The sequence below is a fragment of the Candidatus Vicinibacter proximus genome (genome assembly GCA_016713905.1).
GTDB lineage: Bacteria > Bacteroidota > Bacteroidia > Chitinophagales > Saprospiraceae > Vicinibacter > Vicinibacter proximus.
Window position 1 is genome coordinate 57,672 of sequence record JADJOE010000001.1, and the last position, 230,686, is coordinate 288,357.

General features: G+C 35.0%; 181 protein-coding genes and 4 tRNA genes (2 of these 185 only partly in view). 89 read left to right on the plus strand and 96 right to left on the minus strand.

The window, feature by feature from the left end:
* The 7 genes from IPJ83_00245 to IPJ83_00275 form a co-directional block, all read right to left on the minus strand.
* Positions 1-572: the 5' portion of a hypothetical protein gene (locus IPJ83_00245; protein ID MBK7878976.1), read on the minus strand. Its footprint begins 547 nt before the window's first position; the window shows 572 of its 1,119 coding nt (coding positions 1-572); its start codon is at positions 570-572; the stop codon falls past the left edge of the window.
* Between the two features lie 447 nt (positions 573-1,019).
* Complete coding sequence (locus IPJ83_00250; protein MBK7878977.1) at positions 1,020-1,904, minus strand: hypothetical protein; 885 nt, start codon at positions 1,902-1,904, stop codon at positions 1,020-1,022.
* Positions 1,894-2,490 (minus strand): sigma-70 family RNA polymerase sigma factor, encoded by a 597-nt coding sequence (locus IPJ83_00255; protein MBK7878978.1) that lies wholly within the window; start codon positions 2,488-2,490, stop codon positions 1,894-1,896. Before IPJ83_00255 ends, IPJ83_00250 begins: the two co-directional genes overlap by 11 nt.
* A 168-nt stretch (positions 2,491-2,658) precedes the next feature.
* Positions 2,659-5,811: a tetratricopeptide repeat protein gene (locus IPJ83_00260; GenBank protein MBK7878979.1), complete on the minus strand. Its 3,153-nt coding sequence runs from the start codon at positions 5,809-5,811 to the stop codon at positions 2,659-2,661.
* A 228-nt stretch (positions 5,812-6,039) separates the two neighbouring features.
* Positions 6,040-7,455 carry an MATE family efflux transporter gene (locus tag IPJ83_00265; GenBank protein ID MBK7878980.1) on the minus strand — a complete coding sequence of 472 codons (1,416 nt, stop codon included), beginning with the start codon at positions 7,453-7,455 and terminating at the stop codon, positions 6,040-6,042.
* 194 nt (positions 7,456-7,649) lie between these two features.
* Positions 7,650-9,014, minus strand: coding sequence for a hypothetical protein (locus IPJ83_00270; GenBank protein MBK7878981.1), 1,365 nt, complete (start codon positions 9,012-9,014; stop codon positions 7,650-7,652).
* Positions 9,015-9,205: 191 nt separating this feature from the next.
* A complete protein-coding gene (locus IPJ83_00275) occupies positions 9,206-10,201 on the minus strand; it encodes an aspartate-semialdehyde dehydrogenase (protein ID MBK7878982.1) in 996 nt (331 codons plus the stop codon).
* Positions 10,202-10,361: 160 nt separating this feature from the next.
* Here IPJ83_00275 and IPJ83_00280 point away from each other — a divergent pair, with 160 nt between their 5' ends.
* The 4 genes from IPJ83_00280 (at position 10,362) to IPJ83_00295 (ending at position 18,131) form a co-directional block, all read left to right on the plus strand.
* A complete protein-coding gene (locus tag IPJ83_00280) occupies positions 10,362-12,956 on the plus strand; it encodes a lamin tail domain-containing protein (GenBank protein ID MBK7878983.1) in 2,595 nt (864 codons plus the stop codon).
* Positions 12,957-12,994: 38 nt separating this feature from the next.
* The gene (locus IPJ83_00285; protein MBK7878984.1) at positions 12,995-13,975 is read left to right on the plus strand and encodes an endonuclease/exonuclease/phosphatase family protein; all 981 of its coding nucleotides are present in this window, start codon (positions 12,995-12,997) and stop codon (positions 13,973-13,975) included.
* 274 nt (positions 13,976-14,249) lie between these two features.
* A complete protein-coding gene (locus IPJ83_00290; GenBank protein ID MBK7878985.1) occupies positions 14,250-17,333 on the plus strand; it encodes a M1 family metallopeptidase in 3,084 nt (1,027 codons plus the stop codon).
* Between the two features lie 21 nt (positions 17,334-17,354).
* A complete protein-coding gene (locus tag IPJ83_00295; protein MBK7878986.1) occupies positions 17,355-18,131 on the plus strand; it encodes an enoyl-CoA hydratase/isomerase family protein in 777 nt (258 codons plus the stop codon).
* Between the two features lie 73 nt (positions 18,132-18,204).
* Here the strand turns inward: IPJ83_00295 and IPJ83_00300 are convergent, their stop codons facing one another.
* A complete protein-coding gene (locus IPJ83_00300) occupies positions 18,205-18,879 on the minus strand; it encodes a DUF4397 domain-containing protein (protein ID MBK7878987.1) in 675 nt (224 codons plus the stop codon).
* 110 nt (positions 18,880-18,989) lie between these two features.
* Here IPJ83_00300 and IPJ83_00305 point away from each other — a divergent pair, with 110 nt between their 5' ends.
* From IPJ83_00305 to IPJ83_00320, 4 genes are all read left to right on the plus strand, one after another.
* The gene (locus IPJ83_00305; GenBank protein MBK7878988.1) at positions 18,990-19,850 is read left to right on the plus strand and encodes a M48 family metallopeptidase; all 861 of its coding nucleotides are present in this window, start codon (positions 18,990-18,992) and stop codon (positions 19,848-19,850) included.
* Between the two features lie 74 nt (positions 19,851-19,924).
* Positions 19,925-22,696, plus strand: coding sequence for a DNA polymerase I (gene polA, locus IPJ83_00310; protein MBK7878989.1), 2,772 nt, complete (start codon positions 19,925-19,927; stop codon positions 22,694-22,696).
* Positions 22,697-22,717: 21 nt separating this feature from the next.
* Positions 22,718-23,644 carry a UDP-3-O-(3-hydroxymyristoyl)glucosamine N-acyltransferase gene (locus IPJ83_00315; GenBank protein ID MBK7878990.1) on the plus strand — a complete coding sequence of 309 codons (927 nt, stop codon included), beginning with the start codon at positions 22,718-22,720 and terminating at the stop codon, positions 23,642-23,644.
* Positions 23,645-23,857: 213 nt separating this feature from the next.
* Complete coding sequence (locus IPJ83_00320) at positions 23,858-26,629, plus strand: T9SS type A sorting domain-containing protein (GenBank protein ID MBK7878991.1); 2,772 nt, start codon at positions 23,858-23,860, stop codon at positions 26,627-26,629.
* A 59-nt stretch (positions 26,630-26,688) separates the two neighbouring features.
* Here the strand turns inward: IPJ83_00320 and IPJ83_00325 are convergent, their stop codons facing one another.
* The gene (locus IPJ83_00325; GenBank protein MBK7878992.1) at positions 26,689-28,356 is read right to left on the minus strand and encodes an MFS transporter; all 1,668 of its coding nucleotides are present in this window, start codon (positions 28,354-28,356) and stop codon (positions 26,689-26,691) included.
* A gap of 74 nt (positions 28,357-28,430) precedes the next feature.
* On the minus strand, positions 28,431-29,708 hold the full coding sequence (locus IPJ83_00330; GenBank protein ID MBK7878993.1) for an insulinase family protein: 1,278 nt from the start codon (positions 29,706-29,708) through the stop codon (positions 28,431-28,433).
* Between the two features lie 133 nt (positions 29,709-29,841).
* Here IPJ83_00330 and dnaN point away from each other — a divergent pair, with 133 nt between their 5' ends.
* Entirely contained in the window at positions 29,842-30,948 is a 1,107-nt protein-coding gene (gene dnaN / locus IPJ83_00335) for a DNA polymerase III subunit beta (GenBank protein ID MBK7878994.1), read from the plus strand.
* On the plus strand, positions 30,948-31,526 hold the full coding sequence (locus IPJ83_00340; GenBank protein ID MBK7878995.1) for a nicotinate-nucleotide adenylyltransferase: 579 nt from the start codon (positions 30,948-30,950) through the stop codon (positions 31,524-31,526). The genes dnaN and IPJ83_00340 overlap by 1 nt, the downstream gene beginning before the upstream one ends.
* Positions 31,527-31,628: 102 nt before the next feature.
* On the opposite strand, the gene IPJ83_00345 is transcribed toward IPJ83_00340, so the two are convergent.
* Positions 31,629-32,000, minus strand: coding sequence for a hypothetical protein (locus IPJ83_00345; GenBank protein MBK7878996.1), 372 nt, complete (start codon positions 31,998-32,000; stop codon positions 31,629-31,631).
* 269 nt (positions 32,001-32,269) lie between these two features.
* Positions 32,270-33,355: a PA0069 family radical SAM protein gene (locus IPJ83_00350; GenBank protein MBK7878997.1), complete on the minus strand. Its 1,086-nt coding sequence runs from the start codon at positions 33,353-33,355 to the stop codon at positions 32,270-32,272.
* A 115-nt stretch (positions 33,356-33,470) separates the two neighbouring features.
* Here IPJ83_00350 and dinB point away from each other — a divergent pair, with 115 nt between their 5' ends.
* Entirely contained in the window at positions 33,471-34,616 is a 1,146-nt protein-coding gene (gene dinB, locus IPJ83_00355) for a DNA polymerase IV (GenBank protein ID MBK7878998.1), read from the plus strand.
* 309 nt (positions 34,617-34,925) lie between these two features.
* Entirely contained in the window at positions 34,926-35,507 is a 582-nt protein-coding gene (locus IPJ83_00360; protein ID MBK7878999.1) for a hypothetical protein, read from the plus strand.
* Between the two features lie 109 nt (positions 35,508-35,616).
* On the opposite strand, the gene IPJ83_00365 is transcribed toward IPJ83_00360, so the two are convergent.
* The 5 genes from IPJ83_00365 to IPJ83_00385 all read right to left on the minus strand — a co-directional run bounded on the left by IPJ83_00365 (position 35,617) and on the right by IPJ83_00385 (position 43,646).
* The gene (locus IPJ83_00365; GenBank protein MBK7879000.1) at positions 35,617-36,786 is read right to left on the minus strand and encodes a HAMP domain-containing histidine kinase; all 1,170 of its coding nucleotides are present in this window, start codon (positions 36,784-36,786) and stop codon (positions 35,617-35,619) included.
* Positions 36,787-36,851: 65 nt separating this feature from the next.
* Positions 36,852-37,724, minus strand: coding sequence for a hypothetical protein (locus IPJ83_00370; GenBank protein MBK7879001.1), 873 nt, complete (start codon positions 37,722-37,724; stop codon positions 36,852-36,854).
* A gap of 100 nt (positions 37,725-37,824) precedes the next feature.
* Positions 37,825-40,026, minus strand: coding sequence for an exo-alpha-sialidase (locus IPJ83_00375; GenBank protein ID MBK7879002.1), 2,202 nt, complete (start codon positions 40,024-40,026; stop codon positions 37,825-37,827).
* A 296-nt stretch (positions 40,027-40,322) separates the two neighbouring features.
* Positions 40,323-41,297 carry an arsenosugar biosynthesis arsenite methyltransferase ArsM gene (gene arsM / locus IPJ83_00380; protein MBK7879003.1) on the minus strand — a complete coding sequence of 325 codons (975 nt, stop codon included), beginning with the start codon at positions 41,295-41,297 and terminating at the stop codon, positions 40,323-40,325.
* A 93-nt stretch (positions 41,298-41,390) separates the two neighbouring features.
* Complete coding sequence (locus IPJ83_00385; protein ID MBK7879004.1) at positions 41,391-43,646, minus strand: UvrD-helicase domain-containing protein; 2,256 nt, start codon at positions 43,644-43,646, stop codon at positions 41,391-41,393.
* A 370-nt stretch (positions 43,647-44,016) separates the two neighbouring features.
* Here IPJ83_00385 and IPJ83_00390 point away from each other — a divergent pair, with 370 nt between their 5' ends.
* The 5 genes from IPJ83_00390 (at position 44,017) to IPJ83_00410 (ending at position 48,803) form a co-directional block, all read left to right on the plus strand.
* Positions 44,017-46,209: a glutamine synthetase III gene (locus tag IPJ83_00390; GenBank protein ID MBK7879005.1), complete on the plus strand. Its 2,193-nt coding sequence runs from the start codon at positions 44,017-44,019 to the stop codon at positions 46,207-46,209.
* Between the two features lie 305 nt (positions 46,210-46,514).
* Positions 46,515-46,691 (plus strand): hypothetical protein, encoded by a 177-nt coding sequence (locus IPJ83_00395; GenBank protein MBK7879006.1) that lies wholly within the window; start codon positions 46,515-46,517, stop codon positions 46,689-46,691.
* Positions 46,692-47,056: 365 nt separating this feature from the next.
* Positions 47,057-47,215 carry a M23 family metallopeptidase gene (locus IPJ83_00400; GenBank protein ID MBK7879007.1) on the plus strand — a complete coding sequence of 53 codons (159 nt, stop codon included), beginning with the start codon at positions 47,057-47,059 and terminating at the stop codon, positions 47,213-47,215.
* 24 nt (positions 47,216-47,239) lie between these two features.
* The gene (locus IPJ83_00405) at positions 47,240-47,947 is read left to right on the plus strand and encodes a hypothetical protein (GenBank protein MBK7879008.1); all 708 of its coding nucleotides are present in this window, start codon (positions 47,240-47,242) and stop codon (positions 47,945-47,947) included.
* Positions 47,948-48,347: 400 nt separating this feature from the next.
* Positions 48,348-48,803 (plus strand): cold shock domain-containing protein, encoded by a 456-nt coding sequence (locus IPJ83_00410; protein ID MBK7879009.1) that lies wholly within the window; start codon positions 48,348-48,350, stop codon positions 48,801-48,803.
* A 377-nt stretch (positions 48,804-49,180) separates the two neighbouring features.
* On the opposite strand, the gene IPJ83_00415 is transcribed toward IPJ83_00410, so the two are convergent.
* On the minus strand, positions 49,181-49,867 hold the full coding sequence (locus tag IPJ83_00415) for a hypothetical protein (GenBank protein ID MBK7879010.1): 687 nt from the start codon (positions 49,865-49,867) through the stop codon (positions 49,181-49,183).
* A gap of 240 nt (positions 49,868-50,107) precedes the next feature.
* A complete protein-coding gene (locus IPJ83_00420) occupies positions 50,108-50,443 on the minus strand; it encodes a hypothetical protein (GenBank protein MBK7879011.1) in 336 nt (111 codons plus the stop codon).
* A 425-nt stretch (positions 50,444-50,868) separates the two neighbouring features.
* Here IPJ83_00420 and IPJ83_00425 point away from each other — a divergent pair, with 425 nt between their 5' ends.
* Entirely contained in the window at positions 50,869-51,456 is a 588-nt protein-coding gene (locus IPJ83_00425; protein ID MBK7879012.1) for a sigma-70 family RNA polymerase sigma factor, read from the plus strand.
* A gap of 5 nt (positions 51,457-51,461) precedes the next feature.
* On the plus strand, positions 51,462-52,253 hold the full coding sequence (locus IPJ83_00430; GenBank protein MBK7879013.1) for a hypothetical protein: 792 nt from the start codon (positions 51,462-51,464) through the stop codon (positions 52,251-52,253).
* Between the two features lie 64 nt (positions 52,254-52,317).
* Here the strand turns inward: IPJ83_00430 and IPJ83_00435 are convergent, their stop codons facing one another.
* From IPJ83_00435 to IPJ83_00450, 4 genes are all read right to left on the minus strand, one after another.
* Entirely contained in the window at positions 52,318-55,257 is a 2,940-nt protein-coding gene (locus IPJ83_00435; protein ID MBK7879014.1) for a CHAT domain-containing protein, read from the minus strand.
* Positions 55,258-55,312: 55 nt separating this feature from the next.
* A complete protein-coding gene (locus IPJ83_00440) occupies positions 55,313-56,800 on the minus strand; it encodes a S8/S53 family peptidase (GenBank protein MBK7879015.1) in 1,488 nt (495 codons plus the stop codon).
* Positions 56,801-56,944: 144 nt separating this feature from the next.
* Positions 56,945-57,973, minus strand: coding sequence for a quinone-dependent dihydroorotate dehydrogenase (locus tag IPJ83_00445; GenBank protein MBK7879016.1), 1,029 nt, complete (start codon positions 57,971-57,973; stop codon positions 56,945-56,947).
* Between the two features lie 17 nt (positions 57,974-57,990).
* A complete protein-coding gene (locus IPJ83_00450; protein MBK7879017.1) occupies positions 57,991-58,623 on the minus strand; it encodes an MBL fold metallo-hydrolase in 633 nt (210 codons plus the stop codon).
* 25 nt (positions 58,624-58,648) lie between these two features.
* Here IPJ83_00450 and IPJ83_00455 point away from each other — a divergent pair, with 25 nt between their 5' ends.
* Positions 58,649-61,876: a hypothetical protein gene (locus IPJ83_00455; protein MBK7879018.1), complete on the plus strand. Its 3,228-nt coding sequence runs from the start codon at positions 58,649-58,651 to the stop codon at positions 61,874-61,876.
* Between the two features lie 50 nt (positions 61,877-61,926).
* Positions 61,927-63,432: a right-handed parallel beta-helix repeat-containing protein gene (locus IPJ83_00460; protein ID MBK7879019.1), complete on the plus strand. Its 1,506-nt coding sequence runs from the start codon at positions 61,927-61,929 to the stop codon at positions 63,430-63,432.
* A 57-nt stretch (positions 63,433-63,489) separates the two neighbouring features.
* Here IPJ83_00460 and IPJ83_00465 read toward each other — a convergent pair whose 3' ends face one another.
* On the minus strand, positions 63,490-64,203 hold the full coding sequence (locus tag IPJ83_00465; GenBank protein MBK7879020.1) for a DUF4197 domain-containing protein: 714 nt from the start codon (positions 64,201-64,203) through the stop codon (positions 63,490-63,492).
* A gap of 174 nt (positions 64,204-64,377) precedes the next feature.
* Between IPJ83_00465 and IPJ83_00470 the strand changes: the two genes are divergently transcribed.
* The 6 genes from IPJ83_00470 (at position 64,378) to queE (ending at position 70,027) form a co-directional block, all read left to right on the plus strand.
* On the plus strand, positions 64,378-65,319 hold the full coding sequence (locus IPJ83_00470; protein MBK7879021.1) for a glycosyltransferase family 2 protein: 942 nt from the start codon (positions 64,378-64,380) through the stop codon (positions 65,317-65,319).
* A 1-nt stretch (position 65,320) separates the two neighbouring features.
* Positions 65,321-66,457 carry a glycosyltransferase gene (locus tag IPJ83_00475; protein ID MBK7879022.1) on the plus strand — a complete coding sequence of 379 codons (1,137 nt, stop codon included), beginning with the start codon at positions 65,321-65,323 and terminating at the stop codon, positions 66,455-66,457.
* The gene (locus IPJ83_00480; protein ID MBK7879023.1) at positions 66,441-67,469 is read left to right on the plus strand and encodes a dehydrogenase; all 1,029 of its coding nucleotides are present in this window, start codon (positions 66,441-66,443) and stop codon (positions 67,467-67,469) included. Before IPJ83_00475 ends, IPJ83_00480 begins: the two co-directional genes overlap by 17 nt.
* 1 nt (position 67,470) lies before the next feature.
* The gene (locus IPJ83_00485) at positions 67,471-68,046 is read left to right on the plus strand and encodes a D-sedoheptulose 7-phosphate isomerase (GenBank protein MBK7879024.1); all 576 of its coding nucleotides are present in this window, start codon (positions 67,471-67,473) and stop codon (positions 68,044-68,046) included.
* A 10-nt stretch (positions 68,047-68,056) separates the two neighbouring features.
* Positions 68,057-69,310 carry an HAD-IIIA family hydrolase gene (locus IPJ83_00490; protein ID MBK7879025.1) on the plus strand — a complete coding sequence of 418 codons (1,254 nt, stop codon included), beginning with the start codon at positions 68,057-68,059 and terminating at the stop codon, positions 69,308-69,310.
* A gap of 78 nt (positions 69,311-69,388) precedes the next feature.
* Positions 69,389-70,027 carry a 7-carboxy-7-deazaguanine synthase gene (queE, locus tag IPJ83_00495; protein MBK7879026.1) on the plus strand — a complete coding sequence of 213 codons (639 nt, stop codon included), beginning with the start codon at positions 69,389-69,391 and terminating at the stop codon, positions 70,025-70,027.
* 18 nt (positions 70,028-70,045) lie between these two features.
* Here the strand turns inward: queE and IPJ83_00500 are convergent, their stop codons facing one another.
* Positions 70,046-73,345, minus strand: coding sequence for an AAA family ATPase (locus IPJ83_00500; protein MBK7879027.1), 3,300 nt, complete (start codon positions 73,343-73,345; stop codon positions 70,046-70,048).
* Between the two features lie 292 nt (positions 73,346-73,637).
* On the opposite strand from IPJ83_00500, the gene IPJ83_00505 reads away from it, so the two are divergent.
* Positions 73,638-74,270: an OmpA family protein gene (locus tag IPJ83_00505; protein ID MBK7879028.1), complete on the plus strand. Its 633-nt coding sequence runs from the start codon at positions 73,638-73,640 to the stop codon at positions 74,268-74,270.
* A 221-nt stretch (positions 74,271-74,491) separates the two neighbouring features.
* On the opposite strand, the gene IPJ83_00510 is transcribed toward IPJ83_00505, so the two are convergent.
* Positions 74,492-75,094 (minus strand): DUF937 domain-containing protein, encoded by a 603-nt coding sequence (locus IPJ83_00510; GenBank protein ID MBK7879029.1) that lies wholly within the window; start codon positions 75,092-75,094, stop codon positions 74,492-74,494.
* An 84-nt stretch (positions 75,095-75,178) separates the two neighbouring features.
* Between IPJ83_00510 and IPJ83_00515 the strand changes: the two genes are divergently transcribed.
* From IPJ83_00515 to IPJ83_00525, 3 genes are all read left to right on the plus strand, one after another.
* Positions 75,179-75,862, plus strand: a complete 684-nt coding sequence (locus tag IPJ83_00515; GenBank protein ID MBK7879030.1) for a hypothetical protein — start codon at positions 75,179-75,181, stop codon at positions 75,860-75,862.
* A 137-nt stretch (positions 75,863-75,999) separates the two neighbouring features.
* Complete coding sequence (locus IPJ83_00520; GenBank protein ID MBK7879031.1) at positions 76,000-77,289, plus strand: methionine adenosyltransferase; 1,290 nt, start codon at positions 76,000-76,002, stop codon at positions 77,287-77,289.
* Positions 77,290-77,351: 62 nt separating this feature from the next.
* Positions 77,352-78,311, plus strand: a complete 960-nt coding sequence (locus tag IPJ83_00525; GenBank protein ID MBK7879032.1) for a glycosyltransferase family 2 protein — start codon at positions 77,352-77,354, stop codon at positions 78,309-78,311.
* Between the two features lie 54 nt (positions 78,312-78,365).
* Here IPJ83_00525 and IPJ83_00530 read toward each other — a convergent pair whose 3' ends face one another.
* The 4 genes from IPJ83_00530 to IPJ83_00545 all read right to left on the minus strand — a co-directional run bounded on the left by IPJ83_00530 (position 78,366) and on the right by IPJ83_00545 (position 83,881).
* Entirely contained in the window at positions 78,366-79,109 is a 744-nt protein-coding gene (locus tag IPJ83_00530; GenBank protein ID MBK7879033.1) for an OmpA family protein, read from the minus strand.
* Between the two features lie 68 nt (positions 79,110-79,177).
* Complete coding sequence (locus IPJ83_00535) at positions 79,178-79,726, minus strand: UbiX family flavin prenyltransferase (GenBank protein MBK7879034.1); 549 nt, start codon at positions 79,724-79,726, stop codon at positions 79,178-79,180.
* A 4-nt stretch (positions 79,727-79,730) separates the two neighbouring features.
* Positions 79,731-81,008, minus strand: coding sequence for a bifunctional folylpolyglutamate synthase/dihydrofolate synthase (locus IPJ83_00540; GenBank protein ID MBK7879035.1), 1,278 nt, complete (start codon positions 81,006-81,008; stop codon positions 79,731-79,733).
* A gap of 20 nt (positions 81,009-81,028) precedes the next feature.
* A complete protein-coding gene (locus IPJ83_00545; GenBank protein MBK7879036.1) occupies positions 81,029-83,881 on the minus strand; it encodes an FAD-binding protein in 2,853 nt (950 codons plus the stop codon).
* A gap of 61 nt (positions 83,882-83,942) precedes the next feature.
* On the opposite strand from IPJ83_00545, the gene IPJ83_00550 reads away from it, so the two are divergent.
* Entirely contained in the window at positions 83,943-84,971 is a 1,029-nt protein-coding gene (locus tag IPJ83_00550) for a hypothetical protein (protein ID MBK7879037.1), read from the plus strand.
* An 83-nt stretch (positions 84,972-85,054) separates the two neighbouring features.
* Here the strand turns inward: IPJ83_00550 and porQ are convergent, their stop codons facing one another.
* The 7 genes from porQ to IPJ83_00585 all read right to left on the minus strand — a co-directional run bounded on the left by porQ (position 85,055) and on the right by IPJ83_00585 (position 94,462).
* The gene (gene porQ / locus IPJ83_00555) at positions 85,055-86,185 is read right to left on the minus strand and encodes a type IX secretion system protein PorQ (GenBank protein ID MBK7879038.1); all 1,131 of its coding nucleotides are present in this window, start codon (positions 86,183-86,185) and stop codon (positions 85,055-85,057) included.
* A 1-nt stretch (position 86,186) separates the two neighbouring features.
* Positions 86,187-86,813: a toxin-antitoxin system YwqK family antitoxin gene (locus IPJ83_00560; GenBank protein ID MBK7879039.1), complete on the minus strand. Its 627-nt coding sequence runs from the start codon at positions 86,811-86,813 to the stop codon at positions 86,187-86,189.
* A 96-nt stretch (positions 86,814-86,909) separates the two neighbouring features.
* Positions 86,910-89,033: a peptidylprolyl isomerase gene (locus IPJ83_00565; protein ID MBK7879040.1), complete on the minus strand. Its 2,124-nt coding sequence runs from the start codon at positions 89,031-89,033 to the stop codon at positions 86,910-86,912.
* A 402-nt stretch (positions 89,034-89,435) separates the two neighbouring features.
* Positions 89,436-91,247: an excinuclease ABC subunit C gene (locus IPJ83_00570; protein MBK7879041.1), complete on the minus strand. Its 1,812-nt coding sequence runs from the start codon at positions 91,245-91,247 to the stop codon at positions 89,436-89,438.
* A 37-nt stretch (positions 91,248-91,284) separates the two neighbouring features.
* Positions 91,285-92,235 carry a hypothetical protein gene (locus tag IPJ83_00575; protein ID MBK7879042.1) on the minus strand — a complete coding sequence of 317 codons (951 nt, stop codon included), beginning with the start codon at positions 92,233-92,235 and terminating at the stop codon, positions 91,285-91,287.
* A 12-nt stretch (positions 92,236-92,247) separates the two neighbouring features.
* Positions 92,248-93,561: an ABC transporter permease gene (locus tag IPJ83_00580; GenBank protein MBK7879043.1), complete on the minus strand. Its 1,314-nt coding sequence runs from the start codon at positions 93,559-93,561 to the stop codon at positions 92,248-92,250.
* Entirely contained in the window at positions 93,554-94,462 is a 909-nt protein-coding gene (locus IPJ83_00585; protein MBK7879044.1) for an ATP-binding cassette domain-containing protein, read from the minus strand. The genes IPJ83_00580 and IPJ83_00585 overlap by 8 nt, the downstream gene beginning before the upstream one ends.
* Before the next feature lie 287 nt (positions 94,463-94,749).
* Between IPJ83_00585 and IPJ83_00590 the strand changes: the two genes are divergently transcribed.
* From IPJ83_00590 to IPJ83_00600, 3 genes are all read left to right on the plus strand, one after another.
* Positions 94,750-95,409: a hypothetical protein gene (locus IPJ83_00590; GenBank protein MBK7879045.1), complete on the plus strand. Its 660-nt coding sequence runs from the start codon at positions 94,750-94,752 to the stop codon at positions 95,407-95,409.
* Between the two features lie 343 nt (positions 95,410-95,752).
* Complete coding sequence (gene dnaB, locus IPJ83_00595; protein ID MBK7879046.1) at positions 95,753-97,252, plus strand: replicative DNA helicase; 1,500 nt, start codon at positions 95,753-95,755, stop codon at positions 97,250-97,252.
* Positions 97,227-97,988: an rRNA pseudouridine synthase gene (locus tag IPJ83_00600; GenBank protein MBK7879047.1), complete on the plus strand. Its 762-nt coding sequence runs from the start codon at positions 97,227-97,229 to the stop codon at positions 97,986-97,988. The genes dnaB and IPJ83_00600 overlap by 26 nt, the downstream gene beginning before the upstream one ends.
* A gap of 105 nt (positions 97,989-98,093) precedes the next feature.
* Here the strand turns inward: IPJ83_00600 and IPJ83_00605 are convergent, their stop codons facing one another.
* Entirely contained in the window at positions 98,094-99,152 is a 1,059-nt protein-coding gene (locus tag IPJ83_00605) for a DUF3078 domain-containing protein (protein ID MBK7879048.1), read from the minus strand.
* A 759-nt stretch (positions 99,153-99,911) separates the two neighbouring features.
* The gene (locus IPJ83_00610; GenBank protein ID MBK7879049.1) at positions 99,912-100,052 is read right to left on the minus strand and encodes a hypothetical protein; all 141 of its coding nucleotides are present in this window, start codon (positions 100,050-100,052) and stop codon (positions 99,912-99,914) included.
* Between the two features lie 80 nt (positions 100,053-100,132).
* On the opposite strand from IPJ83_00610, the gene IPJ83_00615 reads away from it, so the two are divergent.
* From IPJ83_00615 to IPJ83_00635, 5 genes are read left to right on the plus strand one after another with little or no spacing between them, the layout of a single operon-like run.
* Positions 100,133-101,539 (plus strand): M28 family peptidase, encoded by a 1,407-nt coding sequence (locus tag IPJ83_00615; protein MBK7879050.1) that lies wholly within the window; start codon positions 100,133-100,135, stop codon positions 101,537-101,539.
* A 29-nt stretch (positions 101,540-101,568) separates the two neighbouring features.
* Positions 101,569-102,642 (plus strand): A/G-specific adenine glycosylase, encoded by a 1,074-nt coding sequence (mutY, locus tag IPJ83_00620; protein MBK7879051.1) that lies wholly within the window; start codon positions 101,569-101,571, stop codon positions 102,640-102,642.
* Between the two features lie 8 nt (positions 102,643-102,650).
* The gene (ssb, locus tag IPJ83_00625) at positions 102,651-103,094 is read left to right on the plus strand and encodes a single-stranded DNA-binding protein (protein MBK7879052.1); all 444 of its coding nucleotides are present in this window, start codon (positions 102,651-102,653) and stop codon (positions 103,092-103,094) included.
* Positions 103,095-103,123: 29 nt separating this feature from the next.
* Complete coding sequence (gene gldE / locus IPJ83_00630; protein ID MBK7879053.1) at positions 103,124-104,530, plus strand: gliding motility-associated protein GldE; 1,407 nt, start codon at positions 103,124-103,126, stop codon at positions 104,528-104,530.
* Positions 104,531-104,544: 14 nt separating this feature from the next.
* On the plus strand, positions 104,545-105,171 hold the full coding sequence (locus IPJ83_00635) for a hypothetical protein (GenBank protein MBK7879054.1): 627 nt from the start codon (positions 104,545-104,547) through the stop codon (positions 105,169-105,171).
* 195 nt (positions 105,172-105,366) lie between these two features.
* Here IPJ83_00635 and recA read toward each other — a convergent pair whose 3' ends face one another.
* Complete coding sequence (gene recA / locus IPJ83_00640; protein ID MBK7879055.1) at positions 105,367-106,410, minus strand: recombinase RecA; 1,044 nt, start codon at positions 106,408-106,410, stop codon at positions 105,367-105,369.
* A 121-nt stretch (positions 106,411-106,531) separates the two neighbouring features.
* On the opposite strand from recA, the gene IPJ83_00645 reads away from it, so the two are divergent.
* Both IPJ83_00645 and IPJ83_00650 read left to right on the plus strand, forming a co-directional pair.
* Positions 106,532-108,019 (plus strand): histidine ammonia-lyase, encoded by a 1,488-nt coding sequence (locus tag IPJ83_00645; protein MBK7879056.1) that lies wholly within the window; start codon positions 106,532-106,534, stop codon positions 108,017-108,019.
* A complete protein-coding gene (locus tag IPJ83_00650) occupies positions 108,016-109,140 on the plus strand; it encodes an acyloxyacyl hydrolase (GenBank protein ID MBK7879057.1) in 1,125 nt (374 codons plus the stop codon). Before IPJ83_00645 ends, IPJ83_00650 begins: the two co-directional genes overlap by 4 nt.
* Positions 109,141-109,237: 97 nt before the next feature.
* Here IPJ83_00650 and IPJ83_00655 read toward each other — a convergent pair whose 3' ends face one another.
* Complete coding sequence (locus tag IPJ83_00655; protein MBK7879058.1) at positions 109,238-109,960, minus strand: DUF547 domain-containing protein; 723 nt, start codon at positions 109,958-109,960, stop codon at positions 109,238-109,240.
* Positions 109,961-110,612: 652 nt separating this feature from the next.
* Between IPJ83_00655 and IPJ83_00660 the strand changes: the two genes are divergently transcribed.
* From IPJ83_00660 to IPJ83_00670, 3 genes are read left to right on the plus strand one after another with little or no spacing between them, the layout of a single operon-like run.
* A complete protein-coding gene (locus tag IPJ83_00660; GenBank protein ID MBK7879059.1) occupies positions 110,613-110,945 on the plus strand; it encodes a carboxymuconolactone decarboxylase family protein in 333 nt (110 codons plus the stop codon).
* Between the two features lie 5 nt (positions 110,946-110,950).
* A complete protein-coding gene (arsS, locus tag IPJ83_00665) occupies positions 110,951-112,012 on the plus strand; it encodes an arsenosugar biosynthesis radical SAM protein ArsS (GenBank protein MBK7879060.1) in 1,062 nt (353 codons plus the stop codon).
* A 27-nt stretch (positions 112,013-112,039) separates the two neighbouring features.
* Positions 112,040-112,732: a TIGR04283 family arsenosugar biosynthesis glycosyltransferase gene (locus IPJ83_00670; protein ID MBK7879061.1), complete on the plus strand. Its 693-nt coding sequence runs from the start codon at positions 112,040-112,042 to the stop codon at positions 112,730-112,732.
* Between the two features lies 1 nt (position 112,733).
* On the opposite strand, the gene IPJ83_00675 is transcribed toward IPJ83_00670, so the two are convergent.
* The 5 genes from IPJ83_00675 to IPJ83_00695 form a co-directional block, all read right to left on the minus strand.
* Positions 112,734-113,396: a hypothetical protein gene (locus IPJ83_00675; protein MBK7879062.1), complete on the minus strand. Its 663-nt coding sequence runs from the start codon at positions 113,394-113,396 to the stop codon at positions 112,734-112,736.
* A gap of 15 nt (positions 113,397-113,411) precedes the next feature.
* A complete protein-coding gene (gene metG / locus IPJ83_00680) occupies positions 113,412-115,559 on the minus strand; it encodes a methionine--tRNA ligase (GenBank protein ID MBK7879063.1) in 2,148 nt (715 codons plus the stop codon).
* A 133-nt stretch (positions 115,560-115,692) separates the two neighbouring features.
* Positions 115,693-116,832: a T9SS type A sorting domain-containing protein gene (locus IPJ83_00685; GenBank protein ID MBK7879064.1), complete on the minus strand. Its 1,140-nt coding sequence runs from the start codon at positions 116,830-116,832 to the stop codon at positions 115,693-115,695.
* The gene (gene rsmG, locus IPJ83_00690; protein ID MBK7879065.1) at positions 116,822-117,445 is read right to left on the minus strand and encodes a 16S rRNA (guanine(527)-N(7))-methyltransferase RsmG; all 624 of its coding nucleotides are present in this window, start codon (positions 117,443-117,445) and stop codon (positions 116,822-116,824) included. Before rsmG ends, IPJ83_00685 begins: the two co-directional genes overlap by 11 nt.
* Positions 117,445-118,449: a glycosyltransferase gene (locus IPJ83_00695; protein MBK7879066.1), complete on the minus strand. Its 1,005-nt coding sequence runs from the start codon at positions 118,447-118,449 to the stop codon at positions 117,445-117,447. The genes rsmG and IPJ83_00695 overlap by 1 nt, the downstream gene beginning before the upstream one ends.
* Positions 118,450-118,632: 183 nt before the next feature.
* Between IPJ83_00695 and IPJ83_00700 the strand changes: the two genes are divergently transcribed.
* A complete protein-coding gene (locus IPJ83_00700; protein ID MBK7879067.1) occupies positions 118,633-123,630 on the plus strand; it encodes a hypothetical protein in 4,998 nt (1,665 codons plus the stop codon).
* 73 nt (positions 123,631-123,703) lie between these two features.
* Here the strand turns inward: IPJ83_00700 and IPJ83_00705 are convergent, their stop codons facing one another.
* Together IPJ83_00705 and IPJ83_00710 are read right to left on the minus strand one after the other, a co-directional pair.
* A complete protein-coding gene (locus IPJ83_00705; GenBank protein MBK7879068.1) occupies positions 123,704-124,795 on the minus strand; it encodes a hypothetical protein in 1,092 nt (363 codons plus the stop codon).
* Positions 124,792-125,715 carry a hypothetical protein gene (locus IPJ83_00710; GenBank protein ID MBK7879069.1) on the minus strand — a complete coding sequence of 308 codons (924 nt, stop codon included), beginning with the start codon at positions 125,713-125,715 and terminating at the stop codon, positions 124,792-124,794. The genes IPJ83_00705 and IPJ83_00710 overlap by 4 nt, the downstream gene beginning before the upstream one ends.
* An 85-nt stretch (positions 125,716-125,800) precedes the next feature.
* On the opposite strand from IPJ83_00710, the gene IPJ83_00715 reads away from it, so the two are divergent.
* The 8 genes from IPJ83_00715 to IPJ83_00750 all read left to right on the plus strand — a co-directional run bounded on the left by IPJ83_00715 (position 125,801) and on the right by IPJ83_00750 (position 137,718).
* Positions 125,801-127,198, plus strand: coding sequence for an oligosaccharide flippase family protein (locus IPJ83_00715; GenBank protein MBK7879070.1), 1,398 nt, complete (start codon positions 125,801-125,803; stop codon positions 127,196-127,198).
* Positions 127,198-128,817, plus strand: coding sequence for a hypothetical protein (locus tag IPJ83_00720; GenBank protein MBK7879071.1), 1,620 nt, complete (start codon positions 127,198-127,200; stop codon positions 128,815-128,817). Before IPJ83_00715 ends, IPJ83_00720 begins: the two co-directional genes overlap by 1 nt.
* 202 nt (positions 128,818-129,019) lie before the next feature.
* Positions 129,020-129,958 (plus strand): glycosyltransferase family 4 protein, encoded by a 939-nt coding sequence (locus tag IPJ83_00725; GenBank protein ID MBK7879072.1) that lies wholly within the window; start codon positions 129,020-129,022, stop codon positions 129,956-129,958.
* Positions 129,939-131,072 (plus strand): glycosyltransferase, encoded by a 1,134-nt coding sequence (locus IPJ83_00730; protein MBK7879073.1) that lies wholly within the window; start codon positions 129,939-129,941, stop codon positions 131,070-131,072. Before IPJ83_00725 ends, IPJ83_00730 begins: the two co-directional genes overlap by 20 nt.
* Before the next feature lie 70 nt (positions 131,073-131,142).
* Entirely contained in the window at positions 131,143-132,318 is a 1,176-nt protein-coding gene (locus IPJ83_00735; GenBank protein ID MBK7879074.1) for an aminotransferase class I/II-fold pyridoxal phosphate-dependent enzyme, read from the plus strand.
* A gap of 31 nt (positions 132,319-132,349) precedes the next feature.
* Positions 132,350-135,181, plus strand: coding sequence for a TonB-dependent receptor (locus tag IPJ83_00740; protein MBK7879075.1), 2,832 nt, complete (start codon positions 132,350-132,352; stop codon positions 135,179-135,181).
* The gene (locus IPJ83_00745) at positions 135,129-135,944 is read left to right on the plus strand and encodes a GLPGLI family protein (GenBank protein ID MBK7879076.1); all 816 of its coding nucleotides are present in this window, start codon (positions 135,129-135,131) and stop codon (positions 135,942-135,944) included. The genes IPJ83_00740 and IPJ83_00745 overlap by 53 nt, the downstream gene beginning before the upstream one ends.
* 133 nt (positions 135,945-136,077) lie before the next feature.
* On the plus strand, positions 136,078-137,718 hold the full coding sequence (locus IPJ83_00750) for an ATP-binding cassette domain-containing protein (protein MBK7879077.1): 1,641 nt from the start codon (positions 136,078-136,080) through the stop codon (positions 137,716-137,718).
* On the opposite strand, the gene IPJ83_00755 is transcribed toward IPJ83_00750, so the two are convergent.
* The 3 genes from IPJ83_00755 to IPJ83_00765 are packed head-to-tail and all read right to left on the minus strand — an operon-like array spanning position 137,715 to position 140,120.
* Positions 137,715-138,458, minus strand: a complete 744-nt coding sequence (locus tag IPJ83_00755) for a metal ABC transporter ATP-binding protein (protein MBK7879078.1) — start codon at positions 138,456-138,458, stop codon at positions 137,715-137,717. The genes IPJ83_00750 and IPJ83_00755 overlap by 4 nt on opposite strands.
* A gap of 14 nt (positions 138,459-138,472) precedes the next feature.
* Positions 138,473-139,402 carry a zinc ABC transporter substrate-binding protein gene (locus tag IPJ83_00760; protein ID MBK7879079.1) on the minus strand — a complete coding sequence of 310 codons (930 nt, stop codon included), beginning with the start codon at positions 139,400-139,402 and terminating at the stop codon, positions 138,473-138,475.
* 52 nt (positions 139,403-139,454) lie between these two features.
* Positions 139,455-140,120 (minus strand): metal-dependent transcriptional regulator, encoded by a 666-nt coding sequence (locus tag IPJ83_00765; protein MBK7879080.1) that lies wholly within the window; start codon positions 140,118-140,120, stop codon positions 139,455-139,457.
* A 48-nt stretch (positions 140,121-140,168) separates the two neighbouring features.
* Here IPJ83_00765 and IPJ83_00770 point away from each other — a divergent pair, with 48 nt between their 5' ends.
* The gene (locus IPJ83_00770) at positions 140,169-140,744 is read left to right on the plus strand and encodes a nitroreductase (GenBank protein ID MBK7879081.1); all 576 of its coding nucleotides are present in this window, start codon (positions 140,169-140,171) and stop codon (positions 140,742-140,744) included.
* 52 nt (positions 140,745-140,796) lie between these two features.
* Here IPJ83_00770 and IPJ83_00775 read toward each other — a convergent pair whose 3' ends face one another.
* Positions 140,797-141,210: a hypothetical protein gene (locus IPJ83_00775; protein MBK7879082.1), complete on the minus strand. Its 414-nt coding sequence runs from the start codon at positions 141,208-141,210 to the stop codon at positions 140,797-140,799.
* 153 nt (positions 141,211-141,363) lie between these two features.
* On the opposite strand from IPJ83_00775, the gene IPJ83_00780 reads away from it, so the two are divergent.
* Positions 141,364-142,920: a YifB family Mg chelatase-like AAA ATPase gene (locus IPJ83_00780; GenBank protein MBK7879083.1), complete on the plus strand. Its 1,557-nt coding sequence runs from the start codon at positions 141,364-141,366 to the stop codon at positions 142,918-142,920.
* A 56-nt stretch (positions 142,921-142,976) separates the two neighbouring features.
* Here IPJ83_00780 and IPJ83_00785 read toward each other — a convergent pair whose 3' ends face one another.
* Positions 142,977-143,240 (minus strand): hypothetical protein, encoded by a 264-nt coding sequence (locus IPJ83_00785; protein MBK7879084.1) that lies wholly within the window; start codon positions 143,238-143,240, stop codon positions 142,977-142,979.
* A gap of 310 nt (positions 143,241-143,550) precedes the next feature.
* On the opposite strand from IPJ83_00785, the gene IPJ83_00790 reads away from it, so the two are divergent.
* Together IPJ83_00790 and fdhF are read left to right on the plus strand one after the other, a co-directional pair.
* Entirely contained in the window at positions 143,551-145,203 is a 1,653-nt protein-coding gene (locus IPJ83_00790) for an NAD(P)H-dependent oxidoreductase subunit E (GenBank protein ID MBK7879085.1), read from the plus strand.
* A gap of 263 nt (positions 145,204-145,466) precedes the next feature.
* Positions 145,467-148,211 (plus strand): formate dehydrogenase subunit alpha, encoded by a 2,745-nt coding sequence (gene fdhF / locus IPJ83_00795; GenBank protein MBK7879086.1) that lies wholly within the window; start codon positions 145,467-145,469, stop codon positions 148,209-148,211.
* A 409-nt stretch (positions 148,212-148,620) separates the two neighbouring features.
* On the opposite strand, the gene IPJ83_00800 is transcribed toward fdhF, so the two are convergent.
* The 11 genes from IPJ83_00800 to IPJ83_00850 all read right to left on the minus strand — a co-directional run bounded on the left by IPJ83_00800 (position 148,621) and on the right by IPJ83_00850 (position 161,004).
* Entirely contained in the window at positions 148,621-149,133 is a 513-nt protein-coding gene (locus IPJ83_00800) for a histidine phosphatase family protein (protein MBK7879087.1), read from the minus strand.
* Positions 149,134-149,169: 36 nt separating this feature from the next.
* Positions 149,170-150,177 (minus strand): quinolinate synthase NadA, encoded by a 1,008-nt coding sequence (nadA, locus tag IPJ83_00805; GenBank protein MBK7879088.1) that lies wholly within the window; start codon positions 150,175-150,177, stop codon positions 149,170-149,172.
* An 18-nt stretch (positions 150,178-150,195) separates the two neighbouring features.
* On the minus strand, positions 150,196-152,241 hold the full coding sequence (gene paaZ / locus IPJ83_00810; GenBank protein ID MBK7879089.1) for a phenylacetic acid degradation bifunctional protein PaaZ: 2,046 nt from the start codon (positions 152,239-152,241) through the stop codon (positions 150,196-150,198).
* A gap of 101 nt (positions 152,242-152,342) precedes the next feature.
* Entirely contained in the window at positions 152,343-152,798 is a 456-nt protein-coding gene (locus tag IPJ83_00815) for a hypothetical protein (GenBank protein ID MBK7879090.1), read from the minus strand.
* 47 nt (positions 152,799-152,845) lie between these two features.
* Positions 152,846-153,592, minus strand: a complete 747-nt coding sequence (fabG, locus tag IPJ83_00820) for a 3-oxoacyl-[acyl-carrier-protein] reductase (GenBank protein ID MBK7879091.1) — start codon at positions 153,590-153,592, stop codon at positions 152,846-152,848.
* 43 nt (positions 153,593-153,635) lie between these two features.
* Positions 153,636-154,313 carry a DUF4290 domain-containing protein gene (locus IPJ83_00825; protein MBK7879092.1) on the minus strand — a complete coding sequence of 226 codons (678 nt, stop codon included), beginning with the start codon at positions 154,311-154,313 and terminating at the stop codon, positions 153,636-153,638.
* Positions 154,314-154,324: 11 nt separating this feature from the next.
* On the minus strand, positions 154,325-156,166 hold the full coding sequence (glmS, locus tag IPJ83_00830) for a glutamine--fructose-6-phosphate transaminase (isomerizing) (protein ID MBK7879093.1): 1,842 nt from the start codon (positions 156,164-156,166) through the stop codon (positions 154,325-154,327).
* Between the two features lie 29 nt (positions 156,167-156,195).
* A complete protein-coding gene (locus IPJ83_00835; GenBank protein MBK7879094.1) occupies positions 156,196-157,578 on the minus strand; it encodes a DUF4270 family protein in 1,383 nt (460 codons plus the stop codon).
* A gap of 16 nt (positions 157,579-157,594) precedes the next feature.
* A complete protein-coding gene (locus IPJ83_00840) occupies positions 157,595-158,398 on the minus strand; it encodes a glycogen/starch synthase (protein ID MBK7879095.1) in 804 nt (267 codons plus the stop codon).
* Between the two features lie 316 nt (positions 158,399-158,714).
* Positions 158,715-159,716, minus strand: coding sequence for a VWA domain-containing protein (locus IPJ83_00845; protein MBK7879096.1), 1,002 nt, complete (start codon positions 159,714-159,716; stop codon positions 158,715-158,717).
* Between the two features lie 484 nt (positions 159,717-160,200).
* Positions 160,201-161,004 (minus strand): hypothetical protein, encoded by an 804-nt coding sequence (locus IPJ83_00850; GenBank protein MBK7879097.1) that lies wholly within the window; start codon positions 161,002-161,004, stop codon positions 160,201-160,203.
* An 88-nt stretch (positions 161,005-161,092) separates the two neighbouring features.
* Here IPJ83_00850 and IPJ83_00855 point away from each other — a divergent pair.
* From IPJ83_00855 to rsgA, 5 genes are all read left to right on the plus strand, one after another.
* A tRNA-Phe gene (locus IPJ83_00855) sits at positions 161,093-161,165 on the plus strand.
* Between the two features lie 111 nt (positions 161,166-161,276).
* Positions 161,277-162,761 (plus strand): cysteine--tRNA ligase, encoded by a 1,485-nt coding sequence (locus IPJ83_00860; protein ID MBK7879098.1) that lies wholly within the window; start codon positions 161,277-161,279, stop codon positions 162,759-162,761.
* A complete protein-coding gene (locus IPJ83_00865) occupies positions 162,727-163,353 on the plus strand; it encodes a redoxin domain-containing protein (protein MBK7879099.1) in 627 nt (208 codons plus the stop codon). Before IPJ83_00860 ends, IPJ83_00865 begins: the two co-directional genes overlap by 35 nt.
* 23 nt (positions 163,354-163,376) lie before the next feature.
* On the plus strand, positions 163,377-164,144 hold the full coding sequence (locus IPJ83_00870; GenBank protein MBK7879100.1) for a geranylgeranylglyceryl/heptaprenylglyceryl phosphate synthase: 768 nt from the start codon (positions 163,377-163,379) through the stop codon (positions 164,142-164,144).
* Position 164,145: 1 nt separating this feature from the next.
* Positions 164,146-165,096, plus strand: coding sequence for a ribosome small subunit-dependent GTPase A (gene rsgA / locus IPJ83_00875; GenBank protein MBK7879101.1), 951 nt, complete (start codon positions 164,146-164,148; stop codon positions 165,094-165,096).
* A gap of 5 nt (positions 165,097-165,101) precedes the next feature.
* On the opposite strand, the gene ddlA is transcribed toward rsgA, so the two are convergent.
* Both ddlA and IPJ83_00885 read right to left on the minus strand, forming a co-directional pair.
* Positions 165,102-166,196 (minus strand): D-alanine--D-alanine ligase, encoded by a 1,095-nt coding sequence (ddlA, locus tag IPJ83_00880; protein ID MBK7879102.1) that lies wholly within the window; start codon positions 166,194-166,196, stop codon positions 165,102-165,104.
* A gap of 262 nt (positions 166,197-166,458) precedes the next feature.
* A complete protein-coding gene (locus tag IPJ83_00885) occupies positions 166,459-167,313 on the minus strand; it encodes a hypothetical protein (GenBank protein MBK7879103.1) in 855 nt (284 codons plus the stop codon).
* Between the two features lie 144 nt (positions 167,314-167,457).
* On the opposite strand from IPJ83_00885, the gene IPJ83_00890 reads away from it, so the two are divergent.
* Positions 167,458-170,814: an isoleucine--tRNA ligase gene (locus tag IPJ83_00890; GenBank protein MBK7879104.1), complete on the plus strand. Its 3,357-nt coding sequence runs from the start codon at positions 167,458-167,460 to the stop codon at positions 170,812-170,814.
* A gap of 108 nt (positions 170,815-170,922) precedes the next feature.
* On the opposite strand, the gene IPJ83_00895 is transcribed toward IPJ83_00890, so the two are convergent.
* The 4 genes from IPJ83_00895 to bamA form a co-directional block, all read right to left on the minus strand.
* The gene (locus tag IPJ83_00895; protein ID MBK7879105.1) at positions 170,923-171,906 is read right to left on the minus strand and encodes a hypothetical protein; all 984 of its coding nucleotides are present in this window, start codon (positions 171,904-171,906) and stop codon (positions 170,923-170,925) included.
* Between the two features lie 59 nt (positions 171,907-171,965).
* Entirely contained in the window at positions 171,966-173,273 is a 1,308-nt protein-coding gene (locus tag IPJ83_00900) for a hypothetical protein (protein ID MBK7879106.1), read from the minus strand.
* Positions 173,270-173,815, minus strand: coding sequence for an RNA polymerase sigma factor (locus tag IPJ83_00905; protein MBK7879107.1), 546 nt, complete (start codon positions 173,813-173,815; stop codon positions 173,270-173,272). The genes IPJ83_00900 and IPJ83_00905 overlap by 4 nt, the downstream gene beginning before the upstream one ends.
* 175 nt (positions 173,816-173,990) lie before the next feature.
* The gene (gene bamA, locus IPJ83_00910) at positions 173,991-176,498 is read right to left on the minus strand and encodes an outer membrane protein assembly factor BamA (protein MBK7879108.1); all 2,508 of its coding nucleotides are present in this window, start codon (positions 176,496-176,498) and stop codon (positions 173,991-173,993) included.
* A 547-nt stretch (positions 176,499-177,045) separates the two neighbouring features.
* Between bamA and IPJ83_00915 the strand changes: the two genes are divergently transcribed.
* From IPJ83_00915 to IPJ83_00940, 6 genes are all read left to right on the plus strand, one after another.
* Positions 177,046-177,708 (plus strand): hypothetical protein, encoded by a 663-nt coding sequence (locus IPJ83_00915; protein MBK7879109.1) that lies wholly within the window; start codon positions 177,046-177,048, stop codon positions 177,706-177,708.
* 1 nt (position 177,709) lies between these two features.
* Positions 177,710-178,528, plus strand: coding sequence for a 2,3,4,5-tetrahydropyridine-2,6-dicarboxylate N-succinyltransferase (locus IPJ83_00920; GenBank protein MBK7879110.1), 819 nt, complete (start codon positions 177,710-177,712; stop codon positions 178,526-178,528).
* A gap of 16 nt (positions 178,529-178,544) precedes the next feature.
* On the plus strand, positions 178,545-178,889 hold the full coding sequence (locus IPJ83_00925) for a carboxymuconolactone decarboxylase family protein (GenBank protein MBK7879111.1): 345 nt from the start codon (positions 178,545-178,547) through the stop codon (positions 178,887-178,889).
* Between the two features lie 559 nt (positions 178,890-179,448).
* Positions 179,449-179,530, plus strand: a tRNA-Leu gene (locus tag IPJ83_00930).
* A 383-nt stretch (positions 179,531-179,913) separates the two neighbouring features.
* Complete coding sequence (locus IPJ83_00935) at positions 179,914-181,092, plus strand: hypothetical protein (protein ID MBK7879112.1); 1,179 nt, start codon at positions 179,914-179,916, stop codon at positions 181,090-181,092.
* Between the two features lie 38 nt (positions 181,093-181,130).
* Entirely contained in the window at positions 181,131-184,265 is a 3,135-nt protein-coding gene (locus tag IPJ83_00940; protein MBK7879113.1) for an ATP-dependent helicase, read from the plus strand.
* A 16-nt stretch (positions 184,266-184,281) separates the two neighbouring features.
* On the opposite strand, the gene IPJ83_00945 is transcribed toward IPJ83_00940, so the two are convergent.
* Both IPJ83_00945 and tsaE read right to left on the minus strand, forming a co-directional pair.
* Positions 184,282-185,439, minus strand: a complete 1,158-nt coding sequence (locus IPJ83_00945; protein ID MBK7879114.1) for an alanine dehydrogenase — start codon at positions 185,437-185,439, stop codon at positions 184,282-184,284.
* Positions 185,440-185,492: 53 nt separating this feature from the next.
* Positions 185,493-185,927 (minus strand): tRNA (adenosine(37)-N6)-threonylcarbamoyltransferase complex ATPase subunit type 1 TsaE, encoded by a 435-nt coding sequence (tsaE, locus tag IPJ83_00950; protein ID MBK7879115.1) that lies wholly within the window; start codon positions 185,925-185,927, stop codon positions 185,493-185,495.
* Between the two features lie 979 nt (positions 185,928-186,906).
* Here tsaE and gyrB point away from each other — a divergent pair.
* Positions 186,907-188,841: a DNA topoisomerase (ATP-hydrolyzing) subunit B gene (gene gyrB / locus IPJ83_00955; protein ID MBK7879116.1), complete on the plus strand. Its 1,935-nt coding sequence runs from the start codon at positions 186,907-186,909 to the stop codon at positions 188,839-188,841.
* A 466-nt stretch (positions 188,842-189,307) separates the two neighbouring features.
* Here gyrB and IPJ83_00960 read toward each other — a convergent pair whose 3' ends face one another.
* Positions 189,308-189,718, minus strand: coding sequence for a MaoC family dehydratase (locus IPJ83_00960; protein MBK7879117.1), 411 nt, complete (start codon positions 189,716-189,718; stop codon positions 189,308-189,310).
* Between the two features lie 102 nt (positions 189,719-189,820).
* Between IPJ83_00960 and IPJ83_00965 the strand changes: the two genes are divergently transcribed.
* The gene (locus tag IPJ83_00965; protein ID MBK7879118.1) at positions 189,821-191,287 is read left to right on the plus strand and encodes a hypothetical protein; all 1,467 of its coding nucleotides are present in this window, start codon (positions 189,821-189,823) and stop codon (positions 191,285-191,287) included.
* 75 nt (positions 191,288-191,362) lie between these two features.
* Positions 191,363-192,415 (plus strand): class III poly(R)-hydroxyalkanoic acid synthase subunit PhaC, encoded by a 1,053-nt coding sequence (gene phaC / locus IPJ83_00970; GenBank protein MBK7879119.1) that lies wholly within the window; start codon positions 191,363-191,365, stop codon positions 192,413-192,415.
* 64 nt (positions 192,416-192,479) lie between these two features.
* Here the strand turns inward: phaC and IPJ83_00975 are convergent, their stop codons facing one another.
* From IPJ83_00975 to IPJ83_01025, 11 genes are all read right to left on the minus strand, one after another.
* A complete protein-coding gene (locus IPJ83_00975) occupies positions 192,480-192,905 on the minus strand; it encodes a DUF2541 family protein (protein MBK7879120.1) in 426 nt (141 codons plus the stop codon).
* Positions 192,906-193,006: 101 nt separating this feature from the next.
* Positions 193,007-193,705 carry a hypothetical protein gene (locus tag IPJ83_00980; protein MBK7879121.1) on the minus strand — a complete coding sequence of 233 codons (699 nt, stop codon included), beginning with the start codon at positions 193,703-193,705 and terminating at the stop codon, positions 193,007-193,009.
* The gene (locus IPJ83_00985) at positions 193,698-194,471 is read right to left on the minus strand and encodes a cyclase family protein (protein ID MBK7879122.1); all 774 of its coding nucleotides are present in this window, start codon (positions 194,469-194,471) and stop codon (positions 193,698-193,700) included. The genes IPJ83_00980 and IPJ83_00985 overlap by 8 nt, the downstream gene beginning before the upstream one ends.
* On the minus strand, positions 194,455-195,330 hold the full coding sequence (locus IPJ83_00990; protein MBK7879123.1) for an NAD kinase: 876 nt from the start codon (positions 195,328-195,330) through the stop codon (positions 194,455-194,457). The genes IPJ83_00985 and IPJ83_00990 overlap by 17 nt, the downstream gene beginning before the upstream one ends.
* Positions 195,331-195,335: 5 nt before the next feature.
* On the minus strand, positions 195,336-196,703 hold the full coding sequence (locus IPJ83_00995; GenBank protein ID MBK7879124.1) for a hypothetical protein: 1,368 nt from the start codon (positions 196,701-196,703) through the stop codon (positions 195,336-195,338).
* A gap of 37 nt (positions 196,704-196,740) precedes the next feature.
* Positions 196,741-197,397, minus strand: a complete 657-nt coding sequence (locus tag IPJ83_01000; GenBank protein MBK7879125.1) for a CBS domain-containing protein — start codon at positions 197,395-197,397, stop codon at positions 196,741-196,743.
* A complete protein-coding gene (locus IPJ83_01005) occupies positions 197,394-198,206 on the minus strand; it encodes an NINE protein (GenBank protein ID MBK7879126.1) in 813 nt (270 codons plus the stop codon). The genes IPJ83_01000 and IPJ83_01005 overlap by 4 nt, the downstream gene beginning before the upstream one ends.
* Positions 198,196-199,425 (minus strand): SpoIIE family protein phosphatase, encoded by a 1,230-nt coding sequence (locus tag IPJ83_01010; GenBank protein ID MBK7879127.1) that lies wholly within the window; start codon positions 199,423-199,425, stop codon positions 198,196-198,198. The genes IPJ83_01005 and IPJ83_01010 overlap by 11 nt, the downstream gene beginning before the upstream one ends.
* A gap of 4 nt (positions 199,426-199,429) precedes the next feature.
* Entirely contained in the window at positions 199,430-200,176 is a 747-nt protein-coding gene (locus tag IPJ83_01015; protein ID MBK7879128.1) for an ABC transporter permease, read from the minus strand.
* Between the two features lie 221 nt (positions 200,177-200,397).
* Positions 200,398-200,661, minus strand: a complete 264-nt coding sequence (locus IPJ83_01020) for a pyrophosphatase (protein MBK7879129.1) — start codon at positions 200,659-200,661, stop codon at positions 200,398-200,400.
* A 65-nt stretch (positions 200,662-200,726) separates the two neighbouring features.
* The gene (locus tag IPJ83_01025; GenBank protein MBK7879130.1) at positions 200,727-201,179 is read right to left on the minus strand and encodes a D-tyrosyl-tRNA(Tyr) deacylase; all 453 of its coding nucleotides are present in this window, start codon (positions 201,177-201,179) and stop codon (positions 200,727-200,729) included.
* A gap of 514 nt (positions 201,180-201,693) precedes the next feature.
* On the opposite strand from IPJ83_01025, the gene IPJ83_01030 reads away from it, so the two are divergent.
* The 8 genes from IPJ83_01030 to IPJ83_01065 all read left to right on the plus strand — a co-directional run bounded on the left by IPJ83_01030 (position 201,694) and on the right by IPJ83_01065 (position 211,506).
* The gene (locus tag IPJ83_01030) at positions 201,694-202,743 is read left to right on the plus strand and encodes a COX15/CtaA family protein (protein MBK7879131.1); all 1,050 of its coding nucleotides are present in this window, start codon (positions 201,694-201,696) and stop codon (positions 202,741-202,743) included.
* 83 nt (positions 202,744-202,826) lie between these two features.
* A complete protein-coding gene (locus tag IPJ83_01035) occupies positions 202,827-203,585 on the plus strand; it encodes an alpha/beta hydrolase (GenBank protein ID MBK7879132.1) in 759 nt (252 codons plus the stop codon).
* 69 nt (positions 203,586-203,654) lie between these two features.
* Positions 203,655-204,191: an RNA polymerase sigma factor gene (locus tag IPJ83_01040; GenBank protein MBK7879133.1), complete on the plus strand. Its 537-nt coding sequence runs from the start codon at positions 203,655-203,657 to the stop codon at positions 204,189-204,191.
* Positions 204,188-205,609, plus strand: coding sequence for a hypothetical protein (locus tag IPJ83_01045; protein MBK7879134.1), 1,422 nt, complete (start codon positions 204,188-204,190; stop codon positions 205,607-205,609). Before IPJ83_01040 ends, IPJ83_01045 begins: the two co-directional genes overlap by 4 nt.
* 143 nt (positions 205,610-205,752) lie before the next feature.
* The gene (locus tag IPJ83_01050; GenBank protein ID MBK7879135.1) at positions 205,753-206,265 is read left to right on the plus strand and encodes a YdeI/OmpD-associated family protein; all 513 of its coding nucleotides are present in this window, start codon (positions 205,753-205,755) and stop codon (positions 206,263-206,265) included.
* A gap of 71 nt (positions 206,266-206,336) precedes the next feature.
* Complete coding sequence (locus IPJ83_01055; GenBank protein MBK7879136.1) at positions 206,337-207,047, plus strand: glycosyltransferase family 2 protein; 711 nt, start codon at positions 206,337-206,339, stop codon at positions 207,045-207,047.
* Positions 207,048-208,439: a glycosyltransferase family 39 protein gene (locus IPJ83_01060; GenBank protein MBK7879137.1), complete on the plus strand. Its 1,392-nt coding sequence runs from the start codon at positions 207,048-207,050 to the stop codon at positions 208,437-208,439.
* A 133-nt stretch (positions 208,440-208,572) separates the two neighbouring features.
* Positions 208,573-211,506, plus strand: a complete 2,934-nt coding sequence (locus tag IPJ83_01065) for a DNA polymerase III subunit alpha (GenBank protein ID MBK7879138.1) — start codon at positions 208,573-208,575, stop codon at positions 211,504-211,506.
* 125 nt (positions 211,507-211,631) lie between these two features.
* Here the strand turns inward: IPJ83_01065 and IPJ83_01070 are convergent, their stop codons facing one another.
* From IPJ83_01070 to IPJ83_01105, 8 genes are all read right to left on the minus strand, one after another.
* Positions 211,632-212,036, minus strand: a complete 405-nt coding sequence (locus IPJ83_01070; GenBank protein MBK7879139.1) for a hypothetical protein — start codon at positions 212,034-212,036, stop codon at positions 211,632-211,634.
* Positions 212,037-212,121: 85 nt separating this feature from the next.
* Positions 212,122-214,557, minus strand: coding sequence for a S9 family peptidase (locus tag IPJ83_01075; GenBank protein MBK7879140.1), 2,436 nt, complete (start codon positions 214,555-214,557; stop codon positions 212,122-212,124).
* 310 nt (positions 214,558-214,867) lie between these two features.
* A tRNA-Met gene (locus tag IPJ83_01080) sits at positions 214,868-214,941 on the minus strand.
* Positions 214,942-215,081: 140 nt separating this feature from the next.
* Positions 215,082-216,188 carry a hypothetical protein gene (locus IPJ83_01085; protein ID MBK7879141.1) on the minus strand — a complete coding sequence of 369 codons (1,107 nt, stop codon included), beginning with the start codon at positions 216,186-216,188 and terminating at the stop codon, positions 215,082-215,084.
* A gap of 398 nt (positions 216,189-216,586) precedes the next feature.
* Positions 216,587-217,354, minus strand: coding sequence for an exodeoxyribonuclease III (xth, locus tag IPJ83_01090; GenBank protein MBK7879142.1), 768 nt, complete (start codon positions 217,352-217,354; stop codon positions 216,587-216,589).
* 59 nt (positions 217,355-217,413) lie between these two features.
* Positions 217,414-218,352, minus strand: a complete 939-nt coding sequence (locus IPJ83_01095; GenBank protein ID MBK7879143.1) for a bifunctional hydroxymethylpyrimidine kinase/phosphomethylpyrimidine kinase — start codon at positions 218,350-218,352, stop codon at positions 217,414-217,416.
* Positions 218,353-218,410: 58 nt separating this feature from the next.
* A tRNA-Asn gene (locus tag IPJ83_01100) sits at positions 218,411-218,484 on the minus strand.
* A 97-nt stretch (positions 218,485-218,581) separates the two neighbouring features.
* Positions 218,582-219,595 carry a T9SS type A sorting domain-containing protein gene (locus tag IPJ83_01105; GenBank protein ID MBK7879144.1) on the minus strand — a complete coding sequence of 338 codons (1,014 nt, stop codon included), beginning with the start codon at positions 219,593-219,595 and terminating at the stop codon, positions 218,582-218,584.
* Between the two features lie 146 nt (positions 219,596-219,741).
* Between IPJ83_01105 and rsmA the strand changes: the two genes are divergently transcribed.
* From rsmA to IPJ83_01135, 6 genes are all read left to right on the plus strand, one after another.
* Positions 219,742-220,500, plus strand: a complete 759-nt coding sequence (rsmA, locus tag IPJ83_01110) for a ribosomal RNA small subunit methyltransferase A (protein ID MBK7879145.1) — start codon at positions 219,742-219,744, stop codon at positions 220,498-220,500.
* Positions 220,501-220,536: 36 nt separating this feature from the next.
* Positions 220,537-220,989: a GatB/YqeY domain-containing protein gene (locus tag IPJ83_01115; GenBank protein ID MBK7879146.1), complete on the plus strand. Its 453-nt coding sequence runs from the start codon at positions 220,537-220,539 to the stop codon at positions 220,987-220,989.
* Between the two features lie 105 nt (positions 220,990-221,094).
* The gene (locus IPJ83_01120) at positions 221,095-223,134 is read left to right on the plus strand and encodes an oligopeptide transporter, OPT family (GenBank protein ID MBK7879147.1); all 2,040 of its coding nucleotides are present in this window, start codon (positions 221,095-221,097) and stop codon (positions 223,132-223,134) included.
* A 413-nt stretch (positions 223,135-223,547) separates the two neighbouring features.
* On the plus strand, positions 223,548-224,522 hold the full coding sequence (locus IPJ83_01125; GenBank protein MBK7879148.1) for a KpsF/GutQ family sugar-phosphate isomerase: 975 nt from the start codon (positions 223,548-223,550) through the stop codon (positions 224,520-224,522).
* A 16-nt stretch (positions 224,523-224,538) separates the two neighbouring features.
* A complete protein-coding gene (locus tag IPJ83_01130; GenBank protein MBK7879149.1) occupies positions 224,539-225,219 on the plus strand; it encodes a rhomboid family intramembrane serine protease in 681 nt (226 codons plus the stop codon).
* 166 nt (positions 225,220-225,385) lie between these two features.
* Positions 225,386-226,117, plus strand: coding sequence for a hypothetical protein (locus IPJ83_01135; protein ID MBK7879150.1), 732 nt, complete (start codon positions 225,386-225,388; stop codon positions 226,115-226,117).
* Positions 226,118-226,121: 4 nt separating this feature from the next.
* Here the strand turns inward: IPJ83_01135 and IPJ83_01140 are convergent, their stop codons facing one another.
* The 3 genes from IPJ83_01140 to IPJ83_01150 are packed head-to-tail and all read right to left on the minus strand — an operon-like array spanning position 226,122 to position 228,279.
* Positions 226,122-227,204 (minus strand): AAA family ATPase, encoded by a 1,083-nt coding sequence (locus IPJ83_01140; protein MBK7879151.1) that lies wholly within the window; start codon positions 227,202-227,204, stop codon positions 226,122-226,124.
* Between the two features lie 17 nt (positions 227,205-227,221).
* Complete coding sequence (locus IPJ83_01145; protein ID MBK7879152.1) at positions 227,222-227,506, minus strand: antibiotic biosynthesis monooxygenase; 285 nt, start codon at positions 227,504-227,506, stop codon at positions 227,222-227,224.
* Positions 227,503-228,279 carry an SAM-dependent chlorinase/fluorinase gene (locus IPJ83_01150; protein MBK7879153.1) on the minus strand — a complete coding sequence of 259 codons (777 nt, stop codon included), beginning with the start codon at positions 228,277-228,279 and terminating at the stop codon, positions 227,503-227,505. The genes IPJ83_01145 and IPJ83_01150 overlap by 4 nt, the downstream gene beginning before the upstream one ends.
* Positions 228,280-228,401: 122 nt before the next feature.
* On the opposite strand from IPJ83_01150, the gene IPJ83_01155 reads away from it, so the two are divergent.
* The gene (locus IPJ83_01155; protein ID MBK7879154.1) at positions 228,402-229,382 is read left to right on the plus strand and encodes a PhoH family protein; all 981 of its coding nucleotides are present in this window, start codon (positions 228,402-228,404) and stop codon (positions 229,380-229,382) included.
* A gap of 3 nt (positions 229,383-229,385) precedes the next feature.
* Positions 229,386-229,796, plus strand: a complete 411-nt coding sequence (locus IPJ83_01160) for an OsmC family protein (protein MBK7879155.1) — start codon at positions 229,386-229,388, stop codon at positions 229,794-229,796.
* Between the two features lie 58 nt (positions 229,797-229,854).
* Here the strand turns inward: IPJ83_01160 and IPJ83_01165 are convergent, their stop codons facing one another.
* Positions 229,855-230,686: the 3' portion of an OmpA family protein gene (locus IPJ83_01165; GenBank protein ID MBK7879156.1), read on the minus strand. It continues 95 nt past the right edge of the window; 832 of the gene's 927 nt are visible here — the last part of the coding sequence; its start codon lies beyond the right edge, outside the window; it ends in the stop codon at positions 229,855-229,857.

Consider the following 230,686-nt stretch of genomic DNA (forward strand, 5'->3'; position numbering starts at 1 on the left):
ACATCTTCCAAATGAATTTTGATTGAATCTCTCTTCACTTTATCCTTCTCAGCCTTAAGCGCTGTTTTTTGTACGGCTAACTGATCAAGAATTATTTTTCTGCGCTCATTAAAGGCAACTTCTGTTTCACGAAACAAACTCGGATCGAGCAGAGCATCTTTTTGTCTATAGACGGTAAGTTTTGTTGCCCATGACAATCTTCTCACCTGTGAATCATCCTCTATAGTTCCAGCTGAAAGATCCAGGGTAGATAGCAATTGCATGAACTTTGATGCCTTTCGATATTTTTCCAGAGTACTTTTATTATAAACTATTTCCCATATGGGCTGTGCCTGAAGAGCCAGATTAGGCCTGAGCCTCCAAGATTTAAACGCCCAGTCTACTTTAAAATCTCTGATATTTCCAGGACGTGCAACCAATGCATTATTCGCTCCAATCATATCAAAAGCAGGTGATACCGGAATGGCAAACTCTGAAGCAACAGGAATATCTGATGTAGAACCCATTTGAGCTTTAATCTGTCCAATAGACCCAAGAATTATTACCATCAAAAAATAAAAATTCAACCTCATCCTCTGAAAATTTGAAATTGTATCATTAGTATTTTAAACTTCAAACCATTCCCTTGCACGCACAAAGTGATTTGAATGCTTACAATAACTTATTGTAGCTTTTAAAAAAAATGTAAAGAGTAAAATAAAAAAAAAGAGTGGTCAATTTTGGATGATAAGTATCTGATTATAAAATAATTATATTTTACAATCAGATAAGAAAGAAATGAGTCCCTTATTTTTATTGGAAAAAAAACGAACAAAAAGCCAATAATAAACTGATCCATAATGGTTGTTGTAAAAGAATTACCAAATGGATGGTGGGTAATTACTATGAAGCACTTTTTGATCCCTGACTAGATATTACTGTATCGGGGAAGAGAATGGAATGAAAATTTTACAACAATAACTTAAGGTAGTCCAACAATTTTTGGACAGTGGATGAAATTAAAGAAAATATACCGATAATTATCTATTTAACAGACTTTTTTGAAGGCTACGGGCACTCTTAAAATAACTATGGTCTTCATTGCTTAAAATCAACTTTAATAATTGTGCATAGGAAGGCTTGCACTTAGGTCCACAGGCCAAATTGTTTAGTAATAGGTACCACTCTATTTCCTCTTTCGCAAATTGATCCTTTTCCTTGGACAAGCATAGACTGTATAAAATATTTGCTCTTTCATATTGTTCCAGTTTAAAATAAATATTTGCCTTGAAGAAATCAATATATGGTTTGTTAAACGACAATTTACTTAAAATTTCTAAAGACTTATTATAGTCTTCATTATTAAATGCCAATTTTGCAGAGTCTAAACCACTCAGTGCGCCTTGACCCCGCACGTATACAATATCTCTTGGTTCAAAATAAAATTCCATGGCAAGATCCATAGAATTGCCCCCAAATTCCGTATTCTTGATTTGAGCAATAGGAGGAGAAATTTTGTTTACAGAGGTTGAATCACTTTCTTCCACTGGATTAAGCATTTTCGGAGATAAACTATCCTCAAGTGGGATAATTTTCATTTGATTGCCATCTGTCGGATATTGACGACCTTCCATAGGATACTGGATTTCCTGTTTTGAATTTTTCAATATAAAAACCAGCAACAATCCTAATATTGCGGTGGTGGCATATACAATAATTCTTATTTTTCTATATTGCCTTAATCGCTTTTGTTCAAGACTGATCTTACTTGACAAGCCCTTATCTCTAAGCTGTTTCACTAACAATTGCATTTGTTCAACTTCCCCCTTTAATTGAACATTATTTTCCAGCGCTAACTCAAAAGACTTGAGCTCTTCACCAACCATTTCATTATTTACATATCGTTCTATGTCTTCAGTTTTCATAGTCTGACTTGTATTTTAAAGAAACAGCTGATAATTTTTTCATGCATTGACTTCTACTGACTCTCAGAGAATCAACACTGGAATAATTGACCAATTTCAAATTTATTTGTTCCTCATCCTGGTAACCGTCAAGATATTTTAATTGTATCAGTTCTTTACAAGGTGAACCAATTTCCCCAAGTATCTTATTGACTAGTTTTAAATTCTCCTTTAGATAAAAAGAGGCCTGAACATCCTCTGAATAAGTATGAAAAGCTTCTTCCAATTCAATGGTTGAAACTGCTCTTTTGGCTCTTGTTATATTTAAAAACAAATTTTTACAAATCCCGGTAAGGTAAGTCTGTGGGGCCGATAAACTGGCGTCATAACTTCCTTCCTGTATTTTACGTATAAATAAAATAAGGCCATCATGCATCACATCTTCTAAACAATCAGACGTCAACCCCATTTTTTTAATAAATTGTAAACAACTCCCTTCCACTTTTTTCAAGATATATTGTATGGCCTTCGAATCCTCCTTGGCCAGTTCCACAATTAATTTGTCCTGATCACTAAATCTGTTAAAGGGTGTTCCTAATTTAATCATAATCGAAAATCCCAACCCATTTATACATCGTTCATCAAAACATAAATGTACAACAAATATCTATTGTAATAAATTGAAAAAAGGTAAAGTCCTGAGTCTAATTGTACCTCCGGAACATGCGAAAATATTTTAACTTATTTTAAAATGTAGAAAAAATCACCTACAATTCTATTCAATCAAAACAAAGCCGGCCCAAAAATATGGATCTAATCCTTTATTCCTCATGTCCTTTTGGGCATCATGAAACGCTGTCGGTATTGACTTTCCATCCCGCAACCATTTTTTATAAAATGAAGTCATTAATAAACTTGTTTGCTTATCTGGAACCTGCCATAAACTCATAATGATATACTTTGCTCCTGCTAGCTTAAATGCTCGCTGCAAACCATATACTCCTTCATTACGGTGAATATCACCCAACCCAGTCTCACAAGCAGAAAGAACTACTATCTCCGTATTTGAAAGATTCAATTGGCCAATTTCCAGCGCGGTAAGGATGCCGTCTTCAATACCTTTTAAAGTTTGCTTGCCTGTCCAACTTGCATTCCCGCCTGCCAGGATTAAACCGGAACGCAACATTGGATTGTCAGAAATCCTAAAAACTAATTCATGATCATCTGTCAATGAATTTTGAATACTTTTCTTTGGATCTTGGAAAAAGTATCCATGAGTGGCAATATGAAGAATTCCTGGCGAAGCTTTCAGACTCGAACAAATTTCTTTAAAATAAGCTTCACTAGCTTCATTTCCTTTCTTCAGATTAACCTGATACCCACTTGATTTAAGTATCTTCCCTATCTCACTAACTTCTCTATCAGTACCCAATAAATAATTCCAGGAACCCATCCTCAAACTTGAGTCTATATGGTTAAAAGTAAATTCACCCCTGGATCTGGAAACAACCATTGATTCAGTTGAAATTATAGATGAGTCCGCATCAAATTGAATTCCACCTAATAATAATGCATTCTTGCTGTTATATGTATTTTGATTATTGGTAATTAATTTTCGCGAACTGGTTATTTCAATAAGTTGATATTTATCATCTAATACTTGATCTTTTGAAATCGGGATTGCGTGCATATTAATTCTGTGCAACAACCCACTTGGTGAAAAATATACAGTTGTTACTCCTGATAGTAGTGGGTCCACTTTTTTCCAAATTATCTCATGCAATGAGTTATTAAATTTTGAATCATTACTTGATGAAGTATTTTTAAATGAATATAAGGAATTAATTTGCTCATTCTTGCTGTCTACTTTAGTTGCAAAAATGGCTTCAAGCTCTGATTCATCACATAAAGACACAAAAGAAGGCTGTGTCATCCCAGGTTTAAGAACTAAAGCAGCATAAACCATGCGATCACTACTTTTGGTGTATTGCCGATAATGAATAAAATCCACCATGGCTTCATTTTTATGTAGTGATTTTTGAACCTCCTCCCATTTTATCTGTCTGTTTACGTCTGCATAGTTGCTGCTGATTCTCACAATTTCCTTTTCTAAATTATTGGATTTCTGTTCTATACTAAGGATAAATACACTGTCCCGGTCAACAATAGGCTTAGTATATTCTATAGCAAGAAGTCTTAAATAAGATTTTAGCAAGTTAAATTTATCACTTGCTACAGAATCATACAGAGCAATCCGCTTATTTTGATTGGCAATTTCAAGTAAAAATTCTTTATAAAAAAGGTTGTTATCATAACAGTTTTTTGAAATATCAGAAACCCATTCATTAGTAATTAATTTTCTTTCATAAATACTACTTGCTAATGAAAAAAGATAGTTTTGTCTTGTTACAAATACATTCAAATATTTTTGAAGTTCATTTGCAGATAAATGTTGAACGGCCTTACCAATAATTTTTTGATTTAAAGAATCCAATTCCTTCATTAGTGGCTCACACTTTTTGTAATCCTCCATTTCCATATATAAACATGCCAAATTGCTTAGACATAGGGTATATTCAGCGGTCTGGTTTCCCATACTTTTCCCAATTATTGCTTTCGCTTCATTTTGCAAAAATTCAGCCTGATCATACTTTTTTTGAATTTGATACAATCTTCCAAGATTGGTTAACAATATAGCAAAATCAGGGTGCTCATTCCTGGATAATTTCTTTTGAATCTCCATAGCTATAAGATAATTCGTTTCTGCCTTCTCATACTGATGCATACTCAAATAGGTATTAGCTAAATTAGCTAATGCTTCTGCAAAGTCTGGATGATCCTTCCCTGAGATTTCTGCCATTATTTCTATAGCCTCCAGAAAATAGTTTTCAGCCTTTATATAATTATTCATTTGACCATAAAGAATACCAAGATTTTGCAAACTGGAAGTATAAAACTGGTTCTTCCGACCTGATACTTTTTTCTTTATCTCTAAAGCCTCTAAAAATATTGCTTCAGCTTTTTCAAAATTTCCTAGGCTCATATATAAATTTGCAAGATTGTTTAAGTTGCCGGCATATTGTTCAGTTTCCTTACCGGTATTTTTTTCTAACCTTTCCAAATTATCCAAAAATATATTTTCTGCTTTACCATATTCGCCGGTTTTATCATATAAAAGTGAAAGCATACTTAAAACATTGACATAAAAAGGGTGTCCCTGATCATGCAGCTGATTTGTAAAAATATCTATTGCTTCCAAAAAAACTATCTCGGCCTTTTCATAATAGGCCATATTGTAATATATTTTTCCTAACAGGAATAGATTGCCACAGTATTCTGGTGTATTCTTTCCAATTGTCTTCAATCTAATATCCTTGGCTTCAAGAGCATATTCTACTGCCTTTTCATAATTTCTGGTTTCCATTTTTATAATTCCCAGATTATTTAAGCATTTGGCATAAACTGGATTTTCATTACCAACTTTTCGCTTAAATACCTCTTTTGCTTCTAAAATAAATGGTTCTGCTTTTTGGAAATTTCCCATTTGACCATACAATGATCCTAAATTGAGTAAAGTTGATGCATAATCAAAATGATCTGAACCTAATACTCTTTTCCTAACATCTAAAGCCTCCAGGTACCATTTTTCTGCCTCACTTTTGTCCCTAACAGACATTTCAAGGATTTTTCCATAGTTATGGCAATATTTTCCATATGATGCTGATTCTTTGCCAAGATTTTCAAGAATGATTTTTTCAACCTTTGTATTAAACTCCAAGGCGGCTACGTAATTTCTTTTAGCCGTTAACTCCTGACTGATTTTCACCAAACTGTCCACTTGATGAATGAAAGTTGTGTCAGTGATTTGAGAAAATAAATCACACTTCTGAATAGAAATAATGATCAATAAAATAGTAATTTTTTTCATAAATCGGTTTAGCATAAACATATTTGAAATTCAGATACTTTCTGCGACAAAATACGGAATGTTAACCGATAACAATGATGAAAGTTAATTCTGATTCTTATGAACCCATGAATTTCTTAATAATTATATTTATTAGGATGAATATTAGACTACTGTATTGTATTTAAAAAATTGAAATGCAATAATTGCCTTGTATAAAAGCCAAGATTAATCATCAAATACAAGAAACTAAATTTTAATTTCCTTCCAGGATCCTCTTTTAAAAAAATACCAGGCAGCAAGCGCGACAAATGTTTCAGCAAGTGGTATTGCAATAAATGCTCCCGTTGGTCCCCAACCAAAATAACGGGCCATTAGTATTGCTACTGGAATTTGAAACAACCAAAATCCAACAAAATTTATCCATGTTGGGGTTTTTGTATCCCCTGCTCCATTTAAAGCTTGCATCATCACCATACCAATTCCATAAAAAATATATCCAGCACCCATAATTTGTAATGCCAGGACACCATACCTGTGCACCTCTTCTTGCGATGTAAAAATTGAAATGATCGGCGATGAAAAAAATACAAACAAAAACATTACTACAGCCATAAAATAAATGTTGTATCTGGTGGTAAGTAAAACACTTTTTTGTGCACGGTCTGGATTTCCGGCCCCAAGATTTTGTCCGACCAAAGTGGCTGCAGCATTGGATAATCCCCAAGCCGGTAAGATAAAAAATACAACATTCCTGATGGCAATCTGATATCCTGCACTGGCATCTGTACTTCCTGTAGTAGAAACAAGATATGCTAAAAATATCCAGCTACCGCTTTGTATAAAAAATTGCAAGGTTGCCGGCCAGGCGAGTGTGAGAATTGATTTCTGAATCGCCCAGTCAATCTTGAAATGTTCTCTTTTAATTTTCAGCATACCGGAACCTTTGAAGAGATGATAAGTCTGATAAACCACTCCTGCTGTTCTTCCTATGGTTGTTGCTACTGCCGCTCCGGTTAGTCCCAGTTCCGGAAAAATTCCATACCCAAAAATTAATAATGGACAGAGTATAATATTGATCAAACTTGCAAGCCATAAACTTTTCATGGCAATCATTGGATCTCCGGCACCCCGAAAAATTCCGTTAATCAAAAACAATAAGATAATTGCAGTAGTCCCGCCAAGCATAATTCTGCTGAATTCAGTTCCTGCGAGAATTACCTCCTGTTGCGCACCCATAATTTCCAGCAAATCCGGCGCATAACAATAACCCAGCGTTGCCATCAGAAAAGAAACTAAAATCGCTAGAAGTATAGATTGTGCTCCGGCATGTGAGGCTTTTGCAATATCTTTTTCTCCAATCCTCCTTGCAACCAAAGCAGTTGCAGCAGTACTTAAACCAATCCCAACTGTATAGATCAACGTGACCATGGATTCCGTAAGTCCTACCGTTGCAACCGCTGCGCGACTGTCTGGTAATTTACTTACAAAGTACATATCTACCACTGCAAATACAGATTCCAGACTTAATTCCAGTATCATGGGAATCGCCAGAAGTACAATAGATGACTGAATACTTCCTTTTGTATAGTCATGCTCTTCGCCTCTCAAGGATTGACGAATCAGATTAAATAATTTTGAGAATTTTTGACGGTGTTGTCCCATCCTATAATTTATCTAACTTACAAAACTAAACATTTAATGTTTCATTTTGTGATGGCGCTTAATAAGATGCTGCAATTCATAATGATAAATCATTTACTACAACAGCATTGAAAAATTCAAACCTATCTGCAGATCTCCCAGTTAATTTAAAAATCAGGAAAATCTACTGAAAAATATTTTCAAATTGATATTTCCTATTCCTCTTCAGTGGAAGTTGGTTGATCTGCTTCGCTTGTGGAATTTTCCTCAGAAATTTTTTGGGATGGAGTTTGCTCTACCGAAAGAGATGGGATGGAGTCTGATGGATCAGGTGCAGCTTGTCCGGTCTTGGTTTTAGACCTGGCTTTACTTGTTTTTATTTCTTCAGCAGCCTTGATTAACTTTTCTTCTTCCGTAGAAAGCACTTCATGTTGTTGTTGAATATTTTCCTGAATTTTAGCTTTGATCTTCTCTTCCTCTTCCTTTACCTTTTGTCTTTGCTCATTTCTTCGGGCATCTTTTTCTTCCCTCTTTTTAGCATTGACATTCGCTTTTTCCAACGAAGCTTTTACCTTAAGCAACTCATCCAGTTTTTCTTGTTTGAACTTGATCCGCTCTTCTATCATTTTAATTTTTGCCACGCGAATTTGTGCTTCAAGCTGGCCTGTAGAGGATTCAATCCTTCTGTTCTCGAAAGAGATATCCGTATGGTCTCGCGCTATTGCTTGCTCAATTTTAGTGATCGCCTGAATCAAGCCATCATATCGACTTTGGTTTCTGTTAGCCGGATTTGCGTCACCCCGTTGACCACCTGGTTTTCCGGATTCTCTTTTCGCTCTGATGCTTTTAAAGACTTCATCAATTTTAGACATCAGGGAAGAACGATCATCCCGGTTCAAAGCCATGGTTTTAAACTCTGTCTGAATTTTTATCATGTCATCAAACAAGGGCTTTAACGCAGCACCCTCAGTTATTTTATTTTCTATTTCAGCTATCTTGGATCTTAATCCATCTACAAGAGCTTTTGATTTTTGATTTAATTCTGATTTAAAGGCTGACCGAAGTTTTTTGAGTTCTTCAAACATCGCATCAGACTTTTGTCTGAGAGAATCAGAGTGGTCTCTGAACAGGTTACGGTCCATAATGTGTTTTTGCACATTTGACCACAGTTCTTTAAGATCATCCCAAAGATTCTGATCATAAACTTCAAGCCTTTTAATCTTATCAGAAAGTTCTTCAAGGTCATTTTTAAAATTGCGGTACAACTTGGAGGATAAAACTACAAAATGCCATTCCATTTGAGCGCGTTGGATCATATCTCCTCGCTCCACTTTGAGATCTTCCGGTAATATACTGTCAGACATGGTTAACTCAGTGGTACGGTGTACGGTACCTTCAGGAAAATTCAGATCCTTGCCTTCCCGCCATTGAGTCATTACAAGGTTATAATAATCTTCGCTGCATGATTTTTCGGGGATCGCCCAAATGTCAATTTTGTTTTCTTCTGCCTGAAGGGCTACTGCCAAAAGAACCTTCTGATCTTCGGCATTCGTTCCCCATACTACCAATCTTGTCCGCATGTCTGCTGTTTTTCCCGGTTAATTCAAACTATTTTCTGACACCATTTATTGGGTCAAGCTGTACTCTAAAATGACCACTGTGGTCCTTAAAAATGGGTGCAAAAATCAAACCAAAACTTCATAAAAAGAAAAAAGCCATGGTGTTTTTACTATTTAAATTTATAATATACTGAATATCAGTTTGTTATGTCTTAACAAAAACCCTGCTCAATCAGATATTTTGCGATTTGAACGGCATTTGTTGCAGCTCCTTTTCGTAAATTGTCAGCTGTAATCCAAAGATTTATCGTTTTTGGCTGAGACTCATCCAGCCTTACCCTTCCTACAAAAACTTCATTTCGGTTCTTTGCCTGAAGTGGGGTTGGATATTCGAATTTTTCAGGATTGTCTAACAACACCAGTCCCGAAGTTTCGCTGATCAAACTCCTGATTTCGGAAATTTGAATATCCTTTTTAAAAGCTACATTCACGGACTCAGAATGTCCTCCATGAACTGGCACCCGAACTGCAGTAGCCGTAATTCTTAGCGATGGATCCCCAAGAATTTTTCTGGTCTCATGGACCAATTTCATTTCCTCCTTGGTATAATCATTTTCCAGAAAAACATCACATTGTGGAATGCAATTTTCAAAAATTGGATGATGATAAGCCCTAGGTTCAGGTACTGGAACCCCATTACGCTCAGCTTCATATTGTCTGACAGCCTTCATTCCAGTACCAGTAAAAGACTGATAAGTAGATACTACAATCCGGTCAATTGAGTATTTTCGATGGAGTGGCGCCAGGGTCAAAACCATCTGTATAGTAGAACAATTAGGATTAGCAATAATCTTGGTATGTCTTTGGATGCTTCGACCGTTAATCTCCGGAACCACAAGTGGGCATTCCGGATCCATTCGCCAAGCTGAAGAGTTGTCTATCACAAAACTCCCTGCAGATGCAAACTTTGGTGCAAATTCTGTGGAAGTTGTTCCTCCAGCAGAAAAAATTGCTATCGCCGGTTTAAGTGCAATTGCATCTTCCATGCTAACTATGGCAACCTTCTTCCCATTCCACAAAATTTCTTTACCTACAGATTGCGCAGAAGCTACTGGAACCAATTCTGCTCCAGAAAAGCCCATTTCTTTAAGAACTTGTAACATGACCTGTCCCACCATACCGGTTACTCCTACGACAGCTATTTTCATACTTATAATTAATGCCGCAAAGGTACGCCCGATTTGGAGATAATTAAAAAATATGCCCGCCAATCAAAAATTTTAATATTTTTGTAGGGAGACACAAATTATCTTTTATTCAATACTGGATTGAAGGTAAACACACTATAAAACACCTAATTTATTCATTATGAAAACCAGATTTTCTGTAATCTTTTATGTACTATTTCCTTTTTTTGTTTCTGCACAATGGCTTGAAACTTTTAATGTAAATCATTTAAATTTATGGGTGGGTGACATTTCTGATTTTAATGTAAATCAAAGTAGTCAACTTCAGCTATCTGCTAATTCCGCCGGAGAAAGCTTTATTTTCAGACCGTACAAATACAGCTCTGACAGCATGGCATGGACCATCTATTGCAAGTTGTTATTTAGTCCGTCGACTTCTAATAAACTTAGAATCTATTTGGCAGCGGACATCCCTGATCCTTTTACCTCGGACGGATATTTTCTGGAAATTGGTGAAAATGGAAATGAGGATCGGTGGCATTTAATTGCCAGACAAAACAACAGTACCACCTTACTGGGCTCAGGAATGGTTGCGAAATTTTCATCGGATCCGTCGGAATGCCGATTTTCCATAAAACGCATGGGAGATACTTTATGGCAAGTTTCCACTGACTATTCAGAAACAAATAATTTAATCATAGAAAGAGAATTTTTTGATCCAGTTCAATTGCCACTTAAGGATTCCTATTTTGGTTTATATTGTCAATATACAGACACAAGAAAAGACAAATTTATTTTTGATGACATTGGGATTAGGATTCAAGAATCAGATACCATTAAACCTTTTATCATAAAGGCAGAAATAGAGGATGATTTACATTTGAAAATTGAATTCAACGAAACAACAAATGAAATGCAATCATTGGATATTTCAAATTATACAATTGATCTAACTCGTCATCCAATGCAGATAAATAAATCTACAACCGACGAAAAAATATACATTTTAACCTTTGAAAAAGCTTTTGAACCGGAAAAAATATACCGCCTCTATTATAAAGATATCAAAGATATTTCAGGCAATAGTGTATCTGAAAATCAATCCATCGAGTTCAAATCCCAGCAATATCATTCCGCAAAAAACGGTGATCTGCTGATCAATGAATTTATGGCAGATCCAAGTCCCTCTGCAGGACTTCCGGAAACAGAATTCATAGAACTTCTAAACATTTCCGGAAAAATTCTCCAACTTAAAAACTTGAGTATTGCAGATGGATCAAGCATTTCGGAAAATTTCCCTGATTTCATTTTAGAGCCCGATTCCATGATAATTCTTTACCACAAATCAGATTCTTCTCTATTTAAAGATTTTGGAAAAGCAATTGGACTTTCTAAATTTCCAACCATTAACAATTCGGACGAAATTCTTCGGTTGTTTGATTCTCAAAATGAACTGATGCATCAGGTAAATTTTTCCGATACATGGTATCAAAACAGTTTTAAGAAAAATGGTGGTTATAGTCTGGAATTAAAGAAACCCAGGCAATCTTGTAAAGGGGCAGAAGTCTGGGGTCCTTCTGACCATATTTTAGGTGGAACACCCGGCAAAATAAATACTGGATATAATTTAGAATCTGATCAAATCGCACCAATATTACTCACTTACCATGTACCTAATGAATATGAAATCGAACTGATTTTTAATGAATCCTTGGATGCTACTTCTGTACAACAAACCATTAACTACACTCTGAATAATTTAAATCCTGCAAGTGCAGATATTCACTCAACGGAAAATAATAAGGTAATCCTCTTTTTTGAAAAATCTTTTCAGGGTGGTAGTATTTATATGCTCAACATTAAAAACATAAGAGACTGTTCAAAAAATTATATTTCAGAAACCAGTATTGAAATTTCCATTCCAGCAGAACCCCAACCCGGAGATCTGGCTTGGAATGAAATACTTTTTAATCCTGAAACTGGTGGGGAAGATTTTGTTGAAATTTATAATAAAAGCAATAAAGCTATTTCTATAAGAGACATTTACTTGTCCAACCCATTGTCTGAACCCAGATTTATAAAATTAAAATCTGATCATATTGTTTTACCACAATCCTATTTTGCACTTACTTCTGATAAGAAAAGCCTAATGCTTAAATATCCAAATTCTGAGGAACAGCATATTATTGAAACAGAAATTCCCTCCCTTGATGATACCAAAGGCATTCTTTTACTGGCCATTCAAAAAAATAATAGTCTGATGGTAATCGATTCCTTACAATATATGGAGGATTGGCATAATCCTTTGCTCGTCGATAAGGAGGGAGTTTCGCTTGAAAAAATAAACCCTATCCTCTTATCGGCAAATAAAAATCATTGGCAATCCTCTAGCGCAAGCGCAAATTATGCTACCCCGGGAACAAAAAACAGTCAATACCTGGAGGAAATACGTAACAAAGATCACCAATATTATATACCCTCCCATGTGATCAGTCCCAACCAGGATGGCTACAGGGACTTTCTTGGTATTGAATTTAATTTGGATTTAAGCGGGTACAAAATCAGAGCGGAAATTTATGACCTTTCCGGTCAGCTGATCTATGTTATCAGCCAACAGATCATTGGCCCTCAGGAAGTTTTGAAGTGGAATGCAGTTGACTTAAAAGGACAAAAGGTTCCTTCAGGAAATTATATATTAATTATGCAACTTGTTCATCCTGAAGGATCAAAACTTTCGTACAAAGAGTTGATAGTCGTGGATAATGGTAAGAAGTAGCTAATTAAAGTTACTTTTGTAGCCAAATCGAATCTTACTTGAATTCTAAGGAATCACATTGGTTTAATAACAGAATATTTCAATGGTCAGTGGTTATTGGAATCCTTGGAATCAGTACTCTGTTTTTGTTTCCACCGGAATATCTATTCGTAAAGCAGATTGCAAAATATGCGACATATTGGATGTTTGGCTGTTTGGTTATCGGAATTATCTTTATGTTCCTGGACATCAATTGGATATTATACATTGCCTTTGGCTGTGCTGGCTTTCTGGCCTTGTTTTTGCATTTATCCTTCAATACCTCCATAAAATTTGCGTCTGAAAATACAGATATATCCATTTCCGTATTATTTGCCAATCCTTCACTAAGCACAGATGACAGAAACAATACCTTTAGAATTTTAGACAGCATCCAGGCTGATTTGGTTATTTTCGAGGAACTGACTCCTGAATGGCGGGACTTGATGGATTTTTTCGTCAAAAACTATCCATCAAACATTATGATTGTACGTATTGACCCTTTAGGGAAAGGAATTTTTAGTAAAAAACAAATTCTGAAATCAGATACCATATCAATCTTGAACAATCCTGTGGTACTGGCACACTTAAAAAATTCTGAAAATCAGGATTTCATCGTTGGAATTTGTAACAGTACGCCTCCTTTTACCCTTCATGATTACAATAAACTAAATTCCTTTTTGGATACACTTTCCCGTGCACTAAATCAATCTCCTTTACCTAAAATTCTTGCGACTAATTTAAATATTGAGCCTTGGTCCAGAGAATTAAGAGAATTCAGAAATGAAACTAACCTAACATCTAGCCGGAGACAGAATAACGAAGGATTAAACAACAAAACCCTATTAAGTGTCTTTAATGCACCAAACGGTGAAATCATTTTCAGTAAGGACTTTGAATGTTCCTACTTTAATGTAATTACAGATTCAAACGCTAATCCTATTGGTATACTTGGAAAATATCAATTTATTAAAGAAACAACTACTCCTCAAAAATATTAACTATTCAATCCATAAACTGTAGAAATGTTTTGTACTGCCTTTTTACTTAGTATTTCATTCAGAATTATTTTAAATTTAATATTTTACATGAATGAATATTTAATTCATTACTTCAATAGGATGCATGTTCCTGGTACATATTCAAAAGGATTTTATAATGAAATTTCATATTGAACTTTATTCAGGATGATATTGGCTAAAGTTTCGTAAAATTTCTTTTTTAATATTCTGCAATTTTTTTTACTAAATGATTTTAAAACAAGTTGAAAATAAAATGATAAAAAATCTAAATGTCCATCTACTCCTTGTAAGATTCCTTTTGCTCTATATTTTTCTATTTGGCTCTAATCAGGTGAATTGCTTAGCTCAACAAAAAGAATACTTTCAACAGTTTGTGGATTATAAGATTGAAGTTACCCTAGATGATGAAAACCACATTCTTCAGGGTAAAATCAATATGAAGTATACAAATAATAGTCCCGATGTACTAGACCGAATCGGGATGCATCTTTGGCCAAACGCTTTTTCAAACAATAACACTGCTTTTGGTAAACAAAAATTATTACATCGAAAAACCGAATTTTATGATGCAAAAACTAACGAACTGGGATCAATATACAACCTTCACTTTCTTGTTGATGGGGATGAAACAAAATTAGAATACCTGAAAAATCAATCCGACCAGGCATGGTTGCTATTAAATAAACCGCTTTTGCCAGGCAAAACAATAAATATTGAATCCCCATTTACAGTTAAAATTCCTACATCTTTTAGTCGTTTGGGTCATGTGGATCAAACCTATCAAATAACACAATGGTATCCCAAACCCGCAGTCTATGATAAAAAAGGCTGGCATTTAATGCCATATTTGGATCAGGGTGAATTTTATTCAGAGTTTGGAAACTTTGAAGTCACTATTAAAATTCCTGAAAACTATGTGGTTGGTGCTACCGGAACTCTGGAAACTGATAGCGAAAAAGAATTTTTGAATCAACGAATTTTATTAACCAATCAATTTATCAAAGATGGAATAAATAAATTTTCGAAAATAGTGCCTTCTTCAGGAACCTTAAAAACCATTAGATATAAAGCACAAATGGTTCATGATTTTGCCTGGTTTGCAGATAAACAATTCTATGTCCAACAAGATCAAATAATTCTGGAATCCGGTAAAAAAGTTATTACCTGGGCTATGTTTAATACCCTTGGTGCATGGACAGATGCGGTAAAATTTGTAGGCCGGGCTGTCGCCTTCTACTCAAAACATGTTGGAGAGTATCCTTATCCGCAGGCAATCGCAGTGCATAGTGCTTTAAGTGCAGGGGCAGGTATGGAATACCCCATGATCACCGTAATAGGGAATGAGCGATTTTCAAAAGGATTGGATGAAGTAATAACCCATGAAGTAGGACATAATTGGTTCTATGGAATACTGGCATCCAATGAAAGGGAACATCCATTTTTAGATGAAGGAATTAATTCCTATTATGAAGACAGATATATGGAAGAATATTACCCAAATTCTTCCATTTCAAATCTTGGAATTTTATCCAAATTCACTGGTGGGTTTGATGATAACGAATTAATTTATCAATACATGGGAAGGTCATACCTGGATCAATTTCCCGACCAGCAAAGTGAAAACTTTAGTCTCATAAATTATGGAACTGATGTGTACACCAAGTCTGCCAAACTCTTTGAAGATGCCGAGGAATATCTTGGCTTGATTGATTTTGACCGGATCATGAAAAAATATTATGAATCCTGGAAATTCAAACATCCATACCCGGAAGATCTTGAGAAAATTTTTACTGAAAATTCCAATAAAAATATGGACTGGCTATTCCACTATTTTCTAACTACCAATAAGAAAATGGATTACAGCATCCGTGCCATCAAACATCAAAATGACTCTGTAGAGATTTTACTTAAAAATTCAGGACAGGTCCCGGCACCATTCCAAATTGCATGCCTGCAAGATGATCAAATAAAATATTCCGCGTGGGTCGATGGTTTTTTTGGCAATAAAAAAATACGTATACCAAATCTTAATGCAGACCATTACATAATCGATCCAAATTTTCAAAGTTATGATTTGTATCGACACAACAACACGATTCGTGCGCATGGAATTTTTAAGAAAGTTGAACCACTTCAGGTGAAACTATTTCCGGTAGTAGACAATCCTGCAAAAACCGAGATTGGAATCACTCCTGTTATCGGTAGAAATTCATACAATGGATTCATGGCGGGTTTGTATTTTTCTCAGCCTTATTTTCCACCAAGAGACTGGACTTTTAATGCCATGCCAATGTATTCTTTTGGGAATAAGAGTCTAAGCGGTAAAGCCCATACTGCATGGAAAAAACATTTCAGTGAGGGTCAAATCCATTCCATTAAAATTGGTATTCATGCCAAAAGATTTGGCTACGATGAAAAACAAGTTTTCAATGAAGCTTTAAATTATGTTCAGCTTAGCCCCTATTTAGAATTTACCTTTAATACTCCTCCTTCAAAATATATCCAATCTAAGCTGGCTTACCAGTTTCATTACATTAGGGATGAAGTGAGCAATTTTAATGCACCTGATTCTACATTTAATGTAGTACATCTCAATAATCAAATACATGAGCTCAAGTATATTTATGAAAACCCAAAAATCTTATCGCCTCAGTCTTTTAGCGCAATGCTGCAATTTGAAAATTATAATGATGCCTTTTCTATAAAACAAAATTACCTAAGGGCAGATCTTGAATTTAATCAAAAAATTCGGATAAAGAATAAAAGATTCTTTGAATTAAGATTAGCTACTTCTTTCTTTCCATTAAATTCACAGCGAAAATCCTCAGCGATTGCTGCGAGAAATGTACAGAATTTTGTTCGTGGTTCCGCAGGTGCAGCGTTTCAGGGATATCACGATTATACCAACGAAAATCTTTTCCTGGGCAGAAGCAGGGATAAAGGTATTTGGGCCCAACAAATTATGATACGCCAGGGTGGAATGAAAATTGCTCCGGGGATAAGTCAAAGAAGCAATCTTGGAAATACCAATTCCTTTCTGACTGCAATTAATCTGAGTACAGATATTCCGGTTAAATATATAGGAAATATCATTCGTCCATATTTTGATGTAGTATATATGGATGATAATTCATCGGACAAAAATGTTTGGCTGATGAGTGGAGGCATAAATCTTCATGTGCCCGGAGACGTTTGGAACATATATTTTCCCCTATACCATTCTTCAAACATTCGCGATCTTTATAAAAGCCTGAATGCCAATTCATACTCCCAGCAAATCTGCTTCTCTTTTCAGATTAAATTTTTTAAACTTTATGATATTCTAAGCCTTATTTAAACATCATATATTTTTACCATCATGAAAAACTTAGAAGTACAAACAGATAATCACATTCTTTATATTTATCTCAACAGACCTGATGTTTTTAATAGTTTTAATCGGGAGATGTCACTTGAATTGCAGGAAGCATTGGATCTCGCGTATGCAAATGAAGATATCAGGGTTGTGTATTTATCAGGAAAGGGAAAAGCTTTCTGTGCAGGGCAAGATCTAAAAGAAGCTATAGATCCTGATGGTCCCGAAATCCGGACCATTCTGGAGGAACATTACAACCCATTAATTTTGCGCATTAGAAAATTAAACAAACCTGTAATTGCTGCTGTAAATGGTGTGGCTGCTGGTGCCGGGGCAAATCTTGCTCTGGCCTGCGATATTGTGGTTGCAAATGAAGGAGCTTCTTTCATCCAGGCCTTTAGTAAAATAGGCTTGATTCCCGATTGCAGTGGTACATTTATGTTGCCGAGATTAATTGGCTGGCAAAGGGCTTCTGCTTTAATGATGACCGCAGAAAAAGTATCTGCTCATGAAGCCCAACAAATGGGTATGATTTATAAAGTGTTTGCCAATGAAGATTTTGAATTGTCAAGCAAATCGTTGGCTGCCCAAATTGCAGATATGCCAACCAAGGGCTTGGTTTATACTAAATATGCTCTAAATGAATCGACTCATCATGCATTAGAAGCTCAATTAGAAACTGAATTAAAATTTCAAATACTTGCTGCACAAACCAAGGATTTCAAGGAAGGTGTGGACGCTTTTATAGAAAAAAGAAAGCCCGGGTTTATTGGAAAATAAATGTTCCGAAAAATAAAAAAGAGGTGAAAAATACTTTCCACCTCTTTTTTTATTACTAACGAACGAAAAACACTCAATTGTTCAACATGGAATTTAATCCCGGTGCGCTCAATCCGCTTCCACCAATTAATCCATAGGCAAAAATGGTATAACTCTTTCCTGCAGTTACCTTGTAATTAGCAAGACTGAATAAAGCAATACTGGTTCCCGGAAGTTTAACTTCCACCGTAATAGGCTTTGCTGCAACACTGGCAAAATTTGTATATTGTTTGTACGATAGGCTATTTGTAACCTTAACGCCATCAATATAAATATCGACAGAAGGTCCATTTGAAATTAAGTGCGCAAAACGCAAATAGGCCTTTGAAGTATCTGGAGTGTCATGCGTGTCATTAAATACAATAACTTCAAGGCTAGATTTCTGGTTTACAGCGACCAAGGTATATGCCTTATCCCCTTCAAAATCATAAGTTGAATTAATTAATGTGCTTCCATTGGCCTTGTCTTTAAGGTTAATGACCTGATTACCTGGGTCAACATTCTTGTAACTCAAGAAACTGGAAAACCCTACAGACCCAAAATAACTGGCCGAATCCTTAATGACCACATTCATAATTCCACCATCAGGAGAAGCGTTAATGAAAGCAACTTTAGCCGGACCTGGATCCTCTTCTTTTTTGCAGGAATTCAAGGTAAACAAACTACCAAGGGCAATAGCAACACTAAACAAATACACAATTCTATTCATATTAATTTAATTAAATTAGGAAAACTTGGAAAAGGGTGAAAATGGGTCGGGTATAGTGATGATAACGTGGTTATTTGTATTTTGTTGCATGAAGTACTAAAGTCCAAAATATGAACTTATTCAGAAACAATCCCAATTTCAGGCAGTCCTATAGTGGTAACAACATTCGCGGAGGTGGATTAAGACTTGGTGCTCCTATAATAATCGCCCTTGTGATAGCTGGTTTTTCCTATTTCCGCTATTGCTCCACAAAAACCTACAATGAATATTTAGGTATAAATCAACACATCAGTTTAACTCCTGAACAAGAAATTGCTATCGGTCTGCAATCTAAACCTGCGATGATTCAGGAGTATGGGGGAATGGATCCTGATCAAAGGGCTCAGGCACTGGTTCAGGAAACAGGAGCCAGTTTGGTACAAAATAGCGTTGCTTCGAAAACGCCTTATCAATACCAGTTTCATTTGCTGGCAGATCCCAATACCATCAATGCTTTTGCCTTGCCTGGGGGCCAAATTTTTATTACCAGAGCACTTTTTAATCAATTGCAAACAAAAGACCAATTGGCCGGGGTTCTGGGTCATGAAATCGGACATGTGGTCGCCCGACACGCAGGAGAGCGTATAGAAGAGGATCAGCTTTGGCAAGGAATCGCGGGAGCAGCCGGAATTGCCATGGGAGATTATCAATCCGCTCAAGCCGCACAACAAATTGCAGCCCTTATCAGTCTGAAATACGGTCGCGATCAGGAACTTCAATCAGATAATTTGGGCGTCCGTTTTATGATGGATGCTGGTTTTCAACCTGAAGAACTTATTGGTGTAATGGAAATTCTCAAAAAAGCATCCGGCGGACAGAGTCGTGAAGAGTTCACCTCTACGCACCCTGATCCTGAAAACAGAAAGGAAAAGATCAAAGAAGCTATTGAACAATACCGGCAAGCAAATAAGCAAAATGGACAAGGACAATAGACATTCCCTTTTTTAGGATAATATTTTCCTCCTTCCGCAATCTTCCTATCTTAGCCCCCCAGCATTAAACAGTTATGAAAAAACTTTTCCTATTAGACGGGCACGCTTTGGTTTACAGGGCTCATTATGCCTTTATTGGGCGACCCCTAATAAATTCAAAAGGCCTAAATACCTCCGCCATTTCCGGTTTTACCAGAACTCTTTGGGACATCATCAACAATGAAAAACCCTCCCATATTGCAGTAGCATTTGACTTACATGGTCCGACCTTCAGGCATGAAGAGTTTCCCGCATACAAAGCCAACCGCGAAGCACAACCTGAAGATATAAGTATCGCCCTCCCTTACATTGAAGAAATTGTAAAAGCCTTTAACATTCCAATTGTTACGGCCGAGTCTTACGAAGCCGATGATGTAATCGGAACTTTAGCCAAACAAGCTGCCGGAGAAGGTTTTGATGTGTACATGGTGACCCCGGATAAAGATTACGGACAACTTGTAGAAGATCATATTTTTATGTACAAACCTTCACGACAAGGAAATGGCGTGGATGTATTAGGTCCAAAGCAAATTGTGGAGTCCTGGGGACTAAAAAGAGTGGATCAGGTAATAGATTTGCTTGGATTAATGGGCGATGCTGTGGATAACATTCCAGGAATACCTGGTGTTGGAGAAAAAACTGCTGTAAAACTCTTACAGGAATTTGATACAGTTGAAAACCTTATTGCACATAAAGACCAAATCAGTGGTAAACTAAAAGATAAAGTAACAGAATTTGCTGACCAGGCCCTACTCAGCAAAAAACTGGCTACCATCAGTTTGGACGCTCCGGTCAAATTTGAAGAAAAAGCATATAGAATAGAGGGTGCCAATAAAGAAAAACTGGCCGAATTATTCAGAGAACTTGAATTTCGTTCATTGGCACAATCGGTTTTGGGTGGTCATTCAAGCACAGCCTCCAATCTACTTTTTGGCGTAGAAGAGAAAATAGAAAAAACACCATTGCCATCGACAGAATATAAAGTTTCTGACCATGACATCTACAATACTCCGCACGAATATCACTTGGTTACCGAAGAAAAAGATCTCTTGCATCTTTTAGACAAATTGCACTCTTCAAAATTGGTTTCCTTTGATACAGAAACCACTGGAATAGATGCTACAGCTGCAGAACTGGTGGGGATGTCTTTTGCCTTCAAACCAAAAGAAGCTTATTATGTACCTGTGGATAAGGATCAGAAAAAGGCTCAACAATTAGTAGACAGATTTAAAACCATTCTGGAAGACACAAATAAAAAATTTGTTGGCCAAAATATAAAATACGACATGCTGATGATGCTCCAATATGGCGTCGATATGCCCAGGCCGTATTTTGATACCATGATTGCACATTATCTGATAGAGCCTGATCTTCGACACAAACTTGACTTTCTTTCAGAAGCCTATCTCAATTATAAAATGGTAGGAATAGAAGAATTAATTGGTAAGAAAAGCGCGGAGCAAGGTTCTATGAGAGATGTTCCATTGGAAAAAATTAAGGAGTATGCTGCTGAAGATGCGGACATAACCTTACAACTCCACCCTGTTCTTGAAAAAGAAATTCTACAATTTGAGGTAAATGATGTTTTACAAAAAATTGAACTCCCATTGGTTAAAGTACTGTGTGATATTGAACATGCAGGCGTAAAAATCGATGCTGATTTTCTTAATAACTACAGTAAAGTATTGGGTAAACAAATTGAAATTACAGAAAGTGAAATTTACACCAAAGCAGGTGTTAGATTTAATATAGCAAGCCCGAAACAAGTGGGTGAGGTTCTTTTTGATCGATTAAAAATACCCTATAAATGGAAAAAAACAAGCACTAATCAATATAGTACAGACGAAGAAAAACTCAACGAATTGGCGAGTGAAAATGATGTGGTAAAAACCATTCTGGAACATCGCAAATTATCAAAATTGAAATCTACTTATGTGGATGCCTTACCCTTGATGATCAATCAAAAAACTGGAAGGGTGCACAGCTCATTCAATCAAGCCCGGGCAGCAACAGGAAGGCTTGCTTCAGAAAATCCAAACTTGCAGAATATCCCGATTAAAGATGAAGCAGGAAGAGAAATCAGAAAAGCCTTTATTCCAAGAGATGAAGATCATCTGATTTTTTCAGCGGACTATAGCCAGATAGAATTAAGATTGATCGCAGACATCAGCAACGAAGAAGCCATGATGGATGCCTTCATCAAAGGACAGGACATCCACCGCGCCACTGCAGCAAAAGTTTATGGTATCCCTTATGAAGCCGTCAGCGTAGACCAGCGTCGAAACGCAAAAACGGTGAACTTTTCAATTTTATATGGTGCTGGATCCACAAATATTTCTCGTCAATTGGGTATTTCCCGTACAGAAGCAAAAGAATTGATCGATCAATATTTCAATACATATACCGGTCTGAAAAAATACATGAGTGGTGTAGTGGAAGCTGCACGCTCGGACGGATTTGTGAAAACACTTCTTGGAAGGAAAAGAGTATTGAGAGATATTAATTCCAAAAATGCCTTAGCGAGAACGAATTCTGAACGGGTAGCTGTAAACACTCCAATTCAAGGCACCGCCGCCGATCTTATAAAGTTGGCGATGATTAAAATTCATGATCGTTTAAGTAAAGAAGATCTACAAACCAAAATGATTCTTCAGGTGCACGATGAATTGGTCTTTGACGTCCTGAAAGAAGAACTCAAACAAGTTCAGGAAATTGTTGTTTACGAAATGAAAAATGCTATTCCAGGTCTTCGTGTTCCTCTGGAAGTTGGTCTTGGTAGCGGCAATAATTGGTTAGAAGCACATTAAACAAAACGGAAAGCCATTGATATGAAATTAGTTCAACCCATCCATGTAAAGGACCTTGCCGAAAAATTCTCTCTCAAAATTATTGGGGAAGAAAACCAAATGGTTTATGGAATTAATGAAATACATAAAGTTACAGCCGGGGATTTAACCTTTGTGGATGCCGAAAAATATTATGCTAAATCCATAAATTCTGCTGCTACCATAATTCTTATTAATAAAGAAACGGATTGCCCTCCGGGCAAGACTTTATTGGTCTGTGATCAACCTTTTGAAGTTTATAATCAACTTGTGACTTCAATCAGACCCGAACAAGTCCTTACAACAAACTACGCACACACAGCAAACATTCATCCTACAGCCATCATTGAACCTGGGGTAATCATTGGCCACCATGTAGTTATTGGAGAGGGTTCCTACATCCAGGCTAATGCTTATATTGGAGAATATACGGTCATTGGCAATCATTGCAGAATACAGGCGGGAGCTATTTTAGGTACAGATGCTTTTTATTATAAAAAGACCAAAGACGGTTTTGTCAAATGGCGCTCCTGTGGTCGAACCATTCTTCATGATCATGTGGAAATTGGCGCCGGGTCCACCATCAATAAAGGCGTTTCCGGAGATACCATCATTGGAGAAGGAACTAAAATTGATTGCCAGGTACATATAGGACATGGCGTAGTGGTAGGAAAGCATTGTCTTTTTGCAGCACAGGTAGGAATCGGTGGTAAGACAATCATTGGAGATCATGTAGTCCTTTATGGACAAGTTGGCGTAGCACAGAATCTTGTCATAGAATCCAATGTTACGGTACTCGCAACTTCAGGAGTTTCTAAAAATTTAGAAGCCGGTAAAACATATTTTGGCGCACCCGCAGAAGAAATTTCTGTTAAGTACCGCGAATTGGCTGCTCTAAGAGGTTTACCAAAACTGATCAGAGGAAAATAAACCCCTTTTTTTTACTCCTTTTCTCCTAGTGTACTAAATAAAAGATTTTTGCTTTTAGTTAGTGTATAATCATATTTAAATTGAACAACATCACAAATTTATTTTAAAGTGTAGAATTTTATTCCTAAAGCAGTATAGTTAAATTTTCATTGAATTTTATTCCTTTTTTGGATAATTTAATTTAAATTTACTGGCAATACTTAAATTCTACGCATGAGAAAATATTTTTTCCTCCTTTTACTTTGCCATTCATTTAACTTGCATTCCAATGTCATATATGTGTCGAAATCAGCAACAGGTTTGAATGATGGTAAGAATTGGAAGGATGCCTACCAAAATCTAACCATCGCAATTTTCAACGCCGCTCCAAACGACAGTATTTGGGTTGCAAGTGGAGTTTACTTCCCTACCGAAACCACAGATCCATCGATTGCGTTTGATTTCAAAAATGACATTCATCTCTATGGAGGCTTCTCAGGAAATGAAAAATTATTCTCAGAGCGTAATCTTAATCAAAATTTATGCATTTTAAGTGGCGATATCGGTATGCCAAATGATTCTAGTGATAATAGTTTTACAGTTTTATTTATACATCATGAAGTGCTGAATTTTACCTTGGATGGATTCATAATAGAAAATGCATACCCACGAATAACTGACCCTTCTGCCCCAACATATTTTAAATCAGGTGGAGCGCTTTATTATGAAGGCCACCAATCTGATTTAATAATTAATTTTAACATAAGAAATTGCATAATCCGACACAATCGAACTTTGAGTGCAGGTGCAGGGTTCTATTTCAATTTCTACAATTCAGGACTGTTATCAATTTGCAATTGTACTTTTATAGATAATATAGCTCTGAAAAATGGTGCTGCGCTATTGATAAAAGTGTTGAGCAATCAATTGAATTTAATTACTGATATTTCTCAAAATGTATTCCAAAATAACATAAGTCCAGGTGGGATATCTGAAATTTCAATATGTGCCAAAGATAGCTTTACATTTCAACAAAATAAATTTGAATCAAATTTTTCTTCCAATTCCTCAGATTTAAGATTTGACCTGTTATCAAATAATGCAAAAATTAATATAAGTGAAAATTATTTTAAAGATAACTTTTCATTTTCTAATCTTTACTTTAATTCATATAATTTTGGCAAAAGTGAAATACTTATTAAACATAACTCTTGGCATGATAATAATTCCAATAATATAACCATATCTGCAGGTAAAAATATTGTGAAAATAAGTTATAATTATTTTCGGCTGTCTGAAATTTTCCAGTTTAAAGATGTTGGAAATTTAAAAAATTGTTTGGAATTATCTAATAGCATGGTAATGGTAAATCATAACAAATTTGAAATTTTATCAAATTCAAATTTTCCTTCTGTTATTAGAAATTTAAGTGCCTCTTTAAATTTTGAATATAACCACATTATTTGGAATTCCACATCTACAATGCCTAATTTTAACTTGTCCTTTGAAAATAGAATTTACAATAACATATTTTTTATAAAAAATAAATCCGCTCCAATATTCAAAATTACTCAGAATAAACAATCCAATAATTCGATTTTAAATAATACCTTTTACTTCAACAATTTTCAACTATTTGAGATTCATTGTGAAGAATCTAGTTCTCTTAATGTGCCGGTAGTCATTCAAAATAACATCTTTGCAAAATTGAATTTAAATGATTCTCTTCAACTTTTTAAGACAACTGGAGGAAATTCAAATGTTGATTTTAATATTTTTAACTTAGACTCTTCAAGAGTAAAAAATTTTGAAATTAAAAAAATTATTAACATTCCCAATTTTCCTACCTCTGGATTTAAATATAGGTTTGGCAATAATAATTTGTTTGATACAGACCCGCTATTTTTGGATAGCATAGGTCATATTTCTCCATGTTCTCCTGCATTAAATAAAGGTACTGTCGCACTTATTGATTCTCTCAATCCTGTATTTGATATTGATGGGGAAGATAGAATACAAGAAAAAACTATAGATATTGGTGCTGATGAAACAAAATTCAAATCTCCAGATTATCAAATTTCTATTACTCCGCAATGCGGAAAGGAATTTGGTAAAATTACATTAAAGGATCTTGATTTAAATCTTATCAAACTAAATTGGATATATGGATATTTTCCAGGAATTAGAATGGATTCATTGATTGCTGGTAAATATACCCTTTCACTTCTCTTTCCTTCAAAATGTATTGATACTATAAATTTTGAAATAAATTCCATACCACAAATTGAATTGGATTATATCAATGGAAAAGACATAAGATGCAATGGTTTTATGGATGGGTCTCTTGAATTAATTCTTAAAGGAGGAACTCCACCGTACAGATACCAATGGAATAATAATGATACAACTGCATTCATAGAAAATCTAGGACCCGGAATTTATACTTGCACGATCACTGATCAATCTATGTGTCAGTTTGTGGTTACCGGGTACAAAATTCCCGAACCTGAATTATTGGATACCTTAAAGGTAGAAATTATACAACCAAATATTTCTTCCATGGATGGAAGTATTGAATTATTTATAGTTGGTGGAACCCCTCCTTACAAATTTAAATGGAGTAATAACGACACATTCCCAAAAGCTGATTCTCTTGGAAGGGGATTCTACTATTGTTTAGTAACTGATAAAAATTCTTGCAGCAAATATCTTGGTCCATTTTTACTAAATTTTGTGAACTCTAGCAACAATCCAGGTATCTTAGGAATTGAAATACATCATAATTTATTACAAAATTTGATTGTTATAAACTCAAAATTGGAGTCTTCTAATATTCTGGAATTGAACCTGATTGATATAAATGGAAAATTTATATCTGAAATTGGTTTTCGTTTTTTCGAAAATAGCTTTTCCCTCTCTACTTCTCATCTATTACCAGGCATCTACCTGCTTCAAATCAAAAATGGAAATAATCTGATTGCCACAAAGAAAATCTTTAAACTTTAAATTCAAATTTATGGAACAAATCCATTAAATGGATTAAAATTCATAAAATCTAAAATACCTTAATGTCCTCCGGTTACTTGTTGATCGTAATCGATTCCTTGTCTTTTTAGTATCGATTTTATAGCCATTGCAAATATCAAAAGGTAAGTAAAACATACAGCAGTAATCCAATAGGATTGATGAATTCCAATCGTAGGGATATCTGCCAATTTACCTTGTAGCGGTGGAATTATTGCTCCTCCAAGTATCATCATGATTAAAAAACCGGAACCCTGTGTTTCATATTTTCCCAAGCCCGCCAGAGAGAGAGAAAATATACAAGGCCACATCACCGAACAAAACAATCCACCACTCAAAAATGCATAAATAGACAATTGACCGGTGGTAGTCAATCCAATTACCATAGCCACCAGGCTAAGTCCACTAAATAACATCAAGGTGAAAACAGGGCGGTCTTTACTCACAAAAAAAGCAGCCACCAAAACCAGCACACATAAAATGTAATAATAAAGATGACTCATGTTTTTGTTCGCAATCATATTGAGTACAATCACTACCCCAAATGCAACGATGGGTACGATCACCATCAGAATGGTCTTCATTCTTGCATTCAAATCAAAAACAGGAATTGCACCTGTCCAACGACCAATCATTAAACTTCCCCAATACATAGAAATATATGGTGCAATGTCTGCAGCTTGTAAGGAGCCATATTCGGGTCTTTTCAACAATTCTCCCATGTTGCTTTGGATGCTTACCTCCACCCCGACATAAACGAATATGGCAATCATTCCCAATACCAACTGAGGATATTGCAAAGCTCCCCAACCTGCTTTATTCTTTTTGGAAAATTGATTTGCCAATGTCAATCCAACTAAAATAACAAGTAAGGCTGCAATGAGCCAGTACATCCTGTAATTCTCCAAAGCCAATTTTTCTGTATCTCCCAAACCGGAAGCATCTGTTTTATAACTGTTGAATACAGGGGTAAAGCACAAAAACAATCCTATGGTTATCAACACCATAGTCCACATTGCTTTTTTTGCAGGTTCTATATTGGCATCAAAGTATCCTGGTGGAACTTTCTTCGAACTCGCAAATAAAACTGCTGCTGCCATAAACAACAGACCAACACAGACATACAAAATCGTTACTTTATCAAGACTTAATGAATTCAACATTTCATCACTGACAGAAGTGGTACCGAACAACACCAGCGCAACCACAATTGGGCCAATGGTTGTGCCAAATGAATTTATGCCTCCTCCTAGATTTATTCTGTGGGACCCTGTCGCAGGATCACCAAGCAACATGGCAAATGGATTTGCAGCTGTCTGTTGTAAAGAAAAACCCAACGCCAGAATAAAAAATGCAAATAGAAAAAAACTGAATCCATTTTCATTGGAGCCGGTTTTTACTGCCAATATCATGGCAATAGCTCCCATCAGTGAAAACAAAAGTCCATAAATAATACTGCGTTTGTAACCCCAACTCGATACCAGATCTTTAGCTTTCACAGCACCAATGATAAACAGAATCAAAGCTCCGATATAATATGCTCCATAAAAAGCAAAATCTACCAACTGACTTTGAAATTGATCCAGTTTGAAATAATTTTTACAAAATGGTATAAATACACCATTACCGGCCGCAATAAAGCCCCAAAAGAAAAATACAGTGATTAAAGTGGTGAGCGCACTGTAGTTTGTCTTAACAGTCTGTGTCATATTGGTCTTGTTTGGGCCGTAAGATACAATGTGTTGTTGAGAATTGGACCCTGGATTCTTTTAAGTAAGACGGTTTAAGCCCCGGCGGAAAACACAGACATTTCTTCTGCAATCAGGTATTGATTAGCCAAGGCCATCAAGTCCTTCTGATCAACATATCTGATCTTTTGAACCAATTTGTCAAAGGCTTCCAATGTCTTAAATTCTGTAAGTAGAATTTTAAGGAATAATATGGATTGAAAGGGGCCATCCACAAGTCTTAGAAGATGACCATTGAGATAATTCCGGACCATGTTCAATTCCTGCTCCGGAACAGGTTTGGAACGAAGTTTTTTAATTTCTTTTTTGATCATTTCAATAGATTTTTCCCTGGATTCAGGATTTAATTCAGCACTGATGTAAAAGCATCCATCATGAGTCTGAGCATCTATGGTAGAATGAATATCATACGTCAAGCCGTGTTCCTCGCGAATATGGTGCATTAATCTTGATCCAAAATAATCGCCCAATATAGTATTCAACATGTACATTCCATAATAGTCATCATGTGTTTTGGGGAAAAGCTTAAGACCGATTTTTAGACTGGTTTGAGAACAATTGGCCATGGCAGTATGATGATTCAAAACTTCCGGATGGTGGATTGTCATTTTAACGGGTTCATTTTTACCATGGTTTGGAAAAATACCCAATAATCTTTCCCAAAACTCCAAACCTTTGGATGCCCCGCAGTAAAACACTTTTAGTCTATTTGCCACATAGTTTTCCTGATGGTACAAAATGAGATCTTCCCTATTGAGGTCAGCGATGAGTTCAGGCGTCGAATTGTAACCATAGGGTGAATGGCTTCCATAAAGATGAGCAGTAAACTCCCGATAAGAAACAAAGTCCGGTTCAGTCAGTTGGTGACTTAATTGTGAAGAAAGAAATACCTTTCCCTTCACCAGCTGATCTTCCGGAAATATCGGAGTGGTCAACAAATCCACAACAAACTTTGCAATGGTTTCAAAATGTTTCTCCAGACAACTGAGCGACATTACCGTAAAGTCCAAATCCGCATGAATACTGTAAGAACAGCCATAATAATCAAAGAAATCAACTATTTCCGGATTGGAAAATTTCTGAGTCCCTTCCTGGATTTGAGAAGCACACATCCTGGAACTTAGCTTCTTATGTTCCGTCAAGCGGCCATTTTCAAAAACAAACTCAAGGTAACACAAGCCCTCCTTATTGGATTTTAAAGAATAAACCAGTGCGCCATTGGAAATCTGAATGGTGTCAAACTCCGGCAATTTCAATTCCCAATTGGGACCTGCAATGATCAATGGCCACTCTTGTTGTACAATTTCTTTCACCGGTAAGTTAATGTTGCTTAGAAAAGGCAAAAATGATGAGAATAATTCGATAACTGAAAGAATATTTACCAATCATGCCGAGGATAAGGTCCTGGGGCGTATTTTTGCGTTTCCAGAATAAAAATCCAATATTATGAAATTTGTTGCCTCCACTTCAACCCTGTTAAAACCACTTCAAATTGCTTCCAGCGCATTGAGTGCAAATCCCGTTATGCCGGTTTTAGAGGATTTTTTGCTCGATCTTAAAGGAAACAAATTATCCATCGCTTCCTCCAATCTTGAAATGACCATTAACACGGAGGTTGAAGTGAATGGTTCTGAAAATGGAAAAATTGCGGTGCCAGGTAAAACCTTGCTGGAGACTTTAAAGTCTCTACCCGAACAACCGCTTAATTTTGTAATCAATACAGAAACAAGAGGTATTGAGATAACTTCTGCTTCCGGTAAATATAAATTGGTGGGAGAGAAGGCCGAAGATTTTCCGGAAATCGAAAAACCAAGCGATGAGGATCGGATCGAAATGGATTCTATCCAAATCCAAAAAGGGATTGATAAAACTTTCTTCGCTGCCAGTAACGACGAAATGCGTCAAAGTATGCGTGGAATCAACCTTAACATTGATTTTAACCATGTGACCTTTGCAGCCACCGATGCACATAAATTAGTAAAATATAGTTTTCTGGATATTCAGTCGGACGTAGCTTCAAGCCTTTTGCTGACTAAGAAATCTATGCTTAGTCTTAAGGGGATTCTTCCAAAAGACGGTAAGGTGGTGATCTATTTTGGAAAATCAAAGGCCTTCTTTGAATTTGACAATGTGCTCTTTACCACCCGCTTGATTGAAGCCAAATTCCCGGATTACAATGCTGTAATTCCAGCAAACAATCCGAACAGAATGACCGTGGCAAGGGAAGAATTGATTTCTTCACTAAAGCGACTTTCTATTTTTGCCAATAAAACTACCAATCAGGTGGTGTTGAATATCCAAAATAAAAGCCTGACCATCACTGCTCAGGATTTGGACTTCAACAATGAAGCTACCGAACAACTGAGCTGTGTGTATGAAGGTGAAGCCATCAACCTTGGTTTGAATGCCAAATTCATGTTGGAGATGCTCACCGTTATCGAAAGTGAAAACGTGAATTTTGAATTCAGCAGCTCTACTAAGCCGGCCATCATTCTTCCTCAGGAGCAAATGCCGGGTGAAGACCTGCTGATGTTGGTGGTGACTAATTATTGATGTACATCGGGCTTTTCTTCGGCTCTTTTAATCCGGTTCATGTCGGTCACATGATCATTGCCCAACATCTGTTGAATGAGACAGATTTAGATCAGGTTTGGATGGTGGTGAGTCCACACAACCCACTAAAAAATAAAACAAGCCTTGCACGTGACTACGATAGACTCCATTTGGTAAGGCTCGCTGCTGAAGGCAACCCCAAAATACAAGTATCCAACATCGAATTCCATCTACCCAAACCATCCTACACAATAGATACCCTTACCCATCTTAAGGAAAAATACCCGGAACATAAATTTGCCCTGATTATGGGCGGCGATAATCTGATCAGCCTTCCTAAGTGGAAAAATTACGAGCTATTGATGGAAAAATTTAAAATCTACATCTATAAAAGACCCAACTACAACGATCAAACTGAACTGGCCAAACACCCCAACATTGTTTTTACTGACGCCCCACTCCTGGACATATCTTCCACCCAAATCCGCGAAATGATCAAGCAAGGAAAATCCATAAGGTATATGGTGCCGGAGGAGGTAATAGAAGCGATTGAAGATTCCAGGCTTTACAAAAGTTAAGCCTTGAAAATTGATTTTTCTCCTGAAATTCACTTAAGCTAAAAAGCAGAGAAGATCAATAAATGTCAATACCACCCAATAAAAACAAATCAGCTAAAAAATTTATTGACAATCCAGCAGCAACACTTGCCAGAGTTCATCTCTTTTCTGAATTCTATACTCAGTACAAGATTTGCCGGATGCCTGATACGAAGCAATAGCCGTTTTCACTGCTGCTTCAGGCGTATCCACCTGTTCCTCCGTTAGTGGGGAAGATAATTTTTTAGGGTCTGTTTTAGGGATGGTACCCAAAGCAGAAATCTGCCATTCCCCCTTCGCCACTTCTGATATTTTTCCGGACACCTGGCCGTGGACATCCAGTTGGATCTTTATATAATTAATGCTTTCTTCCGTGAAAATGTCACTGGTGGACAATTGTGCCTGTGCAACAACTGTCATGCCCAAAAATAAAATACTAAAAATTAAGGTTTTCATGATTCTGGTCTTTATTGAACAAATATATTCATATTACTGTAGAACTTCTTCTTTTTGAAATTAATTCTACTTCCATAAATTGCTACCAACTATCAGGAAAAACCCGCAAACTTTAAACAGTATTCTTGTCGGCAAAGACTGGTTGCACACTTATCTCTCGTTTAATCTTCAAACTCATGGTGTTCCTTCGTTTGCATTCTATTTCCATCATCCAGGTTGCTTTTTCAAATTCTCCTGTTCCCCAAATTTTACCTTAGCATAGTAACGAATTAGCTCAACTCCCAAAGTTCTCTCATATTTCCTCTTATCGGACGAAACAGATCAGTCCTCAGGCTTTGCCGCTCCGTTTTTGGCATAAAACGGGTATGGGCGAGCTTAAACTGTTGACGAATGATGTCGGCAATGTTTCCCTCACCCTTCATTCGCATTCCAAAACGGGAATCCCCTAATTCGCCACCATGACTGGATCGGATGCCATTCAAAATGCGCTCCTTCCGATCCGGAAATTGTTCATCCAACCAATGGCCAAAAATGGGCTGGAGATCCCCATTCAGCCTAACGATTTGATAAGAAGCCGTTTGAGCACCTGCCTCGGCAACCTGCTGGACCATGTCAAAGATTTCCATGTCATTAACTCCTGGAATGATGGGAGCCAACATGCCATGGACCGGAATTCCCTTTTCTGCCAACAATCGGATGGTTCTGAACCGGCTGGCGATGGTGGAAGCCCTTGGTTCCATGACCCTGCGTGTACGATCATGGGCTGCCGTAACCGAAATCGCCACCTGAACCAGACGTAGATTATTCAGTTCACTGAGCAGATCCAGATCTCGCTGAATGAGTGCATTTTTAGTGATGATCATTACCGGGTGACGCCAGGCCAACATGAGTTCAAGAATCTGTCGGGTAAGCCGGTATTTTTTTTCTACCGGCTGGTAACAATCTGTATTGCCCGACAACATGATCGGCTTCACCTGATATTTTCTGGACTTGAGTTCTCTACTAAGGACTTCTACTGCATTTGCCTTTACCAGAATTTTATTTTCAAAGTCATCTGCAGCACTGTATCCCCAGTAATTGTGCGTAGGGCGTGCATAACAATAAACGCAGCCATGCTCACAACCCTGATATGGATTCAGTGAATATTCCATAAATAAATCCGGGCTGGAGACCTTGTTAATCATACTCTTGGCCTTTACTTCGATGGTTTGGGTTTTGGATAAGTCGGCCTGCCGGTCTTCAGCCGGTAATTGATTCATTTCCGGACTGGCTACGGTGTTGGTTTTATGAAAGCGGTTGGTGAGATGCAGGGAAGTACCCCGTGATGGTTTGCTTTGGTTTTGATCGGTTGACATATAAGGGATTTGAGTTTTATGAGAGGGCAAAGATATAAAATTGTCGAATTATTCGACATACAAAGTCATTTTATTATACATTTGTATCCCGATTGCCACGGAATAAAAACTGAATATGTTTGACAGGGCCATACTTCATCTGGATCTTGATTCCTTCTTCGTCTCCGTAGAATGCCTGAAGAACTCTTCCCTGCGGGGTAAGCCACTGATCGTAGGTGGCAACAGCAGTCGGGGAGTGGTGGCGGCTTGCAGCTATGAAGCCAGAGCTTTCGGCATCCACTCCGCCATGCCCGTCAAAATGGCCAAAAGGCTCTGTCCACAGGCCCTCATCCTGCAGGGAGACATGGACAGCTACAGCAAATACTCAGCCCTGGTCACCGACATCATTGCGGACCGCGCTCCTGTCTTCGAAAAAGCCTCCATCGATGAGTTCTACCTCGACCTCACTGGTATGGACCGCTATTTTGGTTGCATGAAATGGTCCGACGAGCTCCGCCAGTCCATCATCCGCGAAAGCGGCCTGCCCATTTCCTTCGGCCTCTCTGTAAACAAACTCGTGTCCAAGGTCGGCACGGGAGAAGCCAAACCCAACGGCACCCGCGAGATTCCCTCCGGAACCGAAAAGGACTTCCTGGCACCCCTCTCCACCGCCAAAATCCCGGGCATCGGCAAGGAAACCTACAAAAAACTCAGCTTCATGGGGGTACGGACCATAAAAGTCCTCAGCGAAATTCCCGCCAAATTACTCGAACGTCAATTTGGTGAAAACGGCCGCAGCCTGTGGGAACACGCCAACGCGATCGATCACCGTCCTGTGGTCCCCTACCACGAAGCCAAATCCATCTCCAAAGAACGTACTTTCGAACAAGATACCCTTGACATGAAACGGATCCGCACACTACTGCTCGACATGACCGAAAAACTGGCCTTCGAACTGCGAGACTCCGGCAAACTCTGTTCCATCGTCACCGTCAAAATTCGCTACGCCGACTTCAATACTTTCAGCCGCCAGTGTAAGATCAGTTACACCGCACTCGATAAAAATCTTTGGCCCGTTGTCCAGGAACTCTTTCGAAAAGTGTACGAACGCCGCCAACTCATCCGCCTCATCGGCGTAAAGTTCAGCGGACTGGTCTATGGCAGCCCCCAGTTTGATCTGTTTGAAGATACGGCCACACAAATCTCCCTTATGCGTCAACTGGACCATATCCGGCACCGCTGGGGTTACAGCGCCATAAAGCGAGCCGTGATGACTAAATGAATAGGTGACCGTGATGAAAATTCACAGGAAAGTAGTGCTGTCTCAGCATTTTCTAAAATTTACGGATTGGCTACAATGTCAGAAAGGTTTCAAGAATGCGAAATTCAATAAATACACACTGTAGCCCCTCTTTTGAAGCTGACTAGAAATTCTGAGATAGCCAGACAGAAACTATTCTTCCAAATCCTTAAGCAAAACATTTGTAAAAAAATAGCCCCGGGTGTATCTTGGGCAATAAAAGTAGATATGCCCGGGAGGTTCAGTGCTACAAAATAGGACAAAAATTACCTGATCGCAACAATTCTAAAAATGCCGGCCTCTATAAAAAACAAAATCTCCCTTCTGGAAAGAATTTACGAGCGGGATCCCGCAACCAAGGCTTTTCTGATTAAGATTTCCATCGGCAGTTATCACGACATCTTCAACAATCTGGATCCGGCCCCATTTGTCAAAAGAGACCTGGACTCTGACCTTATGACTTATATGGAGGAAAGTTCTGTGGACATCCCACTCAAGTATCCATTGATCCTGCAATTCAATGCACCGGCCGACATCCGGGACACCGAAAAAGAGCAACGCGTAATCACCGGTATTAAAACTTATTTTCAATTCATGATCCGGTCTTACAAAAGAGAAATAAATCAAGTATACCAGAGGAGTATTACCTATATACTCAGCGCCTTTGCCTTGCTGTTGCTTAGCTTTTATCTGAACAACTGGTCATCAAAAAATATACTTTACGAAACATTGGTAGAAGGCCTCAACATTGGTGGATGGGTTTTTCTGTGGGAAGCAATTGTGCTCTTTGTGTTCAAAAATCGCGACACCAGAATCCAATGCAAGAGATACGAAAGACTGGAAAATTCTCCAATACATTTTGTCTACTCCTGATGAAAAGTTTAATGGTCTTATTGCCATAAAAATCTCCAACAAAATTTACCTGTAGAGTGTATGCCAACAGATATGACAACTTTTTCCAATTTTCCAATTTTCCAATTTTCTAATTTTCTAATTTTCTAATTCCATCCTCACTTTCCCGCAATTCAATCATAAACGTTGTGCCCTGATCAATTGCCGAATCTTTTACATAGATCCTTCCATTGTGATAGTTCTCAATGATGCGTTTTGCCAGAGATAATCCCAGCCCCCAGCCTCTGAGTTTGGTAGAGTAACCGGGTCGAAAAATGGTATCAAATTTTCCGGCAGGAATTCCCTTGCCTGTATCTGTAATCTCCAGATGAATCATGTGGTGATGTTTGGAAATCCTGGCCATGATCTTGCCTTCTCCTTCCATGGCATCCAAAGCATTGCGAAGTAAATTCTCCAAAACCCATGAAAACAAATTTGGATTGATGTCGACCCAATAGTCCTGATCCTCTTCATCAGGGAAATCAAAAACAATATGCCTGGATGCACGTACCTGCATATATCGCTTGGCCTCCAACAATTCCTGCAGGAGCGAACAAGGATGTAGCTCGGGTTTGGATCCAATTTTAGAAAAGCGGTCAGAGACTTGCTGAAGCTTAAATACATCCTGCTCCATGTGACGCACAATTTCTGCCGCTTGCTCCGGATCGGTATCTGGTGATTTAAGATTTTCAATCCAACCCATAATGCCGGAGATCGGAGTGCCAAGCTGATGGGCAGTTTCTTTGGCCATCCCTACCCATACCCTGTTCTGCTCTTCCTTTCGGGTGAGATTAAAAACGGCATAACCAATCGCTACATAAACCAGCAAAAGGAATAATTGCAGAAGTGGGAAGTATCGGATCAGTGTCAAAATTTTTGGATATTCCCAATATATTGCTTCATAGTCCGGTGTCGTCAGGGGTTGTATTCCTGAGGCCCGCACGCGCTTCAATACGGCAGAGGTGTCAACGTTTTCGGGATAGTTATGGAGTTGTACATCTCCATTGTGATTGACCGTAACCACACTTACATTGTTGAGTTTTTCAAGAACCTCCACCTGGTAAGTCATGTCCTGATCGTAATTCTGGTTGAGTGAAATTTCCTTCAGCGTACGCACCAGTAATTCCACATGTGTTTTCTCTCGCTCGGCCAGGTTCTGGGCCAGATAATTGGAATAGAAGACAGGTAATAATGCAATTAACACCCCCAATATGGCAAGGTATAATTTCCAACGACCGGTCTTACTGTATACGTCCATCATGATTTCCCATTCAGGGTTTCAGTCAAATGCAAAGTAAACGCATTTGTCCCTTAGATAGGTATAAATCAATCCTGGCTTTTTAAACTGAGTATCATCAAGGCTGCTTCCTGTCCAAAGACCTTGTTGCGCTCCCGCGCTACAGCAAATCTCGAGTTCCCCAATGGACAAATGGATTCCCATTGCCCCAATTCCGGAAGATCGTAGGTGACCATTTTTTTTCGCTTAAAGGAGGGTGCATCGGTTTGGATGATTTGGGTCTCCGTGAGCCAATAAATGTTGTTTGACTCTTGATCAAAACAGCTTCCTGTGAGCTGACTTTCCATAAAAAATCTGCCGGAGTATGCGATACTTTTTTCGGGACTTAAAGTATGTATTCCTGGATTCGGATACAGTGTATACAAATCAGTCTTTAGAGGAATGTCCTGCATCCAATTTTTAGTAAAAAAGTAGATTTTATCTTTCATCCAACACATGGCCTCGACATCGAATTTTCTGTCCTTGCCTTTTGGTTTTTTATCAGGATATTGTTGATATATAATTTCTATAGAATCTGCTTGCACTGCATTATCACCAATTAAATCCACCAGCCGGATTCTATAGATTACTACCCTTTGTCTTTTTTGCTTGTTGTTACCGGTATCCGCGATGTACAGATACTCTTTTCCATCTGTTGTCAATTCTTCCCAGTCCCTGTTTATTGCATTGACCACGGATACTTTTCTTTCCACTCTGCCGACTGAATCCAGCTGATAGATTACTGCTTCATTCCCACCATCATTGATGGCGTAATAGTGCTGACCTCTGTCTAAAGTTATCAGACCTGAAATTTCGTGTAAATCTGGTGTTAAAATAATTAAACTATTCACTAACACTTGACCTGATAAAATATTTGCAGTTATCAGTAATAGTAGATTATAAATAATTAAAGTCCTTTTCATCAAAGTTAAAAAGTAATCACAAACCTTAAGAACTATTTTGGACTAAATATCCATTCAGAAATTTTGAAAGTCCAAATACAGTGTGAGAATTTAAATTTTTTTAGATTTTTACTACTCTATTAGAACAAATTAACTTTCCCATATATTGAAATTCCAAAAAATAAACACCTTTTGGAATCTCACTGATGTTCAATATTGAATTTTGAAAATTCATATTATACCTTAAAACCGTTTGTCCCATTAAATTCTTTAGTATACATAAAACATTTAAATCCTTAAATTCATCTCCCATCTCTATATTTAATAAACTTTCTACAGGATTTGGAGATAAATTTACTATCAATTCATCCTTTGCAATTTTCTTTATTCCTACTAAAGCATCCTTTGTTTTGTATAAACCGTCATAACCAAGAGATAGGTAAGCTATGCCGTCTCCATTCAAATAAAAATCATTATAAATTGTAGTCCTAACTTTTTCATTCAATGGCAAATTTCTACTAAGACTTTCCCATGATTTACCAAAATCGTTACTTATCCTAATACCGTCCACAACTGAATATGCAACTATTAAACCGTTTTTTAAATATTTAATCCCATCAGATGCTCCTGTTAATAGTTCAAATAATTTATAATCTCTACTTAAAAACACCCCTCGAATATTATCTATTACTCCATTGACTAAAACACTATTGTCTTCTGTAAATATTAGATCAAATATTTTCATGTTTAAAAATCGATTATCCACCTTCCAAGATTTTCCAAAATCACTTGACATGTATACATTAGTGGAATTAGATCCATATGATATAATGCTTCCACCATTGTCCCAAACAATACCTTTGGTATTAATCTTTGGAAAACTATTACTATTTTGCTTTACCCATGATTTTCCACCATCAACACTTAAATAATAATGAAATTTGGGGGAGGAACCTCTTGAATCAGTTATTGATACCAAAAAAACATTTAAATCAAATAAATTAGTAACATTTTGAATTTCGCCTTCAAAAATTATCTTATTATCCCAGGTATCTCCAAAATCATCAGAAAAATTTAAAATGCTGTCCCCTGGGTTCCATGCAAGCAAATTTTCATTTCTTACTTTTAATAAATTCCGAATTGCATTATTTTGAACTTTTAATGACCTCCAATTTATTCCATCATTATCTGAGTAAATGTAATCACAATTATTTTCTAAGCCAAACAATCTCCCTGAAACAGTTTTAAATATTTTAGTTAATTCATAATAGTTTATTCCTGGATTTACTGCTGTCCAACCAACTCTATTATTTGTCAACAGTAAGCTTTGCTCCTCAAAACATCCATATTTCAAAAAGGCTACAGCATGCAAACTATCCCATATTTCCATTTTTACTATATGGTCTGAAGGGAAATTTATATTAAAGTTTATCGGCTTAATCCATGTTTTTCCAGTATCGTAAGAAAAATAAAATTTACCATTCGTTCGCGCAATTACAGCATCTCCTCTTTTACTTTGCCTCAAATCGGTAATATGAGTATAGGGTCCCTCATCAGCATCAATTACAGGAACATCTACCGAATTGCCATTATCTGAATAGTGGTATAGTCCATTTGTTGTTGGAAGAAAAATATTTCCGTCTTCCGTTATGACGACCTTACTAGATTCTATATTTAAATTAGTATTGATTATTCTTTCACTTTTTTTTGTTTTCGTGGAATAATTGTAGATTGAAAATGTATTATCAATATTTGAAACTACTGCATAATTATTTTCACTAGTGAAAGGAAAATAATCCGCAATAAGATTTTCCCCATTTGAAAGACTGAATACCCTTTCTATTCCATTAAATTCCCATAGTGTTTTATATTTATAAATTTCATTTAAAGCACTGAAATAATACTCTCCTGAACGATCAAATTTTTCTGTAGTTGTAACAAAAGGATGGAGCGATGTATCGGAATAATCAATTGCCGGATAAAAGGAGTTATTTTTTAAATAATATGGCAACGGAACCCCGCCATAAATAAAATAATTCACTAAACTATCATCCCCATTTATCCATATTTTCTTACTGTGTATTAGTGCAAAATATGGTTGCCAAACATCCGGTAATCGTACATATTTAATTTCATTTTGTACTATATTAATTTCAAAAATATCATTGTGTCCTTTAACTGCAATGTATACCTTTCCTTTTGAATCCATTGCAATATCTTCTGTTAAAAAAGTTTGGGTCGATGTTATTCTCTCCCATAGGTCTTGGGAGTGGCAAATTTTTAAATTTAGTAATAAAAATAAACTTATAATTAAACTCTTCATGTTTACTAATTTATACCTCCGCCCCCTTGCAGGCAACAAAAATATTCAATGTGAAGTCTAAGTTCTGTATCAAAGCAGACTCCAGTACTTGTACTATAGCAATTCACAGACTCATTCACTTTACAAGATTTAAAGTAAATATTCCCTACTCGTGGTGTAAATCCTTCTTTCGGGCAAGCTGGTTTAAAACTTGGGTCATTATCCTTACAATTATAACTAAGTTTAAAACTGGGACAAATTAGTTTTAATATTGATAATTCACTACTCCTTACTATAGTTTAAATTTTTCAATATTTTTAACAGCAACCTCCCCCATCATAGTGAAACGTAGATTCGGAAATGAAAATTTCAGGATGATTGAGCCTGGCTAAATTATGGGCTGTTTTATCACAGACGGCCAGCGGCTGGTTCTGCATCAGTACATGTCCTTTATGATCATCAAAGGCGTCTTCTTTTCCAAAATAGATTGCCGCTTTACCAGTAAAAACACAAGCTCCATCCTCTGGCATCGGGTCTTTTATCGCGCATACTTCCACGCTTTCTATATAAATGTTTTTAGCCAGTCCTGGATATTGATTTGAAGCCAATATCCGATATGGTCTTCTGGCTCTTATTTCTATGGTACCAAAACCTACGCTTGTAATGAGGTTAATATATTCTTCCAAAGGTATTGCACCACTTAAACACAAAGCTCTTAGGTGATCATCATTTTTTAAGCTTTCCGGCATGGGGTCTTCAGAGATAGGATCAGATAAGACCAATCTGCCGTGTGGCTTCAGCACTCTGTACATTTCTGTCAATGCCTTTTTTAAATCTTCTGTTTTAAAAATATTGAACAGACAATTTTGAGCGGCTACATCTACTGTTTCATCTGATATTGGTAAATCCAGCGCGCTTCCTTTTCTAATGTCTATATAATCAGCGTCGAACCATGGATTCATCTTCTCGGCTTCCCTTAAATTTTCATGACATGCGTCAATCATTTCATCTACCACATCAACTCCTATTACACTTGCTTTCCTTCGACTAAAATAAGCAAATTGCAACAGCTCCATTCCTCCTCCAATTCCTACATAAAGTACTTTGGGATGATTGCTTAGATCCCTCGGCTCTACCGTACTTCCACAGCCATAATTCATGGCCAGCATTTTTGAAGGAATGTTCAATTCCGGCAACTGCCACACCGGAGTGGTTGTGCAGCACAAACCTACATTTGGACTCATTGCTGCATCCTTGTACACATCCACAGTAGCATCTAAATAGTGAGACATAAACTTATATTTGTTTTTTTTTAAAATTATTTGTTGGAAATATAAAAGTCTAATTTCCCCATTAACTCATTAACTTATTAGCTAATTAGCAAATTAGCTTAAAATCTCCAATTTCGCAAACTTCAACATGATTTTCCGCTGTGGGTTGTCAACTTCTCTAAAAAAAATGGTTGCAATTCTATTGTCTGATCCTCCTTCGATGTTCAGCACTTTTCCTTCTCCAAATTTCTGATGCAGCACCGTCATACCTGCCTGAATTCCATTCGGATTGCTGGGTTTAAAGTTTGCAAGTCCGGGATGACTGATACTTACAGGTTTTTTCTCTACAAACCTTACTTTAGGGGAAGCCGGTTCATCAGTCAAAGTAAAAACTGTTGCTCTTGCTGTGTTGTCTTTTTCGAATCTGGCTTCGTCTATTTCTTCAATGAATCGGCTTGGTTCGTTCATCCTTAAGTTTCCAAAAAAATATCTTGAAGTGGCATAACTCAAGGTCAGAAAATGCTTTGCCCTGGTAATGGCCACATAAAATAATCTGCGCTCTTCATCGAGTTGTTCGGGTGATGACATGGACATATAAGATGGAAATAAATTCTCTTCCAAACCACCTACTATGACCGCTTCAAATTCAAGTCCTTTTGCTGAATGCACGGACATCAACGTAACATAATCGTTACCTTCTTTCTCTTCGTCCAATTGGGTGATTAGGGCGATGGATTGCAGGTAAGACGAAAGACTTCTGTCTACAGTGGTATCTCCCAATGCTTCATCATTCTCTGTAAAATCCTTTATACCATCCAGTAAGGCCATCACGTTCTCTAATCTGGAGATTCCTTCATTCGTTACATCTTGTTTGAGTTCAGAAGACAGTCCTGACATCTTATAGCTGTACATGGCTGCATCGTAAGCATTACTCCTGCGAGACATGTCCTGCATCTCGATGATTTGCATGCGGAACATCTGTAACTGTTGACCTATTTTGCCTGCTGCACTGAACGAAGCAAGACTCTCGAATAAGGACAGATTGTGTTCCTTTGAAAATTCCAACAGCTTATCTACTGTACCATCGCCAATTCCTCTTTTGGGATAATTCACAATTCTTTTAAAGGCCTCATTGTCTTTTGGATTTACGGTCAGACGCAGATAGGCAAGCAAATCCTTGATCTCCTTACGTTGGTAAAAGGACATTCCACCAAATACTTTATACGGAATATTTAACCGACGCATTTGCTCTTCAAAAATTCTGGATTGCGCATTGGTCCTGTAAAGGATTCCGATTTCCTTATTCTTTAAATGGTAACTGTTCTTCAGCTCGACAATATAATCCGCTATTCTTCTTCCTTCCTCATTATCCGAACTTGATTTGATCAACTTGATCTTATGACCTTCTTTTTTATCCGTCCATATTTCTTTTTTAATCTGCCGGACATTGTATGTAATCACATCATTTGCCGCTTGTACAATGTGCTCGGAACTTCGGTAGTTTTGTTCGAGTTTAAAAATTTTCACATCCGGAAAATCTGCTTCGAAATCCAAAATGTTTTTGATGGTCGCTCCACGAAATGAGTAAATACTTTGGGCATCATCCCCAACAATGCAAACATTCCTTTGACTTCCCGGATAGAGCACAATTTTTTTTAGGATGGCATACTGAAGATAGTTGGTATCCTGGAACTCATCTACCATTACATGCGTAAACTGTTTCCGGTATTTTTCCAGCACATTGTCCGGATTTTCCTGAAACAGCCTGAACAGTTGAAGTAAGAGATCATCAAAATCCATCGCTCCCGATTGAAGACATTTCTGAACATATCTTTTATACACTGCAGAAGTATAGGGCATCTTGTTGATCCGATCCTGCTCAAGCAAATCAGCATCTTTCTCATACATCAGTGGGGTGATGAGATTTGACTTTGCATTTGAAATTCTGGATCTGAGCGAATTGGCATTGTAGTCCTTTGGATTCAGGTTGAGTTCTTTGATAATCTCAGTTATCAGACTTTTACTGTCATCCGTATCATAAATCGAAAAATCAGTTGGATAGCCAATTTTAGTTGCCTCCACCCGCAGAATTCTCGCAAAAATAGAGTGGAAAGTTCCGCTCCAAACCTTCCTTGCCTCTCCGGAGGCAACCTGGCTGATTCTCTCTGTCATTTCTTTAGCCGCCTTGTTGGTAAAAGTCAGCGAAAGTATGTTCCATGGTTTGACACCGGATTCCATCATGTGGGCCAGACGATAGGTTAGTACCCTGGTTTTTCCGGAACCCGGTCCTGCAATAACCATTACCGGACCGTCGATTTGTTCGACTGCCGCACGTTGTATGGGGTTGAGTTCATCTAAGTAATTGGCCATGGGTCTTCTAATAAGGATGCAAGATAAGCCCTGTTCCAACAAAGCGTAAAATGCTAAAAGAAGAAATTTATAAAAATCTAATATTCTCCATGGTTTCTGATACCCTTTTTTACTCCTGATTTTGAGGGCTCAGACTCCCTCTACACGCAGAATAAAATCTCCCGGGCCATTGCAGAATTAGATCTTTCCCTACTAGTACCTCTTAGATTAATTTTTATAAATATGAAATATTTTGGCTTTTTTATTACCAATTCATGTATTTATCCTAAAATAATTAAAATATTTTGACTAATATTAACTCAATAACATAATTTAGTCTAAAATATTTTATATTTTTGCGCCAGATTTAATAATTTAAAATTATCATTTTATGTCAACTAACCGCAGCACTGCCTTGAGTCTGTTTCTTTCCAGACCAAAAAATCCCCTTGCAAGGGAAAACAAGAAAATCTCTTCCTATTATGCTGAAAATGTATTCACTGAAGATAAGTTGAAAGCTTATCTGTCTAACGATGCATACAAGGCATATAGCCAGACTATTTCCCAGGGACAGAAAATCTCACGTCAGCTTGCGGACCAAATTGCTGCAGCGCTCAAAGCCTGGGCTATGGAAAAAGGCACTACCCACTACACACATTGGTTTCAACCTTTGACTGGTACGACAGCAGAGAAACACGATTCATTTTTTACACTAGCCGGTAATGGCAGCGCAGTCGAAAAATTTGATGGAGATGCACTGGTTCAACAAGAACCTGATGCTTCTTCTTTCCCAAGTGGTGGATTACGAGCCACTTTTGAGGCTCGAGGTTATACTGCATGGGACCCCATGTCACCGGCATTCATTATGGATATAGCAGGTTCTAAAACGCTTTGTATTCCAACTGTCTTTATTTCTTATACAGGTGAGGCTCTTGATCATAAAGCACCTTTGATTCGCTCCATTGAAGCTTTGGATAAGGCTGCTACCGGGGTAGCAAGATATTTTGACCGATTTGTAAATAAGGTTACACCGACTTTGGGATGGGAACAGGAATATTTCCTTATCGACAAAGCCATGTATTATGCTCGACCGGATTTGATGGCCAGTGGAAGAACTGTGTTTGGAAGAGGACCTGCCAAGGGCCAGCAATTGGAGGATCACTACTTTGGGGCAATCCCTGAAAGGGTTTACTCCTATATGGTAGACCTTGAAATGGAGTGCCATAAGCTAGGTATACCGGTAAGAACCCGACACAATGAAGTTGCTCCAAGCCAATTTGAATTAGCGCCAATGTTTGAAGTGGCTAACATTGCTGTAGATCACAATTCATTACTTATGGACTTGATGGATCGTGTTGCCAGAAGACATCATCTCATTGTGCTGCTTCACGAAAAACCATTTGCCGGAATCAACGGCAGTGGAAAACACAACAACTGGTCTATGAGCACAGACACAGGGACGAATTTATTGGGCCCTGGAAAAACACCTCGGAATAACCTGCAGTTCCTGACCTTCTTCACCAATACGATTAAGGCAGTATACGATCATGCAGACCTGCTTCGCGCAAGCATTGCGGCAGAAAGCAATGATTACCGATTGGGTGCCAATGAAGCTCCTCCTGCTATTATCTCTGTTTTTATCGGCGACTATCTCACAAGAGCCCTTGAAGCTATAGAGACCAGGGTTGAAAACGATTTGAAAGAGGAAGAAGAAAACGACTTGAAACTAGACATCCACAAAATGATACCGGATGTCATGATGGACAACACGGATCGAAACAGGACCTCCCCTTTTGCCTTCACCGGAAATAAATTTGAATTTCGTGCAGTAGGGTCTTCCGCCAATTGTGCAGATCCAATGATGGTTCTGAATACTATTGTTGCAAACCAATTGAATGATTTCAAAACAAAAGTGGATAAACACATTGCCGATGGAGAGAAAAAAGATTCTGCCATCCTTAAAGAACTTCGTGAATGTATAAAGTCCTGCAAAAATATTCTTTTTGAGGGCGATAACTATAGCGAAGCATGGGCTAAGGAAGCTGAAAAAAGAGGTTTGCCTAACATTAAGACGACTCCCCTCGCATTGGATGCAATCACCACTAAAAAGTCTCATGATTTATTCACTTCCTTAAACATCATGAATGATCGCGAACTTGAAGCCAGACATGAAATTTACCTGGAGAAGTACATTAAAAAAGTAGAAATCGAATCCAGTCTAATAGAAGAACTGGCACTCAACCAAATTTTACCGGCTTGTATGAGATACCAGACAGAGGTAATGGCAAACTTAAAAAATGCTGCCGAAGCAGGAGTCCCAAAATCTGCCATGAAAACACAAAATCATATTGTGGAAATCTTGTCAACACATATTGAAGGGATGTATCAGAATATTGAAAAAATGGTAGCAGAAAGACACAAAGCCCATCAGCAAAAATCAACCCGTGAAACGGCTCTTTATCTTTGTGATAAAGTAAAACCGCTTTTCCTCGAAATAAGATCTCATGCCGATGATTTGGAACTTTATGTCGAGGATAAATACTGGCCTCTTCCAAAATACCGGGAAATTCTTTTTAATCGGTAAAAAGAATACTTAATGGTTAAAAATCCCGTGTTCGAGCATTCGAATACGGGATTTTTATTTAGGAGAGATTGAACATTCATAAAGGCAGTAATTAAGCTTCCTTAAGGATCTTTTGATTTAGTGCTTATCCAACTGGAAAAGTTTCCTGAAATAAATAATCACAAAAATAAACCAGAAGTATTCAAATGTGAAAAACCAAATAAAGGGATAATCAGAAAAAATGGGTTTGTATTCTGTCTTAAATTAAAATGTTTTATACCCATCGAAAATATTTCCAAACATTAATTACAAACCAATTTAATCAAATGAAAACAAAAATTATTCTTCATTGCTGGATACTCTTTTTTACAATAACAGGCGAAAATTATGCCCAAACTGGACATCCTAACTTTGATGAAGTTGGTGGAACTTTTCCTGCCTTTTACAATGATGCCCTACACCCATGTATCAACGAAACACAATACAGAGAGATTGAATTTTGATGCAATGAAAATATACGGTTGTTTAATGTGAATAAAAATCTTTCAAAAGAATCCTCCATCATTACACTTAACTGGTCGCTACAGCCCGCTTCAGATCTTAAGGAGTGCAGTAATTTTACATAAGTGCTCATGTCGACCATGATAATGCGTCCGGTTCATTTAAAGATTACAATTGCGGTAATCTCTTTTTTGATTCTCACTGAGGAACGGATATTGCTATAGGTCCATTCCCATTCTATAAAATGGATCATGATGCGGTGTAGGTCATTGCTTCAGTTCCTGGTACATTAATAGATAAACACGATGGTGAATTTGATAAAAATTGATCCGGGGTTTCAAGTAGTGCTAAAGCAAATTATGTTGTAATTCAACATGCAGATGGTTCCAGAGCGATTTACTTCCACATGAAATCCGGCCGAATTACCATTAAAGCCATCGGGCAAAATACTACCGCCGGGGAGGTAATTGGAATCGTGGGCTGTTCCGGATATTTTTCTGGTCCTCATTTACACTTTGAAGTTTAGTCAGGGAGTACCGTAAGTACCCTGGTGGATCCTTTTTCGGGTAATTGTAATGCTAAAAACACCCAATCCTGGTGGGCAAACCAAAAATCGTACAAAGAACCTGGTTTAATTCAGGCTTCAGTCCATACAACTGATGTTGTTATTCCGGCTTGCCCTATGACCGAAATATCTAACCAAACGCAAACGTCTACCTTGCCCTTTCAAGGTCCGGGTCTTCCTGCAGGTTTTGCTAAATTCTACATCTTTCTGAAAAATGAAACAAATGGCAAAGTCGTTGAAATGAGTATCCTCAATCTCGATAAAACTATTTTCACGAGCTGGACCAGAACTTCCAATAACGACTCCAAATTCAGCTTTTGGGGATATTCCAAAAAACGGCCAACTGTACCAGGTCAATATACTTTTACGGCAACTTATAATGGTAATACCTGCAGTCAAACTTTTGAGGTAAGAGTTCCTTCTGCAAATTCTAATCTGAGTAAGTATTTGCCTAAAGTAGTAATTTGTCCCAATCCATTCAATTTGTCCGCCACCATTACCGTCCCGAGTGAAAATGAAGTAGTTAACTACACTATCTTAAACAGTATAGGCCTAAAAGTAAAATCCGGGACCTTTACTTCGGGTAAAACACATGAAATATATAGGGAAGAGCTACTGTCTGTCTTGTATCTTTTATTGCTGGACATTAAAAAAGTACCAATTGGATCTGCCCAGTTGATTATAGTCGATTAATTCTGGCGTATTTTTTCAGTCTTTAAATGTAATCCTTCATTAGATAAGCCAAATTTAATAACGCAAGAGACGTATTTTCGGCTGATTTCAGTTAAAATATCGTACATTTGTGATTCTCACCAATACTTCGTGACTGTTTTGTTGCCATTCGTTGCCAGAAGTCTGTAACCCATTGTGACTTAGATCCAGCAGGACGATTTGGTCTGTGCAAAGAAATGTAGGAACCGATTTTTCCTTTCATGGGTTTGTATAAATATAATAGTAAACTTTAAGTTGATCAATTTGTAGCGGCTTTAAATATTTCATGAATTTTAAAGCTTGTCAGGTTAACTTTCCGGGTTTCTATTTATCTAATGTGTTTAAAATTTTAAAACGTCATCAATAAAGCTGTTAATTAAATATGGGTAAATCACAAGAAACTTTTAGTAAAAAGGAAAAAGAGAAAAAAAGAATTAAGAAAAAACAAGACAAAGATCAAAAAAAAGAAGAGCGTAAAGCCAATGCCGTAAAAGGCAAAACTCTTGAAGAAATGTTTGCCTATGTTGACGAAAATGGAAATATTTCTACGACTCCTCCGGACCCTAATAAAAAACATGTTTTCAAAAAAGAAGATATGCAGATTAGTGTTTCAAGAACTGAACCTGGCGAACCGGTGGATGTGGTAAGAACAGGAATTGTCACATTTTTCAATGATTCAAAAGGTTATGGCTTCATCAAAGACCTGGAAAGTCAGGAAAGTGTGTTTGTACATATCAATGGTCTGGTAGATCGGGTCAAAGAGAGAGACAAAGTAAAATTTGAAACAGAAAGGGGTCATAAAGGACTTAATGCTGTAAAAGTTACAGTAATAAATTAATTTTTGTTTTTTGACGGAAATCGTATTCAATTTTCTGACGCAATTAGATTATAAATCTAATTATTAACTCCAAGGGATTAATTAAATTACGGTCATCACGAGTTGTTAGCTTTCAATAGTTCTACTATAAAGATAAGCCTGTCCTTCTCAAAATAATATTAATAAGAGTCCTAGCTTGTTTAGTATTCTGAATTTAGTTTAACAATGAGCCAAGCAAGATTACTAATAAGGTAAGGGCCAAAATTTATAAAATTTAATTTTAAAAAGGGAGTCATTCTATTGAATGGACTCCCTTTTTAGTATAGATCATGATGAACTTTCATAAAAGATTATTCAGTGTGGAAAGATTTACTTCAAACCGGATATAGATACCGGCACTAAAGTAAATCTATCAATCCTTTACAAACATTTTGATATTTCCCACCTTCGTAATTTAACTGTCTAAAAAGACTAGCTGAAATTTTTCTTCCATCAGGAATCATCAAGGAAGAGATGCCAAAATAAAACTTAACATCATCTTTGAATTCAGGATTAATAAAGCCAACGGCAAAAGCCAGGTTTTTATTCAACAGGGAAAAGTTACTTGCAGCTGCTCCATATCGACCACTGTATAGTTGGGATAATGCAAGATAATATCGTGCTACTTTATCTTCCGGATGCGCCTTTGTATAACTATAGAACAATTTCTGTGATTCCACAAAGTTCCAGTTTTCAAACAATTGTACTCCTTTGTTAAATGATTCGATATCTCTGCAGCTCAATAATTCTAAGCTGGTTTCTGACACCTCAGACTCCAATTGGTTTCTAACCAGTGGTGATTCAAATTCAACAGTTGTTTCCCCACCATCCACTAAGCAGTTTGAAATAGTATGCTGTACAATATAAGGGAACCTGGTGATCTTATAGTTATTGATGAGACTTACATCTGGACCATGCGTTGGGCCCGAAGAGCTGAACAAGATTTCAGAACTTGCAGTAAATCCTTTAATTCCCTGCGCTGAAATAAAATTTCCCTGGTGGATAAAAAGAAGAGTTAATAGTGAAATTAAAAATGCCTTTTTCATGATTTGAATAATTTAATTGTTAAAAATAATTTTTAGTTTTTTGCCGGCTGCTTTGTTCTTTAACACCCCTTGCAAACAGCTTCATATATATGGTGTAATTATTTTCAAATATTTAAGGTCCACCATGAATTATTTTTATTTTTTTAAAAAACTAAATATGTACTATAAAAGAAAACTGCGAAAGTGATGCATTCATCACTTTCGCAGTTGTAGGTAAGGAGGTATGCGAGTTATATGATTTTATTTTCTGATCTTGTGGAAATAAATCCAACATCTTCTGAAACAAGGCTGATTGGATAAGATGATTGGATCGCCACATTGTTTGGAACAAATTTCAAAAATCACTTTGTCGTCAAGCTCTGTAACCTTAGCTTTAGCAACCCTTTCCTGTGGCTTAGCTTCATTGTCACATTTCGGTTCAATTGATGGTTTGGGAGTTTCAAATTCTAAAGATTTTTGACAAATGCTACTGATACTGGTAGCCTCAGATAGAAAATGTGACCCATCCATTTGAATGGCCTCTCCAAAAAAAAGTACTAAAGCCAGGTTAACTGAAAATAAGAATTGCGGTTTCATAAAAAATAATTTAAGGATTAAAATTGAAGAATTTTTGCAATGTTTAAGAAGACTCGTTTTCACATTTGAAAATCAAATTACTTCTTCAAACTTGCTTTCAATCTAATGGTGAACAATGAATGAAAAAATTAAGGATAAGAATAAAAATAATTTTTAGATCCTGTTTTGATATTACTTAGTATTGAAGAATAGTGAAGAAAACTAATCTATCTATTATATATTTTATCCATGTATTTCGTTCAATATTCCTTATTTAAGAACTATAATTCCCTAATGTCAGAAATTAATTCTCCTTCTAATTATATTAAGTTTCTGATAAGTACTTTGAATGATCCCCAATATTACAAGGGTAATACAAAGAAAAAAAAATGACTAATGAGCCTTAAATTATTATCTATTTTTACACTGTATAATTAATTGAGCCCATGTGTAAATCTTGTGAATCGTTTAAACTCTATCTTTTAGAAGGAGAATTGGGAAGAAAAAAAGCAGCCCAATCACTTTTTGAAGAAGAAATTATTCAAAAACATGCCAGGTATTTCTATTGGAAATATCAACGATTCGTTTCACAGGACTATACTGGTTGGGAAGATTTTTATGTGGAGGTGGTTTTACGAATTTTTAAGGAGAAAGAGGCTGGTAGGGGACCAAGAGATAATTGTGACGGTTACTATTATAAACTAACCAGAAACATTTGTGAAGAGATGGTAAGATTATCCAATAAATCAAAAGCTGCCCAGGAAGAGCTTTCACGACTGGATGAGCTAACCGGGGATCCTTATATCATTGAAAAAGTAAAGAAATATATTGACCAATTAGAGTGTAAATGCAATCGCCTTTTGTACCACTATCATATTGAAGAACAATTGGTAAGAGACAAGCAGCAACTGGTTAATATACTGAAGGATAAATGTGGAAAGGAATATTCACTTGGTTCCATTCCTGTTCATCTTTCTGGTTGTCTCAATAAATTAACTGATTTAGTAGAAAATGATCCTGATCACTTATTTTAAATAAAATGGAAAATATAACAATTAAATTTCAAGAATATCTGGATCATCGAATGAGTCCGGAAGAAGAGACAGCATTTAAAGCTGAGTTAGAATCGGATGCTAAACTCAAAAGCAAGTTTGTAGCTTTCCTGCTAAAAAGACTACAGGTTCCAGATCAGGTAGATCCTGAAACACGCAAAATGGTTTCAGAAGTTTATCGGAATATGACTCCGGTAAAAATGTCAAACCCATCGAGGATTTATAGATTAAATAGGTTTGCTTCAGACAATTGGCCAAAACTTGCCACGGCAGCTTCCTTTTTATTAGTGATGGGCTTTTTAATTTCTGTATACACCTCAGAAGCCTATAATACTAGTAAAAATCTAAACGAAATTATGGTGGAGCCCATAAGTATGGAAAGGGCATCGTCCTCAGAAATGAAACAATATGAGAAAGCCTCTTATTTTTATTTCAAACCTTCTCCTCTTTTGGACAGTTTAGAGGCTATGTCAAAAGCATGCAGTGACTTTTGTCTTCCCAAATACTACCTTGCTCATGCTTACTTAAAAAATAAACAGTATGATAAAGCAAATTTACTTTTTGAGGATTGCCTGAAGAATATTGATTTCTTGACTCAGATTCCTCAATTGCAGGGACATGAACAAGAGATCAGACTCAATGTGTTGATCAGCAGAGCAGGATTGAAAATGAATTCTACAGAAATCCTGAAAGATCTGGTTAAGTTAATCGATGAATTAAAACCAAATGATGACATTTATCAAAGTGCTGAATCTTTACGAAAAGCTTTGAAAAAATAGGGGTTTCCATCTTATTGGTAATTCTCAAATTTACCAATTTGATAATTCTTTTGAATCCATTAAATTATGCGCTCAATTGCTTTTTCCTTTGCATGTAAAATATCCATCCAAGAGTAAGGATTAGGGCACAAATACAGATTTCCCAATATGCTGAATCGGATGATTGAATAGCCCTTTTTGAACTACCAATAAGTATTAATCCTGCCCAGTTTTCCGGATATACACTCTTACCTGCAGCAAGAAACTCCCTTTTGCTGGTTGCGAGTGCGACATCTTTAGGTTGTGCTTGATTAAAAAAGTGATGGTAGAAACCTGGAATAATGTTAGAGGCTCCATGAGTATTGATCTTCCAAAGTGTCGTGATAAATGATTTTACACCACTATATGCAAATCCCCTTGCCAAGCTGATGTTTCCTTCCCCCTCCTTAAGTTGACCAAGTGCCGTTTCACAAGCGGTTAGTGTTATGAGTTCTTGGTTCATAGGGTAATTGTACAATTCTTTTAAAAATAAAAATTGATTGGAATCCGGCTTTGGTGAAAATTGAGAAAATGAAATAAAACTTTGGTCAGGATCGTCTGCAACAAATCCATGAGTCGAGATGTGGAGATAAGCGTATTTTTCAGTCGCACGAATAAACTGCTCCTTGGTGCTTTGATTATCCGTGTAAGTATTATCATAAACAGACTTTATCCCTGCGATTTCATCAGACTGATAAGTCAGGTAAGGTAAATCTTTTGACTCAGAATGAAATTGTGGTGCTATAATTGCAAGACTTGTTTTAAGATTATTTTGTCTTAGAGCTCTGCTCATTTCCTGCAACATACTGGCAGAAAAGCAATAACTAATGGCATGTTGCTGAATGAGATAATTACCATCTTTGGCTTGTAAGGGTAAATTATTTCCATCATTTGAAAGTTTATACAGTAAGGCATCAAATGAGAGATTATTTAAAATCCCATCAGGAATAATAATCAGCCGCTCCGGCAATCCATATTTTATTTTAATATGCCCAATTAAAATTTCATAAAGTTGGTTGGAAGTTAAACAAAATTCTCTAACTAACTTCGGATCCGTTATTCCTTCTTGATTGACAGGATTTATACTTTTTCTAAAAGAACTAATGAGTTTTTCCAACTCAATTTTTAAGATGCCCACAGTGTCGAAAATAAAATGACTTTTACTGATTAAAAATATATTGATCAGAGAATCTTGAATAAAATATTCTAACATGGCCTGATCCTCTTCCAATAAATTTTGCTGTATGTCCTGAATAGAAATATCCACACCCTTATACTTTATGGCAAAATATGAGGGTACTTTCAGTTTTAATTCACTGATAAATTCCCTTTGTTTCTTTTCTACTAATCCTGCAATAGAATCGTTGTGTAAGGCTTTTTGCTGGAAGCTCAATAATTCCTCCTTCTTGCTCTGCAAAGCAATAGGTAATTGATCTTTTGCATTATTCAATCTGGACGCTTCAATCAGAGAAAATGCCTTGGCTTGCTCTACCATGGCAAACATTTTTTCCTTTTGAATTGAGTCATTTGAAAGATAATACAAATCTTTAATATCTGTTATGGCATCTGGTATCCATAATCTGGATCTCTCAGCCAAATTAACTTTTGCATTATCGTTAATTATATTTCCACGAAAATGATTTAATAGATTTGAGAGCGTGTCATACGTTTGTACAGCCAGTAAGGCGCTTTGTTTATCTTCTGGAGCGAGTAATTTAAATGCTCTTCCCATACTCCCTAACAATATCAAACTTTGCTCATAGTCTAAAGCTAATTTATTTACATCTGGTAATTTTCCGGTACTCAGACTGGATGAGTCAATTGAACCCACTGCTTTCCAATAAGCCATCAAAGCTTCTTTAAATTTGTCTTGACCTAGTAAGGCAGTTCCTAAATTAATGTATAAGGATTGAAATTGACTTGGGACAACTTCATTAAAATTCAAATTTGCAAATTCAATACCTTGTCTACACAACGTTTCGGACTTAGTATAATCTTTCATCTTTTCATACAAGGCTGCTAAATTCTGGAAACAAAGCAAAATGCTCTTTTTGTCTTCAAGTCTTTTAAAGTTTGAGAATGCTAATTGATAGTAATTGATTCCTTGACTACATAACAACTTATATGCTTCTGATTCTCCATCTTGAATTTCAGCTAAAGAATCTTGAATATTATTTCCAATTGAAATAAACAAATTACCCATTTGGCCTATTGTATCGGAGGGAGGAGCCCAACCCCTTATGAGCTGAATTCCTTTAAGACTGAAATCCATTGATTTGCGATTTTCCCCTATGGTTTTATACAAATCACTTAAGCTATACATTAGGTACTCCAATTTGGATGAAGTCTTTAACCATGCCTCGGACTCTGTACAAGTTTTTGAAGAAATACACTCAATAATCCTTTGGTAGGCACTTGATAAACATTCGATAGCCTTTAAATACTCGTTTAAGGATTTATACGATTCTGCCTTCTTTATTTGATTAAATATATAAGGAAATATTCTAAATTCAGATTTTTCTATTTCAGCGGAATCAAAATACGCTAATGCCAAGATGTGGTCACCTTCATAGACATAAGTCATGCCTGTATTGATTAATGATCTTAGAATATCAATATGAATTGAGTCCCCGTAAAATTCTCTTCTAATTTTTGTAGCTGATTTAAAATATATTCTTGAAATAGAAGGCACTGAAATTAATAACGAATTTCCTCTATTATGTAAAGAATCAGCAATTAAGAGGAAAAGAGAATCTCGATTCCCTAAACATTCGGAAATCACAATTGCTTTTCCAAAATTTGTCCAAACAGAATCAGCCCAAAAATCCTTATCAATAAGATGATTTCTAAAACTTGCAATTACAGTTGTATCACAATCCTCTCTTTTGGAAATACTTCTTTCTTCAATCTTTTCTTCAGTACAATTAATAAAATATAAACTGAATAAAAATACTGATATAAAAATTGAAATAAAATTAACCCTCATTTCACGAACGGAAATTAAATACACATAACCCAAAGCCAATGTTCATTAAAATGCCTTAAGGGCATATGGTGGAACTTTCAACCATGATATCGTATTTTTTAAATTCTAATAAGCCATTATAGCGAATACTCAATGAGTTGTTTACTAGATTTAATTTATTTTTAAAAGCAACTGAAGTTTCTCCATATTTATATCTTCTCAATGCAGCAATTCTTGTTACCAATGGAGCAGAAAATGATGTGCCCGATTGTATAACCCACCCACTGGCTATAGTTGTATTCTGCATTCTTGAAGGATAGGCATTTGTTATTTCTTTGCCAAATGTATTGATTGTAACAATTCCACTGTTCACATCGGCAAAATTTGAAAATCCTGCCAGATCATTTCCATTTTTATCCAAAGACCCCACAGATACAAAATTATCATGCCGTGGTGCTAAAGATGCCGGATAAAATTTAACATCCTCGTTTAAGTACAGGCTATCGTTTCCAATAGCTGCTACAATGAGGATATCATGTTGATCAGCCTTTCTGATGAAATTATTAAATACTTTTGTCAATGCGGAATCCATCTGTTCATTAGCATCAGAACTTACAAATTTAAAACCCCAACTGATATTAATAATATCTGGATTTTGATTTAAGGCATAATTTAAACCACAAAGTGCATCAAATAAATTGCCGTATTTTGTACTGCCTTCTGTAATTTTAACATTGACAAATCTAAGGGGAATATTTGTTTTAAAATTAGGTAGGGAGGCTCCTGTTGAAACTGCATTTACAGAACTTCCATGACCGTGTGAATCAACTGGTTCGGTATTTAGGCAAATGTCAATACCCTTTTGAAATGAATTTGGGTTGCATAAGTTTCCGTTGTTGATGGAATTCCAACCAAAAAATTGCAATCCTAAAATTGTCCCACTCCCAGGATTTGGAACGCCACTATTCTCTTCAACTCCGGAATCTACAATGGCAATTTCAATTGTTCTTTGAATAGAAGCATCCTGACAATTGAGATTTGGCCAATTATCTTTTGAAAGTGAAATTGTGTCCCTTGAATTGATTGGTTCAGGCATATTGAATACAACATTTAAAAGCATACCATCACCCAAACCTCCTTGTCTGATAGGATTTGAGACAACTGTTCCAGAACCCACCCCACCAACACCAGGATATTCCCATAATTCAAATGGCGGATCACATGGGCAGGTTTTAACCAGTTTAAAACAGGCTTTCCTGAGTGAATCTCTAATTTCTTTTACCCTGGGATGGTCAGGATCAAGAATTAATTGACTGCATTGATAGGTCAGATCAAAACTGTCATTTTTTAGTTTTTGATAAGATGGGAATGTATCAAAGGAAGGATATTTTTCAATTCTGTCAAAAGCAGTTCTAAAAGTATCCACACTCGAGCATGAATTTCCGTTAGCATTTAGTATATCACAATTATTACATGAAAATGTAGTCAATATAATGCTTGTTAAGGTCAAAAGACCAATAATGATCAATACAAGATTTCGATTGAACCTGAATTCAGTAGCCATGATGAAGTAGTTTTAAAGGTTAGTTTTCGTTTAGTATGTGTAAATCTAAATAAAAAATTAAGGAGAATTTAAATAATTCTTCATTTTGACTCATTTTCAGTGAAATGAGTGCTTAAATAAACGAAAAAACAAATTATCTGTGGATTATTGTCTTTTAAGCAGACCTTCTTTAATTTTTCTAACCATCCAGGGGCCCCTATAAATCATACCCGAATAAATTTGAATCAAATCTGCCCCTTGTTTGACCTTGTTAATCGCATCTTCGGGATCGAGAATTCCTCCGACAGCAATAATGGTAAAGGATTTTTCAGCCCTCACCCACTGGAGAACTTCGTCTGTAAATGGCCTTACCGCTTTTCCACTCAGACCACCGGTCTCCTTTAAGAGCTCTGTTTCCTTTAAATATTCCGGTCTTCTTATGGTTGTATTACACAAAACAAGACCATTAATTCCTGTTTCTTTTACTACTTGAATAATTTCTTCTACAGCCTCTTGACTGAGGTCGGGGGCAATTTTAAGATAAATGGGTTTAGGGTTTGAATGTATAAGATTTTCCTTTTGGATGGCACTCAGTAAATGTAAAAGCGGTTCCCGCTCCTGTAAGCTGCGAAGATTTGCAGTATTAGGGGAAGATACATTTACTACAAAATAATCCACATGATCAAATAAGGTCCGGAAACAGATAAGGTAATCCTCCACTGCCTTTTGATTAGGAGTTGCTTTGTTCTTACCGATATTTCCTCCAATGATAACATTTTTAGTCTCCTTGAATTTTTTTAATCTTTTTACAAGCTTCTCAACCCCTTCATTGTTGAATCCCATTCTATTAATTATAGACTCATCCTTCACCAACCTGAACAACCTTGGCTTAGGATTTCCCTCCTGCGGCAAAGGTGTTACTGTACCCACTTCAATCGAACCAAAGCCAAGATCCTGAAGTAAATTTAACCATCGGCCATCCTTGTCAAATCCGGCTGCCAGACCTACCGGATTTTTATATACCAAACCATCAACCTCTCTACTAAGTTGGGGATGCTCAAACTTAAATGACTTTTTTAAGAAATACGAAATAACCGGAATTTTCATCCCAAAAGCCAAGAGATCCATGGACAAATAATGTGCCCTCTCCGGATCAAAAAGAAAAAAGAAGCGCTTTAATACCTTCCAGATCATATTACGGAATATCACGTTTATAAAAATGGGTTGGTGAGCTTTTCCTGACCAATGGTGGTGATGCCGCCATGACCGGAATAAACCTTGGTTTGCACGGGGAGTGGCAACAATTTTTCTTTAATAGACTTTATTAATGTCTCGTGATCACCTCCAGGCAAATCAGTCCTGCCAATGCTACCTTCAAACAGCACATCACCACTTAACAACAACTTGTTTTCTGAGGAGTGAAAACTAAGACTGCCCGGACTGTGCCCCGGGGTAAAGTAAACATCAAATTCAATTCCCCCAAAAAACTGTTGCCCGCCTTCTTCAAGCCAATCTCCAACTTCAGGGTAGGAAAAAGATTCTAAACCATACATTTGTGAAACCTGGGCAGCCATACTGTAAACCATCATTTCGCTTCTGTGTAGTCGGGGCTTTAAACCATATTCCTTATAGATGAACTCTAGTCCAAAAATATGGTCAATATGGGCATGTGTCAATATAAGTTCCCCTAATCTGAGCTTGTGTTTCTCTATAAAATTTTGAAAGTTTTTTCTTTCAGTTACGGTATAAAACCCCGGATCTACAATAACCGCCCGCTCCGGATCTTCCCAAAACAAGTAGGTATTCTGATAAAAAGGATTGACCGTAAAACAGTGTAATTCCATATTTCGTTATACTTTTAGCAAATTAATGGAATTCTGTCTGAATCGTTTAGTATTTTTTACCATTGTTAGCCTCTTCTTAGGGATGCAAAGCCTGAAAGCTCAGCATGCAAGGGAGGTCTTTGGCAAAAATAAAGTTCAATACAACGATGATTTACAGTATTGGTGGATTTATGAAACCAATAACATAGTCTACTATTGGTATGGTAAAAGTAGAAATTTAGCACAATTCTATATAAACCTCGCGGAGGATGAAAACGAAAAAATTAGAAGCCTTTTTGAATATCATCCTAAAGACAAAATCGAACTGGTCATTTTTTCAGATTTGTCTGATCTTCATCAAACCAACCTTGATCTTCAAAATTCTTTCACCCCACAAACATGGGATCTTGAGCCTAAAATAAACAATCAGAAAATACTCCTTTACTTCAACGGAGACCACAATCAAAGTTTGAGCCTTTTACGAAAGGGTATTATTCAATTGTATTTCAATTCTATGTTTTCGGGAACAAGTCTGCAGGAGGTTGTGCAAAAAGTAATTTCCTTAAAACTTCCAGGGTGGTTTGAATCAGGATTGATTGGATACCTTGGGGAAGGATGGCATGAGGACGATTTTTTTGAAATGGAACAGGCATGGAACCAAAAAAATTCTTTTCAACGCTTTTACAACAGCAATCCGGGTCTGGCAGGGAAGTCTTTCTGGAATTTTATCAATACTCAATTTGGTGAAAAGTCCATTTCAAACTGGTTGTATATGACCCGTATTCAAAAGGACCTTAACCAAGCCACAAAACTGGTTTTTCAACAAGACTTAAAAGCATTATTCGCCCAATGGAAAAAATATTACACAAGAGAACTACAAACTTTAAATCACAAAAAGGAAAAACATGTTAGATTAAAATTAAAAAAGGAAGAAAAAATCATTTCCTGCGGTTACAGTGAATTGCATCACACCTTCTATTTAGCTACCAACCAAAACAACCGAAAAAGAATTCGTTTACTGAATACAGAAAAAAATACTTTAAAGACCATCTACAAATCAGGACATCGAAATAAAATAAATATCCCGGACAGGATTTATCCAATTTATGCAGAAGATGCAGATAATGGACTCCAACTTATTATTAATGAAAAGCGAAATAGACTTCATCTCCATCTCCTCCAATTTAAAACGGGAGAAATAATGACATCTGTCCTTCCAGAAGATATACATGAAATTTATGATGTAGTATTTCTGGATCCAAACAATATAATATTTTCTGGTACCAACAATAGTTTTTCAGATATTTTTTTATACAATTTGCCCTCAAGATCGTACAAAAAAATAACAGACGACATTTATGATGATTTACAAATACAAATAATTAAAACGGGAAACATTCGGAAACTAATTTTTCAATCCAACAGACCAGATACACAATCGAGATTAAATAAACTGGATAGTTTGTTGCCCTTGGATAAATTTCAACTTTTTAGTGTAAATCTCAATGATCTAACAACTTTTCATCATGAAACCCAAAGTTTTAATTATGGTTCTATTCATGGTTTCCAAATTTTGGATGAAAATGAATATTTGATTCATAGTCGACTTCAAACAAAAACTGTCTTCTATATTCAAAAAGATTTAAACAGATATGATCTAAGCGATAATCAATTGGAGAATATATCCTTAAAAGGCGACCTTAACAAAATGTTGATGATCTATAAAAAATATAGAAATAAATATGAATATTCTCTCACTACTTTAGATCAAAAGTTAAAATTAGCGCCTCAAATTTCAGAAATTACAACACCTTTAATAAAACCTAAGGAATTAGTTTCTATTGATTCGATTCTAGGGCCTAAAGAAGATTCAACTATTTCATTTTTTGTTTCAAAATTTGGTGACCCGGTTGGTGTAAAAGAAGTTATATTTAATGAATTCGATAGGAAAAAGATTAACTATGAAGATTCCGACTTAGATAAAGAAAACTTATACGAGAATAAGATTTCAGAAATAATAAAATTTAATCCAAACTTATCCATTGCCTACCGAAAAAGATTTGGAATTGAAGAAATTTCGGCTGATCTGAATAATGATTTGCTTTTCGGTGGATTAAATACTTATTCAGGTTTTAATCCAGACTATAACCCTCCTAATATTGGCATTCTATTTAAAATAAGAGTTAAAGAAGTCCTGGAAAATTATCATCTTGAAGGTGGAGTCAGAATTCCAACTGATTTTATTGGCTCTGAAGCCTATGTGCTCCTGGAAAACAATAAAAAAAGATGGGATCATGTTTTTGGTATTTACCGGAAATCGGATAGGGAGAACATTCCAAATGGAAATTTGAATTCCTGGAGATTAGCCTCAAATACTATTCTCCTCAACTATCAGTTAAAATATGCGCTTGATCCATATCAGAGTTTTCGATTAAACAATACCATTAGAAATGACCATCAATTTCTGCTTTCTTCAGACATTAAAAGTCTGGATAGCCTGGGTAGAAATATACAAAGCATTGGTACTCGGATAGAATATGTATTTGATGATGCGATGGATCTATCTTTAAATTTAAAACAAGGCTATCAAATCAAGCTGTTCTTTGAAGGTGCTAAAAGGATAAATACAAGCTTGCATGATGGGATTAAGGTGAATCCAATTAAGGGTTTGTTGCTGATTGCTGGTTTAGATGCCCGCTATCACTTACCCATTCTTCGTCACTCAGTATTTGCCAACCGCTTTTATCTAAATGCTTCTTTTGGACAACAAAGATTGTTGAATCATCTTGGCGGAACAGAGAATTGGTTGATACCAAAATACAGCACAGAATCTGTATCCATCACCGATCAGGAATTTGCCTTTTCACAACAAGTAACTGAAGTTCGCGGCCATCCAATTGGGGCACGGAAAGGTTCATCAGCAGCCGTCTTCAGTACTGAGTTGCGGGTTCCTTTTTTTCAATATATTCTCAATCAAAACTGGAAAAACAGCTTTTTAAGAAATCTTCAATTCATTTGTTTTACGGATGTTGGACTAAGCTGGAATGGATTGATTCCAAACATAAAGGAGGCAGAAGAATTTAAAATAAGGGCTCAAAACCCAGCAGTAATTGTGGATGTCATTTATAAAAGAGATCCCGTTATTTCCGGAATGGGAATGGGGCTTCGTTCTTCATTATTTGGATATTTTCTTCGATTTGATTACGCCTGGCCGGTTGATCGATATGGTTTTAGCAACCCGTTACCGCATCTTTCACTGGGATTGGATTTTTAAAAGATTTGCAATCTGACTTTCAATAATTTCCTACATAAAAATTATCAAAGATGAGTTCAAGAAATATTTACCAATTCGTCTTAACACTAAGCTCTTTTATAATTTTTTTACAAACAAGCAATTCGAGAAACTATTACATCTCTCCTTTGGGTGCAGATTCAAATAATGGTCTGACACCAAATACTGCATTCAAAACAATTCAAACTGCAACGAACATTGTGAGAGCGGGTGACAGTGTTTTGGTACTGGACGGTTATTACAGTGGTTTCGACCACAGAGATAAAAATAGTGGGTCTCAAGGAAATCCTATTGTTTACCTTGCCTTAGGAAAAAAGGTATGGATTACTTCGGGATTTTATCGAAATAATGGAATCAATATTGAGAACAACGACTTTGTTCATATAATAGGATTTAAAATCCATGGAATGCTTAAAGAAGGAATCCGTGCGGTCCTGGCGAATAACATAAAGATTCTGAACAATGAATGCGATAGTTGCTTCCGGGGAATTTTTACAGGATACACGGATGACATTACGATAGAACATAACATTTGTACGAGATCTCACGGAGAACACGGTATTTATGTATCCAACAACAGTGACAGAGTTCTCATTCGGTACAATTCATCCAGTTACAATAAAGCAAGTGGCATTCAAATCAATCCTGATGTAAGCAGTGGAACTCCGGGGTACAGTGAAGATATCATTTGTACACATAATATTGTATTTGAAAATAGAAAGGCTGCGGGTTTGAATTTTCAGGGATTGAATAGAGCTTTGATTGCAAACAATTTAATTTACAACAATCATGAAGGTTCCGGCATTACTCTTTTTCATGGGGATGCCTCAAAAGGCTGTTCAGATGTTAAAATATTCAACAACACTATTTTTGTTCCGGTAGATGGACGATGGTGTATTCATATTGTAGACGATTCAAAAAACATACTCATAAATAATAACATCCTTATTAATTTACACCCCTGGAAAGGTGCAATTGCCTTGGACAAAGGAATTTACTCACAGGAAAAAATTCTAAGTGATTACAATTTGGTAAGCGATAAATTCTGTGAAGAAAGTGATGGTTGTAGTAAGAATCTTAAATTTTGGCAATCTCTTGGTAATGACATACATTCCATCTTGGTACCCTCTGATTTAAATACCGTTTTTAAAAATATAAATCAGCAGAATTTTGAACTCCAGGAAATGTCACCAGCCATTAATTCCGGGAGCTCTTTAGTATATAATGATGTCAAAGATGATTTAATTGGTAATGCAAGACCTCAATGGCAGGACTTTGACATTGGTTGTTATGAGAAAAAAATTGGCACCCTTACAAAATTCGAAAAGAAAAATAAATATTCCAGCCTTCTTAGTGAATTATTGAGAACTGATTTAGATGGTCTTGAATTTTCCTTATTTGACTTTTCAGGAAAATGTGTTGCATCGAATCTTTCTGTAGCTTTAATTTCTAATTTTCCAAGTGGATGGTACACTTTGATCCCGAATTTAAATAATGGAGAAAAAAGAGTTAAACCAATGATTATTCTTATCCGATAATAACCTATCAATAATTACATTGTAATCATCTAGTAAGATCCAAAATAATCCAGGGGTTTATTTATCCTGTTTTGCAAAAACTTTTTTGAGTAAATCTGTGGTACGGGAAGCTAAATTATGACGTATGTCATTTTCCTCTTCAGCAATTTTTTTGAATAATCCTTCAAGGGCTTTGTTTGTTACATGATCTGCTACATCTGGATTTGCTTTTTTCACTAAAGGAATCTGATTGTATTTATTAACTGCAGAAGACCAATAATCTAAAGCACCAAATTTATTGAGAGACTCCGTGATTACCGGTTTAAACTCGGCGTATAATACAGTTTGTGTGGTGCGCATAAGGTATTGAGTTGCGGCATTGTCTTCCCCTTTAAGGATGTTCCATGCATCTTTTATAGTCATTTGCTTTATAGCGGAAAGGAAAATTGGCTTGGCCTTGATCGCAGCATCCTCAGCTGCGCGATTAATTTTCTCCAACATATTTTCTTCCACTTTATCAAATCCGGGAATAAGCTTTAATTTATCTGTAACGGCTTTGGCTTCAGGAGGTAATAAGATCTTGTAAATGCTTTTATAAAAACCATCTTTTACGGATAACTGATCACTACCTTTAGAGGTTCCTTTGCTCAATGCTTCTTTCAAACCGGCAGCAATCTCATCTGTATTTAACTCTTCCAGTCCTACTTGTTTAAGCAGCTTCCCAAATTGTGCATCACAGGATGAAAACCCGAAAACTAGAAATATGCCAAAAACTAATATTAAATTTTTCATTTGTTATTTTACTAATTAGACTCCAAAAATAGACCAAGGGTTTTAGAATGGCCGTTAAAATAATGTGAAGATTGTCAAATAATGATTTTGATCTTTATCTAACATGATTTTATATATAAATATTTTTTAATATATTAGGATACTGTTTATCTTTGTGACCTGAAATCAAAGTCTATGGACATTTCCATCGTTATTCCGGCATACAATGAAGAGGAGTCACTACCTGAGCTGCTGCATTGGATTCAGAAAGTACTGGATCCGCTTGAATTGAGTTACGAAATTTGGTTTGTAGATGATGGCAGCACCGACAATACCTGGAATGTGATGGAAGGACTTCACTTAAGTCAGCCTACAATAGCAAAAGCAATTAAATTCCGAAGAAACTATGGCAAGTCTGCAGCCTTGAATACGGCTTTTCATGCCTGTGAAGGTGATGTTGTGATTACTTTGGATGCTGATTTACAAGATTCCCCAGAAGAAATTCCGGAACTGTACAGGATGATTAAAGAAGAAGGTTTTGATTTAGTTTCCGGATGGAAGAAGAAAAGATACGACAATGCAATTACAAAAAATATTCCTTCCAAAGTTTATAACAGAGTCACAGGGTGGATGAGCGGGGTCAAATTACATGATATGAATTGCGGACTTAAGGCTTATCGAAAAGATGTTGTTAAAAGTATCGAGGTGTTTGGTGAAATGCACCGTTATATTCCTGTGATCGCTAAATGGGCTGGATTTCGTAAAGTGGGGGAAAAAGTGGTCATCCACCAGCCTCGGAAATATGGTCATTCTAAATTCGGAGTGAGTCGATTCCTAAATGGTTTTCTCGATCTGGCCACCATTCTTTTTATTGGTAGATTTGGCAAGCGACCTATGCATTTTTTTGGATCTTTAGGGCTGAGCTTCTTTTTTATTGGACTGTGTTTTGTGTGCTATTTGATTTTTACCAAATACGCATACAATGTATACGGCATGGCTGGTAGGCCTGCATTTTATATAAGTCTGGTCATGATGGTTATCGGATCTCAACTTTTTCTGACTGGTTTTATAGCTGAATTAATTTCCAGAAATTCCAGTGAAAGGAACCATTACCTGATCACAAAAACTTTAGGATAAAATGGCTTCCACTGTCATTATAGGGCCCGCGCACCCTCTAAGAGGTGGGTTGGCATCATTTGACGAAAGACTGACGAGAGCCTTTATGGAAGCAGGATGGGATGCTGAAATCTTTACATTCTCCTTGCAATACCCTGGTTTTTTATTTCCTGGAACAACGCAATATTCTGATGAGCCGGCTCCAAGTAATTTGAACATTAAAGTATGCATAAATTCAATAAATCCATTTAACTGGATTAGAATTGGTAATCTTCTGCGCAAGAAAAAACCTGATCTTGTCATTGTAAGGTACTGGCTTCCTTTTATGGGGCCTTGTCTGGGGACCATTCTTAATAGAGTAAAAAAAAATAATTTTACCCGAATTATTTGCATTGCCGATAATGTAATACCGCATGAGAAAAGACCTGGGGATAAGTGGTTCACAAGATATTTTCTAAAATCTCCGCATGCTTTTATTACCATGAGCGAAAAAGTAAATAATGATTTACTTACTTTCAAGCCGGAGGCTAAGTTCAAAATAGTTGATCATCCACTTTACGATAATTTTGGTGATAAAATAGATGTTTCCAGTGCAAGGGATTTTCTAGAAATTTCCAAAACAGCCAAAATTGCTTTATTCTTCGGCTTTATCCGAAAGTATAAGGGGCTGGATTTGTTGATAAAGGCTTTTGCAGATCCAATTTTGAAAAATTCCGAAATTAAACTGGTTGTAGCAGGTGAATTTTATGAAGATGCTCAACCATATTTGGATTTAATCACAACTTTAAATGTACAAGATAAAATTATTTTGCGCACTCATTTTATAGCAGATAGCGAAGTAAAGTATTATTTATCCTCATGCGATGTAGTTGTCCAACCTTATAAGAATGCAACGCAAAGTGGTGTTACACCTTTGGCCTACCACTTTGAAAAACCCATGATCGTTACAAACGTTGGAGCACTACCGCAGTTAGTTCCACATGAAAAAGTTGGGCTAGTTTGTGAACCAAACGCTAAAGATATAGCTTCGGCAATTAAGCATTTTTTTGATTATCCCCCTGGTCATTTTCAAAAAAATTTACTGGAAGAAAAAAAGAAACTAAGTTGGCCAGCTTTGATTTCAAGTATTTTAAGTTTGCAACATGATTTGGAGAAGTAAAGCACCTTTTAGACTTGGACTAGCCGGTGGAGGCACAGATGTCAGTCCCTATAGTGATCTTTTTGGAGGGGCGATATTAAATGCAACAGTATCTTTATTTGCTCATTCGAGTCTTGAATTATTGGATGAGCCTGTAATAGAGTTTAAGTCCATAGATCAAAATAAATCTCTCAAGTTTCCATCCGGCACCCCTGTTCCTGTAAATATGGGTTTAGGCTTGCAATGTGGATTGTACAACAGACTTCTTCAGAACGGATCTTTAAATTCCAGAGGACTTAGACTAACTACTTCTATGGATGTTCCTCCTGGCAGTGGTCTTGGAACCTCCTCTACGCTAATGGTGTCCATGATTAAAGCATTTGCAGAGATGCTTAATTTGCCATTTGGTGATTATGACCTTGCCCATCTGGCCTATGAGATAGAAAGAATTGATCTTGGTCTGGCCGGAGGAAAACAAGATCAGTATGCTGCCACTTTTGGTGGTGTCAATTTTATGGAATTCAATAAAGAAGACCAGGTAATCGTAAATCCATTAAGAATTCGTCAGGAATATTTGAATGAACTGGAGCACAATATTGTTTTGTATTTTACTGCAACCAGCCGAAGTTCATCCGACATTATTGCAGCGCAACAACAAAACGTCACGGAAAAGAAAATCTCTTCCATCGAAGCGATGCATCATTTGAAAGAACAAAGTAAAATGATGAAAGATGCCTTGTTGAAGGGAAAATTGCAGATGATTGGTGAAATTCTGGATTATGGTTTTGAGCAAAAAAAGAAAATGGCTGACAACATATCTAACCACAATCTGGATGCAATTTATCATGCTGCTAAAGATGCGGGAGCGAGTGGTGGTAAGATTTCCGGAGCAGGTGGAGGAGGGTTTATGTTTTTCTACTGCCCACTAAATACAAAATACCGCGTTATGGAGAGACTTAATGACTTTGGCGGTTACTTTATGAAATATCAATTTACAACACAAGGTGTAAGAAGTTGGAAAAGCAATCAATAAAATGAAACAGATCAAAAATATAATTTCTGATTCCATTAAAGTTAAACAACTATTATTGGAAGATGAAAAAACACTAACTAAAATTCTGGAAGCATCTCATAAAATTCTGCACTCACTTCAAAATGGTGGTAGAATATACTTTTGCGGGAATGGTGGTAGCGCAGCAGATGCACAACACCTTGCAGCAGAATTTTCAGGAAGATTTTATCAGGACCGTAAGGCACTTCCGGCAGAAGCATTGCATACCAATACATCCTATTTGACTGCTGTAGCCAATGACTATAGTTACGATGTGGTTTACTCTCGTCTCATTCATGGTGTGGGTCATCCTCAGGATGTACTAATTGGAATCAGTACCTCGGGTAATTCAAAAAATATTGTACTCGCCTTAGAAGAGGCAAAAAAGATTGGTATGGCAACCATAGGACTTACCGGAAGTAAAGGTGGTATCATGAAAGATATATGCGATATAAATCTCGCCATGCCCTCAGAGGATACACCTCGTATTCAGGAATGCCATATTATGATCGGGCATATCATTTGTCAGATGGTCGAAGATATGTATTTCCAATCCTAATTTCGCACAATTGAGAGAATGCATCATACTTGCTGGTGGTTTTGGAACGCGGCTTCAGCATTTGATTCCCGACACGCCAAAATGTTTAGCCTTAGTAAATGGTAAGCCATTTCTTGACTATTTAATTCAATATCTGCTCACAGAAAAAACAGATAAATTCATTTTTTCCCTGGGTTATAAAAATGAAATAGTAATAAGCTATATCCAATCAAAATTTCCAAACCTTCCTGCAGAATTTTGTGTTGAAGAAAAACCTTTAGGCACCGGAGGAGCAATTCTTTTCTCGTTAAAAAAATGCACTTCCGATCATGTTTTTATCCTCAATGCGGATACATTCTATCCCATTTCAATAGAAAGTCTTTATAAATTTCATTTATACAAAAAATCAGATATATCCATAGCATTAAAACCAATGTTATATCCGGACAGGTATGGTACTGTCCTTTTGGATGATGAAAATAAAATAATTCAATTTCTTGAAAAAAAGCCTTCATCGTACGGACTCATTAATGGTGGTATATATCTCCTTTCCAGATCCTGGTTATCAGGCCTTGAGTTGCCGGAAATATTTTCGTTTGAAACGGAAATTCTTCAAAGGTATGCTTCAACTGAAAATATATTTGGGGATGTCCAAGATGTTCCTTTTATCGATATTGGCATACCTATTGACTACGAAAAATCGCAATCGTACCTCCCTGAGCACTTAAGCTTAATTAAAAAAGATAAATTTTTATTTCTGGATAGAGATGGCGTCATTAACACCCTGAGAGAAAAGGATTATGTAAAAAGTATTGGGGAATTTGAATTTCTTGGCGATGTACTCCTTGAATTACCTTTAATTGCAAAAGAATTTAAACACATTTTTATTGTCACCAACCAGCAAGGCATTGGTAAAGGTTTGATGAGTGAGTCTGATTTGGATGGTATTCATCAAAAAATGAAAGCAAGCTTTTTAGAACATGATGTTTCTATAAGTGAGATATATTACTGTCCTCATCTTGTTCAGGACGCCTGTGAATGCCGCAAACCAAAACCAGGAATGTTAGATCAAGCAAAACAACAATTTCCGGAACTTTTATTTGCACAATCCGTTCTAATCGGAGATAGTGTTGTTGATATGAAGATGTCTGAGAAGAGGGGATTGGTTTTCGTTGGTTTCGGCAACAAAATAAAAAATGAGCTTAATATGGAAGAAATGTCTAGAACATATACTGTGGAAAATTTTCATGAATTCCGAATACACGTTTTACCAAATTTAACATAGTAAATCTAAAAATTTAAGAAAATAATTGGAATGTAAATTCAGTAAAATAATTTCACATTTACATATTCAGATTAATTTATGAAGACATATTCCGTAAAAGAAATATTCTATACTCTTCAGGGGGAAGGTGCGCAATCAGGCAGAGCGGCTGTATTTTTAAGATTTTCAGGATGCAATCTTTGGACTGGAAGAGAAGAAGACCGTGTAAAAGCAATATGTAGTTTTTGTGATACGGATTTTGTTGGTGTGGATGGTACCTATGGAGGAAAGTATAAATCCGCAAAGGAGTTAGCTAAACAAATTCAAGATTTATGGCCTGACCAAATCGGAGCCAAACCCTACGTGGTGTGTACTGGAGGCGAACCGCTATTGCAATTAGATGAAGAATTAATCTTCGAAATCAAGAAATATAATTTTGAAATCGCCATTGAAACCAATGGCACTTTTAATGTACCAAAAGGTGTAGATTGGGTGTGCTTGAGTCCGAAGCCAAACACAAATATTCTGGTTGCGAAAGGCAATGAATTAAAATTTATATTCCCTCAACAAGATCTACAGCCTGATTCCTTCCAAAATTTTGATTTCGAATATTTTTACATTCAACCGATGGATGGGGTTGATATTTTAGAAAATATACAAAAAGCCATTAAGTACTGCTTAGAAAATCCAAAATGGCGACTAAGCCTACAAACGCATAAACAAATTGGGATCAGATAGCAAATTAATATTTATAAATTATAATTCAAGATTGAAATATTCATCCATTAAGGTTTTATAAATTAAGGATTCCGAAAGCACAAGAGGATCCCCAAAAACTATAATTTGCTCCTTTGCTCTCGTAAGTGTTACATTTAATCTTTTATCCAGACCGATCACGGACTCGTTACTAAGTTGCGAAAGTTGCCTGACGCTATGTACACAAGCTGAATAAATAACTATATCTCTAGCACTGCCTTGATAGCGCTCCACAGTATCCACTTTAATGGGCAGTTCCTGTAAACCTTCTATTGCCAGATTCTTTCTGATATTAGATATCTGTGCCCTATATGGAGTAATGATTCCACATGTTTGCTCATTCCATAAAATATTATTTTTATTATATATCTCATAAATTATTTTTACCAGAAAACTTATTTTTTGGGCTTCGTAATCATGAGTTTTTGCAAAGTAACTTTCTTCTTTGTTTTCAGAGGGTATAAAAATTGTTCGTTCTGAAGTTAATATTTCTTCAAGTCCAGATTTCACATTTAAAAATTTATCTCTTAAGCGAATTGTTTGCCTTGAGTTTTTATCCTCAGACATCAGTCCAAGTTTTTGCTCGTAAAATAATCTGGAAGGCAATTTCATAATATCCTGATGCATTCTGCCTTGCTTAGACAACATATCATATGCCTGCGTCCACCCATTACTTTGACACTGATGAAACAATCGCTCAAAAAATGAATCACTGGATCTTTTAATGCCTAACTTATTCAATTCAATATCTTTTATTATAGTCGAAGTTTCTGGTTGTGCACTAACCGCAGGAAGTTGCAAATGATCACCAATGAGAATGAATCGTTTAAATTTTGACAATAGACCTACTAAATTGGGTTCTAGTATTTGAGAAGCCTCGTCAATTATTACAGTATCAAATTTGGTTAAATCAAACAACTCCTTTTTTCCCTGAATGGAGGCAATTGTCGCAGTGAAAATTCTTTTCTCCAGAATAAATTTTTTGATTCTTTCTCTTGATGACAATTCACTCAAACGAAAATCAAGTAAATTTTTCTGAAACTTAGTTTGAATTGCATATCTTGAACCTATTCTTACAAAATCAAAGGCTGCACTTGTATCTATAGATTCAATAGCTTCACAAATCTCATCTACTGCTCTGTTTGTATAAGCCAACAATAAAATTCTCTCCTGGGTTTGATTAATCAATACCTCTACCAGATTTCTGATAACAATACTGGTCTTACCAGAACCGGGTGGACCCCATATTAAAAAATAATCCTTAGCAGAAAGAACTTTTTCAACAAGTCCAGATATATTAGGATCTAAATTTGAATGGTTTGAAATTTTATAAGGAGTTATCTCAGGTGGAATTCGCCCTAAAACTTTATCCCGATAAACTTTTGGGGATCGCGCAAACTCGTATAGATTTTCATACTGGTGCAAAAATGACCTGTCAAGCGAATCAGGCTCCAGATTCCAAGTAGTATTTAGTGGTAATGAAGTTGTATCAAATTGTCTACCTCTCAATCGAATTTGACAATGTGAATGACTTAAACCAACTAATGTACATTTATACACCTGATGAGACAATATACCTTGTCTGTCACTAAATTCCGGATAAAAAACCAAAGTGTCTCCCAATCTAAAACTTGTCAATAAATTTTGTGCAAACTTATTTTCCAAAGAAATTACCGGCGCGTCATTATCGTTTTGTTGAATTTCTATAATTAAAAGGTCCGCCAGAATACTAAATTGCATTTCCTTTTCTTCTCTGCTGAACAACCACAGCGAAGCTAATCCTGCAGTTTGAGTAAAACCACTTAATCCAGTCTTGGCAATCAGCTGTTCTCTGGCAACAAAATATGAGAAGTACTTAAAATATTTGCTTTCCAATTCATCTAAAGCACAATATGTTTTAATCCAAATTTCTGCGTCACGCTTTACAAAACTATCCAGAGTTTTAATCATTTCTGGTTGAACCTTGTCTAAAAAACTACCATTTTCAGGATTGGTAAATGCAAGATGATAATGCATCAGCACAATTGAATTGCGCACAATTAATAAATCTTTTTTTATTTTATGATTTGGTATAGATTGACGTAAACTATTTATTGTTTGTGAAGAATACAAAATGTAACACGGACTATTTTGATTGTCTTTGTATACAGATTGGGTTAAAAGATTATATAGAAATGCCTGTCCCTTGTGACTGGTATTGATTCCACTTGAATCCGTATTGTATGGTTTTCCACTTTTTAATTCTATTATCTTGCGGGTTCCTTCAGGTGATGCGAATAGTACATCCAATCGTCCTTGAATACCATAACTGTCTGAATAGTAGCTTGGTTCCAAATGAACTACATCCAATTTATCATATAATCCTTCAAAACGGTTTTGAACTATTTTTTGGAGATTATCAAAATGATCCTTGGTTACTTTTTTATAGTCCATATACTCCTGCTCCTCCAGCAATGATAAAGGCAATGGGTATTTATTAAATACTGCTGAAGCTAATTGTTCATAATTCAAAGTTGGATTAATAATTAGCTCATCCAGAAATTCATTTACAGTAGTTCCTATTAAAATATTTTTACTAGCTGATCTGGGTTGGAACAGGTTGAAAAAATGTTTGAGGGATGAAGAATTTTTTTCGGAATAACATTCTGCAACTGAAGTAACATCTACGAGATAATCTGGAAAAATCACAATGTCTTCAAAAACCCAATATCCACTTTTATCTTCTAAATGATGCACATATGCAGGTATGGGAAATCCATTAATTGCTATCGCTTTTCTGATCTGGTTTAAATATTGTGGGTCTATTCTACTTGTATGTAACTCAAGCATTTGAAAATCATAGGACTCTAAACTAATGTAAATTTTTTCTGCATCCATTTGCTGCAAACTTACCCTATATGAACCTTGACCTTTGTTGAGGACTTTTAAATCTTCATAAAATTCAAATTCCGTAAATACTTCCAGGTTCTGTGGAATTGTAGTACCATTTAATTTACTTAACAATTCGAGAAACACCGTTACACCAATTTGATTTATTGCGTCATTTGGATACAAGGCGGATTCATTAATTTTCTGGCGGTAAATGAACAGCAAATGATAAAGCCTTTTACTTATCCATTTTTTATGAAATAAATATGCAATTCGACTATTAAATGAATTAAATAATCGATCCCGTGAGTCCCCCAATTCAAGTACTAATTCGTCAATCCGGGCCTTTAATTCTAAAGATGGCTGGGTACTTTTCAGGTAATTTAATAATATACTCTTCTCCGGCCAATTCATATGCAGTGGCTCTCTCATAGCTTAATTGTTTAAATCCAGCCGAAGATAAGTCAATTTTCTAAATCAAAAATGACCATTAAATTGGAAATTATCCATGCAGTTTGAAAAACTTAAATTCAATTTATACAAATGTTTACATATTAAATAAATTTATTATATTTGCTATTAAATTTGAAATTCAATAGAATTATTCAGAATAATATTCTGTAATATTAAAATATCATAACTATTATTTTAATATTTTGTTAATTTGGATTCATTTGCAAAACATAATATCATCCACATTCGTTTACTTTTCATATCAAAAGCCATGAATAAATTAACTACAATGATTATTACACGTGCCGGAGCCATACAGGTGATTCTTGCTTTTACATTGATGGTAATCTTTCAGTGTCGTCAAAACGAAAAAGGAGTAAAATCTTCCAGTAAGCCACCAGTACAGTCAATTTCACCGGATAGTTCATTCATGTATACCACACCATTGAGTGAAGAGACTAAGTCCGCTCTTCAAAAATTGGCTGAGCCTAAAATGGTTGAAGGAAACATTGGAGAGCAAATTACAACCTTCATTAAAAATGGAATTTATGACTATGGAGAACAATTTAAGTTTATAGATATAAGGTGGGATGGCCGCACAGCCAAACTAAAGGAAAAATCAAGACTTGAAATAGATGACCTTGGGAGAATAATGTTGCTTTTTCCAAAATTAAGAATCAAAATGGAATCTTATTTGGACAACAATGGTAACCCTAAACAAGATGAAAAAATAACCCAGGATAGGGTTGAGTATATCAAGAGTCAATTGGTTTCTGTTGGAATTCAACCTGAAAGAATTAATATAAAGGGCTTTGGTTCAAAATACCCTGTTGGAGATAATAAGACTTATGAGGGAAGACAAATTAATGACCGCATTGAAGTAACCATCCTTCAATTGTTTTAAAGATTTATATATTTTACCTACTACTGGAAAAACCGGAGGTTAAATGTAACCTCCGGTTTTTTATTTTTGAAGAAGCCACCATCTAAAAATCAATACAATGCCTGGACTTGAAAAGACCCCTTGGTGGTTCAAGGGGTCTTAAGGATTCCATTTCAAAACGAAAAAACGGAATTATTTTCTATTGAAGGCTTATTATACAAACGCCTGCTTTGGTTGACTAATTATCTGTTTAATAGGAATTTCATTCCCATTTGAAGCAGATCATCTGAGATGTTACCATCACCGTCTGAATCTAACAATTTTCCAAAAATGCCAAGACCTGAATTTTGCTCAGTTTGCTGTTGCACTGTTGAACCCAATACTTGCTGGATGTTGGTTTGATCAACTTGATTATTTGCCCTAGCTTTCCCTATCAAACCCATAACAATTGGGGCAAGCATAGACATTAGGCTCAACACAGTAGAAGGCTCCATACCAAAAACTTTACCAATACCATTTGTAACATTTTGCTGCTTAAAACCCAGAATATGTCCTAAAATACCTGCGGAATTTGTCATTTGTGTCGGAGCGGCCTGACCTGAATTTCCTAAAAAACCCATTACATCATCCAATATACTGCCATTGTGATCCCTATCTAATGCACCAAGAAGTCCTTCCGCTCCAGATTCACTAGAACTGTTGTTTAGGAGACCTTGCATCAAGGTGTTAATCACACTTTTAGAAGCTGCTACGCCGATATTTGGATCCTGGATACCGGCTTTTCCTGCCATTTGTGCCAACATCTCATCTGGTAAGTGTTGACTTAGTAAATCATTCAAATTCATACATGGGTTTATTTAAATTAAAAACTCTATAACAAGTATTTAGAAAAAAAAATTCCATAAACATCAATCGATTAACTTTGTGGGGTGAAGAAAGTCATTTTATTTTTATTGCCATTTTTGTTTTGGACTAATTTAATTGGTCAGGCCAATGGTTATGGAGTTAAAGCTGGACCAGGATTAGGTCTCCAACGTTGGTCAGGAAGTGATCGTGCACCACTGTTTATTTATCATGTTGATGCTTTTGCTGATTCTGAATCTGAATCAGGAAATGTGTTGTATAGTCAATTAGGTTATCACCTTAAGGGGTCTGCACTAAGGATTAATCAATTTGTGGATGTGAATGGCAACCTATTTCCAGGATCCACATTTGGGATGCATTTTCATAATCTGGTACTGGAGCTGGGTATGAAAAAGTTTTTTCGTAAAGGTAAATTGAATGCATTCTATGGCCTTGGTTTAAGGGGTGAGTATACTTTGAAATCTAAATTTGAATTTTATCAGGAATACAAAGATTTTGTTCAACGTTGGAATTATGGTGTATCCTTAAGAATCGGAACTGAGTTTACCATGAGTAAATTCGTGAGAAGTGGTTTCGAGGTTCATATTGCACCAGATATTTCAAGACAAATTTTCGTACCACAGGGTGTGCGCTATTATGATCCACGCACCAACACGACCAGTCCGGGCGTTGAACAATCGGTAAGAAATACGGTAATCGAGTTAAGTTTTTATTTGAGGTTTCTCCAGATTATTGAATATATTGATTAAGTCAATCATTATAATCGAATAGCTAGCTTCTTTAAACACTATATTGTATAAGCCTTTAATTTGTATTGAACTTATATAAATTTAGCTTCTTTTTGTAGAGAATAATATCTTTGCAACTCATTTAAAAAAATATCATAATGCCATATTTATTTACCTCTGAATCAGTCTCCGAAGGACATCCTGACAAAGTGGCTGATCAGATTTCAGATGCTCTGATTGATCATTTTCTTGCTTTTGACAAAGAATCCAAAGTAGCCTGTGAAACCTTAGTAACGACAGGACAAGTGGTGGTTGCCGGAGAGGTTAAAACCAATACCTACCTCGATGTACAAAAAATTGTACGGGATGTGATAAGTAAAATCGGTTATACCAAGAGTGAATATATGTTCGAAGCGAATAGCTGTGGAATTCTTTCGGCCATCCATGAACAATCCGCTGACATCAACAGGGGCGTAGAACGTAAGAAAAAAATTGATCAGGGTGCCGGAGATCAAGGAATGATGTTTGGCTATGCAAGTAATGAAACAGAAAACTATATGCCACTTCCTCTAAGCTTGGCTCATCTTCTGTTAGAAGAACTTGCCAAAATCAGACATGATGGCAAATTGATGACTTATCTAAGACCGGATGCTAAAAGTCAGGTAACCATAGAATATAGTGATGACAACAGACCTCAAAGAATTGACACTATTGTTATTTCTACCCAACACGATGATTTCATATTGCCTGGGAAGGGTGTCAATGCGGTTGAAAAAGCAGAAAAAAATATGCTCAATCGAATAGCTGAGGATATAAAAACCATATTAATTCCAAGGGTAAAACGAAAACTGCCTGCTGGAATTCAAAAATTATTTAACGACCAAATTATTTATCACATTAACCCTACAGGAAAGTTTGTAATTGGCGGTCCACATGGAGATACAGGACTTACAGGAAGAAAAATTATTGTAGACACCTACGGGGGTAAAGGGGCACATGGCGGAGGTGCATTTTCCGGAAAAGATCCTTCAAAAGTTGATCGTTCTGCCGCTTATGCAACACGACATATTGCTAAAAACATGGTAGCAGCCGGTCTCTGTAATGAAGTACTAGTGCAAGTATCTTATGCCATTGGTGTGGCTAAACCGTGTGGACTTTACATCAACACCTATGGAACTTCTAAGGTAAAATTAAGTGATGGCGCCATAGCTAAAAAAATCGAAAAACTCTTTGACCTAAGACCTTTTGCCATTGAACAGAGATTAAAACTTCGAAATCCAATTTACTCGGAAACAGCTTCATATGGTCATATGGGAAGGGAAAATCGAGTAGTCGAAAAAACCTTTGTTTCCCCTGAAGGCAAACAAAAAAAAGTAAAAGTTGAACTTTTTACCTGGGAAAAGTTAGATATGGTCAGAACTTTAAAAGCAGCTTTTAAAATTAAGTAAAGCCCTTTTAGCATAAGCTTTTTATGTTCCAATGAATTACCTTCGTAAAACATTGAAGGCTAATGTCAGATCAAAATCCATATTTATCGTTAATTGTCCCCTGTTATAATGAAGAAAGTGTTTTGGTAGAAACCTACCAAAGGCTGATTAAGTTATTGAATCCTTTGGCATTCAGTTTTGAAATCATTTTCGTAAATGATGGCAGTACCGATCAAACACCTTTCATTTTAGATGATTTTGCACATAAGAACCAAAGGGTTATTGTCTTGCATTTTTCCCGAAACTTTGGCCATCAGCAAGCGTTATCAGCAGGTCTGCATGAATGTAGAGGTCAATATGCTGTAATTATTGATGCAGACCTGCAAGATCCTCCTGAAATAATTCCTGAAATGTTAAATCTTGCAATTAGGGAATCTGCAAATATTGTTTTTGGCCAAAGAGTGACCAGAAAGAAAGAGGGATGGTTTAAGAAAATTTCTGCGAGCATTTACTATCGGTTATTAAATTTTCTATCTGATGTAGAATTACCTCTGGATTCGGGTGATTTCAGATTACTTGATCGGCAAGTAATCGACACTTTCAAGGATCTGAAAGAGAAAAATAAATACATCAGGGGATTAATGGGTTGGGTTGGATATAAACAATTACCTTTTTTATATGAGAGGGAAGCCAGATTTGCCGGGAAATCTCACTACTCCTTCACAAAGATGTTACAGTTAGCGATAAAAGGTTTGTTGTACTTTTCTAAAAAACCATTAATGATAGCTATGAATCTTGGATTCATTAGTGTTCTAATTGGACTTTTATTGGCTATTTATGTTCTGGTCTCAAAATTTGTTTACCACGAGGCTGTTACAGGTTGGTCTTCAATCCTAATAAGTGTTATTTTCTTTGGCGGTATTCAGTTGCTTAGTATAGGTATCCTTGGGCAATATTTAGGTAGTATTTTTGAAGAGGTTAAAAATAGACCGGAATATCTGATCAGTAGAAGAGTAAGACAAACTTTCACTTCAGAAAAATAAAAAACCCCTTAACTTTTCAGTTAAGGGGTATAAAATATAGATATTTTTTAAATACTATTTCTTCTTAGAAAGCTCATAAAGCTTAGTTACATCCGGAGATATAATAAACTCAATTCTTCTGTCAACGTTGTTACCCTGACCTGTTGGTTCAAAGTTTGAGCGTCCTGCAGCAGTCAATTGATTCTCTTTAACTTTTTGAGAAATTAAATACCTAACCACATTAGTAGCCCTCAAAGTAGAAAGATCCAAATTATCTTTATAAGGGGCATCAGATTTAACAAGAGACTTATCTGCATGACCCTCTACGATAATACTCATATGATCATTCTTCTTAAATACTTCAGCAAGATTTTTCAAAATTGCCTGTCCGTTTTTGTTCAGAGATTGAGAACCTTTACGGTACAAAATCTTGTTCGGAAGCGATACGTAAAGTTTATCTCCTACCTGAGTGATGGTAAGGTCAGCAGCATTTACAGATGAAAATGCACTTCTCAGCTCATCTTTTATTCTTTGGATTTCACCTTCTTTGGCTTTGTTCATTTTTTCAAGTTCGGCAACCTGTCCTTGGAACTTGTTAATCTCACTGTTGGCACTACTTAGGTCAGCTTTAACTTTAGCTAACTGTTTTTCAAGATCCATTTTGGAATTTTCGCAATCCGTAACTTTAGATTTTTGAGTATCTAACATTTTTTGCAAATTCTCATAATCTGCCTGCAAGGCTTTGTGTTTCTTTGAAGAAACGCATGAGATCATTCCCAAACTTAAACTGAGGAATAAAATTAATAAATTGGTTTTCATTAGATTATAAATTAAAATTTAATTAAATTAAAATTGATCAACAAAGATAGCACAATTTGTATACCAAACTATTTTCCCCACCGATAAGATTTGCTGTCAAGACCAACTAAATCGATGGCCCTATCCGTAACGGTACTTAAAACCTCATCCAAAGTGGTTGGATTAGAATAAAAAGATGGTATCGCAGGACATAGTATCGCTCCTGCCAGAGTAACCGTTTTCATATTTTCAATGTGTATTAAACTCAAGGGAGTTTCTCTGAAAACTAAAACAAGTTTTTTTCTTTCCTTAAGCATAACCTGAGCAGCCCTGCTCATAAGATCTTCTGCAATTCCGGAGGCAACCTTTGCTAAAAAACCTGCAGAACAAGGACATACGATCATTCCATCCCACCGAGCAGATCCGGAAGCAAATGGTGCATTAAAATCACTTGGCCCAAAAGAATTTATTGCATATGAGTTAATGTCGATATCAGGATTCTCTAATTTCCAATTAACCATCGCCTGCTGACTGTACACCAATGCAAGTTCAAGTCCTTGCATTCCCTGAAGTTTTTCAATCAATATCCTGGCATATCTTGATCCGCTTGAACCCGATACGGCAATTACTATTTTCATCTTTTTAAATAATTTCTGCTACAATAAAAATACTGCCTGTTACAATAATCAGGTCTCCTTTTTCTGAATTGTTTCTTGCGGCTTTTAGCGCCCCACTTACTGTTTTGTAAGCCTTGCCGGTTAAATTATAATTAGCTGCTTCTGCACAAAGAATTTGTGCGTCCAATGCTCTGGGTATTTTAGCCTGCGCAAAATAATATTGAGCAGAAGGAGGAAATTGCTCCAGTACCTTTTGCAGATCTTTGTCCTTTACAAATCCACATACAATATGCACTTTCTGGTAGGTTTGCATGGAAAGCCATGTGACCAATTGTCTTACCCCATCCTCATTGTGCGCAGAGTCATATAATTCATCTATTTCCCCACTTCTTAATTCCCATCTTCCAATAATCGATGAATATAATTTAACATGTTCAAAACCATCTTTTACTTTATCCAAATCATTGGGTAAAATATTTAATTTTTGAAGGATGACTATTGCTGCAAATGCTGTTCGATAATTCTCCAGCTGATAAGGACCTTTTAGGTCAGGGGCGAATTTAAACTTTCCCCTTACATGTATTAAATCAATTTCTTCTTCAGCATTTTGTTCATGATCCAAAGTGACTATATCTTCTGCAAAATAAATATTACTTTTATTTGATTCTGCAAATTCTTTAAATATCTCTGAGGTCTCTTTTTGCTTTCTACCTATAACTACCGGGACCAGTTTTTTAATTATTCCTGCTTTCTCTCTGGCAATTTTGTCTAAACTATCCCCTAACACATCCGAATGATCCCATGTTATATTGGTTATTACACTCAATATTGGTTCAATAATATTCGTCGAATCTAATCTTCCCCCTAAACCTGTCTCTATGATTGCATAATCTACCTCTTGTTCTTTGAAGTACTTAAATGCTAGCGCTACTGTAATTTCAAAAAATGAAGGGTTAAGTTGTTCAATAAAAATTTTATGCTCAGATATAAAATCACTTACATATCTTTTTGAAATTAATTTACCATTTATTTTAATTCTTTCCCTGAAATCCCTGTAATGAGGTGAAACATAAAGTCCGGTTTTATAGCCATGGGCTGTCAAAACGGAAGCCAACATATGAGAAACTGAACCTTTACCGTTGGTTCCGGCAATGTGTATGCACTTCAAACTTTTTTCAGGATGCTCAAAATAATTGCAAAGTTGTTTAATATTGGTTAGATCTTTTTTCAATGCTTCTTTACCTATACGGTGGAACATAGGAAGCTGGCTGTACATATAATTTATAGCCTCAGAATATTTCATATTACAAAGGTTGATAAAAATTAATGATTTGTATCCACTGATTCCACCCAATGAATGGGCTTTCTTCCCGTGAAATGTTCAATCTGATGTCTGCAGCTAAATCCTTGAGCAAGAATAAATTCATTTTTATTTGCTTCCCTAATTTCTGGCAACAAAGAAAGATTTCCAATTTTCTCGGAAACAACATAGTGCTCTTTTTCGTATCCAAACGAACCCGCCATTCCACAACACCCGGAATTAATTTCTTTTAAAACAACATCAGATTGTTGATTAAATAATTGATGTATTGAGGCAGTAGTAAAAATTGATTTCTGGTGACAGTGTCCATGCATTAAGTATGAACCGCTCTTAAATTTTATTTCTTTTGTTAAATTTCCTTTAGATTTCTCAATCATCAAAAAATCTTCCAAAAGAAAAATCAAATGACTATATGATAACCAATTTTCATCATCCATTAAGTCTGCAAGATCATCTTTAAGTGAGCTGGCGCAGCTGGGTTCACACACCAATATAGGTAATCCTGCTTTCATATATGATTCTAAAGATTCAAGGGTTTTCCTTCCCTCGGTTTTGGCATGTTCTAATAAACCCCTTGAAATAGCAGGTCTCTGGCAACATCCCTCTTGAAATATATGCACATCATAGCCCAAATACTCTAATAAACTTTTTGCAGAATGTCCAATTTCCGGGTCATGGAATTTTATATAAGTATCTGCAAAAAGAACCACTTGTCGGGTACCACTCCTAATATCCTTATTTGTTTTAAGTTGGAATGGTTTAGATGAATAAAGTGGTAAGACCCTTCTTGCATCCAAACCTGAAAAATGTTCCAATAACTTTCTAAACCAATTACTTTTTAAAAGTGAATTCGCCAAAGGTGATAGTGTTCCACTTGCCATATTAGATAACTTGTGTTGATAAAGAATCAGCCTGTCTGCCATACCCACTCCATTTTCCTGATGTTGATGATGTAAAACCTCAGACTTAAGCTTTGCCATATCTACATTACTTGGACATTCAGATTTACATGCTTTGCATGAAAGACAAAGATCCATCACTTCCAATAAATGAGGACTGTTAAGTCCCAAATTATCCAATTGCCCACTTATGGCGAGCCTTAATGCGTTTGCCCTGGCTCTTGTGCTGTCTTTCTCATCCAAACTCGCTCTGAAACTGGGACACATCGTTCCTCCCATCGTTTTTCTGCATTCTCCTACCCCATTACAAAGATGGACTGCATCATGAAAACCACCCTCAGCACGATAGTGGAACATTGTTTTAACAGCTTTGTCCTTGTAAGAAGGACCATATCTAAGGTTTTTATCTACAGAGGGGGCGTCTACAATTTTTCCTGGATTGAGAATATTTCTAGGGTCAAAAACCGATTTTACCTCTTTGAAAGCTTGGTATAGTTTACTACCAAAAAATGATTCATTATAAGGACTGCGAGCCAAGCCATCACCATGCTCTCCGCTCCAGGATCCTTTATATTTTTTTACCAACTCAAGTGTAGCGAGAGAAATCTTTTTCATTCTCTCAATGTCCTCCTGGTCCCTGAGATCAAGTAATGGTTTAACATGTAATAATCCTACACTTGCGTGTGCATATGCAATCACCGGAGTGTCATGCTCCCTGCACACTTCAAAAACTTCCATGATATAGTCAGCCAGACTCTCTAAAGGAACTGCTGCGTCTTCAATAAAAGCAATGGGTTTTCTATTCCCTTTTACACCCATTAAAAGTCCTAATCCTTTTTTACGGACGGTAAAAATGTTTTCAATTTTCTGTTTATCCGAAAATAGCGGGTGGGCATAACCAAGATTTTGCTCTTTAAGGTCAGCAATCATTTGATTTGCTTTGAATTCAGCATCCTCCTTTGATTCACCGTAAAATTCTACAATTAATGCTCCTTGTGGATCTCCTTCTATAAAGTCACAATAATTTTTAGTTTCCAGGTTTTCTCTGCTTCGTTCAATCAACATTCCATCAAGTAACTCTACTGCAGCAGGACCAAACTTTACGATTTCTCTAACATGTGCAATTGAATCATAAAAAGAATGAAAGTGAACTACACATACAGACTGAAATTTTGGATTAGGTACCAAATTAATTTTTGCCTCTAAAATTATGGCAAGTGTGCTTTCACTTCCAACAATTAACCTACTCAGATTCCATGTTTGCCCTAAAAACTCATCGAGGTTATATCCTCCAACCCTTCGCATGACCTTTGGAAACTTATCTGCGATTTCAGCTTGATTTTCATTTACAATACGAAATAATGTACGGTAGAGATCTCCTTCCCGACTTTTCATTTCAAGCTTTTGCTCTAATTCCCTTCCACTTACATCTTTACACAGAAGGACACTTCCGTCATCAAGCATAACTTTCAATTCCAGTACATGATCTAATGTTTTACCATACATTATGCTCCTTGTGCCAGATGAATTATTGGCTATCATACCGCCCATAGCAGCCCTGCTACTGGTCGCAGGATCCGGGGCAAAATGAAGACTATGAACCGATAATTGCTTGTTTAGATCATCCCGCACAAGACCTGGTTGGACCCATGCCCATTTCTGCTCCGGATTAAGCTCCAAGATTGAATTCATGTATTTTGTAAAATCCAGGATAAACCCTTCTCCCACTGTTTGTCCTACTAAACTGGTACCTCCACCTCTTGCCAGTAAAGGTATATGATGTTCATAAGCATATTTCATAACAATTTCAACATCCTCCTCCGTCCTGGGGCAAATGACTGCTTTCGGCTTTATTTGATAATTGCTGGCATCTGTCGCATAAATACCGGTATATAAAGGGTCATCATAAAAGTCACCAGATAAGGTATTACGCAGTTCTTCAAATGTATCTTTCATTCTTCTACTCAATTCAATTATGCAAAAATAACTATTTTAGTGCCTAATAAATTATGATATAATGCCTGATCATTTAAGCGTTACGCTTTTTAAAACAATTGAGTCAACTTACTATAAGGAAAAGAAAAATCTTGTCGATGATATTAGTGAGTTGTTGCATATTCAAAAATCAAGCGTTTACAAAAAAATTAAAGGTGAGTCTGCGATTGGTCTTGAAGAGGCAGGGATACTTTGTGCCCATTATAAGATCAGTCTTGATGAAATTTTAGGTTTAAATGAGAACCTTATTAACTTTGATTTTCCGGCAATAAAAGGTAATGTTAAAAATGTAAATCAATTTCTTCAATCATTAGAGACCGATCTCCAAAGTCTATATCGACTTGACCCAACGATATATTATGCTACAAAAGAACTCCCAATGTTCTACTACTGTACATCACCAAAACTAGCTGCATTCAAATTCCATGTTTTTTATAATACGGTATGGAGAGATGATAAATACCAAATGATTTCATTTGATTATTCTCAATATGACAATGATGATCTTTTCAAACGTCAAATCAAAAATATTGTAAACTTATTTATGTCTGTTAACAGCATAGAAGTTTGGAATGTTGGAATTCTTGACAATACACTAAACCAAATTAGGTATTTCCTTGAATCCGGCTTGATGAAAGATCCATTAGCATCCCTGGATCTTTGTCAAGAATTATTATTGTTGGTGGATAATATTGAAGAGTTATGTGAAAATTCCAACAAATCATCCATGAAAAAATCTGATAAGCTGGTTGGTAGTTTTGAATTGTATAACAATGAAATAGCACATACCAATATTCTTGCTTATGTGGAAAGCAAAGTAATGCGATGTGTTTATAATACCTATGATAATCCAAATTTTATGAAAAGCTACAATCCCTCACTTTGTGACTACACTTTTAAATGGTTTAATCGAATCATCGACACATCTGCACCTCTATCTAAAGGAAATCTAAAAGATCGTAAAAATTTTATTAATAGGTTACAAGAAAAAATAAAACGTACTATAAAATTTTTGGAGCCAATAATTGATGAAAAATCATTCAATTTGTAATGTTATCAAATAATTTCTATGGACTATTTAGGCGAATGCCTGTCCTAATCCAAATAAGGACAAAAGTTTAAAATAAAATGAGTTTATAAATTCCGTTCCTTTATAAAACTACTCAATTGTGTCTGTAATGTTAGCTGGTTTGTGCCACCTGCAATATGGTAAAGTGCATAAGAATAATCTAATTTAAACTTAGATATTTTAAATCCCATGCCAAAAGACAAACCAGAAAAAGAGGCGTAATCCTTTGCATTAAGTTCCTTACGACGAAGATGATTATAACCTATTCTCAGACTGATGGCTTCCTTTTTACCTAAGAGCATCTCACCTCCAAAGGCAAGATGTCTTAAGATATTATCGCTTATTTTATTAAAATCACTTTTGTTCTTTATCTCCTCAAATAAGTTGCCAGATTGACTGATAAGGGGGTCATCATACCTGACATTCCATCGCTCTAGGTGATGGGCAGTTATATGATAGATAAAAGGTAAATGCTTCAATCGCTTTGAAATACCTAATTCCAAAGTCAATGGTAAATTTTCTCTTACTTTTTCATAAGCATCAAAGCTAAAACCAAGATTTCGAACTACAAATGCCAACGATGTTTTATTTACTGGATTATAATACTGCATCCCAATGCTTAAACCCAAAGCATTAGAGCTCGCAAGACCAAGGCTGCTAAAAATATAATTAATATTTGCTCCAGCCCTTATTCTTTCATTCAATTGTTTCGCTCCGCCAATGTAAAAAGCAGATTCCCTAACTTTAAATTCTCCATTAATCTGACCATAAATATCTGCCAATGGAATGGAGGAGGAATTTAGGTATTGAATTCCGGCCTGCCATTGGAGACCCCATCTTCCGGGTTTAAGAGTATAAGAAAAGTGCCCTGATCCAATTTGGCTAAAATAAAATTGATGTGAAAAATTAAGTGAGGTACTCATTTTTTCATTGATCAAAGCTGGATTTAGTAATGCCGTTCCCGCATCGTAACTTGAATAAGACATTGCGTGTGATCCAAGTGCAGTATTTCTTGAAGATGGAGAGAGATTTAAAAAAAAGTATGAAGCATAACCTCCGGTTTGTGCCTTTGCTTCAGGAATAAAACAAGATGTCAAAAAGAAAGCAAGAATAGTAAAAGTTGAAATAACTCTATTTTGTTCTGTAGACAAATTAATTAACGAAGTGGTGTATTGTACTGGTTTAAAATCAGGCATATCAATTAGTTTTAGTGCTATCCAATTCTGTTGACCAGATGGTGGAACAGATTCCCTCCTTGCAGTTCATTTTTTTTATTAAAGTTCCAAGGCTGTCGTATAAATTAAGTAATCCTTCTTCGTTTGGACCATTCTTATATGACCCCTGAGCCTTAATTTTTCCGTTTTCATAATACTCCTCGAAAGGTCCATTTTCCTGACTTCCATTCATCTGCACAATCTCCTTAAGTTGTCCACCAGGATAATATGCTTTCAATGTACCACTCATTTCGTTATTAATATATTTGCACTCAAGTTGGAGTTGCCCGTTTGGGTAGAAAACTTTGTATGGTCCGTCAAATAAATCCATTTTATAATTTTCAAGGCTATAAAGTAGGCCTTTTTCATAAATTTTTCTTTCTCCATCTAACTTTCCATCCTTATAATTTGCACTTTCCAAAAGTCGCCCTAGTTCATCAAATTTTTCATAAAACCCATCCTTTAGTCTTCCGGTATCTCTAAGGCTAGTGGTAATCCTTTCTATCAAAACCCCCTGATCATTCTTAATCTCAATGACTTTTACTCTGTTACACGAGAGTGCAATTAAAATAAAAAGGGCGAATTTTAATACGGATGATAGGAAATTCATGAGTTGATAACGTCTTTTTTAACAAAATCTTTTAGACCTAATAAAAAAGCCCCTTTATTTCTAAAGAGGCTTTTTGTATTTTTATTTAAAAGACCATTAATAAAACTTAGATCTCATATCCTTAACTTTATAGTTCTTCTTTAATGCCTGTACAAGGTAACTCATACAAGTACTGGAAGCTGTGTGTTTGTAAAATCTTCGGAAATTTTCGAGATTTGCTGCTTTTCCAGGGGTAGTTATATCTAACAACTTAGCGACATAAACACCACTTTCCCCTCGATAAGGGCCTCCAACATTTCCTTTACCTTGTTTAACAATCTGTGGAACTAAATCGGGTTCATAACCATAATCTGGAATCTGCTGACCATTAACAGTAGTTTCACTTGCTGAATCAACCTTCACTTCGTATTCTCCGTATTTCCCGTTAATATCTGTTACAGTTCCAATTTTAGATTTTAGGATCTCGAATTTTTTGTCTTTTCTGACGTCCTCTATCACAAGATCTCTCACAGCCGCTGCCTTTGGCAATCCCTTAGGATTAATTCCTGAAAGTGCAGCTACGATGAAACGATTAGTAAATTTTTTAACAGGGTCCTGTAGTGAATAAACTTCCGGAGAGACATCACCAACTTTTGTCTTTTTCTCAAATGCCCAGCGGATTATATCCCTGCATGTATTGCTGGCGTTTTCTCCAAGTTTGCCAAGCTTGTAATCATTCGCTTTTATATTGCCCGCCATCTCAAGCACATAGGTGTTTCCATCATCTATTGCTTTTTCCAAAGAAGCCAATGAATTATGTTCCTCCACCAACCTTTGTGCTTCACTTAATTTACTATCCAATACTTCATCTCCCGGCTGAATAGCTTCCACAATTGTACCTAATCGGATTCCTGGTTGTTTACTGATGAATTTTTGATCGGTAATCTGAATGAGGTGCAGACCAAACTGAGTCGGTACTACATATAGTTTTCCTGTCTCACCTTTATAGAATATAATATCGTTGAAAGGCTTAACCATAGTACCAAGGGTGGTATAACCAAGATCTCCACCTTTAATGCCAGAACCAGGATCCTGGCTAAATTGCATGGCTAATGAGTCAAAACGTCCCTTACCACTCTCAATCAATGTTTTGAGACTATCGATTAATTTAGAAGCAGATGCGTACTCTTCTCTCGTACTCACCCGACGTAGAATATGACGGGATTTTACTGAATCCGGAAGAATTTTTTTGCCTAATATCTTACTTAATCTATACTCACCAGCCTCCACATATGGTCCAAAAACATCTCCGACATTCATGTTCAATATGCTGTCTTTGATACTTAAAGGAATTTCAGAAGTAGTAGAATAGGCCTCATCCCATTTACCTAAATTGGTTACAATAAAAGTTGAATCCTTTGATGCAATGCGAAAAGACTCCTTTTTATCCTCAAGAATTTTTCTGATTGCTGCAGAATCGGAAGAAGAAGGTGAAACAGAAATTACAGCATACTTGATATCTCTGGTTTCTTCATCATTTCTAAAAATGGACGCTTTTTTAGCAATATATTTCTCAATGTCTTCATCCTTGATGTCCAATTCTTCATTTTTAATCAAATCATAAGGTAATCTACTGAATACAAAACTCACCTTGGCATTACTTTCTTCAAAGTGGCGTTCTACCATGAAATTAGGCATGTATAAAGCATTTCGGACAATGTTTTCCAACTTTTTACCCATTCTGTCCTTGATTATTTCTTTTTCCTGAACAGCCCAGAACTCTTTAGCTTCTGGCGGGAGGTCCTGGTTCTCAATACCTTTTTGGAATTGATTCAATTGTTCCCTCAATACCTGACCTGTATTAGGATCCCTGAAATTTCTTTCAATTATAGGAGAAAGGTTGTTGCCAAATTCTAACTCACGAAGTTCGGCCTCACTAACACCAATACCGTTATATTTTGACTCTTTTTCAAAAATAGCCCTTTCTAAAGCCTGATGCCATATGTACTCTTTTCGACCAAAAAAGTCAACATCAGCATTACGGTACAAAACATTTTCAGTTTTTTGAAATTCTTTCCAACTGATTTTTTCACCCGCTACCTCCCCAATACTATCCGGGTTATTAAAAAACCAGGAAGACCTTCCGGAACTCATGTCCATTACAATAAAACCCACTAATGCCAGTGCCATCAGCACTGTTACTACCCATAGACGTTTTCTAATACTCGTAATTAATCCCATTCTGATTTACTTATTTGTCTGAAAATCAATATATTATAATAATAAAAAAGACTTTTTGAAAGGGTTTCCAAAAAGCCATGCAAAGGTAATAGCTTTCTGCCTGATTCCCAAAGAGATCAACACAAAATTCAATCATTTTTCCAAGTTTTTGGTCTAAATTCTCATATGAGCAAAATGTCTTGCACATAAGCTCCTTGATTCCACAAGGTTCAAACCCTAGATTGGTAATGTTGGATCATTGTCCCTATGGATAGTATTATTCAAGCATGCTTACAAGAAACCATTAAAAATACAAGCCCACGCATCTAAGATTAGCTTGATGTGTTTTTTATTTAACATATCTGTCCATTTAAATTCAATTTTCTTTACTCAATGACCATAAAAACTGAATTCATACCCATTTTATTCAAAGCTGATTTTGTTAAAATGGTCCAGTAATTTTTTGGTGATGGCTTGTCCGACTAGATTTTTGATTTCTTCACTGTCTGCAGATTGAATTTGCTTTACAGAACCAAAATGGCTCAATAATTTTTGGGCTGTTTTTTCACCAATACCCTGAATTTCGTTCAGTTCAGTACGAATCATTGATCTGGACCTTTGGCTCCGGTGAAAACTAATTCCAAATCTATGCGCTTCATTTCTTAATTGTTGGATAAGTTTTAGGCTTTCGGATTTTTTATTGATGTGTAAGGGAACAGGATCTTCCGGAAAATAGATCTCTTCAAGTTTCTTGGCAATACCTATGATGACCAACTTTCCTCTCAGACCCAGTGCATCGATAGATTTCATGGCAGATGATAGTTGACCCTTTCCTCCATCAATGATGACTAATTGTGGCAATCTTGCATTTTCGTCCAACAACCGTTTATATCGGCGAAATACTACCTCTTCCATGGTGGAGAAATCATCCGGACCAATCACTGTTTTCACATTGAAATGTCTGTATTCCCTTTTAGAAGGTTTTGCATTTCTAAATACCACACATGCAGAAACTGGATTTGCACCCTGTATGTTGGAATTGTCAAAACACTCAATATACAGAGGCATATCTTCCATATTGAGATCTCTTTTTAATGTACTAAGTATTCGCTCAGCCGGGGATTGTTTTGCTGTCCTGTTAATCTTTTCCTTCCTTCTTTGCAAAAGAAAATATTGTGAATTCTTTTCAGACAACTCAAGCAATTTCTTTTTATCCCCTCTTTGAGGAATTGTAATGATGGGGTTTCCCTCTTGAGGATTAATCAAAAATGGAACAATAATTTCGGGAGCAATACTATTGTACTGATTGCGAATTTTTTCAACAGCAAGTGACAACATGATGGAACTATCTTCTTCAAGGTTGATATCCGCCTCTATAGTAATGGTTTGATTGATAGATCCATTTATTACCTTCATAAAATTGATGTAAGCGTTTTCTTCATCTTGTGCTATCGAAAAGACATCTACATCTGCAATAGATGTGCTTACTACAGTACTTTTACTTTGATAATCTTCCATGACCATCAGTTTTTCCTTCCATTGCTGGGCTTTCTCAAAATCCAGTTTCTCTGCACATGTAGACATCATTTGAAAAATATAATCTTTCACCGGCTTGAAATGACCTCTAAGAATATTTTTAATTTGCGCAATCCGTTCATTATAAAGTAATGCCTCCTCAAGACCAACACAAGGCCCATTACAATTTTTAATGTGATACTCCAGGCAAACCTTGTATTTATTTTTTAGTATCTGCATTTCAGACAAATTCAGTGCACATGTTCTTAGAGGAAATAATTTTTTAACCAAATCAAGTATGGTCTCAGTTCTGTGCTTGGATGTGTAGGGTCCAAAATAAGTTGACCCATCCCGAATTACTCTTCTGGTGAAAAATACCCGTGGAAAGGATTCATTTTTAATACAAATGTATGTATAACTCTTACCATCCTTTAGCATTACATTATACCTAGGTTGGTTCTTTTTTATTAAAGTTGCTTCCAGCAGTAATGCATCATGTTCAGTCTCAACAAGCGTATATTCAATTCGATGAGCTGTTTTAACAAGTGCTTTGGTCTTCCCGGTTATTTGCTTTTTGTCGCCAAAATAAGAGCTAATTCTGTTTTTTAAATTTTTTGCTTTACCAACGTATAGAATTATCCCTTTCCCATCCAAAAACTTGTAAATTCCAGGTTCTCCGGGCAAAATAGGTGCAAGACTTTTATAATCTTCAAATGTCATTCAAGCATAAATTTATGTATAGAAAAATACCCTAAAGTCATTTGTTAATCACATTCCAATTTTTAAAGGCAAATAAATGCTTGCCACGAAAGAATTTTTTTTCTATAAATGTGAGTATTCTATATTTCAACTTTTCATGTTTCATTAAATTTCTTTTTGGTTTATAAGAAGAATTAAAATTTAATTCCTCTGCCCAATTAAATTTAAGCATGAAACTATTCATCACTTCAGGATGAGTTTCCTTAAATTCATTTAGCCTGGAAAGATTTCCATAATCAAAATTTATCGATTTACTATTGTATTCCTCCTCCACCTTGGATGGGTCATGATACATTTTATCCATAGCCCTTGACTTGGTTTGCATTAAAGCAGGTGGTCTTACCCAACCATAGTGGTAAATTTCTGCAGGAATTCGAACCACATTTAACTTACTGGTTTTATTTTTTTGTCGATAATGTTCAAAATCGTCCGGATTCACTTTTTTAAATGACTGTGCATCTCCCCATGATCTTATTTCCGGAATGTTTCGAATAATACGAATTTCATTTTGATACCAACCATGATCATCTATAAAATGAGAATAATCACCAAAAAAATGTTTATACCCAAATAAAAATCCATCTACATTTACATCATTCAAATATTTTTCACAATAAGTTTTAATAATGGTATGATATTTTTCATGCACCACTTCATCTGATTGCAAATATAATAACCAATCACCATTACAATTTTCTTTTGCAATATCTGTCTGGTGCGCATATTCTGTACCATTGGGAAATTTCGCAGCATCCCAAAGTGTATGTATTATTTTAATTTTTTTGTTTTCAATGGAGTTCAGCAGCATGGGCGTAATATCGTCATCATCTCCTTTTCCTAAAGCAATCACAAATTCATCCACAATAGGTAAGATGGACAATATGGACTCCACTAAAGGATAATAAAGTTTTGCGGTATTCCGCATAAAAGTAAAACCGCTAATAGTCATTTTAAATACAAACTATTGCTTTATAAATACCCATTTTATAATTTCACTTATACTTGCTTTTTTTCCATACATAAGTATTCCTGTTCTGAAAATTTTCCCGGCCATTAGAACAACTAGATAAGCAAAACCAAATAGAGCAAACAAGGATACGGCAATTCTCCAAAACGGAGGATCAAAAGGAATCATAGCTGGCATCACAATTGGTGAAAACAGAGGAAAAATACTTGCAAATATGGCCAGGTTACTATCCGGTTCTCTTATGGCCTGAAACATTATGTAAATGGCAAGGATTATGGGAATACTTACAAACATGGTCAGAGACTGAGAATCCTGGACATCATCACCAACAGCCGCCCCAATGGCAGCGAACATAGCAGCATAAACAAGATATCCACCAACAAAATAAAGTAAAAACATGATAAAAATATTCAACCAATTCAAATTGCCTAATTCCTGTATGACAAACTGAATATTCTCCATTTGTTCAACAGATTGATTCCCCATGTTGGTGCTCATTTCCTGCATGTCCTGTGGCTTGAGACCCGAGAAGGATAAAACAACTAAATAAATCATTGGAATCAGGATTAGCCAAATCAAAATTTGGGTTAAGCCAACCAACCCAACCCCAATAATTTTACCGAGCATGAGATCGGATGCTTTTGCAGAAGATATAATGACCTCTACTATTCGGTTGATCTTTTCTTCAGTTACAGCTCGCATAACAGATGCTCCATAAAGAAAAATAATAAAAAATATAATATAACCCATTACACCTCCTAAGATGGTTGCTATCTTAGAAGTATAACTTGATTTATCCTGTACGTCATCTGATATGGGTTCGGGATCAATGGCTATATCTGTTTCAAGTTTTTCCAATTCACTTTGATTAAGATTTAGGATCTTCATTTTGTGTGATCGAATGCTTGCATTAAGGTATTTACTCAACCTGGATTCCATTTCAATATCCAAAGTCTTATCAGAATAATAATATGCAGTATAGTTTTTTACCTCTATTCCTGCAAATTTAGGAAGAACCAAAATTGCATCCAGTTTGTCTTGTTTGCATTTTTGCTTTAAACTGTCCAATGGTTCATTAGAGGAGGTAAATACAAACCTCTTCGTGTTCTCAGGAACGTTCATATTTGCCTGGCTTTGATCAGAAATCACCACCCTGTATTGTTTATCACTTTCATTACTGAAAATGAACATTACAACAATAAAAAATAATAAAAATCCTAATGGGGTAAGTAGCGTAGTTAAAATAAATTTTTTATTTTTTACCCTTGTGCTGTATTCCTTACTAATGATTAATCCGAGTTTACTCATGGTTGGATTCATTTACGGTACGTATAAAAATATCATTAAAAGTGGGAAGTATCTCACTGAATGAGACGATCTGTAAATTTCTTGAAATCAATAACTGGAGCACTTGATTTGGCGTTTCATCAGGACGCAACTTAATAACCATACGATGTTGTTCGTGAAGAATGGTTTCAAATTGAGTCGATAAATCAGATGGAATTTCAGTTTCGAATTTGATTTCAAAAACATGTTCCTTATATTTTTTTCTGATATCTAGAACCGGCCCGCTCAAGACAACTTTACCTTTATTGATGAGCACAATTTCCTCACAAAGCTCTTCGACTTGTTCCATTCTGTGGGTGGAAAACAAAATACTGGCCCCTTCATTTTTCAGTTGAATAATTTCATCTTTTATAATATTTGAATTTATAGGATCCAATCCGGAAAATGGTTCATCCAAAATGATAAGCTTTGGCTTGTGCACAACAGTTGCAATAAATTGAACTTTTTGGGACATTCCTTTAGACAATTCCTCCACTTTTTTACCCCACCAAGACTGAATATCCAGTTTTTTCATCCAATGAACGACAGATCGTTCTGCTTCAATTTTGGAAAATCCTTTTAAGCGGCATAAATAGATAAGTTGTTCTCCTACCTTCATTTTTTTATAGAGTCCTCTTTCCTCTGGCATATATCCAATAGAAGGATTCTGTAAGTCGGATATATTTTGACCCATTAAAAGCACTTTGCCTGTATCAGCCCTTGTAATACCCGTAATGATTCTGATCAATGAAGTTTTGCCAGCCCCATTTGGACCAAGTAAACCAAATATACAGGATTCTGGTACATCAAAACTAACTTGGTTAACAGCCTTAACATTAACATATTCCTTGTTTACCTTATCTAGATGTAATAGTGAATTCATTGTATTTATGTTTAAAGCAGCTAATGTAAAGAGAGAATCTTATTCAATGGATATTTTAAAAGAAAAGCTTCTAAAATGTTCTAAATTAAAAATATCATAACTTATTCAACTAAATCTCAGAAGTATGCAAATTATGGGGTAAATCTGTACATTTCACTATTATTCATTTTAATATCAATCTTTTTGAACTTTTTGAGCTTAAAAAGTGTCCCATTGATGTGTGATTGCCTATTCAGGGCAACAATTTGGTAGGTATTGTTATTTTTTTATTAAACAATTTTATGAAAATGAAAAAGTTATTATTTATGGTCACCTTGTTTTGCTTTTCTGGGAGATTAATCCTGGCCCAGGTAAGTGAGGTAAGTCGTCAAATGAGTCTTGGGGTGCAAAGTGGTATTAAAGTTACCATTCCAGAAGCATCATCTAAAATGATTGAAAAAGTGTGGAAACGATACACAAAAGATTATGGCAAACTTGCAAAAAATAAAAAGGCAGACGAGTTATATATCAATGGCGCTGTGATTAAAACTATTTTTAGCACTAACCCAATGGACATTTATTCTTTGATTCTAGATTCTGAGATTGTTGCTTTCTTTGATTTACAATCCGGATTCTTGAATTCAAATAAGTATCCCAATGAATTTGAACAAGCAAAAATATTTATGACTGAATTTGGTTTTGAAGTTCAACGTGAAATGGTTCGGCAAGAACTTGATAAAGAAGCTGAATTGCTAAAAAAGATCAATAAAAATCTAGAAAAATTAAAAAAAGATAACATAGCATATCATAAAGACATAGAAGAAGCTAAGTTAAAAATCAAGAAAGCAGAAGAGAATATTGTTAATAATGAGAAAGACCAAGTCCGAACGAAAGCAGACGTGGAGACCCAAACCAAAATCGTTGGCGAGGTTCAAAAAAAATTAGATAATATAGGAAAGTCAAAGTGATATATATTAAATAAATAAATATACAAAAAATATTTTAACATCCAAAATCTTAAAAGCACTCTAATTGAGTGCTTTTTTTTTATTGCTCAATTTCTCTTCCAGCAAACTAAGCATCGATTAATATTATAAAAAAGATTAATAATAGCTTGATAATGAAGGCTGCATTTAAAACACGAAATTCATATTATAGAAAATTTGAATTTGTAGCAAAAAACCTATAAATTTGACCAGCTTTTACCAACAAGTTTTCCACAGTAAATAAAGTCTTTTTAACATTACCCTTTTTTTATATGTAATTTTTTATTGATGTGATACAGCTTATTTTTGCCACTGATTTTAAAACATGAGCAATTCACTTACCAATCCTAATAAAAGTTTTAGTGCTACTCCGGGAGGAAAGCGCCCGGCTGATTTTTCTAGTTTGGCTTATGAGCGTTTACAACCACAAGCCATAGGACTCGAAGAAGTTGTATTGGGCGCTGTAATGATGGATAAAGATGCCATTTCAACTGCTATGGAAATTCTTCGGCCTGAGTCGTTCTATAGCCCTGTGCACCAAACGATTTACAAGGCAATGCTGAAATTGTTTGAGCATTCACAACCAGTGGACATTCTGACCGTAACTGAAGAACTTAGAAAAATGGAGGAATTGGAAACCATTGGTGGCCTTCCTTACATACTTGAATTGTCCAACAAAGTAAGTTCTTCTGCCAATACAGAATATTATTCCAGAATTATTGCCCAAAAATATGTTCAAAGAGAACTGATTCGAGTCTGCAGTTTGATCATAAAAGATGCATTTGACGATACCAAAGATGTTTTGGACATGTTGGATTTGGCAGAGCAGAGTCTTTATGAAATCACCGATAAGAACCTCCGAAAAGGATATAAAACCGTTGCCTCTCTTGCGAGAGAAGCCATGAAGCGTTTGGAGGAACTTTCACATTCTGCAGAAGGTATAACCGGTATTCCTTCTGGATTTCCCAACCTGGATAAGCTTACCTCTGGGTGGCAAAAATCGAACTTGATCATCGTTGCAGCCAGACCAGGAATGGGTAAAACATCCTTTACGCTTGCACTGGCTAGAAATGCTGCGATGGACTATAAAAAGCCAGTGGCTCTATTTTCTCTTGAGATGAATAATTTAGAGTTAGTAAATCGTCTCATTTCCATGGAAGCGGAAATAGAAGGTAGCAAAATGCGTAATGCCAAACTTGAAGAGTACGAATGGACACAGCTTAATTTTGCTATCGAAAAACTCAGTGAAGCGCCAATTTTTATAGATGACACCCCATCCTTAAATGTTTTTGAACTTCGGGCAAAATGTAGAAGATTGCATCAAAATCATGGTATTACAATGGTAATTATCGATTACCTGCAATTGATGACTATTGGCGGTTCAGATAAAAGAAGCAGTCGTGAACAAGAAATTTCATCCATATCCAGAGCATTGAAAGGCCTTGCAAAAGAATTAAACATTCCTGTTATTGCACTTTCTCAGTTGAATCGACAAGTGGAAACAGGGACTGGAAATAAGCGTCCTCAACTTTCACATCTTAGGGAATCAGGAGCGATTGAGCAGGATGCGGATATGGTTATGTTCATTTATCGCCCTGACTATTATGAATTGGAAGATCCCATGGAATCTGTCCGAGGTCTCACTGAATTAATTATTGCCAAACATAGAAATGGGGCTACCGATACCGTTAAAATGGTTTTTAAGGAACAATTTGCTAAATTTGTTCCTTATGATGAAGAACAAGGTATGTTTGGTTTAGGTTCTGGACCTAATGTAAGAATCATTCCTTCTAAAATAAATGATGAAGATACCATCCCGTTCTAAAACCTTAAAAAAAGCCGGAGACGAACCGATGAGGTTAAATAAATTTGTCGCTCATTGCGGCATTTGTTCCCGTCGCCAAGCCGCAGATCTTGTAAAATCAGGAAAAATATTGGTTAATGGTAAGGTTGAATCCAATCCTGCTTATGAGGTTCAATCTGCAGATAAAATAAGTTATGATGGTAAAAACATAAGGCCAGAAGAAAAGAAAGTTTACATCCTGATGAATAAGCCAAAAGATACCATAACAACTTTGAAGGATGAAAGGACGCGTAAAACAGTTATAGATCTATTGGAAGGAAAAGTTGAAGAACGGGTTTATCCCGTAGGTAGATTGGACAGAAACACTACCGGCCTATTGTTATTAACCAATGATGGAGAACTCTCACAAAAATTATCACACCCTTCACATAAAGCTAAGAAAATCTATCATGTTGTTCTAGACAAACCACTTACAAAAAAGCATTTCGAACAAATTGCTCTTGGCATAATGCTGGAGGATGGTAAGGCTGAGGTAGATGGAATAGATTTCGTTGAAGGAAAGAAGGATGAAATAGGAATAGAAATTCACAGTGGAAAAAACCGTATTGTGAGAAGAATATTTGAACACCTTCAATATGAAGTTAAAAAATTGGATAGGGTTTATTACGCCGGACTCACTAAAAAAAATCTTGCCAGAGGAAGATTTCGTCATTTGACCACCCAAGAAGTTATTATGTTAAAGCATTTTGTTAAGTAGTCTTTGACAAAGAGTGTTTCATAAGTTTTTTTAAATATTATGTCTTAAATGTAAAAGGTCTGAAAATTCTCATTTTCAGACCTTTTACGATTTTGCAAAAAGTAACTAAAAGTTTCTGTTGTAAGTCAATAATAGTTGTTGTATAATATTAACCCTCCTTCCGGTGGCAGCACTCAATCCACCTATTGCATCAGCATCCGTTATAGAATTTAATTTATCATGATCATAAAAAGCATCGGCTTTAAACTGAAGATTGAATCCCTTGAATATTTCAATTCCAATTGTATTAAACCAATTAACATCAATATTCTGTGGCTCATTCAAATAATTCGAATAGAGAATCAACTCACTGTTATAATTTAATCTTTTAAAGAATTTGTTAGAATATCCTACTCTAGCCATAGCGCCTAATCCTAATTGGCTTTTTTCATACTCATTACTGTTTTCCTTCTTTTTAGTTCCATGAACCCCCAAATTTGCTATATTCTGGTCAGCTACGTAAATTAATTTTAGTGCCGAAGGAGATAAGAAAGCATACCAATTCTTAGACTTCTGATATTTAATACCAGGTGCTAAGGTGATATTTGCAGGATTAAAAAGTTTGGATACTAAAGTAGTATTATACACTCCTTCATTAGTTGGACTTAGATATGTTTTCTTGCTGGCACTATCTACATGAGAAGGTAGTAACTGAGAAATCATAAGGAAGTCTGCAGAATAAGCCCATGGGGAATTTTCTTTAACCTGGTAGGCAAGATTAGATCCTACTGTAAAAATATCTAAAGCCTTCTCAAATGGAATACGCTGATCAGATCCACTTGCTATTATACCAGATCCAATTCGCTGAGTACTTAAGTTAAAATTTATATCATTCTTCCATTTAAGCAGATTTCTTTTGTAGTTTGCAGAATAGGCAATTGCACCACCGATTCCAATCCTATTGGATCCACCCCCAATATAAGGATTCACATTAATTAGTTGACCTAAGTCTAGACCTATACCTGCCTTTTTTACCCATCCTTCCTTGTCCTCAAGCTTCATCGATGCCTCCATTTTAGCCTTGCGTTCGGCTTCCTGAGCAGCCTGATTCATCTGGGCATCTGTTTGAGCATTCATGTTCAAACTAAATAGAATTAAACTAAAGAATAATAGTCCTTTTTTCATAGTAAAGTGGTTTTTAGATTTGTGTATCTATTATTTAAAAACATTTAATAATAATTGTAAAAAGCTATTTCAAAGGTAAGCTAAGTTCCTTTTATGCGCAAATTTTTATCGCAACAATCAAAAACCATTTTTGAATGTTGAATCTATTTCATTCGAATTTAATTGATTAATTGACTATACGATAAAATCACAATATTGAAAATTTAAATTAGTTTTGAAATATATTATCAAAAATAAAATGAGTGACAATTTTTTAAACATTTCAAATAATCGACCAGAAAATATATTACAAATTTTTTGAAGACCTTTTTTTGTTCCTTTGTTACATATTGTTTAATCCTTCTTAAACCAAATATCTGGTCAAAGTCTTATTCCATTAACTTTCAAAAATTAATCTTAGTTGTAATAGGATATTTAAATGGTCCTACAGCCATTGTATAAGAAAATCAACTTCCGAGAAATATCTTGATAATTATGCGTAATTTCTCTTTAGGCTAAAAATTGCATATACTATCATTTTATCATTCTAAAACTTATCTATACATTACAAATAAAATTTGCAATCCAAATCTAATATTTAACTCACCAAAATCAAGATTGTATGAATCACATTTCTGAGATAGCTTAAAATTAAACCTTATTCTGGAAACTAGTAAAAATAAGAAAATCCAAAGGTGTCTATTCCGACCAATGATCATATTGTTCATTCAAACACATTATTAAACATTAATTTGAGAAATCGAATACAATATCAACCTTTCACATAAATTTATCCCGGATCAAAATTAACATTCGGTATATATCCCTAACACCAATATACCTTTGCATTTCTTTAAAACCAAAAAGTGTTGAACTAAAGCCATTTCCCTGCAAGGTATTATTGGTCAAAGGAACGTCCATCAGAAAATATATTTAGCTTTGCAATTTATTGTAACCGTAGTGATCTCCAATAAATTTATTAAACCCTCTCTTTTAAAATTATGATTGTTAGGCCAAAAATTAGCTTTTTAAAAACAGGAGCTTTGTTCATTCTGGTTTTGATATTTTCGGAAAACACAATTGCACAGTCAAATGAAGAACAAGTTTTTAACATCAAAAAGATTTATGATCTTGCTTTGACTAATCAATTATCCTATAAATGGTTAGGCCATCTATCAGAGAAAATCGGGGGTAGAATTGCAGGTTCACCCCAAAGTCTTGCAGCCATTGAGTTTACACATCAGGTGCTTGACACCTTAGGTACTGATACGGTATGGAATCAGCAATGCACAGTTAATTATTGGTTTCGGGGTGCACCAGAAGAGGTTAAAATAATCAACAACAGCCTGATTGGAACCGAAAGCCTGAAGGCTCTAGCATTAGGTGGATCTGGGTCAAGTTCTGAATTAGGTATTTCAGGAGAACTTGTAGAAATTAAGAGTTTGGAGGAAGCAAAAAACATGGGGTCTAAATTAAAGGGTAAAATTGCCTATTTTTCAAGACCGTTTGATCCTACCCAATTTAGGACTTTTGGTGCATATGGAGGAGCAGTTGATCAACGTGTTTTTGGACCGAATACAGTTGCTAAACTAGGTGCAAAAGCTTGTGTAATAAGGTCTATGACTGGTCGTCTGGATGATTTTCCACATACGGGTGTAACTATTTGGGAAGCAGGAGTAAAGCCTATTCCTGCAGTGGCAATCAGTACAAATGATGCAGAGTTTTTATCAAAACTAACACAACAAACTGAGGTTCAATTATATGTAAAAACATCCTGTGAAGACAGAGGACCAAAAACCTCCTATTCTGTTATTGGCGAAATTAAAGGATCTGAAAAGCCAAATGAAATCATTTTGGTTGGAGGTCATTTGGATTCTTGGGATGTGGGCGGTGGAGCTCATGATGATGGAGCCGGATGCGTACATTCGATGGAAGTCTTTCACATACTTAAAAATTTAAATTACAAACCAAGGAGAACGCTCAGATGTGTTTTGTTTATGAATGAGGAAAATGGACTTGCCGGCGGCACAACATATGCTAAAGTTTCTAAGAACAATGGTGAATTTCACTTTGCAGCCATTGAAAGCGATGCCGGAGGGTTTACCCCGTTGGGTTTCAGCTATGATGGCGATACAAGTATTCTTAAGAATTATACGCACTACTTCAGAAATTGGAACGATCTACTTTCGCCTTATGGAATAGAATTCGCTAAAGGGGGTTCCGGTGCAGACATTGGCCCATTGAAAGATCAGAAGGGTATTCTGTTTGGACTTACGCCTGATTCACAAAGATATTTTGACTTTCACCATACTGAAAACGATAGAATTCAAGCCGTACATCCTCGGGAACTTGCCCTTGGATCTGCAGCTTTAACAAGCTTGGTTTATCTTCTGGATAGAATTCCGTAAATGATTTTTCGCAAAACGCAATTCTCTTCGTGATTAAACCAATAAATTTTAGGCAGACCCTATTAGATTGGTCTTCCAATAATCCAAGGTTTATGCCTTGGACAGAAGAAAAAGACCCCTACAGGATCTGGCTGTCTGAAATAATTCTACAACAAACTAAGGTGGAACAAGCTGTTCCTTATTATCACAGATTAATCAGTGAATTTCCTGATCTTTCTACTTTGGCGACTGCCCCATTAGAAAATCTATTAAAAATTTGGGAAGGCTTAGGTTACTATAGCAGGGCACGCAATCTTCATAAATCTGCCGAATTTCTTCATTTTGAAAAAAATGGCGTTTTTCCAAAATCATATGAGGAAATTCGTGCACTGAAAGGGGTTGGTGACTATACGGCTGCTGCCATCTCTTCATTTGCTTACAGTATCCCAAAAGCGGTACTGGATGGCAATGTTATACGAGTTCTGGCAAGGGTACTCGGTATTGAAGTAAACCCTTTTGAATCCCAGGGAAAAAAGTATTTTCAAAAACTTGCTGACGAATTGCTTGATTCTAATCGACCTGGTCCATATAATCAAGCCCTGATGAATTTTGGAGCAACAGTCTGCACGCCCAAAAAACCACTCTGCTTAAATTGTCCTTTTAGATTTTCATGTGTCGCATTCAAACAAGATATTATTTCTGAGTTACCTCTTAAAAAAGAGGCTAAACCACTTAAAAAAAGGTATTTTCATTATTTGGTTTTAAACGATAATGTTGGCAACACCCTCATTAGGCAACGTAAGGCTAAGGATATTTGGCATTCATTATATGAGTTCCCACTACTGGAATTTTCAAAAGCTAACAAATTAAAAAAATCAGACATTTCTGTCTTCTTAAAGGAGACCATAAGCCAAAATTTGGTTGATTTTAAAACCGTTCATCCAGTATTCATGGAACATCGTCTGACGCACCAACTTCTTTTCGTTTCTTTTCATAAAATTTGTCTAACCATTAAATTAAATCAAAAAAATATTAAGGACTATAAATTGGTAGATCACAAAAACTTAAAGAATTTTGCGGTACCCAAGATAATTAGGTTATTTTTAGACCAAAATATTAAATAGTTAAAAGCATGCTCAATAAAGTTACCCTTATTGGAAACCTGGGAAAAGACCCGGAGATCAGAACAACTGAAAGTGGTGTTCCTAGAGCCAACTTTACATTAGCTACTAATGAAAATTATAAAGACCGCAATGGAAATTGGCAAAAAAGTACGGAGTGGCATGATTTAGTTATGTGGCGAGGTCTTGCCGAACGAGCAAAAGTTTTGCGTAAAGGCATGTTGGTCTATGTGGAAGGAAAGCTTACACACCGAAAATGGCAGGACCGTGACGGTAAAGACCATTATTCAGCTGAAGTCACTGTGGATCTTTTAAGAATACTTGAGAAAAGAGAGCATTCCGCAACTCAAGGGACAAATAGCCCAGGTAATGCTAATTTGGATACAAAAAAAGAAGAATCGCAAGGCGGTGATGACTTTAATCCAAGTGTGTCAGAGGACGATTTGCCATTTTGATTTATCATATCTTAACTTAAATACATTTTTTGGAAGTTCCGGTTTCTCTAACTAATTTGCCCTCTTTAGGATATATTTTTCTTGGGGTAGTTGGGCTTCATGACTTGAGTAACCTAGTTATTTTAGCTATTCTTATTGCTTTATCTGGTCTATTTAGTGGCTCCGAAGTTGCCATAATGTCCCTTTCGCCAACTGACATTGAGCTCTTGAAAGATGATGAAGACGAATCGTCTAAAGTCCTCCTTTATCTAAGAACGCACACGAAAAAATTACTCGCTTTATTACTGGTTTGTAATACCATTTGCAATATTGGCATTGCACTTTTGTTGGAATCCGTTTTGGATAAATTTATTCCAAGTTCGAGTTATGAAAGGTTTTCATTTTGGCTATCGGAAGTTTTTGGTTTAACTACCTTTGGACCTGATCAACTTGCTAAATTTCTCAATTTTCTGGTTGCCGTTATTGGTGCAACATTTATTATTCTCCTTTTTGGTGAGATAACACCAAAGATTTATGGGCAATTAAATAGTTACAAATTTTCGAAATTAGTTGCCATTCCTTTAAGGTTTTTAGGAATACTCATGACTCCATTCACTTTCTTATTGGTTGCAATGAGTAGCAAAGTGGAAAGAAAAATTCTGGAAAGAAGAATGGGGAGTACTTCAGGGTCAAAAGAAGACCTTGATGCTGCAATTGACCTGGCAGTCAGTGAGGAGTTGGAAAGTGGAAACCAGGCTTATATGCTTAAAGGGATCATTAAGTTTAATGATGTATCTACCAAACAAGTAATGACTTCCAGAACAGATGTCTATGGCATAGATTTGTCTGAATCTTTTGATCAGGTAATTAAAATTGTCAAAGAAAATGGTTATTCTAGATATCCTGTTTATGTGGATGATATTGATAAAATGAGTGGTATTTTATATGCTAAGGACTTAATAGGGCACCTACACAAACCCAGTGATTTTGAATGGCAGACTCTTGTCAGAACAAATTTATTATATGTTCCTGAGTCCAGAAAAATTCATGAATTATTAAATGATTTTCAGCTAAAGAAGTTACACATGGCCATCGTTGTAGATGAATATGGTGGCACCTCAGGTATTGTAACTTTGGAAGATATCATGGAGGAAATTGTAGGTGAAATCAAAGATGAATTCGATGATCAACATGAATTAAACTTTACCAGACTGGATGCAAACAATTATATTTTTGATGGTAAAACGCTTATAAATGATATGTGTCGGGTAATCGGATTAGACATTTTTCAATTGGACGAGATTAGAGGTTCCGCTGATTCAATTGCAGGCCTTGTGCTGGAACAAACAAGTGAAATGCCAAAAAAAGAACAAGAAATTATAATATTACAATATAAATTTAAAGTTATCTCAGTTACAAAGAAAAGAATCGAGAAAATACAAATTACTATACTTTGAGATTTTACCCCAACATGGATTTTAAAATTCGAATCATTACTGCATTTTATTTTGGACTATTGCTATTTTTTCTTGGGTCTTGCAAAAATTCTGTGTACAACCCAAAACCAAGAACATACCCAAAAATAGTCTTTCCTGAAAAATCATATACGAGATTAAACAGTGGTACATGCCCTTTTAGCTTTGAGGCCCCCTTGTATAGCAAATTAGAAAAAGACAGTACTTTTTTTAATGATAAAATTGAGAATGATTGTTGGTTTAATTTGGTCTTTCCGGAATTCAATGGCAGCCTTTATTGTTCTTATTTCCCCATCCAAAACCCAAAAGAACTAGAAAAACACGTAAAAGATGCGTACAAATTAGTCCGGGAACATCATGTCAAAGCAGATTTTATTGATGAATTTCCCATACTTAAACCCAATAAGATCTTTGGGATGATTTATTCTATAGAAGGTCCTAGTGCATCCCCATTTCAATTCTACTTAACCGATTCTGCTCAACATTTTTTGAGAGGTTCCTTGTATTTTAACAGCCGAACTAATCCAGACTCATTAGCCCCTATTTTAAATTTCGTTCGCATCGACCTATCCCATTTGATCAACACCTTTGAATGGACAGTAAAAAAGGAGCAAAAAAAATAGCGAGATCATTACAATCCCGCTATCAGATATATAAATAGGATAAGAAATAGATACTTTTAGATTAAAAACCTTAGAGCATCTAATAAATTCAAGAGTTCTTATGAATTAAGGAACAAAAAACTTACGATCGCTCCCTCTGACAAAAATAATACGCTTTTAGATATAAAATTAATTTTTCATCATTTTTTTTATTTGCTATTCTTCAACTGAACCTACCTCAACTTTAACCATTTTCCCACTGGCTAACTTTTGACGAATCTTTTCTTCAATTTCTTTGGCAAGTTCTGGATTGTCAAGCATAAATTGCTTTGCTGCATCTCTACCCTGGGCAACTTTCGTATTCTCATAAGCATACCAGCTCCCGCTCTTTGTCAATACATTCAGATCTGCACCAAGATCTACAATTTCCCCTGCTTTGCTTATACCTACTCCGTATTCAATATCAAATTCCGCAACTCTAAAGGGTGGGGCCAGCTTATTTTTTACCACTTTAACCTTTACTCTATTTCCTGTGACGGTGCCTTCCTTATCTTTAATTGCATTCCCACTTCTGCGAATGTCCAAACGCATGGAGGCATAAAATTTTAGGGCGTTTCCACCGGTAGTGGTTTCAGGATTACCAAACATAACCCCAATTTTCTCTCTCAATTGATTGATAAAAATGCAACAGCATCCGGTTTTTCCAATTGTGCCTGTAAGTTTCCTCAAGGCCTGAGACATTAACCGGGCTTGCAATCCCATTTTTGAATCCCCCATTTCCCCTTCAATTTCACTTCTGGGCACAAGGGCAGCAACAGAATCTATCACAATTATATCTATTGCTCCGGACCTAATCAGATTTTCAGCAATTTCTAATGCCTGTTCACCATTATCTGGCTGTGATATCAACAAATCTTCTGTATTCACTCCCAAAGCTTCCGCATAACTCCTGTCAAAGGCATGTTCAGCATCAATAAAAGCTGCAATTCCACCTTTTTTTTGACATTCCGCAATGGCATGAATAGCAAGGGTAGTTTTACCTGAACTTTCCGGGCCATAAATTTCAATTACCCTCCCCCTTGGAAATCCACCTACACCAAGACACATATCCAGACTTATTGAACCAGTTGAAATGCTGTCCACTTCATCAAGAACCGGTTTATCCCCCAATTTCATGATGGAACCTTTCCCGTATGTTTTTTCTAATCTATCTACTGTTAATTGTAGGGCTTTTAATTTTTCTTCGCGTTCTTTTGACATATATTAGTTATTTTAATAAGTGCAAAAGTAATATGAAAATGCATTTTCCCTTAAAAAAGATTAATTTAAGTATGATTCGTTTATTTTCAATAAAAAGTATCTGTAGCTGTATTTTTGCGCTATGAATGCAAATGTTATTATAGAGGACGGAGATTTATGCCTGGAGGACATTATCAGAATTTGGAAAAATAAGCAATCAATAGATCTAGCTAATCCACTCTGGCAAACAGTAGGTAACTGCCGATCGACATTAGAAAAGTTGATAAGCAATGGGGGGGAATCAATTTATGGAATAAATACTGGCTTTGGCTCTTTGTGTAATACCATTATTCCAGAATTTGAACTTGATCAACTTCAATATAATCTTGTAAGATCTCACGCTTGCGGAACCGGAAATCATATTTCAAAAGATAGTTCGAGGTTAGTGCTCTTGTTAAAAATTATTTCCCTATCCAAAGGAAATTCTTGCATCAGAACAGAAACTTTAAAATTCTTAATAAAATTATACAATGAGGACATTATTCCTGTAATTCCTGAGATGGGTTCACTTGGTGCCTCTGGTGACCTTGCACCTTTGGCCCATTTAAGTCTTCCTTTAATTGGTGAGGGATTCGTTTGGAAAAATGATTTGATCATTTCAACCAAAGATTTTTTACAGAGTTCAGATATCAAAATACCTGGTTTAAAGGCAAAAGAAGGTTTGGCTTTATTGAACGGAACTCAATATTCCCTATCTCTCTTGGTAGATGCTTGCAATCAAAGTCTTGAACTTATTACTCAAGCTAACTATATAGCTTCTCTTTCCATGGAGGCATATGATGTAACTTTGGATTTTCTTCATCCTGAAATTCATCAGATGAGAAAACAAACAGGACAAATTCAAACCGCTAATAATATATTAAATATATTAAGGGATACATTTTTAGATAAAAGAAGTAAACTAATGGTACAAGACCCATATAGTTTTAGATGTATTCCCCAGGTCCATGGCGCAACATTAGATGCAGTGAATTATGTATGTAGCATTGCCGAAAAAGAAATAAATGCGGTAACAGACAATCCGGTTTTACTTTCGGACGCAACAATAAAATCAGGCGGAAATTTTCATGCCCAGCCACTTGCATTATGTGCAGATTTTCTTTCCATAGCATTGGCGGAAATTGGTAGTATTTCAGAGAGAAGATTGTACAAACTAATTGATGGCAACCGGGGATTACCTGAGTTTCTTACAGAGAACCCTGGTCTTAATTCAGGATATATGATAGTACAATATTCAGCAGCTGCGCTAGTAAGTATTAATAAACAATATGCTACCCCTTCTGCTGTAGATTCAATTGTTACCAGTAAAGGTCAAGAGGATCATGTCAGCATGGCAGCAAATGCAGGAATAAAGTGTCTAAAAATAATTTCTAACATTAGACAAGTTCTTGCGATGGAATGGATGACCGCTACACGAGCTTGGAATTTCCGATATAACTGGCAGCTTGGCCCCATTCTTTCACATTTAGTAAGTGAATACAACAAAATAATTCCCTATAAAAAAGATGATCACATCCCCTCTGATGACTATTTACCTACTATAGAATTTTTAAGAAATTTAATAAAATGAAATCAGTACTATATGTTTCATTTTATTTCCTTTGTTTATCTTGTTGTATCGGTCAGAAAAATCGTCCATTTGGATACCAAATTGGTTTCCAAACTTCAAAATTAGTTGCACACAATAGCAGATTCGCCTTCAAACCAAAAGGTTTTGGATATTTTATAGACGGTAGTATTTATTACCAAACTACAGGCAGAAAACTTTGGGAAAAAATTTATCACTTTCCAAGATATGGCTTACAATTAAAATATTTATATCTTGGTCAACCAAATGAACTTTTGGGCCGGGCATTTGGCATATATCCCTTTTTTGATTTTACAATTAAACAAAATAGAAATTCAAGCTTTAGTTTTTTAATAGGATGTGGCTTGGCTTATGTTAATAAACCTTACGACATTAAGATTAATCCATTTCAAAATGCCATTGGATCATATTGGAATAATATCACAACATTTCAATTTAGGTGGAATATAAATCAAAATAAAGCTTACGGCTTATATTCAGTCCTGGCATTACATCACATTTCTAATGGCGCCTACAAATATCCTAATCTTGGGTTGAACTTTTTTAGCATAGGCGCAGGGATAAATTCCCTACCGTTTAGAATGAAAAAAAATGATCTGGTAGATTCCTTACATCATACAAAATGGTCCTTCTCAATTCTTTCCGGTGGCGCGATTAAAGAAGCTAAAATTCCAGGTGGTCCAAAATACCCAATTCAAATGTTAGGATTAGATATTGGTTATGAATACAGAACTTTTAAATCCGTTCGAATAGGCATTGAATATGAACATCACAAGCTGTCTTCCTACTTTGCTTCACATACTGAAATTAAACCAAATATAAGTTCAGCCTGGTTAGAAGGACTTAGGCTTCAAATATACGGATCACATGAATGGTTGGTAGGACCTGCTTCTATTGAAGTAAGAATGGGATATCAAGTTTTGAATAGCGGCCTACTTGCCGGATATCCTGTTTTTAACAAACTTATATTTCAGTATCAAATTAAGCTCCCTAAGTCATCGCCTTTCTATTTAACGAGTGGGGTAGCTTTAAAAACTCATTATGGTGTTGCAGAGTACATTGCACTTATTGCTGGGGTTCGATGGCAAAAAACTTATCACTAAAAATTTAGTTTTAAAAATAAATTCTCTATTTTTAATGAAAACTATTGAGACATTACACTTTTCATTATGCGCTCAAATTATCAATTGATCTTAAAGTTTAATCATTTAAGTTCCAGTCATATTCAAGATAAGAAATTTTTGCATCTTCTGAAAATGAAACTGGGGAATATTTCTTTAGGAAGGATTTAACACCTCCGACTTTCTTAAAATCGGATTTATACCATTTGAATATCATAGAAATCTCCAACTTATTTTTACTAACTGCATTTCTCTTAAGGTCAGATAGAAATCTTCTGGACTGGATATCCAATTGTTCCTCCAAGTGATCCTCCTTAAATGCTTCATTCATTAATATCGGACAAGACTTAGAAGCACATACAAGCGCCATATGAATACGGGGATCACTAAATTGTTTTCTAATTTTGCTATGCTCGATATTATTCAAATCTAGTATCTCATCATTTACTTTTATGAATTTTATATCCCAACTAGAATTTACAAATGGAATTTTTCCGCCTATTTCCTTGATACTCTTTATGGGATAATACTGAGTTACTAACTTAATCGTAAAGGCATTATAAGCATTGATCCAATAAGCCAGAGTACGATTTGGTGTCCAAGAGGATTTTGGGCCATTTTCAGATAAATAACTTAGATAAGAATTTAGCATTCCACTATCTCTTTTAAAACCATTATAATTAACTATCCCAGATTCTGTCACATGCCTTTTCAGAAGATTCGTCCAAACCTGATGCTCTGATTGACCATGAATATCAACTTGGGTTATACATAACACACCAATCAATATAAACTTTATCATCTTCTACCAATATTTTATTTAAGGCAAAGCACACCCGATATAATTTACGCTACATGGACAATTTCAAGAAAAAGTGCTATTTGCCAATTGATAAATAATTTAATACAGTCACAATATAAAAATATAAAATAAATTTTTGTTCATTTATCTAATTAAAAGATGAATTGCCATTTCATCTAACAAGTATCTGCTTTGCTATTTAATGTCAATATGCTAGGGATAATTATATTGAAAATGAATCGTTTACCAAAATTCCATTATATTTTATGTGAACCTAATCATTTATGCTTTTACAATATAATAACTCATTAAACATTTGAAATTTTCCAAAATATTTGAATAATTGTATAATAATCCCATTTCCTTCTTAATCGAAAATTATTCAGTAAAATTTAAACACAACCTACAATTTTTTGGATGGGTAGCAAAATCGAATATTCTATAAATTTTACCAACCAAAGAATATAAAAAATATCAATCAAATAATATAAATTGTTAAAAAAATCATTTAAGTGAAATGTACTTAAAAATTCCATTTGACTCCTTACCGTATAGATTTTAACAAAAACATAGAATGTTAAAATAATTGTAAAATTCAATTAAGATAATATCTTTGCTATAAAGATATATTTTTAATGATAATACATTTAAAATGAAAACTTATTACAATTCCGAAGATTTAAAAAAATTTGGTCAGATAGGAGAATTTGAACCTAAACTAGCTAAATTGTTCTTTGATTATTATGGTGAAGTATTTAAAGAAGGTGCATTAACTGCAAGAGAGAAAAGTTTGATTGCCCTTGCAGTTGCTCATGCAATTCAATGTCCATATTGTATTGATGCTTATAGCGTAGATACTCTTGAAAAAGGATGTGATGAAGCTCAGGTTATGGAGGCAGTACATGTAGCAGCAGCTATTCGTGGAGGAGCTTCTCTTGTACATAGTGTTCAAATGATGAACAAGGTTAAAGAAATATCTATGTAATAATTATGGAGGCTCAAACTAAATCATTAAAAGCTCGTAAAAGCGATCTTGCAGATGTCTTCCACCAACTTGAGGTTATCTCACATATTCCAAATAATGAATTTAACAATATAACATTTTCAAGCAAACTAAGTGAAAGCGGACTTCTACCTTTAAAACCCACACAACTGGAAATATTTCAGATTAATGTGGGTAAAATGTGCAATCAAGTATGCAAACACTGCCATGTTGATGCCGGACCAGACCGGAAAGAAATCATGACCAAAGAAACTATGGAATTATGTTTAGAAGCTATTGAAAACTCAAAAGAGTTAACCATAGACCTAACTGGTGGGGCTCCGGAAATGAATCCAAATTTTAGGTGGTTTGTAGAAGAAATAAATAAATTAAATGTAAAAAAAATAATCGTCCGTTCCAATCTGACAATTATTGTATCCAATAAGAAATACTTTGATCTCCCCAATTTTTTTAAATCAAACAACATTGAGGTAGTTTCTTCTTTACCCTATTTCAATGCAATCAGGACTGATGCACAAAGAGGAGATGGCGTCTTTGAAAAATCTATCCAAGCATTGCACATGTTAAATGAAGTGGGTTATGGGATTCAAGGGTCCGGATTGATACTAAATTTAGTATATAATCCAAGTGGCGCTTTTCTTCCACCTGAACAATCCACACTTGAATCAGAGTATAAAAAGAAACTAAAATCAACACACAACATTGATTTTAATGAATTATATACGATTACAAATCTTCCAATCAGTAGATTCCTTGAGTATCTTTTGGAAAGCGGAAATTATGACAATTATATGGAAAAATTAATTTCAGCATATAATCCAGTGGCAGCTTCAAATGTAATGTGCAGAAATACAATTAGCGTTGGGTGGGATGGATATCTTTACGACTGCGACTTTAATCAAATGTTGGAATTACAAGTTTCAAGTAATTGTAAACATCTTAAGGATTTTAATACGGCTCTTCTCTCCAAAAGAGACATTGTAATCAATCAGCATTGTTTTGGATGCACAGCAGGATCAGGCTCCAGTTGTGGAGGTGCAACTACTTAATTTGTAAGGAATTCAGTTGAATAGTTAATGCTATTTAGTATCATTATTCCTACACTTAATGAAGAAAAATATCTTGGAAATCTATTAAGTTTTCTTAGAGAACAAACAATTTATGTCCATACCGAAATAATTATTGTTGATGGTGGGAGCTCGGATCATACAATTAGCATTGCACAACAATATAACGTTACAGTTTTGAAGACCGATGTTGCCTGCCGAGCCATCCAAATGAACTTTGGGGCTAAATATGCAATTGGAAAAATTCTATACTTTGTGCATGCTGACGTAATTCCTCCTTCTGGATTTACCCAAGATATCATTAAAGTTTTTACAAACGGGAAAAAATTTGGAATGTTTCGTCAAAAATTTGAAGGCGGTCCAGTTTTGTTAAAAGTTAATTCATTTTTTACCAGATTTAATTGGCTTTGGTGCCGTGGAGGAGATCAAACCATGTTTGTGTGCAAAGATCACTTTAATGCGCTCAATGGATTTGATGAGACATTTGTCATCATGGAAGAATATGAATTTATTAGAAGATCTATGGAGATTGAAAAATTACATGTTTTCAAAAAATACACCACTGTTTCCACCAGAAAATACAACACTAACAGTTATTTAAAAGTTCTTTTAGCAAATCGTAAGGCTTTCGCACTTTTTCAATCAGGTGCTGACCCGTTAAAGATTAAAAATACTTACTCTTCCATGCTGAATCCATATTGATTCATCTCTCGGCTATAAACATCCAATTGGTGCTAAGCTTAAGTAATTTTCTGGAGGGAAATATTTTTAAGAATAACAAATCAAATTGCTCATTCAATTCAATATCTTTTTGATTTTCTGCAAGTCGATTATATATTATTATTCCAATTATTGACAAATTTGAATCTAATAATTTAAGAAAATCTAATGTTGAAAATTTCTCTGGAATTTTGGCGTCATTAAAAATGTCCATACAAATTAAATCAAATTTTTCATTTGAGTTTAACAAATAATTGTACCCATCGTCATTTTTAATATTGAATTGGCTATTAAGTTTTTCTAAAACAAACTCCTCAAAAAGATCGATAACCGCTGAATCTAATTCCACACAAGTAAAAGTAGACTGCAACTTGAATTTTTTCTCTAAAATATAAGGAATACTGCCCAATCCCAGACCTAAAACTAAAGCTCCTTTAACTGATTTATTCTTAATGTTAATAAAGTTAAATGCTTCAACGAAATTTATGTATTTATCTTCGTACGAATAAATCGCATTGCCAGTTATTAATTTTAGTCGTCCTAAAGAGAGGTATACTTTTAATTCAGGGTTTATTTCGGATCTTGTTTCTTTGATTAGCACATCTTGGAAGTAGCTTAGTATCCTTAGATAAAATGGAATTTTCAAAATTACTAGCTTCTGTTATTTAACAGAATTGCCAACCGGCCATGCTGCCTGAGGTGATACGAAAGAAAGTTTGCCATTTTCAGAATCGGCCATCAATATCATACCTCTTGATTCAACACCTCTTATGGTTCGAGGAGCCAGATTGGCGAGAAGAAGAACTTCTTTTCCTATAATGTCTGCTGGATTAAAATGTTCTGCAATACCACTCACTACAACCCTTTTTTCATATCCAAGATCTAAAATAAGTTTTAGCAATTTGTCCGCTTTGGGAACTCTCTCGGCCTCCAAAATTCTTGCAGTCCTGATGTCCATTTTCATGAACTCATCATATGTTATTTCCTCCTTCTGTGGCAAATAAATATTATTTGCGGTATTTTCATTATTTCCTTCCAATGCTGTTTTCTCCAATTTTAAAATTTGCTTTTCAATGGTTTCGTCATCTATCTTGGAAAATAAATAATCAGGCTTTTCCAATTGGTGTCCAATAGGTAAAATTAATTGCCCTTCTGCCAACTCATCTAACATATTGACTAATTCTCCCTGACCTTTGACAACTGGTAGATTTAATAATTTTCTTAATTTGTCTGATGCAAAGGGTAAGAATGGTTGCATGGCTATACTTATCGCACAAACATACTGTAAGGTTAAATTCATCACTACTTCTACCAACTCTGGTTCTTCTTTAAAGGATTTCCAAGGTTCGTTGTTTTGAAGCAGCTGATTACCTGCAGTTGAAATCTCCATCAGAGTTTTTAATGCTCCCCTGAAATCATATTGCCTGAGAAATTGATTCAGCTCTTGAATTTGATCAAACAAATAAAGACATTCAGAATCATGATAGCCACCCAACTCATCAGTGATTACACCATTAATAAAACAGTCTGGGTCAAAATCCGGCACGATACCATTATAATACTTTTGGGTCAAAACCAAAACTCTGTGTACAAAATTGGAAAGATTATTAACCAATTCGTTGTTATAAGCCTCCTGAAAACCCTTCCAAGTGAACTCACTGTCCTTTTGCTCAGGCATATTCTTTATGAGATAATACCTGAGTGCATCCTCATGGCCGGGCATTTCTTCAAGAAATTCATGTACCCATATTGCCCAGTTTCTAGAGGTCGATATTTTCTTTCCCTCAAGATTCATGAATTGATTGGCCGGAACATTTGATGGTAGCACATACCCGCCATGGACTTTTAGTAAAGCTGGAAATATGATACAATGAAACACAATATTATCCTTTCCTATAAAATGGATTAATTCTGTTTCCGAATCTTGCCAATAAAGCTTCCAATCTTTATTAAATTCTTTAGCCCATTCTTTTGTGGCTGAAATGTAACCAATTGGAGCATCCATCCAAACATATAACTTCTTTCCGGCGCTACCTGGAATTTCTTGTGGAACATCAACACCCCAATCCAAATCTCTTGTCATAGCTCTGGATTGAAGCCCATTGTCTAACCATGACTTACATTGACCAATTACATGCTTTTTCCAAGTTTCAGGATCATGATGTTCCGCTCCATCAATCAACCCTTCCTCAATATAATCTTTCAACCAAGATTCATACTTCTCAAGAGGTAAGTACCAATGCTTTGTTTTTTTAAGTATTGGATCTTCCCCACTTAAAACTGATTTTGGAGAAATTAATTCTGTTGGACTTAATGAAGTGCCACAATTTTCACATTGGTCGCCATAAGCAGACTCATTGCCACATTTTGGACATGTTCCAACAATATACCTGTCTGCTAAAAATTGATTATGAATCGTATCATAATATTGCTCAGTCTCTATTTCATCAAATTCTCCTGCACTATATAAGTTTCGGAAAAAATCCTGAGATGTCTCATGATGCAACAAATCTGAAGTTCTTGCATAATGATCAAACGAAATACCAATTCCTTGGAAAGTCTTTATAAATAATTGATGGTATTTGTCAATTATCTCTTTGGGGGATTTTTGTTCCTTAAGAGCCCTCATGGTAATTGCAGCTCCATGTTCGTCCGAGCCACAAATAAAAACAACATCTTTATCCATCAGCCTCATGAAGCGCACAAAAACATCCGAAGATAAATAAGCTCCAGATAAATGACCAATGTGTAATGGACCGTTAGCATAGGGCAGTGCAGCTGTAACGAGGTGCCTTTTATAGACTAACATTTTCGGGCCATTTTTCAAAAATAATGCGAAGATAATATTATAGGCTTAAGTGTACCTTCAAATATTTAGATTTTATTTATATAATTTTTTACAATATATACAAGTTATTAAATCATTTAATTTTATCAATGGATTATTGTTTTACGAATTTTTGTATAACCCTCTTTTGTATAGTCTCAATTTCAACAAAGTAAATCCCCGGCCTTAGGTCTGAAACATTTATCATCCGGTCTTCGGGAACAGTTGGAAAAAAATAAAAATCTGACAAAGGATTCCAAATGCTAATATTTAAAAGATCTTCAAAATCAATTTTAAGAAAATCCCTGGTTGGGTTAGGAGAAATAAAACCTCCAACATTCTCGGGTTGAATAGTTTTTAATAATGGGTTTATAAACCCTCGGTACAATTTACCTCCATTTCTTAATAGAGAATAATACTCATCTGTCAGCCATATTTCTTGCTCAGAAACATAGGAAACAGCTTCCTTTTGGGTTAAACTTGAAAAATTTATGGTTTTTGATCTGGATGAAAAAAAATTAGCGCTAATCAATGGGTAAAACAACCAAAATTTGTCATAAGACAACAATATCAGGCTTTTTTGATCGGGACTTACTGCTGCTGCTGTAACCCAATATTGTTGCATAAGACCTTTACCCGTTAAAAAGCTGTCGACTAATGTGGTAATGTAATCACCCGGTTTGTCGGGTATTCTATGGTAATAGCAATACCCAGAAAATGGACTCGTCCTATTTTTACTGAATAGATGAAGATTTCCCTGATACCATATGAAAGCCTCCATGTCAAAATTGCGATATGACTCTGTGGGTGGGAATCCTATTTGATTGGCAAATCGGAATGAAATTACACTTGCGTCAATGGTGTCGCTTTTGTTTTCTTGTAAATTTTTGATCCAATAAATTTTTAGATCCTTCCGGTCATTATTGTTGTTTCCAAAATCACCTATATAAACATTTCCTTCAGTGTCGCTGGTTATCTCCTCCCAATCCACATTCGGCAAATTTCTCACCACCACTTTTTTTAAAATATTACACATGGTGTCTATTTCAAACAAATGCGGATCGTTCCCACTATCATTATGGGTCCAAAAAGTATTTCCTGAATTCAGGGTTAGCAATCCAGAACTTTCCTGTAATTCTACTGGTAATGTACACACCTCCTTTAAACTAAGTACTTGTGAATCAATAAACTGAGGATAAATACTTAAAAAAATCACAAAAAATAATATCCAGAAATACCTACTGTTATTGCACATAAACCAAGTATTTTTCTTCAAAATATGGCTCAGGAAAATCTTCATAGATGTCCCACTTTTCATAATAGAAACCTCTGGGGATGGATTTAATTTCCTCTTTGAGATCTCCTCCCTTATAAGCTATTAATCCATTTGGAATAGCATTAATCTGGCTCCTTTCATACAAATGACTACTCCAATTTAACAATTCTGGAAGTTTAGAAACTGCTCTCGTCACGACAAAATGGTATTTTCCCTTATGTTCTTCGGCCCTGATTTGAATTGCCTCAGCATTTTTAATCTGCAATCGGTCAATTACATCATTTACAACTTTGATTTTTTTTGCGGTACCATCTATTAGAGTAAACTGTACATCTGGATAAAAAATAGCTAATGGAATCCCAGGAAACCCACCACCACATCCCAAATCCAAAATTCTTGTTTCGGGTTTAAAACTAAGCTTGGACACCAATGTAAGACTGTGTAAGACATGATGCAAATAGAATTCATCCAGGTCTTTGCGCGAAATAATATTGACCTTAGAATTCCATTCCTGGTAAATCGGTAGCAATTCATAGAACATTTGCTTTTGCCGTGGAGATAAATCCTTAAAGTATTTTAAAACTATATCCATTACCAGGATTTCTTACGTATGAAGAGTAAAGGTAATTGCAAACATATAAAAAGCACATAACTCAGTTCTAAAATTGGAAATAAAAGAAATAACCCAGTCTCTCTAAACCTCCTACACAAACCATAAAAAATAGGCCAAACAAATAAAAGTCTTATGAAGTATGCCAGCAATGCAATTAATGCCATTTTATGAACTAGGCAAATAATCATTATTCCATAAAAACCAATTAAACTTATAAAATAGCCTAATAAATAAAATTGAGATCCAATTGAATAGGCAGTGGACGTTGAATAATGTCTCCACCTTTGCTTAAAATAATCTATCCAGAACCCTTTTGGTATAGAATAAACAAATGAATCAGGGTCCATACAAACTATGGTATTTTTTTTGGTGGCCACCTTATTTATTAAAAGGTCATCATCTCCTGATAGAAATGCCATTTGCAACGCTTCTGGACTCACCAAAGTGCGTCGATATAATATATTTCTTCCTACACCTGCATATGAAAAACCTAAGATAGATGCACTAAGTATCTGCGCCCCATTCATACATGTTTCAAATCTTATAAACTTGTTTAGAAAGCTTGGTTTGCTAAAATATGGAGTATAACCTAATACAATATCTTTCTCTTTTCCCAAGCTTTTAACCATTTCATTAATCCAACGACTTGAATGTGGTCTACAATCCGCATCCGTCAACAAGAAAATATTGGATTTGGCGTATTTGGCGGCCTCAAGAATTGCATTTTTTTTACCTTTTTGATTAGGCCCTAATTCCAGAATTTTCAGTTTAGGTTCTTTTGTATATTTGTCTTTAAGGTACTTTATGCTCAAATCTGAAGAATGGTCATCCACGATAAGTATCTCAAATTCCTCGTAATCTTGATCAATAATTGACTGTAAATTGGATTTCAGGTTGAAATATTCATTTTTTATACAAATTAGAACTGTTATGAAGGGATAGCTGTTTATTGCCTGTTGCGGAGGTGTTCTATAAAATATCACTTTTGATAATTGCAGAATCCAAAAGAGAATCTGTAGGGTTAAGAAAAAGAATAAAAGGGTAATTAAAAGTAAAAAATACACGTATAAATTAAGTTAAATTTTTAAATTGACTATTATATTATAATATTTTATTATATGTTTGCGGTTGATTGTCTATTTTATTAAGGGTTAAATATGATAAAAATGCGCTATATTCTAATATTTATCTTAATTTCATTACTTTCTCTTGGATCCATCGATTGTCAAATGACTTTCAATGGTAAGAAATTGTTTGGAAACGAATGGTTGGTAAAGGGTCAGAGTTATTATAAATTTAACCTTGCCGCAGACGGATTCTATAGGATAAATTTCCAAACTTTATTGAATTCTGGGCTACCGGTTCAAAGTATCAGAGGAGATCAATTCCAGCTTTTCAAACTTGGTCAAGAAGTACCAATAAGAACTACCACTCAGGGAGTTTTTGGCCCAAACGATTATATTGAATTTATGGGTTTTAGAAACAGGGCTGAACTTGATGAAACCTTATTTAAAGACAAGAGTGAACTTTTCAATTCAGAGTACAGCATATTTACAGACAGTCTTACGTATTTTTTAACTTGGACTCAAGGGAGCAATAACAAAAGGATTTCTGAGGTAAATAATGATTTGGTTAACTTATTACCTAAAGATTTGTATTATACAAAAAAAGTAATTGACTTTTACAATGAAGTGACAACCAAAAGGAGTTTTGGTTACCAACACACTCAGAAAATGCCGGATTTTGACGAAGGTCAGGGATATGGAACAGACTATTTTACAGAACGTACTTTTTCAATTAATTTTAAAAATCTTTTTAAAGATTTTCTGGAAGTTAATATAAAAGCCACATTATTCGGCTATGGGGAAGATGCATCGGCACATAAAGCATCCTTTTATCTCGATAATGAATTTAAAGATTTTACTGCTTTTTCAGGATTTAAAGTAAGGCAGGGTGGAATTACTTTAAATGCAGAGGAATTAAAAGAACAAATGAATTTTAAAATTCTTGCTGATGGCAATAGGGATGATAGATTAAGTGTTTCGAAAATTGAGTATTCCTTTCCTGCTGAATTTAAATTTGATCAATCAAAATATTCAAAATTATTTATACCAAACTCACTAACAAAGCGCTATCTCGAAATAGAAGATTTTAACGGTGGTAATGAAATTATTGTCTATGATTTAACTAACCAAATATACCTCTTGAGTTCAAGAGAAACAAATGGAATTTATAAAATTAATTTACCTGCTTCTCAATTAGATAGAGAAATCATTATTTTAAATAAAGACCAGATCAACATAATTTCTGAATTAAATCAAACGAATTTTCCAATTTTTGAAAATAGCGATTATGACTTTATCATTGTTAGTTCAGATAGACTTATTAATGGAAATTTGGGGAACAACCAGATTCAAGCATATCTTAATTACAGAAGCAGCACTGAAGGTGGAGGACATAAAGTAAAACTTGTTTCTGTTGAAGATATTTATAATAGTTTTGGTTATGGTATTTATGCACATGCCATTTCTATGAGAAACTTTTTTCAGTACAGTCGACTTATTTGGCCAAATACTCGCTTTGTTTTGCTGATAGGGAAAGGGCTGGAATACCATGTTTACAGAAAAAATAATGCAAGGGAAAACAATTTTGTTCCTACACATAGTGCACCTGCAGCCGATTATATGATGGTTTCCGATTCTGCCAGAATTCCATTTTATGCATTGGGTCGAATTCCCGCAGTTAACGGAAATGAAATCTCTGATTATCTTAATAAAGTGAAAGAACATGAGAATTTTATCTCATCTACCAGCCATAATATAACTAATCGCGAATGGCTTAAAAAGGTAATACACCTTTCAGGTGGTGACCCAACTCTTTTTGGCATTATTTCATCACAGCTCGCCTCTATGGAAGATGTTATTGAAAATAATCAATACGGAGCCCAGGTTGAAACTTTTTATAAACAAAGTTCCTCTGCAATTGAAGTCTCAAATTCTGAAAGACTGAAATCCCTTGTGGATAATGGAGTTTCTATCATTTCATTTATGGGACACTCTGTTGCATTTAGACTAGATTTTAATTTAGAAAACATCAGTTCATATGAAAATAAAGGTAAGTATCATCTTTTTGTAGCAATGGGTTGCTATGCTGGACAAATGTTTGACAATATCAGGAGTATTAGTGAAACACACAATCTTGCTGCAGACAGAGGGTCTATAATTTATCTTGCCAATTCAACCTCAGGGCTACCTTATGTATTATCTGTATATGGATCTGAATTCTACAGACAGCTTGGAGGGAAATATTATGGTAAAGCTATTGGTGAAGCAATAAAAGAAGTTAACACAAATATGGTGTTAACCAAAAATGAATCAATTATTCATCAAGCTTTATCCACAAGTTTTAATGGTGATCCTTCCATAGCGTTTAATAACAATCCTGGCCAGGATTTTACCATCGATGCATCAACAGCAAAAATAAACCCTGGCTTAATTTATGCCAATAATAAAGAATTCAAATTTAGTGTTGATTTGGTAAATCTTGGTGTAAATTATAGAGACAGTATTAATCTTCTCATTCAGAATGAAGGTCCTGACGGTAAAATAACCAATGTTTATGATGCTTTAGTTCCAAGTCCTTCCCTCAGATCTAATTTTGAATTCACAATACCGGTCAACGGAGATAAATCAATTGGTTTTAACAAACTATATATGAAGGTGGATGCTAATGAAAAAATTGCTGAATCACCTAATCCGATTGCAGAAAATAATAATGAATTAATTTCCATAAGTGGGGAAAAAGGATTTAAATACTATGTAATAGGTGATGATGCAAGACCGGTCTATCCTCAAGAATTCAGTATTATCAAAACTCAACGTCCAACATTATTAGCAAGTACCGGAAATGCATTTGCTAACCCCTCAACTTACTTCCTAGAAATTGACACCACTGAATATTTTAATTCTCCTGTAAAAAAAGTGAATGCTATTTATCAAAAAGGCGGAGTAATCAGTTGGCCCCTTGAAAATGATCTTTCTCCAAATACTGTATACTATTGGCGAGTTCGCCCCGATAGTTTAAAATCAGGCATTCTAGCATGGCGAAACAGTTCATTTATATATCTTCCGGGTGAAAAAACTGGCTGGAATCAATCGCATTATTTCCAGCATGCAAAAAACAATTTTAATCAAATGGAAATTGAAGAACCTGAAAGAAGCTACACTTTCAAAGAAGGTATTGAGGATTTTAGAGTATTCAATGCAGCAACTACGCCTACGACTTTTTTAAGACCAAAAATATTTTATCGTTCCCAAGTAGAAGTCGACTATAACCATTTCAATTTCAGAAATAATATTTCCGGTATTCTTGTCTCCGTCTTTCATCCCCTAAACGGATCTTTACTTATTAATCAAACAGGTGGAGATTTCAAAAGTGAATCTGATCCTGCATATGCCGGGCAAAAATTTTTCCTATATCAAACGGAAACAAAAGAACAAAGACAAAATCTGATTGAATTTTTGGAAAATGGAATACCAAATAATGCAGTTGTAGTATTATCTAGTTTAGTTCAGAATAATGGAAGTTTTTATCCAGAATCCTGGGATTCAGATGGCCAAAAAAACCTTTACTCCATTCTACATTCTTATGGAGCTAAAAACATAGAGAATCTTAAACTTACTGGTTCAGTTCCTTACATTTTTATTTTTAGAAAAAATAGATCTGATTACATCGCAAAAGAAAGTTTTGGTAATCTCAATTCGGAAAATGATTTGGGCCATTTTGTATATATAAAATATACTGAAGGTTCGGTAAATTCCACTTTAATTGGACCAGCTAAATCCTATGAATCTTTTTCTTGGGATTTCAATAAATTTGATGGAAATGAAGATGTTCAATCTATTAATATTTATGGTCTTGATAACAATGGTATAGAAACAAAATTATTTGGACCTTTCTCTGATCAGGCATATGATCTTAGAGGAATTGATGCTTCAAAATATCCTTACTTAAAATTAGAATGGAATTCCAAAGATAGTATTAGTCGCACATCTCCAAATAATGCCTATTGGCGGGTTTACTATTCCGGATATCCTGATATTGCAATCAATCCAAATTTATGGTTTAAGAAAAGTGCAGATACATTAAATCAAGGATCAGTTTTAAATATTGAGGTTTTAGCTCAAAATTTAAGTGATTTTGATATGGATAGTTTGCTGGTAAAATTTACTTCAGTTGGAACGAATAACATTCCCATAATACAAACTAAGAGATTTGCCGCAGTAAAATCAATGGGTTCTATTAAAATACCATTGAGCATTTCAACTGCAAAGCAATCTGGTGCGTTCAAACTATATATTGAATTAAATCCTGATAACGATCAACCTGAACTAAATTTGTTCAATAATATTGGTATAGTCGACTATTATGTCCGGAAAGATTTGAGAAAGCCCAGGGTTACTGTGGCTTTTGACGGGAAGCCAATTAATAATGGGGAAATAGTTTCCCCAACTACTAAAATTGAAATTACACTTAAAGATGAAAACTTAAGTTTCCCTCTTGAAGACACTTCACTTTTCAACATCAAATTGAAATACCCTGACAGAACAATTAAACAAATATATTTTTCACAGTTGAATGTTAAGTTTTTTCCCGCAACATTGGGACAAAATAAAAACGAAGCAAGGGTTACTATTGATGGCGATTTTAATCTAAATGGCAGTTATGAACTATTACTTCGTGCTAAGGATGCAAATGGAAATCAGATTTCAGATGCAGATCTTTTAACAAGTTTTACCATTGTTAGGGAAAGTAGTGTGTCCAATATATTTAACTATCCCAATCCATTTACAACAAAAACTAGGTTTGTCTATACATTAACCGGAAGTGAAATTCCTGCCTTTTACAAAATACAAATTTTAACAATATCAGGAAAAGTAATTAAAGAAATTGACCAATTTGAACTTGGTCCATTAAATATTGGTACACATATTACTGACTATGAGTATGATGGTACGGATGACTTTGGAAGCAAATTGGCAAACGGCGTTTATTTATACAAAGTTGTATTTAAAGATCAATCCGGAAAAGAGATAAAAAAATTCAATACAGGTACGGATGAATTTTTTAAAAATAATTACGGGAAAATGGTAATTATTAGATAAAAACTTTGCGAAAATATCTGCAGTTTTTAAATGTAGGTGGAATTCTAATTTTTACTTTTTTCCAATCTTAATATTATTGATCAAACCATTCTGGCAATATTTTTTTCATTTGGTAACAGGCATCAAGAAAAAATTTGTTGCTCCAATTAACATATCTAAATGGAAAATATTCGCCGTAAATTGGTAAAGAGGCTGGAAAGGCTCCATTGAAGGATTTCTTATTACTTTTAATTTGCCAACACAACATCTCTTCTAATAATCTCAAAGCTGTTTTTTTAAAAATAGCATTTGAGGAAATTTGAAATGCCTTTGCCAATAAACTAATTAATTGAGCCTGGCCTGTTAAGCACTTTGAAGAAGAACACGCTTTCCATTTTGTATCATATTTAGCTGATAATCCTCCTTGATCTTGGATAACATTGCAAAATATCTCAAGAGATTTTAAGCAATAATTTATTATTTCCTCCCTGTTTAAAATTATCGCCGACTCTAAAAATCCTTCCAAGGTATAAGCAATTGTATGACTTAGTGCAGGTTGACCTGAATCAAATCCCCAATCCTCAAAACTATAATACATATTAACCTTTACCCACAAAAAATCTAATGACTTTACGGCCTTTTCTCTTTGGCCAGCCAAATACTCAGTTCGTAAAAGAGGCCAAATTGCTCTACTGTAATAACTTGCAAAATAGCCAGTTCTATATAGTCCAGATTCCCATTTCCCCTCCGTTCCAGTTTGGTTAAGTAACCATTCAATAGCCTTGACCAAAGCCATTTTATAACTGAATTGTCTGTCAAAATTAAAGGCTTCTTCTAGTCCGAAAAGAATCTGTGATGTATTAAATGCGCTTGGTTTGCTAAATTTAACTCCGGAAAAAAAACAGCCTTCACTGGATTGAATTTCGCATAACCAATCAGCAGATCTCAGGCCAATTAAACTATTTTCTATTATACCACCGTTATTAAACCTCAAAAAGTTTTCAATGAGATAGCCGGTAGTTTCTGGATATGGCTTTTCCCAAGAAATACACTCCGGTAACCAAAGCCTTTTACTATGACTAAATCCATTAAAATTCGCTTTAATATGGGCCTGTATCAACCAACCTAAAGCCAATTGTTCTGCTTCTAGAATTGAACTTGGATCAAGTCTCATTTTAAAATTCAAATATTGAGCATTCTAAAAATCACTGAATGATTCACCTTTCCATAACAATATGGAAACGTTTCTGCTGAGAAATTCTTAAAATTCTTCATAATCCAAGGCTTCATGGAACCATCAAAAACAAATTCGCAAGAATCATTTATTGCAATTTTTATGCCTTCCCAAAGAAGAGCAGATGGGGCCCCTCTTGACTTTGCCGTCCGGTTGTTTACATTTAGCCAATAATACCATGTAGATCCAGATTTGATAAATATAGATGTGGAAACGAGCTTATTGTTTCTATTTCTACAAGTTACAATTTTAATATGTTTTTTGTTGGACAAAAGTCGTTCTATGGATTTCAGTTTAATTGCAGATAGTCCTTCTTTTAAATAATAATAATCTGAAAGAATAAAATTTAATGTTTCAGTACTCAGATTTAATTCGAATGATATTTCCAATTCCTTTTGAGCATGGAGTATGTGGTTACGCGTTGAAGTATTCAACTTTTCCCATAAAGATTCCAATTTTGTACCTAACGGTATACGGCTACTTATGGAATAATGCAATAAATAATTTTCTCCCAACGCTATTGGCGCATGCAAAATATCCGGGAAAAATACAACTTGGACTTGAGAAAAATTAATCAATTTTTGTTTCAGTTCCAATAACAAATGTATCTCATTATTATATCTGACCGATGAATTTAGTGTATTGGCATCGTGTATTATCTGCACATTATATGGTGTAAAAGGAGGGCACTTGGCAATTCTAAAATTCAAAACTTTTTTAATCCAAAAACTAGCTAATAAGCTACTGCCTTTATAAGAACTTTCCAAAATCAGAGTGCTTGATTTAAGATCCAATGCCTCCAGCCAATATTTTTTTAAAAAAATTTCGTGCTTGTCGCTGTATTCCACTCTAACAACTTGAATATCTGGCAAAAATACATTTATTTTTTACGATTTTTTTAATTAATAAGTCTAATTTTGCTTTTAAAGCTTGCTCTTGAAAGTGTTCAGTCAAAGAATGAATAGTACTTTCCGCTGGCAATTATTGTCAACTGCGGGAATTACTCTCATTCAAGTAACAACTTTGGTACTCCTGGGTCGAATGATGGGTTTTAAGGACTTAGGTAACTTTGCCTTACTGCAAATAACATTTAGATTTGCGCTTGCGGCCTTTGAGCCGGGTATGTTCTTTTCCATCATACAACAGCATGAATTAAACGAACCACTTAACAAGAAATTAAATTTCATCCAGACTCGTTTTGCTATACTGACTGTCCTGGCTTTTGTTCTTATCTTTTTATACACCCAAGAATTCAATGCATGGCCTTTTGCAATAATTTCATGCCTATTGCTCTTTACAATAGCTTTTGGGTCCAGACACCATAATTACCTTATTCTAATTGAAAAGCAAAAGGAAATTGCATTTCTTCAGATTCTTTCCTATACAATTGAGTTGATATTTATTTTTTCCACGATTTCAATTTATCCTGCTCTTTATGTCTTTTCAGTAGGTATCCTGTTAAGACAGTTAATATATTACTCAATGTGTTATTACTTATGCCTTCATTTTCCCAAAATGGAAAGTGTTGTTTCATTCAAAAATATTTCCATAAATCATATAAGACCATCCATTCATAATATGGCTTCCCAAATTCTTAGCTTTATTCAAGGCCAATATGATACACTCCTTATTCTTTTGCTTTTTGGATTACAAACATTAGGACCTTATAATTTAGCTTCTGAATTTAGTTTTTTACTCTTTTCCAAAATCAACCCTATATTTAGTAAAGCTATATTTCCAAGCTTGTCCAAAGCCAATAAACAACTTTCCCAACTTGACAAAATAATTCTAAGTAGTTTTACCAGTTATCTATATATCATAATTCCCATATATTTTTTTATTTGGCTTCATGCAGAATTTATTTTAAACTTAGCATACCCCAATAAAGCTTCAGAAATCAACATCTTTGTTCACTATTTTCTTATCATAGCTTTAATAAAGGCTATTAATAATATTCTTACCACTTACCTTCTCTCTATAGGATTCTCTAAATGGATTCTTCATTGGAATGTTCTTCTTGTTGTATCCAACTATTTAATTTGTACTTTATTCTTATACTTCTCCATTGACATTATTATATTCCTTAAATTCAACATAATTTATGCCTTCATTTTTACAGTTCTCGGAATTATCTTCCTATTTAAAAACATTAGTGTATCCAAAATAAGACTATTAAATACCTCCTTGCAACTTACAAAATTTTTATCACTTTTGATTATAACCATTTATGCCAATTCTCTTTTATGTGAAAATTTTTATCTTAACAGTTTGCTGGCATTAGTCTCCTTCTTTATTATTCTTTACCTGATAAATCATCAGAAATTTGTACAACTATTACAATTTAAAATATCATAATGATTGATTTTTTAGGAGGATGGCATAAAAATGGAATAAATAATTTAAACAATATTCTTTCCAAAAACGAAATTTATTCCTTCAAAAAAAACAATTTTCTATATTGCGAATCAAATGTTGGGTCATCAGCAAATCCAAATATTATAAATAACCGAATTATCATACTGCTGGGTAACCCGGTAGAAAAAATTAACTTCCATAAAGAATGGAATAAACTATACTACTTAAATTTAAAAGATAGTGCTGAAAGTATATTAAATTTCTTCAATTCCGTGTCCGGGATTTCAGGATTAATTATCCATGAAATAGACACCAACTACCTAATTATTATAACAGATCCTCTAGGTTTCATCCCAATTTTTCTTTTTGAAAACCATTCTGGATTTATATATACCAATCGAATATCCTTTCTTTCAGAAGTTATTCAAGCTGAATTAAAATGGGACGAAAATTCCATTGCTAATTATTATGAAAACGGTCATTTTCTGTCTCATAAAACATGGTTTCAAAATACTCGAAGAATTAAAGCTGCCACCATATTCACGCATAACCTAGAAAATAATACTGTCACTGAGCGTCGTTATTGGTCTTGGAAAAAAATAAAACCAAGTCCAGAAAATTATAATAACACAATGGATTCGTATATTTCATTGTTTGCAAAAGGTGTTCACTCTATCGATTTTTCGAACCAAAAAGCAGCCATTGCATTGAGCGGAGGCAGGGATAGCAGATGGATAGCTTGGCTCCTTAGAAATATACCCTCAATTGAAACCTTTAGCTTTGGTATTAAAAATACATTAGATTTAGTAATATCTGGCAAATGTGCAAAGCTTTTAAACTTAAATAATCACCAATATCTATTATCTTATAAAAATTGGCTTAATGATAGAATGCAATCTTTTATAAATAGTGACGGATTATTGAGCCTTGAACATTTCCATGAAGGGAATATTTTAATGGATCTATCAAATAAATACAACATAGTTATATCTGGCTTCTTTGGAGGATATGCCCCTCATTACAAAAAGAAAAGAATTGATTTAAATGAAGCACATAAAAATTTTAAATTCCACCATACAAATCCAGAAATCCAAGATTCATTTTATGACTTTAACTCAACACATCCTTATCTTATCGATCAGAAAATGACCAATTTGGCCCCAATTCATCTATATTTTTTATCCAGACATTTTAAAGTGGCAACCCCATTCTATAATATGGAGTGGATATCTTTTTTATACTCTATAAATAAATCTTTTATCGACGATCAAAAGTTATATTTAAACGCTCTTAATTCAAGTATGCCATCATATTTAAGTAATATACCTTGGCAAAAGACAGGTGTGCCTTTAAATTGGATCAATACCAATTTATTCATTCTTAAATTTAGGTTAAATGATATATTTGAAAAATTTCTTAATAGATTTAACAAGACACGAAATTTTTATAATTACCACATTCTTGAAAAACAAATCGATATTAAAATCAAAGATTTTCAATCCAACAGTTTAGATTTTTTGAAGAATTATAAACCATGTAATCTTGGATCCAAATTTAGGTTACTATCCATTCTTGTTTGGACATCTTACATAACAAATAGGTGGAAGCATGAAAATTAAAGTATTGCACTTCATTGATTTCTTTCTTCCAGAAACAATGAATTGGATCCAGGAAATGTTGAATCAAAGCTCTGATGCCTGCGCTCATTATTTATGTTGCAGATATTATAACCAAAGTGATCTTATAAACATTACAAAAATTAAAGATGTTGGAATTCTATCTGGTTATCCAATTTCCTTTTACTCAAAATTCAAAGCTTTAGTGGTTGAGAAAAATAGATTGATATCAATAAGAAAATTTATTGAAAATGAAGAAATTCAAATATTACATTTTCACTTTGGTAACGTAGCTTTGAGATTTTCTGAATTGATTAACGAATTCGCAGAAAAATGTTTAATTTCTCTCTATGGTTATGACTATGAGTATTTGCCAACTAAAGATTCTACTACCAAAGGTAAATATTTATCATTTTCAAAGCGTGGAGTTCGTTTCGCAGTAGAAGGAACTTTTAGTAAAAAATTACTTGAAAGTTATGGTATTGAGTCTCAAAATATAGTCATTATTCAAATGATATTTCATAGGTCAACACCTAAAAGAATTCCATCCCTCACTAAACCGATAATTCTTGCACAAATTGCAACTTATACAGAAAAAAAAGGACAAGACATTTTATTAATGGCTTTGGCTAAATCAAAATTTAAAAATAGATTTAAAATTATATTCCACGGTGAAATTGCAAATCAAAAATATTATTCCAGACTCCAAATTATTGCCGACAATTATCAACTAAAAAATGTCTTCTTTGGAGGTAAACTAAGTGTAATTGAATATATTAAGTTGCTTGGCAATATCCATATTTTAGTTAATCTTAGTAAAAGAACAAAACTAAACGATACAGAAGGTGGGTGTCCTGTAAGCATTAAAGACGCACTAACTCTTGGAAAGCCGGTATTTACTACAAATCATTGTGATATTCCCGAAATTGCTGTGCACGGTTACAATGCCTGGATTGCAAAGGAGAACGATATTGAAGATTCAGCAAATATGTTAGATCAAATTGCATCTTTGAGCCAATCCATGTACGTTGCTTTTTCAAATCACTGTCTGGAATCAACCAAAACCAAGCTTAATTCCAATCTTACAGCCCAACAATTGGCTGAGGCATATAAATTGATTATCAATGAAAATTTATTTGCTTAGTCCGCATAAATTTCCTACTAGAAATCCAAGAACGCTCAGAATTGAAGGCGTTCGTAAAATTTTATCACAAAAATGGACGGTCCAAACGCTTAGCTCTAGACTTCAGCGTAAAATTAATGATAAAAAGAATCCGACCAGTTACAATTTATCTAAAACAAGATTTGCTCGATTATTAAAATTAATTGCCTTTCCAGATGTATATATAATTGACAACATAATCATCGCTTTTAAATACATATTCATTCATTCAAATAAAGATAATGTTTTTATAACTTTTTCCCACCCATTTTCAACTCATTTTACAGGACTTGTAAGTAAAATGATTTGGCCTAAACGAATATGGATTGCTGATATAGGAGATCTTTACCTCAATAATCCAAATCAAAAATTGCCAAAGTGGGTTTCACCTCTTTTAAGATGCTTTGAGAGCTTAGTCCTAAATAAATCTGATTATGTTATATTAAATTCAGAAGAAATCTTTGAACACTACAAAAATAATTTTCAGCTAAATACACTTAAAACTAGAGTAATATACAATGGTAGCCTTTTGAATTTTGTAGGTTTAAAATCAATTACAAACAATTTTACCAATTTGAGTTTCATTGGCAATACTTACGAAAACGTGAGAGAAGGCATAAAGGAACTTCAGCTAATTTTAGATACTATAAATTCACTTCATTGTAAAGAAATCCATACTCAAATTTATCTTGCAGGAACTCAATACATCAGATTACTAGAACTGTTTCAGCATAATCCTGGAATTAATTTTATTCCGGCCTTAAAGGAAATTGACTTGTTAGAACTTTATCAAAAAACAAACATCTTAATAAACTTTGCTAACAAAAATTATCCGGGACTTCCTAGCAAACTTTATGAGTACATGCTAACAGGACTACCTATAATTCACTTTACTTTTGGGTCTCCTGACCCATCTATACCTTTTCTTTCAGATTATCCAAAATTTCTAATTTTTCATTTAGAATTAGATAAGCCAGAGAAATTAATAAATTTCATTTTAGAAAACAAAAATTCCTGTATTTCTTCAGTGCCAAATCCAAAATATTCTCCAGATGACAAATGGATTTCATTAATTAATAGCTTGGATAAGCATTAATAATGGCTTCAAATTTTATTGGACGGTTAATTTTTTACTAATTATGCATTCAAATTGAATTTGTTAAAAAATGAAATATAAACATAAATCAAAACTACCCCAATCTGAGGTTTCGGTATTTGCCCGCATGACTGCATTAGCATTGGAATATAATGCAATTAATTTAGCTCAGGGTTTTCCGGATTTTAATCCTCCAGCGGCACTAATTGATTTTCTTTATGAATCTGCTAAAGAAGGTCTGAACCAGTATGCCCCGATGCCCGGTCTTTTGCCCCTTAGAGAACAAATCTCAGAAAGACTATTAAATGACTATAGTTATAATGCTTCCGTTGATAAAGAAATTACAGTTACAGCCGGAGCGACTCAGGCCATTTATACCATTATCAGTACATTTATCGGACCTGGAGATAAGGTGCTATTGTTTGAGCCGGCTTATGATTCCTATGCGCCTGCCATAATCGCAAATGGTGGAATTCCAGTTTACCTCCGCTTGCAAGAGCCGGAATTTAACATTCCCTGGGATAAATTTGAAAACCTAATTCATGAACACCAGTTCAAAATTATGCTTTTTAATAATCCCCATAATCCCTGCGGTAGCATTCTCAGTCTTAATGACCTAAAAAAAATCGATGAACTTACACAAAATTTAAATACTCTTCTGCTTTGGGATGAGGTGTATGACCTTTTAGTATTTGATAATATTAAACATATCAGTGCATTAAAATTTAGTTCTCTCATGGAAAGAAGTATAGTCGTATTCTCTATGGGGAAAACCTTGCATAATACTGGTTGGAAAATCGGCTATATTGTCGCTCGAGAATACCTGTCTAAAGAGATAAGGAAACTTCACCAATTTACAGTATTCTCTGTTCATACTCCCTCTCAAATGGCTATAGCAAGATTTATGAAAAATGAACCTCAATTTTTTTCTGAACTATCCGGGTTTTATCAAAGTAAAAGAGACTTGTTTAGATCACTTTTGAAAGACAGTTCATTTAAAGTTTTCCATACTTCAGGTAGTTATTTTGCATTGGCAGACTACTCTAAAGTCAAGAACTGCTCTGATGAAGAAATGGCTTTTATATTAGCAAAGGACTATAAGGTGGCTGCCATCCCAATTTCTGCATTTTATCACGACCACTACGACCCACATTTAATCCGCTTTTGTTTTGCCAAACAAGAGGAGACTATCCTGGAAGCAGTAAAAAGGTTAAAGTCTAACCCAATTACAATAAGTAAAGAATAAATTAGTTATTTCCTTTTATAAATATACCAAAATGCGCGCTTTCCTTACACTACTGATTCTAATTGCAAAAATTACTAGTATTTATTCACAATCAAATAAGTTTAACTTACTAGGACAGGTAGTTGATAGTTCTAATATTCCTTTGGCCTTTGCTTCTATTTACTTGTTGGAGTCTAAAGACAGTAGTTTATTAGACTATACAAGAGCAGAAGAAAATGGAAGTTTTGCATTGAAAAATATTCCATCCAATAATTACCTACTTAAAATTAATTATGTTGGTTATCTACCTCTACAAATTAAAATTGACCCATCTGGATCATCAGTAAATTTAGGTAAAATAATTCTCAAGCCAATTTCTAAAGAACTGTTTGAAGTGGTTATAAAGGCGGCCAAAGCTCCCATGAGCATTCGTGGAGACACTATAGAATACGATGCATCTACTTTCAAGGTTCCGGCTGGTTCGACGCTGGAAGACTTATTGCGTAAACTTCCAGGAATAGAAGTGAACCAGGACGGTTCCATTAAGTCTGAGGGTAGAGATGTCACGCGCATGACCGTTGAAGGTAAACAGTTTTTTGGTGGCGATCCTAAAGCAGCTACCAAGAACCTTCCTGCAGAGGGTATTTCTAAAGTGCAGGTTTTTAATGATGTTTCCGAAGAGGAAAAACTTACTGGAATTAAAGGTAATTCTCAAGACAAGAACATGAATATTACCTTGAAAGATGACTTTAAAAAAGGTGGATTCGGAAAGATTACTGGTGGTATTGGAACTGAAGATCGCGCTGAATTAAAAGGTAACTATAATAAGTTTAATCAAAAAGAACAATTTTCAATATTGGCATCAGGAACCAATACAGGAAGAAATGGTCTTTCCTGGAATGACTACCAGGATTTTAAAGGAAGTAATTCTTTTAATTGGAATGATGATGGAGATTTTGGATTTAGTAATGGCGGTATGGTGAGGTACTATTTTTCTGATGAAGATGAAGATAATATAGAAACCAATTTTTTTGGGAGTAGTGCCAATGGTTTTCCTAAAAAAATTAGCGGAGGACTAAACTATAATTATGACAATAAAAAGACTAAATTTAGTGGAACCTATTTCTATAATTTTGACGAACTATTTTCTGAAGCAATAAGGTCACAAAATTTTCTTTATCCGGATAATCCCTATAATACATTTGATACTGCATTTAGGACCAATACAAAACAAAGTCACAAAGCTGATTTACGTATTGAGCAGGAATTTGATTCATTGCACAGCATTGTGTTCAAAAGCAGCATAAGTGTGGGAGGCGTACAAAATGAACTGTCAGGGTTTTACACAACTCTTTTACCTTCTGATATTCTATTGTCTGATCTATCCATGCTCACGGAATATGATAACAATATATTAAACTGGCAGAACTCAATTATTTTTAGAAAAAAATTTAAGAAAAAAGGTAGATCCTTGGGTGTCAGTGCAGCCTATTTATTAACAGCTAGCGACCGTGACTCCAAACAAAACTCCATTAATAATTTTTACAATATTGGTTTATTCATTGACTCTATTGCCCAACTGAATCAGGTTTTACGCACAGAAAACAATAAATCCCAAATTAAAAGCAGCATTCAATATGTTGAACCAATTGGTAAAAGATTTTATATCCAAAGTTTCTATAATTATAGCGATAGAAACACAGATTATCAACGAAATGTATTCGATCAATTTCAAGACAGTTCATCCATAAATCAATTTCTTAGCAGAACATTTGATAATAATATTGATTATCACCGTGTTGGTACATCATTGCGCTATTCTTATAAAGGTACAAATATTTCACTTGGCGTTGCTTATCAAGATATCATTTTAAAAGGTAACTTTAAAACAGGTTTTGATACCTCAAGTACTTTGAGTACTAAAGTATCCTACCAGACTTTAATCCCAAATCTTAGTTTTCAAATTGATCTTAAAAAGAACAGAAATATCAATTTTGAATATTCAGTGAATCTGCGGGAACCATCTGTAAATGATTTGTTGCCTGTGGTAGATAATACAAACCCATTATTTATCCGACTTGGCAATCCAGCTTTACTTCCTGAACTTTCTCATAGAATTAGTGGGGGTTTTAGAAAATTTGATCCCTTAAATTTTACAAACTTATGGTTGGGTATAAATTATACTTATAATGAAAATGCTTTTGTTTATTCAAGAGATATCGATTTAAAAAGAATTACAAGTATTATACCAACAAACATTACTGGGACACAGAGTTTATGGGCAAATATTGATTTTGGATTTCCAGTAATAAAAAATAAATTTACTTTAAATACAGGGTACAATTTAAATTATAATAAAGGATTTACTTTGATCAATACTTTAAAGGATGAGATTACTACATTGGGCCACGGTTTTAATTTTCGTTTAAACTTAACTCCTGTTGATAAATTTTCGTTCTTTTTAAACGGAAATGCCAGATTTTCTGAACAATATTCTGAATTAAACACCTCTGAATCTGCCAAGCTTCAGAATTATTCATCAGGTATTGAATTAAATTATAAATTTCCTTATAAGATATTTTTAAATTCCAGTTTCAACTACAGTCAATTTATTAATAAATCAAATAGTTTCAATGAATCTGTTCCGCTTTTGAATATTTCGGTTTACAAAGTTTTCCTCAAAGGTGATAAAGGCGAAATTAGATTATCCGGTTATGATCTGTTTAATGAAAATCTAGGTATCAATCAATCTGCTTGGTCTAATGTTGTAACACAAACAACTACTTTCACTTTGGCAAGATACTTTTTGCTAAGTTTTACTTATAATATGCGTGGAATTAAAACATCCTTGGAAAAAAATAGACGAGGTTTTTCTATGGGGTAATAAAATAAGGGTTAATATGAAAATAAAATACCAGATATTATTTATCAATCTTTTCTTTCTGTTCAATCTACAATCACAGAATGTTTGTCAAATCAATTATGTACGAACGGAATTTTGGGGAAAAATCGTCCAGCGACTTCCATATTTAAGTAAAGAAGAAAAAGATCGTTCTATTTTAACAAGAGGCCGCGATGAGGGTTTTAAATCAAAGTACATCCTTACTTTTGATTCCACTCAAAGTTTTTATACTTATGAAGAAGAAAGTGCAGCTGAATCTAACTACGGATACTCATGGCGTAAAGAAGACTATTTGATTTATAAAGATTTTGCAAACAAAAGAAAATTAAGCCAGATCGAAGAATTAGGAAAGACATATTTAATTGACGAAACTTATCATAGACCTAAATGGAAAATTCTGAATGAAATTAAAGATGTTGCAGGATATATTTGTATGAAAGCCGAAACAACTGATACCATCAAAAATCAAAAAATTACTGCTTGGTTTACGGATGCCTTGACCCTCAGTACAGGGCCAGAAGAATTTGACGGTTTACCAGGAACTATCTTAGAGCTTATAAAGAATGATGGTGATGTGACTATCACTGCCACTTCTGTTTTACTTCCAAAGTATCCTTTGCCTCTTAAAGCTCCTAAAATGAAAGGCAGAAAGATTACATCCTTCAAATTCAATGAATTAATTCAGAAACATATTATAGAAAGTATTGAAGCACAACGAAACCCCTTTTGGTCAATTAGATATTGATCCCGCCTTGAGTTGCTTTGGATATATCAATTTCTGAATTCAATTTATAGGTTATTATTTTATTTTTTATTGTACATCCATGCATGTGTACAAACATATACCTTTGCACCCTAATTAAATTTATCCATATTCTATGATTAGTGCTGTAAATATTACTTTGTCATTTGGTGGTCGTATTCTTTTTGATGAAGTTAACATTAGTTTTACCAAAGGCAATTGCTATGGAATTATTGGTGCCAATGGCACAGGAAAAAGTACGTTTTTAAAAATCTTGAGCGGAGACATTATTCCAAATAAAGGTGGTGTGGAACTTAGTCCCGGCGAGCGGATCGGAATTTTAAGGCAAGATCATTCTGCATACAATGAGGATACAGTTTTAAACACTGTAATGAAAGGTCATAGCATTCTCTATGATCTAATTCATAAACGTGAAGCTTTGTATTCTAAAAGTGATTTTACAGAAGAAGATGGTCACCTTGCAGCAAAATATGAAGAAGATTTTGGGGAAATGGGTGGCTATACTGCAGATAGTGAAGCTGCATCCCTATTAAGTTCCCTCGGAGTAATTGAAGATTTTCATCATCAATTAATGTCTGATATTCCGGGAAGTCTTAAAGTCAAAATATTATTAGCACAGGCTTTGTTTGGAAATCCGGATATTTTACTTCTGGATGAGCCTACCAACGATCTTGATATAGAGACCGTTGAATGGTTAGAAGAATTCTTAAGCAAATATGAGAATACGGTAATTGTGGTGAGTCATGACCGCCATTTTCTGGATGCTGTCTGCACTCATGTGGCTGATGTGGATCGCCAAAAAATTAAAATATATACCGGAAACTATACTTTCTGGTATGAAACCAGTCAACTTGTTTCAAGACAATTAAGAGATGAGAATAAGAAAAATGAAGACCGTAGAAAGGAATTATTGGATTTTATTGCACGATTCTCTGCAAATGCATCTAAAAGTAAACAAGCAACAAGTCGTAAAAAAGCTCTTGAAAAATTAGTAATAGAGGACATAACCCCATCTTCCAGAAAATATCCTGGAATTATATTTAAACCTGATAGACCTGTTGGAGATCAAATACTAAATGTGGAAAACCTTTCCGCACGTAATGAAGATAGGTATCTTTTTAAAAACCTGAATTTTCGGATCAACAAAGGAGATAAAATTGGTTTTCTTTGTAGAGACCAAATGGCAATTCATCATTTATTTGATATCCTTAACGATAAAGTGCAGCCTGAAGAAGGAAAAATTGAATTTGGATCCACTATTACCAAGGCATATCTTCCAGTAGAACATAACAGTTACTTTCAAGAACAACTAAGCCTTATGGATTGGTTAAGAAATTTTGTTCCTGCAGGAATCAAAGATGTGGACGAAGTGTTTCTTAGAGGTTACCTTGGAAGAATGCTGTTTAGCGGTGATGAGGTCAACAAAAGTATAAAGGTTTTGAGTGGAGGTGAAAAAGTACGTTGTCTCCTTTCCATGATGATGCTTCAGGGTCCAAATCTTTTAATTTTAGATGAACCTACCAATCATTTGGACCTGGAAAGCATACAGGCGTTTAATGAAAATGTAATGGAATTTCAAGGTATTGTGCTCCTCAGCTCACATGATCATACTTTTATGGAATCTGTTTGTAATCGAGTAATTGAAATACTTCCAGATGGTTGTATCGATAAGATTATTGATTTCGATGTATATTATCACGATGAATCCATCAAAGAAATTAGACGAAAGGCCTGGCAATCCTATCAAATAAATTAAAAATTCTTTTCTAAAAAATGTGACTGACTGGAATATGTAGCAGATATATTTTCTTTAGTGAATACTTCAGAAGTGTCGCCAAAAGCTATTAGCTTTTGATTAATCATAATGACCTTGTCAAAATAAGTCTGAACAGAATCTAGATCATGATGTACAACAAGAATTGTCTTTCCTTCTGAAGCTAGTTGCTTTAGAATTTTAATCATTCTTTGTTCAGTTCTTACATCAACACCTACAAAGGGTTCGTCCATTAAAAAAATATCAGCCTCCTGACATAATGCTCTTGCTAAAAATACTCTTTGTTGTTGGCCACCAGATAATTCTCCAATTTGTCTATCCCCATAATGAGTCATATTTAATTGCTCAAGCGCAGCTCTGGCCTTTTCTTTATCTTCTTTATTAATCCATTGATACCATTTCTTGTGTGGATATCTCCCCATGAGAACTATATCCATTACAGTAGCAGGAAATTGCCAATCTACTTCGTCCTTTTGAGGAACATATGCAATCCGTGTGATATTTTCTCCAACAGGTTTGCCAAATAATTTTATCTCTCCTGCGTTGGTTCTAATTTGATTAAGTATGCACTTGAATAAAGTGGATTTACCCGCTCCGTTTGGACCAATGAGCCCATAAATATGCTGAGCTTCCACATACAAATAAATATTTGACAAAACCCTTTTATGGTCATAGGCAACTGAAACACCCTTGAGTTCTATTGGATAATTTGTTTGTTCCATTTTTGAAACCCTGCTTATTTTCTATTAATAATATAAATCAAACTAAAAGCGATTACATAAAATAGAGCAATCCATAGGAAAATCATTTTTCCTGAGCTGTTTTTAATTATTTGTGAATCTTCAACAGATTTAGTAAGAGCTTCGCTAATTATTGTTGCATTGTGCTTTAACATTTTTATGTATGTTGAGGCCGGACTCGATGGATCTCCAAGTGAATCAGCATATAACTTACCTCCTATTTCAATTTTATTTTCTGCTCTAAGTTGTTGCATCATCTTAGGATTGATTGTGCTTTCCACAAATATTGCCGATACTCCTCTATCCTTAATAATTTTATGAATGTGAACTAAAGTGGTAGATTGTACATCAGCTTCGGTGGAAGTTCCCTGCAATGGTTCCAATTGTATACCATATTTTTTTCCAAAATAATGAAAGGCGTCATGAGAAGTTATCAAGACTCTTCTTTCTATTGGTATTGCATTAATTTTTTCCTGAACATATCGGTGAAGATCCTCCAGCTCTTTTTTATATATTCCAAAATTAAATGCAAATTCATCTGCATATATTGGAAGTAATTCACTTAATGCTTTCGTAATGTTTGAGGCATAAATTATTCCATTCTCCACATCCATCCAGGCATGTGGATCAGTTGCATTGTGAAAATCTTTACTCACAATTGCCTGGATTCCTTCTGTAATACGAACCACCTTGGCTTTGGTTCCGGAATTTTGAATTAGTTTCCCTAGCCAACCTTCAAATGTCAATCCATTAACTAATAAAAGATCCGCATTTCCTACTTTAACAAGATCAGCCGGGGTGGGCTCATATAAATGCGGATCAGACCCTATAGGAACAATAAGGTCAAGATCAATTCTTTCCGAACCAATAACAGCACACATATCAGCCCACATGGAAGCCGATGCAATTACTTTTGGTTTCGCCATTATGCAGGTACTAATTAAAAAACTTAAAAAAAAATTCAGGAACCTTTTCATCTTATACTGTTTTAACAAGTATTTCCTTGCTTACATTAAAACTTAGTGTTATAGTCTTTGATACCTCATTTTTTAGCATGAGTGACTTGTCAAAGTGAGTATACTCAAGTATCGATAATTCTTTACCGGGATATATGGACATTCCTTCCAGGTATTTTAGAAATTCTGCCCCTGAAGTCCTTACACCCAATACTTGAACTCGGGTCCCTTTAGTTTTTATATTGCACAATTGTGTCTGGTGCCTGAACGTAAAACTCCCATTCTGATTCGGTATAGGATCACCATGTGGGTCGAATTTTGGATAGTTAAGAAACTCATCCAACTTTTGAATTAAAGTAATGGATTGTATGTGTTCAAGCTGCTCTGCAACATCATGAATCTCATCCCATTTAAATCCAAGTTTTTCGTATAAAAATACCTCCCATAAACGATGTTTTCGGACTAATTCTAGAGCGATCTTTTGTCCCTCTTTATTTAAATGAACACCATAATATTTTTCATAACCTAGCAATTGCTTTTCAGCTAGTCTTTTAATCATGTCCGTGACCGAGGCAGAGCTTGTTCCCAATTCCTCTGAAATGGCTTTTGTGGAAATGTTTTGATCTCCGTTTCTTTCTGCTATTTTGTATATTGCCTTCAGATAATTTTCTTCCGTAAAACTTAACATGATTTAAATTTTAGACAAATCTAAAATAAATTTTAATACAATCAAAATATGAATGATGATTTTCTTACCCTTAGCCGAATAATTCGTGAAAGAAGAGCCGTTTTTCCTCAATTTTACAAACCAGGAAAAATATCTAAAGAGTTAATATTAAACATTTTAGAGAATGGTATCTGGGCTCCTACACATAAAAAAACACAGCCTTGGAGGTTTATCATCATTCAAGATGAAAAACTAGTAGATCTCTCAAAATTTTTGGCAGAACATTATAAAAGTATCACTCCTGTAGAATCATTTTCAGAACAAAAAATGACAAAAGCTTCTGAAAAGCCTCTTCAATCAGCTTGCGTTATTGCTTTGTGCCTGCATAGAAGTTCCGAAGAGCTCATACCGGCTTGGGAGGAAACTGCCGCCCTTTCATGTGCCACCCAGAATATATGGCTATCTGCAAGTGCCTTAGGAATTGGAGCCTATTGGAGCACCCCTTCGGCTATTTACAAAATGAAAGAATTTTTAGGGTTACAAGAAAATGAAGAATGTCTTGGGCTCTTTTATATGGGTTGGAAGGATGAAATTTCTTTGCCGGCAGAAAGATGGAGTTTAGATAAAGTTGTGAGAGAATTATAAAAAAACCCCCATACTCTGAAAATATGAGGGTTAGCAAATAAATTATTTTCAATTATGATCTCCCTAACCACCAACCTGCTATTGCTCCCGCGACAGCACTGTTAATGGTAAAAACCACAATATCTAAAATTGCCCCATTTAGCTGTGTTATGTTAGAGGTAGCAAAAAAAGTCATGTCCCATCCTAGAGAAATTAAAAAACCCAGTGTGGCACCTGCTTTGATTCCACCGGCGGCAGAACTTACCCCGGCCCAGGTACCAAAGACATAAGCAAGGGTAAACCCCATGCCTAAGCTGCCCAATATCAAAGCCCACCAAACCATGTCGTCTTCAGCTCTCATTACGCCCGAAGCCGTCCCTTGCATACTTGCAAACGTGCTTTCTAACAACATTCCATACATAATCCAGCCTAAAAAGAAATAGGCCACTCCGGCTAATATTCCGGCTACAATTGTTTTTGTGTTCATAAAATTTGGTTTAAATTGTTTAAAAAATTTGTTTGATAAGTAAATCTATAACTTTTCGTTATTAAAGTCAAGCATTTTGTCATTTTTCAATACTTTTGTGACGACACCCACCCTCATTAGCTTGGGAATATTATACTATTACAAAATTTGAAAATGCTTTTTAAGTCATATTCTGCCGCCGTGCATGGGGTAGATGCAAAAACAATTACCGTTGAAGTCAATGCTGGTGGCACAGTAGCCGCTGGCAAAATCAATTATTTCATGGTCGGACTTCCAGACAATGCGGTAAAAGAAGGCTATCAACGGATCGAAGCCGCAATAAAAAATATAGGTTTTTCTTTTCCACGAGTAAAATTGGTAGTAAATCTAGCCCCTGCCGACTTACGCAAAGAAGGATCTTCTTATGATTTACCCATCGCACTCGCCATACTAGCAGCAACTAAGCAAATAGATGGAAATAAACTTAAGGATTATATGATTCTGGGTGAGCTTTCCCTAGATGGGGGCTTGCGGCCGATTAGGGGAGCTCTGCCGATTGCCATCCAGGCACGAAAAGAGAAATATAAAGGTATCATCGTTCCATATGAAAATGCTCGAGAGGCAGCAATTGTGAATCAGGTTGACGTAATTGGGGTTTCCAATTTAGTTGAGGCTGTAGAGTTTATAACTGGAGTGAAAAATATTCTCCCTACTGAATTTGATACCCGCGAGGAGTTTGCCTACCAACAAACAAAATTTGCCCGCGATTTTTCGGATGTAAAAGGGCAAAACAACATTAAAAGAGCCCTGGAAATCGCCGCAGCAGGTGGTCATAATGTTATTTTAATCGGCCCCCCGGGTGCCGGTAAAACAATGCTTGCTCAAAGATTGCCAACCATCCTGCCACCATTATCTTTGCATGAAGCCCTTGAAACCACCAAAATCCATTCTGTTGCAGGTATTCTTCCTGGACATTCGGGTCTTGTAAGTACCAGACCTTTTCGTGCTCCACATCATACTGTCAGTGATGTGGCACTTGTCGGGGGAGGGAGTCATCCTTCACCAGGTGAAATTTCTTTAGCCCATAATGGGGTGTTATTTCTTGACGAACTTCCAGAGTTTAAAAGAACTGTACTTGAAGTCCTAAGACAACCGATGGAAGAAAGAAAAGTCACCATTTCTCGTGCTAAAATAAGTTTAGACTATCCGGCCAGTTTCATGCTTATCGCCTCAATGAACCCTTGTCCATGTGGTTTCTACAACCATCCCGAAAAGGAATGTGTGTGTGGACCAGGCATGGTTAAAAAATATCTGGCCAGAATTAGTGGGCCCTTACTGGATCGGATAGATCTGCATGTCGAGGTAACACCGGTTTCATCTGACGAATTGATGGATAATGGAAAACTTTCGGAAAGCTCCGAAAACATTAGGCTTAAGGTTATTAATGCTAGAGAAAGACAAGCCGAACGATATAAAGATTTTAAAGAAATACATTCAAATGCCCAACTTAATTCGAGTATGGTAAGTGAGTTATGTCCTATTAGTTCTGCAGGTGCAACTTTGTTAAAAACGGCTATGCAAAAACTCCAGCTTTCAGCCAGAGCTTATGATAGAATCTTAAAAGTGTCACGTACTATAGCAGATCTTGCTAACAGCGAGGATATAAAAATTGAACACCTGGCTGAAGCCATACATTTTCGAAGCTTAGACAAAGAAGGGTGGGCGGGATAATGAGAAAGGCCACCCTTTCGGAATGGCCTTTTTAAATCTAAATTTAGAATGGTAATTTAGGCTTTTTTGAACATTCCGCCAATTAGTGAACCTCCTGTTCCACCAATTAAAGAAACTAAAATACCCATCCAATCAAAACCTCCATCTGTTCCTCCTGAATTCATAAATTGATTCAAAATCAATGGTAGGATATTTCCTCCGGCTGCCCCTGCAATTAGATTGCCCACCATCCCTAATCCGTTCTTCTTAAGCATATTTCCAAGCCAACCTCCTCCAGCGCCGACTAAGGTGTTAATCAAATAAGGTAAAATAGCTTCCATGTTTCGCTTGTTTAAAAGTTTAAAGAATATTTATCAAGTACAAGGTAAGATAACTTATTGTTTGAATGGATATTTTTATATAAATGATATTTTATTCTGAATCCTAAATAAACTTTGGATGGTAATGAGCATTAAATAATCTCAATATACTACCAGAAAAAACTCAAAAGACTTATGTATCCATAGCCAACTCTCTTTAAGAAACTTGAGCAGGAATTTTTGGTGCATGTCTTGTATCTTTAGTTTGGTACCTCATTTAAAAACAAAATTATCGCTAACTTCACCCCTGGTCATTCAGTTAATTACGGGCATGTCAAAAAACTTAAGTCATCTTTCCGGGAGAAAAGGAATAGAAAAAAACCTCTTTGAATATATAGGCAGGGTTGCGGAAGAAAATGGTCAACTTTCAAAAGAAGAAATAAGCTCAATAGCCGAAGAATTCCTTATGGGTACTGCCAACATTTTCGGCACAGCAAGCTTTTATGATTTTACTCGCCCGGAGAATGCAGGTAAAAAAATTTATCTCTGTAATGGCTCTGCTTGTCTTACTGCAGGGACGCAAAATGCCGTACAATCAGCCCTTGAGGCTCAATTTGATAAATCAGAAATTGGTGAAATGTGTTGTCTTGGACGATGTCATGAAAACAAAGCTTTTCACTTTGAAGGACATAATTATTCAGGAGATTCTATTCATAAATTAGATTCTATTCTTAAAGGTGAAACATTAGAAAAGGACAAATATTCCGTAAAACACATAGGTCATCAAATTCTTACTGGAGCGCAACTTTCCCTAGACACCATTTCTAAACACTTAAAGGATTTTCTATCTCAAAAGCCAGAAGTATTGCTTGAAAAAGTTAAAATTTCAGGCATCCGTGGTAGAGGAGGTGCCGGATTTCCAATGGCAATAAAGTTGGAAGGGTGCGCCAAAGCTGTAGCAACTCAAAAATTTATCGTTTGTAACGCAGATGAAGGGGATCCCGGTTCTTATTCCGACCGATATTTACTGGAACATCAACCATATCTTGTCCTAATCGGATTATGGATCTCGGCATATATAACCGGTGCAAACAAAGCTGTAGTTTACATACGGGCTGAATATCCTGAATCTGTAAGAATCATGAATCAGGCAGTACAGGATTTTAGAAACCAAGGATTTGTTGGCAATGCAATTTTTGGCAGTAATTTTAATTTTGATTTTAAGATTATAAAAGCACAGGGTGCATATATCTGTGGAGAAGAAACAGCTCTGCTTTCTTCAATTGAGGGTCAAAGACCTGAGGTAAGAGTTAGGCCACCCTTTCCGGTTCAAGAGGGATTATTTAGAAAACCTACTGTTGTCAATAATGTTGAGACTGTTGCAAATCTCTTGTTTATTTGCAGTATGGGTGGAGAAGCTTACGCAGCAATTGGAACACCTAAATCAACAGGAACAAAATTAGTTTCTTTGGACAGTGCGTTTTTTTCGCCCGGAATTTTTGAAGCCGACATGGGCACCCCTTTAAAAACAGTTTTTCAAGAGCTTGGGTCGGGTTTTAAAAGACCGGTTAAAGCGGTACATATCGGTGGGCCATTAGGTGGATTGGTTCCAGTTTCCAAAATACCTGACCTAACCTTGGATTTTGAATCTTTTGCCCAGAATGGTTTTATGATGGGTCATGCATCCGTCGTCAGTGTCCCGGAAGAATTTCCCATGATTGAATATCTGGAACACCTATTTTCTTTTACAGCGCATGAAAGCTGTGGAAAATGTTTTCCTTGTCGCCTTGGTTCCACAAGAGGAAAAGAATTAATACAAAAAGCCCAAAATGACCATACCTATAAAATTGATTTAAAACTAATGGATGATCTGTTAGATACAATGAAACGTGGGTCTCTTTGTGCCTTAGGTGGTGGAATTCCACTCCCGTTTACAAATGCAATGAAATATTTTAAAGAAGAACTTTCTCCTTATTTCAAATAGTTTTGGTAATTCAATCGTCAAGGTTCTACTTCAATACTTATATTAATTCTTCCATCCAATGGATAACAAAATAAAATAAGCTAAAAGTCAAAGGGGTTATAATATTTACTTTCGTCAGTCGGTTCTTTGAATTAGCCATCGGTTTATTAATCTATCTAATTCTAATGTTAACTGATAAACTTTCAGGCTTTAACAGTATTTATCTTATTTGTGCTCCGAACAAGCCTATTTTAATGTATTTTTATCTCCAAATAATATAGCTTATGAAATTTCCAAGCTTATTAACTGAATTTCAAACTACCGAAATAAGAACCAAGACTGCCGAAATAAATGGAAAGTCTTACACTTTAATTGAAGGTGAGACAATTCTTTCTTTTATTCGGCGACATTTTGGGAAGGATTATGTGCCAACTCTTTGTGATGCCCCCAATCTGGAAACTTTTGGCTCTTGCAGGGTTTGTAGTGTGGAGGTAGGCCGACCAGGAAATGGAGGGTTGAGAACTGTTGCTTCTTGCCATACCCCGGTGGAGGAGAATATGATCATTTTTACAGAAACTGAGTCCATCCAAAAACTGAGAAAAAATATCATAGAGTTGGTTCTGACAGACCATCCCTTAGATTGCTTGACTTGCGAGGTGAACGGAAATTGTGAATTGCAGGACACAGCTGCCAGGGTAGGTATCCGAAAAGTCAGATACCCGGAAGGAAAGAATCACCTCGATCGCCAGAAAGACCTAAGTCATCCCTATATGACTTCTGATCTTTCAAAATGTATAATGTGTTATAGATGCGTCAGAGCTTGCGATGAAGTACAGGGACAACTTGTACTGAGTGTTATGGGTCGCGGTTTCGACAGCCAGATCATCAAAGGCAAAAACGAAAGTTTCTTTGATTCAGATTGCGTAAGCTGTGGAGCATGTGCCCAAGCATGCCCAACTTCTGCTATTTCTGATGTTTTTCAATCCAAAGCTCTTGTGGGGCAGGATAAAGTTAGGACCATTTGTACTTATTGTGGAGTTGGTTGTAACCTGGAAGTTAGTGTAAAAAATGGGGAAATCCTGAGTATTCAGGCACCTTATAATGCCGAAGTAAACAGTGGACACACCTGTCTCAAGGGTCGGTATGCCTTTAAATTCTATAAACATCCGGAACGGCTTCAATATCCAATGATTCGAAAAAAAGGGGAATTGGAAAGGGTGAGTTGGGAAGAAGCTTATGACTTTATTGCTAAAAAATTAAACGAAGTTAAAAGTAAATATGGACCAGATGCCATAGGTGGTATCTCCTCTGCAAGGTGTACCAATGAAGAGAACTACCTGATGCAGAAATTCATCCGGGCTGTTATTGGAACAAATAATATTGATGGGTGCGCAAGAGTATGCCACTCTCCTACAGCGCTTGGAATGCAAAGGACTTTTGGAACTGGAGCTGCTACTAACTCCATTGAAGATCTGAAATATACCAATGCAATTATGGTTATTGGGGCAAATCCAACTGACGGGCACCCAGTTACTGGATCAAAATTGAGACAACATGCTTTAAAAGGTAAAACAACCATTGTTATTGATCCACGTCGAACAGAGATTGCCAGATTGGCTACTCATCACCTTCAGTTGAGGCCTGGGACAAATGTTGCTGTACTTAACATGATGCTGTATTACATTATCAAGGAAGGTTTGGTTGCTAAAGATTTTATAGATACCAGAACAGAAGGTTTTGAAGATTTCAAAGAAAACATCCTCAATTTAAATTTGGATGAATTAGAGACTGTCTCTGGGGTGCCAAGAGAACAGGCCCGTGAAGCAGCTATCGCTTATGCATCTGCAGGTAATGCCATGTCATTCCATGGGCTTGGTGTAACTGAACATTATCAAGGTACATATACAGTCATGTTGATCGCAGATCTTGCTATGATAACGGGAAACATAGGAAGAAGAGGGGTCGGTGTTAACCCTTTAAGAGGTCAGAACAATGTTCAAGGTATGGCAGATATGGGCGTCCAACCTTATCAGGGAGCTGGCTATCTTGATCTAACCCAACCTGAAATAAGAGATAAGTATTCCAAATTTTATGGGGCAGAAATGCCTCAGGAAATTGGGTTAAAAATTCCTGAAATGTACAATGCAGCAATTGCAGGAGATTTTAAAGCACTTTGGGTCATGGGTGAAGACATGGCGCAATCAGATCCAAATACTCACAAAGTAATAAAAGCACTTGAATCTCTGGAACTATTAGTCGTTCAGGAACTTTTTATGACCGAAACTGCAAAATATGCTCATGTGGTCTTACCCGGAGCATCTTTCTTAGAAAAAGAAGGAACTTTTACTAATGGGGAACGAAGAATCCAACGGGTTAATCAAGTGGTAAAGCCAATTGGTGAAGCAAAAGTTGATGGCCAAATAGTTGTCGACATCATGAACAGAATGGGCTATTCACAACCAGATTACTCAGCTAAAAATTTGCTGGAAGAAATTAGCCAAATTGTCCCATTCTTTGCTGGTGTAAAGTGGGATGAATTAGGTGCCAATGGAAAACAATGGCCCGTCCTCCCTGATGGAACGGACACAAAAATTCTTCACAAAGATGAATTCAAACGTGGAAAAGGAAAATTCGTTTTCAAAGGTTATGTTGAAAGTCCTGAAATATTGAACCATGCGGATGAATTTCCATTTATACTAACCACCAACCGCGTATTGGAACATTACAACGCCGGAACAATGACACGCAGAACTGGAAATGCAAATATTATTACAGAAGACATTTTGATGATTAATCCCATTGATGGAAAAAGGTTAAATATTCTTGAAGAGGATATGGTGTTTTTGGAATCAGCAAGAGGGAATATAACCATTAAGGCACATATCACTGATGAAGTCAAACCAGGTATTTTAAGCACTACATTTCACTTTCCTGAACTCATGCTAAATGTCGTGACTTCTGATGTGAGCGATGAAATAGCCATGTGCCCGGAGTATAAAGTAGTTTCATGCAGAATAAAAAAATTATAATCTAGCTACTTATAAAATCTAAAGTAAGTTCTCCTGAATATTGTCTGATTGACTTATTGGAAGAAAGAATAGATCCACTGAAAGTTTAATATAAAAAGTACCTAGAATTTCAGCTATTGATTCTAGATTGTTTTTTGTTAAGGCTGTACCGTTTAAAATTTATTCAGATAGGTACCTTTGTTTTCACAATCTTAGTTAAAAAAAATTATTGCTCTTTCCCTGCAAAAAAAAACTCATACTAAAAAGTAAGAATCAATAATTAGAGACAGTAAATTATTTCATCAGTTCTGAAGGGATTGATAATAGATCTTCCGATTTGATTGCAAAACTTTCTATAAAAAATCCTCTTAATTTAGGATGGAGATCTATTGAACACCCATTAAGAGAGGTCAAATTACCAATCCACAATTCATTGCCTTTTATTTGAATTTCCAAATTGTTTGGTTTTTAAATTAACCCTCTGAGTCTTCCCGTATTTGAAAGTAATTTTAAATAACTTGTCATATTCATCGTCTTTTATACTTACATTTTTATTAGTAAGCTGTTTAATCATGAGCAGAAGTGTGTTTGAATGTCCAACCACCAGAAAGTTTTTTCCTTTAGAGGCAGATAATTTATTGGACAACAAAATTAGACTGGTTGAATCAGTTTTATATAATTCAATTTCTTTGTGCAATATTATAGCCAATGGTTTTACGGTTTCTGTGGTCCTTAAGTAATCACTGGAATATATATGATCAATTTTCTTTGATTGCATAATACTGGTTAGTTCCATTACCCGCAATTTGCCAGCTTCTGATAGTGGACTTTCTCTTTCCTGATTTAATTTTTCCGCATGCCTTACCAAATAAATATTTGTTGACGGAGTGCAGGAGTAAAATATTAAAAGGATAGAAGTACATACGCTTAACTTAATTTTCAAATTTACAAGGTTGATTTAAAGTTAGATCTTTCCATTCTATTTTAATCCAACTTGTGCACTGATATCAAGCATTCGGTCAATCGATGACCTTGCATCTCTGATAACTTGTTCGGATAATGTCACTTCTGGAAGTTCATATTTCATACATAAATACAGTTTTTCCAATGTATTTCGTTTCATATGTGGGCACTCGTTACAAGCACAAAGATTATTTGGTGGGGCTGGAATAAAAACTTTTTCAGGGCAAGCCTTATGCATCTGATGAAGGATCCCGGCTTCGGTTGCCACAATGAAGGTTTTACAAGAATCTTGTTGTACAAATTTCAACAAACCACTTGTCGATCCAATATAATCAGCAAGCTTTAAAACAATTTCTTCACACTCTGGGTGCGCTATAATCTTTGCTTCTGGATGTTGATGTTTCAGTTTTACTATTTTCTCGTGTGAAAATATTTCATGAACCATACATGCACCATTCCACAATATCATTTTTCGACCGGTCTCTTTCTCTAAATAGGCACCAAGATTTTTATCCGGTGCGAAAATGATCCCTTTATCCTTTGGAATGCTGTTGATAATATGTTTTGCATTAGAAGATGTGCAACAGATGTCTGTCAAAGTTTTTAGTTCTGCAGTACAATTCACATAACTTACAACGATATGGTCTGGAAATTTTTCCTTGAATTTTGCAAAAACAGGTGCAGGACATGAATCTGATAAAGAGCATCCGGCTTTTAAATCCGGTATAACCACTTTTTTTTGAGGGGATAAAATTTTTGCAGTTTCTGCCATAAAATGTACGCCAGCAAAAGCAATCATATCAGCCTTTGTCCTGGCAGCCTCTTGTGACAATTGCAAACTATCTCCAACAAAATCTGCAATATCCTGGATGTCCGAATCTTGATAATAATGCGCGAGAATGACAGCATTCTTCTCTTTCTTGAGCTTTCTAATTTCTTCAAATAAATCCATTTCTGGATCTAATTCTACATCTAGAAATCCATTAACATATAAATCCTGTTGCGCAACATTTAAATTTATCATGTTTGCTTTTTTGCAAGGTTAATTATTTTCCTTTTTCTTTACCATTGTCAGTATCGTTGCAATAGCAACTGACTCTCCTGTTTCATCATAAACATCAACTACCCACTTTACAATTCCCTTCGCAATATCTTCTTCACTTTTTTTCTCCTGCTCTATTTTTTCTTTTACAATTAATTTTACACCTATCGTCATTCCCGGATAGACTGGTTTTATAAAACGACATTCGTCAATTCCGTAATTGAGTAGAACCGGACCCTTCTTTGCATCCACAAACATGCCTGCTGCCTTTGACAAAATATAATATCCATGTGCTACTCTTCCGGTAAAAATAGTTCCCTCTAAAGAGGTAATGTCCATATGTGCATAAAAGTGATCGCCACTAAGATTCGCAAAATTGGTAATATCAGCTTCAGTCACCGTGTGTTTTGCAGTAATCCAGGAATCCCCTATTTGTAATTCTTCAAAATGTTTCCTGAATAAATGAATTTCACTTTCAAAGGTCTCTGCTCCAGTTTGAAATACCTTGCTGATGGAGGTTAACATACTCGGCGATCCCTGTATGGCTGTTCTTTGCATAAAATGCTTGATACCGCGAAGTCCACCCATCTCTTCTCCTCCTCCTGCCCGACCAGGCCCCCCGTGAACCAACAAGGGCATTGGTGATCCATGACCTGTACTTTCTTTTGCACATGACTCGTTCAACACCAATATTCTTCCATGGTAAGCAGCTGAACCAATCACATATTTTGATGCAATCTCCGAATTTGAAGTTATGATTGAGCTTACAAGCGATCCTTTTCCTAACTTAGAAATTGAAATAGCCTCCTCTATGTCCTTATATGGAATCAAAGTACTGACAGGACCAAATACCTCCACTTCATGTGACTGTAGGTAATCAAAAGGTCGCTCATTCAACATTAATATTGGAGACATAAATGAACCTGAATTTGAATCCACGCCTACCAAATTAACACTGTGCAAATCACCGTAAACAATAGGAGTTAATTTTGAAAGGTCTGCAACTTTTTCTTTGACTTCAATCATTTGTGTCTTTCCGACTAATGCCCCCATTCTAACTTCTTCTTTATGGGGATCCCCTATCACAGTTTTTGAAAGTCTTTGTCCAAGGGCATTCTTAACATCTTCTATATAAGATTCAGGAATGATAAGTCGTCGTATTGCCGTACATTTTTGTCCACACTTAGCGGTCATTTCACGATGTACTTCCTTGATAAAAATATCAAAATCCGGAGTTCCTGGTTTCGCATCTATACCTAAAACAGAACAATTCAAAGAATCAGCTTCCATATTAAAAGGTACAGATTCTTCAATCATTTTACGGTTGGACCGCAACATTCTACCTGTCGAAGCAGATCCTGTAAAAGTGACTACATCTTGACTGGTGACAAAGTCTAATAAATTTCTTGCAGAACCACAAATCAATTGTAATGCCCCTTCTGGTAAAATTCCGGAAGCTATAATATCTTTTACCACAACTTCTGCCAGATAACAACTCACTGTAGCAGGTTTAACCACCGCTGGCATACCGGCAAGCAAGTTCACCGATATTTTTTCCAACATACCCCAAACAGGAAAGTTAAAGGCATTTATATGGATGGCTACACCCTCTTTCGGTACCAATAAATGATGACCAATAAATGTATTTGACTTTGACAATGGGGCTACTTCTCCATCCAAACAGAATGATTGGTTAGGCAACTTGCGTCGCAAACTAGCATAAGCAAACAAAGTGCCTATTCCTCCATCAATGTCTATCCAGCTATCCGCTTTAGTCGCACCCGTTTTATAACTTACTGAATAGTAGTCGGCTTTTTTATTTGTCAGATAAAGGGCTAACGCCTTTAACATCCTTCCTCTTTCTTGAAAGGTCATTTTTCTTAATGCGGGTCCACCGTATGTTCTGGCATAATTCAATATTGCACTAAAATCCAATCCATCTGAGCTTGCATAGGATATTATTTCATCATTTACTGCATTAATCAATGGGATTCCTTCTCCATCGCCTTCAATCCATTTACCCAGACTGTAGTTTTTCAGTTTCATCTAACTTAAATTTAATTATGCGACAAATATAAATGGACCGCAATTCAGTCCAATACAAAAATTCCTTTTAAAATAACAAACTTAGGAAGCCCTAATTATATCTAAATACCAAATTGCTTCAAGTGATGAAGAGCATGTTTGTAAAGCAAGGCTAGGTTTTGCTCGAAATTTAAATCTCCAAAAATAGGGTTACGAATCCTTAAATCTGGTTTCTCTTCGTAAACTTCAAACATATCTATGATCTCCTTTTCTAACTCTAGAATAGCATCTTCATAATTTAAATGTTCAATTGGTTCGGGACGATCCCCCAATAAAATGTTATTGGTGTTTTCTTTAAAAGGAATATCAGACATTATAAATGCCTGCATTTTATCCAATTTTTCTATAGGTGTAATAATTTCTTTATGCCTGATTTTCCCATTTGCAACCCTGAAAGAACTAATCATATGCTCAACCATTTCATGAGCGTTCATAACTCCCCATTTCCCTTTCAGGATTGGTGAAAGTCCTCTTAAATGTTTGGAAAATTCATTTCGTAAAAATGCTTCTTTATTCATAAATCTAACTATGAGACTAGCTATAATCTTATTATGAGGCAAAAAACTTACATGTTAAGCCCACCACATACACTGATCACCTGACCTGTTACATAACTTGATTGATCAGATGCTAAAAATGTCACTACATCAGCTACCTCTGAAGCCTGAGCTAATCTACCAAGAGGTATATTTTTAAGGAAATTTTCTTTGGTTTTTTCATCCAGAACGTGTGTCATCTCTGTCTCAATAAAACCAGGAGCGATTGCATTACATCTTATATTTCTGCTGGCAACTTCTTTTGCTACTGATTTGGTAAATCCAATCATCCCTGCTTTTGAAGCGGCATAATTTGCTTGACCAGCATTACCAAACATGCCCACAACTGAAGTAATATTAATAATGCTTCCACTTCGTTGTCTCATCATTTGAGTAACTGCAAATTTGGTTAGGTTAAATGTAGATTTAAGATTTACATTCATAACCTGATCCCATTGCTCTTCTGTCATTCTCATAAGAAGATTGTCCTTAGTTATTCCAGCATTGTTCACTAAAATATCCAAGCCTCCAAAATCAGCAACCACTTGGGTAATCAAGTCTTTACTTGCCTGATAATTAGACGCATCTGAAGCGTAAGCCTTAATTTTAACTGGATACATTTCCAATCGTGAAATCAGTTCTTGTGCTTTGTCTGGAGAACTCAAATATGTAAAAGCGACATTGGATCCATTTTTGGCAAGCTTTTCAACAATTGCCGAACCAATGCCCCTACTGCCACCAGTAACTAGGGAAATTTTGCCGGGAACTTTACACATACTTATTTTTTGAAGGTATTAGAAATAAATTTTCATTTTAATACTATTGGGGTCTTCGACTTTTGAAATTGCTTTTATTTCTAGGTTTATTGTAGTGTTTTTGGTTCTTCCCTCCACCCTTATAATTATTGGGCCTGATTTTTTGGTGTCTGGTATAGTTTGTCGCCACTTCAAGAATAGTCTCTTCGGGAATTTCCAGGATCCCCTTACTCATATTAAACAAATCCTCTTTAATGATTTCATCACTGACGTAATGTTCCTTGTTCCAGTTTTTAAAAGCCATTTTCATATAACTGGCAATGATCACAGCAAATGCCATCTTCTTTTTGGGGTCCTCTAAGGTAACTGCCTTTTGGATCATGGCATTTACATAATTACCATAATGACGGTTTCTTTCCAGAGCTCCAGGGTACTCAATTTTTTCAGGAACAATGATATCGTTTTCAGGTGTTGGAATAATGCCAGTAGGAGGAATAACATCAATTTTATATTGAGCTATGCGGAAAAAATGATGCCATAGTTTTTTTCGATGTTCTTCAAAATTCCTGTTATATGGAGTCATAATCTGCATGAGCTCAATTACTGTTTCAGCAAATGATTGACGATATTTTGGATCTTCTATTGCTTTACAATGAAGAACTAAGTCTTGAACCATTCGCCCATATTCTGGCATTATGAGCTCGTCTAGGGAGGTGTTATAAACAAAATTCACATCTTGCATAATTAATTTCTTTATTCTACAGTTACTGATTTGGCAAGGTTTCTTGGTTGATCCACATCACAACCTCTCAAAACTGCAATATGATAAGATAAAAGTTGAAGTGGTATTACTGAAAGTAACGGAGTTAGGGGCTCTATAGTAGCTGGAATTTCAATACAAAAATCTGCGATTTTTTTAATTTCGTGATCGCCGCTTGCAACAATGGCAATAACTACACCCTTTCGGGCTTTTACCTCCATTATATTGGAAACGATTTTTTCATACGCACTTTTATTGGTTGCTATTACTATAACGGGCATATTCTCATCAATAAGTGCTATTGGTCCATGTTTCATCTCTGCAGCTGGGTAACCTTCTGCATGTATATAAGAGATCTCTTTTAATTTAAGTGCTCCCTCTAGAGCTACTGGAAAATTATATCCTCTGCCTAGATAAAGAGCATTATTCGTATTCTTGAATTTTTCGGCCAGTCTGGTTATATCATCGTTGGCATAAAGTACCTGGGAAACTTTTTCAGGAATTTGGGCCAACTCGGCAATTAACTGGTGATAATATGAATTACTTAGTGAACCATTTTTATGCCCCAGAACGATGGCCATCAACGATAATAATGTAACCTGACCAGTAAATGCCTTAGTAGAAGCAACACCTATCTCGGGGCCACAGTGTATATAAGAACCACCATGGGTCAATCGAGCGATGGTAGATCCTACCACATTAACAACTCCATAAACTAGGGCTCCCTTTTCTTTGGCCAGTTCAGCCGCAGCCAATGTGTCTGCAGTTTCACCCGATTGAGAGATGACAATGACTACATCCTGTGGGCCCAAAATGGGATTTCGATATCTGAATTCCGAAGCATATTCTACCTCTACTGGTATTCTTGCCAACTCTTCAATGATGTATTCGCCTATAAGCGCAGAGTGCCAGCTGGTTCCACATGCAGCGATAATTATCCTTTTTGCATTCGCAATTTTATTCGAATGTTCTTCCAAACCACCCAATCTTGCCCAGCCCTCTATGGCACTCAGGCGTCCCCTCATACAATCTGATATTGTTTGTGGTTGTTGGTAGATTTCCTTTAACATAAAATGAGCAAATCCGCTTTTTTCAAGCTGATCTATACTCATATCCAATTCATGAATGATTGGCTCCTGAATGACCTCATTGGTTATTGTGGTCACCTCAATTCCATTAAGCCTGCTAATTTCTACAACCTCTTCATCATTCAAATAAATTACCTTATTGGTATATTGAATTATTGGTGAAGCATCCGATGCTAAAAAATATTCATGGTCTCCAATACCTACCACCAAAGGACTAGACTTCCGGGCGCCAACTATAACATCTGGTTGGTCTTTATCCATAACAACAATCGCATAGGCACCTATAACCTTAGTAAGTGCCTTCCTAACTGCATCGCCCAAACTAAGGGACTCCCTTTGTTGAATTTCTTCTATCAAATGCACTAATACCTCAGTATCTGTTTCACTTTGGAATTGATGTCCCAGTCTTCTAAGTGCCTCTTTAATGGTTGCATAATTTTCAATGATTCCATTGTGAATAATGGATAATTTACCCGAACCGGAAGAGTGGGGATGCGCATTTATGTCATCTGGTTTGCCATGTGTTGCCCAACGGGTGTGCCCCATTCCAAGGGTTCCCTTAGGGTGATTATCCTTTGTAAAATCAACCAGTTCCTGAACTTTTCCCTTCTTTTTAAAAACCTTAATCTCTCCATCAAGAATGGCAATTCCTGCACTGTCATATCCTCTGTATTCCAGCCTTTGCAAGCCTTCTATAAGAATAGGATAGGCTTCTTTTGTTCCAATATAAGCAATTATTCCACACATATTAAGTGTAAATATAATGTGTTTTGTGTTTATTCTGAGTATACAAGCCTGAGTTTCGCTGGATATTTTGAGTGTTTGTTCCCATACAGAACTACTCTTTGTGCTGACTCAGTTTTGTATAGAGGAGTAATAAGTAAATCCAACCCTTTCTTCTCCCTAATGGTTTTTTGAAAATGTGCAGAAATATTAAACCTGTATCTGTAAATATTAACACCATTTTCGGTAACAGTTACAGGATTTCCCCCACATAGGGACAAATATTGGCTTAAATTGGTCAAGTCTCTTGATAAATTTCTTCCAATGGTATAGTCCCTAATATCTTCTTCTTTTCCTGAACTTAAGTCCTGTAAAAATAATAAGCCTGATGGTTTAAACCAACTTAAATTATCTCCTGGAAGTTCAGCTACAAAGAATTCAAGAACAGCAAAATTTAAAAATTTATTTGCCCAATTAGAATCATACGAAATTTGAAGCCTGGCATCCCCTCCACTCATGCCTTGTATAAAAATAAGGCTGTCACCAGTTGTTTGACCACTTATAAAAGATCCGGCAGGAGCAGTTGAATTGTCAACCTTGATATGCGGTGCTTTAACAGCGAAATCCCCCATATTGAACACAAATTGTCCTTGAGTTGTGTCGTTTATTTGATAGTAAATCGTGATTCTGCTGTCGCTGTTACCTGGATTTAACGCCATCATTGAAGCATCCTGACTTGCCACTAATCCAATACCGGGAAATAGGTATATAAAACTATCCACATTTGTAAATGCAGTATCCGGCATCTTGCGAAGTATATCCATAAACACAGCTGTATCTAATGGAATCCTTAATTGCGGATAAAATGCGGTAGTCACATTATTTTGGGTAACCTTTACAGAATCACTTCGATTTGGCACAAATTGATCCAAAATACCCAAACGTGTTGGCTTTAATTTTGCCTTAAAATCGGAATAATATTTTGTCCTTTGATTTAAAGGTTCATCTAATTGAAATACCTCAATTTTTTGATGTTTTAACGGATCACCATAAAATTCAACCGTGTCATATCGTATACTCATGACAATTGAATCTATTTTATTGGATAAAAAACTTCTCTCCTTGGTTGGGATAAAACGTATTTGGCTGTAAAATTCTGCCTCAACTTTACCAAAAATTGGGTCATTCATTTTACCAAGTAAAAATGTGCCAGGCAGACCGGCATAAGCCGTTAATAAGGAATCTTGCTGATATGGCTTAACGCTAAAATTGAACGTGTCTACACCTTTCGCATTAACCCATTCATCGGAAATTAATCCATTTCCTAGAGTCTCATTTTTATCACAAGAATCAAAACTCAATATTACCAAGGTAGAAAACACAATGTAATACCCAATTCTAACAATTTTGAAAGTCTTAAAAATACTTAGATTCATGTGACAATAACGATGTCTAGGATAAAATAGTCTTATAAAAATCAATATAGTCTGGTAAATAATTTTCTGCCGGTGTTTCAATAAATGGCTTATTCAAACTTTCAACTGCCAGCCTTAGATTTTCTGAAATTTCTTGGGTGCCCTGGATGATTCCATCTGCAAACTGTATTGCCCCCTTCTGTAAAGTAATTCCCGTTCCATTTTTAAATGGACTAAGTTGATCAGCTTTCAAATTGTTAATTGCTGCTTTTTTAAAGAATTCATCATTAAAATTTGATTCCAGGCTTTTTTCATACAATGAGAAAACTACTTTGGATTGCTTAAACACAGGATCATTTTTATACACAGTTTTAAGATAAAAAGGAATCAAACTAGTCATCCATCCATGACAGTGAACTACATCCGGAGCCCACCCAAACTTTTTAACTGTCTCTATTGCCCCCTTACAGAAAAAGATCATCCGATCCTGATTATCCTCAAATGGTTGGCCACTTTCATCTTCGAAAACAAACTTTCTTTTAAAAAATTCATCGTTATCCAAAAAGTAAACTTGAATACGAGATCCAGGAAGTGAGGCGACCTTAATAATGAGTGCATAGTCATCGTCGTCGATTATGATGTTCATCCCACTAAGCCTAACCACTTCATGAAGACGATGTCTTCTCTCATTTATCGTCCCAAATCTTGGCATTAAAATCCTGATTTCCATTCCACTGTCTTGCGCAAAGGCTGGCAGCTTTTGAATCAGTGAACCTATACCATCCTGATCTAAATAGGGGTCCATTTCTTGTGTTATGTATAAAACTCTGTTTTTACTCATGGTTTGATTAACATGCAATATCCAAAAACGGAGTGCAAAAGTACAACATTTTAAGCATAAAGTCTAATGTCTTCACTATATAATTGACCTAATTATCTGGAAAACAACGAAATAGTTACGTAGACTAAAGAACTCTGATCTTGTTTTTTAATAATTAATGCTTGAAAATGGTTCTAAGAGCTATTTATATTTTCTGAATAATAAAATTTTCTATATGAATTAAGAATTGGTGCATAGAGAGTTTAATTTTCTAAGTTTAAGTCTCCATCTGAATGATTTCAAAAATTTGCAAAAACACCTTTTTTAAAAATTTGGCTTAACTGCTAATTTTGTTTATTTCCTTTGCAAGAATCTCAGGAAATTCACTTGGAGCGCAACTAAACACTGGAAGACCCATGTTAGCAAGCTTTTGACCTACAGATACATTATAATCAGGTTTGCCTTCATCATCAAGCGCAAGTATACAATGCATTTTTAATCCGAGTTGAAGAAGGACACTACAAATCCCAAACAGGTCTTTGTGTTTCCCTCCATCGTCAAGATCAGAAATTAGAAATAGTATGGTCTTTGAATGACTTTTTATTTTTTGATGTACGTAATTTAAAGCCAATCCGATATCTGTTCCTCCCCCCATTGGTACGCTGAACAAAATATCCACTGGATCTTTATATAATCCTGATACATCTGTGATTGAGGTATCAAAAAAAATTAAATGTGTTTTAATACTTTTTAAGGAAACCAATATTGATCCTATTATACTTGCGTAAATTGCGCTGTTGATCATGGATTCGCTCTTATCAATCAATAAAACAATTTCTGGCAATTGGTTTCCTTTATGATAACCATACCACCTTTCAGGAATTACCCTTTTACTGCTTTTTTGGTAATGCTTTAAATTTGATCCAATAGTTCTTTTCCAATCAATCTTTGCATGCTGAGGATTGATCGCCTTACTTCTTCCCGTTAATGCTGATTGAATTGCATTCGAAAGTTTTGGTTTCAACTTTTTTGAAGTTTCCTCAACCAACTTTCTAATTAATATCTTTGCTACCGCTTTCGTTTTATCCGGAAGTAATTCTTGTAACGTTAATATCGTTGCAACCATATTAATGTTTGGTTCAATTTTCTCGAGGAGTTCAGGCTCAAGAAGCATTTCCTTAACTCCCTGTCGCTCTAGTGCATCTTGTTGCAATAATCTAATTACCCCAGGTGGAAAATATGTCCTTATACCATCTAACCATCGCTTGATACTATGCTGAGTTTTTCCTATCCCAGCAGCTCTTTCCACAGAATAAACTTGGGTTAATAATTCTTCCATGGCTTTTTCCTCAATAGAAAGATTTACTTCATCATCCTTCAACCCCTGTTTACCCAAGACCATGGTCCACCGATTATGCATAGTGTTGTATAATTATCAAACAATAATAAAATTTAGACTATTCCACATTTCCTAATACAATGCAATAGATTTCAAAAATGGTTAATTCATTTAACTTATACTTCAACTTTTAACAAAGGAAAAATTGTGTTTGGTTAAGGTTTTCCCCATTTTTCTGCTTTAACCATTTATATAATCTAACAAACAACCTCTTATCTGTACAAAATGAATGTTTAGTAGTTTCTTTAAAAAAGATATGCACGTTTCTCTCTAATTTAAAATATCAGTAATAAATTATTGGTGAGTTCAACTAATAAATACATGGTATTAAATCAAAAATTATAGCAAGTAAAATATTTATGGTTAAGATGAATGAACTTGAACTGCTACTTTTCAAAATTTCATTATGTGGTAAATTAAAATATCAGGCAGAATATAATTTATTAAATTGTTCGATCCACTCTGGATGTGAAGCAACTAAAGATTTTGGCTTATTTACTATAGAATATAATACTAAAGCGGAAGAATTTATTTGATCCTGACCCAACCAACTTTTTATGCCTTCATAACCTTGTGGACATAAGGTATTGGCCAATTCCAAAACGAATTCTTCACAACCTTCAAAATGGATTCCCTTAAATTCAACAAGAATGCATGACCATTCATATAATGCGGGATTAAAATACTGGTTAGGAGCGAAAAAAGACAATTTCAATTGTTCTATAGATAAGATCAATAAGCCGTCTTCATAATTATGTTCCGAAACATGAACCCAATCTTGTTGAGGTGTCATAAAAGGGTGAGCATACAAGGCTGTTCTGGTAAATCTTTTATATAAATCCTTGAATTGGATTATCCTTAATTGAACTGCCGGGATCAAAACCATCCACTTAATCTCTTCATGTATTTTTTCTGGCCCCATTGGTATAAATTCATGATAACTAACTGTCTTAGCCAATAGTTGAAAAAAGTCTGATCTTGCATTTTCATTCATTTCTTGGATGGATGGACAATATTCTAAAAGCCATTTTTTTTCTGCAGAATCTAGGTCAATTCTAAATTTATCATACCAAAAATCATTTATTTGATTCTGAAAAATAAAAATTCCAACGCCAAGCACTACAAGGGGAATTAATATATAAGCATTTGGTTCAGAACTACTATAGCTCCAAAAAAAGTAAACAACTGTAATAACCAAGACTGGAAGAAGAAAATATCTATATGGCATCTTGTTGCGAAAATTTAGCGCACGGGTAAAATTAATTCAAAAAACTCTATATTTGCGTCCCCTTAGTCATTTTAACTAAGGTGTGGAAGGTACCTTAGCTCAGTTGGTAGAGCAACGGACTGAAAATCCGTGTGTCCCTGGTTCGATTCCTGGAGGTACCACAAAAATGGAATCCTGCCTATTAAAGGCAGGATTTTTTATTTATTTAAGAGTTAGATGTTAATCTAAATTGAAAATACATCTCCTTGAATCTCAATCTTTATCTTTGTAATATGAGTCGTTCTATCACAATTTATAACAGCCTTTCAAGAGAAAAAGAGACTTTTAAACCTATTGTTGAAGGAAGAATAGGAATGTATGTTTGTGGACCAACAGTTTATAATGACGTACACCTAGGTAATTGTAGGACCTTTACTTCGTTTGACATTATCTACAGGTATCTGCTCTATGCCGGATTTAAGGTCCGCTATGTGAGAAACATTACAGATGTAGGCCATTTGTTGGATAATGGGGAAGATCGAATGGCAAAAGGTGCCAGATTGGAGCAATTAGAACCCATGGAAGTTTCCCAGAAGTACACCAATGGATTCCATGAAATGATGAAAATTTTTAACAACCTTTCTCCAAGTATTGAGCCTAGGGCTACTGGCCACATAATCGAACAAATAAAAATGACCGAGGATATACTTTCCAGAGGATTCGCTTATCTGAAAAATGGCTCGGTATATTTTGATACGCCAAAATTTATTAAAGAGGGTTATCCTTATGGACAATTAAGTGGTCGAATAGTGGAGGAATTAGTGGCTGAATCCAGAGACAATCTGAAAAATCAAGATGAAAAAAATCACCCGGCCGATTTTGCTCTATGGATTAAAGCTTCAGAGGAACATATTATGCGCTGGGAATCACCTTGGTCAATTGGATTTCCCGGATGGCATTTGGAATGTTCTGCCATGAGTACCAAGTACTTGGGTGAGACCTTCGACATTCATGGAGGTGGCAATGACTTAAAATTTCCTCATCATGAGAATGAAATAGCACAAAGTATGGGGTCGTGCGGTCATCCACCGGCAAATTATTGGTTGCATACCAATATGCTCCTATTAAATGGAAAAAAGATGTCCAAAAGTGACGGCAATACTATTAGTCCACAGGAGTTATTTAGTGGAAACAGTGAACATATTAGTAAAGCTTATTCACCAATGGCTATTAAGTTTTTTATGCTCCAGGCACATTATCGGAGCCCGTTGGATATTACCGATGAAGCTCTGCAGGCAGCTGAAAAGGGGTATAAAAGATTAATGGATGCTTTTAATTTAGTGACTAATTTAAATCCTGATCTGCCCGCTTCAGGAGTAAGAGACCAGGAGATATTAAGCATAATTGATCAAAGTCTCATGTATATGGATGATGATTTCAATGTTCCAAATGCTTTAGCTTCATTATTTGAATTGGCTACTATGATCAATTCATTTAATGATGGTCATATTAAGTTAAATGAAATTGGTCTGGATGTTTGGCGTAATATGAAAAATCATTTTAAAGTCTTAATCTCTGATGTTTTCGGACTCCAGGACGAACACAGTATAGAAGATGGAAGTACTACAAATGGTCTGATGAATTTAATAATAGATCTCCGTAAGGATATCCGGGAAAGAAAAGATTGGGCTTCAGCTGATAAAATACGAGATAGCCTACTTGCTTTAGGAATTCAGCTTAAGGATGGGAAAGATGGTACGTCTTGGAAAAAAAATTGATCTTCCATACAAGCTCCTTTTGTTCTTCTTTCTGAATAAGTCTCTTTTCTCTGTCCTTCCTGTGTTTTTTGCATCATGCACACCAAAGCAAAATAATGTGGGACACCATGCTCCCGAATTTGAAAATATTGTTTGGCTGAATGGACCTGAACAAAAAATAAGTAATCTGCTGGGAAAAGTAGTGCTTTTACGATGGTGGACTGATGGTTGCGAATATTGTACACATTCAGCGCCAAGTTTAAATGACTGGAATATAAATTTTCGAGATTCAGGTTTGTTGGTCATTGGAATGTATCACCCTAAGCCTGCTCCTCAGGATGTTGACTTAAATGAAATCTATAAATTTATCCGAGATAAGAAATTTGTCTTCCCAATTGGCATTGATTCGGATTGGAATAATTTAAATAATTACTGGTTAAGTGATGGTCCAAAATCCTTTACTTCTGTGAGTTTCTTAATAGACAAAAAAGGTAAAATCAGACATCTCCATCCCGGTGGTGAGTTTCATAAAGACACAATTATAGGCCATGAGAAATGTATTTCAGATTACTGGCAAATGGATAGCATCATAAGGGTTTTAATCGCTGAATAGTTTTTGTACCTACCTTTGCAAATATGCAAAAACACATTCTCAATCAACTTTTAAAGAAAAAAAGCCTGGGTATAAGGAGTATGGCTGTTTTGATCGATCCTGATCATCAAAAAATGCAAAATATTGATGACATTATTTTAGAGGCTAATGCATGTTCAATTGATTACTTTTTCATTGGTGGAAGCCTTATATTGCAGGATCGGATGGATGAGGTGCTTAAACTTATTAGAGAACAATCGACCATCCCAAGCATAATTTTTCCTGGAAGTGGGTTTCAGATTAATGTACAGGCGGATGCGTTACTTTTTCTTTCTTTAGTTTCGGGAAGAAACCCGGAATTTCTAATTGGCAAACATGTTGAGGTAGCTCCAAAGCTGCATAGCTCTAAAATAGAAGTAATTTCAACGGGGTACATGCTTATTGATGGCGGATCCAGCAATACAGCTAGTTATATTTCTCAAACCTTGCCCATACCTCATGATAAAACTGAAATTGCTGTTGCAACAGCTTTAGCTTGTCAGTTTTTGGGTTTTCATTTGTTATTTATGGATGCAGGTAGTGGCGCCAAGCGAAGTGTTTCGTTACAACAAATAAGTAAAGTCTCTGAAGTAGGTGACCTGCCATTAATTGTTGGAGGCGGTATTAAATCTGGTGAGCAAGCTTATGAAATGTTAAAAGCTGGTGCTGATGTGCTTGTTATAGGAAATGCGATTGAAGAAAAACCAAAGCTCATCAGGGAAATTAGCGCAGCAGTAAAACAAATTAACGCATTGGATCTTAGGAGGGTGTAATATGAAAAAGGGGCTTATAATTCGCTCAACCGGCAGCTGGTATGAACTTATTGACCAGGAAACCAATAATAAATACAGCTGTCGCACAGCCGGTAAGATGAAATTATTGAAAAAAGATCTTTCCAACCCAATTGGAGTAGGTGATTTTGTCGAATTTGAACCAGAAAGTGAAAATCAGGGTATTATCCACAAAATTGAACCGAGAAAAAATTACATTGTACGCCAAAGTCCAAAGAATAAACATCAATTGCATTTAATTGCCGCTAATATTGATTTGGCAGTCTTAGTCACCACTTTAATTCAACCTACTTTCAAACCAGGGTTCATTGATCGATTCCTAATCACAACAGAGCCCCAAAACATTCCTGTTTTAATTGTTTTTAATAAATCTGATCTTTGGAAAGAAAGTGAATTTCAATTATTTGAAGATTGCAAATCTATATATAGACATATAACCGCCGGACTTTTAGAGGTATCCACGGTCACATTAAAAAATATAGAATTATTAAAGAAAAATTTACTTGGCAAAACTTGCCTGGTTGCTGGCCAATCAGGTGTTGGAAAAAGCAGTTTGCTAAATGTTTTACAACCTGGTATTGGTTTGAGAACTTCTGATATTTCAAGTTCAAGTGGCAAAGGAACACACACAACCACCTTTGCTGAAATGTTTATTCTTGAGGATGGTTCGCGCGTCATTGACACCCCTGGAATCAAATCACTAAGTTTTAATAATCTTGAAATAATGGATGTCGCTCATAATTTCAAAGAGTTTTTTGAAACTTCGGTTGGATGCCGATTTGGATCCAAATGCACGCATAGAAATGAACCCGAGTGTGCCGTTAAAATGGCAATTGAATCCGGACATATTTCATTTCAAAGGTATCAAAACTATATCAACCTTATCGATGAAATCGAATCGCAAAACTACTGGGAAAGAAATAAAAAATTCTGACGTCCTTAAAAACTGGTTTTTAACCTCGAATCTCTACTGTGTCTCTCTATAGCTAACTCAATAAGTCTATCCAATAATTGGCCATAAGGAATACCACTGGCTTCCCATAACTTTGGATACATACTTATACTGGTAAAGCCCGGCATAGTATTGATTTCGTTTATAACAACAGTTCCATCTGGTTTTAGAAAGAAATCAACTCTGGCAAGACCTTCGCATCCAATTATCTGAAATGCCTTTATTGCAGCTTCCTGAATGTTGTGCTCTTCCTCCTTGGATATTAATGCTGGGATAACCAACTTAGCTCCATCTGCATCAATGTACTTGGCCTCATAAGAATAAAATTCTGCCTGAGCAATAATTTCTCCTACCACCGAAGCCATTGGATTTTCATTTCCTAAAATCGCACACTCCACCTCCCGACCCTCAATTGCCTCTTCAATAAGAATTTTTTTATCGTATTGAAATGCATCTGATATTGCAGATTCAAATTCTATATTGGTATTAACTTTATGCACACCAACTGAAGAGCCGGCATTTGCGGGTTTAACAAAAAGTGGTAATCCTAGTCTTTCTACCACCGCCTGAAATTTCAATTCATCTTTATTTTTCCTGTGCACACAAATGAAATCTGCAACTGCAATTCCCGAATCTCTCCAAAGTCTCTTTGCAATATCTTTATCCATCCCTACAGCTGAAGCCAGAATATCCACCCCTACAAAAGGGATATCCAAGGCTTTAAGCATCCCTTGAACAGTACCATCTTCACCAAATGTTCCATGTAAAATTGGGAAAACAACATCTAGATGATTAAGATTCTGGTTAGTTTTCTTATCTATTGTAGAAATTAAATTATTCCGCTTGACTAACATTATTTCTGAATCAATTTTAGGATTTTCGAGCTTTTCCAAATTTTCTACCCCAGACAAAAATTGTTGCTCTTGATTTAAAAACCACCTTCCATTTTTATCAATTATTATCAAAATGATATTGTATTTATTTCTGTCGAGTGCCTCTACAATGCTTCTCCCAGATCGTAGGGAAATTTCATGCTCGGCTGATTTTCCACCACAGATAATTCCTAAATTAATTTTTTCCATTCAATAATTTATCAAGTTTTAAAATACTATTTTAAATTTAGTAATGTAGGTCGATAATTAAATTTTTGAAACTATACATCGTTAATAGATAACATACAAAAATTATTTATCACTATTTTTTCCTCTACAGAATATTTGGTCAAAATTTTTAAAAATTATATATATCAACTCTTCATTTCTAATTCATTCCACAATTTAAATTTTTCATGTCTGTTTTGACAATTAGGAGTAAAATGTCATAAAATTAATTGAACTACACTCTTTAACAAATTATTTTTAATGCCTTTGGCAGCACTTTAAAAACTAAGATGTCTGTCTCACCTCTATATTCTCCATCAATGTGTAGATCTGTTAATCTGTTCAAATGAATTATACCTTCCTTCATTGCATAAATTGTTGTCAATTTCGATTGATCAAATCGCTTGGTGAAAACGTCATACATCACTCCCGGAACTTGATAAAATTTTGGCTTTTTAAACAAAACAACTTCTGCAATTCCATCCCAGTTTTTTGAATTTGGTGAGATATATGCTTCATTTCCTAATTGTGAAGAATTGGCAATTTCCAATGTTAATAATCCGGTAAATGTTTCATTAAGAAAATTGGCTTGTATTACGGGATATTTTGAATATCCAGACAAACCCAATCTTAAGTATGCTCCAAAACCCCTTCGACCATCTTTTCCAAAAATTTTGGCAACATAGGCGTCAAAACCTACTCCTGCTGTATTACAAGAAATAAAATCGTTCACCTTAATCACATCACATTCAATAAAATTCTTTTTTTTAATTTTTTCAAAACACGATTCAATATTTTTACTTATACCCATATGGCCTGCAAGTCCATTACCTGATCCACTGGGAATTATTCCTAATAAATTGGAACCAAACAACATGTTTTCTGAAATCTCATTGACTGTGCCATCTCCACCAACAGCAACAATAATTTGATTATTTTGCGCTCCTAGCTCCTTTACAATTTCCTTGGCGTGCCCTGGGTATTCGGTTACATGAATATTAATTTTATATCCTTCAAAACCAACATTGATTTTTTGAATAATGCCCCGCCCCTTATAGGATCCTGACTTTGGGTTTATTATAAAATGATATTGTTCCAAAAAATGATTTTAAAATACCTACACTTAGAAAAATATTTGCAAAGATAGGTCTTTTGTTCTTTGATTTTACCAATCCATAGGTATTTAGATAAAGCCATTTGAACTGTTTCCTTATCTTTGCACATTTATTAAAAACAGGATTTTATGTACAAAGAAATCAAGAGCCTGAATTTACAGGATATTGATCAGGAAATACTTAATTTTTGGGAAACTAACAAAGTATTTGAGAAAAGTATTGAAAATAAAACTGGAGCCGAAAATTTTGTATTTTATGAAGGTCCTCCCTCCGCAAATGGCAAACCCGGGATTCATCACGTTATGGGTAGAACTGTGAAGGATATCTTTTGCAGGTATCAGACTTTGATTGGTAAGAAGGTTTTTAGAAAAGGTGGTTGGGATACACACGGCCTTCCAATTGAGTTAAGTGTAGAAAAAGAATTGGGTATTACAAAGGAAGACATTGGAACCAAAATAACTATTGACGAATACAACCATAAATGTCGTGAAACAGTAATGCGTTTCAAAAGTGAATGGGACGAACTTACCAGGAAAATGGGATATTGGGTTGACCTTAATAATCCTTATATCACTTTTGAAAACGATTATATTGAATCGGTTTGGTATCTACTGAAAAAAATTTATGAAAAAAATTTACTTTATAAAGGTTTTACCATTCAGCCATATTCTCCAGCTGCTGGAACTGGATTAAGTACCCATGAATTAAATCAACCAGGCTGCTATAGAGAGGTAAAGGATGTCTCTGCCGTGGCTCTTTTTCAATTACAATTAGAGCCGCAGCTCGGAATTAATTCTTTCTTAAAGGATTTTAATCCTCTATTTTGTGCAGCATGGACTACTACGCCGTGGACCTTACCTTCAAACACTGCTCTGGCAGTTGGTGAAAAAATAAAATATTGCATTGTTGAAACCTTTAACCCTTATACAAAGTCTAAAAATTATATAATTCTTGCCAAAGATCTAATCTCAAAATGGTTTAAACCAGAAATGGAATGGATATCATCTGACCCTTTACCAGAACCTTTGGACAAAAACATAAAGTATAGAATCGTAACTCAGGAATTTCCAGGAACTAGCTTGAAGGGTATCAGTTATCTTCCGTTGTTCAACTATTCAAAACCAACTGATGGGGATGCATTTAAAATTTTAATTGGCGATTTTGTTTCTACAGAAGACGGAACTGGTATTGTACACATAGCACCATCCTTTGGGGCAGATGATATGCGCGTGGCTAAAAAATATGGGATTGGCTCGTTAACATTAGTAGATAGACAGGGTAAATTCACTGCTGAAGTGACCGATTTTGCTCATGAATATGTAAAAGAGGACTTCCTTTCCGAAGAAGAAAAACATCATGAAAAAATTAGACTTGGATTAGATCGCTATCTTTCTGTTGACGAGCGTATAGTGATAAAACTTAAAACAGAGGGGAAACTTTATAATGCTCAGAAATATGCCCATAATTATCCTCATTGCTGGCGAACTGACAAACCGGTATTATATTATCCGCTAGACAGTTGGTTCATTAAAGTGACCGCCATTAAAGATCGTATGGTGGCATTAAATAATACTATAAATTGGAAACCAGAATCTACAGGTGTTGGCAGATTTGGACATTGGCTGGAGAATTTGCAAGATTGGAATTTATCCAGGTCTAGATATTGGGGAATTCCTCTCCCGATCTGGAGAAACAAGGCTGGGGATATTACAAAATGTATTGGCTCAATTGAGGAGTTACAACATGAAATAGCGAAAGCTAACAAATTGCTAAACCTTTCTCAAATTATTCCACAAGATTTACATAGACCCTTTATAGACCAAATCGTTTTGGTAAGTGAAGAGGGTAATGAACCCTTGCTTAGAGAACTTGACCTGATTGATGTATGGTTTGACAGCGGGGCTATGCCTTATGCCCAAATTCATTATCCTTTTTCCGGAATTAGTCTTTCTGCAGAAAATTTTCCTGCTGACTTTATTGCGGAAGGAGTAGATCAAACCCGCGGTTGGTTTTATACACTTCACGCAATTGCAGCCCTTGTTTTTGATTCTGTTGCCTTCAAGAACGTAGTATCAAATGGATTGGTATTAGATAAAAATGGTGAGAAAATGTCTAAAAGAAAAGGGAATGTAATTGACCCTTTCTCCACGCTATCAACCTATGGGGCCGATGCTACTCGTTGGTATATGATAAGTAATGCAGATCCTTGGGAAAATTTAAAATTTGACTTAGATGGAATTACGGAAGTAAGAAATAAATTTTTTGGCACTCTTTTCAATACCTATAACTTTTTTGCAATCTATGCCAATGTAGATCAATTTAAATTCAATAAAGATAACATTATTCCTGTAGATAAAAGACCAGAACTTGATCAATGGATATTATCAAGACTGCAATCTTTAATCAAAGAATATAAAATCAACATGGATAATTATGAACCAACCATATGTACTAGGTTGGTGGAGAAATTTGTGAACGATGATTTATCCAATTGGCATGTGCGTCTGTCGCGAAGAAGATTTTGGAAAACAGATTCTTCAATCGAAAAGATTGCAGCTTTTAGCACTCTATATGAATGTCTGGTATCTGTCAGCCAACTAATCGCACCTTTTGCTCCGTTCTTTGCAGACTGGCTGTATAAAAATTTAACAGAAGGTTCTAATGATAAATTTTCAGAGGATATTATTTCAGTTCATTTATCTTCTTTACCACATCCAAATAATGCTTGGATAAACCTTGACTTAGAGAGAAGAATGAATTATGCACAAAGAATTTCATCTCTTATTCTGTCTCTGCGAAAATCGGAAAAAATTCGTGTTAGACAACCTCTATCCAGAATATTACTTCCAATTTTAGATGAAAATTTTAAGGCAGATATAAAACTTGTTGAGGATTTAATCAAAGCAGAAGTAAATATTAAGAATATAGAATATATTTCTGGAGATACTGGTATAGTTAAAAAGAAAGCCAAACCAAATTTTCGAACTTTAGGAAAAAAATTGGGTAGGCATATGCAGCAGGCGATTAACATCATATCAAATTTTGATAACCTTCAAATACAAAATATTGAAAAACACTCCTTTATCGAAATAAAAATTGATGATAATATGTACAACATAACTAAGGAGGATGTTGAAATATTTTCGGAAGATATTCCTGGATGGTTGGTTAGTTCCGATAATGATATTACTGTAGCCTTGGATATCAACCTTACAGAAGATTTACTTTTAGAAGGTACCGCAAGGGAAATAATAAATCGGATTCAAAATATCAGAAAATCAAGAGACTACAATATTACGGACAGGATTCTTATTAAACTTGAAAGTCACCCCGAAGTGATAAAGGTCATTCATGTTTTTAAAGAGATGATATGTAATGAAGTCCTGGCAGATGAATTAGAGGTTTGTGAGGATATTTTCGATGAAAAAATGGAACTAAATGTTAATTTAACTATTGCTTATGAAATTATTCTAAGCAGTAATTAATCACCCGTAGTATTAAACCAAAATTTATTTGAAAAAATTCTGGCAATTATTATTTAGGTATTAAATTCAATAATTGCCAAAAATCAATAAATAATCATTGAAAACGATTTATAACTTACTTAAAAACTCTTTGACCTCTTGAAGAGTTTTTACATCTAGGCTTAATTGAAATTTGTCGTTGGAAATTATCTTTTTTTCAACAAACCCTAAATAATAATCTAACTTTCCTTTTCCCAACACAATATATATAACTTCTTCACCAACTGGTAAAGGACCAAAACAAATCTCCTCCCCATTCCCATTACAACAAGGAGATATCACAGCATTTGAGCTTTTAAAAACACAAAAGACCTGAATTGAAATGCTGTCTCCCCTCATGGGAAAAATAGGATTAATACAGGGCTTCGTTTTTTCAAGTGACTGAAATTTTGCAAAGTAATCGCAATTTATCCAATTTAAACGTTTTGGAAAACATTCAATACCTATAAAAGCTCTTGAAGAATCTTCCCATCTTACTTTAAAAACATTGTTCTGAACATTTGGATTCGCATCCGCTTCCACCCAATTTATACCAGAAATAGTTTCCTCTCCGTAAAATAATTCCATGGTTGGTGAAATTGGTTTTTCATAAACCAACCTGATTTGATAATCCATTCCTTTGGCAAGTTCAACTGGTTTGTTTTCTATATATGCTTTCACATTAAACATGCCTGCAGAAATCAATACTTCATTTCCCGAGTTTGTTCCCACACTATTTTCTATCATTTCTTTTTTGTTTAATGCTCTTTCAACAACAACCTTTATAATTTTTTCACCAGCTGGAATACCATTGAGAACAAAGGAATTAGCTTTAAAGCTTATGAAGGAACCATCGCTAAAATAAAAAGTAGTTCCATGGTTATTATAAAACTCAAATGAAGCTTTGTATGTTTTTAACTCACCAAATGAATTTAATATTTTATCTCTATCTGTTATTAATATATTGTTTGATTCACTTTGAATAAACTCATCTATATCTCTACAAGATGAAATGGAGAAGTATAAAATCAGGAATAATAAAACTTTTCCTAATAATAATTTTAAATTTTTCATTTTTTAATTTTTTGTCTACTTGTTTGACTTTAAAACAACTCCCTTTGTTGCCTTGTAATTTATCTGATGTTATAATTTATTCCAAGCTTAATATGATAGGAGACATATCTCTGGTCTAAAGAAAAATCTCTATTGCTGAAAGTGTTCATAAAATAAATGACGCCAGGCTCCATAAATATTTTAATATCAGGAGAAATACTTTTGGATACCTGAAAATTTAAAAAAGCAAACGCACCAACCCTAGTTTTAAAAACATCCTGCCCAGTTGTACTTGCCGTTTGGACAGACGTTGGTCTTAGAAATGAATCATAGATTATCCCTCTGTGATTTGACCATATATTAATTCCTATGCCAGGTTGAACAGAATACCAAATATTTTCCCTTCTAAATTCATAGGCAAATGAAATTGGAATATGAATCATCCGATGATAATTATTTATACGTAAATATCGTGACCCAAATAATGTATCGATTCTTATTAACTGACTATCTTTGTATACCTGTACTACCTTGTAATCATTGGAATTTCTATATTTAAACTGTTCATAAATGTGTTGATATTCTACCCCCGCCCTTATGGCAAATTGTGAAAAGGAAAACACGGCCCTAATACCAGCTATTCCAGAGATCATTGATTTTTCTGATTCAAGCCTTTTTTGCTGGAATCCCTCGCTATGTTCTGATTTGGTAATTAACTTATAAGGATTATATCCGGGGCCTGCATAAATCTCAAGTGACAGCTTTCTTGCATTCTTCCTTTTAAAATTAAAGCATTCCGTGTGTGTGTTTTTTCTAATGTCGCATTCTGATTGTATCACTAATTCTCTTGCTCGAGGAGGTAAAAATTCTAGTTTTGTTAATTCTTCACCTGGTTGAGTATTAGTATTTTTTCCTGTTATTATTTCATAAAACAAGTCCTTGATTTTGAACTTTGGAATTCCTGTATTGTAATTTTGTTTTAATGTGGTATGCCCCGAATCGCTTTTGTTTGCAAGAATTAATTTTTTATTTTTCAACTCTATTTTACTAACATTTGATAATTCATCAAATACTATTGATTGATCCTCTTCCTTAAATTGGTTTTTTATTGGTATTAAATTGGATTGATACGCTATTTCATTCAATTCAAAATTCTTGCTATCATATAAATTATTATCAAAAACCAAGGAATTTTTTTTCTGTATATACCTTGATACACTATAACCGGCTATAAAAATTATACTCAAATAAAAAATAGGTATGAAAAATCCTCTCCTTTGTTTTTTCTTCGGTAAATTTTTTTGAACATTTAACCAAATCTGCTCAGGAACTTTTTTTTCTTGGAAATAAAATTTTTCTTTTATAATATCTAACCAATTGTTTGTCATATTGCATATTTTATTTCAGCTTGTATTTCAGATATTTTTTTTGCTAAATAATTCTTCGATTTATGTAATTGGGATCTACATGTCGATTCCGTTATTTGCAGCATCGACGCTATTTCATCATATCCATATCCTTCAATAATATGTAGATTAAAAACGGTCCTATATCCAATAGGCATTTTTAAAAGTAGTTGCTCGAGTTCCTGATAGCTCATTCTCGAAACTGCATCACATTCAACTGAAACGTTAGTCACGATCTCATCCTCAAAACTCAACCACTCGGTCTTTGCATTCTTCAGACTGGAAAGGCAGGTGTTTACCATAATTCTTCGAATCCATGCGCCAAGGTCTCCGCTTGCATTCCAACTTTCCAAATGAATAAAAACTTTGATAAATCCATCTTGTAAGCAATCTTCTGCTTGAACTTGACTTTTACAGTACCTCTGACATACCGCCATCATGACGGGTGCATAATTGTCGTATAGGTTCTTGCAAGCCTTTTGATCCCCATTCAGACATTTATATACCAGAAGTTTATTGTCCATCCTTGAGACTTGACTGCCTGAAAGTAATATTTGTTGCCTCAAAAAGACAATTTCAATAAAAATAGAAGAAACTGTTTAAACCCTGTTTGTTACTCGACCAGCAAAAATTATAATTATATAAGATTTTGGTCTGCAATTGATCCTTGATTTAACCACACAATATCTTAATTGCTCATTAATCTGGTTCAAATCCCAGGATTAGGTTAAATCTGGCATAACTCTTAAGGGATGCGTTCTGTTCAACTAACCATGGTTTGTCAAAGCCGAATCCATAATCAAATCCAAGCAATCCAAACATTGGTAAAAATACCCTTACCCCAACTCCAGCTGATCTTCTTAAATCAAAAGGATTGTATTCTTTGAAAGAATACCACGCATTTCCTGCTTGATAAAATGTTGTGGCATAAATAGTTGCACTAGGATTTAAAGAAAGTGGGTATCTCAATTCAGCCGTAAACTTGTTGAAAATTGTAGCGAAGCCCCTATCTACCGTATTATAATATTCATCCGTATTTCTTGCGGCAATATCTTCGGGTTCATAGCCTCTCATTGCAATTATATCCCTTCCTAAAATGGCAAAATTTTGGTTATTCAAGCCATTTCCACCCAGTGAAACCCTTTCAAAAGGCGGTGCACCAAGTTTCTTATTATAATACCCTAACATGCCCATTTTGGCATTAAAGGAGAAAACCAATTTGCTGACAAGATTAAAATACCACTCCCCATCAAATCTCCATTTATGGTATTCTACCCATTTGTACTTTTCTGTCGGGGAATCTGCTGGATTAAAATCTTTCTTAAACAATGAATAGGGAAGTGTCAATTGGGCAGATAAGCTTAATCTGGATCCCGAACGAGGAAATAGCGGTTCTGAAACTGTACTTCTTGCGATCGTGTGCTTAAAGGAGAAATTATAAAAATTTCCATCTCTGATCGCAACACCATCCACGATAAATAATGGATTATCTACCAATGATATTCTCTCTAGATTTATGGCACTGGTTCGGATAAAATTATCATCAGGCCACCTCAGTTGTGATCCCAAAGCTGCCGAAAACCTAAGATTAGTAAATTTTCCTTGCCCAACCGAAGTATTGTCAACCTGTGTAAATACCCCGCCTAAAGTAAAAGAATTCGGTTTTTTCCCTCCCAGCCATGGCTCGGTGAATGAAAAATTATAAGATTGAAAAAATTTACCATTGCTTTGTGCCCTCAATGAGAGCTTTTGTCCATCTCCCTGAGGCAATGGGCTCCATGCCGACTTTTTAAAAATATTTCTGGTGGAAAAATTATTAAAAACCACCCCAAGTGTGCCAATTAACCCAAATGCACTCCAGCCTGCAGATAACTCTAATTGGTCAGATGGCCTTTCTTCAACAGAATATTCAATGTCCACGGTTCCTCTCCTAGGATTGACAGGTGTATTGATTCCCATGGTTTCTGGGTTGAAAAACCCAAGTGCCATAATAGCCCTTTGGGACCTGATAATATCTGATCTACTGAATTTTTGACCTGGCCTTGTCCTTATCTCTCGGCGAACTACATGTTCATTTGTTCGATCATTGCCCTTTATGGTAACCCTGTCAATGGTAGCCTGTGGCCCTTCAATTATTCTGACTTCAATATCCACTGAATCCTCGTAAATATTCATCTCAATGGGTTCAGCCTTGAAAAATAAATATCCTTCATCCATGTACAAACTACTCACATCTCTTCCATCTTGGCTAAAACTTAACCTTTTTGCTAAAAGGTCCTGATCATAAACATCTCCTTTTTGGATTGAAAGGACATTTTTTATTTGATCTTCCGGGTATAAACTATTCCCCTTAACAGTAATGTTTCTGAAATAATACTTTTTCCCTTCCTCAATTTGAATTTGAATTTTAAGATTTCCTCTCTTCGTTCTCCAAATCGAGTCATTGGTAATTTCTGCATCTCGGAAGCCTTTTGAGTTGTAATAAGCTATTAGTTTCAATTTATCCTCTGCAAAATCATCTTCAATATATTTCGATTTTGAAAAAACTTGCCATAAACGCTTCGTTTCTTTTAATTGCTTTCTAAGCTTGGAGGATTTTATATGCTCATTTCCTGAGAAAGTAATGTTGAAAATTTTCACCCTTCGCCCCTTATCTATATCAATCACTAGCCTTGCAGAATTTTCCTTCTTTTCTTCCTTAAATTCAAAAATTTTAACCCTACAGTCTAGAAATCCTTTTTGTAGATAATGATCTTTTATCCGATAAATGATGTTTTCCTTTACATCTTCTGTAATGATACTGTTTTTCAATAACTGGCTGTTTACCAATTCGTTCAACTCCTCATGAGCTCCTTTTTTTACGCCCTTAAAGGAGTGCTTCGAATATCTTGGCTTTTCTGAAACCTGAATTTCGAGGATTACTACATCCCCCATTATTTTAGAAAATTGTATATCAACAGCTGAGAATAACCTCTGTCTATAAATTGATTTTATTGCTTGGGGTATTTCCGGACCTGGTACAGAAACTTTTTGCCCCACCCTTAACCCTGAAATTCCAATGATTGCGTTAGCATCGCTATATTGATTTCCTTTAACATGGATGGCGCTTATCTCATATGACTTTTTATCATAATCAAGATAAGTCTTCTCCTGTGCGTGGATCAAACAAAGACAAAAGCTAAGTACAATAAAAATATAATTTCTCATAAACAAAAAAAGACTAAAAGAATACAACGCTAAAATGCAATGTCTCATTGCAAATGCGAAGTTATTAATAAAGATCGTGTATTATAGGATTTGTTGCTCAATTTAATCTGGATTTGAACCTAATTCTATAAGTTCTTAATTTTGGGAATATGATTTCCTACATGCCTTCCTTTTTTAATATTCAAGATGAGATACAATTTACGATCTCTTAATTGCATGTCTGAATAGATTAGTAGCTGGTTTTTCTAATAATGGGGAATATGCAATATAATACTCAACTGGCTATTGGTTAAAATCAAATCAATTTTTTCCTTAATGATTAGCAGTTTATTTTTGTCATTTGTAAAAGTTTAGCTGCAGACAATTTAGATCAATAATTTAGTTAGATCCTTGTTGAAAGCTTTATTAAAATATATAATAGAAAAGTTTTTTGAATCTAAAAAATATCCTGAACTCAGCTTATGGATGGATGACGTTTGAATTAATTAAACTTTCTGAATTTGATACTTTATAATCAATAGTTCTGCTATTTTTGTAAAAATTTGCTTTGAGACTTTTATCTATATTAAGTGCCTATATTTTTCATCCTCTTTTTAGTTTTATCTATACTTTCTTTTTATTAGTATGTCTTAAACCCCATTGGTTTGGTATCAATCATTTTAGTGACTCAGGTTTATTGATAATACTTGTCTTAATTTATACTTGCGTTATTCCATTAGTTGCTGTTGCCTTATTAAAGTTTGTTGGTTTGATCAAATCTTTTGAAATGACCGATAAATACGATAGGATTATACCCTTGATTATTTGTCTTATTTTTTACTTATGGATGTACGTCAACTTGAAAAAAGATGATAATATCCCAAAAGTATTCATTGCCTTCATTTTGGGAAGTATCATTTCAATCGTCTTGGCTTTCGTGATTAACAATTGGATGAAATTGAGTTTACACATGCTTGCCTTCGGAAGCATGCTTTGTTTTTGGTTATCCCTCAGATTATATTTTTGTCAGGATGGTGTTTATTATTTTAGATTTTCTAACCTAAATACATCTGAATTTCACTTAAATCATCTTATTGGCATTTTAATTTTCTTAAGTGGGTGGGTGGGAAGTTCCAGAATTTTGCTTGGCGTGCATAATTTGGAAGAAGTCTATTTTGGCTTTATAATTGGTTTTATCTCTATCTTGTTGGCACTTTCTTATACTTTTTAATATGAACCAATTAGAAGAAATCATCCTCAAAACCTGGGACAACCGGGATCTGTTGAAAGAATCTCCAAATAAATCGGCTATACAGGAAGTTATCCGTCTACTGGATATTGGTTCTATAAGAGTCGCCGAGCAACTTTCCCCTGGAATTTGGAAAGTTAATGAATGGATCAAAAAGGCAATATTACTTTATTTCCCGATCTCTGAAAATAGAGTAATTAATGCAGGAGATTTGAAATTTTATGATAAAATTCCAACTAAAACCAATTTCGAAGAACTCGGCGTGAGAGCGGTCCCTCATGCTATCGCTCGATATGGAAGTCATATAGAACGAGGTGCAATTTTAATGCCCTCTTATATAAATATTGGAGCTTATGTTGGGTCGGGTTCTATGATTGATACTTGGGCTACCATAGGCTCTTGTGCACAAATTGGTAAAAATGTGCACATCGCCGGTGGTGTGGGGGTTGGGGGTGTATTAGAACCTCCTCAAGCACAACCCAATATTATTGAAGATGATTGTTTTATAGGCTCAAGGTGTATAATTGTAGAAGGGGCAATAATAGAGAAAGAGGCAGTTCTGGGAGCAAATGTTGTCATTACTTCTTCAACTCATATAATTGACGTTTCAGGTCAAGAACCAATTCATTATAAGGGAAGAGTTCCGGCACGCTCTGTTGTGATTCCAGGATCTTATAATAAAGAATACCCCGCCGGATCTTTTCAAATACCATGTGCATTAATAATTGGGAAAAGAAAAGAAACAACGGATAAAAAAGTCTCTCTAAATGAGGCTTTAAGAGATTTTGGAATTGGTCAATAAATTAAAAATTCACCATATGTCTCTTCAATCAGAATTTAATGATTATAGAAGTAAAATGAATGAGGTAATTCTTGCCCAAGATAACTTACCTCTTAAAAGGTTTTTTTCTTTAGATCATCAAATGTATCAGGAGGGTTCTCTACCAGTTAAAACAAAAGAGTTTTTAGGTTTGGTTGCTTCGATGGTTTTAAGATGTGATGATTGCATTAAATATCACCTGGGTAAATGTCACGAACTTGAGGCCACCACAGAAGAAATATACGAGGTCTTTGCTATTGCAAATATGGTCGGTGGATCAATTTGTATTCCCCACACTCGCCGCGCGGCTGAATATTGGGAGGAATTGCTTCAAAATAAATAAACTTTGTTTACTTATTAGATTTTACTCCTTTGCTAAATTTCTTTAGCCGCTTCAGCCTTGAAGCCAAGGTCCTCTGGTCTTTTCAAATAAAAAAGCCCAAATTTGCACGGCGCAAATTCAGGCTCTTTCGACTAAGGTCTCAAAATAAGAAAACTACGATCTTTATCTAAAATGCAAAAGCATAATGAATTCCATTGTCAATTTACTTTTGGGCAAAACCAAAAATTAACTTGTCATCTATAACTTAGAAGATAAAACTGAGAGGTGTCAATAACGTTTAGAGACACTGCCTCCGGGATTTGCTGTAAAATTATAATACATATTTTAGAAAATCAAATATTTGATCTAAAATATTTAAATTTTTTTTATATATAATAATTTGATGTGTATCGAAATTGGAGGAAAAAATTAAAATTAAATTCATATTTGGTTGATATATAATTGTTTATATAATATTAATGCTTCTATGTCAAAAGGCTTGCTTGTCAATACACTATGTAGGCATCTGGAAAATCCTTGTTAGTTATCCTCTACCTTTGTATCTTTGGGGCCCCTTCATACCCGGGTGGTGGAATTGGTAGACACGTACGTTTGAGGGGCGTATGCCGTAAGGCTTGCAGGTTCAAGTCCTGTTCCGGGTACTCCTTTTTAGTACTTTAATTTAATTCAATCAAAAATGGACGCCCTTTCTATTTAATTATAGGTATTCAATTACCACCTTTGCTTAATCTCATGGATTAATAGAAATAAATTCCTTTTACGTGTTATTTTCACGGTATTAAATAATTTACCCCTTATATGCATTGGGTTTCGTGATGAAAGGCAAAAGACCAATAAAGACAAATGCTTCCATGAATGGACAATCTTTTATTACCTTCAAACTAATGAACCAAAGCTCATTAAGTGCTTGAATCCAGCCCGCATTTATCGGGTAGGAAGGAAAGCGGTATAAAAGGTATTTGAAGGTATTTTAACCTGAAATATAAATTCTAATGCATAAAATGGATTTAACATAACATCTTATATGAAAAATTTAATTTACTTCTTTTCACTTATTTTTTTTCTTTCTTCTTGCACCAATATTAATAAAATCATCGAAAGTGGCAATTACGATGATGCCATTAGCCGACTTACATCTAAGCTTACTGGTAAAAAAAAGAAAAGCAGAGAAAATGTGGTGAATTTGGAGTTTGCTTTTAAGAAAGCCCAGGAAAGAGATTTAGCTGCCGAAGCTGAGTATTTAATGGATGATGACGAAAATAAATGGGAAAAAATCTATGCAATTCATACAAGAATTGAAAATCGGCAAAGACTCGTTGAAGGCCTTCTACCTCTAATTTCAGAAGACGGTTACAAAGCTGGATTTAAATTCATCAACACCTCAGAAAGAAAGAAAGAGTCTAAAGCAAATTCTGCTGAATATTATTACAAATCTTCTCAAAAATTATTGGAAGAAAGCAAGTTGAATAAAGATAAACAAGCAGCCATTGAAGCATATTCACTTTTAAATAAAATATCCCAATTATACAGTAATTATAAAGATGTAAGCCAACTTAAAAAGCTTGCTATTGAGCTAGGCACAAAACATTTCTTGGTTAAAATAATCAACAATACATTGAATGTAATGCCTGTACAAATGGAGCGAGATTTACTCAGCATTGCCGTAGATGACCTTAATAAAAACTGGAAACATTTCGATATGAAGGAAAACCCTTTAACAGAATATGATTACCATATAATACTAAATCTAACCAATCTGCAATTTAGTCCTGAAAAAGAAAAAAGTAGAATCTATGAAGATGTCTTTGAAGAGGAAATTGAAGACGTGGTTACTGACAGTAAAGGTAGACCTGTTTTGGACTCTGTCGGAAAAGAAAAAAAATTTAAGATTAGAAATAAATATACTTCCACTTTGGAAGAGGTTGTCCAATATAAATCTTCCTTGTTGACTGGTAGATTAGAATGGATACATCAACTTAGTAAAAATGTGGAATTTTCTAGACCTCTTTCTGTTGAGGTGGTTTTTGAAAATAAATTTGCTAAACTCATTAAAGGGGATAGAGACCATTTAAGTGAAGAGGCGAGAAGAAAAATCAAATCACATGTTATGCCTTTTCCTTCAAATGAAACACTGCTGTTTGATACAGGTGAAAAACTAAAAACGTTGGTTAAAGATTACATTTACCAAAGAGAACGTGAATAGTCTTCAATTATTAATTAACCTATGATGTGCATCTACCAATGGAAAAAGTCTATGTGACGGCCAACTTTGACGAAGGGTATAATAAGCTCAATGAGGCTCAAAAAATTGCAGTTGAAACTACAGAAGGACCCGTAATGGTAATCGCTGGTCCAGGTACTGGAAAAACACAAATACTTTCTTACAGGATTGGAACAATTTTATTAAGAAACTTGGTAGAAGCGAAGAACATCCTTTGTCTTACTTATACAGATTCGGGAGTCACTGCTATGCGTAAAAGACTGACTTCGTTAATTGGACCACTCTCCTACGAGGTTGGAATATTTACCTTCCATGCCTTTTGTCATAGAATCATAAGTGATAATCCAGAATCTTTTCATTTATATGGAGACCATAGTGTTGCAGATGATCTGGACATTATAGAATGTTTAGAAGAATTGTTATCTTCTCTTCCACCTGATAACAGGTTGTTTTCATACAAGGAAAATTTTGCACAGACCATAAAAAATCTTAAAAAACTATTTTCTGACATAAAGAGAGAACATTGGTCTCCCGATGAAATGATTATAAATATCCAACAAAGAATTGCGGATTTGAAAAATGACCCTGAATTTACGTATAAAAGAAAATCCGGTAATAATCAAAAAGGAGATATTAAAGTCGAAGCTCTGGAAAAAGAAAAAGTCAGTTTATTAAAAACAATTGATGCCATTAAGCTCTTTGAAAAGTATCAAAAAGCTTTAAATAATAAGAATCTTTATGATTATGATGATCTGATACTGTGGGTTATTGGTAAGTTTTCAACTGATGATGAATTTCTTGGCATCTATCAGGAAAAATATCAATACATTCTGGTAGATGAGTATCAGGATACAAACGGATCCCAAAATGAGCTTTTAAACCTGTTATGCTCCTATTGGGAGCAACCCAATATATTTGTAGTAGGTGATGACGACCAGGCTATTTATCGTTTCCAGGGAGCGAATCTGGAAAATATGCTTTCATTTAAAAATAAGTACAACCCTGAAGTTATTCTTCTTACTAACAATTATCGGTCATCGCAATTCATCCTTGATTTGGCTGGTCATTCAATTAAATCCAATTTAGATCGCTTAATTAATGAAATTCCAAATCTCAGCAAAGACCTTCTTTCCTCAGGTGAAAATAAAAATGTTGCTACTCTTCCAAAAATCGTTGAGTATTCTGATAATTATTCAGAATTTATAGATGTGATAAACCAAATTGAAAACTTAACTTTTTCTAAAAAAGTAAATTATAAAGAAATTGCAGTACTTGTAAGGAAAAATAAGGAAATCTCAAATTACAGTTTAATTCTTCAGAAAAAAGGAATTCCATTTAAGGCAAGCTTTGATATTAATGCAATTCAAGAACCAATAATTATAACATTGTTGGAAATTATGAAGTATCTTCATCAAGAAACAATAAATCCATTTTCTTCAGATCATCTGCTCTATAAAATTCTTCACCAACCCTTCGTTTCATCTTCTTCCCTTGATATTGCCAGAATTTCATGGCATCTAAATCAATTAGATAAAAATTTGGAAATTAATCATTCCTCAAACGAATATTTAAATATATCTTCTTTAAGACTTTTATTATCTGATTCTGATCGCTTAACGACTTGTGGCATTTCTTACCCAGAAAAAATCCTCGAATTCTCAAACGCTTTAGAAAGTATTATAAAGGAAATAAATTCACTTACATTACAAGTGCTTGTTGAAAAAATTCTCTACTCTCTCAAGATTTTACCCTATATCCTCGAATCCCCAGAAAGAGACACCCAACTTCAAATTGTAAATGGCTTTTTTGATTTTCTAAAAGATCAATCTGTTAAAAATCCCGAAATTGATCTAGACAAATTTCTCAAACTAATTGATAGAATTGTACACCACCAATTGTCCATCCCTGTAACTCTCTTTACTGGAGCTGAAGATGGTGTCTATTTAAGTACTCTCCATAAATCAAAAGGCTTGGAATTTCAATATGTATTTATGGTAAATAACACCAAAAATAATTGGCGAGCTAAAAACGAATCTGGTTTTAAATTGGTCGAACCTTTTCGAAGGTTAAATAAATTAGAGCATGAAGATGAAAGAAGACTTTTTTATGTAGGAATTACCCGAGCTAAAAATTTTATTCAAATTTCATATCCTGTACATTCTCTTTCAGGAAAATCTCTAGAACCTTGTCTTTACATTGCAGAACTATTAGAATTTAAAGAAATAGAAAAAATCAATAAATCCATTGAAACATCTGACTTTATTAGCGGAATCGAGCAGAGAATAACCTATTTCAATAAACCATTTGTACAAATTGATGAAAACTATTATAAAATATTTCTAGACCGTTTTGAGTTAGCGTCAACTGCACTAAATACATATTTGGAATGTCCTCTTAAATTTTACTATGAAAAAGTTTTACGCATACCTGGTGCTCGATCTGCACCAATGGGTTTTGGAAATGCGATTCATAAAGCCCTTGAAAACTTTTTTAAAAACCGTACTTTAGATCCGAATGGGCCTGATATAGATCTTCTATTAAATCATTTTAATAAAGCAATGCTGGCTCATCGTTCACATTTTACTTCCCGTGAATTTCAAAATTATCTGGAAGAAGGTAAAAAGTCATTGACAGGATTTATTAATCAACATTATAACAATTGGCTGGATATTACTAAAATGGAACCAGAATATGATTTTAGAAACCGAACCTACAGAAATGTCCCAATAATAGGTAATATAGATAGGGTTGATCATTATCCAACAAATATTAAGGTCGTAGATTACAAGACTGGTAACGCCAATAGTATACGAGATCATATCAAAAGACCATCTGAGAAAAATCCATTCGGTGGAACATATTGGCGACAATTGATTTTCTATTCAATATTAATGGACACCGAGTCTCAATTTAACGGCAAAATGAGTTCCGGGTTAATTTATTATGTAAATCCTGACAATTATGGCAAATATCTATTTTCTGAAATTTTTCCTAGCACTGAAGATAAATTATTAGTTGGAAATCTAATAGTTGACACATACGCAAAAATCCAAAATAAACAATTTTTTCCTGGATGTCAAAAACCAGAATGTGTATGGTGCAATTTTTATACAAGCGGTGCACTAAGCCAAAATGACGATATAGAAGAAAGTTAAATCTTTTTCTTTTAACTTATAAGGTTGAGGTTAATAGCAAATCCAAATTTGTATATTTTAAGTTTAAATGCCTGCTTAAATATTCATTAGTCAAACATCCCTTATAAGTATAAATGCCATTCCTTAACCCTCGGTTTTGGTATAAAATTTCTTCAATACTTCCTGTTTCTCCTGCCTTTTGTAAAATTGGTGTAATTATATTGCTAATTGCGGTTGATGCGGTTCTGGATACTTTGGAAGCAATGTTTGGAACTCCATAATGTATCACCCCATGAACTACTCTTGTAGGAGATTCATGTGTCGTTATTTCACTGGTTTCAAAACAACCGCCTTGATCTACAGATACATCGATAATTACAGAACCTGGCTTCATTTGCATAACCATATCTTCTGTGACAACAATTGGTGTTCTGCCGGTTTTTGAATGAATTGCTCCAATAACTACTTCAGCAGAAACAAGTTGTTGTAATAGCGACACTGGATTAAGTGATGATGTATAAAGTGGGGCTCCTATCCTGCTTTGAATTCTTGTCAATTTATGAATTTCATCATCAAATATACGAACGGACGCTCCCAGAGCTAACGCTGCCCGAGTAGCATATTCAGCAACAACACCGGCCCCCAGAATTAAGACCTTTGCAGGTGGAACTCCTGAAATACCTCCTAAAAGTACTCCTCTTCCTTTGTGTGTATTGGTTAAAAGCTCTGCTGCTGTATGAATAACAGCTAATCCCGCGATCTCGCTCATAACCCTAACTAATGGAAAGCTACCATCTTCTGCCTGGAGATATTCCATGGCTAACGCTGTAACCCTCTTTTGTCTTAATGCCTGTATGTATTCAGTATTTGCGACAGGAAGATAAAGTGGTGAAATTAGGATTTGGTTAGGACGAAAAAATTGCAACTCTTCCACATTAGGCGGAGCGACTTTCAATACAATATCCGCTTGAAACACCTCCTTTGAGCTGTAACATATTTCTGCTCCGGCTTCCGAATAATTATGATCTGAAAAATTAGAACGCTCTCCAGCACCGGATTCCACTAAAATATGATGGCCCCTGGCTACCAGATTATGCACTGAATGTGGAACTAATGCAACTCTGTTTTCATGTGGAAAAGTTTCCTTTGGAATTCCTATTTTAAGTACCCGATTTGCTTTGGCAAAATCTTTCATCTCAACTTTTGTCTGATAAAAGTTTTTCTCTACCGTAAAAAATACTTGTTTGCTCATTTATTCGGCTTCAAGATATATCTTCTGGTTTGATTATCCAAGAGTTCTATATGTATTTCTTGAAATGAGTTCTTCACCAATAGTGGATAAATTATATCTGCCCATTCAATAATTACGAGATCCGTCCCTTCCAAAATTTCCTCAATACCTATTTCAAGTGCATCTTTGATATGACCTAGTCTATAAAGGTCAATATGGTAAACTCTCTTGCCTGAAACTAAATTTTCATTACTTGTATATTCATTAATGATAGAATAACTGGGACTTGTAACTTCATCTTTTAGACCTAAAAATATACCCATTCGTTTCACCAAAGTTGTTTTTCCTGACCCCATTTGCCCAGATAACAACCAGATTCTTTTTGTTTGAAGTTGCTTTAAAAGTGAGGGTACAATTGAATTTAAATCCTGTTCTGTACTTATATACTCCATTCTAAATGCAAATCTACAAAAGCCATCTTTTCTTTTAATGGCTAATGAAATTTATTTTTTCGCTTGTTTACATTTAATGTACTGTTTTACATTTTAAAAAACATTAAGTGTATTTTTGAAAATTAAGTTTTATTTCTATAGTTTATATAAGATTGGTTAAAACTGATCTACAAATATTTTTTTACCCAAAATCTGTCCATCTAAAATTAATTATTAAACCCAAACTAATAAATAAACAAGTCAGGTAAAACTTATTCTAATAAAGTATTTTGTATTGAAGATTTACATTGTATAATATTTTCAATCGATTCTTCAAATTTTAAAATTAGTGGCTGCCACATATGTATTATAATTTGTATATTAAAACCCTAATGAAATTTATCTACATTCAAAGTTTGAGATATTGAGATTTTCCGATCTTTTGACTATATAAATCATATTTACAACTCATTCTATTTCATATTAAATCAAAGTTATAAATTTACCTCCTTGAAATTAAATGGTTAAAAAATAAATCTGATTCCTCTAATTTGATAGATTTTCAATTTATTATATTTAAACAATAATGAATTTGATTTGCGTACGGTTTTTAATTTCACACAACCATTGAATTATAGATATTTTGTTGACATATATTGCAACTCAAAAATCTATCTAATTTATATTGTACCAAAATGGATTTTTAAATGATTCTAAAACGAAAATGAGTCCTCGGCAATATCACATATTTTGTATGGGTAAATTTTGAACATCAAAGTATAGTTTTAAATACAATAATGATTGGATTTCTATACTTGATGTGTAGTAAAAAAATTCTAACTCCTATAATGTATTATTTTTTACTTTCTTGCCTTTTGTAAGAAAAGCTGATGAGCGTTTTTTCTACTTTTTGTATGTTTTTTCCACTATTATTGGGTAGAACATATTTAGTAGAATTGCCTTATTTTCATTACCTTTGCACGTTAATAAAAATATATATATGTCTCAGAAAGGAGGAGAATACAGTGCTAGTAGCATTCAGGCTTTAGAAGGATTGGAAGCGGTGAGAAAACGACCTGGAATGTATATTGGAAGTACGGATTCCAAGGGTTTACATCACCTTGTTTGGGAGGTCATAGATAATTCTATTGACGAACATTTGGCTGGACACTGTACACACATTCAAGTAACAATTGAAAAGGATAATTCAATTACCGTTAGCGATAATGGAAGAGGAATTCCTGTTGATATGCATGAAAAGCTGCAAAAATCAGCTTTGGAAGTGGTTATGACTGTTCTTCATGCTGGTGGTAAATTTGACAAAGATTCTTATAAGGTTTCGGGAGGACTTCACGGAGTTGGGGTCTCTTGTGTAAATGCTCTTTCTTCTCATGTTCGGGTTGAAGTCAGAAGAGATGGAAAAGTATATATGCAGGAATATGAAAGAGGAAAACCTTTGGCTGATGTTCAAGTTATAGGAGAAAGTTCTGATCGGGGCACAAAAGTAACCTTTAAACCTGATTCGGAAATTTTCGAGAGTTTGGTCTACGATTATGATACTTTAGCGCATCGCTTAAGAGAACTTTCTTTTTTAAATAGTGGGTTGTATATCTATCTGCAAGATGAAAGAGAGGAATTACCTAAAAATGAATTATTTTTTTCTGAAGGGGGATTAAAAGAATTTGCGCTGTATTTGGATAGAACAAGAACCCCTCTTTGTGAAGAACCTATTTTTGTAAAAGGGAAAGAAGAAAACATTGAAGTTGAAGTCGCCCTCCAATACAATACTGGATATCAAGAAAATGTATTTTCCTATGTAAATAACATCAACACCAGGGAAGGAGGAACACATGTAAGTGGTTTTAGAAGAGCTTTAGCCAGGGTATTCAAGCAATATGGTGACGATAATGGCATGTTTTCTAAACTAAAAGTTGAAATTAGTGGCGAGGATTTTCGGGAAGGTTTGACGGGAATTGTTTCTGTAAAAGTTCCTGAACCTCAATTTAAGGGTCAAACAAAAGGAGAATTGGGTAACTCTGAGGTTGTTGGTGTCGTATCAAGAGTGGTTGGAGATGCCTTAATTACTTTTTTAGAAGAAAACCCGAAAGAGGCTCGTAAAATAATTGATAAAGTTATTTTGGCTGCCACTGCAAGGGAAGCTGCCAGAAAAGCTAGGGAAATGGTCCAGCGAAAAAATGTACTGAGTGGTGGCGGGCTACCAGGCAAGTTGGCTGATTGCTCCTCCAGGGTTCCATCAGAATGTGAATTATTTCTAGTCGAGGGAGATTCCGCAGGTGGAACAGCAAAACAAGGTAGAAATCGACATTTTCAGGCAATTTTACCTTTAAGGGGTAAAATTCTCAATGTCGAAAAGGCAATGGAACATAAAATTTATGAAAATGAAGAAATCAAGAATATGTTTACCGCCCTTGGAGTGTTTCGACAGGAAAATGAAGAAGGCGATATCGTATTAAATACCAGCAAATTAAGATACCACAAAATAGTAATCATGTGCGACGCTGATGTTGATGGTTCGCACATTACAACCCTTATCCTTACTTTCTTTTATCGGTATATGAATGAAATCATTGAAAATGGGCACCTTTTTATAGCAAGACCACCTCTTTACTTAGTTAAAAAGGGAAAGGAAGCCAAATATGCTTGGAATGAAAAGGAAAGAAAAGAAATCTCTCTTGAACTAGGTAAAGGAAAAGAGGATAGTGTTCAGATTCAGCGCTATAAAGGTTTGGGTGAAATGAATGCTGAACAATTATGGGAAACTACCATGGATCCTGCCAGAAGAATTCTTTCAAAAGTTAATATTGAAAATGCAACTTTAGCTGGGGATCGGTTCACGATGCTTATGGGTGATGACGTACCTCCCAGAAGACAGTTTATTGAAGAACATGCCCACTATGCAAAAATTGATATTTAATTTTTTATATCTGTGTTATTTTTTCTTTACCAAGTTTTGGGGTTTTTCTTACAAGGAAATAAATATTTTTAATAGATGATTCCTTGTCCATTTAGGAATGGTGAAAAACCTTGAAAACAAATCCATGTCTCTTTCTGTCGCTAGTTCAAAATCCTTTAACTGGTTTGATTTATTCATCAAAGTTTTTTGTACCAAAACGAATGGAAATTTAATGGACTTTATGATTACAATTTTAGTCTTCCATAAAAACTGAATCTTCTGTTTTAATTAATCGACATTACATTTAGATTAATCCAAATATATTTAATATAGATCAATGCCTTTTTGTGTTATTAATTGGGCATTAAAGATGAACTAGGTAAAACAAATAAAATGCGCTGGATTAATAATTTTCAGATATTTTATTGGTTACTTTTAGACAGTAAACAATAAAAACACTGATCCTTCTATTGGTTTGAATTCATTCTTACCAAACGTACTGTTTTTTATTCATCAACAGAGCTTCCCCAACAAATGTTTGATCGTTGGAGGTGAGGTCAAAAATGGAACAATCATATAAAACCCTATGCTTTTCAGGAAATATTTCTTTAACAGTAATAATGGCAACATATTCCTGATCAACAAACATGGGCTTTAACCATTGCATGGTTTGCTTCATATATATATGACCGTCCGCCATCCATAAAACACCAAAAATCTTTGTAAACACAGCTCCTCCAAGAAATCCATGAATAATATTTCTGCCAAAAACACTATTTGCTCCGGCAATAGGGTCTATATGAAGTGGATTCATATCTCCAGAAACCTTTGCAAAAGTATCCACATCAGACTGTGTGTATTTAAAATTATGCTTGAATTGATCTCCTATTTGTAACATCTTAACTTTAATTAATATTTTATTGACACGCGGTTTGGCACCTTTTGACTTAATTTTGCGTTGCAATATTAGAGATATTTTTTTTATACAAATAATTAAATCATGGAAAAGTCCAACAGATCTTCAGACCTTATTGACAATGTAATTGACACTCACGCAAAAGCCGTAGATCAAATTGTAGAAAATTCTAAAAAGCTTACAAAAGATCTACCTTTGGTAAACGAGACAATCGATAAATCTCATAAATTGTTCCAGCAATCGGTCTCTTCACAAAAAGAATTGGCCAGAAAAGCCTCCGAAACCTTCGAAAAAACTAACAAACAAATGAATGACAACGCAGAAATGGCTCAGAATTTTTTTAAGCAATGGCTTGAAAATCAAATGACATGGGCTAAAACTACTTTTAACCAGCCAAATAGTGCTGCTTTTAATTCTGATCCAAAAGATTGGATGGCAAACTGGCAAAAACTAATGGGGCAGAATGCTAATCCTTTCGCTTCCATGTTTAATGGAAACCCTTTCTTCTCTATGATGCCTAATAACCCATTCATGAATATGAATTCAATACAAAACAACATGAATGAAAACATCAATTCTTGGAGTCAGTTTACAAAACAGTATCTTGAAATGATGAATCATTCATATAACGATTGGGTAAAGCAATTTTCAAATTTAACTGCTGCCGATACGTTCAAGGGTATGAACAATATGACGGAAAGTCTGAATAAGTTCTTTGAACTATGGATGCCAATGTTTAAATCAATCCAAGACAAAACGTTTACTGCTGAGTCTTTTATGAATTCTTTGAATCCAGAAAAATACAAATCTTTTGTGGACAGTTTCTTCAAATTTATGCCGGAAGAAGGTCAAAAGATGATGGAGCAAATGAATACACAATTTGTTCAGTATATGAAAAATATGGCTGAATCTGGATTTAGTGGTTATTCCTCCATGAAAAACCAGATGCAGCAAATTCCTGGAATGAACCAGAATCCTTATTCTAATGCTTGGGATATGTATCACAATTGGAGAAATGCGATCAATGAAGCAGTTTCTCCTTTGACGAAACTTACCAACGAAAACGGCCCGACTAAAAATATCAAAATCTGGAATGACATTAACGACCTGATGGTGGAATTCAATATCAAAAATAATGAACTCCAGTACCTTGTATATCAAAATGGTCTTAAGGTCATGGATAAGCTTTCAGATAAAGTTGCAAATCAGTTGAAAGAAGGCAAAACAATTGATAGTTTCGTGAAATTGTATCAGGATTGGTTGGTTACAGGGGATGAGGTTTTCACCGAATTATTCAATGGCGACCAGTATAGCAAATTGATGACTGAAGTCAGCAGTCTTCAAATGAGACTTAAAAAGGACATTGATGATCAAATGGAAAGTATGTTCTTGGTAAATTTGCCAATAGCGACTAGAACGGAGATGGATGAAGTGTATAAGAGTATTTATGATCTAAAGAAAATGTACAGAAATCTTGAAAAGATGTTCAGTGCGGAAAAAACTGAACAAGAAAAGATTGTACCTGAAAACAAGTCATCCAAGAAAAAGTAAAATGAATTAAAGTTTTATAAGCCTGGTTTTATAGCCAGGCTTTTTTATTTTTGCCACCCACATAAAACAAAATATATGATAAATACTAATTCCGTTTTTGGAGAGTTTATTGAAATTGGTGAAAAATTAAAAAAAGGATACAATACGCTTAAATCAATAGAAAGTGTTGAAGTAGCTACAACACCTAAAGAGCTAGTTTGGTCTTGTGATAAAGTTCAAATGTTTCATTATATCAGAGAAACTCCGGCCAAATGTAAAATCCCCGTTTTAGTTTCTTTTGCCATCATGAACAGACATGATGTTCTTGACCTTCAACCCGACCGAAGCCTAATGAAGAAATTGTTGGATGAGGGGCTTGACATATATATCATGGATTGGGGTTATCCTAGTAAGGCAGATCGTTTCCTTTCAATGGAGGATTATATTCTCGGATATATGGACGATGCTATTGATTTTATTAGAAAATCCCATAAAATTGACAAAATCCATAAAATGGGAATTTGCCAAGGTGGGTTATTCAGTATGATTTATGCGTCAATTTTCCCAGAAAAACTCAAATCACTAACAACTTACGTAGCCCCTTATGATTTTAAGAACGCTAATTGTAATATGTTGTTTAAATGGACAAAATATGTGGATGTAGACACTATGGTCAATACCCAGGGAATAATTAGTGCTGATATGCTTAACAATGCCTTCAGTATGCTGAAACCAAGTATGGATATTGCAAAGTTTTTTGGCGTGCTTGAAATGATGGATGATCGGGAAAAGTTGATGAATTTTTTAAGAATGGAAAAATGGAAAAATGACTGTCCTGATTTAAGTGGAGAAATGTACAGAAAATATATTAAAGATCTTTTCAGAGATAACAAACTCGTAAATGGTCAATTTGAGTTGGATGGTAAGATTGTAGACTTAAAAAACATGACGGTTCCGTTTTTAAATGTATATGCAACGGAAGATAATATTATTCCAAACGAATCTACTATTTCTGTAATGGATAAAATTGGTAGTAATGACAAGCAACTTTATGCTTTCCCAGGTGGACATATCGGCGTGTTCGTTGGTGCTAAATCTCAAAAGGAACTTGCGCCTAGCGTAGCTAAATGGGTGATTGAACGTTCTTAATAAATATTTTTTTAATTGTAAAAAGCCGCTTAAAATTCCTTTTAAGCGGCTTTTTAAATAGAGCTTAATGCCTGCCCCAAACTTCAACTATTGCCTGTTTGTTTCGATAATTCTTAGTGTCATACCACAAGACTATCTTCTTGATGACCCTTTTATTACCTTCAAGATCAATTACCCTACTTTCAGACCCTGCCTTAAATTCTTCTTTAAGTTCAATAGCCTGTTCCGTCCCATCACCATAGACCACCACACACCTGTGCATATTTATTCCGGATCTTTTTACCCTAATCTGTATAGACTTGAATAATCCATCATTTCCTCCTACCAAAATTTCATCTCTGTCAAGATTAAATTTTGCTGCTTTAGTCCCTAAAAGTTCCCATTTAGGCTGCATAACAACACTTACATTCTTTTCTGGAAAGGCTCCCAATGATTTTGATCCTAGGAAAACACCTAAGAGCACCAAGTAAATTTGAATTTGTTTTTGCATATTTTTTTCTCTTTTGACTCCTACTTTTATGAAAGGTTTAAAAAATTAAACTGGAGAAATTAGAGTTTGACCTCTTTTATGAATATTTAGCTCCCAATCTACTACTCCGGATATGTTTTATAAGAGAATATTTTTTTCCCTTTTTTTAATTGGTTAATTGATTTAAGCGATTCTTTGCTTCTTATAAGAGCAATTATATAGGTTCCAAATAATGTCAAAACAGCAACTAAAAAAGCTGATGTATAAATCCATTCAAGTATCAAAGAGGAATTGGGATAAATGGGCTTAATAAAAAGAGAAGAACAAATTGCCAAAGAAATTGTAATGATTAATAAAAGTATTACCAATGCGATAGGCTTTTTCAATTTTGAAAGATTCTTCGACAATATTAATGAAAAAAGTTTTTCCCTTATATTCACATTTTCGGAATTCATCCTGTTAAGTTCAGAATACAAATTCATGGCCTTTTCTGTTTCTCTTTGGCTAATGAATAGCTGCGCTTTCAATTCAAGTATTTCGGAATAAATTCTTTTATGGTTTTCTTCAAAAGTTTCTTGGTTTAATATTTCTTGTACAAGATTGTCTGCCAGATTTTGAAAGTACTTTGTTCTTTCAAGGAAAAATAAAGCTTTTAGATATACCATTTTTATTTCCACAGATTCTTCAAAAGGTAATTGATCTATTTCCTTAGAATAACGTGCAAAGAAAGAAACATGATCATAATATGACTTTACAGGAATATTCCTGAATCTTTCAAATATCCGCGAATGTGGAACCTTATCTTTTGGTAGACTAGTCATTTGTAATTGGATATAATATAGGTCTTGATGGCACCGCATCTAATGATAAAGGAGCCATATGTAAAAATAATATATTTTCTCCATCAGGAAATTCATTTGGAATATAGACCAATTCTGTAATGGTGCATGAATTTGCTCTTTCCCCTTTCCAAAAAGTTCTATGAGACAATAAACTTCCACCATCCTCTTCTCTATCAACGGAGGGAAAATCAACGAATAAATGTTTTATACCCTTTTGAACTATATATTCCATAGCATCTACAGAGAGGTAAACTGGGTTTGTTCCTGAATAGTGCTTTGTTTTTTTAAATTCTGTATTTGGTAATGTCCTGATTGTTAATGTCTCCGAAACAACATCTCCTAATAATTGTTCTAGAGTAAATCTTTCAATGACTAAATCCCCATCATCCCGTTTTGTTGGGTAAACAGAACATAAGTGGTTTTTAAAAATATACTTTTTTAAAATTTCATTGACAGAAATGAAATCTTTTGTGATATGTCCTACACATTCCGTATGCGTACCATTTCCGTGAACATTTAGTTTTACATTGCTAAAATTTACAGGCCCACCCTCCTTTACTGATCCAACAAATGATCCCATTTTTACTGGATTGCTTTCAAAAAATGGAGCATAAAAGCAGTTCACCTGTTCAACACCTTCTTTAAAGGAAATAGAAATATCCACCCCTTGGTCAAGGTCAATTTTTATACCCCCTTCTATGGATATTTTGCTAATCTCTTTTATCATTTTAATTTCTTTGGTCAAGGCCCCAGTTCAATTTTGTATGAATGGTTTTTAGAAAACTAACTGGCTGCAATTGTATTAGGCGAACATTATACTCGCATTTTCGAATTGCCAACTGGTGTCCGGAATGAATTATTTCTTTACGTGAGTCTAGTGTACACAAAAAGTTTTCTGATCGGCCTTCAACCTCAAAGGATAATACCGAATGGTCTGGTATCACAATTGGTCTCACATTAAGGTTATGAGGCGCAACCGGAGTAATTACCAGACTTGAAGAATCTGGAAAAATTATTGGTCCTCCACAAGAAAGAGAATACCCTGTAGAACCTGTAGGAGATGCTACAATTAGTCCATCCGCCCAATAAGAGTTAAGAAAATCACCATTAATATAGGTATGAATAGTAATCATTGAAGAATTGTCCCTTTTTAGGATGGTAAAATCATTCAATGCGATCGGAATTTCTCCAAAAAGGTTTTCATTGCTGTCTAACTTTAATAGGCTTCTTTCCTCAATCTCATAACTTCCAGTAACCAGTTGATATACAGCATCCGGAATTAATTTTTTTTCAATACTTGCTAAGAATCCTAGCCTTCCCATATTTATACCTAAGATCGGAACTTTACTGTCTCTTACCAGAGTCACTGCCTGTAAAATTGTTCCATCTCCACCCAAACTCAATAAACACGCCGGCTTAATATTCAGAATATCCGTATAAGTAGACCAGGTCCTATCTTTATATCTATCCTGTAATTCCTTGGGTAATTCCTCTAAATACTCCTGATATATCCAAAAAGCTGTTTTGTTTTCATTCAGTTGAACTAATAGACCAAGTAAATGGGTAAGATCTTCTACTTTTATCTTCTGTCCGAATATTAAAATTTTTGTCAAAAGGCTGATTTTGTGTGGATAAAAATACCCATTTCTTTTAAATGATTAACAGAATAATTTAGTTGAATCTTTAAAGTGTTATTCAATAAAATATCTATTCCTGTTGTGATACTGTAAAGATACTTATTAGAAAGTGGATTATATTCACTATAAAATGGATCCCTAATATACCCGACATTAAAGTTTGCTTTTATATCAACTATTGCATCAAGTTTTATCTTTGGTTCTGAACGCAGAGGTTTAAATATTCCTTTTTTAAATCTAATCAACTCCAGGTACACTCCATATGTACTATAAAAATAATCCAAACCATCAATTACATAGTATTCATATCCTTCTATCTGATTTTGATATCCTAAAGATCTATATAAGTTAAACGCAGGTTTCTTTCGTGTGATACCGTGACCTGCTGTCAAAAATAAAACTGATCTGGTCTTCCTATTTAGTCTTTTTGCAACCAATGCTGCTTCTGAGATGGTGAACAAATTTTGTTCATTTCTGAAACCAATCCCTGTCTTAATTAAACCACAAAATAATCTCATTCCGGCATTGGGTCGACTGACGTTATCTATTGATGAATATTGTCCTTCCAAATTAATTTTGAAAAATTCCTGCGTTGTATTTCCAGACAACAAATAGTCTGGATTTAAAAATCCGATTGACGAATGAATTACATTCTTATTAAAACCCAAAATAACCCTATAAGTAAACAGCCTGTTGGGTCTCCATAAAAACTCTGTATACGCCTCTGATCTATACAACAATATTTCTTTTTCATTTTTATAAAATATTGCTTCGTTTTTTCTTGTCACATAATTCACCTCATGAAAAGTTTGATATAAACCTCCCATTTTAAGTCCAATATTATATCTTTTACTGACATATGGATATTCATAACTTAATTCATGTTTATCAGTATATCCTGTGTGATACAATACTTTTAATTTATCTTTTCGTCCTGTTAAATTATAGTGATAAAGTTTTAAACCGATGTTTGTTCTTTTCAAAGAATGGTCAAATGTATTCCACCAGACATTAAAATTTCTATCTGCCAATTCAAAAATTATTGCAGGAAAAACCAACCAATTTTCTCTAACAAATATTTGAAAACTAATATTGCAATGACCAGTTAATTCAACCACATATTTCACATCTACTGTAGAAAACAAATTTGTTCTAATTAAATCCGTTTCAATCTCTCTAACTTTTTGATCTAAATTATTTAATAATATTGTCTCACCTTTCAAAATCCTTGTTTCCAATATTAAAACCCAGGTCTTTGTTTTTTCTAAACCTGTGAATGTAATTGTATCTATAACCAAAGTGTCACAACTTGAAATCTGGTTTATTTGAGGATAAACCATGGTGGGGCTAATTAATAATAAAAAAATTATTAAATGCCTATACATTTAGAAAGTGCATAAATTCATCATACCTATCTTTAAATAGATCTACATAAACTCCATCCGAAAAGACACTTTTTATTTCAATTTCATGTCTGTAAAAATGGTTTATGATCGCCTGTGGATCTTCTTTATTGATTCTCAAGGTGACAAGTATTTCATTTTCATCAGAGGGTTCTGTGATAAAACTACTCAAAATTATTCCATTATGCTCTTCCACAATTTGTGACAACAGGACCAATGAATAATCCAGTCTTCTTATGGATAACACAAGAACACTTCCTGGTTCCTGCGTAGAAAAGTTTTGACAGAAATATCGAATCAAGTCTGGCTTTGTAACACAACCAATATACGAATTATCTAAATTTACAATTGGCAAACAACTTATTTCGTTTTTCAACATCATTGACCATAATCGAATAAATTGATCTTCTGGTTTAGCTGCTGCAATTGAAAATATATTTCTTTCTGTTATTTCTAGTTCGGGTTTATTTTCATGTAATAAATTTGCATTGATGAGTCCAATATATTTTCCCTGCGAGACGACAGGTATATGACTAATTTGGTTTTCCTGCATATACTGTAGTGCTGTGTTTTTTGCACCGCCTAGTTTTAGCGGAATTATTTGACTAGAAATTAAATTATTATTGATCATTTAAAAGGATCATTTATTCTTTTCTCAAAGTAACTTCCATAACCACCCTTGTTTTCAACCACAACCTGCTCTTTACTTCGACTTAGTTCTAAAACTTGTTCCTGCTCGGTTTTGTTCAGACTTTCCAAAATTTCCGGACTTAGTCTGAATTGATTGGTTCGAAATGCTTCAAATTCTGGCATAACTCTGATGAAAGATAAAGATTCATGGGTCATAATTTTATCGAAATCACTAAACCCCAAAGAAGTCGCCTCATCCAAATGTTTAAAAGCTTCCTTTGCTTTTTCGCTTAGTGAATAGGCACATGCTATATTAAAATGCGTTGATGTATCGCTGGAATTAAGGTCTAAGGCTAACTTAAATTCTTCAATAGCGCCCTTCAAGTCATAGTTTTTAAATTTTTTTATACCACTCTGCTTGTGAGATTCACTTTTCTTTTTACTTTTATATAAATCAAAATATCCTCTTCTGCTTTTTTGTGTAGTATTCTCATCTTCATCTAACAAAATATATCTTCCTTGACGAGAACTTTGTTCCTTTGTTTGATCCCTTCTATTCCCATATCTGTCCCTGAAATTGTGACTATTGTATCTACGATCAAACTCATTTTGGTCCATCATCAGTAACCTGTATGCATCATACCATCCTATTAATGTAGATAGAGGAAAATTCAATATCTTGAAAAAGCTCATCCAGAAATAAATACCTATGTATAATAATCCCAATTCTGGTTGCCTTAGATAAAATCTGTGCACTCCAAACCCTCCAGCCATAATTGCTAATAAAACCGCAACCCATTTATTTTTCATCCTTATAGAATTTAAAAACTAAAATTGCTATATCATCAGGAACCTCCTGATCCTCTCTAAATTTTAACACCTCATCCATCACACTTCCTGCTGTCTGCTCGGCATTTAACATTTTGTTTTCCAAGATATGCCTTTTAAGCATTTCTGTATTATAATTTTTGCCAGACCTGTTCTTTATATCGACCAATCCATCTGTAAAAGCTATGAGTGTTACATCTTCATCCAATCGTACGATTCCTTCATTAATTTCTGGAAGATTTTCAAAATGTCCAATTATTGTTGTGGTGGCTTTTAACTCCGTGGTTTCTTTTCCTTTTATCAACAATGGAGGAATGTGACCGGCATTGACATAATAAAGCATATTTTGTTTGATATCTGCAATGGCGATAAAAAAGGTGAGATATTTTTCACCCTTTGTCATCCTAGAAACGGTTTGATTCAATGCTATTACCAATGTCTCAAGATCTCTATATTGCTGTCCAAGATTTTGTACCAAAGCTTGAAAATTAGCCATTATCATAGCTGCAGCCATCCCCTTTCCTGAAACATCTGCGATACAAAAAAGAATTTTGTTTTCGGAAAATTTTATAAAATCAATATAATCTCCTCCTACTTTATAATGCGGTCGGTAAACATTGGCCAATTGATATTGTGTCCCACTTGGCATTTTTGCTGGTATCAACATTTGCGTCACCTCATTGGCAAACTCCATTTCCTTTTCTTGAACGATTTGTCCTCTTACAAGAATTTTATTTTCTATGGCTACTGCTATAATATTAGTTATTGATGTAATAAACTGAATGTTATTGAACACATCTTCACTTCTCTTTACGCCACTTATTAGTGAATATGCAATTGGCTGCTTTTTATGATAAACAGGAATGATAAATTCAAATTCTTGAAGTCTTGGATCATCTTGAGGTTTTATAGTGTGTAGTCTGGTAAATTGCAAAAACAAATTAGGGAGTTCATCAATTTTTACATCAGGATTAATATTAAACTCCACACATAAATTCCATGAATTATTTTCTCTGATAAAAAGAGCTATTTTTTCAATACTTAGTTCCCAGGTTAAGAAATTTTTATACATATTAAAAAGATCTTCCTGTGGTAAATTCTCATTGATAGCCTGGGTTATATTAAGCAAAGAGGTAATTTGAAGTTGTTTAAGGCTCAACTCATTTTGCATTTTGGTTAATATGCCTTGCTCTCTGTTCATTCCCTTATTTAACAGCTATTTTAACGTCAAACTTGTCTCTTAAATGATTGGTTACTAATTGAAAAGATAGAATTAACAAAATTACAACAATAGCAGGAATTAATGCTTGTATTATCTTTCCACTAAAAATCAGAGAATATTGTTCCTGCATTATATTTCCCAAAGTTGGAATTGGTGGTTGCAGACCTAGACCTAAAAAAGATAACCCAGACTCTAATAATATTGCCAAAGCAAAATTGGCAGATAGTTGTATCCAAATCGGACCAGTAATGTTTGGAAAAATATGATTGACAAGTATTCTGATGTTGGTGAATCCAAGGGCTTTTCCTGCAAGTACAAAATTTGTTTGCTTAAATGCCATAACTTGTCCTCTTACTAGTCTGGCTAAATCTCCCCACATAGTAAGTCCAATTGCAATAAAAATTGACCAAAAATTTTTACCAAATACCAATAAAATTATAAATGCAAGTAAGACTGTAGGTAGAGACCAAAATATGCTTATTATAAAAGATATTACAAAATCACAAATACCACCAAAGTAACCTGAAATGGCTCCCAAAAGCGTACCTATTATAGCGGACAAAAAAACGGAGGCAAATCCTATTAATAAGGTATATCTGAGTCCAATGATAATTCTACTGTAAATATCCCTACCATACTTATCTGTACCTAATACAAATGTTCTACTAACAGTATTTTCATCCCCCTTTTTCGCAAGTGTTGGTTTTACAAAAGAATTGTCACCATGCATCCATTTTTTGATTATGTTTCGTTTTTCACTATTGCCTTTGGGTAAAAACCATGCCACAAAGCCGGGATTTTTCAAAGCTATTTCAGGTATCTGAGTATTGTTATTTTCGGTGTAATCCGTACAAATTAAATATCCTAAGAAGCCACAAATTATAGCAATGCATAAGTAAATTGTTGCAAAGTAATATAGAACATTAGAAGACTTTAAAGAATACTTATTCTTCATAGTTTTTTGTTATTTAGGTGTCTTGTTCTATCTCTTTCTGTTTTTTTTATAATATTATTATGGAATGCTTTATCAAGATCAATATTCATCTGATTTGCAAGACAAAAGCATACAAAAAATATGTCCGTTAACTCATCTTCTATTTTCTCCGAAGGATTATCTTTTTCTTCAGAATTTTTAAATGACTGTTCTCCATAAACTCTTGCCATATATCTTGCAAGCTCTCCAACTTCTTCCATCAAAAGTGCAAGATTTGTCATTTCTTTAAAATAACCTTTACCATAGGTCTTTATCCATGTATTTACTATATCTTGATATTTCTTCACTATTCTCGATTTTTAGAATCCATAATAATAGTTACTGGTCCTTCATTCGTTAGTCTTATTTGCATAGTTGCTCCAAATATACCGGTTCTTATTTTACCTGGCAGTTTATCTTTTGCTTGATTACAAAAGTAATTATATAATTTTTCTCCTATTTCAGGCTTTGCAGCCAAACTAAATCCTGGCCTGTTCCCCTTTTTGGTGCTTGCAAATAATGTAAACTGGCTTATGAGTAATATTTCTCCTTCAATTTCTTCAATATTCAAATTCATTTTGTTCTCGCGGTCTGAAAAAATTCGCAATTGAAGCAATTTGGAAATAAGCCAATTGACATCTGTTTCATCATCACTTATTCCGATTCCAATTAACACACATAAGCCATTTCCTATTTTGGTGTGCATTTTACTATCCACGCTAAGTATAGCCTCTGAAACTCTTTGAATTATTATCCTCATATTTTAAAATAGTTCTTGACTTATATTGTCTTCTATTCTTAATCTTAAGTTTAGATTTTTAAAAATTTAAACATAGTGTTTTTAATTAATGTCTACTTTATTCTTAATCAATGGTGGAAAAATTAAAATATCCACATTTACTCACAAATCTTTAACACGGTTTATACAAGGATAAATTAATTTCAATTATATATAAAAAAGTAAAATATTTAAGACATTGATCAGTAAATGTGCTTAGGAGAAATCATAATTTTTTAACATTTTTTTACCCAAAGTTTTTAACATTTATTTTTTTTAACAATATAATTTAATAAATCTATGTACCTGATTTACAATAATATTAAGATTGAAATTATTGTGTATTTTTTTGTTTAAAACTGAAAAATTGAATTTTTTGCACATATTAACATTAATCATTGTATTGTCTTTTTTTTTTAATTCATTTAAAATAATTAAGATTATGAAGATTAAAAAAAACTAATAAAATGTGCTTGTTTTATTTCAATTTTGAACCATGTTTGGAAAAGTACAAAGTAAGGCTGTTAGGATTTGGTTATTCTTTGGACTGTTGATGGTTTTCATTCAGGTCTTTTTGGGTGGCGTAACAAGATTAACCGGTTCAGGTTTAAGCATTACAAAATGGGATATTGTAACTGGGGTTGTTATTCCTTTTACCGAAAATGCTTGGCTTGAAGTTTTTGAACTTTATAAGAAAACCCCACAATATCAAAAGATTAATCAAGGTATTACAATAGAAGATTTTAAATATATTTTTTGGTGGGAATATCTTCATAGACTTTGGGCGCGACTGATGGGATTTGTATTCATAGTTCCTTTTTTACTTTTTTGGCGAAGGAAATTGTTAGACTCGTGGTTAATTAAAGATCTATTGATTGTTTTATTATTAGCTGCATTTGTGGCTTCTCTTGGGTGGATAATGGTGGCAAGTGGATTAATTAACAGACCGTGGGTAAATGCTTATAAATTATCATTTCACTTGTGTGCTGCTCTTTTGCTTATTGGATATTTACTTTGGACGACATTGAAAGCTGTTTACGGAATGGATGATAAATTTGACAATCGAAATAATTATTGGTTTTATTTATCATTACCTGTATTTTTCTTTCTCCAAGTATTTTTAGGTGGGTTAATGAGTGGAATGAAGGCTGCTCTGGTTGCTCCCACTTGGCCAGATATAAATGGTAGTATGATCCCAAGTGAAGTACTTGCTATTAAAGATTACATTTCATTTATGTTTAATGATTATGAATCAAATCATGGAAGTGCATTTATTGTGCAATTTTTACACAGATCTTTGGCTTATATAATTTTATTTATAATATTTAGTCTTCTGGTTTTGCAAAAGGTAAAGTACGGCGTTATAGATAGTAAAATTATGGTTCTGTTTGTTGTTACTACCATGCAAGGTGTACTTGGAGTTTTAACATTGATTTATTCAATAGGTAGTTTACCAATAGAATTTGCAGTATCCCATCAAATGCTAGGAATTGTTTGTTTTGGTTTAAGTGTATTCTGTTTGTATAACAAACGTTATTTAGCATAATGGGAGATTGAAGGAATCATTTTGAATAAAACAGCAAACTGTTTAATAGTATTTTTTATTTTTGACATTAATATTTTATTATCATGACATTGGAAATTATCCAGGAAGGTAGATTTAAGTACATAGAATCAAATAAGGAAGGAGAAGTGATCTTGCTTTTGCATGGGCTATTTGGTGCACTAAGTAATTTTAAAGGTATAATTGATTATTTTGGCAATAGATATAGGGTTATTGTTCCTATTTTGCCGATATATGAATTACCCATACTTCAAGTATCTCTAAGCGGTTTAGTTAATTATGTTTATGATTTTGTACGTCATAAAGATCTTAAACAAATAAACCTATTAGGTAATTCCTTAGGAGGTCATGTTGGATTGCTTTATGCTTTAGAGGATTTAGATAGAATTGCCTCGATAACATTAACTGGAAGCTCAGGCTTGTATGAAAGTGGAATGGGTAATACATTTCCAAAAAGAGGTGATTATGATTTTATAAAAACTAAAACAGAAGCCACTTTTTATGATCCCAAGGTAGCAACTAAAGAACTGGTTGATGAAGTTTATGGAATTGTAAATGATAGAGGAAAGGCAATTAGGGTAATAGCTACAGCAAAATCAGCTATAAGACATAATCTAGGAGATAAGTTGCATCTAATTAAGAAACCAGCCCTTCTAATATGGGGAGAAAATGACATTGTAACGCCACCCTTTGTAGGTGAAAAATTTAAAGAACTCCTTCCTGATGCGCAGTTATTTATATTGGAAAAATGTGGGCATGCCCCAATGATGGAAAAACCGGAAGAGTTTAACTTAATTTTTGAAAAATTTCTGATGAAAGTATAATAGAAATTGTATTTGAAGAGCAGCGGATTTTTGTTTTGAGGGGTCATATTCTTTAGGGCCTGGTTTATTATGGATGTAGAACTTATCATACAGGGCTGCCTATTGGGTGATAGAAAATTTCAAAAGGCATTGTTTGATCGTTTTTCTGGAAAGATGATGGCGGTTTGTATGAGATATTCCAGACATAGGATGGAAGCAGAAGATTTACTTCAAGATGGGTTCGTAAAGGTTTTTCAAAATTTAAATCAGTATAAATCTGAAGGACCTTTTGAACAATGGGTTAGGAGAATAATGATCAACAATGCAATTAAGAAATATCACAAGAAAAGTAACCAAAATGAATTTTTAAGTTCGGACGATATGCCTGAAATGTTTGAAGCTGAGGAAGCTGTAAACAATTTAATGTATGCGGAGCTAATTGAAATGGTGGAAGAATTACCTGATGGTTACCGTATGGTTTTTAACTTATACGCGATTGAAGGATATAGCCATAAAGAAATTTCCGAAATGCTCTTAATCGAAGAAAGTACATCTCGTTCTCAACTTGTTAAAGCTAGAAAAGTGTTACAAGAAAAATTATTGAATAGTCAAAAAGTCACAATATGAGTTTTAGAAATTCTGACCACTTTACAGATAGATTTTTTAGAAAGAAATTGAAAGATGTTGATTTGGGCAACCAAGATCATCTTTGGAAAGGTATTGAGTCTGCTCTTAATGAGGATAAAAGTTCCAGACGAGTACTTAGTTTTCCATGGATGTTAAAAAGTGTCTTGGTATTAAGTCTGATAAGCTTTAGTTTGTTAGCTTCCTATCGTTATTTCAACAATAATTCAAGTAACCTAAATGAAGACGCAAAGAATGGAAATAGGGTAACTTCCGGAATTGTGGCTGATAACAGTGTTCATTCTATACAAAATAACCAAAGTGTTGAAAATTCTGATTCCAGAATTTCTAATGTAAATGAAGTGGTTTCAGATAATAAAACTTATCATAAAGCAATTGACAACTCTGAAAATCCAAATAATGTAACACACAATAACGAAACATCAAAGCAAAAAGACGGCTCCTCCATTATTAATGATTTTTCAGAGCCAATATCTAATGATGCTTTGGTCAATGTGGGTTTTCAAGCTAGAAATGAATTGGAAAATAGAACTGAGGATGGTAAGAAAAACTTGGATAATTTAGAGGGTAGAGATATAGAATTTAATCTTATTCCTAGCAACGATAAATATTTGATTGAATATAATAGTATTAATTGGTGGCCTAAGCAAAAGAAATTTAAAGATGATGGTTGTTTTACTCGGGACAAGAGCTTAGAAAGAAGACGGCTATATTTGGATGTTTATTATTCCCCGGAAATTTCCAGGAGAACAATAGAGGCAAAAAATGTACAATCGGTAGCTTATGCGAATAAGCGACAGATGGATGAAACCTTTATCAAGGCGTTTTCAGCTGGTTCCAGAATTTCTATGGTTTCAGCAAATGGCTTTTCTGTAAGAACTGGTTTTAATTATTCTGAAATAAAAGAGAGATTTAATTTTGTAAAAGGTACACAGCTTATCACCTTGATAAAGAAGGATGCACAAGGAAATCCTATTGATACAGTTCAGGAAGAGGTGGCAATTGTTGATAACATATATAATAGGTATAAATTTTTTGATATTCCTATTTCAGTGGGATATGAAATAGATCTTGTTGATTTTGTCTTTACTGTAAGCGGTGGTCTTGGAATAAATTTGATGACCAAAAGAGAAGGATTTGTGTATGGACCTGATTTAACCTCAAAACTTAACCTGAGCTCTTCAGTTGAGGGAAATCAGAAAATCTTTAAGGACAATGCAGGAATAAGTCTACTTGCTTCTTTTGGTCTTAATTATAAAATTCGAAAGGGTTTTATGTTATTGGCCGAGCCATCTATGAGATACTATCTTGGATCTTTAACAGACAGCAAATATCCAATAAGCCAGAAGTACATGCAATTTGGGTTAATAGCTGGCCTAAGGTATCAATTGGTTTATTAATATATTTGGCGAAGGAAGAATATACGCCAGATATTTTTCTTCCTAGTGTCAATTTTGTTCCACGTGGAACAAAGTGGATCTTTTTCAAACCAAATTTGGTTAGTTCCACGTGGAACATTTAAACTTAGGCTAAAGCTTTCGTGATGGCAATATTTTTCGAAACACAAATAGAAAAGTATGGGCGAAATGGCGAAAAAACAGGATGGACTTATATTCTACTGGACGCCTATTTAACGGAACAGCTCAACCCCAATAAAAAAATTTCATATAGAGTTAAAGGACTTTTAGACAAAGTCTCTATCCAAGGAGCAAGCATTCTACCCATTGGTAACGGTCAATTTATTTTACCTCTGAATTTGACTTTAAGAAAACTATTAAAAAAGAAAGCGGGCGACAAAGTACTAGTTAAGCTTTCATTAGATGTGAGTCAATATAGCATAGACGATGATTTCGTAGATTGTTTAAGTGCAGAAAAAGAGGCATATACTTTCTTTAAAAATCTACCTGAGTCACATCAAAAATATTTTTCTAAATGGATTCAGACAGCAAGAACATCTGAAACCAAGGCAAACCGAATTGCTGAAGCCACAACAGCACTTACCAAAAAAATGGGTTATGCCGAAATGATTAGAAACAGAAAAAAGGACAAATTATAGAGAGTAAAACAACCCAAACAAACCCACAATATTCTATCATTAACCTATCTTCGCGTCGATAGAAAAGAAAAATGGTTTACACTAAGGTAAGCATTATTATTCCGGCCTTCAATGAGGAATCAACAATTGAAGCCGTCATTGAAAGGGTTTTAGCCGTTGAAATCCCACTACAAAAAGAAATAATTATAGTAAACGATGGTTCCGAAGATAAAACAGAACAAAACGCAATGCGAACTATAGAGCGGTACAAGAACAAACCGGATGTGACTTTTATTTATAGACGAAAGAGTAATGGTGGAAAGGGAAGCGCAATGAAAACAGGATACTCTATAGCCACAGGAGACATACTTATTTGCCAAGATGCTGACCTGGAGTTGTTTCCCGAAGATTATCCAACATTACTTAAGCCGTTTTTTGAGAATATTGAGCAAAAGGTTGTTTATGGTTCCAGAATCTTAGGAGGAAACAAAATGGGAGAAAGCGCTTTTTATTTCGGTGGGCGCTTCGTTAGTTTAATTACTTCTCTACTTTTTGGAACAAAACTCACAGATCAACCAACGGGTTATAAAATTTTTCATAAGGATTTGATACCAATCCTCATAGGAGCTCAACACAATGGTTTTGAATGGGAAGCAGAAATTACAGCAAAAATCCTAAAAAAGAAATATACAATCAAGGAAGTCCCAATCAGATATCAACCTAGAAAAACAGGAAAGAAACTACAGTGGACAGATGGGATAAAAATAGTGTGGACACTATTCAAATATAAAATCAAAGCATAAGTGGGGAGATTTGGCGTTAAAGAAAAGCTTAGTAAATATGGTTCGTTATGGGTCATCTTGCTTTTCTTTATAGCTGGTGTTTTTATCAGGCAACCATGGAAAGGAGATTCACTAGAACAGAAAACAATATATTGGGATGTAATTTCATATTATGCTTATCTACCAGCAACCTTTATTCATGGTGATTTGAGTTTGGGGTTTCTTAAAAAACCTGTAGTAGATTCGAATTTTATTAATCTGTATTGGCCAACCCGCTTAGAAAATGGGAATGAGATAATAAAAACAACGATGGGTTGGGCAATACTAAATGTACCGGCCTTCTTTTTGGGGCATACTTATGCTAAACTTTTTGGTCACACCCAAGATGGCTTTTCAACACCATACCAGGTAGCAATTGCCTTCAACAATGTGTTGTTTTGCTTTCTTGGCTTTTTGTACCTTTTTCGCCTACTTTCTACATTTTTTCAAGCCAAAACGGTGCAGCTAACCATGATCTGCGTTGCCTTTGGCACAAATATTTTTTATTATACTTCTTTTACTAATCCAATTAGTCACTGCTATGAATTTACCCTTATTTTAATGTTTCTTTGGTATTCTTTGAGGTGGTATGAAACGCCCCAAGCCAAAATTTTATATTTTCTAGGTTTGCTTTTAGGCTTCATAATTTTAATTAGGCCGCTAAATTTAATTGTCGTCATAATACCTTTGTTGTTTCATATTGACCAAAAGAACTTTGTACACAAACAATGGGCATTGGTTAAAACGCATTACAAACACCTTTTAATCGCAGGGTTATGTGTCTTTTTTGTCATTTTACCTCAGTTGTTGTATTGGAGGGTTTTCACAGGGAATTGGGTCTTTAACTCATATGTTGGAGAACAATTTTTTTGGAGCCGACCAATGGTGGCAGAGTTTTTATTTTCATACAGAAAGGGGTGGCTACTTTACACTCCAATGATGGCTGTTATGCTGTTTGGCTTTATTATTCAGAAGAGGAACTTAAATCAAATTCTACCCCAAATTTTAATATTACTTCTAATTATGATCTGGGTTAATGCTTGTTGGTGGTGTTGGTGGTTTGGAGGAACGTTTGGTTGTCGAGTTCTGATTGATTTCTATGGTTTATTTGCGCTCCCGCTTGCAGTGGTTATTGAATATTGTTTTTCTCGTCACTTAATGTTTAGGCTTTCTTTTGCAATTCTATTGTCGTGTGTTGTTTTTATTAATCTCTTTCAGACACGACAAAAGTTGGAGGGTCAAATTCATTGGGATTCAATGACCAAGGAGGCCTATTGGGAAGTTTTTCTAAAAAGACGTTTTCCAGAGAACTATGAAAAGCTTTTGAAAACGCCGGACTATGAAGCCGCAAAACGAGGGGATATAGTCAGGTAGTTTTTTTTATAACAAGGTTTAGTTTTTCTACCTTTAATATAATCCGGCTCCGGAGAAGTCTCTCTGTTTATATTTTTGCCTTTAACCACACAAAAAGAAACAAAATTCGACTATATTTGTCGAATATGTCGGCATGTTTTTAAATTGTCATAGTTATTTTTCCCTACGTTATGGAACCCTTTCTCCGGAAGAACTTGTCACTGAAGCTATTAGACGAGGAATAAAGACAATGGTACTGTCGGACATCAACAACACTTCGTGTTATTACCAATTTGATGTTGCGTGCAGAAACCATGGAGTTAAAGCTATTTTTGGCATTGAATTCAGGGAGGGGGATAAATTCTTATATCTGGGTATAGCAAAAAACGAAGAGGGGATAAAAGAGTTGAACCAGTTTTTAACAAAGCATTCTATCTCCAAAGAACCCTTTCCTAAATATCCCCCACTTTGGGAAAACTGCTTTGTGGTATACAGGGATATTCCCGAGGAACAAATCGATCAATTGAGAGAAAATGAATTCATAGGAATTAAGCCATCAGAGCTTAATCCCATCAAAGAAAGATCTGGAAATTTGTCTAAGTCAGTTGTTTTTGCTCCGGTTACATTTTTAAATGAGGAGGGGTGGAAAGTACACAAACTTCTTAGATGTATTAATCACAACATCCACCTTGGAAAACTTGAACCGGGTCAGTTTGCGCCAAAGGACGAAATGTTTTACACATTCAGAGAGATTTTAAGCAAATTTGAACTATATCCGGAGGTACTTATGAATACACAAAAGATATTAGATTCGTGTATAACAGAAATGCCCGCGAAAGAGGAGAATAACCGAAAAACCTTTACAGGAGACACAAATGGAGATTATCGGCTGCTTAGCAAACTCGCTATCCAGGGTTGTAGACGGAGATACGGAGACCAACACCAGGAAGCAGCCGAAAGAGTCAAAAAGGAGCTTCAGGTAATTCACCGATTAGGGTTTTCTGCTTATTTTCTGATTACATGGGATATTATTCGCTATGCACAAAGTGTGGGTTATTACCATGTTGGTAGGGGAAGTGGTGCAAATAGTATTGTTGCCTTTTGTCTTTACATTACGGATGTAGATCCTTTGGAACTTGATTTGTACTTTGAAAGATTCATTAATCCACATAGAAGCTCTCCCCCAGACTTTGATATAGATTTTTCGTGGAGCGACAGAGACGACGTTACCGAATATATTTTTAACAGATATGGGATTGAGCATACAGCTTTGTTGGCGACATACAACACTTTTAAGGGAAAATCTATCATTAGAGAATTGGGCAAAGTATTCGGTCTTCCCAAAAAGGAAATTGATGTAATTGTTGACGAACCCCTTGCATCACAAAAACACCATCCATACGCCAAATATATATTCCATTATGGCAAAAAAATTGAGGGCTTTCCAAATTATTTATCCATTCACGCAGGGGGAATTATAATTTCTGAGCGGCCATTATATTATCATACCGCATTATTACAAATGCCAAAAGGTTTTCCAACAACACATTTTGACATGTATGGAGCAGAAGACCTCCGATTTCACAAATATGATATTCTTAGCCAGCGGGGGTTGGGTCATATAAAGGATGCGATAGACCTTGTCCGAGAAAATCAAGAAAAGGAAATCAATATTCACCAGGTAGAAAAAATAAAAAAGGATGATCTTGTTAGGGCTCAGTTGAAGTCAGCACAATGCATAGGGTGCTTTTATATAGAGTCCCCTGCCATGAGAGGATTACTTAGTAAGTTGAAATGTGAGGATTACGTACATCTTGTAGCAGCGAGCTCAATTATCAGACCAGGAGTTGCGAAGAGTGGCATGATGAGGGAGTATATCGAACGTTTCCATAATCCAGACAAAGTGAAATATCTGCACCCAGTATTCAAACAAAATTTATCAGAAACGTTTGGTGTTATGGTGTATCAGGAAGATGTTATGAAGATCGTACATCATTTTGCCGGACTGGACTTAAACGAATCAGATGTGTTGCGACGAATTATGACCGGTAAGAAAAAGTCGTCGGATACCTTTAGAAAACTTATGGAAAAATATTTTCATAACTGTAAAAATCTTGGATACTCTGACGATTTGTCAAAAGAGGTGTGGCGTCAAATTGAAAGTTTTAGCGGCTATTCATTTTGTAAAGCGCACTCTGCTTCATACGCTGTAGAATCTTTTCAGAGCCTATATCTGAAGACGTATTTCCCTTTGGAATTTATGGTGGCGGTCATAAACAATTTTGGTGGGTTTTATAACACAGAACTTTATATACATGAGGCCAGAATGTGTGGAGCAAGAATTGAAGCTCCGTGCGTGAATAAAAGTCGGTATCTAACACACATTGAAGGGAAGACAATTTATGTTGGTTTGATTCACATCCAATCTTTGGAAAAAGAACAAGCGCAACAAATCATACGAGAACGCGAAAGAAGAGGACCGTATAGATCTTTGGATAATTTTATTCAAAGGAATAAAATAGCACGAGAACAACTGAACTTATTAATACGGATTGGAGGATTTCGCTTCACAAACCAAAGTAAATGTTCCCTGTTGTGGGAAACTAATGTAATGTATCAGCCTCGCCAGGCACACTTGTCGACAACCCCCATATTTTCAGAAAGAGAAGAAAAATACGCACTTCCAATGTTGGAGGATGGTATTTATGATCAAACATTTGATGAGATTGAGTTGTTGGGCTTTCCTCTTCGTTCCCCTTTCGATTTGATTTTAGAAAAACCCCAAAACTATGTGACGTCTAAAAGACTAAAGGATAAAATTTCTGAAGAGATTCTGCTTATTGGTTATTATGTCACTAGAAAACCGGTAACGACAACCAATGGAAAACTAATGTCATTTGGAACTTGGGTAGACGAGGAGGGTTATTTTTTTGATACTACACATTTTCCTCCTGTTTTGGAACGCTACCCGTTTTTGGGTAAAGGGTGTTATGAAATTCATGGTGTTGTGGTAGAAGATTTCGGTTTTCCTAGTCTTGAGGTTCGCAAAATGAAGAAGTTGGGATGGATAAAAGATGAAAGATACTAAAAGTAAAAGGGTGAAGCAACACTTAAACTCTTATAGAAAAGCACCCACGACTCAAGTCTAAAACATCATTAGGTGATCCAAAAAATCTATATTTTACAAATAGAACTAATAACAAAAAAAAGAGCTTATTTCAAGGCATCCATCCCAGTACTGTCCAAAACAATTTCATCATCAATAGCAACTTTGAGGAACTCTGTACTGTCCAAAATCACCACATCGTGATCAAAAGAGATCACAATATCAGAGGTATTTTGGGAAAGAATATTTTTGTTGCTATCAGCTGCTAAAGAAGCTTCGGCCACAACGATGGTTTTGTCATTACTTTTGAGAGACATTTCTTTATTGTGGGCTGTATTTTTTTTAAGCTTCTTTAATGCCACTTGGCTCTTAGCTTTAAACCCATCTTTAGAAGAGGAAATCTGTCCTCCTTTTTGAAAGCAAGAAGAGAGAGAAACAAACAACAAGAAAACGAAAACAAATATTTGTCTCTTTTTTAAAAGGACCAAAAGAAAAGAACTTAAAGATTTCATGGCAAAAGATTTATAGTCTTTTGACTTAGAGAAGAATCAGAGGTTTATTTTTAACGTGTTAAAACTGCGTTAAGAGAAACCAAATTTAGTTGGTTTTATTTTTCACATATTTTTCAAGCCAGGAATCCATTTCCCAAAGCATGTGAAGAATATTTTCCCGAGCAGAATATCCATGACTTTCAAAAGGCAAAATAACCATTCTTGCTTTGCCGCCATTGCCTTTAATTGCCTGAAAAAATCTTTCAGTTTGAATGGTAAAGGTTCCAGAATTATTGTCAGACTCTCCATGAATAAGTAAAATCGGACTCTTAATTTGATCCGCATAATTGAAAGGGGACATCTGTTGATAAACATTTTGTGCCTGCCAATAAGACCTTTCCTCAGATTGAAAACCAAAAGGAGTTAGACTTCTGTTGTAGGCTCCAGACCGGGCAATACCTGCAGCAAATAAGCCAGAATGAGCAAGGAGGTTGGCGGTCATAAAAGCTCCATAGGAATGACCCATGACGGCACATCTATTAGGATCTACAAAACCTAAAGAATCAACTGCTTTTATTGCTGCTTCAGCATCAGCAACCAATTGTTCAATATAGGTATCATTTGGTTCCTTATCTCCTACACCGATTATAGGGAATTGAACATCCTCCAATACGGCATAACCTCTAGTCACCCAAAATAAAGGAGAAGCCCAATTGATGTTGTTAAAAAAATGCGGAGAATCTTTAATCTGACCAGCGGCTTTGTCGTCTTTGAATTCTTCCGGATAAGCTTCCATTAGAAGTGGTAATCTACCGTCTCTAGAAGGGTTGTAACCCACAGGAAGATAAAGCGTAGCAGATAAAGACACCCCATCTTTTCGAAGATAGTTGATCTTCTTTTTTGTAATATTTTCTATTGATTTATAGGGGTTTTCCCGAAAGGTAACAGCCTCTGGATTTTTATTGGAAGACAACTTTCTAATATAAAGATTTGGAAAAGAGCTTGGACTTTCTATCCTGGTAAGTATGGTTTTAGAGTTAATATCCAGAACTTTTACAAGCTTTTCATAAGTAGAAATCCCATCTGCTTGCCACAAACGAGTTCTGGCAAAAGTGGATAGATCTATTTCATCCATAAAAGGTTTATTGCCATCAGGAGAATAACCCTCACCATTTAAGTATGCTTTTTTCTTATCCTTACTTAACAGCAAGGTTTCTCGATGGGAAGATTCATCAAATTTAGAAATAAAAGATCCGGGATTTTTATAAAGGTCTTCGCTGGATCTATCAAAAACAACATTGATGCTTCGGGATAACAAACTATCAAGGCTTTTAGAAGGATTAATGATATAAGTTCTGGTGTTTCGGTTTTTCCACCAGCTATCCTCGACAATGGCTAAATTTTCATTTCCAAAAATTATGTTAGCAAAACGATTTTTAATAAAACAAATGCTTTTATGCACATCAAAGGGAGCATCAGAACAAAACAACTGATCTCTAAATTCAACCTCTTTTGTCGGGTTGCCACCATCTGTGGCTTCACACCAAAAAAGAGTGGCCGGTTTATCAGCACGCCACATTATGTTTCTTTTTCCAGCTTCAACAGCATCAAAACTGGTTGTTTTCAAATTATTGAGGGGTCGGTTGTAAAATGTTTTTACAAAGACTCCATTGTTATTATAAATATTGAATTTACTGGGAAAAAAACCCAGGCTTAAATTATAACTGTAAGGTTTGGAAAGTTCCTCTGTTAATAAGAATTTTCCATCCGGGGAAAAGTCAAAACCTTTATAAATGGCTACACCTAAAAAGTCTTGTGTCGATAGATCTCCTTCAGGAAAAACTTTTATAAGAGTTGATGCTGCATAATAATCGAAACGGTTTTCATCTTGTTGATTCTTTAAGAGATCTTGAAAGGTCCTGACAGGTAATTTTTCCCCGGTTGATTCTTGAATAACCGGACCCTTTGGCAAATCGCGAGCATCGGGTAAACGGGTTTTAACCCCTTTTGATCGACAAACAATGAAGCGCTCATCCGCAGACCAGATATAAGAGTTCCCTAATATTCCATTAATTCCATGTTTTAAAATTTCTTTGGCTTTTCCAGTATTTAGGTTAATTACCCAAAGGCTCAAATGATCTTTATGAACTTGAATGAAAGAAAAGTAGTTTTCTTGAGGACTAAAAGAGTAAGATTGAAATTTCAGGGGAGAAGGAAGATCATAAATTTTAATTTGACTATTATTCTTAAGGGTCTGAATAGTAATAGAAGTAAAATATGTGTTTCGAGAAGAATTAAAATTTTCTGGATTAAATCGAAGACCGGCTAGTTTAATTTCCGGCTCAGCCAAATCTTCCAATGATTTATAAATTGGCCTTTCTATGAAAGCAAGATATTTATTATTACGACTTAATGCTGTAATAGCAGGGGTCTTAGCTTCGGCAAGATTAAGAATGGAGCTCGGAGGAGACTGATATTCTAATTGGGCGTTAAGACACAACCAGAGGAAACTAAAGGAAATAAAAAGAATTACTTTTTTCATTGAGTGAGCATGAATTTTTGCAAAATTAATTAAAATTATTACAACAAAAATGCACTTTTCCAACAAGAACAATTATAAAAACTTGATAATCAGCACCCTATACTCAACTTTTACCTTAGATGATTTAAATGCTTACTTTAGTAACTTATATGAATTTGAGCTTTTCAAATACAAATTATTAAGAGTTAGAAGACACATAGCTAAAGACAACATAAAACACTTAAAAAATAATATTATCAAAGAGGAACAGAAAACATGCAAATTCTAGTAAAAATAGAGTCTGTAGCACTAGAACTTTAGTTTTGAAGAGTAGCGTGGGGGAGGCTTGAACTCCCGACCTTGCGATTATGAATCGCACGCTCTGACCAGCTGAGCTACCACGCCAAGAAGGCGCAAAGGTAAAACAAAAATGGAAATCGGTAATTAAGAACAGAAGTTAAAGAATAAATCTTTTTAATTAGAATCAAGGAAGAATAGGTGAAATTAATTATGCGTCCGATAAATTAAACATGTAACGACAAAAACTAAATGCAAGACCCCAACCTTATAATTCCTGTTTTTGCCTTTTGATGAATACTGCGTGAGTATTGTTCTGGTTTTGTCTTTAAAGTATTTCTGTAAGCTTGACAGGATTTATTATAATCGCCAAGTTTCTCCCAGATGTGACCCGAGTAGAGAAGAGCAGCGGAAGAATAAAAAGTTTTAAATTTAGGATCAGATTGAACAACATCGTTAAAATATAATAGAGCGCCCTTGAATTCTTTTTGAGATTGTAAAATGCGCCCCATTCTATAGGCACACTCCGTTTTCAATTTAGGGTTCTTATAATAACTTGCTACCCGAGGTTCAAGAAGTTTTAAGGATCTATTCGAATAGCCGCCATCAAATAGTAGTCTGCATTTTAATAAAATAAAATCTGGAATTTCATTTTTTAAAAAGTCATTTTGTGCTTGCCTATCTTCATCCGTTATATTATTTCCGTTTTCCCCAATTTTACTTAAATAAAATTTGTACAAAGTTGTATCCTTTTTTAATAAAGCACACCAACTTAATTTTTGGTAGGTTTCTTTTAAATAACTATTTCCATGAAAATGGTTCAAATATTTTTTAAAATCATTTTCAGCGGCTAAATTTAACTGTTGTAATTTCGTTAATCCATCCAAAAAAAATAAATACGGCAATTTTTCCTTTTTGGTCTCGATAACAAAAGAAAGAATTTTTAAAGCCTCATCATTTTTTGATGATTTCATTGCAAGCTTTGCTCCAACCAAAGCATTTAATGGATTGGCTTGTGTTACATCAGAACTTTTTGACCAGAATAAAAATCCTTCTTCTGGATTGTTTTCTAAGAAGGAAACAATAAACGCATTTGCAGCAACAGATTCTAAGTAAAAAATGTCTTTTCTTAATTTTGCAAATTCAAAAAATTTTTTTGTTTCATTTTTACCAAGAGAAATAGTTCCCTCTAAATGAATTAAACTTTTCACCCACGAAAAACCCTCTGGTATGGTTCCAATTAAAGAGTGAAGCACACCTAATGATTTGTAAGTATAAATAAACTCAGGTTTTGCAGTTTTAATTTCTTCTAAAAGAATTATCGCCCTTCGAATTTCAGAAAAAGCAACAAACACAGAGCCCAATTTTAATTCAATCAGAGCCCATTGTAATAATATTTCTGCAATAAGAAAGGATTTCCACTCATCAGGGAGGGACGAATTTTTTATTTTTTTTAATCGTAAATTTTTGGAAACCTTTCTCTGATCGAATAGCAGAATATCTTCACTAATAAAAATTTCATAAAAATCAAGCTCATTCTTCATTAAAAGATACGCGAAGTTATTGTTGTCATTTTCTTCGTTCAATAATAGCCGGCTGGCTTCATTAAATTCCATATTTAAAATGGAATTGTAGATATTTTTTACACCGCCGTTGAAATACACATAGTCCGCGGAACGGATTTCTGTATGATTAAATAAACAGAGCCAAAGGAAAAAAAATATACGCATGGTAAATGTAAGAACGAGAAGCTTTAAATGTCATAAACGCCTTCAATTGGGCAATGATCAGAGAAACGGATTTCTCTGTGATGCTTATAGTCCTTGACTAAGTTTCCAAAAGGTTTGGATATAGATTGATAATCGATCCGCCAACCTTTATTCTTATTATATGATCCAGCGCGATAACTCCACCAGCTAAACGCTTGAAGATCTGGAAAAACGACTCGAAAACTATCATCAAACAATTCATTATACCACGCATCTAACCAAGCACGCTCCTCCGGTCTGTAACCACTGGGATTATCCTTACGTTGTGGATTGTGTATATCAAGTTCTTTGTGAACAATATTATAATCGCCAACTAGAATTAGTTTTTTTCTTTGGTACAATAAAGTTTTGATCCAAGGATAAATATCCTGTAAAAAACTCATCTTGAAAGAGTGTCTTTCTTCACTTGAAGATCCAGAAGGAAAATAAGCATTCATCACGGACCAATCACCAAAATCCAATCTAATAAACCGTCCTTCCCTATCATAGGGTTCAATTCCACAACCAATATGTACACTATCAGGCTTCTCTCTGCTTAAAATAAGAACACCACTATAACCCTTTTTCTCCGCACAATGCCAGTATGATGTGTAACCCAAGGCACTATACATTTCAGGATCAGCGTAAGAGATATCCATTTTTGTTTCCTGAAGGCAAACAATATCAAAATTGCTCTTTTTCAACCAATCATTAAATCCTTTTTGTACCGCAGACCTTAACCCGTTTACATTAAAACTAACTATCCTTTTCATATATTAATTTAAACATGAAGATAGTTGAAATTTTTTTTGTATAAATACTTTGAGAGAAATCAGGAATTTAAAACAGTTAGTTCTTTTACATCGAAAGTGCTTAAATTTTCGAACTGATGAATTCTTGCATAAATTTCATTTTGTGTTAGATTCTTCAACTTAGAAAGGCTAAAACCTTCTACACAAAAAGAGGCCATTACACTGCCATAAATAATTGCAGTTTTCATATTGCTAAAGCTTATATCATCGGTCTGTGCCAAATAACCGATCATACCTCCAGCAAAGCTATCTCCGGCACCTGTTGGGTCCAGCACATCCGCTACAGGTAATCCAGGAGCAAAAAATATTTGATCTTCATAAAACAACAAGGCTCCATGTTCCCCCTTTTTAATTACTAGGTATTTGGGTCCCATATTATGGATTGCAGCAGCAGCTTTGACAAGAGATCTTTCTCCTGAAAGCTGACGAGCCTCTTCATCATTTACAGTAAGTACATCCACCCTGAATAATAATTGCTTTAATTCATCCATGGCAACGTCCATCCAAAAATTCATTGTATCCAGAATTACAAGTTTTGGTGGATCAGAAAGTTGATCAAGAATCGATGCTTGAATGGAAGGAGTTAGGTTACCAAGCATGATAAATTGACTAGATTGAAAATCCTTAGGTAAATTAGGACTAAAATCTTCTAAAACATTCAAATCTGTTATTAAAGTGTCTCGCCCATTCATATCAGCATGATATCGACCAGACCAATAAAAGGATTTTTTACCCTGAACACGAACTAACCCGTCGGTTTTTACTCCACGTTTATTCAGGGCTACAATTTCATCTTCAGGAAAATCATCACCAATTATAGAGACTAAATTAATATGGCTATGCCAATATGAGGCAGCCCAGCTGATATAAGTACAAGCTCCTCCGATCACATGGTCAACCTTGCCATAAGGGGTCTCAATGCTGTCAAAGGCCATTGTTCCAACAGTAAGTATACTCATTTTTTATATTTAAGAACTAAAAAAAAAGCCCTGCTTTATGCAGGGCTTTTAAATCACGCGCCCCTTCTTGGGCTCGAACCAAGGACCTACGGATTAACAGTCCGACGCTCTAACCAACTGAGCTAAAGAGGCTTTTTAAATATCGAGGTGCAAAGATATAAACCCGAATGAAAAGCACAAGGAAAAATGATCAAATTCTTTTGTAAGCTCAATTCAACAGGTAATTTGTCTATTTTAACATTATGGTCTCCATTCCCCAAACGTTATTTTCACCAATTACTTGAACCATGTAAGTTCCTTTAGGCCAATTATTGACATTAATTCTGTGTTGTGGTGCAACCACCCTCCCTTGGTAAAGGATTTTACCATTTGCGTCAACTATGTTAATCAATTGATTTTTAATATTTTGTGATCCCAAATCAACAATAATATAATCCTGTGCTGGATTTGGACTAATGTTTAAATGTATAACCTTGGATGGATCGAGACCAGACAAGGTGGGCTTAACAAGAAAGAATGCAAATGTATCATTTTCAATGTCCGGTCCAAATTCTACTTCAGATGCGGTATAAGTCGCTATTGCTTCAGGATAACCAGGTGAATAAAAAGCATAACGCACATCTGTCTGGGAACCAATTGGCAAAGGACCTAAGGAAAGAATTGTGGTACTCCTTGAAGTTAATTTAAGACAATTGTATGTTCCAGAAGAAGTTTTGATAGTTCCCCAAGCTTCCGCTTTGTTATTTACTGCAAACTCGACTTGAATTGGACCAAATTCAGATTCAAAAGTAGCAGAACTGGTATCCTCAAAGGTAGTGCCATAATTTAATGGAAGAGTGATAACCGTTAAACCAGAATTTAATAAAGTTGGAGGCTCCCCCGATGCATCGGATTCTCCAAGAAATTCAATTAAATTATTAGTTTTTCGAAAAAATTGATAATAAGCAGAACTATCTGAACCACTCTGGATTGCGAAGGTTGCTTTGGGAAAAAGGTTAGCATTAGGAACGCCTGATGGTTCAACAACTATGGTTGTGTCAGGGGATAAAACCAAAATGTCAGCCGGTTCAAAATCCCAGGATACGTTTCCACCCAGAGACTCGACACTAACAGGGCTAATATAATTTACATCTAACTGTTTTTTTATCAATTTTAGTCCGATGCTTGGCGAACTATTAAAAATGGGTTGGGCCAAAGCTGTCCCAGAAAATATTAAAAAACAAAAGAGAAATAACTTGTTCATAAAATAAAATTTAATTGACCACAAGATAGCTTAAAAAACTAATTCAATAAAAAAATTAACAATTTGACAATTTAATAAGCTAGGAAAAACCTTATGAAATACATTTCCAAAATTAAAGAACTACCTTTGAAGATTAATAAAAAAAGTTGAAGGCAAAAAAATCATTTGGGCAACATTTTCTAAAAGACCAAGGAGTAATTCAGAAAATTATCGACGCAATATTGGTTAAGAATTCTAAAAATGTGTTGGAAATAGGACCTGGAAGAGCTGCAATTACAAAATCTCTACTTGCAAAAGTGGATAATTTAAAAGCGGTTGAAGCAGATAGGGATATGTTTGAATTTTTGGTTAAACAATTTCCAAATAAAAAGGATGTTTTTATATTTCAGGATGTTTTAAAAACAAAGTTCGAAGAACTTTTTGAAGGCGAAGAATTTTTACTATGTGGAAATTTTCCATACAACATATCCTCTCAAATTGTTTTCAAAACATTAGAAAATAACCGTTTAGTGCCTGAATTTCTTGGCATGTTTCAAAAAGAAATGGCACAAAGAATTGTCGCGAATCCAAGGACAAAGGATTACGGAATACTTTCGGTATTGTGTGCTTTATTTTTTGACCGAGAAATCTTGTTTGATATTTTTCCAGAAAGTTTTTCTCCTCCACCAGCGGTCATGTCAAGTTTTGTTTATCTTAAAAGAAAGGAGCATAATATTGATGAAAATACATTTTTGAAACTTAAAGCGTTTGTAAAAAGCTCTTTTCAATTTAGGAGAAAAACTCTTCGCAATAATTTGAGGACTACAAAAATTCCTTTGAAGGAATTAGAAGATGACTATTTTGACAAAAGGCCAGAAGAAATTTCACCAGAAGAGTTTCTTCAACTTATGAATAAATTTTTATAATGATCAAAATACAAATATTATCTTTGAAGAAAAAAGATGGGGTTTCAAGATAAAATAAATCAAGATCTAAAAGAAGCGATGAAGGCCAAGGATGAGAAGGCCTTGAGGGCAATCAGGGCAGTGAAGGCCGCTATCTTATTAGCAAACACAGATGGAACCGGTCAGGCGATGACGGATGAGCGAGGCATACAGATTCTTCAAAAATTAGTCAAACAGCGAAAAGAATCTTTAGAAATTTATGAGACACAAGGTAGAGAAGATTTAGCTGCGATTGAAAGAGATGAAATACAGGTTCTTACTAGATATTTACCTGAGCAAATGAGTGAAGATAAACTTCGAGAAGTAATATTGACTTTAATTCAAGACTTAGGCGCAACAAATTCAAGTGATTTAGGAAGGGTGATGGGCTCTGCTACCAAACAGTTGGCAGGACAAGCAGATGGGAAGACAATTTCAACAATTGTTAAAGACTTGTTGTCAAAGAGTTAGATTGCAGGCTCAAATATTCTCTTGAAGTATAGTTTCAAAATTTTATTTGCTTATTTTTAAAATTCCTGGAATGGTTTATCTTTAAGCCTTATTCAAATAAATCTTATGGAAAACCAAAGTAGCAAAACCTTTAAGCCTTTTATTGATCCCAATGTAATTATTCCTGAATTCACAATTAAAGCCATTTTACTCGGAATATTATTTGGTGTTATTTTTGGCGCATCGACTGTCTATCTTGCATTAAAGGCAGGATTAACCGTTTCTGCTTCTATTCCTATTGCTGTTTTAGCAATTTCATTAGGTAAAAAATTTTTGGGAACAACAATATTGGAAAACAATATTATTCAAACTACCGGATCTGCCGGGGAGTCTATAGCAGCAGGGGTCGTGTTTACTTTACCTGCATTTTTGTTTCTTTCAGATCCGCAAGTTGGAGATTCTTATTTTAAATATTGGACTATTTTTACATTGGCCGTGTTTGGTGGAATTCTTGGGACATTGATGATGATTCCGCTTCGACGTTCGTTAATTGTAAAGGAGCACGATACCCTTCCTTATCCTGAGGGTACGGCATGCGCACAAGTGCTAATTGCAGGTGAAAAAGGAGGAGATTTTGCCAGAAGCGCATTCTATGGTTTGGGATTTTCAATGGTTTATGCAATTCTCCAAAAGATTTTTCACGTCATTGCCGAATTACCTAAATGGGGAACGGAACAAGCTAACAAATTTTTTCCTTCGGCTGTAGTAAGTTCCGAAGTAACACCAGAATATCTTGGGGTCGGTTATATAATAGGTCCAAAGATTGCAGGGGTATTGGTAGCAGGTGGGGTCCTTGCTTCCTTAGGACTTATCCCGCTGTTATCTTATCTTGTTAGTCCTGATGTTATTGCAACACAATTAGCAAAATTAAACTTGCTGGATGTAAATCAGGTAAGTGAAAGATTTGGATGGGACCCGGCCAACCATACCTTTTCAAATACGGCTGAAGCAGTATATCGAGCATATATAAGACAGATTGGAGCAGGCGCTGTAGCTGCCGGAGGATTCATTACTTTATTAAAGACAATTCCTACTATTGTATCTTCATTTAGAGAAAGTTTGGGTTCGATGAAAGAGAAAGTATCCGGAGGGCAGCTAAGAACAGAAAATGACCTTTCTTTTAAAGTAGTTCTAGTCGGATCATTATTGCTTGTAATTCTTTTGGCGATCCTTCCCCAAATTCCGGGAACTTCTATTATAAGTAAACTTTTGTTGGGTGTTTTGGTGATTGTATTCGGTTTCTTTTTTGTTACCGTATCCAGTAGAATAGTTGGCATTATTGGCTCAAGCAATAATCCAATATCAGGAATGACCATAGCAACAATTATGGGAACAGCATTGGTATTTATTGCTGTTGGCTGGACTGGAAAAGTTTATGAACCAATGGCGCTAGTAATAGGAGGAATGATTTGTATTGCTGCAGCAAATGCAGGAGCCACTTCACAGGATTTGAAAACCGGTTATATTGTTGGAGCCACACCAAAATATCAGCAACTTGCTTTGTTTATTGGCGCAATTTTTTCGTCGATAGTCATAGGATTTACGGTAAAATATCTAGACACTCCGACTGCCGAAATGGCCTCAAGAGGAATCCAACATGCTATTGGTGAAAAGTACGCTGCGCCACAAGCTACATTAATGGCTACTTTAATTAAGGGCTTACTGTCTTTTAATCTTGACTGGGTATTTGTTCTTAGTGGTGTTTTTATTGCAATAGTTTTAGAATTGTGTCAAGTAAAAGCATTGTCATTTGCAGTGGGTCTTTATTTGCCTTTGTCAACAACGTTACCAATTTTTATTGGAGGTGTAGTAAAGGGAATTGTTGATTGGAGAGCAAAATCAAAAAATATCAAAACTGAAGACTCTGAATTAGGAAAAGGGAGTTTATTCGCAACCGGGCTGGTTGCCGGTGGTGCACTGGCTGGTGTCATAGTAGCTTTGTTAACTGTTGATGAAGGCATTGCTGCTTCGATAGCTAATTTTAGTGCCGAACATGGACTTACTGCACTTTTGGGGGCTGGTGGTTATAATTTGTTAGGTGTAGTTATTTTTGGATTTATGGCTTGGGTGTTGTATAAAATTGCAATTAAACCAGAAAAAGAATAATCATATTCCATCTGTCAACGGTAGTTATTATGTCCTAGACATATAAGATCTTTATAGGGTGCCAGTACTTTATTTTCGTCTCTGGCAAATAATGTATATTTTTCATTAGAATAAGAAAATATACATTCAAGACAATTGTAACAGTTGTTTTTCTGAGCAACTAAAAAAATAATAAAGTATTTATAGGATTTCATTTTTAATAAATATCATGTATTTATTAGTTAGTTGAGTTTTCAGTACACAATATTGACTACGAGTGTTTTAAAAAAACATTCTGATAAAGAGAATTTCATTAAAAAATATAATTTGGAAAAATATTTTGATTGATGTTTAGAAGAAGTTCAATGTTTAAAAAAATGTAAACGGGATTTTCAATAGTAGGCAATATGAAAATTTTATAACTTTAAGCCGTAATGAAAAGAAATTCAAGTGAAACCATAATCTATGCGGCTAAAAATTGTATTGAAATTGAATACGCCGTAATTGGACAGCTTTTACATAGTTTAGATGAGGCATTTGTCAGTGCTGTACAAAAGGTGTTTTCTTGCAACGGTCGCTTAGTAGTAACAGGAATTGGAAAAAGCGCAATCGTCGGCCAAAAAATAGTTGCTACCTTGAATTCTACGGGAACCCCAGCTTTGTTTATGCATGCTGCAGATGCAATTCATGGAGACTTAGGTATGGTGCAGGAAACAGATATTGTATTGTGTATTTCAAAGAGTGGAGAAACACCAGAAATAAGGGTTTTGATTCCATTGATAAAATCCAGAAGAATCCAACTGATTGGTATGTGCGCTCAAAAAGATTCTTATCTCTCGAAACAATCGGATTATCTATTGTATACACCCGTTGTTAAAGAAGCAGAACCCAACAATTTAGCGCCTACAGCAAGCACAACTGCCCAAATTGTAATGGGAGATGCATTTGCTGTATCATTATTAGCTTTAAGAGGTTTTGGTCCGGAAGATTTTGCAAAATTCCATCCAGGGGGTTCGCTTGGAAAGCAATTGTATTTAAAAGTCGATGATTTTTATCAACTCCATGGTCGACCAACGGTAAGTATGGATACAACTTTAAAGGATATATTGATAACAATATCCTCAAGCAGGCTGGGAGCAACAGCTGTACTAGATGAACAAGAAAGACTTATTGGGATCATTACAGATGGAGATATTAGAAGATTTTTCCAAAATGAATTTGACTTGAATGGAGTTTGTGCTAAAAATCTAGTACAAACCAATTGTAAGACAATTCAAATCGGAGAGATGGCAGTTAGAGCAGTTCAGATGATGCAGGAAAACAGTATTTCACAATTGATCGTTATGGATGAAGATAAATACTTAGGAATGATCCATGTTCATGACCTTTTAAAAGAAGGTATTATTTAAAGTAAAAATATAGTATATGTTTTTCCCAATTGGAGATGATCAGGTGCAAGGTGGTAACAAACCTATATTTTCTTATTCATTGATTTTAGTTAATGTTTTAGTGTTTTTTTATGAACTTAGTTTAGGGCAGGATTTGAGTAATATTTTTGTAAGCCAATATGGAGCAATACCTTTCGAGATTTTAGGGGGAGAAGACTTTTATACACTTATTACGTGCATGTTTTTGCATGGTGGCTGGATGCACCTGATTGGAAATATGTTATTTCTTTGGGTTTTTGCTGATAATATCGAGGCTGTAATTGGCACAGTAAATTTTATTATTTTCTATATTCTTGGAGGAATAGCAGCTTCAGTTATTCACATATTTTTTAATCCCTATAGTGAAATTCCAATGATTGGAGCTAGTGGAGCTATTTCGGCAATAATGGGCACTTATTTAATCATGTTTCCAGCTTCCAGAATTAAAGTACTAATCCTAATTTTCTTTACTGTAGTTTATGTACCTGCTCTGTTTTTCTTAGGAATTTGGATTGTCCAGCAAATGATTGCAGGAGTGGGTTCTTTAAATCCTACAGCAGAGGAGTCAGTAGGAGTTGCCTGGTGGGCCCATATTGGAGGATTTGCATTTGGGGTTATTGCTGGTTTTATTGCCAGAAAACAGTATAGGCATAAATATAGATACGATTCAGGGGAATGATTTAAAGCTAAGATTTATAGATTTGATTTTGAGTAAAATAAAATTGAGGAATTGCTATATAGTTTTATTTTTTATTTTTACTTTATATTCTTGCGATATAAGGCAAAGTACAGTTTTTAATAGTTTGTATGGTGGGCATTTTCAACAAAGAATATTTTTGAATTCGTTGAGGCAAGAATTTTTTGAACATGAATTGGATGTTGACTCAGTAAAATTTAGTAAAGCAATTGATTCTATTCAAGTAAATCTTGAAAAATTGGAACAGGAAGTAGCTAATCACCCAATGCTACCGAATTCAATTTCAAATGTTCACTTTTTATTGGAGGATAATTTTTATTATTTAGTTGAATTTGATTTTTTAAATCTTGGGGACTTAAATGTAGCCTTGGAAATTATAAAATTAATTAAAAGAAAAATCCAGAAAATATATTTTCCGGAGGAAGAAGCAGAACTTGACTTTACACGACAGACATTTATACTGGATAATCAAAATAATTTTATTATTCAATATAAACAGAACTTGAGAGTTGATACAACAAGTATTGAAGAAAATTTATTAATGAAAGATGACTCAAATGTATTTTTTTCAGACAGTAGTAATTCAGTTTTAATTTATGATGAATTTATTCCCAATCAGTTATTAGGTTCAGAAGAAAAGGAAATATTGCAACAAAACAAATCAAACCAAAAAGAAAGTGAGGACATATTTAGTTCCATGAGTATAAAAATATTTCAGGAATGGACCTTTCCTCGGGAAATACGCAAAATTAAGATTAAACCAGAAATTAAGAACTTACTTCAGTATAAGGGTTCTCGACTATGGATGAATATAGATGATCGAACATTGGAAGAAATTCAAAACATAAAGGAGATAAGGGCGACAATAATCTTTAAATAAAAGATTATAATACATTTTTAAAAGCAAGGTACCATTCTTTCCAATCTAACCTTTTTTTAATGACCAATTCATTATATTCTTCTAAGCAGGAATAGTCTTTATTTTCTGATTGTTGAATTATATTTATTATTCCTGGAACAATCAATTCGATTGGTATTAGATTATGGTTAAAATAGTGTCCGTGTATACGGGCATGATGCAGTATTGAAATTGCTTCTGCAGGACTAAGGTTGGCTTCTGTTGGTTTTAATTTTTGTTTTCCATCATTAGTTTTACCAACCCTTAATTCTCTAAAAATTGTAACCAATTGTTCCATTTGTTTTTCTTTAATTTTTGGCAGGGACACTTCCAAAAGTTGCTCCATTTGTTTCACCCTGAAATCAACAATTCTAACTTCTTCTTCCAGTGTTGACGGTAAAGGCATCACGATAATGTTAAATCGTCGCTTAAGAGCAGAAGACATTTCATAAATACCTTTATCCTGATCGTTGGCCGTAGCGATTAAATTGAAACCCTTTACTGCTTGTACTTGTTTATTTAGTTCAATGACTGGAAGTACCTTTTCGGATAAAATAGTAATTAAAGCATCTTGTGTTTCGGTGGGGATTCTTGAAAGTTCTTCGATACGAACAATCTGACCTGTGCGCATTGCTGACATAATAGGGGAAGGGATCAAAGCTTCTTCAGAAGGTCCATTCGCAATCAAAGATGCATAGTTCCAGCCATACCTAAGGTGATCTTCATGAATACCGGTAGTTCCTTGGATGAGTAAAGAAGAATTACCACAAATTGCGGCAGTTAAATGTTCAGCCACCCAAGTTTTTGCTGTTCCAGGTAATCCTGTTAATAACAATGCTCGATCTGATAGAAGTGTAGCAATTGATAACTCTAAAATTTTTTTATCCCCAAAGTATTTTGGGGAAATTGAAGTGCCATCTGGCAACTTAGTACCAAGCATGTAGAGCATGATAGCCTTAGGAGAAAGTTTCCAAACGTTTGGTTTTTCATTTTGGTCAAATTTTTGAAGAGCCAACAATTCATGGGCAAATGTTATTTCTGCAAATGGACGTATAATTTCAAGCTGCATGGTTTTCGTGTCGATATTTATATCTCTATTAGGTTCCAAGCCTGAGCTTTTTGGCTAAACATTGATTTCGTTTTATTCCATGTGAATTTAAAAAAATCTGACTGTCTGTAATTATCAAGACTTGAAATATCTACCCAATGACTAAGCGTACATACTGAGTTAACATTATCTAAATCTTCTAAAAGCACTACATCCAGACAACCTTCAAATTTTTGGATTTCCTCAACACTTTGATAAAACAAAATTATGAATTCCTTTTTAAACTCAGGCTTAAAGTGCATTTTTACAAAACGAGTAATCATTCAAAAACAATTTGTAAAGTTTCATCGGCTTTTATATCAAGAGTTTGGGCAGCATTTGAGCCGCAAAGGGCTAAAACCATATATCCCGCATCGTTAAAATAGAGATAAAAACTGCCGTTAAATACATTGTTTTCATCAAGTTCAAAATTAGATATAATTTGGTGTGTTTTAGTATGGAATGAAAACAATCTCCCTGCAGTAATCTTTTCAAAAGGTTCCTTTTGAATGTTAAATATCAGATTTCCATATCGATCAATGAAGCACACCCTACTTTGAATTCTATCCTTTTGATAAACAGGTGAAACATTAATTTTAACAACAGGGTTTTCACATGTATCATAAAGTTCAGATAAATCTTCATCTGAAATAATATGTTTAATGACAGAAGAAATTCTTTCTCTAAATTTGAAAGAATCATCACTAACCCTAAATATCTTCTCCGGTTTGTTTTGATCACAAATTAAACTTAATAACCCGTTGTCAGGAAGAATTAAAAACTGACCCTCCCATTGAGCAAGTAAAATGCCATGATCTTCACCAACATTGAAAACCCAACAAACATGAATACTTCCTTCAGCAAAGGACCTAAATGCATTGGATTGGATAAAAGCCGCCTGTACCAAATCAAAAGGAGGAATTTCATGGCTTATATCTATGAAAGTTACCGTAGAATTTTGTTTAAGAATTGTAGCTTTTAAGGCCGCAAGACGAAAATCCTTTTGCCCAAAATCGGAACAAAGTGCAATAAATTGTGGTTTATGAATATAAGTCATTTATTAGTCATTAAAATTAGCACGAAAATTACTCATTTCCCTATTATCGTATAAATTTGTACGACTTTAATTTAAATTTTTTAAAATACATAGTTTTCAATTAATTTTTAAAACCAAAAAATTTGTCCCAAAGTGAAATTATTTTAAACATTGAGAATGTTGACCCATTGGCTCTATATGGTGAAAACAACATCAAGTTGAATTTATTGAGAAAGGCATATCCAGAGCTTGTTATAACCTCCAGAGGGACGCAATTGAAAATATTGGGTGATAAAAAGGAAACACAGGAAGTTAAACACAAAGTTGAGTTAATGGTTAAGTTATTGCGAAATAATCATGAATTAAGCTTACAAACAGTGGAAGGATTAATCCAAGGCGAAAACCCTTATCCATTGCAAATCTCACAGCATGAAAGCAAACAAGTTTTAGTACATGGACGTGAAGGAAGAGTGATCTATGCAAAGACAAAAAACCAACAACTGTTAGTAAAAGCGGCTGAAGAGCATGATATAATATTTGCAATTGGTCCAGCGGGGACAGGAAAGACCTATACTGCGGTAGCACTTGCAGTAAGGGCCTTGAAAAACAGACAGGTCAAAAAGATAATACTTACAAGACCAGCGGTAGAAGCAGGTGAAAACCTTGGTTTTCTTCCAGGTGACTTGAAGGAAAAAATAGACCCATATTTGAGACCACTTTATGATGCATTGGACGATATGTTTCCAGCGGAAAGACTTACCCAACTAATTGAAAGCAGAGTTATAGAAATTGCACCCCTAGCTTTTATGAGGGGTAGAACACTGGATAATGCATTTATTATATTGGATGAAGCACAAAATTCTACTACCCTCCAGATGAAAATGTTTTTAACTAGATTAGGACCAACGGCAAAATGTATCATTACGGGGGATCTATCCCAAATTGACTTACCGTATCGTCAGACTTCAGGCTTGAAACAGGCATCAAAACTATTAAATAGTATAGGGGGAATAACCTCAATTTATCTCACGAGAGATGATGTGGTCAGACATAGACTTGTAAAAGAAATTTTAAAGGCATATGAGGATGAATACAAAAAAAACAACCCATCAGAAGAAGAATAAAATATGAAAACGTCGAGTATAATTTATAAAGGTGATATTAGAACGGAAGCGACACACAATAAAAGCGGCCAAATAATATTTACAGATGCACCAACTGATAATTTTGGAAAAGGGGAAGCATTTTCCCCCACTGACTTAGTTGCTACTGCATTGGGATGTTGTGTTTTATCTATTATGGGAATTGCAGCTAAAACACACGAAATTAAAATGGAGGGAACTAAAGTGGATATTCAAAAAACTATGGCAGATAACCCAAGGAGAATAGTAAAAATTGAAGTTGATATATATATGCCAAATTTCGAATACGATTCCAGGGAAAAATCAATATTAACAAATGCCGCAAAAGGGTGTCCGGTTTCCAGGAGTCTGAATCATGAAATTGAAGAAGTTATCACATTTCACTGGGCCTTATAATGGGAGTGATAATATATCACACATTTAATATTGAAACAATTTTGTAAACCTAAATTTCTTATATACTTATTATTTTAATTTCAACCCTTTGATTTAGAAGTCTACCTTCTTTTGTTGAATTTGGGGCTATAGGTTGTCTTTTTCCGTACCCTTTATAAGAAATTCGCTCTTCATCAATTCCCTTGGACAAAATATAATCCCTAACGGCTTTTGCTCGGTTGGTAGATAAGCGATCACAAAATTCATGGCTTGGCTGGCTATTTGTATGTCCACCAATTTCGATATATATTTTAGGGTTAATTTTTAAAAAATCATATACTTCATCCAAAACCGGATAAGAACTTGCATTAATTTTGAAGCTATCAGCTGGGAATTGAAGTTTCTCAATTTTTATTGTTTGACCAACTTTGACTTTAGATTTGTCTAAATCTTTTAAAATTTTTTGTTGTTTTTTTTGTGAAACATTTACCGTTTCATTTGTCTCTTTCACTTTTTCTGAAGAAATGGAAGATGCTGGAGAAGATTTTTGTTCTGATGCATCTAGTGTTGCTTTTTCTTTTTTATAAGCCAGATATTTCTTTTTATCCTCCGGACAAGGAATTAGCTTAATATTGGATGCATTATCAAGCAACAAGTTTCCATTATAAGGGAAAAGTACAGGAGTTTTATAAAAGGCTTCAAGTTCAAGATACGGAAGATCGGATTTAGGTTTGAACTCAAAGTCAAATCTTTTCCAATCAGAATTTGCGACAGGTTCGGATTCAGCTAGAAGTTCTTTTTGGTTGCAATATCCTTCTCCACCATAAATTCTTAAAATTACTGGAGTAGTAAAAGATTTCAGTTCAGTACTACTCATGTGAGATGCGCTAATATATTCTAAAGATCGCGTC

What these genes read in the sequence shown, in the direction of transcription:
- IPJ83_00720 (MBK7879071.1), top strand. Translation starts at nt 127,198, where the DNA reads ATGATTGATTTTTTAGGAGGATGGCATAAAAATGGAATAAATAATTTA.
- IPJ83_00650 (MBK7879057.1), top strand. Translation starts at nt 108,016, where the DNA reads ATGAAATCAGTACTATATGTTTCATTTTATTTCCTTTGTTTATCTTGT.
- IPJ83_00385 (MBK7879004.1), bottom strand. Translation starts at nt 43,646, where the DNA reads ATGGCCAATTACTTAGATGAACTCAACCCCATACAACGTGCGGCAGTC.
- rsgA (MBK7879101.1), top strand. Translation starts at nt 164,146, where the DNA reads ATGAAAAAGGGGCTTATAATTCGCTCAACCGGCAGCTGGTATGAACTT.
- nadA (MBK7879088.1), bottom strand. Translation starts at nt 150,177, where the DNA reads ATGATAAATTTAAATGTTGCGCAACAGGATTTATATGTTAATGGATTT.
- IPJ83_00600 (MBK7879047.1), top strand. Translation starts at nt 97,227, where the DNA reads ATGATGAAGATACCATCCCGTTCTAAAACCTTAAAAAAAGCCGGAGAC.
- IPJ83_00785 (MBK7879084.1), bottom strand. Translation starts at nt 143,240, where the DNA reads ATGGAAGCTATTTTACCTTATTTGATTAACACCTTAGTCGGCGCTGGA.
- IPJ83_00560 (MBK7879039.1), bottom strand. Translation starts at nt 86,813, where the DNA reads ATGAATTTCCTATCATCCGTATTAAAATTCGCCCTTTTTATTTTAATT.
- IPJ83_00905 (MBK7879107.1), bottom strand. Translation starts at nt 173,815, where the DNA reads ATGGACAATAAACTTCTGGTATATAAATGTCTGAATGGGGATCAAAAG.
- IPJ83_00315 (MBK7878990.1), top strand. Translation starts at nt 22,718, where the DNA reads ATGAAATTAGTTCAACCCATCCATGTAAAGGACCTTGCCGAAAAATTC.
- IPJ83_00275 (MBK7878982.1), bottom strand. Translation starts at nt 10,201, where the DNA reads ATGAAAATAGCTGTCGTAGGAGTAACCGGTATGGTGGGACAGGTCATG.
- IPJ83_00425 (MBK7879012.1), top strand. Translation starts at nt 50,869, where the DNA reads ATGTGTAAATCTTGTGAATCGTTTAAACTCTATCTTTTAGAAGGAGAA.
- IPJ83_00270 (MBK7878981.1), bottom strand. Translation starts at nt 9,014, where the DNA reads ATGCGGACAAGATTGGTAGTATGGGGAACGAATGCCGAAGATCAGAAG.
- tsaE (MBK7879115.1), bottom strand. Translation starts at nt 185,927, where the DNA reads ATGGAGTATATAAGTACAGAACAGGATTTAAATTCAATTGTACCCTCA.
- glmS (MBK7879093.1), bottom strand. Translation starts at nt 156,166, where the DNA reads ATGTGTGGAATAATTGCTTATATTGGAACAAAAGAAGCCTATCCTATT.
- polA (MBK7878989.1), top strand. Translation starts at nt 19,925, where the DNA reads ATGAAAAAACTTTTCCTATTAGACGGGCACGCTTTGGTTTACAGGGCT.
- IPJ83_01025 (MBK7879130.1), bottom strand. Translation starts at nt 201,179, where the DNA reads ATGAGGATAATAATTCAAAGAGTTTCAGAGGCTATACTTAGCGTGGAT.
- IPJ83_01020 (MBK7879129.1), bottom strand. Translation starts at nt 200,661, where the DNA reads ATGACAAATCTTGCACTTTTGATGGAAGAAGTTGGAGAGCTTGCAAGA.
- IPJ83_00610 (MBK7879049.1), bottom strand. Translation starts at nt 100,052, where the DNA reads ATGGACGTTCCTTTGACCAATAATACCTTGCAGGGAAATGGCTTTAGT.
- IPJ83_00750 (MBK7879077.1), top strand. Translation starts at nt 136,078, where the DNA reads ATGATTAGTGCTGTAAATATTACTTTGTCATTTGGTGGTCGTATTCTT.
- IPJ83_01045 (MBK7879134.1), top strand. Translation starts at nt 204,188, where the DNA reads ATGAGTTTTAGAAATTCTGACCACTTTACAGATAGATTTTTTAGAAAG.
- IPJ83_00895 (MBK7879105.1), bottom strand. Translation starts at nt 171,906, where the DNA reads ATGAAAAATTTAAAATTATTATTAGGAAAAGTTTTATTATTCCTGATT.
- IPJ83_00755 (MBK7879078.1), bottom strand. Translation starts at nt 138,458, where the DNA reads ATGGAACAAACAAATTATCCAATAGAACTCAAGGGTGTTTCAGTTGCC.
- IPJ83_00415 (MBK7879010.1), bottom strand. Translation starts at nt 49,867, where the DNA reads ATGAAAAAGGCATTTTTAATTTCACTATTAACTCTTCTTTTTATCCAC.
- dinB (MBK7878998.1), top strand. Translation starts at nt 33,471, where the DNA reads ATGTTTGACAGGGCCATACTTCATCTGGATCTTGATTCCTTCTTCGTC.
- IPJ83_00460 (MBK7879019.1), top strand. Translation starts at nt 61,927, where the DNA reads ATGAGTTCAAGAAATATTTACCAATTCGTCTTAACACTAAGCTCTTTT.
- dnaB (MBK7879046.1), top strand. Translation starts at nt 95,753, where the DNA reads ATGAGCAATTCACTTACCAATCCTAATAAAAGTTTTAGTGCTACTCCG.
- IPJ83_00475 (MBK7879022.1), top strand. Translation starts at nt 65,321, where the DNA reads ATGGCTTCCACTGTCATTATAGGGCCCGCGCACCCTCTAAGAGGTGGG.
- IPJ83_00715 (MBK7879070.1), top strand. Translation starts at nt 125,801, where the DNA reads ATGAATAGTACTTTCCGCTGGCAATTATTGTCAACTGCGGGAATTACT.
- IPJ83_00450 (MBK7879017.1), bottom strand. Translation starts at nt 58,623, where the DNA reads ATGGAATTACACTGTTTTACGGTCAATCCTTTTTATCAGAATACCTAC.
- IPJ83_00685 (MBK7879064.1), bottom strand. Translation starts at nt 116,832, where the DNA reads ATGTGCAATAACAGTAGGTATTTCTGGATATTATTTTTTGTGATTTTT.
- IPJ83_00850 (MBK7879097.1), bottom strand. Translation starts at nt 161,004, where the DNA reads ATGCCATATAGATATTTTCTTCTTCCAGTCTTGGTTATTACAGTTGTT.
- IPJ83_01000 (MBK7879125.1), bottom strand. Translation starts at nt 197,397, where the DNA reads ATGATCAATAATAATTTAATTTCTAGTCAAATAATTCCGCTAAAACTA.
- IPJ83_00250 (MBK7878977.1), bottom strand. Translation starts at nt 1,904, where the DNA reads ATGAAAACTGAAGACATAGAACGATATGTAAATAATGAAATGGTTGGT.
- porQ (MBK7879038.1), bottom strand. Translation starts at nt 86,185, where the DNA reads ATGCCTGATTTTAAACCAGTACAATACACCACTTCGTTAATTAATTTG.
- IPJ83_00770 (MBK7879081.1), top strand. Translation starts at nt 140,169, where the DNA reads ATGAATGATGATTTTCTTACCCTTAGCCGAATAATTCGTGAAAGAAGA.
- fdhF (MBK7879086.1), top strand. Translation starts at nt 145,467, where the DNA reads ATGAAATTTCCAAGCTTATTAACTGAATTTCAAACTACCGAAATAAGA.
- IPJ83_00485 (MBK7879024.1), top strand. Translation starts at nt 67,471, where the DNA reads ATGAAACAGATCAAAAATATAATTTCTGATTCCATTAAAGTTAAACAA.
- IPJ83_00470 (MBK7879021.1), top strand. Translation starts at nt 64,378, where the DNA reads ATGGACATTTCCATCGTTATTCCGGCATACAATGAAGAGGAGTCACTA.
- paaZ (MBK7879089.1), bottom strand. Translation starts at nt 152,241, where the DNA reads ATGAAACTGAAAAACTACAGTCTGGGTAAATGGATTGAAGGCGATGGA.
- IPJ83_00265 (MBK7878980.1), bottom strand. Translation starts at nt 7,455, where the DNA reads ATGGGACAACACCGTCAAAAATTCTCAAAATTATTTAATCTGATTCGT.
- IPJ83_00860 (MBK7879098.1), top strand. Translation starts at nt 161,277, where the DNA reads ATGAGTCGTTCTATCACAATTTATAACAGCCTTTCAAGAGAAAAAGAG.
- IPJ83_00345 (MBK7878996.1), bottom strand. Translation starts at nt 32,000, where the DNA reads ATGAAAACCTTAATTTTTAGTATTTTATTTTTGGGCATGACAGTTGTT.
- IPJ83_00510 (MBK7879029.1), bottom strand. Translation starts at nt 75,094, where the DNA reads ATGAATTTGAATGATTTACTAAGTCAACACTTACCAGATGAGATGTTG.
- IPJ83_00410 (MBK7879009.1), top strand. Translation starts at nt 48,348, where the DNA reads ATGGGTAAATCACAAGAAACTTTTAGTAAAAAGGAAAAAGAGAAAAAA.
- IPJ83_00375 (MBK7879002.1), bottom strand. Translation starts at nt 40,026, where the DNA reads ATGAAGAGTTTAATTATAAGTTTATTTTTATTACTAAATTTAAAAATT.
- dnaN (MBK7878994.1), top strand. Translation starts at nt 29,842, where the DNA reads ATGAAATTTGTTGCCTCCACTTCAACCCTGTTAAAACCACTTCAAATT.
- IPJ83_00445 (MBK7879016.1), bottom strand. Translation starts at nt 57,973, where the DNA reads ATGATCTGGAAGGTATTAAAGCGCTTCTTTTTTCTTTTTGATCCGGAG.
- IPJ83_01030 (MBK7879131.1), top strand. Translation starts at nt 201,694, where the DNA reads ATGTTTGGAAAAGTACAAAGTAAGGCTGTTAGGATTTGGTTATTCTTT.
- IPJ83_01145 (MBK7879152.1), bottom strand. Translation starts at nt 227,506, where the DNA reads ATGATTACTCGTTTTGTAAAAATGCACTTTAAGCCTGAGTTTAAAAAG.
- IPJ83_00480 (MBK7879023.1), top strand. Translation starts at nt 66,441, where the DNA reads ATGATTTGGAGAAGTAAAGCACCTTTTAGACTTGGACTAGCCGGTGGA.
- rsmG (MBK7879065.1), bottom strand. Translation starts at nt 117,445, where the DNA reads ATGGATATAGTTTTAAAATACTTTAAGGATTTATCTCCACGGCAAAAG.
- IPJ83_00825 (MBK7879092.1), bottom strand. Translation starts at nt 154,313, where the DNA reads ATGCAAGATGTGAATTTTGTTTATAACACCTCCCTAGACGAGCTCATA.
- IPJ83_01040 (MBK7879133.1), top strand. Translation starts at nt 203,655, where the DNA reads ATGGATGTAGAACTTATCATACAGGGCTGCCTATTGGGTGATAGAAAA.
- IPJ83_00655 (MBK7879058.1), bottom strand. Translation starts at nt 109,960, where the DNA reads ATGATAAAGTTTATATTGATTGGTGTGTTATGTATAACCCAAGTTGAT.
- arsS (MBK7879060.1), top strand. Translation starts at nt 110,951, where the DNA reads ATGGAGGCTCAAACTAAATCATTAAAAGCTCGTAAAAGCGATCTTGCA.
- IPJ83_00365 (MBK7879000.1), bottom strand. Translation starts at nt 36,786, where the DNA reads ATGATGGACGTATACAGTAAGACCGGTCGTTGGAAATTATACCTTGCC.
- IPJ83_00995 (MBK7879124.1), bottom strand. Translation starts at nt 196,703, where the DNA reads ATGGTTTATCCTCAAATAAACCAGATTTCAAGTTGTGACACTTTGGTT.
- IPJ83_00815 (MBK7879090.1), bottom strand. Translation starts at nt 152,798, where the DNA reads ATGAATAAAGAAGCATTTTTACGAAATGAATTTTCCAAACATTTAAGA.
- IPJ83_00965 (MBK7879118.1), top strand. Translation starts at nt 189,821, where the DNA reads ATGGAAAAGTCCAACAGATCTTCAGACCTTATTGACAATGTAATTGAC.
- IPJ83_01125 (MBK7879148.1), top strand. Translation starts at nt 223,548, where the DNA reads ATGAAAAGAAATTCAAGTGAAACCATAATCTATGCGGCTAAAAATTGT.
- IPJ83_00580 (MBK7879043.1), bottom strand. Translation starts at nt 93,561, where the DNA reads ATGAGTAAACTCGGATTAATCATTAGTAAGGAATACAGCACAAGGGTA.
- IPJ83_00735 (MBK7879074.1), top strand. Translation starts at nt 131,143, where the DNA reads ATGAAATATAAACATAAATCAAAACTACCCCAATCTGAGGTTTCGGTA.
- IPJ83_01055 (MBK7879136.1), top strand. Translation starts at nt 206,337, where the DNA reads ATGGTTTACACTAAGGTAAGCATTATTATTCCGGCCTTCAATGAGGAA.
- IPJ83_00420 (MBK7879011.1), bottom strand. Translation starts at nt 50,443, where the DNA reads ATGAAACCGCAATTCTTATTTTCAGTTAACCTGGCTTTAGTACTTTTT.
- IPJ83_00890 (MBK7879104.1), top strand. Translation starts at nt 167,458, where the DNA reads ATGTACAAAGAAATCAAGAGCCTGAATTTACAGGATATTGATCAGGAA.
- IPJ83_00845 (MBK7879096.1), bottom strand. Translation starts at nt 159,716, where the DNA reads ATGGAAGAATTATTAACCCAAGTTTATTCTGTGGAAAGAGCTGCTGGG.
- IPJ83_00255 (MBK7878978.1), bottom strand. Translation starts at nt 2,490, where the DNA reads ATGATTAAATTAGGAACACCCTTTAACAGATTTAGTGATCAGGACAAA.
- IPJ83_00730 (MBK7879073.1), top strand. Translation starts at nt 129,939, where the DNA reads ATGAAAATTTATTTGCTTAGTCCGCATAAATTTCCTACTAGAAATCCA.
- bamA (MBK7879108.1), bottom strand. Translation starts at nt 176,498, where the DNA reads ATGAGAAATTATATTTTTATTGTACTTAGCTTTTGTCTTTGTTTGATC.
- IPJ83_00305 (MBK7878988.1), top strand. Translation starts at nt 18,990, where the DNA reads ATGAACTTATTCAGAAACAATCCCAATTTCAGGCAGTCCTATAGTGGT.
- IPJ83_00540 (MBK7879035.1), bottom strand. Translation starts at nt 81,008, where the DNA reads ATGAAATATTCTGAGGCTATAAATTATATGTACAGCCAGCTTCCTATG.
- IPJ83_01070 (MBK7879139.1), bottom strand. Translation starts at nt 212,036, where the DNA reads ATGAAATCTTTAAGTTCTTTTCTTTTGGTCCTTTTAAAAAAGAGACAA.
- IPJ83_00615 (MBK7879050.1), top strand. Translation starts at nt 100,133, where the DNA reads ATGATTGTTAGGCCAAAAATTAGCTTTTTAAAAACAGGAGCTTTGTTC.
- IPJ83_00760 (MBK7879079.1), bottom strand. Translation starts at nt 139,402, where the DNA reads ATGGCGAAACCAAAAGTAATTGCATCGGCTTCCATGTGGGCTGATATG.
- IPJ83_00350 (MBK7878997.1), bottom strand. Translation starts at nt 33,355, where the DNA reads ATGTCAACCGATCAAAACCAAAGCAAACCATCACGGGGTACTTCCCTG.
- IPJ83_01010 (MBK7879127.1), bottom strand. Translation starts at nt 199,425, where the DNA reads ATGAACAGAGAGCAAGGCATATTAACCAAAATGCAAAATGAGTTGAGC.
- IPJ83_00590 (MBK7879045.1), top strand. Translation starts at nt 94,750, where the DNA reads ATGAAAAAGTTATTATTTATGGTCACCTTGTTTTGCTTTTCTGGGAGA.
- IPJ83_00455 (MBK7879018.1), top strand. Translation starts at nt 58,649, where the DNA reads ATGGAATTCTGTCTGAATCGTTTAGTATTTTTTACCATTGTTAGCCTC.
- IPJ83_00325 (MBK7878992.1), bottom strand. Translation starts at nt 28,356, where the DNA reads ATGACACAGACTGTTAAGACAAACTACAGTGCGCTCACCACTTTAATC.
- IPJ83_00360 (MBK7878999.1), top strand. Translation starts at nt 34,926, where the DNA reads ATGCCGGCCTCTATAAAAAACAAAATCTCCCTTCTGGAAAGAATTTAC.
- IPJ83_01095 (MBK7879143.1), bottom strand. Translation starts at nt 218,352, where the DNA reads ATGAGTATACTTACTGTTGGAACAATGGCCTTTGACAGCATTGAGACC.
- IPJ83_00700 (MBK7879067.1), top strand. Translation starts at nt 118,633, where the DNA reads ATGCGCTATATTCTAATATTTATCTTAATTTCATTACTTTCTCTTGGA.
- IPJ83_01050 (MBK7879135.1), top strand. Translation starts at nt 205,753, where the DNA reads ATGGCAATATTTTTCGAAACACAAATAGAAAAGTATGGGCGAAATGGC.
- IPJ83_00520 (MBK7879031.1), top strand. Translation starts at nt 76,000, where the DNA reads ATGCCATATTTATTTACCTCTGAATCAGTCTCCGAAGGACATCCTGAC.
- IPJ83_01015 (MBK7879128.1), bottom strand. Translation starts at nt 200,176, where the DNA reads ATGCATGGTGACAATTCTTTTGTAAAACCAACACTTGCGAAAAAGGGG.
- IPJ83_00575 (MBK7879042.1), bottom strand. Translation starts at nt 92,235, where the DNA reads ATGACTATTAGCGGTTTTACTTTTATGCGGAATACCGCAAAACTTTAT.
- IPJ83_00790 (MBK7879085.1), top strand. Translation starts at nt 143,551, where the DNA reads ATGTCAAAAAACTTAAGTCATCTTTCCGGGAGAAAAGGAATAGAAAAA.
- IPJ83_00945 (MBK7879114.1), bottom strand. Translation starts at nt 185,439, where the DNA reads ATGAAAGATTTTGCCAAAGCAAATCGGGTACTTAAAATAGGAATTCCA.
- queE (MBK7879026.1), top strand. Translation starts at nt 69,389, where the DNA reads ATGAAGACATATTCCGTAAAAGAAATATTCTATACTCTTCAGGGGGAA.
- IPJ83_00545 (MBK7879036.1), bottom strand. Translation starts at nt 83,881, where the DNA reads ATGAAAGATACATTTGAAGAACTGCGTAATACCTTATCTGGTGACTTT.
- IPJ83_00775 (MBK7879082.1), bottom strand. Translation starts at nt 141,210, where the DNA reads ATGAACACAAAAACAATTGTAGCCGGAATATTAGCCGGAGTGGCCTAT.
- IPJ83_00870 (MBK7879100.1), top strand. Translation starts at nt 163,377, where the DNA reads ATGCAAAAACACATTCTCAATCAACTTTTAAAGAAAAAAAGCCTGGGT.
- IPJ83_00300 (MBK7878987.1), bottom strand. Translation starts at nt 18,879, where the DNA reads ATGAATAGAATTGTGTATTTGTTTAGTGTTGCTATTGCCCTTGGTAGT.
- IPJ83_00505 (MBK7879028.1), top strand. Translation starts at nt 73,638, where the DNA reads ATGAATAAATTAACTACAATGATTATTACACGTGCCGGAGCCATACAG.
- IPJ83_00670 (MBK7879061.1), top strand. Translation starts at nt 112,040, where the DNA reads ATGCTATTTAGTATCATTATTCCTACACTTAATGAAGAAAAATATCTT.
- IPJ83_01065 (MBK7879138.1), top strand. Translation starts at nt 208,573, where the DNA reads ATGTTTTTAAATTGTCATAGTTATTTTTCCCTACGTTATGGAACCCTT.
- IPJ83_00960 (MBK7879117.1), bottom strand. Translation starts at nt 189,718, where the DNA reads ATGTTACAAATAGGAGATCAATTCAAGCATAATTTTAAATACACACAG.
- ddlA (MBK7879102.1), bottom strand. Translation starts at nt 166,196, where the DNA reads ATGGAAAAAATTAATTTAGGAATTATCTGTGGTGGAAAATCAGCCGAG.
- ssb (MBK7879052.1), top strand. Translation starts at nt 102,651, where the DNA reads ATGCTCAATAAAGTTACCCTTATTGGAAACCTGGGAAAAGACCCGGAG.
- IPJ83_00765 (MBK7879080.1), bottom strand. Translation starts at nt 140,120, where the DNA reads ATGTTAAGTTTTACGGAAGAAAATTATCTGAAGGCAATATACAAAATA.
- phaC (MBK7879119.1), top strand. Translation starts at nt 191,363, where the DNA reads ATGATAAATACTAATTCCGTTTTTGGAGAGTTTATTGAAATTGGTGAA.
- IPJ83_00570 (MBK7879041.1), bottom strand. Translation starts at nt 91,247, where the DNA reads ATGACATTTGAAGATTATAAAAGTCTTGCACCTATTTTGCCCGGAGAA.
- IPJ83_00740 (MBK7879075.1), top strand. Translation starts at nt 132,350, where the DNA reads ATGCGCGCTTTCCTTACACTACTGATTCTAATTGCAAAAATTACTAGT.
- IPJ83_00550 (MBK7879037.1), top strand. Translation starts at nt 83,943, where the DNA reads ATGCCTGATCATTTAAGCGTTACGCTTTTTAAAACAATTGAGTCAACT.
- IPJ83_00935 (MBK7879112.1), top strand. Translation starts at nt 179,914, where the DNA reads ATGAAAAATTTAATTTACTTCTTTTCACTTATTTTTTTTCTTTCTTCT.
- IPJ83_00295 (MBK7878986.1), top strand. Translation starts at nt 17,355, where the DNA reads ATGAAAAACTTAGAAGTACAAACAGATAATCACATTCTTTATATTTAT.
- IPJ83_00605 (MBK7879048.1), bottom strand. Translation starts at nt 99,152, where the DNA reads ATGAAAAAAGGACTATTATTCTTTAGTTTAATTCTATTTAGTTTGAAC.
- IPJ83_00435 (MBK7879014.1), bottom strand. Translation starts at nt 55,257, where the DNA reads ATGAGGGTTAATTTTATTTCAATTTTTATATCAGTATTTTTATTCAGT.
- IPJ83_00940 (MBK7879113.1), top strand. Translation starts at nt 181,131, where the DNA reads ATGGAAAAAGTCTATGTGACGGCCAACTTTGACGAAGGGTATAATAAG.
- IPJ83_00395 (MBK7879006.1), top strand. Translation starts at nt 46,515, where the DNA reads ATGAAAACAAAAATTATTCTTCATTGCTGGATACTCTTTTTTACAATA.
- IPJ83_00635 (MBK7879054.1), top strand. Translation starts at nt 104,545, where the DNA reads ATGGATTTTAAAATTCGAATCATTACTGCATTTTATTTTGGACTATTG.
- IPJ83_00535 (MBK7879034.1), bottom strand. Translation starts at nt 79,726, where the DNA reads ATGAAAATAGTAATTGCCGTATCGGGTTCAAGCGGATCAAGATATGCC.
- IPJ83_00865 (MBK7879099.1), top strand. Translation starts at nt 162,727, where the DNA reads ATGGGAAAGATGGTACGTCTTGGAAAAAAAATTGATCTTCCATACAAG.
- IPJ83_00320 (MBK7878991.1), top strand. Translation starts at nt 23,858, where the DNA reads ATGAGAAAATATTTTTTCCTCCTTTTACTTTGCCATTCATTTAACTTG.
- IPJ83_01005 (MBK7879126.1), bottom strand. Translation starts at nt 198,206, where the DNA reads ATGAAAAATAAATGGGTTGCGGTTTTATTAGCAATTATGGCTGGAGGG.
- xth (MBK7879142.1), bottom strand. Translation starts at nt 217,354, where the DNA reads ATGAAAAGGATAGTTAGTTTTAATGTAAACGGGTTAAGGTCTGCGGTA.
- IPJ83_00840 (MBK7879095.1), bottom strand. Translation starts at nt 158,398, where the DNA reads ATGAGTAAAAACAGAGTTTTATACATAACACAAGAAATGGACCCCTAT.
- fabG (MBK7879091.1), bottom strand. Translation starts at nt 153,592, where the DNA reads ATGTGTAAAGTTCCCGGCAAAATTTCCCTAGTTACTGGTGGCAGTAGG.
- recA (MBK7879055.1), bottom strand. Translation starts at nt 106,410, where the DNA reads ATGTCAAAAGAACGCGAAGAAAAATTAAAAGCCCTACAATTAACAGTA.
- IPJ83_00430 (MBK7879013.1), top strand. Translation starts at nt 51,462, where the DNA reads ATGGAAAATATAACAATTAAATTTCAAGAATATCTGGATCATCGAATG.
- IPJ83_01105 (MBK7879144.1), bottom strand. Translation starts at nt 219,595, where the DNA reads ATGAACAAGTTATTTCTCTTTTGTTTTTTAATATTTTCTGGGACAGCT.
- IPJ83_01115 (MBK7879146.1), top strand. Translation starts at nt 220,537, where the DNA reads ATGGGGTTTCAAGATAAAATAAATCAAGATCTAAAAGAAGCGATGAAG.
- IPJ83_01140 (MBK7879151.1), bottom strand. Translation starts at nt 227,204, where the DNA reads ATGCAGCTTGAAATTATACGTCCATTTGCAGAAATAACATTTGCCCAT.
- IPJ83_00660 (MBK7879059.1), top strand. Translation starts at nt 110,613, where the DNA reads ATGAAAACTTATTACAATTCCGAAGATTTAAAAAAATTTGGTCAGATA.
- IPJ83_00530 (MBK7879033.1), bottom strand. Translation starts at nt 79,109, where the DNA reads ATGAAAACCAATTTATTAATTTTATTCCTCAGTTTAAGTTTGGGAATG.
- IPJ83_01120 (MBK7879147.1), top strand. Translation starts at nt 221,095, where the DNA reads ATGGAAAACCAAAGTAGCAAAACCTTTAAGCCTTTTATTGATCCCAAT.
- IPJ83_00920 (MBK7879110.1), top strand. Translation starts at nt 177,710, where the DNA reads ATGAACCAATTAGAAGAAATCATCCTCAAAACCTGGGACAACCGGGAT.
- metG (MBK7879063.1), bottom strand. Translation starts at nt 115,559, where the DNA reads ATGTTAGTCTATAAAAGGCACCTCGTTACAGCTGCACTGCCCTATGCT.
- IPJ83_00565 (MBK7879040.1), bottom strand. Translation starts at nt 89,033, where the DNA reads ATGGGATTAATTACGAGTATTAGAAAACGTCTATGGGTAGTAACAGTG.
- IPJ83_00440 (MBK7879015.1), bottom strand. Translation starts at nt 56,800, where the DNA reads ATGGCTACTGAATTCAGGTTCAATCGAAATCTTGTATTGATCATTATT.
- IPJ83_00280 (MBK7878983.1), top strand. Translation starts at nt 10,362, where the DNA reads ATGAAAACCAGATTTTCTGTAATCTTTTATGTACTATTTCCTTTTTTT.
- IPJ83_00645 (MBK7879056.1), top strand. Translation starts at nt 106,532, where the DNA reads ATGAATGCAAATGTTATTATAGAGGACGGAGATTTATGCCTGGAGGAC.
- IPJ83_00525 (MBK7879032.1), top strand. Translation starts at nt 77,352, where the DNA reads ATGTCAGATCAAAATCCATATTTATCGTTAATTGTCCCCTGTTATAAT.
- IPJ83_00900 (MBK7879106.1), bottom strand. Translation starts at nt 173,273, where the DNA reads ATGACAAACAATTGGTTAGATATTATAAAAGAAAAATTTTATTTCCAA.
- arsM (MBK7879003.1), bottom strand. Translation starts at nt 41,297, where the DNA reads ATGTCTCACTATTTAGATGCTACTGTGGATGTGTACAAGGATGCAGCA.
- IPJ83_01150 (MBK7879153.1), bottom strand. Translation starts at nt 228,279, where the DNA reads ATGACTTATATTCATAAACCACAATTTATTGCACTTTGTTCCGATTTT.
- IPJ83_01130 (MBK7879149.1), top strand. Translation starts at nt 224,539, where the DNA reads ATGTTTTTCCCAATTGGAGATGATCAGGTGCAAGGTGGTAACAAACCT.
- IPJ83_00925 (MBK7879111.1), top strand. Translation starts at nt 178,545, where the DNA reads ATGTCTCTTCAATCAGAATTTAATGATTATAGAAGTAAAATGAATGAG.
- IPJ83_00290 (MBK7878985.1), top strand. Translation starts at nt 14,250, where the DNA reads ATGATAAAAAATCTAAATGTCCATCTACTCCTTGTAAGATTCCTTTTG.
- IPJ83_00340 (MBK7878995.1), top strand. Translation starts at nt 30,948, where the DNA reads ATGTACATCGGGCTTTTCTTCGGCTCTTTTAATCCGGTTCATGTCGGT.
- IPJ83_00980 (MBK7879121.1), bottom strand. Translation starts at nt 193,705, where the DNA reads ATGACTAGTCTACCAAAAGATAAGGTTCCACATTCGCGGATATTTGAA.
- IPJ83_00500 (MBK7879027.1), bottom strand. Translation starts at nt 73,345, where the DNA reads ATGAGAGAGCCACTGCATATGAATTGGCCGGAGAAGAGTATATTATTA.
- IPJ83_00465 (MBK7879020.1), bottom strand. Translation starts at nt 64,203, where the DNA reads ATGAAAAATTTAATATTAGTTTTTGGCATATTTCTAGTTTTCGGGTTT.
- IPJ83_00370 (MBK7879001.1), bottom strand. Translation starts at nt 37,724, where the DNA reads ATGAAAAGGACTTTAATTATTTATAATCTACTATTACTGATAACTGCA.
- IPJ83_00390 (MBK7879005.1), top strand. Translation starts at nt 44,017, where the DNA reads ATGTCAACTAACCGCAGCACTGCCTTGAGTCTGTTTCTTTCCAGACCA.
- IPJ83_00260 (MBK7878979.1), bottom strand. Translation starts at nt 5,811, where the DNA reads ATGAAAAAAATTACTATTTTATTGATCATTATTTCTATTCAGAAGTGT.
- IPJ83_01035 (MBK7879132.1), top strand. Translation starts at nt 202,827, where the DNA reads ATGACATTGGAAATTATCCAGGAAGGTAGATTTAAGTACATAGAATCA.
- IPJ83_00585 (MBK7879044.1), bottom strand. Translation starts at nt 94,462, where the DNA reads ATGAATTCACTATTACATCTAGATAAGGTAAACAAGGAATATGTTAAT.
- IPJ83_00975 (MBK7879120.1), bottom strand. Translation starts at nt 192,905, where the DNA reads ATGCAAAAACAAATTCAAATTTACTTGGTGCTCTTAGGTGTTTTCCTA.
- IPJ83_00835 (MBK7879094.1), bottom strand. Translation starts at nt 157,578, where the DNA reads ATGAATCTAAGTATTTTTAAGACTTTCAAAATTGTTAGAATTGGGTAT.
- gyrB (MBK7879116.1), top strand. Translation starts at nt 186,907, where the DNA reads ATGTCTCAGAAAGGAGGAGAATACAGTGCTAGTAGCATTCAGGCTTTA.
- IPJ83_01075 (MBK7879140.1), bottom strand. Translation starts at nt 214,557, where the DNA reads ATGAAAAAAGTAATTCTTTTTATTTCCTTTAGTTTCCTCTGGTTGTGT.
- IPJ83_00780 (MBK7879083.1), top strand. Translation starts at nt 141,364, where the DNA reads ATGCTTTTTAAGTCATATTCTGCCGCCGTGCATGGGGTAGATGCAAAA.
- IPJ83_01160 (MBK7879155.1), top strand. Translation starts at nt 229,386, where the DNA reads ATGAAAACGTCGAGTATAATTTATAAAGGTGATATTAGAACGGAAGCG.